General features: G+C 60.5%; 194 protein-coding genes, 1 tRNA gene and 4 pseudogenes (2 of these 199 running past the window's edge). 75 read left to right on the top strand and 124 right to left on the bottom strand.

Going from position 1 to position 230,686, the window contains the following annotated elements; translation table 11 throughout:
* On the top strand, positions 1–667 hold the 3' portion of the coding sequence (locus tag ACMDB8_RS04885; protein WP_056721099.1) for a sigma-54-dependent transcriptional regulator. It extends 662 nt beyond the left edge of the window; 667 of the gene's 1,329 nt are visible here — the last part of the coding sequence; the start codon falls outside the window, past its left edge; the stop codon is at positions 665–667.
* A gap of 63 nt (positions 668–730) precedes the next feature.
* On the opposite strand, the gene ACMDB8_RS04880 is transcribed toward ACMDB8_RS04885, so the two are convergent.
* On the bottom strand, positions 731–1,765 hold the full coding sequence (locus ACMDB8_RS04880; protein WP_409078252.1) for an alpha/beta fold hydrolase: 1,035 nt from the start codon (positions 1,763–1,765) through the stop codon (positions 731–733).
* A gap of 218 nt (positions 1,766–1,983) precedes the next feature.
* Between ACMDB8_RS04880 and ACMDB8_RS04875 the strand changes: the two genes are divergently transcribed.
* Both ACMDB8_RS04875 and metR read left to right on the top strand, forming a co-directional pair.
* Entirely contained in the window at positions 1,984–7,218 is a 5,235-nt protein-coding gene (locus ACMDB8_RS04875; RefSeq protein ID WP_409078253.1) for a dermonecrotic toxin domain-containing protein, read from the top strand.
* A gap of 117 nt (positions 7,219–7,335) precedes the next feature.
* The gene (gene metR / locus ACMDB8_RS04870) at positions 7,336–8,253 is read left to right on the top strand and encodes a transcriptional regulator MetR (protein WP_007985733.1); all 918 of its coding nucleotides are present in this window, start codon (positions 7,336–7,338) and stop codon (positions 8,251–8,253) included.
* Between the two features lie 162 nt (positions 8,254–8,415).
* On the opposite strand, the gene ACMDB8_RS04865 is transcribed toward metR, so the two are convergent.
* The 4 genes from ACMDB8_RS04865 to ACMDB8_RS04850 are packed head-to-tail and all read right to left on the bottom strand — an operon-like array spanning position 8,416 to position 11,428.
* Positions 8,416–8,913 (bottom strand): GNAT family N-acetyltransferase, encoded by a 498-nt coding sequence (locus tag ACMDB8_RS04865; RefSeq protein ID WP_223542184.1) that lies wholly within the window; start codon positions 8,911–8,913, stop codon positions 8,416–8,418.
* 2 nt (positions 8,914–8,915) lie between these two features.
* Positions 8,916–9,554 carry a LysE family translocator gene (locus ACMDB8_RS04860; RefSeq protein ID WP_056721107.1) on the bottom strand — a complete coding sequence of 213 codons (639 nt, stop codon included), beginning with the start codon at positions 9,552–9,554 and terminating at the stop codon, positions 8,916–8,918.
* Between the two features lie 23 nt (positions 9,555–9,577).
* Complete coding sequence (locus ACMDB8_RS04855) at positions 9,578–10,012, bottom strand: NUDIX hydrolase (RefSeq protein ID WP_223542185.1); 435 nt, start codon at positions 10,010–10,012, stop codon at positions 9,578–9,580.
* Between the two features lie 57 nt (positions 10,013–10,069).
* Positions 10,070–11,428: an HD domain-containing phosphohydrolase gene (locus ACMDB8_RS04850; RefSeq protein ID WP_056721111.1), complete on the bottom strand. Its 1,359-nt coding sequence runs from the start codon at positions 11,426–11,428 to the stop codon at positions 10,070–10,072.
* Between the two features lie 255 nt (positions 11,429–11,683).
* On the opposite strand from ACMDB8_RS04850, the gene ACMDB8_RS04845 reads away from it, so the two are divergent.
* The 7 genes and pseudogenes from ACMDB8_RS04845 to ACMDB8_RS04815 all read left to right on the top strand — a co-directional run bounded on the left by ACMDB8_RS04845 (position 11,684) and on the right by ACMDB8_RS04815 (position 20,034).
* Positions 11,684–13,948, top strand: a complete 2,265-nt coding sequence (locus ACMDB8_RS04845) for a GGDEF/EAL domain-containing response regulator (protein ID WP_056721113.1) — start codon at positions 11,684–11,686, stop codon at positions 13,946–13,948.
* Entirely contained in the window at positions 13,945–15,819 is a 1,875-nt protein-coding gene (locus ACMDB8_RS04840) for a putative bifunctional diguanylate cyclase/phosphodiesterase (protein WP_056721116.1), read from the top strand. The genes ACMDB8_RS04845 and ACMDB8_RS04840 overlap by 4 nt, the downstream gene beginning before the upstream one ends.
* On the top strand, positions 15,816–16,820 hold the full coding sequence (locus ACMDB8_RS04835; RefSeq protein WP_409078254.1) for a cytochrome-c peroxidase: 1,005 nt from the start codon (positions 15,816–15,818) through the stop codon (positions 16,818–16,820). The genes ACMDB8_RS04840 and ACMDB8_RS04835 overlap by 4 nt, the downstream gene beginning before the upstream one ends.
* Positions 16,817–18,631 (top strand): DAHL domain-containing protein, encoded by a 1,815-nt coding sequence (locus ACMDB8_RS04830; RefSeq protein ID WP_056721120.1) that lies wholly within the window; start codon positions 16,817–16,819, stop codon positions 18,629–18,631. The genes ACMDB8_RS04835 and ACMDB8_RS04830 overlap by 4 nt, the downstream gene beginning before the upstream one ends.
* Positions 18,628–19,017, top strand: a pseudogene (locus ACMDB8_RS04825) (response regulator transcription factor); the annotation flags it as partial. The gene ACMDB8_RS04830 and the pseudogene ACMDB8_RS04825, both read left to right, overlap by 4 nt.
* Before the next feature lie 204 nt (positions 19,018–19,221).
* Positions 19,222–19,308, top strand: a pseudogene (locus tag ACMDB8_RS04820) (sensor histidine kinase); the annotation flags it as partial.
* Between the two features lie 57 nt (positions 19,309–19,365).
* The gene (locus ACMDB8_RS04815; RefSeq protein ID WP_413966580.1) at positions 19,366–20,034 is read left to right on the top strand and encodes an ATP-binding protein; all 669 of its coding nucleotides are present in this window, start codon (positions 19,366–19,368) and stop codon (positions 20,032–20,034) included.
* A gap of 7 nt (positions 20,035–20,041) precedes the next feature.
* On the opposite strand, the gene ACMDB8_RS04810 is transcribed toward ACMDB8_RS04815, so the two are convergent.
* Complete coding sequence (locus ACMDB8_RS04810; RefSeq protein WP_409078255.1) at positions 20,042–21,367, bottom strand: APC family permease; 1,326 nt, start codon at positions 21,365–21,367, stop codon at positions 20,042–20,044.
* A 185-nt stretch (positions 21,368–21,552) separates the two neighbouring features.
* The gene (locus ACMDB8_RS04805) at positions 21,553–22,374 is read right to left on the bottom strand and encodes a carbon-nitrogen hydrolase family protein (protein ID WP_056721126.1); all 822 of its coding nucleotides are present in this window, start codon (positions 22,372–22,374) and stop codon (positions 21,553–21,555) included.
* 124 nt (positions 22,375–22,498) lie between these two features.
* Between ACMDB8_RS04805 and ACMDB8_RS04800 the strand changes: the two genes are divergently transcribed.
* Entirely contained in the window at positions 22,499–23,299 is an 801-nt protein-coding gene (locus tag ACMDB8_RS04800; protein WP_223542189.1) for a helix-turn-helix transcriptional regulator, read from the top strand.
* Positions 23,300–23,400: 101 nt separating this feature from the next.
* Positions 23,401–25,020 carry an FMN-binding glutamate synthase family protein gene (locus ACMDB8_RS04795; RefSeq protein ID WP_409078256.1) on the top strand — a complete coding sequence of 540 codons (1,620 nt, stop codon included), beginning with the start codon at positions 23,401–23,403 and terminating at the stop codon, positions 25,018–25,020.
* A gap of 27 nt (positions 25,021–25,047) precedes the next feature.
* Here the strand turns inward: ACMDB8_RS04795 and ACMDB8_RS04790 are convergent, their stop codons facing one another.
* From ACMDB8_RS04790 to ACMDB8_RS04780, 3 genes are read right to left on the bottom strand one after another with little or no spacing between them, the layout of a single operon-like run.
* Positions 25,048–26,556, bottom strand: coding sequence for a glucosyltransferase domain-containing protein (locus ACMDB8_RS04790; RefSeq protein WP_409078257.1), 1,509 nt, complete (start codon positions 26,554–26,556; stop codon positions 25,048–25,050).
* 1 nt (position 26,557) lies between these two features.
* A complete protein-coding gene (locus tag ACMDB8_RS04785) occupies positions 26,558–27,499 on the bottom strand; it encodes a glycosyltransferase family 2 protein (RefSeq protein ID WP_056721135.1) in 942 nt (313 codons plus the stop codon).
* Positions 27,496–27,870: a GtrA family protein gene (locus ACMDB8_RS04780; RefSeq protein WP_056721138.1), complete on the bottom strand. Its 375-nt coding sequence runs from the start codon at positions 27,868–27,870 to the stop codon at positions 27,496–27,498. Before ACMDB8_RS04780 ends, ACMDB8_RS04785 begins: the two co-directional genes overlap by 4 nt.
* 244 nt (positions 27,871–28,114) lie before the next feature.
* Here ACMDB8_RS04780 and ACMDB8_RS04775 point away from each other — a divergent pair, with 244 nt between their 5' ends.
* Positions 28,115–29,275, top strand: coding sequence for an OpgC family protein (locus tag ACMDB8_RS04775; RefSeq protein ID WP_409078258.1), 1,161 nt, complete (start codon positions 28,115–28,117; stop codon positions 29,273–29,275).
* 90 nt (positions 29,276–29,365) lie between these two features.
* On the opposite strand, the gene ACMDB8_RS04770 is transcribed toward ACMDB8_RS04775, so the two are convergent.
* On the bottom strand, positions 29,366–30,787 hold the full coding sequence (locus ACMDB8_RS04770) for an amino acid permease (protein WP_409078259.1): 1,422 nt from the start codon (positions 30,785–30,787) through the stop codon (positions 29,366–29,368).
* Positions 30,788–31,405: 618 nt separating this feature from the next.
* Between ACMDB8_RS04770 and ACMDB8_RS04765 the strand changes: the two genes are divergently transcribed.
* Together ACMDB8_RS04765 and ACMDB8_RS04760 are read left to right on the top strand one after the other, a co-directional pair.
* The gene (locus ACMDB8_RS04765) at positions 31,406–34,519 is read left to right on the top strand and encodes a transglycosylase domain-containing protein (RefSeq protein ID WP_056721145.1); all 3,114 of its coding nucleotides are present in this window, start codon (positions 31,406–31,408) and stop codon (positions 34,517–34,519) included.
* Between the two features lie 171 nt (positions 34,520–34,690).
* Positions 34,691–39,346, top strand: a complete 4,656-nt coding sequence (locus ACMDB8_RS04760) for a dermonecrotic toxin domain-containing protein (RefSeq protein WP_223542191.1) — start codon at positions 34,691–34,693, stop codon at positions 39,344–39,346.
* Positions 39,347–39,395: 49 nt separating this feature from the next.
* On the opposite strand, the gene ACMDB8_RS04755 is transcribed toward ACMDB8_RS04760, so the two are convergent.
* The 5 genes from ACMDB8_RS04755 to ACMDB8_RS04735 all read right to left on the bottom strand — a co-directional run bounded on the left by ACMDB8_RS04755 (position 39,396) and on the right by ACMDB8_RS04735 (position 45,174).
* A complete protein-coding gene (locus ACMDB8_RS04755; protein ID WP_223542192.1) occupies positions 39,396–39,890 on the bottom strand; it encodes a CS1 type fimbrial major subunit in 495 nt (164 codons plus the stop codon).
* Between the two features lie 63 nt (positions 39,891–39,953).
* On the bottom strand, positions 39,954–40,697 hold the full coding sequence (locus tag ACMDB8_RS04750) for a molecular chaperone (RefSeq protein WP_409078260.1): 744 nt from the start codon (positions 40,695–40,697) through the stop codon (positions 39,954–39,956).
* Between the two features lie 59 nt (positions 40,698–40,756).
* On the bottom strand, positions 40,757–41,971 hold the full coding sequence (locus tag ACMDB8_RS04745; protein WP_409078336.1) for a hypothetical protein: 1,215 nt from the start codon (positions 41,969–41,971) through the stop codon (positions 40,757–40,759).
* A gap of 89 nt (positions 41,972–42,060) precedes the next feature.
* Positions 42,061–44,583: a CS1-pili formation C-terminal domain-containing protein gene (locus ACMDB8_RS04740; protein WP_056721150.1), complete on the bottom strand. Its 2,523-nt coding sequence runs from the start codon at positions 44,581–44,583 to the stop codon at positions 42,061–42,063.
* A gap of 111 nt (positions 44,584–44,694) precedes the next feature.
* On the bottom strand, positions 44,695–45,174 hold the full coding sequence (locus ACMDB8_RS04735; protein WP_056721152.1) for a CS1 type fimbrial major subunit: 480 nt from the start codon (positions 45,172–45,174) through the stop codon (positions 44,695–44,697).
* Positions 45,175–45,680: 506 nt separating this feature from the next.
* Between ACMDB8_RS04735 and ACMDB8_RS04730 the strand changes: the two genes are divergently transcribed.
* Together ACMDB8_RS04730 and ACMDB8_RS04725 are read left to right on the top strand one after the other, a co-directional pair.
* Positions 45,681–46,256 (top strand): PadR family transcriptional regulator, encoded by a 576-nt coding sequence (locus tag ACMDB8_RS04730; RefSeq protein WP_056721154.1) that lies wholly within the window; start codon positions 45,681–45,683, stop codon positions 46,254–46,256.
* Complete coding sequence (locus ACMDB8_RS04725) at positions 46,253–47,038, top strand: siderophore-interacting protein (protein ID WP_223542195.1); 786 nt, start codon at positions 46,253–46,255, stop codon at positions 47,036–47,038. Before ACMDB8_RS04730 ends, ACMDB8_RS04725 begins: the two co-directional genes overlap by 4 nt.
* 187 nt (positions 47,039–47,225) lie before the next feature.
* On the opposite strand, the gene ACMDB8_RS04720 is transcribed toward ACMDB8_RS04725, so the two are convergent.
* Entirely contained in the window at positions 47,226–47,867 is a 642-nt protein-coding gene (locus ACMDB8_RS04720) for a Pr6Pr family membrane protein (protein WP_056721157.1), read from the bottom strand.
* Between the two features lie 2 nt (positions 47,868–47,869).
* Positions 47,870–48,100 (bottom strand): VF530 family DNA-binding protein, encoded by a 231-nt coding sequence (locus tag ACMDB8_RS04715; RefSeq protein WP_046041003.1) that lies wholly within the window; start codon positions 48,098–48,100, stop codon positions 47,870–47,872.
* Between the two features lie 306 nt (positions 48,101–48,406).
* Here ACMDB8_RS04715 and ACMDB8_RS04710 point away from each other — a divergent pair, with 306 nt between their 5' ends.
* From ACMDB8_RS04710 to cmoB, 7 genes are all read left to right on the top strand, one after another.
* Positions 48,407–49,789, top strand: coding sequence for a carbohydrate porin (locus ACMDB8_RS04710; RefSeq protein WP_223542196.1), 1,383 nt, complete (start codon positions 48,407–48,409; stop codon positions 49,787–49,789).
* Between the two features lie 214 nt (positions 49,790–50,003).
* Positions 50,004–52,415 carry a glucose/quinate/shikimate family membrane-bound PQQ-dependent dehydrogenase gene (locus ACMDB8_RS04705; RefSeq protein WP_223542197.1) on the top strand — a complete coding sequence of 804 codons (2,412 nt, stop codon included), beginning with the start codon at positions 50,004–50,006 and terminating at the stop codon, positions 52,413–52,415.
* A 216-nt stretch (positions 52,416–52,631) separates the two neighbouring features.
* Complete coding sequence (lon, locus tag ACMDB8_RS04700) at positions 52,632–55,049, top strand: endopeptidase La (RefSeq protein WP_409078261.1); 2,418 nt, start codon at positions 52,632–52,634, stop codon at positions 55,047–55,049.
* 216 nt (positions 55,050–55,265) lie between these two features.
* Positions 55,266–55,658, top strand: a complete 393-nt coding sequence (locus ACMDB8_RS04695) for a protease inhibitor I42 family protein (RefSeq protein ID WP_056721165.1) — start codon at positions 55,266–55,268, stop codon at positions 55,656–55,658.
* A gap of 2 nt (positions 55,659–55,660) precedes the next feature.
* On the top strand, positions 55,661–56,302 hold the full coding sequence (locus ACMDB8_RS04690; protein WP_409078337.1) for a lysoplasmalogenase: 642 nt from the start codon (positions 55,661–55,663) through the stop codon (positions 56,300–56,302).
* Positions 56,303–56,432: 130 nt separating this feature from the next.
* Positions 56,433–57,212, top strand: a complete 780-nt coding sequence (gene cmoA, locus ACMDB8_RS04685) for a carboxy-S-adenosyl-L-methionine synthase CmoA (protein WP_409078262.1) — start codon at positions 56,433–56,435, stop codon at positions 57,210–57,212.
* A complete protein-coding gene (gene cmoB, locus ACMDB8_RS04680; RefSeq protein WP_056721170.1) occupies positions 57,209–58,165 on the top strand; it encodes a tRNA 5-methoxyuridine(34)/uridine 5-oxyacetic acid(34) synthase CmoB in 957 nt (318 codons plus the stop codon). Before cmoA ends, cmoB begins: the two co-directional genes overlap by 4 nt.
* Before the next feature lie 45 nt (positions 58,166–58,210).
* On the opposite strand, the gene tadA is transcribed toward cmoB, so the two are convergent.
* Complete coding sequence (gene tadA, locus ACMDB8_RS04675) at positions 58,211–58,708, bottom strand: tRNA adenosine(34) deaminase TadA (protein WP_056722278.1); 498 nt, start codon at positions 58,706–58,708, stop codon at positions 58,211–58,213.
* Positions 58,708–60,084 carry a multicopper oxidase family protein gene (locus ACMDB8_RS04670; protein ID WP_409078263.1) on the bottom strand — a complete coding sequence of 459 codons (1,377 nt, stop codon included), beginning with the start codon at positions 60,082–60,084 and terminating at the stop codon, positions 58,708–58,710. Before ACMDB8_RS04670 ends, tadA begins: the two co-directional genes overlap by 1 nt.
* A 256-nt stretch (positions 60,085–60,340) precedes the next feature.
* On the opposite strand from ACMDB8_RS04670, the gene ACMDB8_RS04665 reads away from it, so the two are divergent.
* Positions 60,341–63,304, top strand: coding sequence for a dermonecrotic toxin domain-containing protein (locus tag ACMDB8_RS04665; protein ID WP_409078264.1), 2,964 nt, complete (start codon positions 60,341–60,343; stop codon positions 63,302–63,304).
* A 79-nt stretch (positions 63,305–63,383) separates the two neighbouring features.
* Here ACMDB8_RS04665 and guaA read toward each other — a convergent pair whose 3' ends face one another.
* From guaA to ACMDB8_RS04625, 8 genes are all read right to left on the bottom strand, one after another.
* Complete coding sequence (guaA, locus tag ACMDB8_RS04660) at positions 63,384–64,961, bottom strand: glutamine-hydrolyzing GMP synthase (RefSeq protein WP_008053207.1); 1,578 nt, start codon at positions 64,959–64,961, stop codon at positions 63,384–63,386.
* Positions 64,962–65,060: 99 nt separating this feature from the next.
* Complete coding sequence (gene guaB / locus ACMDB8_RS04655) at positions 65,061–66,530, bottom strand: IMP dehydrogenase (protein ID WP_008053208.1); 1,470 nt, start codon at positions 66,528–66,530, stop codon at positions 65,061–65,063.
* A gap of 218 nt (positions 66,531–66,748) precedes the next feature.
* Positions 66,749–67,297 (bottom strand): hypothetical protein, encoded by a 549-nt coding sequence (locus tag ACMDB8_RS04650; protein WP_046040989.1) that lies wholly within the window; start codon positions 67,295–67,297, stop codon positions 66,749–66,751.
* Positions 67,298–67,414: 117 nt separating this feature from the next.
* A complete protein-coding gene (gene purT / locus ACMDB8_RS04645) occupies positions 67,415–68,596 on the bottom strand; it encodes a formate-dependent phosphoribosylglycinamide formyltransferase (RefSeq protein WP_056721196.1) in 1,182 nt (393 codons plus the stop codon).
* An 87-nt stretch (positions 68,597–68,683) separates the two neighbouring features.
* Positions 68,684–69,151, bottom strand: a complete 468-nt coding sequence (locus ACMDB8_RS04640; protein ID WP_056721198.1) for a VUT family protein — start codon at positions 69,149–69,151, stop codon at positions 68,684–68,686.
* Between the two features lie 135 nt (positions 69,152–69,286).
* Positions 69,287–69,502 (bottom strand): DUF1289 domain-containing protein, encoded by a 216-nt coding sequence (locus tag ACMDB8_RS04635; RefSeq protein ID WP_056721201.1) that lies wholly within the window; start codon positions 69,500–69,502, stop codon positions 69,287–69,289.
* On the bottom strand, positions 69,499–70,023 hold the full coding sequence (locus ACMDB8_RS04630) for a gamma carbonic anhydrase family protein (RefSeq protein ID WP_056721203.1): 525 nt from the start codon (positions 70,021–70,023) through the stop codon (positions 69,499–69,501). Before ACMDB8_RS04630 ends, ACMDB8_RS04635 begins: the two co-directional genes overlap by 4 nt.
* 72 nt (positions 70,024–70,095) lie before the next feature.
* Positions 70,096–70,695, bottom strand: coding sequence for a CoA pyrophosphatase (locus tag ACMDB8_RS04625; protein ID WP_056721205.1), 600 nt, complete (start codon positions 70,693–70,695; stop codon positions 70,096–70,098).
* A gap of 147 nt (positions 70,696–70,842) precedes the next feature.
* Here ACMDB8_RS04625 and ACMDB8_RS04620 point away from each other — a divergent pair, with 147 nt between their 5' ends.
* The 7 genes from ACMDB8_RS04620 (at position 70,843) to nagE (ending at position 79,639) form a co-directional block, all read left to right on the top strand.
* A complete protein-coding gene (locus ACMDB8_RS04620) occupies positions 70,843–71,394 on the top strand; it encodes an NUDIX hydrolase (RefSeq protein WP_056721207.1) in 552 nt (183 codons plus the stop codon).
* Between the two features lie 121 nt (positions 71,395–71,515).
* Complete coding sequence (locus ACMDB8_RS04615) at positions 71,516–72,019, top strand: L,D-transpeptidase family protein (protein WP_007982819.1); 504 nt, start codon at positions 71,516–71,518, stop codon at positions 72,017–72,019.
* Between the two features lie 294 nt (positions 72,020–72,313).
* Complete coding sequence (locus tag ACMDB8_RS04610) at positions 72,314–73,045, top strand: GntR family transcriptional regulator (protein ID WP_223542200.1); 732 nt, start codon at positions 72,314–72,316, stop codon at positions 73,043–73,045.
* A 65-nt stretch (positions 73,046–73,110) separates the two neighbouring features.
* On the top strand, positions 73,111–74,217 hold the full coding sequence (gene nagA / locus ACMDB8_RS04605) for an N-acetylglucosamine-6-phosphate deacetylase (RefSeq protein WP_409078265.1): 1,107 nt from the start codon (positions 73,111–73,113) through the stop codon (positions 74,215–74,217).
* Entirely contained in the window at positions 74,198–75,220 is a 1,023-nt protein-coding gene (locus ACMDB8_RS04600) for an SIS domain-containing protein (protein WP_156385694.1), read from the top strand. Before nagA ends, ACMDB8_RS04600 begins: the two co-directional genes overlap by 20 nt.
* A 145-nt stretch (positions 75,221–75,365) precedes the next feature.
* On the top strand, positions 75,366–77,882 hold the full coding sequence (gene ptsP / locus ACMDB8_RS04595) for a phosphoenolpyruvate--protein phosphotransferase (RefSeq protein WP_409078266.1): 2,517 nt from the start codon (positions 75,366–75,368) through the stop codon (positions 77,880–77,882).
* Between the two features lie 41 nt (positions 77,883–77,923).
* Complete coding sequence (gene nagE / locus ACMDB8_RS04590) at positions 77,924–79,639, top strand: N-acetylglucosamine-specific PTS transporter subunit IIBC (protein ID WP_223542203.1); 1,716 nt, start codon at positions 77,924–77,926, stop codon at positions 79,637–79,639.
* 95 nt (positions 79,640–79,734) lie between these two features.
* On the opposite strand, the gene ACMDB8_RS04585 is transcribed toward nagE, so the two are convergent.
* Positions 79,735–80,046: a YqfO family protein gene (locus ACMDB8_RS04585; RefSeq protein WP_056721222.1), complete on the bottom strand. Its 312-nt coding sequence runs from the start codon at positions 80,044–80,046 to the stop codon at positions 79,735–79,737.
* A 20-nt stretch (positions 80,047–80,066) separates the two neighbouring features.
* Positions 80,067–83,963, bottom strand: a complete 3,897-nt coding sequence (gene purL / locus ACMDB8_RS04580; protein ID WP_056721224.1) for a phosphoribosylformylglycinamidine synthase — start codon at positions 83,961–83,963, stop codon at positions 80,067–80,069.
* A gap of 285 nt (positions 83,964–84,248) precedes the next feature.
* Here purL and mltF point away from each other — a divergent pair, with 285 nt between their 5' ends.
* Positions 84,249–85,709 carry a membrane-bound lytic murein transglycosylase MltF gene (gene mltF / locus ACMDB8_RS04575; RefSeq protein WP_056721226.1) on the top strand — a complete coding sequence of 487 codons (1,461 nt, stop codon included), beginning with the start codon at positions 84,249–84,251 and terminating at the stop codon, positions 85,707–85,709.
* An 85-nt stretch (positions 85,710–85,794) separates the two neighbouring features.
* Here the strand turns inward: mltF and pdxJ are convergent, their stop codons facing one another.
* The 8 genes from pdxJ to lptF all read right to left on the bottom strand — a co-directional run bounded on the left by pdxJ (position 85,795) and on the right by lptF (position 94,173).
* Positions 85,795–86,541 (bottom strand): pyridoxine 5'-phosphate synthase, encoded by a 747-nt coding sequence (gene pdxJ, locus ACMDB8_RS04570; protein ID WP_056721229.1) that lies wholly within the window; start codon positions 86,539–86,541, stop codon positions 85,795–85,797.
* A 50-nt stretch (positions 86,542–86,591) separates the two neighbouring features.
* Positions 86,592–87,281 carry a DNA repair protein RecO gene (gene recO / locus ACMDB8_RS04565; RefSeq protein ID WP_223542204.1) on the bottom strand — a complete coding sequence of 230 codons (690 nt, stop codon included), beginning with the start codon at positions 87,279–87,281 and terminating at the stop codon, positions 86,592–86,594.
* Between the two features lie 120 nt (positions 87,282–87,401).
* Positions 87,402–88,304, bottom strand: coding sequence for a GTPase Era (era, locus tag ACMDB8_RS04560; RefSeq protein WP_007973959.1), 903 nt, complete (start codon positions 88,302–88,304; stop codon positions 87,402–87,404).
* Positions 88,297–88,986, bottom strand: coding sequence for a ribonuclease III (rnc, locus tag ACMDB8_RS04555; RefSeq protein WP_008053221.1), 690 nt, complete (start codon positions 88,984–88,986; stop codon positions 88,297–88,299). The genes era and rnc overlap by 8 nt, the downstream gene beginning before the upstream one ends.
* 183 nt (positions 88,987–89,169) lie before the next feature.
* Positions 89,170–90,024, bottom strand: coding sequence for a signal peptidase I (gene lepB / locus ACMDB8_RS04550; RefSeq protein WP_056721233.1), 855 nt, complete (start codon positions 90,022–90,024; stop codon positions 89,170–89,172).
* Positions 90,025–90,029: 5 nt separating this feature from the next.
* Positions 90,030–91,829: a translation elongation factor 4 gene (lepA, locus tag ACMDB8_RS04545; protein WP_008053223.1), complete on the bottom strand. Its 1,800-nt coding sequence runs from the start codon at positions 91,827–91,829 to the stop codon at positions 90,030–90,032.
* Between the two features lie 171 nt (positions 91,830–92,000).
* The gene (gene lptG / locus ACMDB8_RS04540; RefSeq protein ID WP_056721235.1) at positions 92,001–93,062 is read right to left on the bottom strand and encodes an LPS export ABC transporter permease LptG; all 1,062 of its coding nucleotides are present in this window, start codon (positions 93,060–93,062) and stop codon (positions 92,001–92,003) included.
* Entirely contained in the window at positions 93,055–94,173 is a 1,119-nt protein-coding gene (gene lptF / locus ACMDB8_RS04535; protein WP_056721237.1) for an LPS export ABC transporter permease LptF, read from the bottom strand. The genes lptG and lptF overlap by 8 nt, the downstream gene beginning before the upstream one ends.
* 308 nt (positions 94,174–94,481) lie before the next feature.
* Here lptF and ACMDB8_RS04530 point away from each other — a divergent pair, with 308 nt between their 5' ends.
* From ACMDB8_RS04530 to ACMDB8_RS04520, 3 genes are read left to right on the top strand one after another with little or no spacing between them, the layout of a single operon-like run.
* Positions 94,482–95,972: a leucyl aminopeptidase gene (locus ACMDB8_RS04530; RefSeq protein WP_056722283.1), complete on the top strand. Its 1,491-nt coding sequence runs from the start codon at positions 94,482–94,484 to the stop codon at positions 95,970–95,972.
* Positions 95,973–96,032: 60 nt separating this feature from the next.
* On the top strand, positions 96,033–96,461 hold the full coding sequence (locus ACMDB8_RS04525) for a DNA polymerase III subunit chi (RefSeq protein WP_056721239.1): 429 nt from the start codon (positions 96,033–96,035) through the stop codon (positions 96,459–96,461).
* Between the two features lie 8 nt (positions 96,462–96,469).
* A complete protein-coding gene (locus ACMDB8_RS04520) occupies positions 96,470–96,877 on the top strand; it encodes a hypothetical protein (RefSeq protein WP_056721240.1) in 408 nt (135 codons plus the stop codon).
* A gap of 42 nt (positions 96,878–96,919) precedes the next feature.
* On the opposite strand, the gene ACMDB8_RS04515 is transcribed toward ACMDB8_RS04520, so the two are convergent.
* On the bottom strand, positions 96,920–97,687 hold the full coding sequence (locus ACMDB8_RS04515; protein WP_409078267.1) for a sulfite exporter TauE/SafE family protein: 768 nt from the start codon (positions 97,685–97,687) through the stop codon (positions 96,920–96,922).
* A gap of 145 nt (positions 97,688–97,832) precedes the next feature.
* Here ACMDB8_RS04515 and xseA point away from each other — a divergent pair, with 145 nt between their 5' ends.
* The 3 genes from xseA to leuA all read left to right on the top strand — a co-directional run bounded on the left by xseA (position 97,833) and on the right by leuA (position 102,169).
* Positions 97,833–99,212 carry an exodeoxyribonuclease VII large subunit gene (gene xseA / locus ACMDB8_RS04510; RefSeq protein ID WP_056721244.1) on the top strand — a complete coding sequence of 460 codons (1,380 nt, stop codon included), beginning with the start codon at positions 97,833–97,835 and terminating at the stop codon, positions 99,210–99,212.
* 3 nt (positions 99,213–99,215) lie between these two features.
* Positions 99,216–100,037, top strand: a complete 822-nt coding sequence (locus ACMDB8_RS04505) for a M23 family metallopeptidase (RefSeq protein ID WP_056721246.1) — start codon at positions 99,216–99,218, stop codon at positions 100,035–100,037.
* 452 nt (positions 100,038–100,489) lie between these two features.
* Entirely contained in the window at positions 100,490–102,169 is a 1,680-nt protein-coding gene (gene leuA, locus ACMDB8_RS04500) for a 2-isopropylmalate synthase (RefSeq protein WP_056721248.1), read from the top strand.
* A gap of 178 nt (positions 102,170–102,347) precedes the next feature.
* Here the strand turns inward: leuA and ACMDB8_RS04495 are convergent, their stop codons facing one another.
* The 21 genes from ACMDB8_RS04495 to trmJ all read right to left on the bottom strand — a co-directional run bounded on the left by ACMDB8_RS04495 (position 102,348) and on the right by trmJ (position 121,247).
* A complete protein-coding gene (locus ACMDB8_RS04495; protein ID WP_056721250.1) occupies positions 102,348–103,139 on the bottom strand; it encodes an amidohydrolase in 792 nt (263 codons plus the stop codon).
* A complete protein-coding gene (locus ACMDB8_RS04490) occupies positions 103,127–104,275 on the bottom strand; it encodes a pyridoxal phosphate-dependent aminotransferase (protein ID WP_056721252.1) in 1,149 nt (382 codons plus the stop codon). Before ACMDB8_RS04490 ends, ACMDB8_RS04495 begins: the two co-directional genes overlap by 13 nt.
* A 122-nt stretch (positions 104,276–104,397) precedes the next feature.
* Positions 104,398–105,867: a ribosome biogenesis GTPase Der gene (gene der, locus ACMDB8_RS04485; RefSeq protein ID WP_046040936.1), complete on the bottom strand. Its 1,470-nt coding sequence runs from the start codon at positions 105,865–105,867 to the stop codon at positions 104,398–104,400.
* 136 nt (positions 105,868–106,003) lie between these two features.
* Positions 106,004–107,155 carry an outer membrane protein assembly factor BamB gene (gene bamB / locus ACMDB8_RS04480; protein WP_056721253.1) on the bottom strand — a complete coding sequence of 384 codons (1,152 nt, stop codon included), beginning with the start codon at positions 107,153–107,155 and terminating at the stop codon, positions 106,004–106,006.
* Positions 107,148–107,789, bottom strand: coding sequence for a tetratricopeptide repeat protein (locus tag ACMDB8_RS04475; RefSeq protein WP_008053246.1), 642 nt, complete (start codon positions 107,787–107,789; stop codon positions 107,148–107,150). Before ACMDB8_RS04475 ends, bamB begins: the two co-directional genes overlap by 8 nt.
* 41 nt (positions 107,790–107,830) lie before the next feature.
* A complete protein-coding gene (hisS, locus tag ACMDB8_RS04470) occupies positions 107,831–109,120 on the bottom strand; it encodes a histidine--tRNA ligase (RefSeq protein ID WP_008053247.1) in 1,290 nt (429 codons plus the stop codon).
* Positions 109,121–109,157: 37 nt separating this feature from the next.
* Positions 109,158–110,267: a flavodoxin-dependent (E)-4-hydroxy-3-methylbut-2-enyl-diphosphate synthase gene (ispG, locus tag ACMDB8_RS04465; RefSeq protein WP_003185136.1), complete on the bottom strand. Its 1,110-nt coding sequence runs from the start codon at positions 110,265–110,267 to the stop codon at positions 109,158–109,160.
* A gap of 3 nt (positions 110,268–110,270) precedes the next feature.
* Positions 110,271–111,278 carry a RodZ domain-containing protein gene (locus tag ACMDB8_RS04460; protein ID WP_056721255.1) on the bottom strand — a complete coding sequence of 336 codons (1,008 nt, stop codon included), beginning with the start codon at positions 111,276–111,278 and terminating at the stop codon, positions 110,271–110,273.
* Entirely contained in the window at positions 111,278–112,036 is a 759-nt protein-coding gene (gene pilW, locus ACMDB8_RS04455; RefSeq protein ID WP_056721257.1) for a type IV pilus biogenesis/stability protein PilW, read from the bottom strand. Before pilW ends, ACMDB8_RS04460 begins: the two co-directional genes overlap by 1 nt.
* A gap of 16 nt (positions 112,037–112,052) precedes the next feature.
* Positions 112,053–113,195 (bottom strand): 23S rRNA (adenine(2503)-C(2))-methyltransferase RlmN, encoded by a 1,143-nt coding sequence (rlmN, locus tag ACMDB8_RS04450; RefSeq protein ID WP_056721259.1) that lies wholly within the window; start codon positions 113,193–113,195, stop codon positions 112,053–112,055.
* 28 nt (positions 113,196–113,223) lie between these two features.
* Positions 113,224–113,649 carry a nucleoside-diphosphate kinase gene (ndk, locus tag ACMDB8_RS04445; protein WP_007903599.1) on the bottom strand — a complete coding sequence of 142 codons (426 nt, stop codon included), beginning with the start codon at positions 113,647–113,649 and terminating at the stop codon, positions 113,224–113,226.
* A gap of 201 nt (positions 113,650–113,850) precedes the next feature.
* Complete coding sequence (iscX, locus tag ACMDB8_RS04440; protein WP_056721260.1) at positions 113,851–114,051, bottom strand: Fe-S cluster assembly protein IscX; 201 nt, start codon at positions 114,049–114,051, stop codon at positions 113,851–113,853.
* A gap of 14 nt (positions 114,052–114,065) precedes the next feature.
* Positions 114,066–114,407 (bottom strand): ISC system 2Fe-2S type ferredoxin, encoded by a 342-nt coding sequence (gene fdx / locus ACMDB8_RS04435; protein WP_007998670.1) that lies wholly within the window; start codon positions 114,405–114,407, stop codon positions 114,066–114,068.
* Between the two features lie 2 nt (positions 114,408–114,409).
* Positions 114,410–116,272, bottom strand: a complete 1,863-nt coding sequence (hscA, locus tag ACMDB8_RS04430) for a Fe-S protein assembly chaperone HscA (protein WP_056721263.1) — start codon at positions 116,270–116,272, stop codon at positions 114,410–114,412.
* A gap of 51 nt (positions 116,273–116,323) precedes the next feature.
* Complete coding sequence (gene hscB / locus ACMDB8_RS04425) at positions 116,324–116,845, bottom strand: co-chaperone HscB (protein ID WP_046040913.1); 522 nt, start codon at positions 116,843–116,845, stop codon at positions 116,324–116,326.
* An 8-nt stretch (positions 116,846–116,853) separates the two neighbouring features.
* Positions 116,854–117,177: an iron-sulfur cluster assembly protein IscA gene (iscA, locus tag ACMDB8_RS04420; RefSeq protein ID WP_003227904.1), complete on the bottom strand. Its 324-nt coding sequence runs from the start codon at positions 117,175–117,177 to the stop codon at positions 116,854–116,856.
* A 34-nt stretch (positions 117,178–117,211) separates the two neighbouring features.
* Positions 117,212–117,598 carry a Fe-S cluster assembly scaffold IscU gene (iscU, locus tag ACMDB8_RS04415; protein WP_056721266.1) on the bottom strand — a complete coding sequence of 129 codons (387 nt, stop codon included), beginning with the start codon at positions 117,596–117,598 and terminating at the stop codon, positions 117,212–117,214.
* A gap of 82 nt (positions 117,599–117,680) precedes the next feature.
* Positions 117,681–118,895 (bottom strand): IscS subfamily cysteine desulfurase, encoded by a 1,215-nt coding sequence (locus ACMDB8_RS04410; protein WP_056721268.1) that lies wholly within the window; start codon positions 118,893–118,895, stop codon positions 117,681–117,683.
* Between the two features lie 50 nt (positions 118,896–118,945).
* Positions 118,946–119,437, bottom strand: coding sequence for a Fe-S cluster assembly transcriptional regulator IscR (iscR, locus tag ACMDB8_RS04405; RefSeq protein WP_007982741.1), 492 nt, complete (start codon positions 119,435–119,437; stop codon positions 118,946–118,948).
* A 263-nt stretch (positions 119,438–119,700) separates the two neighbouring features.
* Positions 119,701–120,474, bottom strand: coding sequence for a serine O-acetyltransferase (gene cysE / locus ACMDB8_RS04400; protein WP_056721270.1), 774 nt, complete (start codon positions 120,472–120,474; stop codon positions 119,701–119,703).
* Between the two features lie 2 nt (positions 120,475–120,476).
* On the bottom strand, positions 120,477–121,247 hold the full coding sequence (trmJ, locus tag ACMDB8_RS04395; RefSeq protein WP_409078268.1) for a tRNA (cytosine(32)/uridine(32)-2'-O)-methyltransferase TrmJ: 771 nt from the start codon (positions 121,245–121,247) through the stop codon (positions 120,477–120,479).
* A 146-nt stretch (positions 121,248–121,393) separates the two neighbouring features.
* Here trmJ and suhB point away from each other — a divergent pair, with 146 nt between their 5' ends.
* On the top strand, positions 121,394–122,212 hold the full coding sequence (gene suhB, locus ACMDB8_RS04390) for an inositol-phosphate phosphatase (protein WP_008057724.1): 819 nt from the start codon (positions 121,394–121,396) through the stop codon (positions 122,210–122,212).
* Between the two features lie 252 nt (positions 122,213–122,464).
* Here the strand turns inward: suhB and ACMDB8_RS04385 are convergent, their stop codons facing one another.
* The 6 genes from ACMDB8_RS04385 to queA all read right to left on the bottom strand — a co-directional run bounded on the left by ACMDB8_RS04385 (position 122,465) and on the right by queA (position 128,571).
* Positions 122,465–123,016, bottom strand: a complete 552-nt coding sequence (locus ACMDB8_RS04385; protein WP_056721275.1) for a glycine zipper 2TM domain-containing protein — start codon at positions 123,014–123,016, stop codon at positions 122,465–122,467.
* Positions 123,017–123,137: 121 nt separating this feature from the next.
* Positions 123,138–124,052 carry a protein translocase subunit SecF gene (gene secF / locus ACMDB8_RS04380; RefSeq protein WP_056721278.1) on the bottom strand — a complete coding sequence of 305 codons (915 nt, stop codon included), beginning with the start codon at positions 124,050–124,052 and terminating at the stop codon, positions 123,138–123,140.
* Positions 124,053–124,061: 9 nt separating this feature from the next.
* Positions 124,062–125,930: a protein translocase subunit SecD gene (gene secD, locus ACMDB8_RS04375; RefSeq protein WP_056721279.1), complete on the bottom strand. Its 1,869-nt coding sequence runs from the start codon at positions 125,928–125,930 to the stop codon at positions 124,062–124,064.
* Positions 125,931–125,994: 64 nt separating this feature from the next.
* Positions 125,995–126,333, bottom strand: coding sequence for a preprotein translocase subunit YajC (gene yajC / locus ACMDB8_RS04370; protein WP_007916913.1), 339 nt, complete (start codon positions 126,331–126,333; stop codon positions 125,995–125,997).
* A gap of 43 nt (positions 126,334–126,376) precedes the next feature.
* The gene (tgt, locus tag ACMDB8_RS04365) at positions 126,377–127,492 is read right to left on the bottom strand and encodes a tRNA guanosine(34) transglycosylase Tgt (protein WP_162130301.1); all 1,116 of its coding nucleotides are present in this window, start codon (positions 127,490–127,492) and stop codon (positions 126,377–126,379) included.
* A gap of 14 nt (positions 127,493–127,506) precedes the next feature.
* Entirely contained in the window at positions 127,507–128,571 is a 1,065-nt protein-coding gene (gene queA / locus ACMDB8_RS04360) for a tRNA preQ1(34) S-adenosylmethionine ribosyltransferase-isomerase QueA (RefSeq protein WP_056721282.1), read from the bottom strand.
* Positions 128,572–128,679: 108 nt separating this feature from the next.
* Between queA and ACMDB8_RS04355 the strand changes: the two genes are divergently transcribed.
* The 3 genes from ACMDB8_RS04355 (at position 128,680) to ACMDB8_RS04345 (ending at position 130,549) form a co-directional block, all read left to right on the top strand.
* Positions 128,680–128,764, top strand: a tRNA-Leu gene (locus ACMDB8_RS04355).
* A gap of 171 nt (positions 128,765–128,935) precedes the next feature.
* A complete protein-coding gene (locus tag ACMDB8_RS04350) occupies positions 128,936–129,265 on the top strand; it encodes a hypothetical protein (RefSeq protein WP_056721284.1) in 330 nt (109 codons plus the stop codon).
* A 219-nt stretch (positions 129,266–129,484) separates the two neighbouring features.
* A complete protein-coding gene (locus tag ACMDB8_RS04345) occupies positions 129,485–130,549 on the top strand; it encodes an RHS repeat-associated core domain-containing protein (protein WP_409078269.1) in 1,065 nt (354 codons plus the stop codon).
* 105 nt (positions 130,550–130,654) lie between these two features.
* Here ACMDB8_RS04345 and ACMDB8_RS04340 read toward each other — a convergent pair whose 3' ends face one another.
* Together ACMDB8_RS04340 and ACMDB8_RS04335 are read right to left on the bottom strand one after the other, a co-directional pair.
* Positions 130,655–131,152, bottom strand: coding sequence for a DUF4411 family protein (locus ACMDB8_RS04340; RefSeq protein ID WP_056728584.1), 498 nt, complete (start codon positions 131,150–131,152; stop codon positions 130,655–130,657).
* Positions 131,149–132,285, bottom strand: a complete 1,137-nt coding sequence (locus tag ACMDB8_RS04335; protein WP_056728582.1) for an ImmA/IrrE family metallo-endopeptidase — start codon at positions 132,283–132,285, stop codon at positions 131,149–131,151. Before ACMDB8_RS04335 ends, ACMDB8_RS04340 begins: the two co-directional genes overlap by 4 nt.
* Before the next feature lie 685 nt (positions 132,286–132,970).
* Between ACMDB8_RS04335 and ACMDB8_RS04330 the strand changes: the two genes are divergently transcribed.
* From ACMDB8_RS04330 to ACMDB8_RS04305, 6 genes and pseudogenes are all read left to right on the top strand, one after another.
* A complete protein-coding gene (locus ACMDB8_RS04330; RefSeq protein ID WP_056728580.1) occupies positions 132,971–133,282 on the top strand; it encodes a DUF3077 domain-containing protein in 312 nt (103 codons plus the stop codon).
* An 814-nt stretch (positions 133,283–134,096) separates the two neighbouring features.
* A complete protein-coding gene (locus ACMDB8_RS04325; RefSeq protein ID WP_223531430.1) occupies positions 134,097–134,573 on the top strand; it encodes a formate dehydrogenase subunit gamma in 477 nt (158 codons plus the stop codon).
* A complete protein-coding gene (locus ACMDB8_RS04320; protein ID WP_056728578.1) occupies positions 134,573–136,132 on the top strand; it encodes a formate dehydrogenase beta subunit in 1,560 nt (519 codons plus the stop codon). The genes ACMDB8_RS04325 and ACMDB8_RS04320 overlap by 1 nt, the downstream gene beginning before the upstream one ends.
* Positions 136,129–139,011: a formate dehydrogenase subunit alpha gene (fdhF, locus tag ACMDB8_RS04315; protein WP_409078270.1), complete on the top strand. Its 2,883-nt coding sequence runs from the start codon at positions 136,129–136,131 to the stop codon at positions 139,009–139,011. The genes ACMDB8_RS04320 and fdhF overlap by 4 nt, the downstream gene beginning before the upstream one ends.
* On the top strand, positions 139,008–139,229 hold the full coding sequence (locus ACMDB8_RS04310) for a formate dehydrogenase subunit delta (RefSeq protein WP_056728575.1): 222 nt from the start codon (positions 139,008–139,010) through the stop codon (positions 139,227–139,229). The genes fdhF and ACMDB8_RS04310 overlap by 4 nt, the downstream gene beginning before the upstream one ends.
* A gap of 232 nt (positions 139,230–139,461) precedes the next feature.
* A pseudogene (locus tag ACMDB8_RS04305) lies at positions 139,462–140,502 on the top strand (EamA family transporter).
* Positions 140,503–140,548: 46 nt separating this feature from the next.
* Here ACMDB8_RS04305 and ACMDB8_RS04300 read toward each other — a convergent pair.
* From ACMDB8_RS04300 to ACMDB8_RS04265, 8 genes are all read right to left on the bottom strand, one after another.
* On the bottom strand, positions 140,549–140,896 hold the full coding sequence (locus ACMDB8_RS04300) for a potassium channel family protein (RefSeq protein WP_056728571.1): 348 nt from the start codon (positions 140,894–140,896) through the stop codon (positions 140,549–140,551).
* A gap of 301 nt (positions 140,897–141,197) precedes the next feature.
* Positions 141,198–142,841, bottom strand: a complete 1,644-nt coding sequence (locus ACMDB8_RS04295) for a fatty acid--CoA ligase (RefSeq protein WP_409078271.1) — start codon at positions 142,839–142,841, stop codon at positions 141,198–141,200.
* Between the two features lie 24 nt (positions 142,842–142,865).
* Positions 142,866–144,644: an acyl-CoA dehydrogenase C-terminal domain-containing protein gene (locus ACMDB8_RS04290; RefSeq protein WP_409078272.1), complete on the bottom strand. Its 1,779-nt coding sequence runs from the start codon at positions 144,642–144,644 to the stop codon at positions 142,866–142,868.
* A 6-nt stretch (positions 144,645–144,650) separates the two neighbouring features.
* Positions 144,651–147,170 carry an efflux RND transporter permease subunit gene (locus tag ACMDB8_RS04285; protein WP_056728565.1) on the bottom strand — a complete coding sequence of 840 codons (2,520 nt, stop codon included), beginning with the start codon at positions 147,168–147,170 and terminating at the stop codon, positions 144,651–144,653.
* 16 nt (positions 147,171–147,186) lie between these two features.
* Positions 147,187–148,278 carry a WD40/YVTN/BNR-like repeat-containing protein gene (locus tag ACMDB8_RS04280; RefSeq protein WP_409078273.1) on the bottom strand — a complete coding sequence of 364 codons (1,092 nt, stop codon included), beginning with the start codon at positions 148,276–148,278 and terminating at the stop codon, positions 147,187–147,189.
* 154 nt (positions 148,279–148,432) lie between these two features.
* Positions 148,433–149,791: a DUF1329 domain-containing protein gene (locus ACMDB8_RS04275; RefSeq protein WP_056728560.1), complete on the bottom strand. Its 1,359-nt coding sequence runs from the start codon at positions 149,789–149,791 to the stop codon at positions 148,433–148,435.
* 41 nt (positions 149,792–149,832) lie between these two features.
* Positions 149,833–151,836, bottom strand: coding sequence for a DUF1302 domain-containing protein (locus tag ACMDB8_RS04270; RefSeq protein WP_409078274.1), 2,004 nt, complete (start codon positions 151,834–151,836; stop codon positions 149,833–149,835).
* Positions 151,837–151,960: 124 nt separating this feature from the next.
* A complete protein-coding gene (locus ACMDB8_RS04265; protein WP_056728601.1) occupies positions 151,961–152,527 on the bottom strand; it encodes an RBBP9/YdeN family alpha/beta hydrolase in 567 nt (188 codons plus the stop codon).
* A 355-nt stretch (positions 152,528–152,882) separates the two neighbouring features.
* Here ACMDB8_RS04265 and ACMDB8_RS04260 point away from each other — a divergent pair, with 355 nt between their 5' ends.
* Positions 152,883–153,899 (top strand): AraC family transcriptional regulator, encoded by a 1,017-nt coding sequence (locus tag ACMDB8_RS04260; RefSeq protein WP_056728557.1) that lies wholly within the window; start codon positions 152,883–152,885, stop codon positions 153,897–153,899.
* Between the two features lie 691 nt (positions 153,900–154,590).
* Here ACMDB8_RS04260 and ACMDB8_RS04255 read toward each other — a convergent pair.
* The 7 genes from ACMDB8_RS04255 to ACMDB8_RS04225 all read right to left on the bottom strand — a co-directional run bounded on the left by ACMDB8_RS04255 (position 154,591) and on the right by ACMDB8_RS04225 (position 160,982).
* Positions 154,591–155,601 carry a YeiH family protein gene (locus tag ACMDB8_RS04255; protein ID WP_056728555.1) on the bottom strand — a complete coding sequence of 337 codons (1,011 nt, stop codon included), beginning with the start codon at positions 155,599–155,601 and terminating at the stop codon, positions 154,591–154,593.
* Positions 155,598–155,924 carry a Rieske (2Fe-2S) protein gene (locus ACMDB8_RS04250; protein WP_056728553.1) on the bottom strand — a complete coding sequence of 109 codons (327 nt, stop codon included), beginning with the start codon at positions 155,922–155,924 and terminating at the stop codon, positions 155,598–155,600. The genes ACMDB8_RS04255 and ACMDB8_RS04250 overlap by 4 nt, the downstream gene beginning before the upstream one ends.
* A complete protein-coding gene (locus ACMDB8_RS04245; protein WP_056728551.1) occupies positions 155,921–156,583 on the bottom strand; it encodes a DsbA family oxidoreductase in 663 nt (220 codons plus the stop codon). Before ACMDB8_RS04245 ends, ACMDB8_RS04250 begins: the two co-directional genes overlap by 4 nt.
* Complete coding sequence (locus ACMDB8_RS04240) at positions 156,580–157,908, bottom strand: MFS transporter (RefSeq protein WP_056728549.1); 1,329 nt, start codon at positions 157,906–157,908, stop codon at positions 156,580–156,582. The genes ACMDB8_RS04245 and ACMDB8_RS04240 overlap by 4 nt, the downstream gene beginning before the upstream one ends.
* 92 nt (positions 157,909–158,000) lie before the next feature.
* Complete coding sequence (locus ACMDB8_RS04235) at positions 158,001–159,053, bottom strand: 3-keto-5-aminohexanoate cleavage protein (protein WP_223542454.1); 1,053 nt, start codon at positions 159,051–159,053, stop codon at positions 158,001–158,003.
* Positions 159,054–159,139: 86 nt separating this feature from the next.
* Positions 159,140–159,988: a TauD/TfdA dioxygenase family protein gene (locus ACMDB8_RS04230; protein WP_056728545.1), complete on the bottom strand. Its 849-nt coding sequence runs from the start codon at positions 159,986–159,988 to the stop codon at positions 159,140–159,142.
* A gap of 13 nt (positions 159,989–160,001) precedes the next feature.
* A complete protein-coding gene (locus ACMDB8_RS04225) occupies positions 160,002–160,982 on the bottom strand; it encodes a quinone oxidoreductase family protein (RefSeq protein WP_409078275.1) in 981 nt (326 codons plus the stop codon).
* 204 nt (positions 160,983–161,186) lie between these two features.
* Here ACMDB8_RS04225 and ACMDB8_RS04220 point away from each other — a divergent pair, with 204 nt between their 5' ends.
* Positions 161,187–163,106 carry an alkaline phosphatase D family protein gene (locus tag ACMDB8_RS04220; RefSeq protein WP_409078276.1) on the top strand — a complete coding sequence of 640 codons (1,920 nt, stop codon included), beginning with the start codon at positions 161,187–161,189 and terminating at the stop codon, positions 163,104–163,106.
* Positions 163,107–163,108: 2 nt separating this feature from the next.
* Here the strand turns inward: ACMDB8_RS04220 and ACMDB8_RS04215 are convergent, their stop codons facing one another.
* A complete protein-coding gene (locus tag ACMDB8_RS04215) occupies positions 163,109–164,161 on the bottom strand; it encodes a hypothetical protein (RefSeq protein WP_409078277.1) in 1,053 nt (350 codons plus the stop codon).
* Between the two features lie 132 nt (positions 164,162–164,293).
* On the opposite strand from ACMDB8_RS04215, the gene ACMDB8_RS04210 reads away from it, so the two are divergent.
* From ACMDB8_RS04210 to ACMDB8_RS04200, 3 genes are all read left to right on the top strand, one after another.
* Positions 164,294–164,785 (top strand): adenylate kinase, encoded by a 492-nt coding sequence (locus ACMDB8_RS04210; RefSeq protein WP_409078338.1) that lies wholly within the window; start codon positions 164,294–164,296, stop codon positions 164,783–164,785.
* A gap of 206 nt (positions 164,786–164,991) precedes the next feature.
* The gene (locus ACMDB8_RS04205; RefSeq protein WP_056728535.1) at positions 164,992–165,246 is read left to right on the top strand and encodes a type II toxin-antitoxin system prevent-host-death family antitoxin; all 255 of its coding nucleotides are present in this window, start codon (positions 164,992–164,994) and stop codon (positions 165,244–165,246) included.
* Entirely contained in the window at positions 165,243–165,497 is a 255-nt protein-coding gene (locus ACMDB8_RS04200; RefSeq protein WP_015093589.1) for a Txe/YoeB family addiction module toxin, read from the top strand. The genes ACMDB8_RS04205 and ACMDB8_RS04200 overlap by 4 nt, the downstream gene beginning before the upstream one ends.
* Positions 165,498–165,505: 8 nt before the next feature.
* Here ACMDB8_RS04200 and ACMDB8_RS04195 read toward each other — a convergent pair whose 3' ends face one another.
* Positions 165,506–166,681 carry an aspartate aminotransferase family protein gene (locus ACMDB8_RS04195; protein ID WP_056728533.1) on the bottom strand — a complete coding sequence of 392 codons (1,176 nt, stop codon included), beginning with the start codon at positions 166,679–166,681 and terminating at the stop codon, positions 165,506–165,508.
* Between the two features lie 102 nt (positions 166,682–166,783).
* Between ACMDB8_RS04195 and ACMDB8_RS04190 the strand changes: the two genes are divergently transcribed.
* Entirely contained in the window at positions 166,784–167,701 is a 918-nt protein-coding gene (locus ACMDB8_RS04190; protein WP_056728531.1) for a LysR family transcriptional regulator, read from the top strand.
* Positions 167,702–167,710: 9 nt separating this feature from the next.
* Here the strand turns inward: ACMDB8_RS04190 and msrA are convergent, their stop codons facing one another.
* The 3 genes from msrA to msrB are packed head-to-tail and all read right to left on the bottom strand — an operon-like array spanning position 167,711 to position 170,767.
* Positions 167,711–168,418: a peptide-methionine (S)-S-oxide reductase MsrA gene (gene msrA, locus ACMDB8_RS04185; protein ID WP_409078278.1), complete on the bottom strand. Its 708-nt coding sequence runs from the start codon at positions 168,416–168,418 to the stop codon at positions 167,711–167,713.
* A gap of 30 nt (positions 168,419–168,448) precedes the next feature.
* Positions 168,449–170,215: a cytochrome c biogenesis protein DipZ gene (locus ACMDB8_RS04180; protein ID WP_223542459.1), complete on the bottom strand. Its 1,767-nt coding sequence runs from the start codon at positions 170,213–170,215 to the stop codon at positions 168,449–168,451.
* A gap of 33 nt (positions 170,216–170,248) precedes the next feature.
* The gene (msrB, locus tag ACMDB8_RS04175) at positions 170,249–170,767 is read right to left on the bottom strand and encodes a peptide-methionine (R)-S-oxide reductase MsrB (protein ID WP_223542460.1); all 519 of its coding nucleotides are present in this window, start codon (positions 170,765–170,767) and stop codon (positions 170,249–170,251) included.
* Positions 170,768–170,953: 186 nt separating this feature from the next.
* On the opposite strand from msrB, the gene ACMDB8_RS04170 reads away from it, so the two are divergent.
* Positions 170,954–171,673, top strand: coding sequence for a response regulator transcription factor (locus tag ACMDB8_RS04170; RefSeq protein ID WP_056728524.1), 720 nt, complete (start codon positions 170,954–170,956; stop codon positions 171,671–171,673).
* Positions 171,670–173,190: a sensor histidine kinase gene (locus tag ACMDB8_RS04165; RefSeq protein WP_409078279.1), complete on the top strand. Its 1,521-nt coding sequence runs from the start codon at positions 171,670–171,672 to the stop codon at positions 173,188–173,190. The genes ACMDB8_RS04170 and ACMDB8_RS04165 overlap by 4 nt, the downstream gene beginning before the upstream one ends.
* A gap of 43 nt (positions 173,191–173,233) precedes the next feature.
* Here ACMDB8_RS04165 and ACMDB8_RS04160 read toward each other — a convergent pair whose 3' ends face one another.
* Together ACMDB8_RS04160 and ACMDB8_RS04155 are read right to left on the bottom strand one after the other, a co-directional pair.
* Entirely contained in the window at positions 173,234–174,178 is a 945-nt protein-coding gene (locus tag ACMDB8_RS04160; protein WP_056728520.1) for a CobW family GTP-binding protein, read from the bottom strand.
* The gene (locus ACMDB8_RS04155) at positions 174,175–175,923 is read right to left on the bottom strand and encodes an amidohydrolase (RefSeq protein ID WP_223542462.1); all 1,749 of its coding nucleotides are present in this window, start codon (positions 175,921–175,923) and stop codon (positions 174,175–174,177) included. Before ACMDB8_RS04155 ends, ACMDB8_RS04160 begins: the two co-directional genes overlap by 4 nt.
* A 284-nt stretch (positions 175,924–176,207) precedes the next feature.
* Here ACMDB8_RS04155 and ACMDB8_RS04150 point away from each other — a divergent pair, with 284 nt between their 5' ends.
* From ACMDB8_RS04150 to ACMDB8_RS04140, 3 genes are all read left to right on the top strand, one after another.
* Positions 176,208–177,113 carry a LysR substrate-binding domain-containing protein gene (locus ACMDB8_RS04150; protein ID WP_056728515.1) on the top strand — a complete coding sequence of 302 codons (906 nt, stop codon included), beginning with the start codon at positions 176,208–176,210 and terminating at the stop codon, positions 177,111–177,113.
* A gap of 140 nt (positions 177,114–177,253) precedes the next feature.
* A complete protein-coding gene (locus ACMDB8_RS04145) occupies positions 177,254–177,958 on the top strand; it encodes a hypothetical protein (protein ID WP_056728513.1) in 705 nt (234 codons plus the stop codon).
* Between the two features lie 333 nt (positions 177,959–178,291).
* Positions 178,292–179,719: a PLP-dependent aminotransferase family protein gene (locus ACMDB8_RS04140; protein WP_409078280.1), complete on the top strand. Its 1,428-nt coding sequence runs from the start codon at positions 178,292–178,294 to the stop codon at positions 179,717–179,719.
* A 114-nt stretch (positions 179,720–179,833) separates the two neighbouring features.
* Here the strand turns inward: ACMDB8_RS04140 and ACMDB8_RS04135 are convergent, their stop codons facing one another.
* From ACMDB8_RS04135 to ACMDB8_RS04090, 10 genes are all read right to left on the bottom strand, one after another.
* Complete coding sequence (locus tag ACMDB8_RS04135) at positions 179,834–180,634, bottom strand: N-acyl homoserine lactonase family protein (RefSeq protein WP_223542464.1); 801 nt, start codon at positions 180,632–180,634, stop codon at positions 179,834–179,836.
* A gap of 14 nt (positions 180,635–180,648) precedes the next feature.
* Positions 180,649–181,608, bottom strand: a complete 960-nt coding sequence (locus ACMDB8_RS04130) for a diiron oxygenase (protein ID WP_056728508.1) — start codon at positions 181,606–181,608, stop codon at positions 180,649–180,651.
* Positions 181,609–181,675: 67 nt separating this feature from the next.
* Positions 181,676–182,434, bottom strand: coding sequence for a TauD/TfdA family dioxygenase (locus ACMDB8_RS04125; RefSeq protein ID WP_223542465.1), 759 nt, complete (start codon positions 182,432–182,434; stop codon positions 181,676–181,678).
* 18 nt (positions 182,435–182,452) lie between these two features.
* Positions 182,453–183,328, bottom strand: a complete 876-nt coding sequence (locus ACMDB8_RS04120; RefSeq protein WP_223542466.1) for a branched-chain amino acid aminotransferase — start codon at positions 183,326–183,328, stop codon at positions 182,453–182,455.
* Positions 183,329–183,359: 31 nt separating this feature from the next.
* Complete coding sequence (locus tag ACMDB8_RS04115) at positions 183,360–184,700, bottom strand: KamA family radical SAM protein (RefSeq protein WP_409078281.1); 1,341 nt, start codon at positions 184,698–184,700, stop codon at positions 183,360–183,362.
* 32 nt (positions 184,701–184,732) lie between these two features.
* Positions 184,733–185,377: a glutathione transferase gene (yfcF, locus tag ACMDB8_RS04110; protein ID WP_056728502.1), complete on the bottom strand. Its 645-nt coding sequence runs from the start codon at positions 185,375–185,377 to the stop codon at positions 184,733–184,735.
* A 246-nt stretch (positions 185,378–185,623) separates the two neighbouring features.
* Complete coding sequence (locus ACMDB8_RS04105) at positions 185,624–186,109, bottom strand: cupin domain-containing protein (protein WP_056728500.1); 486 nt, start codon at positions 186,107–186,109, stop codon at positions 185,624–185,626.
* An 83-nt stretch (positions 186,110–186,192) separates the two neighbouring features.
* Positions 186,193–186,687 carry a RidA family protein gene (locus tag ACMDB8_RS04100; protein WP_008018868.1) on the bottom strand — a complete coding sequence of 165 codons (495 nt, stop codon included), beginning with the start codon at positions 186,685–186,687 and terminating at the stop codon, positions 186,193–186,195.
* Between the two features lie 51 nt (positions 186,688–186,738).
* The gene (locus ACMDB8_RS04095; protein WP_223542469.1) at positions 186,739–188,019 is read right to left on the bottom strand and encodes an ATP-grasp domain-containing protein; all 1,281 of its coding nucleotides are present in this window, start codon (positions 188,017–188,019) and stop codon (positions 186,739–186,741) included.
* A 42-nt stretch (positions 188,020–188,061) separates the two neighbouring features.
* Positions 188,062–189,162 carry a hypothetical protein gene (locus tag ACMDB8_RS04090; protein ID WP_223542470.1) on the bottom strand — a complete coding sequence of 367 codons (1,101 nt, stop codon included), beginning with the start codon at positions 189,160–189,162 and terminating at the stop codon, positions 188,062–188,064.
* A 148-nt stretch (positions 189,163–189,310) separates the two neighbouring features.
* Here ACMDB8_RS04090 and ACMDB8_RS04085 point away from each other — a divergent pair, with 148 nt between their 5' ends.
* Together ACMDB8_RS04085 and ACMDB8_RS04080 are read left to right on the top strand one after the other, a co-directional pair.
* Positions 189,311–190,729 carry a PLP-dependent aminotransferase family protein gene (locus ACMDB8_RS04085; RefSeq protein WP_409078282.1) on the top strand — a complete coding sequence of 473 codons (1,419 nt, stop codon included), beginning with the start codon at positions 189,311–189,313 and terminating at the stop codon, positions 190,727–190,729.
* Between the two features lie 514 nt (positions 190,730–191,243).
* A complete protein-coding gene (locus ACMDB8_RS04080) occupies positions 191,244–191,522 on the top strand; it encodes a DUF3077 domain-containing protein (protein WP_409078283.1) in 279 nt (92 codons plus the stop codon).
* 59 nt (positions 191,523–191,581) lie between these two features.
* On the opposite strand, the gene ACMDB8_RS04075 is transcribed toward ACMDB8_RS04080, so the two are convergent.
* The 6 genes from ACMDB8_RS04075 to cyoA form a co-directional block, all read right to left on the bottom strand.
* Positions 191,582–191,896, bottom strand: a complete 315-nt coding sequence (locus ACMDB8_RS04075) for a helix-turn-helix domain-containing protein (protein WP_223542473.1) — start codon at positions 191,894–191,896, stop codon at positions 191,582–191,584.
* Between the two features lie 294 nt (positions 191,897–192,190).
* Positions 192,191–193,078 carry a heme o synthase gene (gene cyoE, locus ACMDB8_RS04070; protein WP_030128697.1) on the bottom strand — a complete coding sequence of 296 codons (888 nt, stop codon included), beginning with the start codon at positions 193,076–193,078 and terminating at the stop codon, positions 192,191–192,193.
* An 11-nt stretch (positions 193,079–193,089) separates the two neighbouring features.
* Positions 193,090–193,437, bottom strand: coding sequence for a cytochrome o ubiquinol oxidase subunit IV (cyoD, locus tag ACMDB8_RS04065; RefSeq protein WP_056728485.1), 348 nt, complete (start codon positions 193,435–193,437; stop codon positions 193,090–193,092).
* A complete protein-coding gene (locus ACMDB8_RS04060) occupies positions 193,438–194,064 on the bottom strand; it encodes a cytochrome o ubiquinol oxidase subunit III (protein WP_056728483.1) in 627 nt (208 codons plus the stop codon).
* A 3-nt stretch (positions 194,065–194,067) separates the two neighbouring features.
* A complete protein-coding gene (gene cyoB, locus ACMDB8_RS04055; protein WP_056728481.1) occupies positions 194,068–196,098 on the bottom strand; it encodes a cytochrome o ubiquinol oxidase subunit I in 2,031 nt (676 codons plus the stop codon).
* A gap of 3 nt (positions 196,099–196,101) precedes the next feature.
* A complete protein-coding gene (gene cyoA / locus ACMDB8_RS04050; RefSeq protein WP_056728479.1) occupies positions 196,102–197,046 on the bottom strand; it encodes a ubiquinol oxidase subunit II in 945 nt (314 codons plus the stop codon).
* A gap of 27 nt (positions 197,047–197,073) precedes the next feature.
* On the opposite strand from cyoA, the gene ACMDB8_RS04045 reads away from it, so the two are divergent.
* Positions 197,074–197,334 carry a hypothetical protein gene (locus ACMDB8_RS04045; protein WP_056728477.1) on the top strand — a complete coding sequence of 87 codons (261 nt, stop codon included), beginning with the start codon at positions 197,074–197,076 and terminating at the stop codon, positions 197,332–197,334.
* Positions 197,335–197,886: 552 nt separating this feature from the next.
* On the opposite strand, the gene ACMDB8_RS04040 is transcribed toward ACMDB8_RS04045, so the two are convergent.
* Together ACMDB8_RS04040 and hmpA are read right to left on the bottom strand one after the other, a co-directional pair.
* Positions 197,887–198,396 carry a disulfide bond formation protein B gene (locus ACMDB8_RS04040; protein ID WP_056728475.1) on the bottom strand — a complete coding sequence of 170 codons (510 nt, stop codon included), beginning with the start codon at positions 198,394–198,396 and terminating at the stop codon, positions 197,887–197,889.
* A gap of 226 nt (positions 198,397–198,622) precedes the next feature.
* Complete coding sequence (gene hmpA, locus ACMDB8_RS04035; protein ID WP_409078284.1) at positions 198,623–199,804, bottom strand: NO-inducible flavohemoprotein; 1,182 nt, start codon at positions 199,802–199,804, stop codon at positions 198,623–198,625.
* Between the two features lie 156 nt (positions 199,805–199,960).
* Here hmpA and norR point away from each other — a divergent pair, with 156 nt between their 5' ends.
* The 3 genes from norR to ACMDB8_RS04020 all read left to right on the top strand — a co-directional run bounded on the left by norR (position 199,961) and on the right by ACMDB8_RS04020 (position 203,155).
* A complete protein-coding gene (norR, locus tag ACMDB8_RS04030; RefSeq protein WP_056728471.1) occupies positions 199,961–201,511 on the top strand; it encodes a nitric oxide reductase transcriptional regulator NorR in 1,551 nt (516 codons plus the stop codon).
* Positions 201,512–201,766: 255 nt separating this feature from the next.
* Positions 201,767–202,669, top strand: coding sequence for a chemotaxis protein CheV (locus ACMDB8_RS04025; protein WP_409078285.1), 903 nt, complete (start codon positions 201,767–201,769; stop codon positions 202,667–202,669).
* Positions 202,670–202,696: 27 nt separating this feature from the next.
* Complete coding sequence (locus ACMDB8_RS04020; RefSeq protein WP_056728596.1) at positions 202,697–203,155, top strand: GNAT family N-acetyltransferase; 459 nt, start codon at positions 202,697–202,699, stop codon at positions 203,153–203,155.
* A gap of 106 nt (positions 203,156–203,261) precedes the next feature.
* On the opposite strand, the gene ACMDB8_RS04015 is transcribed toward ACMDB8_RS04020, so the two are convergent.
* Entirely contained in the window at positions 203,262–203,519 is a 258-nt protein-coding gene (locus ACMDB8_RS04015; RefSeq protein WP_056728467.1) for a hypothetical protein, read from the bottom strand.
* Positions 203,520–203,713: 194 nt separating this feature from the next.
* Here ACMDB8_RS04015 and ACMDB8_RS04010 point away from each other — a divergent pair, with 194 nt between their 5' ends.
* Both ACMDB8_RS04010 and ACMDB8_RS04005 read left to right on the top strand, forming a co-directional pair.
* Positions 203,714–204,688 carry a 2-hydroxyacid dehydrogenase gene (locus ACMDB8_RS04010; RefSeq protein ID WP_409078286.1) on the top strand — a complete coding sequence of 325 codons (975 nt, stop codon included), beginning with the start codon at positions 203,714–203,716 and terminating at the stop codon, positions 204,686–204,688.
* Between the two features lie 194 nt (positions 204,689–204,882).
* Entirely contained in the window at positions 204,883–205,392 is a 510-nt protein-coding gene (locus ACMDB8_RS04005) for a DUF2165 family protein (protein WP_409078287.1), read from the top strand.
* 6 nt (positions 205,393–205,398) lie between these two features.
* On the opposite strand, the gene ACMDB8_RS04000 is transcribed toward ACMDB8_RS04005, so the two are convergent.
* Positions 205,399–206,301, bottom strand: a complete 903-nt coding sequence (locus tag ACMDB8_RS04000; protein ID WP_056728462.1) for a DMT family transporter — start codon at positions 206,299–206,301, stop codon at positions 205,399–205,401.
* Positions 206,302–206,438: 137 nt separating this feature from the next.
* On the opposite strand from ACMDB8_RS04000, the gene ACMDB8_RS03995 reads away from it, so the two are divergent.
* Positions 206,439–207,314, top strand: a complete 876-nt coding sequence (locus ACMDB8_RS03995) for an AraC family transcriptional regulator (protein WP_056728461.1) — start codon at positions 206,439–206,441, stop codon at positions 207,312–207,314.
* 131 nt (positions 207,315–207,445) lie between these two features.
* Here the strand turns inward: ACMDB8_RS03995 and ACMDB8_RS03990 are convergent, their stop codons facing one another.
* From ACMDB8_RS03990 to ACMDB8_RS03970, 5 genes are all read right to left on the bottom strand, one after another.
* Positions 207,446–209,875, bottom strand: a complete 2,430-nt coding sequence (locus ACMDB8_RS03990) for a TonB-dependent siderophore receptor (RefSeq protein WP_056728459.1) — start codon at positions 209,873–209,875, stop codon at positions 207,446–207,448.
* A 239-nt stretch (positions 209,876–210,114) separates the two neighbouring features.
* Complete coding sequence (locus ACMDB8_RS03985; RefSeq protein WP_409078288.1) at positions 210,115–211,104, bottom strand: FecR family protein; 990 nt, start codon at positions 211,102–211,104, stop codon at positions 210,115–210,117.
* Complete coding sequence (locus ACMDB8_RS03980; protein WP_223542476.1) at positions 211,101–211,673, bottom strand: RNA polymerase sigma factor; 573 nt, start codon at positions 211,671–211,673, stop codon at positions 211,101–211,103. Before ACMDB8_RS03980 ends, ACMDB8_RS03985 begins: the two co-directional genes overlap by 4 nt.
* Positions 211,674–211,925: 252 nt before the next feature.
* The gene (locus ACMDB8_RS03975; protein ID WP_008046771.1) at positions 211,926–212,333 is read right to left on the bottom strand and encodes an HPF/RaiA family ribosome-associated protein; all 408 of its coding nucleotides are present in this window, start codon (positions 212,331–212,333) and stop codon (positions 211,926–211,928) included.
* A 214-nt stretch (positions 212,334–212,547) separates the two neighbouring features.
* Entirely contained in the window at positions 212,548–213,495 is a 948-nt protein-coding gene (locus ACMDB8_RS03970; RefSeq protein WP_056728454.1) for a LysR substrate-binding domain-containing protein, read from the bottom strand.
* 135 nt (positions 213,496–213,630) lie between these two features.
* On the opposite strand from ACMDB8_RS03970, the gene ACMDB8_RS03965 reads away from it, so the two are divergent.
* The gene (locus tag ACMDB8_RS03965) at positions 213,631–215,007 is read left to right on the top strand and encodes an L-serine ammonia-lyase (RefSeq protein WP_056728452.1); all 1,377 of its coding nucleotides are present in this window, start codon (positions 213,631–213,633) and stop codon (positions 215,005–215,007) included.
* A gap of 242 nt (positions 215,008–215,249) precedes the next feature.
* A complete protein-coding gene (locus ACMDB8_RS03960; protein WP_056728450.1) occupies positions 215,250–215,567 on the top strand; it encodes a DUF3509 domain-containing protein in 318 nt (105 codons plus the stop codon).
* Here ACMDB8_RS03960 and ACMDB8_RS03955 read toward each other — a convergent pair.
* The gene (locus tag ACMDB8_RS03955) at positions 215,564–216,064 is read right to left on the bottom strand and encodes a phosphate-starvation-inducible protein PsiE (protein WP_008000650.1); all 501 of its coding nucleotides are present in this window, start codon (positions 216,062–216,064) and stop codon (positions 215,564–215,566) included. The two genes, ACMDB8_RS03960 and ACMDB8_RS03955, sit on opposite strands and share 4 nt — an antisense overlap.
* A 275-nt stretch (positions 216,065–216,339) precedes the next feature.
* Between ACMDB8_RS03955 and ACMDB8_RS03950 the strand changes: the two are divergent.
* Positions 216,340–216,579: pseudogene (locus ACMDB8_RS03950) on the top strand (YebG family protein); the annotation flags it as partial.
* A 184-nt stretch (positions 216,580–216,763) separates the two neighbouring features.
* Here the strand turns inward: ACMDB8_RS03950 and ACMDB8_RS03945 are convergent.
* Positions 216,764–217,783 carry a Glu/Leu/Phe/Val dehydrogenase family protein gene (locus ACMDB8_RS03945; protein WP_056728446.1) on the bottom strand — a complete coding sequence of 340 codons (1,020 nt, stop codon included), beginning with the start codon at positions 217,781–217,783 and terminating at the stop codon, positions 216,764–216,766.
* 183 nt (positions 217,784–217,966) lie between these two features.
* Here ACMDB8_RS03945 and ACMDB8_RS03940 point away from each other — a divergent pair, with 183 nt between their 5' ends.
* Complete coding sequence (locus ACMDB8_RS03940) at positions 217,967–218,770, top strand: SirB1 family protein (protein ID WP_056728445.1); 804 nt, start codon at positions 217,967–217,969, stop codon at positions 218,768–218,770.
* Between the two features lie 180 nt (positions 218,771–218,950).
* On the opposite strand, the gene maiA is transcribed toward ACMDB8_RS03940, so the two are convergent.
* The 3 genes from maiA to hmgA are packed head-to-tail and all read right to left on the bottom strand — an operon-like array spanning position 218,951 to position 222,211.
* Positions 218,951–219,586 carry a maleylacetoacetate isomerase gene (maiA, locus tag ACMDB8_RS03935; RefSeq protein WP_056728443.1) on the bottom strand — a complete coding sequence of 212 codons (636 nt, stop codon included), beginning with the start codon at positions 219,584–219,586 and terminating at the stop codon, positions 218,951–218,953.
* 12 nt (positions 219,587–219,598) lie between these two features.
* On the bottom strand, positions 219,599–220,903 hold the full coding sequence (gene fahA / locus ACMDB8_RS03930) for a fumarylacetoacetase (RefSeq protein ID WP_409078289.1): 1,305 nt from the start codon (positions 220,901–220,903) through the stop codon (positions 219,599–219,601).
* 3 nt (positions 220,904–220,906) lie between these two features.
* On the bottom strand, positions 220,907–222,211 hold the full coding sequence (gene hmgA, locus ACMDB8_RS03925) for a homogentisate 1,2-dioxygenase (RefSeq protein WP_056728438.1): 1,305 nt from the start codon (positions 222,209–222,211) through the stop codon (positions 220,907–220,909).
* Between the two features lie 163 nt (positions 222,212–222,374).
* On the opposite strand from hmgA, the gene ACMDB8_RS03920 reads away from it, so the two are divergent.
* Positions 222,375–223,172 (top strand): IclR family transcriptional regulator, encoded by a 798-nt coding sequence (locus tag ACMDB8_RS03920; protein WP_056728435.1) that lies wholly within the window; start codon positions 222,375–222,377, stop codon positions 223,170–223,172.
* A gap of 56 nt (positions 223,173–223,228) precedes the next feature.
* Here ACMDB8_RS03920 and ACMDB8_RS03915 read toward each other — a convergent pair whose 3' ends face one another.
* The 4 genes from ACMDB8_RS03915 to ACMDB8_RS03900 form a co-directional block, all read right to left on the bottom strand.
* Positions 223,229–223,540 (bottom strand): hypothetical protein, encoded by a 312-nt coding sequence (locus ACMDB8_RS03915; protein ID WP_056728433.1) that lies wholly within the window; start codon positions 223,538–223,540, stop codon positions 223,229–223,231.
* A 201-nt stretch (positions 223,541–223,741) separates the two neighbouring features.
* The gene (locus ACMDB8_RS03910) at positions 223,742–226,288 is read right to left on the bottom strand and encodes a LuxR C-terminal-related transcriptional regulator (protein ID WP_056728432.1); all 2,547 of its coding nucleotides are present in this window, start codon (positions 226,286–226,288) and stop codon (positions 223,742–223,744) included.
* Between the two features lie 141 nt (positions 226,289–226,429).
* The gene (locus ACMDB8_RS03905; protein ID WP_056728430.1) at positions 226,430–227,800 is read right to left on the bottom strand and encodes a DUF1329 domain-containing protein; all 1,371 of its coding nucleotides are present in this window, start codon (positions 227,798–227,800) and stop codon (positions 226,430–226,432) included.
* 23 nt (positions 227,801–227,823) lie between these two features.
* Complete coding sequence (locus tag ACMDB8_RS03900; RefSeq protein WP_056728428.1) at positions 227,824–229,617, bottom strand: DUF1302 domain-containing protein; 1,794 nt, start codon at positions 229,615–229,617, stop codon at positions 227,824–227,826.
* Positions 229,618–230,181: 564 nt separating this feature from the next.
* On the opposite strand from ACMDB8_RS03900, the gene ACMDB8_RS03895 reads away from it, so the two are divergent.
* On the top strand, positions 230,182–230,686 hold the 5' portion of the coding sequence (locus tag ACMDB8_RS03895; protein ID WP_056728426.1) for an N-acetylmuramoyl-L-alanine amidase. Its footprint extends 266 nt past the window's final position; only the first 505 of its 771 coding nucleotides appear in the window; the start codon lies at positions 230,182–230,184; its stop codon lies off the right edge, out of view.

Below are 230,686 nucleotides of genomic sequence, written 5' to 3'. Positions count from 1 at the left end.
CGCTTTTACAGGCGCGGGCAAACGTCGGATCGGCAAGATCGAGCACGCCGACGGCGGCACGCTGTTCCTCGACGAAGTGGAAAGCATGCCCCTGCCCTTGCAGATCAAACTGCTGCGGGTGTTGCAGGAACGCACCCTCGAACGCCTCGGTTCGAACCAGAGCGTAGCGGTGGATTGCCGCGTCATCGCAGCGACCAAATCCGACCTCGTCGAGTCGAGCAAGGCCGGCGAGTTCCGCAGCGACCTGTATTACCGCCTCAACGTGGTGACCCTGGAACTGCCGCCGCTGCGCGAACGCCGCGAAGACATCCTGCAACTGTTCGAACACTTCCTGCAGCAGTCGTCCCTGCGCTTCGACCGCACGGTACCGGAACTGGACAACCAGACCGTTTCGAACCTCATGAGCCACGACTGGCCGGGTAATGTGCGTGAACTGCGCAACGTTGCCGAGCGCTTTGCCCTGGGCCTGCCGGCGTTCAAGAAAACCGGTGCCGGCGCCGGCAACCAGGGCCTGGCCTTTGCCGAAGCGGTGGAGGCGTTCGAGCGCAACCTGCTCAGCGACGCCTTGCAACGCAGCGGCGGCAACCTGACCCAGGCCAGCCAGGAACTGGGCATGGCCAAGACCACGCTGTTCGACAAAGTGAAAAAGTACGGCCTGAGCCATTGAGCAAAACCTGATCGCCCACAACCTCTGTAGGAGCTGCCGGAGGCTCCTACAGGTGATCAGGGGTTAGAGGAGGTTGCGATCGGCCACAGGCTCGATCTGCGCCCAGTGCGAGGTGTCTTCACGGTGCTCGCGCAAATACGGCAACACCGCCCCCAGCAACGGCGCCTTGAATGCCTCCTGGAAGCGATGGGCCAGACCCGGAATCAGGATCAATTGACTGCCACGCAGATGCGCCGCCAGATGCACCCCGTGCATCACCGGCAGCAGCGGATCGGCCGTGCCGTGCACCACCAGCGCCGGTACCCGCAATTGATTGAGCAGCGCCACCCGGCTCGGCTCGGCGAGAATGGCCATGATCTGGCGTTTCACACCCTCGGGATTGAACGCCCGGTCATAGGACTGTGCCGCCTGATGCAGCAGCGCCTGGCGATCGTCGGTGACCATCGGGCTGCCCAGTGCCGCCAGCAAGTCGGCCTGTTGCTCCAGGGCCACTTCGCGGTTCGGTGCGCCGCGCCGGGCCAACAACTGCACCAGCGCCGCACTCGGCGCCGGCAAGCCTTCGGCACCGGAGGTGGTCATGATCAGGGTCAGGCTCTCGACCCGTTGCGGTGCCATGGCCGCCATGCGCTGGGCGATCATTCCGCCCATGCTGGCGCCCAGCACGTGGAATTGGTCGATGTGCAAGGCGTCCATCAAGCCCAGGCCATCCTCGGCCATGTCGGTCAGCGAATAAGGCGACGACACCGGCAATCCGAGTTTGTAGCGCAAAACTTCGAAAGTCAGGTTGGCTTCGGCCGGTGCTTGCCGCCAGGTTGACAGGCCTACGTCGCGATTGTCATAGCGGATCACCCGGAACCCCTGCTGGCACAGGGCGACCACCACTTCGTCCGGCCAGTGAATCAATTGCCCGCCCAGGCCCATCACCAGCAGCAATGCCGGATCGGACGCACGGCCGATGCTCTGGTACGCCAGGCTTACCTGGGCCAGATCCACCCGTTCGGTCGGAACATTGACGTCACAACGCGAAGCCGCCATGGACGGCAGGCCGAACAACAGCGTGGCCAACAAAACGATTCGTGAAAGGAATGAAGCACCCATGGAAAAACACCAAAACGCAGAACCCCAGTAGAGCGCGAGTCTGATGAAGTTTGTTCAAGCGCGCTGCCACAGTTCCATGACAGTTTGATGAAGAGTGCCGAGCGGTCATCAGGCGTCAGATTCAGCCTCGCAATAACTATGTACCACCCGCCCTTTTGACGACTGTCTCCTAATGCCCGCACCGCCGGCACGGCCCGGCCTTCTGGAGATTCATCGTCATGGTTGACGAAACCACCCCCCTAGCGGCCGATTTCGGCCTTGTTGTTCCTTTGCCCGCGAACCCGGACCAAGGCCTGACCCTGAGCGCCTCGGAGCGCTGGAATGAATGCTGTGAACAGTGGCGGGCGCTTATGGCGCAAAATCCGCAGTCGCCGCTCGCCAGCACTTGGTGGAATGCCCGTGCGCGCGGTACGGATCAGTCACGCCGGGCTCAGGCCAACCGCTTGTATCGTCAGCATTTCGAAGCGTCGAGCCAATGGGCGTTTGCCCGGGGCATCCTGGATGTCGAACAGTTCCAGACATTGCAGGCGTTCATCGATCCGCCCGTGCAGACAGCAACGCCTGCCACTGCACGGCATTACGTCGAGCAAATGCAGTTCAAGGATGACAAAGGCCTGTCAATCGAACTATCCGGCGCGTTGGTCATCACCCGGGACACAGCCCAGCCGGTCGCTCAATTGCTGTACTTGCCTTCCCGGCCATCGGCCTGGATGACCTTTGAAAGCCGAGTCGATATGGAAAGCTGGCTGATCGAACATCAGCCGCAGATGTTCGACCACCCCCGGCTACCGACAGGTACCCTCAGGGTCTATTACACAGTGCTTGAGCGCAGCGTACTGCAGACCGGTGCTCAATCCTTGTGGGCACGGTTGCCTGTCACCCCTGGCGATCGACTGCGTAACGAATTGATCCTGGCCCCGCCCGCCAACCTGCCGGACGCGGATACCAACGACGACGATGTCCTGTTCGGCCAGTTGAGCCCCGATATTCCACTGGGCATCCGTCTCCATGCACTGGCGCAACAGCGCACGGCACTGGATGCCTTGTTGGGCGATAACTTTCAGGGCAACCACACTGACCCGCGCCTGCAACGTCTGCAACGGCAAATGGACGAGCTCACGACGGCCGAGCAGGCCAGCACCCGCGCCGCAACCGCGCTGCTGCACACCGACAGTGCGCAGCAAATGCTGGAACTGCGCCACAAAAACCGCCCGCACTACGCCGCCCTTTACCAGGCGCGCCTGGACGGCCTGCGCGCCGAAGCCGAGCTGCAATTGAGCCTGAACCAGATCAGCCACGAGGAACATCAGTGGTTGATCTGTGTACTGGATGCACCGGATCAACCACGCCCGGCCGGAGTGGTGGTGGCGCGTCTGGTGTTGTCGATGATGGATACCGAAGGTGATACCCCCCGTACACAAACCCAGGAACTGGACGGTGTATTGCTGTTTGCCCAGCCATCGGCCTTGCTGCCGTCCTCGACCGAAAGCCTGTTGCTCTACTGGCCGGGACGTTTCGGTGGCCTGCAACGGTTCACCTCTCGACAGGCGCTGGAACAGACGCTGTTCAAACTGGCGGCCAACGACAACAGTCAAGCGCTGCATCTCTTGCCGCTGGCTGCAAACCCGTTCGAATACGCCTTGCAGAACCAGCTTCATGGCTGCGTACAACAAGTGGCACGGCTGCTTTCCGCCAACCGGGATCCGTCTCGCGCCAGTCAACGCGAAACAGAACTGGAAAAGCTGCGCGAACAGACCCTCGCCTGCCTGACGGTTCCTGTCCACACAGCCCGAGAGCTGGCGCACCAGCATATTGTCGAGCAAGTTCACAGCAGTGCACTGGCCGCACGTTTGCCGACGTGGCACGACGCCCTGCCCACCGTGCAACGTGAACGGATCAAGACGCTGTTCAAGTCCTACATCGAGGCCATGAAGCGCTCCCATGAATGGCTGGAGCGCGAGTTGCCGCCCCGCGACGCCTTCAGCAAAAAAGCCATTGATGCCCACCTGCGCCAGGCGTTCGGCCTGAGCCGGAACGTTGACGTGCTTCTGGACGTGCCTGACGCCACCACCTGGCGCAAAGTCGTCATCGAGGGCGCGGCACCGGGAACACCCCAGGAAAACGTGCTGGTCGCCAGCGAGCAGCGCAGCAAGCTGTCCCTCGGAGACCTTGCGCAAAGCAACATTGATCAGGCGATGTCGTGGCGACTGTCGTTCATGCAAGTCGAGACCAGCGGCGGCGATCCGACAGATCGACAGAAGCTGAAAACCGGCATCACCCAGGCCTGGCTGCGAAAGATGGCCACCGAACTGGACCTGGCCGGACAGTATGAAACGCTGATCCGTGAAACCTTCCTCGGCACCTCGCACGCACCGACCTTCAGCAATGAATACCGCCACGAATGCCTGAGCGAACCCTGGCGCCTGATGCTGCGCCTGCAAGGCGAGTTCGCCGTGCTCGCCAAAGACATCAATACCGATGGCCAGCAGGTCCTGGACATTGCCATCGATGCCAACAACCGTGACGCTTTCAGCGCCAATGGCAAACGCATCCAGCTGCTGCCGGCACACCTGACGGTGGGCGGTAAGGACACCCATGGCCAGGGACCGAGCACCTTGTCCGGCGTCACGTTTATCGTGGAGCAGATCAGCGGCCTGACCCTGCTTTATCTGCCCGACAGTCCAGACGGTGTTTTTCTGCGTCAATTCGACAGTCTTGAAGACGCTCGGATGCGCCTGTTCAACGACTGCCTGCGCAGCTCAATGGTCAACTACCTGGCCGGCCAGGCCTTGAAGGGCGATGTCACCCACCACGTCAGCCGGATCAACCAGGCCCGGTTGAGAAACTTCGACACCCTGATCGGCGTCGGTACGCCCTGGCCAGCCAGTACATCCCTGGCAGCACATCTGTTGAATGTGCACATGGGCCGCTTGCTGGAAGCCCATCGGGCGACGTCTCGTTCCAACGATGCGTTGTACCTGGAACAGGTTGCGCTGCAATCCGGCGCGATGTTCAACTACCTGAAAATGGCGCTGGGCGTGGTGCCCTTCGTCGGCACGGCGATTGCCTTGTACGACGCCTGGAGCAGCGCCAACCTGGCAGTGGCGGCGTTCTTGCGCGGAGATGTCGGCCACGGGCTGGCCGAGGTCGAAGCAGTGCTGTTGTCATTAATCGACGCGGCCATGGATCTGCTGCCCGGCGCCAGTGCGGCACCTTCGGCAGCGCTTGCCATCACCCGCCAGCGCCAGTTGCGCGCCGTGAGCAAGAGCGTCGGCGCACTGCGCGGTTCGACGCAGCGCCAGGCACAACGAACCCTGGAACGCTTCAAGGGCTATGAATACGAACAGATGATTTCACTCGCCGGCCTGCAACCGGGCACCGAAGGCATCTATCGCAACGTGTATCACCACGCCGACGGCGACTTCATGCTCAGCCAGGGGCGAATCTATCGCATCGAACTGGAAGGCAATCCACCCCGCTGGCGTTTGAGCGGCACCAGCAGCCGGACCTACAAACAGCCAATCGCCCTGGATGAGTCCGGCCACTGGAACACCCACTACGCAGTATTCGGCACGGTGATCGAAGGCGGCGGCGTGGGGGGAGGCGCGGTGCTTGGGCACATGGCCGATGGACTGGACCCACTCTGGCCGGTCGCCATACGCCGCTGGCTGCCGCGCTGGTGGACGGATCGGGCCCTGCGTCGACAACTGACCCTGACCAATACCGCCGACGCCTACACCCGGCGGCTGGACACCCAGACCCGAAGCAGCAACGCCACGCTGGAGCACTACTTCGCCCTCGAACCCGATCAGCGCCCGGCCTCGCGCGCCAGAGCCGACATCGCCTGTGCGAACGATATCGACCTTGCCCAGGCCCAATACCTGAATCTCGATGAGCTGATGTTGTACAGCCATGGCCGCAAACGCGTGCAGATCGAAGACATTCAAAGCCGCTGCGCCTGGATCATCGTCGACCGTTCGGTGCGACGAATCGGCCTGGTCAAGGAGCGGCTGGTGGAGCACCTCAACCGTATCGATCAATTGGTCACACGATCAGACACCACACCAGCCACTGATACCGCTGCGCACTTGCAGCTCATGGCGCAGCGCAAACTGGTCCGCAAAGACTTTCTCAAAGATTTCGATCAGCTCCGTACGACGGTCGAGGAAGCCAACCGCTGGAACCGCCGGATCACTAACAGGACGCAAAAGTCGAAGATGGTGGCGGACATGGCGACCGTGAATGAAAAACTCAGCGACGCCAATCACTACTATCTGAAAACGGCACACACCCTGGAAATCATCACCCGTTATGACGCGGTGACCGACCTGTCCTGGATATACTTCCACACGCAGTTGAAAACAGCCCGCAACAAGGTCGGCCGCGCATTACTGACACAGCATCACCTGCCACAGGTGAGCGCCACCGTCAGCCAGCGCAACAAAGTCCTCGAAGACTGCCTGGCGACCTATACCGAGTTCCGTCGCCAACTGGGCGCCTGGACCATTGGTTATTCGCAGCACCTGGACCAGGAGCAAGTCACCGCGTTTCTGGACAATCTGGACAAGGTCGAGGAATTCGCGCGCCATGCCATCAGGACCCGCCCTTCGGTGGTGCCCAGGGAAGGACGGCCCGGGCAGCAACTGTTCGAGACCGAAGACAACCAGTTGTTGATCGGTATCGCCAGCACCGACGCGGCCTCCCGGCAAAAACGCTTCACCATTCAAGGGGTTGGTGGCCACACGGAAACCTGGCTCCCGCGCTCCAGCGGCAAATATCACCTGAGCGAACCACCGAAATCCGCCCAGCCGGCACTGCCGACCGACGTCAGGCCACTGCTGAGCGAAGCCAGAAAAAGGCTGGGAAGCACGGACGCCTATACCGACAAAGTCAAAGGCTACGCGCAGCAAAACACGCTGCCGGTCGACCTTGAGCACATGATGAGCAGCGAAGCGGCGGAGTTGACCCTGCGCGCCCAGGCCATCGAACGGTTGTCCCCCACCGAGACCGTGGCGCAACAGTTGCGCACGCGGGCGGATGAAATGCTGAGCACGGGGCGCACCCTGCGCATCGAGCAAAGCATGAACAGCAAAACCCCGACCGAAGGTTATCTGGACTATTTGGTTGAACAACAGATGGTGGACATCCGCAAGGAAGGCGGTTTGCGCGACCTGGGCAAACGCCCGGACGGACGACGGGATTTCCTCCAGGAGTACGAGGTGCGTGACTTGCGCCACGAACCGGCGCAAACCCTGTGGTACGCACACTTCCACTACACCTCGGCCAAGCCGCAATTCAGCGACTTCGTCAAAGGCCATCTGAAACGGCCGGAACAACGCAACCTGGGTCTGCAATGGCAGAAGGACATGGCCGCCAGTGGCGGTACGGTCGAGGCGATCTGGCGCGGCGACATCGGCAAACCGCTGGGCAACAAACACTTTTCCACGCTGTAAAGCAGCAACGGCGGGGCACGCAATGTGCTCCGCCGTGCTTGTGGTCGACAGCGGCACCAACATGAGACAAACTCAACCTTTTCGATTTATCGACAAGTTTTCCTCATGGAGCCCCCGGTGCTTGAAATCCGTCACCTCAAGACCCTGCACGCCTTGCGCGAAGCCGACAGCCTGGTGGATGCGGCCGATCGCCTGCACCTGACCCAGTCAGCCCTTTCCCACCAGTTCAAGGAATTGGAGGAACGCATGGGCATGCCACTGTTCGTGCGCAAGACCAAACCGGTGCGCTTCACCAGCGCCGGTTTGCGCCTGCTGCAACTGGCCGACGCCACCCTCCCGCTGCTGCGCGCCGCCGAACGCGACATCAGTCGCCTGGCCGGGGGCACCGCCGGACGCCTGCACATGGCCATTGAATGCCACAGTTGCTTCCAGTGGCTGATGCCGACCATCGACCAGTTCCGTGACGCCTGGCCGGAAGTCGAGCTGGACCTGGCCTCGGGGTTTTCCTTCGCCCCGCTGCCGGCCCTGGCCCGTGGCGACCTGGACCTGGTGGTGACCTCCGATCCGGTGGACCTGGCCGGGATCACCTATGTACCGCTGTTCACTTATGAAGCGATGCTCGCGGTGGCCAACCAGCACCGCCTGGCCAGCAAGGCCTATATCGTCCCCGAAGACTTGCTCCCGGAAACCTTGATCACCTACCCGGTGGAACGGGACCGGCTGGACATCTTCACCCGTTTCCTCGAACCCGCCGACATCGAACCGGCCCAGGTCCGTACCTCGGAACTGACGGTGATGATGATGCAACTGGTGGCCAGCGGGCGCGGCGTGTGCGGCATGCCCCATTGGGCGCTGCATGAATACAGCTCGCGAGGCTATGTGAAAGCCAAGCGGCTGGGCGAGAAAGGACTGTTCGCCACGCTGTATGCGGCAATCCGCGCCGACATGCTCGATGCGCCGTACATGCGTGACTTCCTGCTGACGGCCAAGGACACGTCGTTTTCGACGCTGGATGGGGTTAGTGCGGTTCGCTGATTTCTTAATGAAGGAAAACTGTACAAATGTGGGAGCGGGCTTGGTCCGGGCGGCGTTCCGACGAAGGCGGCATAACATTCAAGATTGATGTTGCCTGACCCACCGCTTTCGTCGGAACGCCGCCCGGACCAAGCCCGCTCCCACAGGGGATCAGCGGTGACTTCAGAGCTCGCGCCACATGTGGATCTTGTCGAAGTAATCTTCCCCCACCCGCACCGCCATCGGTTCCAGGCCGAACTGGATGAAGCCGCAGCGCTGGTAGAGGTTGAGCGCGGCATCGTTGCCGGCGGTGACGGTCAACTGGACCAGGCGCAAACCCTCATGGTTCTGCGCCTCGGCCAATGCCGCCTGAACCAGCTGATGGCCGAGGCCGCGCTGGCGAACCTTGGCGGTCACATACATGCCAAACAGCGTCACCTTGTGCCGGGCCTTTTCCCGAGGCTCGAACGCAAGGCCGACGATGCCGGCCAACCGGCCTTCTTCGAACGCCCCTAGCACCAGGTCCAGCTTGCCGGTCAGGCGCGACTCCCACCAGCCCAGCGGCATCGTCGCCCGCTCACGCACGCTCGAGGTAAAGGCCTGCGGGTGCAGGTCGTAGGCTTCGAGCATCAGCGCCCGGTAGTCCAGGGCATGGCTGGCATCCAGTCGTTCGATCCACATGCTCAAGCCATCCGTTTTTGCTCAAGCATCAACCGCAGCGCCAGCGCCGACAATACGAAGCCCATGAAATAGCGCTGCATCGCCAGCCAGGTCGGATTGCTGACAAACCACGAGGCGATGCCCGCGGCAAACATGGCGATCAGCAGGTTGACGCAGAAACTCACGCTGATCTGGGTCAGGCCGAGGATGATGCTCTGGCTGAACACCGAGCCGTGCTCCGGCGTGATGAACTGCGGAAACACCGACAGATAGAACACTGCGATTTTCGGGTTCAGGGCACTGGTCAGAAAGCCCATGGTGATCAGCTTGCGCGACGAATCCGGGGGCAACTGCTGCGCCTCGAACGGCGAGCGCGCACCGGGCTTGATCGCCTGCCAGGCCAGCCACAACAGGTACAACGCACCGGCCCACTTCAACACTTCATAGGCCATCGGCACGGCCAGGAACACCGCGGTCAAACCGGCGGCGGCGGCAAACAGATGCACGAAGAATCCCGCAACCACCCCAAGCAACGAAATCACCCCGGCCTTGCGCCCCTGGCAGATCGAACGGGAGATCAGGTAGATCATATTCGGCCCCGGCGTCAGTACCATCAGCAACGCGGCGGCAGCAAAAATCAGCAGGTCTTGAAGCGGGATCATGGGCGAAGTCCTTTGCGTGATGATCAGGCGATCGCAGTCAGCGATGCACGATAAAACGGCAGGATCAGGTCCCGTGTCAATGGCGCCAGGCTGACATCGCCTTCGGTGGCCGGGTCGATCCAGATCACTTCTTCGATCTCTGCCTGCGGGGTGACATCCGAATCAATGTTCAGCTGAAAAAGCTCGGCGTGTACAACAAAACCCGGCTCGTTGGCGGCCGGTGCCGAGAAGTGACCGAGGTAAACGGCCTGCGCCGGGTCGATGTCCAGAGTCAACTCTTCTTCAAGTTCCCGGGCCAGGGCGTGGACCGGCAACTCATGGGGCTCGATCTTGCCACCCGGCTGCATGAACGCCGTGGTGCCACGCTTGCGCACCAGCAGTGTGCGGCCATCAGGGCCGATCAGCAGGGCGGCGGCGATATGGATAATACGCGGTAAAACAGCGGATACAGATGTCATGTGTCAGCCATGGACCCTGGTGGAAATCACTAGGATCCCATGTCCGACCGTCCGCCGTCATGCCTTGGCCTGAACCAGCTCCGGCGTATCCTGCGGGACCTTCACGAAAATCCTGTACTTGCCGCCTTCCATGGCTTCGAAGGCGATCAGTTTTTCCACCAGCGGCCCGTTCAACACCTTGCCGGCATTGAGCAGGAGCATGCCGTTATCGGCGTTGAGATTGCGCGCCAGCATCATCCCGGCCGTCAGTTCCCGGGTGGTCAGGACCTTGACCTGCGGATCGGCCAGGGTGATATCGCTCAGGAATGTGGTGCATACCTTGATGAAATCTTCGAGCAGGTCAGGATCGTAAAGCCGTCCGGCGTACTGGCGCAGGTAGAGCAGCGCTTCGTCGCTGTTCATCTGTCGTTCGAGAATCAATCCTCGCTGCAACTCGACGAAGTCGACCGCCAGCTTCAGCAATCGCGATCCGAACGGAATGGCTTTGCCCTTGAGCCGGTCGGGGAAACCACTGCCGTCCCAGCGTTCCTGATGGTGCAGGATCAACCGCGCCGCGTCCTTCATCGGGTCCAGGGTCATCAGTAGCGATTCGCTCTGCTTCGGATAGCCACGATAGCGGTCGCGGTCAGTGTGCCTCAGCAGATCCGAAGGGGTGACCATCATGCTGTCGGACCAGCTCAGCTTGCCGATGTTGTACAGAGCGGCCGCCATGGCCAGGTCGCGGCTGGCAGCTTCATCCAGCCCATGTTCCGTGCAGTACCCGCGCACCAGTTCGATGATCTGCCGGTTGGTCTGCTTGGCCGATGGCAGGCGCAGATTGGCCAACAGCGAGAACACCTCGGTGCCGGTGACATAGCTGTGCTTGAGCTCCTCGTAAGCCAGGTCGAGCATGTCGGCGGTCTGCTGCAATTCGGCGGTGCGGGCGGCGACATGTTTTTCCAGTGTGCTGTTGAGCAACTTGAGCTGGTCGTTCTGCACCCGGGTCAATTGTTCCAGGCGCTGGCGCTCACGCTCCGAATGCTGGTGGTCCAGGGCCTGGCGCAGGGTCAGGAGCATTTCGTCGTCATTCCAGGGTTTGCTGATGTAGTGGTGGATCTGCCCCTCATTGATGGCTTTGATGATCGCCGAGGGGTCTGCATAGCCGGTGAGCATGATCCGCATGGTCGCGGGATAGCGCTGACGGACATGGGCCAGCAACGTGGCGCCGTCCATATTGGGCATGCGTGCATCGCTCATCACCAGATCCACTGGCTGCAACGCCATGATTTCCAACGCCTGGGCACCGCTGGTGGCCAGCAACACCTCGTAGGGCTGGCCGCGCAACAGGCGACGCAGACTGTTGAGGATCGGCTCCTCATCATCGACCAGCAACACTTTGGGGCGACTGTTCAACATCGGTACGGATTGCTCTTCCATGGCATGGTCTCAAGCGAGTCATTTAGTGTGACAGGCAGCGCGGGCCTACCGTCTTTCCCGCCTACGCTTGAATGACAGGCTAGATGATTTTCCGTATCGCTCGCGCTAATTATTGTTTTGAGTTCTGCGGGCAAAATGGCCAATGGCGACTATGCTCAACGCAATGGACTGTACAACCGGCCTGCTGGCAGCCATGTGACGAGGGAAAAGGATGCTCCCGAAAATGAACGCGCGTACTCCTGCCGGTACCGCCCCATGAACACCTGGCAGACGCGCATCAATCGTCGTGTGCTCATCGTCGACGATACCGCGTCGATTCATGCCGATTTCGCCAAGATACTCAGCCCGGCCACTGTCGAGGATGACAGTCTGGGGCAAACCGAAAACCTCCTGTTCGGCACCCTGTCCACCACACCGGCCCAACACTTTGAACTGGACTCGGCCTTCCAGGGCCGCGAAGCCCTGGACAAACTCGAAGCCGCCCTGGCGAACGATCGCCCCTACGCCATGGCTTTCATCGACATGCGAATGCCACCAGGCTGGGATGGCCTGGAGACCATCGAACGGTTGTGGCAGGTCGATCCCAAACTGCAGGTGGCGCTGTGCACTGCCTACTCCGACTACTCCTGGGAGGACATCGACCGACGGCTGGCGCTGAACGACCGCCTGCTGATTCTGAAGAAGCCCTTCGATGCAATTGAAATACGCCAGATGGCCAGCGCCCTCACGGTCAAATGGCAGATGACCGAAGACGCCGCGCTCAAGATGAACCTGCTGGAACAAGCGGTCCAGGAACGCACCCGGGAACTGTCCGACGCCAATATCATCGTGCAGAACAGCCCGACCATCCTTTACCGGTTGCGTGGCGAACCGTCGTTTCCGCTGATGTACATTTCCCATAACATCACCCGCTACGGACACGTCGCCGCCGATCTGGTGGGCTCGGCCAACTGGGCCCAGCAGTTGATCCACCCGGAAGACCAGGCCAGTGTCGATGCGGCCATGGCCCGGGTGCTGGACCGTCATGCGCTGGGCGCCTCGATTGAATTTCGCCTGCGCACCGGCCAGGGAGCATGGCGCTGGGTAGAGAACCGCTACATTCCCGTACGCGACCATGACGGTCGCCTGCTGGAAGTCGAGGGGATCATTCTCGACATTACCGAACGCCGGCAGGCCGAAGAAAAAATGGCCCTGCTCGCCCGCACGGACGGGCTCACCGGCCTGGCCAACCGCGCCACCCTGATCGAACGCTTGCATCAGGCCTTTGCTGCCGCACGTCGAGGCGCAGAGGCATTCGCGGTATTTTATCTGGACCTTGATCACTTCAAGCGGATCAACGACACCCTCGGCCACCCGGTGGGTGATCTGCTGTTGCAGGAAGTGGCCCGGCGCATCAAATTCGGCGTGCGGGAAAACGATGTGGTGGCACGCCTGGGCGGGGACGAGTTCGCGATCCTGCAACTGGACGTCAGCGACCCGACCCAGTCCGCCGCCATGGCGGCCAATATCCGCGATGCGCTGCTGACGCCGTACAACCTCGCCGGCAATGCTCTGCATATTTCAGTCAGCATAGGCATCAGTAGCTACGGCGTCGCCTGCCTCGACGCCGACAGCCTGCTGAGCCAGGCGGACATGGCGCTGTACCGCTCCAAGGAAATGGGCCGCAACCAATATCACTTCCACTCGCAGGAGATCACCCAAGAAGTGGCCGAGCGCATGGCCATCGCCAATGACTTGATGACGGCCATCGAGCGCGATGAACTGGCGCTGCATTACGTTCCGGAAGTGGATATGCACAGCGGCAGGATCCTGGGCATGGCAGCGCAAGTGCGCTGGTGTCATCCCCGGCGCGGCGAACTGCTGGCGCCGGCTTTCGTGCCCGCGGCGGAAAAGACCGGTGCCATCATCCCTCTCGGGCGCTGGGTGCTGGATCAGGCCTGCCGGCAGATGAGCCTGTGGCGTAACGAGGGAATGGCGCCCCCCGTGATGGCGATCAAACTGTCCCTGGCGCAGCTAAAGAGTGGTCCGGAGCTCATTTACGACGTGCTGCGCACCACTGCGCGCTGGGAACTCGCCCCCTGGGACCTGCGTTTCGACGTGACCGAAGCGACTCTGGCACAAACCAAGTGGACCCAAAACGATGTGCTGCCACGACTGCGTGAGCTGGGGGTAAAAATCGCCATCGATGATTTCGGCACCGAATATTCATCATTCGATTACCTGAAAACCTACCGGGTCAATCACCTGAAGCTCAACCAATCCTTTATCGACGGCGCGACTCAGGATGCGGCTGGCGCCAACAGCCTGCGGGCAATCGTCAACTTCGCCCGGGACCTGGGAATCGGCATCATTACCGAAGGCGTCCAGCCATCGGATCGGCCCCGCACGCCAGCGTCAACCGCCCCGCTGCCAAGCGCACAAGGCCTGTACTTCAGCGAGGCCGTAAGCGCGGAACAAGCGGCCCGGTTGCTCAAGGACGGGAACATGGCGCCCCCATCCTCCAGGGAGGATGAGGAATGAAAACACTTTTCTCCCAGACCAACCGACGTATTCTAATCATCGACGATACACCGGCGATCCATGCCGATTTTCGCAAAATCCTCACCCCGAACACCGACGGCGAAGCGGATCTGAACAGTCTCGAACACTCACTGTTCGGGACTCGGCAATCTTCGCGCCTCAACTTCCAGCTCGACTCCGCCTACCAGGGCAAGGAAGCCCTGGCGTTGGTCGAACGCGCACTGGCCGATGGCCACCCCTATGCCCTGGCGTTTATCGACATGCGTATGCCGCCTGGCTGGGACGGTCTTGAAACCATTGAACACCTGTGGAATGCCGACCCGAACCTGCAAATTGCCTTGTGCACCGCCTATACCGACTACAGCTGGGAAGCCATGGCCGAACGACTGGAGCTCGGTGACCAGTTGCTGATTCTGAAAAAACCTTTCGATACCCTGGAAATCCGCCAGATGGCCAATGCCCTGACCTGGAAATGGCAACTGGCACAGGACGCGGCGCTGAAGTTGTTGAGCCTTGAGCAGACCATCGAGGCACGGGTACACGAACTGCTCAAGGTGTCGCACCTGCTGCAGTACGACGCCCTCACTGGGCTGCCCAACAGCACTTTGCTGGGTGATCGCCTGAGCCAGTCGCTGGCCGCTGCCCGACGCCATGACAAGCACCTGGTGGTGATGTTTCTCGGACTGGATCGGTTCAAGCGCATCAACAACGCGCTGGGCCACCCGGCCGGGGACGAAATGCTCAACCGGGTCGGGCAACAACTGCTCAAGTACGTGCGAGAGTCCGACTCGGTCTTTCGCTATGGCGCCGACGAATTCGTGGTGATCCTCAGCGACATCAACCACCCCCAGCAGACCCGCGGCATCGCCGAAAAACTGCTGAGTGCCGTGCGCAGCCCACAGTCGATCGCCGGCCAAGAGATCAGCATCACCGCCAGCCTGGGTATCAGCGTTTACCCCGATGACGGGTTCGAGGCCATTGACCTGATCAAAAAAGCCGAGTCCGCCATGCGCCATGTCAAGGAGAGCGGTCCGAACGACATCGGTTTCTTCATCGAAGCCATGAACCAGCGTGCCAGGGAGCAGCAGAGCATCGAATCGGGCATTCGTCAGGCCCTGCAAAGGCACGAATTCGTCCTGCACTACCAACCGAAAATCGAACTGAGCAGCGGACGGGTAGTCGGTGCGGAGGCGCTGGTGCGTTGGCAAAAACCCGGGCATGGCCTGGTCTATCCGTCCGAGTTCATCCCCGTGGCCGAAGACAGCGGCCTGATCGTGCCACTGAGCAAGTGGGTTCTGGCCGAAGCCTGTCGTCAGGCACAACGCTGGCAAGCAGCCGGCCTGCCGGCGATCCGCATGTCAGTCAACACATCGGCCATCGACTTTCGCCAACGTGATTTCGTCGAAGGTATCGAACAGATACTCCAACAAACGGAAATGCCCCCCTGCCTGCTGGAACTGGAAATAACCGAAGGGGTACTGATGCAGAACGTTGAAACGACCATGACCGCGCTGAACCGGCTGAAGACGCTAGGAGTGCGGCTGGCCATCGATGACTTCGGCACCGGTTATTCCAGCTTGAGCTATCTGCGCCGGTTCCCCATCGATGTGCTGAAAATCGATCAGTCGTTCATTCGTGGCTTGAGCAATGACACCAACGATGCCGCCCTGGTCAGCGCGATCATCAGCCTGGGCAGGAGCCTCGATCTGAATGTCATCGCCGAAGGCGTCGAGACCGAGGAACAACTGGCGTTTCTCAAGGCCCATCAATGTGAGGAAGGCCAAGGTTACTACTTCAGCAAGGCCCTGCCGGCAGACTCTTTTGCGCGGCTGCTGGCCGTTGGCTGGGCAGAACAGCGAGACGACTCATGAACAGGCAGACACGACAGTCCGGCGGTAAATTCGCGAGACGATGGCCCATCTCCCTTGTCCCCCACTCCCTTGCGATCCTGCTTTACGGGCTCAGTGCTATCGCCGGTGCCGCGCCGCTGGACGAACCGCTCAAACCGTTGCCCGAGATACCGAAACAGAACCCCGCTCAGGTCGAACTCGGTCGCAAGCTCTTCAGTGATCCGCGCCTGTCGGTCAACAACACCCTGTCCTGCGCCAGTTGTCATCAACTGGACAAGAGCGGAGCCGACACCCGCGCGCTTTCCCTCGGCTTCGATGGACAACCGGTATCGATCAACACGCCAACGGTATTCAACGCCAGCCTCAACTTTCGCCAATTCTGGGACGGCCGCGTCGAAACGCTCGAGGCGCAAAGCAACGTCGTCATTACCAGTCCCCACGAAATGGGCAGCGACTGGAACACCATCATCCAGCGGATCAACGAGGATCCAGACTACCGCGCAGGCTTCAGCGCGGCGTTCCCGAAGGCAGTGACCAAGGCCAATATACAGAGCGCACTGGCCGCCTACGAGCGCACCCTGCTGACGCCCGGATCCCGTTTCGATCAATACCTGCTGGGCAATACAAGCATCCTGACCCTCGACGAGAAATACGGCTATCAGCGCTTCAAGGACTACGGCTGCATAGCCTGTCATCAGGGCGTGAACATCGGTGGCAACATGTTCCAGAAGTTCGGGGTGTTCGGTGATTACATCGCCGATCGCGGCAACCCGACCGTCGCTGACCAGGGACGGTTCAACATTACCGGTGACGAAGCGGACCGCTCGGTGTTCAAGGTCCCGAGCCTGCGCAATGTCGCGCTGACCGCCCCCTACTTTCACGACGGCTCGGCGCCCACCCTCGAAAGAGCCGTGGACGTCATGTTCCAGTACCAGTTGGGGCGCATGCCGAGCGCTGAAGACAAAGCGCTGATTGTGAAGTTTCTCAAGACCCTGACCGGCGAATGGAAGGGCAAGTCATGATAAAGCTTTCACGCCGCTTCAGCCTGCTGTTACTCGCGCTCGTCGCCGTGCTCCTGGCCTCGACCCTGGTTTTTCTGTACTTCAAATCCAACTCGGAACAGACCGTGACCTACTCGGAATCCCGGGATCTGATCCGCCTGATGAAACAGCAGGACGCCCAGTGGGAAAACGAGGTCCTCAAGTCCCGGGTGGCGATTTCGCATAACTACGACCCTCTGGTTTCGCCAATGAACGAGATGAACCGGCTATGGGAGCAGTTCGATACCATGGAGTCAGGTCATGGGCGCAACGACTCAAAGCAATGGAGCGATGCCCACGAGGCTTTTCTGCAGGCGATGCAGGAAAAGACCCGACTGGTGGAGCAGTTCAAGTCGCACAACGCCTTGCTGCGCAACTCGCTGGCCTTCCTGCCCACCGCCGAGGACGACATCCAGGCGCAACTGGCCGACCTGCCTGACCTCGACAAGCTGCAAGTGCAAAACATCGCCACCGATACCTATGACCTGTTGCTCAGTGCCCTGGAGTTCGCCCAGGTCACCTCCGTCGACAAAGCCGCCGACATTCAGGTGGGGCTGAGCAAACTGGCGGTGAACGCGCAACGCTTGCCTGGGGAGTTTCATACCCCGATCAGGATCCTCAGCAATCACGTCGCCCTGATCCTGCGCGAGCAGCCGCTTGTCAACGCTTTGCTCGAAGACATCGAAGCGGTTCCCGTGGCGGATCGTCTGGACGACATCACCAACATGCTCAACCTGGATCAGCAACGGTCCGAGAAAATCGACAAGAAATACCATTTCTACCTGCTGGTGTTTTCCGGCCTGCTGGTATTGCTGCTGATGTGGCTGGCATTTCGGCTGATCCGCAGCTTCGCCGAGATCAACCGGGTCAACAATGCTCTGCAAACCGCCAACGACGTGCTCGAACAGCGGGTCGAGGAACGTACCCGCGAGCTCAGGAATGCCCAGAGCGAACTGCTCGGCGCCGCGCGCCAGGCCGGCATGGCCGAAATCGCGACCAACGTGCTGCACAACGTCGGCAACGTGCTCAATAGCGTGAACATCTCTGCCGACCTGATTGCTCGAAAGCTTCGCAGCAGCAAGACCCTCGGACTGGGCAAGGCAATGCAACTGATCAACGGCCATCCGGAGGATCTTGGCCATTTCCTGACCGAGGACGAAAAGGGCAAGCTACTGCCCGGTTATCTCAATCAACTGGTCGGCGCCATCGCCCAGGAACAGCAGGAGATGGCCGACGAACTGGGTCAGATGAGCAAGAGCGTCGACCATATCAAGGACATCGTTGCCACCCAGCAATCCTATGCCGGGGCCAACAGCATCACCGAACCGCTGTACATCAGCGAACTGCTCGAAGACGCACTGCGCATGAATACCGGTGCGCTGGCCCGGCATCACGTCACGGTGATCAAGGAATACAGCGAGGTGCCTCAGGTGATGGGGGACAAGCACCGCTTGCTGCTGATCCTGATCAACCTGATCAGCAATGCCAAGTACGCAATGTCCGACCTCAACAACCGCTCAAGGGAAATGACCCTCGGTGTGCGAATCGTCGACGACACTTTCCTGGAAATCAGCGTCAGGGATGATGGCGAAGGTATCGCCCCGGAAAACATGACGCGGATCTTTGCCCACGGTTTCACCACCCGCAAGGAAGGTCATGGTTTCGGCCTGCACAGCTGCGCGCTGGCGGCCATCGAGATGAATGGCCACCTCACCGCCCATAGCGACGGCCCCGGCCTTGGCGCGTTGTTTACCTTGCAGATACCGCTGATCACCGTAACGGAGAACGCATGAGTGAGCTCTCGAACCGCCGCATTCTGTTAATCGACGACATGCCGTCGATCCACGACGATTTTCGCAAGATCCTCGCCCCGCCCCAGGCTCACTCGGCAGAACTCGACGAGATGGAGGCCGCATTGTTTGGCGAACAGACCCAACCCGAGCGCCCGATTTTCGAACTGGATTCGGCCTATGGTGGCGAAGAAGGCCTGGGCAAACTCAACCTCGCGCTGCAGGAACAACGCCCCTACGCGCTGGCGTTTGTCGACATGCGTATGCCCGACGGCTGGGACGGGGCAAAGACCATCGAACACCTGTGGCAGCAGGATCCGCAATTACAGGTGGTGGTCTGTACCGCCTACTCCGATTATTCCTGGGACGATCTGCTCAATCGTCTGAATGCCCATGACCGGCTGCTGATCCTGAAGAAACCGTTCGACAATATCGAAGTCAAGCAGATGGCCAACACCTTGCTGACCAAATGGGAAATGACCGAACGGGCCTCGCTGCAGATGCATCACCTGGAACACCTGGTGGATCAGCGCACCGCCCAGCTCAAGCAGGCCAGCGAGGCTTTGCAGCGGGAAATCGACGAGCGCAAGCAACTGGAAGGCCAGTTGGTGCAATCGGAAAAGCTCGCTTCGCTGGGCCAACTGGCGGCCGGTGTCGCGCATGAGATCAACAATCCGATCGGGTTCATCTCCTCCAACCTTGGCACTCTTGACGGTTACTTTCAGCAATTGCTGACCATGCTCGACGCCTATCACAGCGCTGAACAGGTCCTGGCGGGCAGCCAGACAGCGTTGCAACTTGAGCACATGCGCGAGCAGATCGAACTTGAGTATCTGCGCGAGGATGTGCCGCTGCTGATCAAAGAGTCGAAGGAGGGAATCAGCCGGGTCGGGCAGATCGTCAGGGACCTGAAAGACTTCTCCCGGATCGACAACAATCAGGAATGGCAATGGGCCAATCTGCAACAGGGCATCGAGTCGACACTGAACATCGTCGCCAGCGAACTCAAGTACAAGGCGGATGTAGTCAAAGACTATCAGGTGCTGCCGGAAATCGAGTGCCTGCCGTCGCAAATCAACCAGGTCATCATGAACCTCGTGGTCAACGCCGCGCAGGCCATGGGCCCCGAACGCGGCACCATCACCCTTCGCACCGGGACGCAGGGCGAGACGGCATGGATCGAAATCGCCGATACAGGATCAGGCATCGCGCCCGACACCCTGCAAAAAATCTTCGATCCGTTTTTCACTACTAAACCGGTGGGCCAAGGGACAGGGCTCGGCCTGTCCCTGTCCTATGGCATTGTGAAAAAACACGGTGGCGATATTTCGGTGAGCAGCGAGCTGGGGAGCGGGACGACGTTTCGCGTACAACTACCGCTACGCCAGACCCGACCGGCCGCCTGACGGCGCCTCAGAGCGCTTCCTGGAAGTCCATCTCCGGCGGCTGCCGACGGAACCCGCCGGTCAGCACCGCCAGGTACACCACGCCGATTGCCAGCCAGCTCAAGCCCAGGTAAATCGCCAGGTGATCGAGGCTGACCATCAGCCACAAATCCGCTGCCAGGCCGATGAACGGGAACAGCAGGAACAACACGAACTCGCGCAGACCTTTGTTTTCGCCACCGATCCAGTAATGGAAGATCACCGACAGGTTCACCAGGCTGAACGCCAGGAACGCGCCGAAGTTGATGAACGAGGTCGAGGTGGTGACGTCCAGTTTCAGTGCCAGCAACGCCACCACCGCGCACAGCAGGATGCTGTTGATCGGCGTGCCGAAGCGTTCGTGCAAGGTGCCGAAAAACGACTTCGGCAACACGCCGTCGCGGCCCATGGCGTACAGCAGCCGCGAACCGCTGGCCTGGGCCGACAGGCCCGAGGCGAACTGGCCGACGATCAGGCCGATCAGGAAGATCGAGACGAACAGGTCGCCACCGATGTTGCGGGCAATTTCATAGGCCGCCGAGTCGACGCTGTCGAACTGGAACGACGGATGGGCGACCTGCACGAAGTACGACACACCGACGAAAATCAGCCCGCCGATCAGGGTGATCAGCATGATCGCCCGGGGAATGGTGCGGCGTGGATCACGGGTTTCCTCGGTCAGGGTGCTGACCGCGTCGAAGCCCAGGAACGAGTAACAGGCGATGGCCGCGCCGCTCATGATCAGCGGCATCTGCATGTCGCCATTGAAGAACGGTTTGATCGACCACAACGGCGTGCTTGCATCACCGCCGACGTAATGCACGCACAGTGCGACGAAGGCGATCAGTACCAGAAACTGCACCAGCATTAGCAAGGCATTGATGCCGTTGGCCAGTTTCAGGCCGACGATGTTGATCGCGCTGGTGATGCCGATGAACGCCAGTACCCAGATCCACTGCGGCACCGCCGGGAATGCGGAGTTGAGGTAAGCCGCGCCGATCAGCCAGATCGCCATGGGCAGGAACAGGTAATCGAGCAGCACCGCCCAACCGGCGATGAACCCGAGCCTCGGGCTGATGGCCTTGCGCACGTAGCTGTAGGCCGAGCCGGCCACCGGGAACGCCGAGGCCATGCGCCCGTAGCTCATGGCGGTAAAGAACATCGCCACCAGCGCCGCGAGGTACGCGGCCGGCACCATGCCGGCGGTGGATTGGGCGAGGATGCCAAAGGTGCCGAGCACAATGATCGGCGTCATGTAGGCGATGCCAAACAGCACCACCGACCCTAGTGACAGGGTGCGTTGCAAACGAGCCATGAGCGACTACTCCGGATTTTATTGGATTTATGGCAGAGCCGAGTTCGGCGCAAATTACGGGTGTTGCGTTGTTGTTCTTTGGCGTTGAATCCAGTTGAAAGCCTGAAAAGATCGCAGCCTTCGGCAGCTCCTACGCCGAACGCATTTACCTGTAGGAGCTGCCGAAGGCTGCGATCTTTTGATGTTCAGTTCGAAGGAATCAGCAGCTCCCGCAGCCCACCCGCCTGCTCAACCACCTCCCCCGGCAACCTCAGCCGCTGATCATCCAGATAACGGTAATCCTGGCGTGCCGCCGTCAGCTGGTTCAGGTCCAGCTCGACCGCAAACTGCCCTTCCTCGCGTCCGGCTTCGAACAACAAGGTGCCCATTGGATCGACCAATGCGCTGCCGCCGGCAAACAGCAAACCACCGTCACCCTCTTCCACCCGGTTGACCATCAGCGCAAACGCCTGGTTTTCCTGGGCGCGGGCCATGATCGCGGTGCGGTGGGTCGGGCCGTAGGGGTCCATGTTGCCGTTGGTGACGATCAACAGTTCGGCCCCCAGTTGCGCCAGGGCACGGGCGCTTTCGGGGAATTCGATGTCGTAGCAAATCAGCAGGCCCACGCGCACGCCGTTCCACAGGCAGGTGGCGTAGCGATCGCCCGCCTCGTAGACGCCGCGATCCGAGGCCCACAAGTGAGTCTTGCGGTACTTCAGCGCGATGCCTTCAGGGGTGATCAACAGCGTGGTGTTGTAGAAGCGGCCGTTGTCGTTCTCGGCCATGCCGATGGCCACGCCGATATTGCGCTGGCGGGCGGCGGCGATTACCGCGCTGACGGACGGGCCGTCCAGTGGTTCGGCCACCTCGGCCACGGACTCGGCCGAAGGGAAGCCCATCAAGTGGCCTTCGGGGAACAGGATCAGTTGCGTATCGGCTGCACACGCAGCCATCGCCGCCAGAGTGCGTTCGAGGTTGTAGGCCGTGTCGTTGTCACGGCCTGCCAATTGGGCGAGTTCGACCTTCATGGGTATTCCTTGTCATGGGCCGGGCGGCAGAAAGATTGCCCGGTCGGTGTCTGTGCGCCAGTATGCGCACCAAGCAACCGGGCGGGGAATCACGCCGCTGGGGTAACACGATAGGGGTAGATGCATGACACTCTCGTTGGACGACATCGCCTGGCACCGCTCGGTGGGGCAACTGATCGACGCCCTGGACAAGCCCAATTTCTGGACCCGGCTTGTACGCCTGCTGGACCAGTACGTACCCTTCGACAGCTGGGTGGCGCTGCTTTTCAGTGCCGATCAGCGCCCGCAAGTGTTCGCCGAATGCCCCGGTGAAAACGGCAGCCCCGACCAGTTGTTCCAGGACTACCTGCGCGGCCTGTACCTGCTCGACCCCTTCTACATCGCCTGCCGCGAGCAGTCGCGCACCGGGCTTTATCGTCTGTCGGAAGTAGCCCCGGAGCACTTCGAGCTGACCGAGTATTACCAGCGCTACTTTCGCCTGAATGTGGTGGCCGATGAAATCCAGTTCAATTGCCAGCTCGAAGGCGACCGCACGCTGTGCCTGTCTCTGGGTAGCAAGCAGCGCTTCAGCGGCCAGCAGATCGCCTTGTTGTCGCTGATCCAGCCGTGGGTGCTCGGCCTGTTGCGCCAGCGTCTACCCTACGACATCAACGAAGCCGTGGCCCTGGCCCCCGCACCGCCACACGCCGACTGGCGGGTACAGCTGGAAGCCTCGGTGCAGCAGCTCAAAGGCGCGCAGTTGACGGCCCGGGAGCTGGATGTCGGGCGTTTGATGCTCAGCGGTTGCTCCAGTAAAGAAATCGCCCGTAAGCTGGAAATCTCTGTCGAAACCGTGAAAGTCCACAAGAAACACATGTACAGCAAGCTGGGGATCAAATCCCAGTCCGAGCTGTTTTCGATTTTTCTCCAGGCACAAAATGCCTGAAAAGATCGCAGCCTTCGGCGGCTCCTACATGGATCGCATTCCCTGTAGGAGCTGCCGAAGGCTGCGATCTTTAAACTCGAGTCCGAACCCAAGGAAACCGTATGAGCCTGTCACTCCTGAGCCGCTACGCCTTCTTTGCCGCCTGCGTGATATTCACCCTCGCCAGCCTGCCTTTTCTTGACTATGACTGGCTCTGGCCGATCACCGCCGTCACGGCTGTCCTCAGCCTGATCGGTGTGTTCGATCTGCTGCAAAGCCCCCACGCAGTGCGCCGCAATTACCCGATCCTCGGCAATATCCGCTACCTGGTCGAAGGCATCCGCCCGGAGATCCGCCAGTACCTGCTCGAATCCGACAGTGACGCCCTGCCCTTCTCCCGGGCCCAGCGCTCGCTGGTCTATTCCCGGGCCAAGAATGAAACCGCCGACAAACCCTTCGGCACGCTGATTGACGTGTATCAGTCGGGTTTCGAATTCATCGGCCACTCCATGCGCCCCGCGCCCTTGAGCGACCCGAGCAGTTTCCGCGTCACCGTCGGCGGCCCGCAGTGCACCCAGCCGTATTCGGCGTCAGTGTTCAATATCTCGGCCATGAGTTTCGGCTCCCTCAGCGCCAACGCCATCCGCGCGCTGAACCAGGGTGCCAAGCTCGGCAACTTCGCCCATGACACCGGCGAAGGCAGCATCAGCCCCTATCACCGGGAAAACGGTGGCGACCTGACCTGGGAACTGGGCAGCGGTTACTTCGGCTGCCGCACCAGCGACGGCCGTTTCGACCCGGAACGCTTTGCGGCGCAAGCCCGGACGCCGCAGGTACGGATGATCGAAATCAAGATGAGCCAGGGCGCCAAGCCCGGCCACGGCGGCATCCTGCCCAAGCACAAGGTCACCCGGGAAATCGCTGAAACCCGCGGCATCCTGATGGGCGAGGACTGCGTGTCACCGTCGCGCCACGCTGCGTTTTCCACGCCGATTGAAATGATGCATTTCATCGCGCAACTGCGTGAATTGTCCGGCGGCAAACCGGTGGGCTTCAAGTTCTGCCTCGGCCATCCGTGGGAGTTCATGGGCATCGCCAAGGCCATGCTGGAGACGGGCATCCTCCCGGACTTCATCGTCGTCGACGGCAAGGAAGGCGGCACCGGCGCCGCGCCCGTGGAGTTCACCGACCACATCGGCGTGCCGATGCGCGAAGGCCTGCTGTTCGTGCACAACACCCTGGTGGGCCTGAACCTGCGGGACAAGATCAAGCTCGGCGCCAGCGGCAAGATCGTCAGCGCCTTCGACATCGCCAGCGTGCTGGCCATCGGCGCCGACTGGGCCAACTCGGCGCGCGGTTTCATGTTCGCCATCGGCTGCATTCAGTCGCAGAGCTGCCACACCAATAAATGCCCGACCGGCGTCGCCACCCAGGACACCCTGCGCCAGCGCGCGCTGGTGGTTCCGGACAAGGCCCAGCGCGTGTTCAACTTCCACCGCAACACCCTCAAGGCCCTGGCGGAAATGCTCGCCGCCGCCGGCCTCGAACACCCGTCACAGCTGTCAGCCAAGCATCTGGTGCGACGCATGTCGGCGACCGAGATCAAATTGTTCTCGCAGTTGCACGTGTTCCTCAAACCGGGGGAATTGCTGACTGGCGAAGTGAACGGCGAGTTCTACTCGCGGATGTGGCAGATGGCCCGGGCCGACAGTTTCGAGCCCAATGACATAGCGGCGGCATGACTTCGCCACCCCGATCAAAATCGCGCATTACCAGCGCAGTGTTTTGCTCGGGGTCGGTTCCTTCATCACGATAAAACCGTAATCACCGATCAGGTAAATCCGGTAGAACTGGCTGTCCACCAGCGCCGGATAGCCCTGGTACCCGACCCGCGTCGCGTTGCGCCGCTCCTGCTCCGCCACCACGTTGGTGATCCCCGCTTTCGGCAGGTTTTCGGCCAGCATGTAAAAGTCGGTATTGAGCAAATAGTGCAGCACCGGCAACTGCTTGAATGAGCCTGCCGCCGCCACTAACCAATAGTCGGAATAACTCACCGAGATGTAGATCCGCCTGGCTTCGCGAAGCGACTGGTGGCTGGCGATGTCGTACGCAAGACCGGCCAGTGCCGTGGACGCAAAGGTTTTCTGCACCGTCAGCACCCGACCATAGGCGAACGACAGCGACAACATGGCCAACAGGGGAATCATCAACAGCAGCGGCAGCCGCTCATGGATCGAGGCCAGCGCCAGATGCCCCAGGTAGAACAGCAACACCAACAACACGGCGAAGCCCATCAAGGTGCGGGCGCCTTCGTTGAAGTCGCGAAAAAACAGCGCGACACCGGACACCAGCAGCGTCACCACCGGCAAAGTCAGCAAACACATCAGGCCGATCAACAGCTTCTTTGGCCCACCGTCCTGGCGCACCGCTATGTTCAATCCCAACCGCACTGCCCCGGCTATCGCGATCAACAGTAACCCGCCGAACACCCAGAGCCATCCGCCATGGAACAGCAGCACGACTTTTTCCAGGACCCGGGCAATGTTGATCTGAATCTGCAAAAAAGGGTGCGCCGTCCAATCGAGCAACGATGTGCGATTGGAGTCCATGTACGGACCCGCACTGACGCTGTAGATCAACCCGCCGAGGATGACCTGGGCGGCTTTCCAGCCCAGCAGGTCGCGCCATGGCAACGGGGCCGTCTTATCGTTGGCGGCCCTGAGCAACTCCAGGCAACACAGGCCCAGGAACACATTCAGGCTGACCTGATACAACCCCAGCGCCAATGCAATCAGGAACGCCGGCACCAGCCATTGCACGCTACGCCACGGGTGACGAAAGGTGATGGCGTAGATCACTGCCACCAGGCTGAGGGTCGTGGTGGGACCGTCGTATTGATAGGACAGGTTTTGCAGGAAGAACGGGTTGTACCAGAGCGGCAACAGTACCAGGCAACAAGCGACGCTTGGCTTGTGAAAGTAATGGAGCGTCAGGCTGGTCAGCGCCGACGCCATGGCCAGCGTGGCGATCAGCAAGGGCAAGGGAAAGATGTTCGGCGCGGCATGGCTGAAGGTCAGCGCGTTGTAGAACAGCTGGGCGAAGAGTCGGCCCTGCTCGGCCCAGGCCATGCCCGCCGACAGCGAGCGCCAGTTGTCATCGATGTAGGGATAATCGGCGAGGATCAACGGCAGGATATACACCAGGGTGGCAAACAGAAAAAACCGCCAGACCTGGTGCCGGCTGAGCTCGCGAACGAAGAGGTCGCTGAACCGGCCCATGCTAACGCCCGCCCCGGTCTTTGCCGCCGACGATGTCCTTGATCACATAACGCGGCCGGTGCTTGGCCTCGATGTAGATGCGACCGATGTACTCGCCGAGGATGCCGATGCCGATCAACTGCACGCCGCCGAGAAACAGGATCGCAGTCATCAGCGACGGATAACCGGGGACGCTGTTGCCGAAGAAAATCTTGTCCAGCACCATGTACACCGCATAGAGCACCGCGAAAATCGAAATGCCGCCACCGACGTAAGTCCACAAGCGCAGCGGCACGGTGCTGAATGAGGTCACGCCTTCCAGGGCCAGGTTCCACAGCTTCCAGCCATTGAACTTGCTGCTCCCCGCCACCCTTCCTGGCCGCTCGAACTCCACCACCACGGTGTTGAACCCGGCCCACGACAGCACGCCTTTCATGAACAGCTGATGCTCGGGCAAGGACCGGATCACGTCGACCACCTTGCGATCCATCAGCCGGAAGTCCCCGACGTTTTCCTCGATGCGGGTGTAGGCGATGCGATTGAGCACATGGTAGAAAATCGACGCGCTGTGACGCCTGAGGTAGCCGTCGTCAGCCCGGCTGCGACGCTTGGCGAGTACCACGTCGGCCCCCTTTTGCCATTGCTCGATCAACAACGGAATGACGTTGATCGGGTCCTGCAGGTCGACATCCATCGGGATCACGGCATCGCCACTGGCGTATTCCAGGCCGGCAAACAGTGCCGGCTCCTTGCCGAAGTTGCGCGAGAAATTGATCAGCATGACCCGATCATCCGCCTGGGCCAGAGCCGTAGCCTGTTCGGCCGTGCGGTCGGAGCTGCCGTCGTTGATGAACACGATCTCGACTTCGGTGTCACCCAGCCTCAACTCCCGTCGCACCGCCTGATAAAACAGGTTGATGGACTGCTCTTCGTTGAACACCGGGACAATGAGCGAGATTTTCATCGATCACGCTCACGAAACACCACGTATTTGGAATACAGGAAACCGAACACCAGGCTCAACGCCGAAAACAGGGCCACGGTGAACAAACCGTGCAATCGCCAGATGTCGCCCAGATGACCGACACCCAGGCTCAATGCCCCCATGCCCAAAAGAAACAGCAGATAACCCGCGACCGTGGCACTGGCGGCGAAGGTAAATTGCGCGTTCATGTAGAAGGAAAACGACGCAGCCACGCAAAAGGCAGCCAGGTTGCTGACCGCCTGGCTGAGGCTGGCCGCCACGCTCAGCAGGAAAAAGATCTGCCAGTGAATCAGGGTGTTGGCGACCCCGATCACCGTGTAACTGGACAGACCTTTCCACAACAGTCTCATGGGAGGCTCCCGCTTCCAGAACGTTGCATTCAATAGTATTTGAGCCTGTCTACTGTCAGAAATCGCAGGTTGTTGGACCTTTCAGACCAGCGGTTGAGCCTTGAAGCAACGCCCGAGACATCCGGTAATATCCCGACTTTGCAATTGCCCGCGAATCAGTCCACCCTGCGCGCCGCCGATCGGGCACATGGCCTTTGCGCCTGTGGCCAATCCCATTTTCACCCGTTGTTACGAGCCTGCTGTCATGACCTTAGCGCGCGATCACCGGATCGACTTTTTTCGTGGCCTGGCACTGATCTTCATCTTCTGGGATCACGTGCCCCACAACCCCTTGGGGCAAATCACCCTGCGTAACTTCGGTTTCAGCGATGCAGCCGAGATTTTCGTGTTCCTGGCAGGCTTCGCGTCCGTATTGGCGTACGGCAAAGTCCTGGCGCGCGAAGGCTTTCTGATCGCCTGCGTGAAAATCCTGCGCCGGGCGTGGGTGCTCTACGTGGTACACATCTTCCTGTTGGCGATGCTGATGGGCATTGTGTTTTTCGCCAACAGCCACGTGGAAACACGGGACCTGGTGGAGGAAATGGGCATGCATCACTTCATCAGCAACCCGCAGCAGGCGCTGATCGATGAACTGCTGTTGCGCTTCAAGCCGAACCTGATGGACCCGCTGCCGCTGTACATCGTGCTGTTGGCGGGCTTGCCCCTTGCGCTGCCCCTGCTGGTGCGCCAGGCCTGGGTGGTGGTCGCGATGTCATTGGCGCTGTACCTGATGGTGCCGCTGGCTGGCTGGAACCTGGCCGCCATCAAGGACGGCGTGTGGTATTTCAACCCGGTCGCCTGGCAGTTGCTGTTCGTGCTCGGCGGTGCCGCTGCGATTCACAGCCAGCGCCCGCGCCTGCCCGAATCCCGCCCACTGGTTCGCCAGCCGTTGTTTGTCGGTGCGGCGTTGTATGTCGTGGTCGCGGGTGTGTTGACCGTGCTGTGGCGTTGGCCGGACATACACGATGCCGTGGTGCCGGCGAGCCTGCAAAACATCCTGTACCCCATCAGCAAGACCGACCTGTCACCCGTGCGCCTGCTGCATTTCCTCGCACTGGCCTACGTCACGGCGAAACTGATTCCCGACAGCGGATGGACGCAAAACTGGCTGGCGCAGCAAAGTTGCCGCATGGGCCGTTTCTCGCTGGAGATTTTCTGTCTGGGCGTGCTGCTGGCGCCCCTGGCGGACATGGTCAATGCGTTGACCGACGATGCTTTTGCCATGCAGATCTTCACGGCGCTGGTGGGCGCCGGGTTGATGGCGTTGCTGGCGGCGTGGCTGGAGTTCAACAAGCGTTTGAACCAGACAATCAAAAGATCGCAACCTGCGGCAGCTCCTACAGAATCAGACCGCATCCTCCTGTAGGAGCTGCCGCAGGCTGCGATCATTTGCTCTTCAAAACCAAAAAGCCCCGATCATTTACGACCGGGGCTTTTGTCTTTCAGGCATTACGACTTACGAAGCCGAACGCGCCGCACCTTGCGCAACATGGGTCGGTTGCAGCTTGAACACGTAGAACAACACCGTCAGCAGCACCAGGAACGCAGGGCCCACATACAGCGCCACGCGGGTGTCCGGGAAGTACGCCATCAGGCCCACCACCAGCACCAGGAACGCCAGCGCCAGGTACGAGCTGACCGGGTACAGCCACATGCGATATTTCAGGCCAGCCGCTTCGCTGGCGCTCAGGCCTTTGCGGAATTTCAGCTGGGCCAGCAAGATCATCGCCCAGGTCCAGATCGCGCCGAAGGTGGCAATCGCCGTCACCCAGACAAACACCTTTTCCGGTACCAGATAGTTCAGCAGTACGCCCAGCAGCAACGCGCCAATCGACAGCAGCAATGCACGACGTGGAACGCCATTGTTCGAGGTCTTGGCAAAGCCCGCCGGGGCCTGGCCGTTCTGCGCCAGGCTGTAGAGCATGCGCCCGGTACTGAAGATACCGCCGTTGCAGGACGACAACGCCGCGGTGATCACCACGAAGTTGATGATGCCCGCCGCGGTCTTGATGCCCAGGCGCTCGAAGGTCATCACGAACGGACTGCCCTGGGTGCCGATTTCGTTCCACGGGTAGATCGACAGAATCACGAACAACGCACCGACGTAGAACAGCAGAATCCGCCAGAACACCGAGCCGATGGCGTCGGGAATGGTCTTTTGCGGGTTCTTCGCTTCACCGGCGGTCAGGCCGATCATCTCCACGCCCAGGTAGGCGAACATCACCATTTGCAGGGACATCAACACGCCTTGCACGCCGTTGGGCATGAAGCCGCCGTGGGTCCACAGGTTGGAAATCCCCAGGGCCACGCCGTCGTTGCCGAAACCGAAGGCGATGATGCCGATACCGCCGAACACCATCGCAACGATGGTGACGATCTTGATCAGGGCAAACCAGAACTCGAATTCACCGAAGGCCTTGACCGCGATCAGGTTGATCGAGCCCATGCTGATCAGCGCGGCGAGCGCCCAGATCCAGCGCGGCACATCGGGGAACCAGACGCCCATGTACACCGCCACGGCCGTGATTTCCGCGACGCAGGTCACCAGCCACAGAAACCAGTAGTTCCAGCCGGTCAGGAATCCCGCCAGCGGGCCGAGGTAGTCCTGGGCGTAACGGCTGAACGAGCCGGCGACCGGATTGTGCACGGCCATCTCGCCGAGGGCGCGCATGATCACCAGGATCGCCAGACCGCCAATGATGTAAGACAGCATGATGGCCGGGCCGGCCATTTCAATGGCCTTGGCCGAGCCCAGGAACAGGCCGACGCCGATACAGGCACCGAGCGCCATCAGGCGAATATGCCGTTCGCCGAGTTCGCGTTTAAGCGGACCGCCCTGAGCGGTCTCGCCTTGGGGCTGGTGATTGCCTACGGGCATAAGGGGCACCTCATCTTGTTGTTGGATATGACCACCGAGCTTTGAAGCCGCCGACCGATAGGCCAATGGCTTCGCGTAACCGGGCCTGCTTTGTAAGCAGAACCGTCCTGTAGGACAAAACCTGCAGGATCAGCGGGTCGTGCAGTATAAAAAGCTGACGGCAGAGATATTCACTCTATAAACCACTAAATTCAGTCATAAATCCCGGCAATAACCCGACTTGCGGAGGGGCATCAACTGGATTTTGTATGAATTTTCGCTATTTAAAGGGCGCGGAGTATTGCACAGCATTGGTGCATCGTCATGCCCCCAGCCAAAGCCTATAAAGCTCTAGTTCAAGTGTTTCAGCCCTCCTGCCTACTGTGGCGAGGGAGCTTGTCGGATCGCCGCACCGTCCCGTCCGACTGCGCAGCAGTCGCAAACCAAAAAACCAGATCGTCCAGACAGATCAGAGTTGCTGGTATGGGGACCGCTTCGCAGTCCAGCGGGAGCAAGCTCCCTCGCCACAAAAAGAGGCCATTACCCGACGTTTTACCCTTCACATTTTCTTCACCCTCGCCAACCACCGTCTAAGCTTCATTCAAGTCCGATCAATCTGCGTGAATGGATCAGTCGACTATGGGCGCTTTGTGGCAAACCGATTCGAGTAAAACCGTGGTTCCGAATGAACGAGAGGATGAAGCGCCTACACCTGAAAAACCCCGTCGCTCCAGGCACGGATGGGGAGCGTTCTGGCTATTACTGTTGATAATCGCGGTTGTCGCGGGGCTTTCCGCCGCGAGGGAGATGCGTACCTCGAAGTTCCAGGCCCAGGAGGTCAGCAAATACGCCGCGTCCCTGAGCTATGAGCTCAAACCCGGCCCCAGCGATGCGATTCGCTATCCAGGGGACGGTCCGTTCGATCGGCGCCTGGGCTACAGCTCGCTGGATGAGTTCCTGCCGCGCCTGATCAAGCGTGATTTCGTCGTCGAAGCACAAACCCGCTTTTCCCCGGCGCTGTTGAAATACAGCGACAAGGGCCTGTTCGTGCCTTATGCCGAGAAAATCCAGGCCGGGCTATCGATCACCGATTGCCGCGCAGCGCCGCTGTACCAGTACAACTATCCACAGCAGCTTTACTCGACCTTTGCCTCGATCCCGCCGGTGGTGGTCAACAGCCTGCTGTTCATCGAGAACCGCTTCCTGCTCGACCCCAGACAACCGCTGGCCAACCCGGCAGTGGACTGGCCGCGATTCGGCATGGCGGCGTGGTCCCAGTTGGCCAAGATGTTGCACGTACCCGGTCAATCCGCCGGTGGCAGTACCCTGGCCACGCAACTGGAGAAGTACCGGCATTCCCCCGATGGCTTGACGGTCAATGGCGCGGAGAAGATTCGCCAGATGATTTCCGCCACCGTACGCGCCTACCAGGCCGGGCCACAAACCCTTGAAGCCCGGCAGAACGTGGTTCGCGACTACCTCAACAGTGTGCCGCTGTCGGCCGTACCGGGCCACGGTGAAGTGCATGGCATGGCTGAAGGGTTGCGCGTGTGGTACGGCACCGACTTCAATCAGGCCAACGAAGCGCTGTCCAGCACCGCGACGGATCCAAAAACCATGGCGGAAAAAGGCCTGGCCCTGCGTGAGATGCTGTCGTTGATGATTGCCCAGCGCCGCCCGTCGCACTACCTGGTCAAAGGTCACGATGAACTGGCTGACCTCACCGACAGCCATATTCGCCTGCTGGCGCAAAACCATGTGATCGACGCCGAGTTCGCCACCGCCGCCCTGGCCAGCAAAGTGACCTACCGCGACTGGGCCACCCAGCCGACCATTCAACCGATTGAAACCAACAAGGGCATCAGTGTCGCGCGCAGCCGTCTGGCCGGCATGCTCAATCGCCCGCTGTATGACCTCGACCGCCTTGACCTCTCCGCCACCAGCACCCTGCAAGGCGAGTTGCAAAGCGAGGCCACCGCGTACCTGAAAAAACTCGCCGACCCTGAGTTTGCCACGCAAATCGGCCTGATCGGCGAACGCCTCCTGACCACCACCAGCACCACCCAGGTGCGCTACAGCTTCACCTTGTTCGAACTGACCCCGGACGGCTCGCGGGTTCGGGTACAGACCGACAGCACCGACCAGCCATTCGACATCAACGAAGGCAGTAAACTGGAACTGGGCTCCACCGCGAAAATGCGCGTGCTGACCACCTACCTGCAAATCATCGCCGAGCTGCACGACAAATACGTCGGCATGACCATTCCGGAACTGAAGAAAGTCGACGTACCGGATCAGGACCGCCTGAGCCGCTGGGCGGTCGATTACCTGATCGAGAACAAGGACCGCGACCTGAAAAAAATGCTCGGCGCCGCCCTGGACCGCAAATACTCCGCCAGCCCCGGCGAGGCATTCTTCACCGGTGGCGGCCTGCACGTGTTCAACAACTTCCGCAAGGAAGACAACGGCCGGATACCGCCCCTGCGCGACGCCCTGCGCGAGTCGATCAACCTGCCGTTCATTCGCCTGATGCGAGACCTGGTGCGCTATACCATCTACTCCGGCCCCAACAGCAGTGCCGAATTGCTCAAGGACGACCGCGACCCGCGGCGCCAGGAGTACCTGGCCGAATTTGCCGACCGCGAGGGCACTTCATTCCTGCTCAAGTTCTGGAAGAAGTACAAGAACAAGGACACCCAGGACCGCCTCGACACCTTCCTCGACAGCATGCGCCCGACCCCGATCCGCATGGCCGCCGTGCACCGCTACCTGCTGCCGCAGGCCAGCCAGGAAAGCTTCAACGCCTTTGTGCGCTCGCACCTCAAGGGCGCCACGCTCACGGAAAAACTCACCGACGAACGTCTGGTGCGGCTCTACGAATCCTACGGTCCCGGCGCCTACGACTTGCCAGACCAGGGCTTCATCGCCAAGGTCCACCCGCTGGACCTGTGGCTGATGGGCTACTTGCTCAATCACCCCGACGCCAAGTGGAGCGACATCGTCAAAGCCAGCCAGTTCGAGCGCCAGGAGGTCTACAGCTGGCTGTTCAAAAGCCGGCACAAGGGCGCCCGCGACAGTCGCATCCGCACCATGCTGGAGATCGAAGCCTTCCTGGACATCCACCAGCGCTGGCAGAAAGTCGGCTATCCGTTCGATCACCTGGTGCCGTCGCTGGCCACCGCCATCGGCAGCTCCGGCGACCGCCCCGCCGCCCTGGCCGAATTGATCGGCACCATCCTCAACGATGGAGTGCGCATGCCAACCCTGCGCATCGACAGCCTGCATTTCGCTGCGAACACCCCCTATGAAACCCAACTGGTCAATGACCCGGACGTCGGCAAACGGGTGATGCCATCCGAGGTGGCGAGCGCCATGCGCGAAGCCCTTTCACAAGTGGTGGATGCCGGTACCGCCAAACGCGTGGCCGGCAGTTTCAAACTGCCGGATGGCAGCCCGCTGGCCATGGGCGGCAAGACCGGTACCGGTGACAACCGCATCGAAGCCATCGGCTCCGGCGGACGGATCCTGAGCTCCAAATCGCTCAACCGCACGGCCACGTTCGTGTTCTACATCGGCGATAGCCACTTCGGCACCCTGACGGCGTTCGTGCCGGGCCGCTCGGCGGAAAGCTTCACCTTCACCTCGGCGTTGCCGGTGCAGGTGCTCAAGGGCATGGCACCGATTCTGACGCCATACCTGCAACCGGGCTCCCACACGATGTGCCAGCCAACCCAGGCAACGGCTGTGCGCTGACCATTACAAAAAAACGCTGCCGGGGTGGCGGTAACTATTTATTTTTCACTCTCTGATTTTGGGGGACTCGGGGCAAAAACCGCGCCCTTTCAAACCATTTTTTGAGCTTTTTTCGGGGGCCACGCGTACCTAGTCTCTTCGTTCCATTTTTGATCAACGGACGATCAGACAATGCCCAACCCCGATAAAACTCCAGACTCGCTCGCCGACGATCCGGCCGATAAAAGTATCCACTTTGAGCGGGTCAAACAGGCTATCCCTTACTGGCTGAAAGAAACTTCCATCGCTCGTGTCAACGAACTGAAAGCCGACAGGGTGATCCTTCCAGACCCGCTACGGGAAGCCACCCGGGCGCTGCAGCAAAAACTGAAAAATGACATCAGGCTCAGTTGGACTGCGCAAAACCAGGTAGATCGCGCACTGAGCGAGTTGCAGGATGTCTACGCGTTTGCCCGGCCCATCCTGCAACACGCGCTGAAAGACCGCTTCGGCGTCGACGACGATGTCGAGCAGACCTGGCTACAACTGTATGCACCGGTGAAAACATCCTGGTGGGTGCATGATTTTTCCGGCGGCACCACCAGCCGAACCGTCTCGCTGCTGGACGCCGCCGTACATAATTTTTCGCTCGACGAGTCGTTTCACCAAGACTCCGAATTCATCACCCGCCCTAACGCTCGCGGGCATTTCTGGGTCAAACACCTCAAGCACAAACTGAGCATCGATCAGTTCAAATCACTGTGCCGTGAACTGAACATCGGTGCCAGATACCAACAGCACCTGAACGAGTTTTTGCTGTCGCCCAACAGGGTCGCGAGCAACTACCTGCGTTACATCGTCATTGGCAGTCAGAAAAGCGCGTTGAATGTTGCGGCACAAATGGCCCTGATGAAAAAGGACATCGACCAGGAGGCCTATGACGTCGTGCAAGGCATGCTCAACGATCGCTTGAAAATGCAATGGCGCGGGCAGCCGGTCGGTTATTACAACCTGTCGATGATGGACACGCGCCTGGTTGGCATTGTGCTGATCGCCCCCGATGTATACACCTCGACAAGCACCGTCCCGGTCCTGGCGTATGTTCCCCATGATCCGGAGCATCCGCTCAAGCTGTACCCGTCGACGCTGGATTTCATGGCGGAGCTGACACGCCAGCTGCGCGACGGCACCTCCAGCAAAAGCTATCAACAGTACTTCAGCCAGTTCGTGCCCCATCAGCAACGCGGACCGTTCTTTGCCGGACTCAATAATCGCCTGAGTAAAATCAAATGGCAGCCGGCCCCACCTGGCTCCAACTTGCCCAGTTGGCGTGAAACCCCCGTGGCCAACCCCGACCTGAGGTTCAGCCTGTCGAGCGTCAGGACCGACAGAGAGACAGTTTTCAAGAATGATCTTTGGGGCTACTACTACCAACAGAAGCTCAACAAGATTCTCAACGATGGGCGGGAAATCGCGATTTCCACCGAGTACGCCGATCGCATGGCCCGCTGGGCCTGGTGGGATAACCTGGAAAAAATGCTCTCGGACATTTTCAACGTCGCGCTGCTGGTGGCGACGCCACTTGTCCCCGGCCTGGGCGAACTGATGCTGGCCTACACTGCCTATCAACTGACCGATGAAGTGGTCGAGGGTATCGTCGACCTGGCCGAAGGTCATTTTGCCGAGGCGGCGGAACAGACCATCAACGTGCTGGAAAGCGTCATCCAGTTGGGGACATTTGCGGCGGGCGGCGCAATCGGCAATGTCGCGCGAGCGAAGCTCTCGCCGTTTTTCGAAAATCTGAAACCGGTGCAGCTGGCAAACGGCGAGACACGGCTGTGGAACCCTGACCTGAGCCCTTATCATCAAGCCGACGTGGTTTTGCCAGCGGATGCACGGCCTGATGGACAGGGTATTCACCAGTATCACGGCCAGCGAATTCTGCGCCTGAACGATCAACACTTCGATGTGCTGGACGACCCGGTTACCGGGCAACAGCGCATACGCCATCCGCAGCGGTTCGATGCCTATGCACCGACCCTGCGACACAACGGCCAGGGTGCCTGGGTCTGCGAAACGGAGAACCCGCGCGAGTGGGAAGGCACGACACTGATGCGACGCCTGGGCCATACAACCGATGCCTTCAGCGACACGCAACTGGAGCGGATCCGTCAGATCAGCGGCACTGAAGAGGCCGAACTGCGCAGGATGCACATTGAGCACGCCCCGCCGCCGCCTTTGCTGACCGACACCCTGCAACGCCTGGGGGCACCGGTGAATCCGCATCCTGCGTTACCCCCTGAAATGGCTGCATTGTTCAGCGATTATCCCGAACTGCCTGAACCCGTCGCGGAAAAAATCTTCGCCGGTGCCACCCCGTCGGAACTCCAGCAGATGACCCGGCACAAACGCCTGCCCTTGCGCCTGAGATGCCAGGCCCGGGAACTCCAGTTCGAGACCCAGGCGGTGCGCGCCGCCCATGGCCTGTACGACAACGCTTTGGTCAGTGGTGATACCGAACGCCTGGTGCTGGGCACCTTGCGCATGCAAACCGATACCTTCGGCAAGCTACGCATCGAAATCCGCCAGGGCGCGCTCGACGGCGAACTGCGATGCAGCGCAGGGCCCGAAGATGCAGCACAAGTAAGGGTCATGGTGCGCAACGAATCCGGAAAATACGAAGTGCGCGACACCGAGGACCAACTGATCCATGCGGCCGATGATTTTCTTCCTGCCCTGCTCCAGGCCATGGGCCGGGATGGGCGCAGAGCGATTGGATATCGAGCGGGGGATGTCGGGTTCTTCAAGCACTGGATCATCGCCAAGATCGAGACACCGAGCGAGCGCCGGGCGGTTCTGGCCACGCCTCCCATTCGCGCCGTGGCCGAGCATGAGACACTCTTGCTGGTGCGAGGCGCCTCCACCAGTAGAGCCGGCGAAACCCTGCACGAACGCATTCAGGACCTGTACTCGGACTTCAGCGAGCATGAGGTCGACACGTTTGCCGACGCCCTGATCGCTAGAGGCGATGCACTGAGAGCCATTGAGCAATGCGAAGATGAACTCGATGAACTGCGCGTCATTCTCAACCGCTGGGAATACCAGCAACCGCAAACGTGGGGGCCTGGCAGCAACGAGTTTCGTGACGGCGGCGGACAGCATATCGCCGAGCGCCTAATCGAATGTTTCGAGCGCAAAAAAACCGGACTCGGCAGCCGTCTCGACCTGGACAACTATGCGCTCGACCTGTCCAGAGAAATGCTGCCACTGGACCTGGAGACCTGGTGGTCAAAGCGGCCTCCCGAGCTGAGAAAGTTCCTCGACAAAGTCAACGTGCTGAAACTCGACAAAACTTATTTTTCCAGCGAGTTCAATGGCTTGCTGAAAGACTTCCCAAATCTTCACGAACTCAGCGCCCGAAACTGCGACCTTAAGCGGCTACCCGACAGCATCAGGAACATGCGCCGCATGGAACGCCTGCAGTTAAGTGATAACCAGATTGTGTTCGATGCCAGCGCAGTCCTGCGACTCAAGCAACTGACCTTCCTGGAAATACTCAGGCTCGAAGGCAACCCTCTGGCGATGGCACCGGACATTGGTCGTATGCCGAGACTTAAGGTCGTAGCCTTGAAAAACACGGGCCTGGCCACCTGGCCCGACGGCACCCTGGCCAAAACCCGCCCAAGGGGGTTTTTCCTGGATATGCGGGACAATCCCCTCAGCGTTATTCCCGAGGTGGTACCCGGCAGGCCAGAAGCCTGGGTCATTGCCCGCACCCGACTCAACGTCGGTGATTTGTCGGAGATGAACCAACTGCGATACCAGGAGATTCGTCGCTCAGTTGGATTGCCTCCCGAGCCACTGGTGATTCCTCACCCGACGGACTACGGCGCCACTGCCGATGATTGGGCCGATGTACCCGGGTTTGGGGTAGAACGGGTCGTCTCTTTCCGGGAACTGACCGACGACCCCCGGTCCCATGCGTTTATTGAAGCCGTGCTCAAACAGGAAAGCTCGTCGGACTTTGCCGCTGGTGGCCCTGTTCGCCGGCAATTGGTACAGCGTATGGCACGCATGGTCGATGCCGTGTACATCGACACTCAGCTGCGCGAACAGCTCTACACCATGGCCATTGCCCCGGTCGATTGTGCCGATGCCGGTGCTCAGTTGTTCAACAGCATGGGCATTCGCGTGCTCGCCTCCGAGGCCTATTCGTACTCCACCGATCCGGCGCAGCTTCAACGCAAACTGGTGACCCTTGCCAAAGGTGCCGCACGGTTGGAGCACGTCAACGAAATCGCCCGGGCTGACGTTGCCAGTCGTGGCGGCACCCCTGATGACGTCGAAATCTACCTGGCGTACCAGACAGGTCTCGCCTCGCGGTTGAACTTGCCGTGGCAATCCGAAGGCATGCTGTATCGACCGGTTGCCGGCGTTACTGACGCCATGATCGATGAGGCGTATAACACGGTGCTGGCTCTGGGTGAAGGCGACGGCCTGATCAACACAATGCTTGAACAGGACTTCTGGGAGAGTTATCTGCGTGAAACCTGGCCTGTTGAAACGCAGACGAACAAACTTCTCTACCAGAGCAAATACGAGAAACTGGAGGAACTGCGCACAACCCAGCGTCAGTGGCTCGAGTCGACGTCGGACGTTGAGAAAGCCGAACTGCGCAACCGGCTCAGGGAGCTCATCAACGATCTGCCCGTCCCAGAGACCGTAGTCTTTGCCGATGAGCCGATCAGCGAATCTGACTTCGATCGCTTCCTCGTCGATCTGGGTGACGAGGAGAAACAGCTGGCGAGACAACTGACCCGAGAGGCTCTGCGCAAAGCCGGCCAATAAAAGTCATAAAGCAAGCCAAAGGCAGCCTGACTTGTCAGGCTGCCGCACATCAAGGTGCAGCGGCGATGAATATCAGTTGCACATTGCCGTAATAAACCCCCGGTTTGTATCCACCGGCAGGCACTTTCGGCACGATCTCCAAGGGAAAGCGGCCACCGGCGATTGCTTGCGCGGCAGTCAGCACTTCCCGTGGCTGTGGGTCATGGCTCAACTCCTTGCCATTGAAGCTGACGCGCAAATAGATGTTCTGATCGTCACGCCCGTTGGACAGGTAAGGCTCTGCTTCCAACCGTGCTTCAATCGCGCTGGTGTCGTGTTTGACGTCGAAATTCTTGCGCAGCCCCTCCAATGTCTTCGTATGGATGTTCCACGCTAACGTCTGTTCAAGGTGTATCCAGTTCGACTCGGCCGGAATGATGTAAAACCCCAGCGTCGGGATATCCACCGACACCTCGAACGTGCGCTCTTCCCGGGCCGCAAAAGCCTGGGTACTTATCAGCGCCATCACGCTCATCCACGCCGCGATGGTCGATTGCTTGATCATGTCAGGTACCTGTTGCGTCAAAAAATACCGCGAGCCAGCCAAGGTGACTCGCCCCTCCCGGTATTACTGGCTGGCGATGCGCAGCGTTTTTTTCGATGCGCCTTCCACCAGGTTGAAGCGATACTCTCGGCCGGGCTTTTTCTCGAACTCAAAGGTTTTACCGGCCAGAACGTGGTGCTTGGTGGTCGGCTCACACTCGCTTTCGTTTTTCAGCGAGCAGTTGCGAAATTCATCGATCAGCACCACGGTATTGCCATTGTTGCGCAGCCGGTAAATGCCGGGACTGTCATCGATCACGCTGTCGAAGCGACTGTTTTTCGGCCGGACAAAAAACACCGTGCCAAACCCGGTCATCACGTTGACCCCCGCCGACAGGTTCTCTTTGTAGGCATCGCGCTCTTCACTCGACACGGCGAATTCGTCTTCTTTCTCCGGCACCACCGGCACGAAGCGCACGCGGAAATAACGCTCGGTGTCACGAGCCCCCATGTGCAACAGGCGCGTGCCCTGCATGCCCTTGGCCGGCACGATCAGTCGCGCGGGGCTGGCCATCAAGCCATCCCGACCGCTGCCATCCGCCTGGGTCTTGACCGGAATTTCACGAGGGCTGCCATCGGCGTCGTAGATGATTTCCAGGATACTGACCTTGACGAACGCCGTGCTGTCACCGCTGTTGAACACGCGTTTGAGGTAGGTGCTCTTGTCGGTGTCGAGGTAATCGTAAACCGTTCCGACGTTGATTTGTGGTCCGGCCTGAATACCAAAGGAAAACCCGCTCAAAACCAACAATACCCATAGCCGTTTCATACCATTGAATCTCCTGACATTGAATGCAACCCCGGAACAAGTTATCGCTATACGGCCCATCAAACTTCCGAGTCCCAGATCACGGTGACGCTGCCCCTGTAGAATGGCCCGGCGCCTGGTTCCAACATGAACTCCATCTGGTTTGGCGGTACTTCAAAGTGCAGTACGCCTGGCGCTCTATCGATGTAGAAGCCTGGTTGAAACTGCAATGCGTTAGCCGCACCCGTTCTCAGGCGCATTTGCCTGACGGGTTGGCCGGCCAAATCAGTCAGGCCATTGGGCAGGCTGACGCTAACGCGTAATTCAACCCCTCGTTTGGAGACTCGATCATCCAATAGGCAGTCGTAGAGAAAACTGCCGAACTCACATTCCAGCAGCATCTTGAACCGCGAAGACGCGGAGATATTGAACGTCTGGTCCCGAAACAAACGCACAGGTCTACGCCCCGCCTGCAACCAGCTTTGCCAACCGCCCGCCGGGACCAGTTGGATTCTTTCGCCGCCAGGGGGAATGTCGACCTTGAGGGTGTGTTGAACATCCAGCACAAAATTCAGAGTCAAATCGCGGTCGGTCGGCAACATCACATCGCCCATGTCGAAGTCACCACCGGGGCCAATGCGATAACTCAAGTCCCCCGTATAAAGTCCGGACGACATCGTCAGCGGATTGGGGGTTTTAAGTTCATAGGAGAAGTCCAGGTAGTCATAAGTCATGGCCGGTATCGGAAAACTCGCCGTCTTGACGCAAGTCCCTTGTACCGGAGTCTTCCAGAAGAACCGGTAGTAGTCGTCCGAATACATTCCCACACCACTGTAGGTGCAGGGAGGTGCCGCGTTTACCCAGCCTCCCCCCGGACCGCCCCATAAGGCCCGATGCCCTTCAATGGCTGTCGCGGCACCTGTCAGATTGACCGCGGTATCACTGAGTATGTATCGGGAACCAAAACCGGCAATACGCACCTCGACGGTTTCCGTTTCGCCCGTTTCCCTGTTCGTCACCGTTAACGGACGCCACAGGGCCGGAATGCTGAACATCGCACTGTTGCGCGGCGACGCATTGGGTTGCATGGGTCTCGCCGACTCGAAACGCATGGGCAGGCGAATGCTGAAGGTCTCGTTGTCCCGGCATTCACTGGGATAGTCGGCACAATAGCCACTGACCGGCGTTTTATTAACGAACAGATTTCGTTGCGGGTTGGCAGAGTCCGGGGTGAACAGCGCCCGGATCTCCTGATTCACCGCCTGGGCCGAAGGCGCCGCGACGACGGCCAGCATCCCCAGCCAGCGACTGCGCCGCAGCAGGCGGGAACATGTAGACGTAGGTTTCATGATCACACTCTCTTGAACATCGGAATCGGGGCCGCTCAACCTGCCGTGCGCCGGTTGGAAGTGGCATCCGCCAACGTGTCCGGCGAACAACGCAGATCACCGATCATCAGCACGTTGTTTTCACTGCGATGCTTGTCGACATCAAGGCGGAACTGGCACAGCAACTGGTCCGCGTAACGCACTTCCAGGGTGGGCGAGCCGGCATTCATTTCCATGGAGAAGAAGCCGTCGACTTCGCTGACCCCACGACTGGCGTGGTTGATGACGTGATGGCCTTTGAGCGGCTGTCCTTGCGGGTCGAGCAAGCGGCCGAGCACGGTCAGGGTTTTCATGACCCGGATCTTGCGGTACTCCACGCCCCCCTTGTTCAGGTGATAGCGCGTGCGTGCCGGTTCAATGCTCGCCGCCGGGACGTCGTTGCCTTCGAAGTCGAAGCTCACCGAGCTGTTTTTGTAAGCGGTGAGCGGTATGAAATTGCGTCCGGGACGCAAGGCAGCGCTGCCGCCGCTGAGGTCGTCGGCACGCAGAGCGATGCCGTCGATGTCGGACTCGACATCGACAATCATCCCGGCGCCGCGGCCTTGATGCTGACTGGTCAGTGCCATGCGCTGCGCTCCAACGACAAGCGTGCTGTCGAGGTTCAAACCACCGGTGAAATTGTTGTTGAAGGACGAACGCTGGATAAACCCGTCACCGTTGATGGCATCGGTGCGAAAGTTCGCCAGGCTCGACAATCCGACACCGTAGGTATCGGTGAGCGCGGTCACCGATACGCTCTGCAACACGTGGTCTTGCAGGTCCTTTCGCCACCCCAGGGAGGCGTTGTTATCACGGCCGCCATCACGGGCGGTGCGGCTGCCGATGCTGCCGGAAACCTGCTGCCCCGGGCCACCGAGCGCCATGTTGATGGTCAGATCGACCCCGCGATTACGCGCATCACCACTGCTGTAGCTGCCCGGACGATCGAACAGCGAGAGCCGCCAGTTGGCATCGCTGCCAAACAGAACGGTGCGTTGCGTCCAGCCCAGGTCCACGCCGACACCTTCGACGTTGCCCTCGCTATGGGACACCCGTGCGTTGAGCGAGCTTTTGCGGCTGATCCGGTGGTTCAGCGCCAGTGAAGAGTTGCTGGTCTGGCCGGTGAACACATTGCGCTGACGCACGCGGGTGCCGTCGGGTAATGTTTCGTAGGTGTTGGTAGTGTCGAGCCAACTGCGGTTGTGGCTAATCACCAGACTGCCGGCGCCATAGTTATACAAGCCTTGAAGGTCGGCGCCGGTACCATGGTCTTCGGTCTGGTACAGGTTGGCGTAGAGGCTGACGCTGTTGGCCAGGCTCCAATCGATGGAGCTGCCGTACTGCAGCTTGTCACTGATCTGGCGTGCCGACAGTCCGAGTATCACCCTCGGGTGCAGCAAGTAATTGAATGAGGCGCCCACGGTCGCATCGCCGCTGTCCTGATCATCCCAGTTACTCAGCAGTTTGCTTTCCTGTCCGGCAAACAGGTTGTAGCGCCAACGCTCATCGTGGTTGCGCCAATTGTTCGGTTTGTAAATCAATTCCTGGGTGGTCGATGTGATTTGACCGTCTTCAATCAACCGCACTTCCACCTCGTAAATGCCACCGGGCAACGGACGGGTGTCGAGGGTTTGCAAACCGGCCGGGACCGATTGGGTATTGATTAGTAAGCCGTCGCGGTAAATTTCCACGGAGCCCTGTCGGTTGGCCGTGACATAGACCGGATAGACGCTGGGTTTCGGGCTATCGATCGCCAGGCTGTCGGAACTGCCGAACATCACGCCCACCGCCGTATCGGGGCTGGCGCCGAACGAACGGGGCTCGCGCGTCAGGCCTTCGGAGTTGGGGGTGAAGTAGCCCAGGCGGAAAAAACGGCCTTCGAGTTCACGCTGGCTATAAAGCTCGTGCACTGCGTGGTAGGTCTTGTTGTCCGGACCGCCAAGACGGGACAGTTGCATGTTGAAGGTCTGGCTCCAGTTGCCCAGGCTGCCGCTGGCCTCCAGGCCGAAACGACCACCCAGGTCCTGATCCTGACCGCCATTGAGGTTGAGCTGGTTACGTACCATCAGGCCGTTGCTGCCGCCTTCGGGCTGATCGTAGTAACGCTTGGCTTCGCTGTCGCGCTCGGCATTTTCAGTGACGATCGACAGCAATGAATTTTCAAGGTTGTAGTGAACCGCCAGCATCTGCTCCGGGCATTGGCCCGTGCAGGTGCCCAGCGTCACACCGGGTTTGAGAACATCGGCCCAGGTATCACGCTCACTCGCGCTGAAACGGCTTTCGCTGGTGTCGTTGAAATCCAGCAGCGTCACCTGGTCATCACGGGACAACACAATCATTGCCTCACCCAGCGGTAGTTGATCGAGTTCAACCCGAACCGCCAAGGGAACATCGAAGAAATGCTCCTCGAACTCGGCCGGCAAGCCCTTGGCCTGCGCCAGCAAACTTCGCGGCGTGTTATCAACGGAAGTGGGCGCCGCAAATGCACTGCTACATAACAGCAGCGCAAGCGCTGCCGCGATGGGCGTCATCGGGAACATGAACGGGCTCTCTAATTGCAAAGGAGTTCAAACACGGCCGACAAACCGGAAAGTTTGCCGACCGAGAACGTCACTTGATATAAGTAAACGGTTTGCCGTCGCCGATATTACTTAGACCGAGGGCTCGACAACCAACATCACGACGCCAGTGTAATCACCTGCATCAGGTTTTTGCGTGGTAACCGCACTGATTTTGAAGGGTGCGCGATAACGGGTATTGGACTCTTCATCACCAACAACTTCCTGTGAAGTAGTTGTTAGAGCCTTGCCATTGAGCTCGACTTTCAAGTCGATGCTTTTGTTACCGGCAATCAGCTTCGGGATGCCTTCAAGTCGTGCGTTGACCTTGCCGGCGGTATGAAGCACATCAAAAAAACCATCCACGGTTCTCATGGAATTGGTAGAGGGGTTGTAGCTCATATCCTGATCCTTGTTTACCAGATCAGAGTCAACCGGCACCGCATAGAAGTCGTCAGCATTGACAGTAGCAACCAGACTGATGTTGTGTCGGGCTTCGGTTGCGGCAAACGCCATCGAAGAACTCAGAGCCAGAACAGCCAGGGGAGCAGCGAACGCGATTTTCTTGAACATCTTTCAGTACCTGTGTTTTTAAAAGGATGACGTATTGAAAGTTCATGCCGAGCAAAAACCGTCACGAGCAGCCATTTGCCCAGCTGAACTTTCAACGCCGAAAGATGATCAATCAATTTATCTTTAAAGTAAGCAAGAAAGTTCCTGCAAGTGCGTAGCCGGAGTGCCATCACCGCAGAAAGAAAAAAGCCAAAACAACTACAAACCCAATGTTTGACTGTAAGAGGCAGACTACAAATGGCGCCCTGCCCGCCATGACACTCGAGATATTAGCAAAGCAACTTCTGTAAGACCAATACCACAACCCAAGTAAACAATGGAGCAAACTAACACATTAGAGAGTTAACACTAATTCTGGAGGTTTGACCTGTACTAATAAGCACTATTTTTTCGATTTGACCTTCAAGCCAGGGTCGACGCGGGGGAATGCCGTTGGTCGGGAGCCGTTGCCAGATCGTTAAGATATATCTTAAGTTGTATCTAAACACGACGAGAGAAAGCAGAAAATGAGAGACCATCATTCCCCCCACCGTGAGCACGGCGATGGCCGCGACGGCTTCGAGAAACGTCCCGCCCGCGAACGCGGTGGTCGCGGCCCCCGGGTATTTGCCCCCGGTGATCTGAAGTTGTTGCTGCCGGCATTGATCGCCGAACAGCCGTGCCACGGCTACGACTTGATCCGCCAGATCGAAGGCATGTTCGACGGCGCCTACTGTCCCAGTCCCGGCGTGATCTACCCGACCCTGACGTTCCTGGAAGAAAGCGAACTGATCCTGGGCGACGCCGAAGGCGGAAAAAAACGCTACACCATCACCGATGCCGGACGTCTGTTCCTGCAAGAGCAAGCTGTAGCACTGGATGGCGTGCGCATGCGCATCGACGTCAGCAAGCGTTCACTGCGCGGCCATGATCGTCCGGCAGAGATCCACGAAGCTGTGCATAACCTGCGCCACGCCCTGCAAATGCACCATGGACGCTGGAGCCCGGACGAAATCCTGCGGGTACGCGACCTGCTCAACGACACCGCCAAAGCCATCGTCGACGGCCCCGCCGTTCAACCCGTTCAGGAGAACGCCGAATGACTGAAGTGATCGCCTCAACCATTCACCGTGTCATGCACGAAATCAAACGCCGTCGCCTGGAAGTGTTACGCGTGGTCGACCTGACCCCGCGCATGCGCCGGATTACCCTGGGTGGCCCTGAATTGGCAGGCTTCGTCAGCCTGGGCACGGACGATCACGTCAAACTGTTGTTCCCGCAGAACGCCGAGCAGGCCGCGGCCCTGGAAAACCTGGTGCTGGGCGCCGGCAAGGACAACGGTCCGCTGCCCGAGATGCGCGACTACACCCCGCGCCGCTATGACCTGAACACCCTGGAACTGGACATCGACTTCGTGCTGCACGGCGACGGCCCGGCCTCGACCTGGGCGGCACAGGCCCAACCCGGGCAGTTCCTGCACATCGGCGGGCCCCGGGGTTCGATGATCGTCCCGGACATCTTCGACAGCTACTTGCTGATCGGCGACGAAACCGCCCTGCCCGCTATCGCCCGGCGCCTGGAAGGCCTGGCGGCCAACCGCCGTGCGCTGGTGATCGTGGAAGTGGAAAACGGCAAGGAGCAGCAGGTGCTGCACAGTGCGGCCGAGGTCAATGTGATCTGGGTGCTGCGCGAAGGTGGCAAAGATCATTTATTGAGCACCGTGCGCCAGATCCAGGTGCCTGCCGGCAGCCTGTACGCGTGGGTGGCGACCGAGAGCAAGGTGTCGCGGCAGATTCGCCGGGTGTTGCTCGATGAGCACGGGCTGGACGAGCAGTTCGTCAAGGCGGTGGGTTACTGGAAATTGGCTGACTGCGGCGAAGAATAAAGATCATCCATAGGTGGGCCGGATGTTCTGTGGCGAGGGAGCTTGCTCCCGTTGCACTGCGCAGCAGTGCCAAAACCTGCTACTTGGTTTTATCTGAAAAACCCAATGAACAGATTTTACGACTGCTTCGCAGCCGAGCGGGAGCAAGCTCCCTCGCCACAAAGGTGCTCAAACTTTCCATGGTTGCTCACTTCCGAGCCCGCCACCGATCCAGCCCGATCGCCAGCAACGCAATCACCACAAAACCCACCAACAACCCGCCGGCATTGATGAACACCTGTGGATAACCCAGTTTGTCCACATCCACGAAGGGATACGGGTAAACCGCCAGCAGATGCCCGCGCAACAGTGAATAGGCGAAATACAGCAGCGGATAAATCACCCACAGCGCGATATGCCACACGCGCAATGTGCCCTTGGGCACACAACGCCACCAATACCCCAGGAACAGCAACGGCATGATGTCGTGCAACAGCTCATCGGCCAGCCATTGCCAGCCCTCGGGATGCCACAAGTGGCGCAGCAGCAGGTTGTAGGCGAGGCTCACCACCGCGATGCTCACGGCAATGCCACTGCTGACCCAAGGCTGCAGGAACCAGCGCCGCGCGGCTGACTCGCGGGATGTCCATTCACAGGTCAGCACGGTCGCCACCAGGGTGTTGCTCAGCACGGTGAAATAGCTGAAAAAACTTACCAGCCCGCCGATCAGGCTGGCGCCCAGCGTCCAGCGCGAATGGAAAATCAGGTACATCTGGATGCTCAATCCCGCCCAGCCGAGCATGGCAGCCACGGCCACAAAACGACGGCGTAACGCAGACGGGTCGGCCATGTTCAAAGCGGTCGTTTGGTGCGCATCAACTTCACATACAGGCGTTCGACCTTCTCCCGCGCCCACGGAGTCTTGCGCAGGAACGTCAGGCTCGACTTGATGCTCGGTTCGCTCTTGAAGCAGCGGATATCGATGCGCTCGGCCAGCCCCGACCACTCGTAGTGTTCAACCAGCGCGTTGAGGATCTGTTCCAGCGTCACGCCATGCAACGGATCGGTATTGTGTTCGGTCATGCCGGGCCTTCGAGCAGAGTGGGAATTGGAAGCCGCGCACCTTACGTTAAATGTAGGTGAAACGGAAAAGATCGCAGCCTGCGGCAGCTCCTACATTGGAATCCGTATCCTGTAGGAGCTGCCGCAGGCTGCGATCTTTTGTCACTGTTACCAAATCCGAAACGATGCATGTCAGCAAAAGCACTTTCTCTATTTGTAACAGAACATTATCCTTGCACCCCGCTGCCTGCTGAAACGCTTCTGCTTTCGCTTCACGCCTGCTGCTTTCCGTTTATCCCCCAGAAAAAGATCAAGAACTCCGTCTCTATGCCTGACTTTAAATCTTTGCGAGACAGCGCTGTCTTTGCAACTGCTGCCCAGCGAAACATCCTGCCCCTGATCGGTGGCCTCACCGCGCTGGGCCTTGCCTCCTGCGTTCAGGCGGCACCTGCCTTCGATAGCGATTCACCGTGGATGCTCGGTGACTGGAATGGCACTCGCACAGAACTCGCGGAAAAAGGCTACGACTTCAAAGTCGATTACACCGGTGAAATGGGCAGCAATCTTCACGGCGGCTACGACCACGACCGCACGGCGCGCTACAGCGACCAGTTCGGCCTGGGCACTCACCTGGACTTGCAGAAGATCCTCGGCTGGGACGACGCCGAGTTCCAGTTGACCATCACCGAACGCAGCGGCAACAACATCAGCAACGACCGCATCAACGACCCGCGTGTCGGCGGCTTCACCTCGGCCCAGGAAGTCTGGGGCCGCGGCCAGACCTGGCGCCTGACGCAGATGTGGTACCAGCAGAAATTCCTCGATGAAAAACTCGACATCAAGGTCGGCCGATTCGGCGAAGGCGAAGACTTCAACAGCTTCCCCTGCGACTTCCAGAACCTGGCGTTCTGCGGTTCCCAGGTCGGCAACTGGGCGGGCGACATCTGGTACAACTGGCCGGTCAGCCAGTGGGCGATGCGGGTCAAATATCACCTGACGCCTGAGCTTTATGCACAGGTTGGCGCGTACGAACAGAACCCGTCGAACCTTGACCGCGACAACGGCTTCAAGCTCAGCGGCAGCGGCACCCAGGGCGCGGTCGTGCCGGTGGAGCTGGTGTGGACGCCGAAACTCAACGGCCTGCCGGGTGAATACCGCGCCGGTTACTACTACAGCAGCGCCAGCGCCACCGACGTCTACAAGGACAGCAATGGCCAGCCTGCCGCCCTGAGCGGCGAAGCCTACCGCAGCGCGTCGAGCAAACACGGCGTGTGGCTGGGTCTTCAGCAGCAAGTCACCAGTATCGCCAGCGACCACTCCCGTGGCCTGAGCCTGTTCGCCAACGGCACGATGCACGACAAGAAGACCAACGCCATCGACAACTACGTCCAGGCCGGCCTCGTCTACAAAGGCCCGTTCGACGCGCGCACCCGGGACGACATCGGCTTTGCCATGGCCCGCGTCCACGTCAACCCGGCCTATCGCAAGAACGCCGAGGCGACCAACCAGGCCAATGTCGTCTTCGACTACGACAATCCGTCCTACCTGCCGCCCCAGGACACCGAATACAGCGCCGAACTCTATTACGGCGTGCACGTGACCCACTGGCTGACCGTGCGCCCGAACCTGCAATACATCCGCCATCCCGGTGGCGTGAACGAGGTCGATGACGCGCTGATCGGCGGGATCAAGGTCCAGTCCTCGTTCTAAAAAACACCACAAAACCCTGTGGGAGCGGGCTTGCTCGCGAAGGCGTCATCACAGCCAACATTTGTGCTGCCTGAACCACCGCTTTCGCGAGCAAGCCCGCTCCCACAAGGGATTGCGTGAACCCAACAGCTTTTATCTGAACCACGCCCGCGCCGGATCGTCATCTACAGTGAACTTGCGCGGGACTCTATGAAACATCACGGAGAATCACACTATGAGCACTGATAGTGCCTTGGGTCGAAGCCGTCTGTTGCCGACCCTGCTCGGCATCCTGCTTCTACTGATGGGCCTGGCCATGCTGGCCGGGGGAATCAAGCTGAGCATGCTCGGCGGCTCGCTGTATTACCTGCTGGCCGGTATCGGCATCGCGCTGAGCGGCGTCTTGCTGATCGCCGCCCGTCGTGCGGCGCTGGGCCTGTACGCACTGGTGCTGTTCGCCAGTACTGTTTGGGCGCTGTGGGAAGTGGGCCTGGACTGGTGGCAACTGGTGCCGCGCCTGGCGCTGTGGTTCGCCCTCGGTGTGGTGATGCTGCTGCCGTGGTTCCGTCGTCCATTGCTGATCAACGGCCCTGCCCCCATGGGCACTGGCGCCTTGGGCGTGGCCGTGGTCCTGGCAGGCGCCACCGCCGTGGCCAGCCAGTTCACCCATCCGGGCGAGACCTTGGGCGAACTGGGCCGCGATACCGCAGACATGACCAGCACCGCGCCGCAGATGCCCGAAGGCGACTGGCAGGCCTATGGCCGCAGCGAATTCGGTGACCGCTACTCGCCGCTCAAGCAGATCACCCCGGCCAACGTCGGCAAGCTGCAAGAAGCCTGGCGTATCCAGACCGGCGATCTGCCGACCGCCGATGACCCGGTGGAACTGACCAACGAAAACACCCCGCTCAAGGCCAACGGCATGCTCTACGCCTGCACGGCCCATAGCAAGGTGCTGGCGCTGGACCCGGACACCGGCAAGGAACTGTGGCGTTTCGACCCGCAGATCAAGAGCCCGGTGGGCTTCAAGGGCTTCGCCCACATGACCTGCCGTGGCGTGTCGTACTACGACGAAGCAGCCTACGCCAAGTCTGAAAACGCTGCTTCGGCAGTGATTTCCGAGGCCGGCAAAGCCGTCGCCCAGGCCTGCCCGCGTCGTCTGTACCTGCCAACCGCCGATGCACGCCTGATCGCACTCAATGCCGACACCGGCAAGGTCTGCGAAGGTTTCGGTAAAAACGGTGTGGTTGACCTGACTCAAGGCATCGGACCGTTCACCCCCGGTGGCTACTACTCCACCTCGCCGGCAGCGATCACCCGTGACCTGGTGATCATGGGCGGCCACGTCACCGACAACGAGTCGACCAACGAGCCATCCGGCGTGATCCGTGCCTTTGACGTACACGACGGTCATCTGGTGTGGAACTGGGACAGCAACAATCCCGACGCGACCGAACCGCTGCCAGAGGGCGAACACTACAGCCGCAACTCGGCCAACATGTGGTCGCTGGCCAGCGTCGACGAAAAACTCGGCATGGTCTACCTGCCACTGGGCAACCAGACCCCTGACCAGTGGGGCGCGGACCGCACCCCGGGCGCCGAGAAGTTCAGTGCCGGCCTGGTCGCACTGGACCTGGCCACCGGCAAGGTGCGCTGGAACTACCAGTTCACTCACCATGACCTGTGGGACATGGACGTCGGCAGCCAGCCAACCTTGCTGGACATGAAAACCGCCGACGGCATCAAGCCGGCAGTGATCCAACCGACCAAGCAAGGCAGCCTGTACGTCCTCGACCGTCGTGACGGCACGCCGATCATCCCGATCAAGGAAATCCCGGCTCCGCAAGGCGCCGTGAAAGGTGACCACACCGCGCCGACCCAGGCCCGTTCGGACCTGAACCTGCTGGCCCCGGAACTGACCGAAAGAGCCATGTGGGGCGCCAGCCCGTTCGACCAGATGCTGTGCCGCATCCAGTTCAAGGAACTGCGCTACGAAGGCCAGTACACCCCGCCGTCGGAACAGGGCAGCCTGATCTATCCGGGTAACGTCGGCGTCTTCAACTGGGGCGGCGTTTCGGTCGACCCGGTTCGCCAGATGCTGTTCACCAGCCCGAACTACATGGCCTTCGTCTCGAAGATGGTGCCTCGCGCCGAAGTCGCGGCCGACAGCAAGCGCGAAAGCGAAACCGCAGGCGTGCAACCGAACACGGGCGCCCCTTACGCGGTGATCATGCACCCGTTCATGTCGCCGCTCGGCGTGCCGTGCCAGGCTCCGGCCTGGGGCTACGTGGCCGGCATCGACCTGACCACAGGCAAAGTCGTGTGGAAGCGCAAGAACGGCACCAGCCGCGACAGCTCGCCATTGCCTATCGGCCTGCCACTCGGCGTGCCAAGCATGGGCGGCTCGATGGTCACCGCCGGCGGCGTTGGCTTCCTGAGCGGCACGCTGGATCAATACCTGCGCGCCTATGACGTCAACACCGGCAGCGAGCTTTGGAAAGCGCGCCTGCCGGCTGGCGGTCAGGCTACGCCGATGACCTACACCGGCAAGGACGGCAAGCAGTACGTGCTGCTGGTCGTCGGTGGCCACGGCTCACTGGGCACCAAGATGGGTGACTATGTGATTGCGTACAAACTGTCCGAGTAAGTTTTCGCGGCAGTAAAACCAAAGGCGACGCCCGTGAGGACGTCGCCTTTTTTGTGCCACATCGCCCTCCCACATTTTGACCGCGCACGGCCATGGTTCAGCTAACCTGTCTCTGCGCTGAACACGCCTTCGAAACACGGCATTGCAGAAAATGACCGTTGAAACCACCGCCAACCTGCCCCATCTAAGACCCATACCCATTGCGCAGGTACCCCCATGAGCGACCAGCAGGAATTCCCCGAAGACCCGAGCGAATACGCCGATCCGGAAAACGCCACACAGCACAAACCTGGTAAAGGCCTGGCCCTGCCTGGCCAGAACCTGCCGGACAAGGTCTACATCATCCCGATTCACAATCGCCCGTTCTTCCCGGCCCAAGTGCTGCCGGTCATCGTCAACGAAGAACCGTGGGCCGAAACCCTGGACCTGGTGGCCAAGTCCGAACACCACTCCCTGGCCCTGTTCTACATGGACACGCCCCTGGAAGACCCGCGCCACTTCGACACCTCGGCCCTGCCGCTCTACGGCACCCTGGTCAAGGTGCACCACGCCAGCCGCGAAAACGGCAAGCTGCAATTCGTCGCCCAGGGCCTGACCCGCGTCCGCCTCAAGACCTGGCTCAAGCATCACCGCCCGCCGTACCTGGTGGAAGTCGAATACCCGCACCAGCCCACCGAGCCGACCGACGAGGTCAAGGCCTACGGCATGGCGCTGATCAATGCGATCAAGGAACTGCTGCCGCTCAACCCGCTGTACAGCGAAGAGCTGAAGAACTACCTCAACCGCTTCAGCCCCAACGATCCGTCGCCGCTGACCGACTTCGCCGCCGCGCTGACATCGGCCACCGGCAGCGAGCTGCAGGAAGTGCTCGACTGCGTGCCAATGCTCAAGCGCATGGAAAAAGTCCTGCCGATGCTGCGCAAGGAAGTCGAGGTCGCGCGCCTGCAAAAAGAGATTTCCGCCGAAGTTAATCGCAAGATCGGCGAACATCAGCGCGAGTTCTTCCTCAAGGAACAACTCAAGGTCATCCAGCAGGAGCTGGGGCTGACCAAGGACGACCGCAGTGCCGACCTCGAACAGTTCGAGCAGCGGCTGGTGGGCAAAGTCCTGCCGACGCAGGTGCAGAAACGCCTCGAAGAGGAAATGAACAAGCTGTCGATCCTCGAAACCGGCTCGCCGGAGTATGCGGTGACCCGCAATTACATCGACTGGGCGACCTCGGTGCCCTGGGGCGTGTACGGCGAGGACAAACTCGACCTCAAGCACGCGCGCAAGGTGCTGGACAAACACCACGCAGGCCTGGACGACATCAAGGACCGCATCCTCGAATTTCTCGCAGTCGGCGCTTATAAAGGCGAAATCAGCGGCTCCATCGTGCTGCTGGTCGGCCCGCCGGGCGTTGGTAAAACCAGCGTCGGCAAATCCATCGCCGAATCCCTGGGCCGGCCGTTCTACCGCTTCAGCGTTGGCGGCATGCGCGACGAAGCCGAGATCAAGGGTCATCGCCGCACCTACATCGGCGCACAACCGGGCAAACTGGTTCAGGCGTTGAAAGACGTCGAAGTGATGAACCCGGTGATCATGCTCGACGAGATCGACAAGATGGGCCAGAGCTACCAGGGCGACCCGGCCTCAGCACTGCTGGAAACCCTTGATCCGGAGCAGAACGTCGAGTTCCTCGACCACTATCTGGACCTGCGGATGGACCTGTCGAAGGTGCTGTTCGTCTGCACCGCCAACACTCTCGACTCGATCCCTGTCCCGTTACTGGACCGGATGGAAGTGATTCGTCTGTCGGGCTACATCACCGAAGAAAAAGTCGCCATCGCCAAGCGTCACCTGTGGCCCAAGCAGCTTGAGAAAGCCGGTGTGTCCAAGGGCAGCCTGAGCATCACCGACAGTGCGCTCAAGGCGTTGGTCGACGGTTATGCCCGTGAAGCCGGCGTGCGCCAGCTGGAAAAAAACCTCGGCAAACTGGTGCGCAAAGCGGTGATGAAACTGCTCGACGACCCAAAGGCGGTGATCAAGCTCGGCCCGAAAGACCTCGAAACGTCCCTCGGCAAACCGGTGTTCCGCAACGAGCAGGTGCTGTCGGGTGTCGGCGTGATCACCGGCCTTGCCTGGACCAGCATGGGCGGCGCCACCTTGCCGATCGAAGCCACGCGCATCCATACCCTCAACCGTGGCTTCAAGCTCACCGGGCAGTTGGGTGACGTGATGAAAGAGTCGGCGGAAATCGCCTACAGCTACGTCAGCTCGCACCTGAAGTCCTTTGGCGGCGATCCGAAGTTCTTCGACGAAGCCTTCGTTCACCTGCACGTGCCGGAAGGCGCCACCCCGAAAGACGGCCCGAGCGCTGGCGTGACCATGGCCAGCGCCCTGCTATCGCTGGCGCGCAACCAGCCGCCGAAAAAAGGCGTGGCCATGACCGGCGAACTGACGTTGACCGGCCATGTACTGCCGATTGGCGGCGTGCGGGAAAAAGTGATTGCGGCGCGGCGGCAGAAGATTTTCGAACTGATTCTGCCGGAGGCCAACCAGGGCAATTTCGAGGAGCTGCCGGAGTATCTGAAGGAAGGCATTACCGTGCACTTTGCCAAGCGCTTTGCGGATGTGGCGAAGGTGTTGTTCTGATGCTCGTGTAGCGCCTGTACTGCCGTCTTCGCGGGCAAGCCCGCTCCCACAGGGATTGAGGGTGCACACAAGTTTTGTGACCGACTCAATTACCTGTGGGAGCGGGCTTGCCCGCGAAGGCGTCAGTCCTGACACCACTGTCCAGGCTGACTGTCACACTTTGTCTCATCTCGGTTATGCTCGCCGTTCGTCGTGAACGCCGGAGCCCCTGAATCCATGTCCCCCATTCGCCTGCTTGCCCCCCTCGCCCTCGCCTTGCTGGCCGGATGCGCCACGCAACCTGCACACAACGTGACCGTGGAAAAACAAAGCGAATGTCCGGTGCGGCTCAGCAACGGGCAAAACCTGATCCTGACCCTGCCTAGCAATCCGACCACGGGCTATCGCTGGGCGATCCAGGATTCGGCCGGCGGCGTACTGCACCCCCTGGGGCCAGAGGTTTATCGAAATCCGGAAGATGCCGGCATCGTCGGCGCGGCCGGGGTCTCGACCTGGCGCTTTCAGGCTTTTGCGCCCGGCAGCGGGCGTTTGCGTTTAACTTCGCAACAACCATGGGCGCCGGAAGTGCTGCCGGTGGATTCGTTCGACTGCGCGATCTCGGTCAACTGACCGTGGGCTGGCTGATTCTGGCGCTGATGGGCGCGGTGACCTTCCTTTATGGCTTGAGCGTGCATGCGTCATTGCTGTGCCTGCTGGTCAAGCCGCTGCCGGTGTTGGCCCTGCTCGGCTGGCTGCACGACGCACCGCCCGGCGAATATCGGCGCTGGATCAGCCTGGGGTTGATTTTTTCCCTGGTCGGCGATGTGTTGCTGGCCTGGCCGGGGGATTTGTTTGTGTTTGGGCTGGGCGCGTTTCTGGTCGCGCATCTGGCTTATCTCAAGGCTTATCTGAGCGATTGCCGACGCCTGGCCGTGCTGCCGCTGGTGCTGGCCCTCGGTGTCGGCGCCGTCTTGCTGGGGATTCTGATTTCCAACGGCCTCGGCCCATTGCTGGTGCCCGTGATTGTCTATGGCACGGCGATCAGCGCCATGCTCTGGCGCGCCCTGGCCCGACTCGGCACCGACGTGCCCAAGCGTTCGGCGTTGTTGGCGGCGGCAGGTGCAGTGGCGTTCGTGTTCTCCGACAGCGTAATCGGCATCAGCCGGTTTGTGGCGCCGTTTGATGCGGCGCCTTATGTGATCATCCTCAGTTACTGGCTGGGGCAATGGGGTATCACTGCCTCGGCTTTCAGCAAAAAAACGCAATCAGCATGAGAAAAAGATCGCAGCCTGCGGCAGCTCCTACAGGGATCGCATTCCCAGGGTAGGAGCTGCCGCAGGCTGCGATCTTTTGATTTGGCGGTTTATCAGACAACCCGCGCATCCCCGCGCCAACTTGGCTAAAATGCCGGCCTTTTCCAACTACACCGCTGGAACCGCCGTGAGCAAAGAACCCGATCGCCTTTTCGCCCAGCCTTTGGCCCAGGTGCCTGACTTCGCCTTCAACGAAGACGTGGTGCGGGTGTTCCCGGACATGATCAAGCGCTCGGTACCGGGTTATCCGACCATTGTCGAAAACCTCGGCGTGCTCGCTGCCCAGTTCGCCCAGCCCAATAGCGTGTTGTACGACCTGGGCTCGTCCCTGGGGGCCGTGACCCAGGCCCTGCGCCGGCATGTGCGCACCGACGGTTGCCGCGTCATTGCTGTGGATAACTCCGCGGCCATGGTCGAACGCTGCCGCGAGTACCTCAACGGGCAGGATTCGATGTTCCAGGAGTTGCTGCCGGTGGAAGTGATCGAGGGCGATATCCTCGCGCTGGAGTTCCAGCCGGCCTCGGTGGTCGCGCTGAACTTCACCCTGCAATTCATCGCCCCGGACCAACGCACGGCGTTGCTGTCGCGCATCCGTCAGTCGCTGTTGCCCGGCGGTGCGCTGATCCTCTCGGAAAAACTGCGCTTCGAAGACGAGCAGGAGCACGCGTTGCTCACCGACCTGCACATTGCCTTCAAACGCGCCAACGGCTACAGCGAGCTGGAAATCGCCCAGAAGCGCAGCGCCATCGAAAACGTCATGAAGCCCGACAGCCTCGAAGAACACTGCGAACGCCTGCTGGCCGCCGGGTTCTCGAAAGTCGTGCCGTGGTTCCAGTGTCTTAACTTTGCCTCGTTGATTGCCTTGCCATGATTGATCTGTCTCCCCTCGCCCGCCGTCTGGCCGGTACTCCGCTGGCCGATTGGGCCAACACCCTGCAAGCGCAACTCGACAAGAAAATGGAAAAGGGCCACGGCGACCTGGAGCGCTGGCAAAGCGCGCTGGACGCCCTGCCGAAGATCCAGCCGAGCGAAGTCGACTTGCTCAATGGCTTGAAACTGGACACCGATTGCGACGAAGAAACCCGCGCACAGATGCGCACCGCGCTGATGGGCCTGTCGCCATGGCGCAAGGGGCCGTTCGACCTGTTCGGCGTGCACGTCGACACTGAATGGCGCTCGGACTGGAAATGGTCGCGGGTCGCCCCGCACCTGGACCTGAAGGGCAAGCGCATCCTCGATGTCGGCTGCGGCAACGGCTATTACATGTGGCGCATGCTCGGCGCCGGCGCCAACAGCGTGATCGGTGTCGATCCGAACTGGCTGTTCTTCTGCCAATTCCAGGCGGTACAACGCTACCTGTCCGAGCCGAATGCCTGGCACCTGCCCTTCCCGTTCGAAGACCTGCCGCCGAACCTCGAAGGTTTCGACACAGTGTTTTCCATGGGGGTGTTCTACCACCGCCGTTCGCCCATCGAGCATTTGCTGGCGCTGAAGGATTGCCTGGTCAAGGGCGGGGAACTGGTGCTGGAAACCCTGGTGGTCGAAGGCGACAAGCATCAGGTGCTGGTACCGGAAGACCGCTACGCGCAGATGCGTAATGTGTGGTTCCTGCCGTCGGTGCCGGCGCTGGAGCTGTGGCTGCGCCGTGCCGGGTTCACGGATGTGAAGTGCGTGGACGTCAGCACCACCACGGTCGAGGAACAGCGCGGGACGGAGTGGATGAAGTATCAGTCGCTCAGTGATTTCCTCGATCCAGAGGATCACAGCAAGACCGTTGAAGGGCTGCCGGCGCCGATGCGGGCGGTGATTGTGGCGCGTAAGTAAACCCCAATCCCCCGATCAACGGAGATCAAAATGTGGATACGGTGTTCAGTCTGCAGGTTTTGCGCGCCGGGCCTTGAAGAATTCGCTGAGCACCGCCCCGCACTCCTGCGCCAACACCCCGCCTTCATACAACACCCGGTGATTCAAAAATCCCTGGGTAAAGAACTGCCCCTGGCTCTGCACAATCCCGGCTTTCGGCTCCAGCGCCCCGTACACCACCCGCGCAATCCGCGAATGCACGATCAGGCCTGCGCACATGCTGCACGGCTCCAGCGTCACATACAGCGTGCTGCCCGGCAGGCGATAGTTGCTAACCGCCTGGGCGGCGGCGCGGATGGCGACCATTTCGGCGTGAGCGCTCGGATCGCTGCCAGTGATCGGACAGTTGAAGCCGCGACCGATGATCTCTCCATCTTGCACCAGCACCGCGCCCACCGGCACTTCGCCTAGGGCTGCGCCTTGGGCTGCCAGTGCCAGGGCCTCACGCATGAATTCGCGATCACGGCTGCGGTCGATGATGGCGGCGGGACGAATCTGACGCATCATGCCACCTCGATGGCGGCCATCAGGCCGGTTTCCATGTGGTCGATCACATGGCAGTGGAACATCCAGACACCCGGGTTATCCGCCACCAGCGCTACCTGCGCGCGCTCGTTCTTGCCCAGCAGGTAGGTGTCGGTGAAATACGGAATGACCTTGTGCCGGTTCGAGGCGATGACCTTGAAACTCATGCCGTGCAGGTGAATCGGGTGCTGGTACTGAGTCATGTTCTTCAATTCGAAAATGTAGCTCTTGCCTTTCTCGAGCCTGGCAATCGGGCGGTCGGTGCAGGTCTTGTCGGTGATGTCCCAGGCCTTGCCGTTGATCTGCCACAGGCTCGGCGGCTTGCCGTTGTCGACGTTGACCGACACCGAACCAACCCATTCGAAATTGAAGTTGAGTTTCTCGGCATTGGCCAGGTCCGGCTCGGCAATCGGGTTGGCCGGCAGTGCCGGCGGCCACTCGGTCGGCGCATCGGTGTTGGCCACCGAACGGAACGTGCCCAGGCGCACCGGGCCGTTGCGCAGCGACAACTCCTCACCGGCCGGCGGGGCCTTGATCGCCAGGCAAATGCGCATGCCCGGACCAAGCCAGTATTCCTTGCCCAATGGTCGTGGCTCGATCGGGTTGCCGTCCAGCGCATAGATCTGCGCTTCGACGCCGGGAATGTTCAGGCGATAAGTCAGGGTGTTGTCGAGGTTGAGCAGGCGTACACGGGTGATCTGCCCGGCCGGCAGGTCGATCACCGCTTGCGGCACGCCATTGATGGTCGCCAGGCGCCCCGCCGTACCGCCACGGGCCGCTTCACGGGGGATGCTGAACTCGACGAAATTACCGACGTCGTCGACATGCCAGCTCTTGAGGCTCAAGGTCTTTTCATACTTGAACCCGGTCGGCTCGCGTTCCTCGATGATCAAAGGGCCGACCAGGCCACGACCGAGCTCCTCACTGCTGTTCACATGCGGGTGATACCAGTAGCTGCCGGCATCCGGCACGCGGAATTTGTAGTCGAAGTATTCACCCGGCAGCACCGGCAATTGCGACACGTAAGGCACACCGTCCATTTCCAGCGGCAGGCGGATGCCGTGCCAGTGAATGGTGGTGGCGACCGGCAGATGGTTGATGAAGCGCACCCGCAGCCATTCACCCTGGCGCACCCGCAATTCGGTGCCCGGCGCCGACGGACCGAAGGCCCAGGCCAGGGTCTTGTGCCCCGCTACCAGTTCGACGTCCAGCGGCGCCGCGATCAGCTCGTAGTCGTGGCCCGCCTCGGCGTCAGCCATCTTGCCCAGCCAGTAACGCGACGCGCCCCCGGCACCGACACCAACGACAACAAGACCGGCCAGGCCACCGAGGATTTGGCGACGGGTAAACGACATGAACTCAACTACCTCACGTTTCAGCGACAGGCCCGGGGGCCCGCAAAAGGCGAATACGATACACCCGCAGTTGTGAAAGAAACAGCAAAGAGGGCGCGGCGGCGGGCCGCAGCGGGACCGCAATCTGTTCGGCACCTCCTCTGACAGCACCGATCCATCAATACCTGACACCGTGCGCCGTCATTCCTACAGATCCGGCTGTAGTCCGCGGGCATAGTGCCGACTTCAAACCCATCTATTTCTCAAGGAGAGAGAAATGAATTCTTCAGATACAAACTCACAATTCCTACTTCCCAACCCCGAGGACGTGCAGGCCCTCAAAGACCTGGTGACTCCGTTCGTGGAAGCGTGCCCCGACATGCACGACATGGCCCATATCGAAGCCCAGGGCATTCTCGACAAGTACGGCATCCGGCACATCGATCCGGACCAGATCTGGTGGCACCGTTTCGACAACACCTCGGTGACCAGCACCAAGGCCTTCCTGTTCTGGGAACACTACCCCAAGCCCATTGAGTCGCTGACTTTGCCGCAGTTGGTGATCCAGCGCTTTCAAGCCCATGACCAGGACAACGCCGACCTGCTGGACAGTGACGGCGGTTTCTACAACGAGGGAGCGAACGCCCGGATCTACAACGAAACCAACGAAGTGAAGATGTATCCGAGTAAGGTCATCAAGGACCTGTGGCGCATCAATTTTCACGACCGCTACTGGGACAAGATGAGCGCCTTCTGGCGCCGGCATTCGGACAACTTCCGAACCCTGGCCAAGCTCAACTTCATTTCCAAGGCGCTGGAGGAACACGACGGCTCACGCCTGAGCAACGAGAACCTCAAGACCGTGCTCAAGGCCGTGGCCGGCCATCTCTCCTGGCCCATCACCCTCGATTTGCTCCACGCCCATGAGCCGCCTGCCGAAGGGTTGCGGGTCGCGCCGTTGTACATCGGCAACTACCGTGCCTGCGACATACTGCGCATCATCGACCGCCAGGGTCGGCAGATCCTGTATACACCTGGCGAAACAGATGCCTTCCATGTGTTCGAAACCTCCCATGACCTGCACTGGTGGCTGCTGTGCCAGAACAATCACCCGGACAATCGCGCCCGGTTCATGGCGCACTTTCCACTGTCGGCGCAACAACAGGACGGCGACAACGTCGGCCTGAATCACACCATCGACCTGTTGTATTCGACCTGGGGCAAATACGACAGCAGCCTGTTCGATCAGGACGCACCTGACATCAACGTTGACACCTTCAGCTGGATCCGTGACTCGGTCAGGGAGCGTATGTTCGACGATGCCGATCTGTCCCTGCGCTCCAATGGCGACCTACGGGAAAAAATGTGGGTCGGCTACCTGAGCACCGTCACCCGCCTCTTTGGGGCCATGGCCGTGGCGGGCTGGCCGGTGGCCCTGGCGGCCGTCGGCGCCGGCCTGGCCAACATCGGCCTGAACATCGACCAGGCCGTCAACGGGAAGAATGCCCAAGATCGCAAGGCCGGTGTGCTCGGCGCCATCTCCAGCAGCATCGAAACCCTCTTCAATGCACTGGCGCTCGGCGGCTCGGCCGAAATAGCGGAGGTCGATGAAGCCAACGATGAGTTCACCCCCCAGGAGAACCTCGCCGACGAAATCGAACACCCCACTGGCGCCCCGCCGAAAATCACTGTCGCCGCCCCTGGCCGGGCCTATGTGCTGGAAGGTGAAAACCCGCTGGCTCCGTTCGAGACCAATGAAGTACTCGATGGGATGGAGGTCGTGGCCGACGAAGGCCAATACCGCAACGTTTACCAAACACCAAGAGGCGAAAATTACATCCGAATCGACAATTCCTACTACCTGGTGCGCTACGTCAACGAAATGAAGACCTGGGTGATCATCGACCCCGCCAACCCGTTTTCTTTTTTCCGCAACCTGCCGGTTCGCTTGAACGCCGAGGGTGAATGGGAACTCCTGACCCGGCCCGGGCTGTATGGCGGCGGTAAAATTTTCGGACGCTGGCCATGGGGGCGGACGCCAGATCCTTTGCCCGACGTAGCCAGCCCCACCACGGCTTATGACGTGCCCCAGGCGCTGCGGACTGAGTTGCAGCCGTACGTCAGTACCGTTGACGCTAACTCTCTGCGTGCACTCAGTGACGATTTCGATGACATTTCTAATCCCGGCGGCCCCCTGGTGCAGTTCAAAGCCCTGAGAAAAACCTTGTATCGAGACGCTCAGGCCTACTACCAAAACCTCCCGGAACTGCCCCCGAGGCCAACTGTTCCGAACTTTGGCCCGGTGAACCGAACCAAGGACATCATCAAGGCACTGTACAAAGAATCACCCTCCCTGGTGATCGGCGAAAGCCACTCCAGCGTTGGCAGCAAACAGTTCCTGATTGAGAACATGGGGACACTCGCCAAGCAGCAGGTCAAGACGCTGTACATGGAGCATCTGTTCAACGACTTTCACCAGGTGGATCTGGATATTTTCAATAGCGATGGCGTCCTCTCGGAAGATCTGGAGAGCTACCTCAACAATCTGGACAAGGGTCACCACACCGACCCCACTGGCCGTTTTACCTTTCTGAAAGTGGTCAAGGCTGCACGCAAAAACCACATTCGCGTGCAGGCGATCGACTGCGCTGCCAGCTATCGCGTCGAAAACATGCATGAAGTAACCCCCTTCCACAGGCACAAAATGATGAATTTCTTCAGCAAGATCATCATTGAAAGTGACCAGGCTGCCAAAGGCCCCCATCGCTGGATTGCACTGGTTGGCAATACCCACTCCAATACCTGGGAAGGGGTCGCGGGCATCAGTGAACTGGAAGGTGGCATCGGACTGCGGGTAAAAAGTGCCGAGATCGCCCAGCCCACGAGCATTGAGCCAGATCCGGGAGAATCCGGAAGCAGCGGTACGGACACCACCGTATACATCGTCAAGAACGACCTGCTCCTGAAAGTGGAATCCCCCGAGCTTGCCAGGGAACTGGTACTCGAGGCTGCACTCAATCAACCGGGCATGCTCAGCATCGAGAAGTACGGCAACCAGCTCGAATTGGTTCACCGCGCCCGCGACGGCTCACTGGTACGCACACTCATCCACGCCGACGCCACAGGCGTGTACATCGAGCGCCCACAGTGGGGCAGCATCAATTGCAAGCGATTTGCCAGCCTGGCCGACCTTTCGGATGCACTGCGCCGCAACGGCTTGAAACCCACACGCATCCCCTGAAACGCAAGAAGCCCCGGGTCTCTCGACCCGGGGCTTCTTGGCATAATCGATTTGAGCCTGGCTTCACAGGCTCATACGATCATTCCCACTCAATGGTCGCCGGCGGCTTGCTCGACACGTCGTAGGTGACGCGGGAGATGCCTTCGATTTCATTGATGATGCGGCCGCTGACGGTTTCCAGCAGTTCGTAAGGCAGGTGTGCCCAACGCGCGGTCATGAAGTCGATGGTTTCCACGGCACGCAGGGCCACGACCCAGGCGTAACGACGGCCATCGCCCACCACGCCAACCGATTTCACCGGCTGGAACACCACGAATGCCTGGCTGACCTTGTGGTACCAGTCGGCCTTGCGCAGTTCTTCGATGAAGATGTGGTCGGCACGACGCAGCAGGTCGGCGTATTCCTTCTTCACTTCACCGAGGATGCGCACGCCCAGGCCCGGGCCCGGGAACGGGTGACGGTAGACCATGTCGTACGGCAGGCCCAGTTCCAGGCCCAGACGACGGACTTCGTCCTTGAACAGCTCGCGCAATGGTTCAACCAGCTTGAGGTTCATTTCTTCCGGCAGGCCGCCCACGTTGTGGTGCGACTTGATCACGTGGGCCTTGCCGCTTTTCGCGCCAGCCGACTCGATCACGTCCGGGTAGATGGTGCCCTGGGCCAGGTACTTGATGTTGTCGAGCTTGCAGGATTCGGCATCGAACACGTCGATGAAGGTACGGCCGATGATCTTGCGCTTCTTCTCCGGGTCGGCTTCGCCGGCCAGGTTGCCCAGGAACTGCTCTTCAGCGTTGGCGCGGATCACCTTGACGCCCATGTTCTCGGCGAACATGGCCATCACTTGCTCGCCTTCGTGCAGGCGCAGCAGGCCGTTGTCGACGAATACGCAAGTCAGCTGGTCGCCGATGGCCTTGTGCAGCAGCGCGGCAACCACGGACGAGTCCACACCGCCGGACAGGCCGAGCAGGACGTTGTCGGTGCCGACCTGGGCGCGAACCTGGGCGATGGCGTCTTCAGCGATTTTCGACGGAGTCCACAGTGCTTCACACTCGCAGATGTCGAGGATGAAACGCGACAGGATGCGACCGCCCTGCTTGGTGTGGGTCACTTCCGGGTGGAACTGCACGCCGTAGTAACGACGCTCGTCGCTGAACATGCCGGCAATCGGGCAGCTCGGGGTGCTGGCCAGGATGTGGAAGTCTTCCGGCATGCGGGTGACCTTGTCACCGTGACTCATCCATACGTCGAGGCCGAACAGGCCATCGGCGTCGATGTGGTCTTCGATGCCGTCGAGCAGGCGGCTCTTGCCGACCACGTCAACGCGGGCATAGCCGAACTCACGCAGCTCGGAACCTTCAACCTTGCCGCCCAGTTGCTCGGCCATGGTCTGCATGCCGTAGCAGATACCGAAGACCGGCACGCCCAGATCGAAAACCGCTTGCGGGCAGCGCGGGCTGTTGGCTTCGTGAACCGACTCCGGGCCGCCGGCGAGGATGACGCCTTTAGGGGCGAATTCGCGGATCGCATCTTCGTCCATGTCGAACGGGTGCAGTTCGCAGTACACGCCGATTTCACGCACGCGGCGGGCGATCAGCTGGGTGTACTGGGAACCGAAGTCGAGGATCAGGATGCGGTGGGCGTGAATGTCGAGGGCCATGATTCAGTCTCGTCTAAAAAATTCGGAAACAGTCGTGATTCAGAAACAACTCGGGGCTGAATAAAACAGCCCCGGTTGCTTAGCTTGTTGCTTGAAGGCTCAACCTACGCGGTAGTTTGGCGCTTCTTTGGTGATCTGCACGTCGTGAACGTGGGATTCGGCCATGCCGGCGCCGGTGATCCGCACGAACTCAGGCTTGGTGCGCATCTCTTCGATGTCGGCACTGCCGGTGTAGCCCATCGAGGAGCGCAGGCCGCCCATCAGCTGATGGATGATCGCGCTCAGGGTGCCCTTGTACGGAACACGCCCTTCGATGCCTTCCGGAACCAGCTTCTCGGCGCCTGCCGAGGAGTCCTGGAAGTAACGGTCGGAGGAACCTTGGGCCTGGGACATGGCGCCCAGCGAACCCATGCCGCGATAAGCCTTGTACGAACGACCCTGGAACAGTTCGATCTCGCCCGGCGCTTCTTCGGTACCGGCGAACATCGAGCCCATCATCACGCAGGAAGCACCGGCCACGATGGCCTTGGACAGGTCACCGGAGAAACGGATGCCGCCGTCGGCGATCAACGGTACGCCAGTGCCTTCAAGGGCAGCGGCGACGTTGGCGATGGCACTGATTTGCGGCACACCGACACCGGCGACGATACGGGTGGTGCAGATCGAGCCAGGGCCGATACCGACCTTGACTGCGTCAGCGCCAGCTTCGGCCAGGGCCTTGGCGGCAGCGCCGGTGGCGATGTTGCCGCCGATGACCTGCACTTCAGGGAAGTTCTGCTTGACCCAGCGAACGCGGTCGATCACGCCCTTGGAGTGACCGTGAGCGGTGTCGACCACCACCACGTCAACGCCGGCGGCGACCAGTGCAGCAACGCGGTCACCGGTGTCTTTACCGGTGCCGACTGCAGCACCAACACGCAGACGACCTTGATCGTCCTTGCTGGCCAGCGGGTAAGCCTTGGCTTTTTCGATGTCGTTGACGGTCATCATGCCCTTGAGGGCGAATTTGTCGTCGACGATCAGCACGCGTTCGATGCGGTGCTTGTGCAGCAATTCACGCACATCGTTCTTGTCGGCGCCTTCCTTGACCGTGACCAGACGCTCTTTAGGCGTCATCACTTCACGGACAGTGGCTTCCAGACGGTTCTCGAAACGCACGTCACGGGAGGTGACAATGCCGACCAGGTCGCCATTGTGCAGCACCGGAACGCCGGAGATGTTGTGCATGCGGGTCAGTTCGAACAATTCGCGCACGGTGGCGTCGGCGACGATGGTGATCGGATCCTTGACCACACCGGCTTCGTAACGCTTGACCTTGCGGACTTCGGCAGCTTGCTGCTCGATGGTCATGTTCTTGTGGATGATACCGATACCACCTTCCTGAGCCATGGCGATTGCCAGACGGGCTTCAGTGACGGTGTCCATGGCGGCGGAGACCAGTGGAATATTCAGCTCGATGCCACGGGTAAGGCGGGTCTTGAGACTGACTTCGTTAGGAAGCACCTCGGAATAACCGGGCACTAGGAGAATGTCGTCGAATGTCAGAGCTTCTTGGCTGATACGCAGCATCGCGGGGGCTCCCGAGCGGGAAAATGGAAGCGCGCCATTATAGTCAGACACCCCCTCGGGTTCAATGTAAAACTCTGTCTATTATCGATGTTACAGATATACGGGGATTTGGGCTTTTCGTAGGAGCTGCCGAAGGCTGCGATCTTTTGACTTTGATTTTCACAAAACAAGATCAAAAGATCGCAGCCTGCGGCAGCTCTTACAGGGGAATACGGCGTTTAGAGTTCGACTTTCACCCAACTGACCGGCTGATCGAGCCAATCGGCGAACTCATCGATAAAGCTCTGCTTGAACCCGGCTTCGGCCCAGTTATTGAAGATGAAACCGAGGTTGGAGAAGCCGCATTCCTGCAGGAACAGAAAGCCGTTGATGTCGTCTTCATGCCCGCATTCGGGGCAGGTGAAGTTGTCGGTGCGCCCCGGCATCCAGTCTTCCAGGCTTTCGAACAGGGCTTCACCCACTTCCTTGCGGCACTCGGCGCAGCCCGCCTCTTCAAGGAAACCCTTGGCTGGCGTATAGATGCAGCGCTTGGTGATGATCTCCAGGCCATTGATCGGCTCGCCGAACGGCAGGGCTTCGGGGTGCAGGACCACTGCGCGGGCACCGTCGGCGATGGCGTGGGCCATGCGATTGCCGGTGCGGCCACAGGTGGTCAGCTCTTCCTCGATGATGTTCTTGCGCACCAGCCAGCGCACGACGGCCCGGGCCCGGGGTTCGTGTACCGGCAGGGTGGAGATTTTCGGGACGATGATGCTTTGGGAATTCATGAGGTACAGGCCTGGAGCTTTAATAAAGGAACTTGAGCATTCACAAATTATAGGTCGACCCGTAAAGTCGGGCCGGACCACTGAACCTGTGGGTTACAGACCTGCCCGAGAGAGTTTTTACAGCTCTACGACAACCGCCTGCGAAGCACGGGTCGCCTTGGCGCGGGCGGCTTCGATCGATTCGTCGCGGGCCAGGGCCACGCCCATGCGGCGCTGGCCGTTGACTTCAGGCTTGCCGAACAGGCGCAGCGCGGTATCCGGTTCGCTCAAGGCAGCACCCAGGTTGGCGAAAGCGGTCTGGGTCGACTGCCCTTCCACCAGGATCACCGCCGAGGCCGAAGGCCCGAACTGACGGATCAACGGGATCGGCAGGCCCAGAATCGCGCGGGCATGCAGGGCGAACTGCGACAGGTCCTGGGAGATCAGGGTCACCAGGCCGGTGTCATGCGGGCGCGGCGAGACTTCACTGAACCACACCTGATCGCCCTTGATGAACAGCTCGACGCCGAACAGACCACGGCCACCCAAGGCTTCGGTCACAGCCTTGGCGACACGCTCGGATTCAGCCAAGGCAACCGGGCTCATGGCTTGTGGCTGCCAGGATTCCTGATAGTCGCCCTTCTCCTGACGGTGGCCGACCGGTGCGCAGAAGGTGGTGCCGCCGACGTGGCGCACGGTCAGCAGGGTGATTTCGTAGTCGAAATCGATGAAACCTTCGATGATCACCCGACCTTTACCGGCACGGCCGCCTTCCTGGGCGTAGTCCCAGGCTTTCTGCACGTCATCGATGCTGCGCAGCAGGCTCTGGCCCTTGCCCGAGGAACTCATGACCGGCTTGACCACGCATGGAAAACCGAGGTCTTCAACGGCTTTGCTGTAGTCCTCGAAAGTATCGGCGAAGTGGTACGGCGAGGTTGGCAGGTCCAGCTCTTCAGCGGCCAGGCGACGGATGCCTTCGCGGTTCATGGTTAATTGCGCGGCACGGGCGGTCGGGATCACGTTGAAGCCTTCGGCTTCCAGCTCCACCAGGGTCGCGGTGGCGATGGCTTCGATTTCCGGGACGATGAAATGCGGTTTCTCGGCTTCGATCACGGCGCGCAAGGCAGCACCGTCGAGCATGTTGATCACGTGGCTGCGGTGCGCCACCTGCATGGCCGGCGCATTGGCGTAGCGGTCCACGGCAATCACTTCAACGCCCAGGCGTTGCAGCTCGATCACCACTTCCTTGCCCAACTCGCCACAGCCACACATCAATACGCGGGTCGCGGTGGGCGACAATGGGGTTCCGATACGGGTCATCTGAAGGTCCTCAAGGAGCGGATCATCGAGGGACGCGTCGCCATGCGCGCTTCCCATGGGGAGAAAGCGCGGCATTTTACATGAACTTCAGCTGACGACAGCCTGTTTGCGCAGGCGCCAGGCCATGATCAGCCACACGGCGGTGACCCCGGCGAACTTCGAACCCAGGGCGGTGAGGATCACCCCCGGCGTCAGGGCGTCGATCATGCCGAAAAAGATAAAGGTATCGAGGGGGATGCTCAGGGCCGAACTTATCCACAGACGGTCGTGCAGCGGGCGTTTGGTGATGCTGAACACCAGCCAGTCGATGCACTCGGATACCGCGAACGCCGTGGCGCTGGCCAGGGCGATGGACGGATCGGAGGTAACATAGGACAACACCAGCGCCACCAGCATCGCCGCGAGGGCGCCATGCCCGAATCGGGCTTGCACCATGTCGCGCAACACAAACACCAGCCCACCCCAGGCCGACCAGATGATGTCCAGGTGCGGCGCGGTGGAAAAGGCGTAGTTGATCAGCACGACGCTGCTGATGTAGGCGATCAGGAAGAGCATGGCGTGTACAAGTACCTGTCAATTTTGTGCACAGGGTACTTCAGCTGACCTCAAAGTCAAAAGATCGCAGCCTCCGGCAGCTCCTACAAGGATCGGTGTAGGAGCTGCCGGAGGCTGCGATCTTTTGATCTTCTATTACTGACCAGGCGTTTTGCCGATCATCCACACCAACCCACTGGACTTCGCCCGCTCATGACACAACCCAAGCACCTTGCGGCGTTCGTCGTTGTCCATGCGGCTCCAGCGGGTGATTTCTTCCACGGTACGTTGGCAACCGGTGCAGATGTCATCGTCATCCAGCGCACAAATGTTCACGCAGGGCGATGCAACCGGGCGTTCAGTGGCAGTCATTCTTCCTGCTCGGCCAGATCGCGGGCATAACGCTGCGAGTTGTGCACGTAGTGAACAGCACTCGCCTCCAGCATCTTGATCTGCGGCTCGGTCAATTCGCGCACCACTTTGCCAGGCGACCCCATGACCAGCGATCCATCCGGAATCTCCTTGCCTTCGCCGATCAGCGAGTTGGCGCCGATGATGCAGTTCTTGCCGATCTTCGCGCCATTGAGAATCACCGCGTTGATGCCGATCAGGCTGTAGTCGCCGACGGTACAGCCGTGGAGCATGGCGTTGTGGCCGATGGTCACGCCGGTGCCGATGGTCAGCGGGTAGCCCATGTCGGTGTGCATCACGGTGCCGTCCTGGACGTTGCTGTTCTTGCCGATCAGGATCAACTCGTTGTCGCCGCGCAATACGGCGTTGAACCAGACGTTGGCGCCCTCTTCCAGTTTGACCTTGCCCACCAGCACGGCATTGGGTGCGACCCAGCTCTGTGGATGGGTTTCGACGCGGGCGTCGCCCAGGCGGTATTTCATTGTGGTATTCCTCAAGGCTCAGGCAGGCTTTTTGTCAGCAAAATCAGGATTCAGGCCATTCGAACGATGGCTTCAGATATTGATAAAGCTTTTGGGAGGCTGATGCAGGCTGATTTTGGCGTCATACAGCAGGTTGATCAACTCGACGATCATGATCGCCGTCAGCCCCCAGATCTTGTATTCGCCAAAGCGATAGCTCGGCACGTACCAGCTGCGGCCCTGATAATCGATGCGATGGGTATGTTCGCGGGGGTCTTTGCGGAAGAACTCCAGGGGCACGCTGAACACCGCGGCGATCTCGGCGTCGTTGGCCCGGTATTCGACAAAATCCGGGATCACCCCGACATAGGGCGTGACCTTGATGCCATGCAGGCTGATCAACGGGCTGAGCGGGCCGATCACCTCGACCAGCCCGGGCGGCAGGCCGATCTCTTCTTCGGCTTCTCGCAGGGCGGTGAAAATCAGGTCAGGGTCTTCGGGGTCACGGCGTCCGCCGGGGAAGGCGACTTCGCCGCCATGGGTCGACAGGCCGCTGGCACGCAGGGTCAACACCAGCTCGGGCTCGTCACTGCGGGTGATGGGTACCAGCACCGCGGCCTCGGGAAAACGACGGTCGGTCTCCAGTATGCGTGGTGTGTGGTGACTAACCCGATGCAGTAGCTCGTCCAGCATGAGTGTTCTCGATCTGTGCCTTACCCGGCATCATGCACCAATCGCTGCGGTCGCCCAACCCCCGCAACCGCCCCATGTCGCGAAACGACAACTTGCCGACCGGCACTGCCGCACGCCAAGATAGGCGCAGCATTCAGGAACCCCAGCATGAAATTTTGCAGCCAGTGCGGTAACCCGGTGACCCAGCGCATTCCCGAAGGCGATTCGCGCCTGCGTTTTGTCTGCGACAGCTGTCACGCCATTCACTACCAGAACCCCAACATCGTCGCCGGTTGCGTGGCGACCTGGGGCACCAAGGTGTTGTTGTGCCGGCGGGCCATCGAGCCACGTCGCGGCTACTGGACCCTGCCCGCCGGTTTCATGGAGAACGGCGAGACCATCGAACAGGCCGCCATTCGCGAAACCGCCGAGGAAGCCTGCGCCCGGGTGCGCAACCTGAGCATCTATACCCTGATCGACGTGCCGCACATCAGCCAGGTGCATGTGTTCTTCCGTGCCACACTTGCGGACCTGGACTTTTCTGCCGGCCCCGAGAGCCTGGAAGTGCAACTATTCGACGAAGCGGACATTCCATGGGATGAGCTGGCTTTCCGCACGGTGGGCCGTACCTTAGAATGCTTCTTCGCTGACCGGCGGACCGAGGTCTATCCCGTTCGGTCTGAATCGATCCCGCCACTTGCTCAGCCTGCCATTATCTGATGTCATCGCGGCATCACTCAAAGGCGCCTAAAGACCGCCTGAACGCGGCACGAGCCTGCGGCAGCTCCTGCAAAAACTTCTATACATAAATAGTCGCGACACCTCCTGGGGAATCGTTTCAATGCGCTGGTTGCTTGCCCTGTTCTGTTTGTCGTTCGTCACGGTGTCCCAGGCTTCTGCCGTGGAAACCCTGGACGGCAAGGTCATCGAGAAGATTCTGATTCTCAAGTCTTCCCATCAATTGCAATTGATCAATGACGGCAAGCCGCTCAAGACCTATCGCATTTCCCTGGGCAAGCGTCCCAAGGGGCCCAAGCTGATGGAAGGCGACAAGCGCACCCCGGAAGGTTTCTACTGGGTCGACTGGCGCAAGATCAGCGACCGCTTCAACCTGGCGATGCACATTTCCTACCCGAACATCAGCGACTCTGCCCGCGCCCGTCGTGAAGGCGTCGAGCCCGGCGGCATGATCATGATCCACGGCACTCCGGACAGCGAAGACACGCCCGAAGACCTGTTCCACACCCTGGACTGGACCGACGGCTGCATCGCCATGCGCAACATGGACATGCGCGAAGTCTGGAACCTGGTGCCGGACGGCACGATGATCGAAATCCGCCCGTAATTCCCCACGACCATTGGTCGCCCGCAAAAAATAAATTCAAAAGATCGCAGCCTTCGGCAGCTCCTACAGGGTGAATACCATTTCGCTCTGTAGGAGCTGCCGCAGGCTGCGATCTTTGTCGCTTCAAAGCCCACCACTAATACCACTTCAAACCAACCTCCATTTCAAGCAGTCGACAAGGCAGCACTTCCTACACAAACAGCAAAGCTCCGGCGTTGACATGGTATTCAAGTGGTATTAGTTTTTGCCCATTCACGGGCAAAAACATTCCAATATCCGCCCCGGACACCCGCCATGAACGATCTCCAGGCCCTGCGCCCCGACGACACCCAACCCACGCCGTTGTACCTGCAACTGGCACGCAATCTGGAAGCGGCGATCCACGCCGGCCAGTGGAAAGCCGAGCAGGCGATGCCATCGGAACGCAATTTGAGCGAGGCGCTGGGCATCTCCCGCGTCACCGCCCGCAAGGCGCTGGAAGTGTTGTTCGAGCAAGGCCTGATCCGCCGCAACCAAGGCTCCGGCACCTTCATCACGCCGCGCCTCGAACAACCGTTGTCGCGTCTTTCCGGCTTCAGCGAAATGCTCCGCCTCAAGGGTTTCGTGCCCGGTTCGCAATGGCTGGAGCGGGAAATCACCCTGCCGACCCACGAAGAGTTGATCCGCCTCGGCCTGTCGCCCAACGACAAGGTTGCGCGCCTCAAACGCCTGCGCAAGGCCGACGACACGGTGATGGCCATCGAGATGAGCACCCTGCCCGCCTCGATCATTCCCAAGCCCCAGGCGGTGGGCGATTCCCTCTACGAATTCCTCGACGGCATCGGCAAGCCGGTGGTCCGCGCCCTGCAGCACATCCAGGCGATCAATGCCTCGGACGAGTTCGCCGCACTGGTGGGCATCACTCCTGGCACCGCCATGTTGCTGATGACCCGGGTCGGCTACCTCGAAGACAACACGCCCATCGAAGTCACCGACACCTATTGCCGTAACGACTACTACGACTTTGTCGCAGAGCTCCGCAGATAAAGAGCTTCGAAGATAAAGAGCTCCGTAGATAAAGAACTGCGTCGCCAAACACCGAGACCCCGATCATGTCCGAAGACAACATCCTCACCGCCCACGGCTGGGTTCGCGGCCGACTGGTGCACGAACACGGCAAAGTCGTGTCGATCGAAGGCCAGCCCTGCGATCCGGCGGACAATGACCTGCCCTACCTGCTGCCGGGTTTCATCGACCTGCACGTTCACGGCGGCGGCGGCAAAGACATCATGGAAGGCGCGCCGGCCTTCGAAACCATCACCCGTACCCACGTGCGCTTCGGCACCACGTCGCTGCTGGCCACCACCATGACCGCACCGAGCGAAGAAATCTCCAGCGTGCTCCAGGCCGTCGGCGAATTCTGTGAGCAGCGGCCCCAAGGCTGCGCCCGGGTGCTCGGCGTGCACCTCGAAGGCCCCTACATCAACCCCGGCAAACTCGGCGCGCAACCCAACTTCGCCCACACCGCGCTGATGGCCGAAGTCGAAGCGTACCTTGCGCTCGCGCCGATCCGTGTGATCACCATTGCCCCGGAAATCGCCGGTCACGACGCCTTGATCCGCGACCTCAGCAGCCGCGGCATCCGCATGCAGATCGGCCACACCCTGGGCAGTTATGAGGAAGGCGTGGCCGCGCTGGAGGCCGGCGCCAGCAGTTTCACCCACCTCTACAACGCCATGAGCCCTCTGCATCACCGCGAGCCCGGGATCGTCGGCGCAGCCTTGGCCCACGCCAAATACGCCGAACTGATCCCGGACTTGCTGCACGTGCACCCCGGCGCCATCCGCGTGGCCCTGCGCTCTATTCCGTGCCTGTATTGCGTCACCGATTCGACCGCCGCCGCCGGCATGCCCGACGGTGAATACAAGCTCGGCAGCCACACCGTGACCAAATGCCTGGGCGGCGTGCGCCTGCCCGACGGCACCCTGGCCGGCAGCACTCTGACCATGGATCAGGCCCTGCGCAACCTGGTGAAGATCGGCCTGCCCCTCGCCGAAGCCTCGCAGCGCCTGTCGCAATTCCCCGCCGACTACCTCGGCATCACCGAACGCGGGCGCCTGCAACCAGGGGCCTGGGCCGACTGCGTGCGGCTGGATCGCTCACTGAAACTGACCGCCGTGATGGTCGAAGGAGAAGACATTGACTTCAAAAATGCTTGAAGAGGCGCTGTCCTCGTTCGAGGCCGTGCAGGCCCAGTTGCAAAAACTCGACCCGCAGATGATTGAGATCGCCGGGCGCCTGCGTCGTCAGCCGCCGCAAGTGGCCATGACCGTGGCGCGCGGCAGCTCCGACCATGCCGCCAGTTACTTTGCCTACCTGACCATGCAACTGCTGGGCATCCCGGTGGCGTCGCTGCCGATGTCCGTGGTGACCATGCAGCAGGCGCCATTGAAGGTCAGTGGCCAGGTGGCATTCGCCTTTTCGCAATCGGGGCAAAGCCCGGACCTGGTCAACAGCCTGCGCCTGTTGCGCAAGCGCGGTGCCCTGAGCATTTCGCTGGTCAACGCCGAAGAGTCGCCACTGGAGGCCGCCTGTGAATTCAGCCTGCCACTGTGTGCCGGCACCGAAAGCAGCGTCGCCGCGACCAAGAGCTTTATCGCCACCCTCAGCGCCAGCGCCCGGCTGATTGGCCACTGGAAAGAAGACGCCGAATTGCTCGAGGCCGGCTCTGCCTTGCCCGATGGCCTGCGCCACGCCGCGCAACAGGACTGGAGCCCGGCCATCGACGCCCTGCGCGATTGTCAGCGGCTGATGGTGATCGGCCGTGGCGCCGGTTTCGCCATTGCCCAGGAAGCGGCGCTCAAGTTCAAGGAAACCTCGGCGATCCAGGCCGAAGCCTTCAGCAGCGCTGAAGTTCGTCACGGCCCGATGGCCTTGATCGGCGACAACTACCCGCTGCTGGTGTTTGCCCCACGGGGTGCCGAACAGGCCGGTCTGCTGAGCCTGGCCGCCGACATGCGCCAACGCGGCGCCCGTGTCCTGCTGGCCGCACCGGATGACGTGCTTGAACGCGACCTGACCCTGACCCGTGCCGAACACCCGGCCCTCGACCCGATTCTGGCGATCCAGAGTTTCTACGTGATGGCCGCCGGCCTGGCCGTGGCCCGTGGCATGGACCCGGACCAGCCACGGCACCTGAGCAAAGTGACACGCACCCATTGAGCCAGGGGTGCGAATTCCCCTGTAGGAGCTGTCGAGTGAAACGAGGCTGCGATCTTTTTAAAGACAAGATCAAAAGATCGCAGCCTTCGGCAGCTCCTACAGGGAGTGGGTTGATCCGAACCGTATTTTTTGATGAGACCGAGCCATGCATAACAACAATAAAGAGCTGACCTTAAGCGCCCCGCTCAGCGGCCCGGTGCTCACGCTCGCCAAAGTCCCGGACCCGGTGTTTGCCAGCGGCGCCATGGGTGACGGCATCGCCATCGATCCGCTCAACGACACGCTCCACGCCCCCTGCGCGGGCGTGGTGGTGCATGTCGCCCGCACCGGTCACGCGCTAACCCTGCGTGCCGACAACGGCGCGGAATTGCTCCTGCACCTGGGCCTCGACACGGTCGAGTTGCAGGGCCAGGGCTTCTCGATGCTGGTCAAGGAAGGCGCGCGCGTCGCCAACGGCCAGCCGCTGCTGCGCTACGACCTGGACAAGGTCGCGCAACAGTGCAAGAGCCTGGTCAGCCTGCTGATCCTCACCAATAGCCAGGACTTTCAGGCACGGCCCATCACCCTCAAGTCGGTCAAGGTCGGCGAGCCGCTGCTGCACATCATTCGTCGACAGACGTCGAGCGCACAGGTGGATACCGAGTTTGCCGGCGCAGAGATTGTCGGTCTGGTGCGCATTGCTCACCGTGGCGGCCTGCACGCGCGGCCGGCGGCGTTGATCCGTCAGACCGCGCAAGGCTTCAAAAGCAAGTCGCAGCTGCATTTCGCCGGCAAGTCGGCCACCTGCGACAGCCTGATCGGCCTGATGGGACTGGCCATCGGCGAACAGGCGGAGGTCCAGGTCAGTTGCCAGGGCCCGGACGCCGAAGCCGCGCTGCAAGCCTTGCTGACAGCGTTATCCACAGCCCTGGCCGAAGACCATCACGCCGCCGCGCCAGCCACGATTGCCCAACGCAATCGCCCCGCCGAAGCCGGCGTATTGCACGGTGTCTGCGCCGCGCCCGGGCTGGTCGGCGGGCCGCTGTTTCGCCTGAATGCGATCAGCCTGCCGGTGGATGCCGGCCATCATGATCCGCAGCAACAACAGCACGTGCTGGACGCGGCACTGAGCCAGGTGCGCAGCGAAATCGAGCACACACTGGCCCTGGCGAGAAAACACAAGGACACCGCTGAAGAGGCGATTTTCGCCGCGCACCTGGCACTGCTCGAAGACCCGGCCCTGCTGGACGCCGCCAGCCAAACCGTCGCCCAGGGTACAGCCGCGACCCACGCATGGAGCCAGGCCATCGACGCGCAATGCGAAGTCCTCCAGCAAACCGGCAGCACGCTGCTGGCCGAACGCGCCAACGACCTGCGCGACCTCAAGCAACGGGTGCTGCGCGCGTTGCTCGGCGATACCTGGCATTACGATGTGCCGGCCGGCGCCATCGTCGCGGCCCATGAACTGACGCCATCGGATTTACTGCAGCTGAGCCAGCAAGGCGTCGCGGGGCTGTGCATGGCCGAAGGCGGCGCGACTTCTCACGTGGCGATTCTGGCCCGGGGCAAAGGCCTGCCATGCTTGGTCGCACTGGGCTCGACGCTGCTCGATCAGCAACAAGGGCAACCGGTGGTGCTGGACGCCGACGGTGGCCGCCTCGAACTGACACCCGGCACACAGCGCCTGGCCGACGTGCGCCAGTTGCAACAGCAACAGCAACAACGCCGGGCCGAACAGCAGGCCCAGGCGCACACACCCGCGCTGACCAGCGATGGCCTGCGCATCGAAGTCGCTGCCAATGTGGCGTCCAGCACGGAAGCGGCAGACGCACTGGCCAATGGCGCCGACGGCGTCGGCTTGCTGCGCACCGAGTTTCTCTTCGTCGACCGCCACACCGCCCCCGACGAACAGGAACAGCACCACGCCTATCAAGCAGTGCTCGACGCCATGGGCGACAAGTCGGTGATCATCCGCACCATCGACGTCGGCGGCGACAAGCAACTGGACTACCTGCCACTGCCCGCCGAGGCCAATCCGGTGCTCGGTCTGCGCGGCATTCGCCTGGCTCAGGTCCGTCCAGAACTACTCGACCAGCAACTGCGCGCATTGTTGCACCTCAACCCGTTGTCACGCTGCCGGATCCTGCTGCCGATGGTCACGGAAGTCGATGAACTGCTGCACATCCGCCAGCGCCTCGACGCCTTGTGCAGTGAACTTGGCCTGGCACAACGTCCGGAGCTGGGGGTGATGATCGAAGTGCCGGCCGCCGCGCTGCTGGCCGAGCAACTGGCCGAACACGCGGACTTCCTGTCCATCGGCACCAACGACCTGTCGCAATACACCCTGGCCATGGACCGCGACCACGCCGGGCTCGCTGCGCGCGTCGATGCGCTGCACCCGGCACTGTTGCGGCTGATCGCCCAGACCTGCGCCGGTGCGGCACAGCACAACCGTTGGGTGGGTGTGTGCGGTGCACTGGCGTCCGATCCATTGGCCACGCCGGTGTTGATCGGCCTGGGGGTCAGTGAGTTGTCGGTGAGCCCGGTACAGGTCGGTGAAATCAAGGACCGCGTGCGTCACCTCGACGCCAGCGAATGCCGGCGCATCAGCCAGGATCTGCTCAAGCTGGGCAGCGCCAGCGCGGTGCGTCACGCCTGCCACCAGCATTGGCCGCTGAGCTGAGCTCTTTACAAAAGAAGAACAAAAATCCACGGAGAACCGCCATGTACCAACTTTTCATCGAAGGCCTGCAACGCCTCGGCCGCGCGCTGATGCTGCCGATCGCGATCCTGCCGATTGCCGGCCTGCTGCTGCGCCTGGGCGATACCGACCTGCTGAACATCGCTATCATCCACGACGCTGGCCAGGTGATCTTCGCCAACCTGGCGATGATCTTCGCCATCGGCATCGCGGTCGGTTTCGCCAAGGACAACAACGGTACGGCGGGGCTTGCCGGGGTGATCGGCTACCTGGTGATGATCTCCACCCTCAAGGTGCTCGACCCGAGCATCAACATGGGCATGCTTGCCGGGATCGTCAGCGGCCTGATGGCTGGCGCGCTGTACAACCGCTTCAAGGACATCAAGCTGCCGGAGTACCTGGCGTTCTTCGGTGGCCGGCGTTTTGTGCCGATTGTCACCGGGTTCGCCGCCGTGGGGCTGGGCGTGGTGTTCGGCTACATCTGGCCGCCGATCCAGCACGGCATCAACAGCTTCGGCACGCTGATGATGGAAAGCGGCAGCTTCGGCGCGTTCGTTTTCGGTGTGTTCAACCGCCTGCTGATCGTCACCGGCCTGCACCACATCCTCAACAACATGGCGTGGTTCGTGTTCGGTAATTTTACCGACCCCACCACTGGCGCACTGGTGACTGGCGACCTGTCGCGCTACTTCGCCGGCGACCCGAAGGGTGGCCAGTTCATGACCGGCATGTTCCCGATGATGATCTTCGGCCTGCCCGCCGCCTGCCTGGCGATGTACCGCAACGCCCTGCCGGAGCGGCGCAAGGTAATGGGCGGGATCTTCCTGTCGATGGCATTGACCGCGTTCCTGACCGGCGTCACCGAGCCGATCGAATTCGCCTTCATGTTCCTCGCGCCGCTGCTGTTTCTGCTGCATGCGTTGCTGACCGGCCTGTCGATGGCCATCACCAATGCCCTGAACATCCACCTGGGGTTCACCTTCTCCGGCGGCTTCATCGACATGATCCTTGGCTGGGGCAAGTCCACCAACGGCTGGCTGGTGTTCCCGGTGGGCCTGGCGTATGCGGTGATCTATTACGTGGTGTTTGATTTCTGTATCCGCCGCTTCGACCTGAAGACACCGGGCCGCGAAACCAGCGCTGCCAGCCCGCAGGTTAAGGTGGCCGACAATGAACGCGCCGGGGCTTACATCAAGGCCTTGGGCGGAGCCGAAAACCTGATCACCGTCGGCGCTTGCACCACCCGCTTGCGCCTGGACATGGTGGATCGCAACAAGGCCTCGGATACCGATTTGAAAGCGCTCGGCGCCATGGCCGTGGTGCGCCCCGGCAAGGGCGGGAGTTTGCAGGTGGTGGTCGGGCCAATGGCCGATGTCATCGCCGATGAGATTCGCCTGGCAATGCCGGCGTTGGGCCGCGCCCTGGTGTCGTCACCAGCGGCGGAAACCGAAGCAGCGCCACCTGCCGCCGTGGCGACACCCGAGGCGCAGCAATGGCTCAATGCCCTGGGGGGTGGCGACAATGTGCTGCAACTCGATTGCGTCGCCATGACCCGCATCCGCCTGCAACTAGCCAATGGCAAGGCGCTGTCGGAGTGTGATTTGAAAGCGCTGGGCTGCCAGGGTGTCAGCCAGCTTGAAGGCGGCATCTGGCATCTGCTGATTGGCGACAAGGCGTCGAGCTTGAGTGATGCGCTGGAAGCGTTGGTCAATCGCAGTGAGGTGAGTGCCAAGGTTTAATCTACGACGCACATATTGTAGGAGGGGAACTCAAGGCAATAAAAAACCCGCTGAAATCTCTTTCAGCGGGTTTCTCATTTCAGCAGCCAGGAAGATCAGAAATCCTCCAACCGCCACACTTCATAAGCCGGCGTCTCGTAGGGATGGCTCTGTTTCAGAGCCGCCACCACCGAACGAATCAACTCATTGGCCACCACCAGCTCAACCTTCCATTCCTCGACCTGCTCGACCTGCCCGGCCTCGCCAATGAACGGCTGGCTGCCATCCAGTGGACGAAACTGGCCCAGGCCCAACACCTGCCATGCGCAGTGGTCGTAAGCACCGATTCGACCGCCACCGGCGGCGAATACGGCACTCTTCACGTCTTCGACGTGACTGGTTGGAACAAAAAAGCTGAGCTTGTACACGGCGCTTGGTTCACCCGCTTTTAGTTTACCCAGACCCGAGCATTACGGAACATACGCATCAGCGGTGCATCTTCGTTCCAGTCGTCCGAACGCCACGAGTTCTGCACGGCGCGGAACACACGCTCCGGGTGCGGCATCATGATGGTCACGCGACCGTCGCGGCTGGTCAAACCGGTGATCCCGCGCGGCGAACCGTTCGGGTTGGCCGGGTAGCTTTCGGTGACCTTGCCGTGGTTGTCGACGAAACGCATCGCCACGCAACCGGACAGATCGGCTTCCAGCAGTGCTTCTTCGCTGGCGAACTCGGCATGGCCTTCGCCGTGGGCGATGGCGATCGGCATGCGCGAACCGGCCATGCCTTGCAGGAAGATCGAGTTCGACTCCTGGATCTGCACCATGGCAACACGGGCTTCGAACTGCTCGGAACGGTTACGCACAAAGTGCGGCCAGAACTCGCTGCCCGGGATCAGCTCGTGCAGGTTGGACATCATCTGGCAACCGTTGCACACGCCGAGGGTGAAGCTGTCGTTGCGTTCGAAGAAACCCTGGAACGCATCGCGGGCACGGCTGTTGAACAGCGCGGATTTCGCCCAGCCTTCACCGGCACCCAGTACGTCGCCGTAAGAGAAACCACCGCAAGCGACCATGCCCTTGAACTCGTTCAGGTCGACACGGCCGGCCAGAATGTCGCTCATGTGCACGTCGATCGCGTTGAAACCGGCGCGGTCGAATGCAGCCGCCATTTCCACCTGACCGTTGACGCCCTGCTCACGCAGTACGGCAACCTGTGGGCGAATGCCTTTCTTGATGTAAGGCGCGGCGATGTCCTGGTTGATGTCGTAGCTCAGCTTGACGCTCAGGCCAGGGTTGTCTTCTTCCAGCAGCACGTCGAACTCTTGCTCGGCGCAGTCGGCATTATCGCGCAGACGCTGGATCTGGTAGCTGGTCTCGGCCCACTGGCGTTGCAGCAGACGACGCTGGCCTTCGAACACGGTGTCACCGTTGAAGGTGATGCTGATCTCGCCATTGTTCATTGGCTGACCGATCACCGACACGCAATCGCCCAGGCCGGCGGCGCTGAACTGCGCGAGGATGTCCGGGGTAGCGTCCTGGCGAACCTGGATCACGGCGCCCAGTTCTTCGTTGAACAGGATGGCGGCGATGTCGTCGGAGGTTTCCGCCAGACCGTCGAGGTTCAGGCTCAGGCCACAGTGACCGGCGAACGCCATCTCGACAACGCTGGTCAGCAGACCACCGTCGGAACGGTCGTGGTAGGCCAGCAGGTGACCGTCGGCGTTGAGGCCCTGGATCACCGCGAAGAAAGCTTTCAGGTCTTCGGCGTCATCGACGTCCGGAGCCTGCTTGCCGAGCTTGCCGTGAACCTGTGCCAGGATCGAGGCGCCCATGCGGTTCTGGCCACGGCCCAGGTCGATCAGGATCAGGTCGGTGGTGCCCTTGTCCATGCGCAGTTGCGGGGTCAGGGTCTGACGGATGTCAGTCACTGGCGCGAAACCGGTCACGATCAGGGACATCGGCGACGTGACGGACTTGTCCACGCCTTCATCGTTCCAGCGGGTGGCCATGGACATCGAGTCCTTGCCCACAGGAATGGTGATACCCAGCTCAGGGCACAGCTCCATGCCGACCGCTTTCACGGTGTCGTACAGGCGTGCATCTTCACCCGGGTGACCGGCTGCGGACATCCAGTTCGCCGACAACTTGATGTCGGAGATCTTGCCGATGCGCGAAGCAGCGATGTTGGTCAGGGTTTCGCCGATGGCCATGCGGCCCGACGCCGGAGCGTCCAGCAGTGCCAGCGGAGTACGCTCGCCCATGGCCATGGCTTCACCGGTGTAGACGTCGAAGCTGGTGGCGGTGACGGCAACGTCGGCCACCGGAACCTGCCATGGGCCGACCATCTGGTCACGGGCCACGAGGCCGGTGATGGTGCGGTCGCCGATGGTGATCAGGAAGCTCTTGCTCGCCACGGCCGGGTGATGCAGGACGCGCTCGACGCAGTTGGCGATGTCGAGGGTCGACGGATCGAAATCGTCGCCCAGCTCGCTTTCACGAACCACCGAACGGTGCATGCGCGGAGCCTTGCCCAGCAACACTTCCAGTGGCATGTCCACCGGGCTGTTGCCGAAGTGGCTGTCGGTCACGGTCAGCTGCGGTTCGGCAGTGGCTTCGCCGACCACGGCAAACGGGCAACGCTCGCGTTCGCAGATGGCCTTGAAGCGCTCGAAGTCAGCCGGACCGACCGCCAGAACGTAGCGTTCCTGGGATTCGTTGGACCAGATTTCGTGCGGGGCCATGCCCGGCTCGTCGTTTGGAATGTTGCGCAGTTCGAAACGGCCACCACGGTCGCCGTCGTTGACCAGCTCCGGGAAGGCGTTGGACAGACCGCCCGCACCCACGTCGTGGATGAAGCTGATCGGGTTCTTGTCGCCCAGCTGCCAGCAACGGTCGATGACTTCCTGGCAGCGACGTTCCATTTCCGGGTTTTCGCGCTGTACCGAAGCGAAGTCCAGGTCTGCCGAGCTGGTACCGGTGGCCATGGAGGAAGCCGCGCCGCCGCCCAGGCCGATCAGCATCGCCGGGCCGCCGAGCACGATCAGCTTGGAGCCGACCAGGATCTCGCCTTTCTTGACGTGTTCTTCACGGATGTTGCCCATGCCGCCAGCCAGCATGATCGGCTTGTGGTAACCGCGAACTTCGTCACCGTGCGGGGTGGTGATCGATTGTTCGAAGGTACGGAAGTAGCCGGTCAGCGCCGGACGACCGAATTCGTTGTTGAACGCAGCGCCGCCCAGCGGGCCTTCGATCATGATGTCCAGCGCGGTAACGATGCGCTCAGGCTTGCCGTACGGCACTTCCCACGGCTGTTCGAAGCCCGGGATCTGCAGGTTCGACACGGTGAAACCGGTCAGGCCAGCCTTCGGCTTGGCGCCACGGCCGGTCGCGCCTTCGTCGCGGATTTCGCCACCGGAACCGGTGGATGCGCCCGGGAACGGAGCAATCGCGGTCGGGTGGTTGTGGGTTTCAACCTTCATCAGGATGTGCACCGGTTCCTGCACCGCGCCGTACTGGCGGGTCTCAGGGTCCGGGAAGAAACGACCGGCCACGGAGCCGACGATCACCGAAGCGTTGTCCTTATAAGCTGACAGAACGCCTTCGCTGTGCATCACGTAGGTGTTCTTGATCATGCCGAACAGGCTTTTTTCCTGGCTCTCGCCGTCGATATCCCAACTGGCGTTGAAGATCTTGTGGCGGCAGTGCTCGGAGTTCGCCTGGGCGAACATCATCAGTTCGATGTCGTGCGGGTTGCGCTTCAAGCCGACGAAGGCGTTGACCAGGTAGTCGATCTCGTCTTCGGCCAGGGCCAGGCCCAGCTCGGTGTTGGCTTTTTCCAGCGCGGCGCGGCCACCACCCAACACGTCGATCGCGGTCAGGGGTTTTGGCTCGGCGTGGCTGAACAGGCCGGCGGCCTGTTCGAGGTTGCCCAGGACGATCTGGGTCATGCGGTCGTGCAGACCGTCGGCGATCAGCTGGGCTTCAGCGTCGCTGAACTGGCCGGCCACGTAGAACGCGATACCGCGCTCCAGACGCTGGATTTTCGCCAGGCCACAGTTGCGAGCGATGTCGCTGGCCTTGCTCGACCACGGCGAGATGGTGCCGAAACGCGGCAGTACCAGAAACAGACGACCGGTCGGTTCCTGTACCGGAACGCTTGGACCGTACTTCAGAAGGCGCGCAAGCACCTGCTGTTCGTCGCCGGTCAGGACGCCGGTAACTTCGGCGAAGTGAGCGAATTCAGCATACAGGCCACTGACAGCCGGAACCTTCTGGCTCAGTTGCTCAAGGAGCTTGCTGTGGCGAAAGGCAGAAAGGGCAGGAGCGCCGCGCAGGATCAACATCTTCGGGACAGCCTCGGGAAGGGGTGTGCTTTGAGGCCGTGCATTCTAGCCTAAACAGCCCGCGACATCACCCGAAACGCTACGCACGGTTGCACTCGGGTGCCGATCTGTGTTTCTGCCTCGAAAGTCAGGTTAATTGGGCGTGTGACGACAGCTTATTTTTACTGTAACAAAATGCAGAAAAGGCCCATTCCTGCGGGGTTTCGGCCGGTTTTGTGATCTCTAGCAGACTAGCCCCTCACTGTCGAGATATGGCGCCCGTGGTCCTTTGCGTATACTGCGCAGATGTTTTTCCCAACGGCTTTGCGTCCGCGGTACGCCAAATGGCTGATCGCAACCGGACTCTTCCTGATGCTCGGTGGCTGTGTTGATAAACCCAACACGCTCGAGCGCGTAAAGGAGGATGGTGTGCTGCGGGTGGTTACCCGAAACAGCCCCGCCACCTACTTTCAGGATCGCAACGGTGAAACCGGCTTCGAATACGAGCTGGTGAAGCGCTTCGCCGACGATCTGGGGGTCGAGCTGAAGATCGAGACCGCCGACAACCTCGATGACCTGTTCAACCAGGTCGGCAAGCCCAACGGACCGGTGCTGGCGGCTGCCGGCCTGGTCAGCAGCGAAGAGCGCAAGAAGCAGGTGCGCTTCTCCCACTCCTATCTGGAAGTCACCCCGCAGATCATCTACCGCAACGGCCAGTCCCGGCCGACCGATGCGAAGGATCTGGTGGGCAAGAAGATCATGGTGCTCAAGGGCAGCACCCACGCCGAACAACTCGCGCAACTGAAGCAGAAATTTCCCGGCATTGAATACGAAGAGTCCGACGCGGTCGAGGTCGTCGATCTCCTGCGCATGGTCGACGAAGGCCAGATCGACCTGACACTGGTCGACTCCAACGAAGTGGCGATGAACCAGGTGTACTTCACCAACATCCGGGTCGCCTTCGACCTCGGTGACGCGAGCAACCAGAGCTGGGCCGTCGCCCCGGGCGAGGACAACAGCCTGCTCAACGAAATCAACGATTACCTCGACAAGGTCAAGAAGAACGGCACCCTGCAACGCCTCAAGGACCGCTACTACGGGCATGTCGATGTCCTCGGCTACATGGGCGCCACCACCTTTGCCCAACACTTGCAGCAACGCCTGCCCAAGTACGAACAGCACTTCAAGGCCTACGCCAAGAAGGAGAAAGTCGACTGGCGCCTGCTGGCTGCGATCGGCTATCAGGAGTCGTTGTGGCAACCGGCCGTCACGTCCAAGACTGGCGTGCGTGGCCTGATGATGCTGACCCAGAACACCGCGCAAGCCATGGGCGTGTCCAACCGCCTCGATCCGAAGCAGAGCATCATGGGTGGCGCCAAGTACCTGGCCTACATGAAGGACCAGTTGGACGACTCGATCCAGGAACCGGATCGCACCTGGTTCGCCCTGGCCGCCTACAACGTCGGCAGCGGTCACCTCGACGACGCCCGCAAACTGGCCGCCAAGGAAGGGTTGAACCCGGACAAATGGCTGGACGTGAAGAAGATCCTGCCACGCCTGTCGGAAAAGAAGTGGTACAGCAAAACCCGTTACGGCTACGCCCGTGGCGGCGAACCGGTGCATTTCGTGGCGAACATCCGTCGCTACTACGACATCCTGACCTGGGTCACGCAGCCGCAGCTTGAGGGCGATCAGGTCGCCGAGGGCAAGCTGCTTGTTCCGGGGATCGACAAGACCAAGCCAGCTCAAGAGCCCGCCCCGCTCTAAAAAGCAAAAGATCGCAGCCTGCGGCAGCTCCTACAGGGTTATGTGTTCACCTGTAGGAGCTGCCGCAGGCTGCGATCTTTTGCTCTTAACCCTTCAACGCCGCCGCCAGAATCAGCGCCTTCATCTCCGCAACAGCCGACTTGAAGCCAACGAACAGCGCATGGGCCACCAGCGCATGGCCGATGTTCAGCTCGTTGATGCCCTTGATCGCCGCCACGGCTTCAACGTTGTGATAGTGCAGGCCATGGCCGGCATTGACGATCAGCCCCTGGGCCAGGCCGAAAGCCACGCCATCGGCCACACGCTTGAGTTCTTCGGCGACTTCGGTCGGCGTCTCGGCATCGGCATAACGCCCGGTGTGCAGTTCGATGGCCGGCGCGCCGACTCGGCGGGAGGCTTCGATCTGGCGCTCATCGGCGTCAATGAACAGCGACACTTCAGAGCCGATCTTCGACAGGCGCTCGACCGCGGCCTTGATTCGCGCTTCCTGCCCCGCCACGTCCAGGCCACCTTCGGTGGTCAACTCTTGACGGGTTTCCGGCACCAGGCAGATGTGTGCCGGGCGGATGCGCTCGGCGAACAGCATCATTTCTTCGGTGACACCCATTTCGAAGTTCATGCGGGTTTGCAGCACGTCCTTGAGCAGCAGAACGTCGCGTTCCTGAATGTGCCGACGGTCTTCGCGCAGGTGCACGGTAATGCCGTCGGCGCCCGCCTCTTCCGCGTCCAGTGCAGCCTTGACCGGGTCCGGGTAACGGGTGCCCCGGGCCTGACGCAGGGTGGCAACGTGGTCGATGTTCACGCCAAGAAGAATGCGGGTGCTGGTGGTCACGGAAAGCGCTCCAGAAGAAGAGAAAGTTCGGTGCACAGCATACGGGGAGACTAGGGCTTGCGAAACAGCTCGCGACTGACAAGTGGACGGCCGCCCAAGTGAACGGCCAACGCCTGGCGCATCAAGCGCTTGGCGGCAGACAGGGCGCCAGGGGCGGACCAGTCGGCCTCAGCCATGGCCAGCAGTTCGACGCCGTTGAACAGGCCCGGTTGCAGCAGATAGACCCGCTCAAGCCCTGCATCCACTTGCAAACGGTAGAGGCCGTCCGGCGCGATGGGCTGATCATGAATATCAGTCGTCAGGGAAAACCCGTAGCCGAGGTCATCGAGCAAGCGCCATTCGAAGGAGCGCAGCAAGGGCTCCAGTGGTCGACCTTCGGCCAGGGCCAGCAAGGTGGCGGCGTAGTGATCGAACACCGAAGGGAGCGGATCTTCAGCGGGCAACAGGCGAATCAGCAGCTCATTGAGGTAAAGCCCACTGAACAGCGCCTCGCCATTGAGCCAGGTTGAAACCCCGGCACTTTCCATGCGCCCGACATTCTTCAGCTCGCCCTTGCCCCGGAACTCGACTTCCAGTGGCACGAATGGCCGCGCCAGCGTCCCGGCCTTGCCCCGCGCACTGCGCAACACCGCCCGCAACCGGCCTTGCGGCGTGAGGAAGTCCACCAGCGCGCTGTTTTCACGGTAGGCGCGGGAGTGCAGGACGTAGGCGGGCTGGGCGATGGGAGCGGTGGTCGACATGGTGATGGATTTACCTGTCAGGGATTGCAAAAAGATCGCAGCCTTCGGCAGCTCCTACAGGTACACACCATCTCATGTAGGAGCTGCCGAAGGCTGCGATCTTTTGATCTTTAAAGCCTGTTACAGGTCGCCGTAACCCAACGAACGCAACGCACGCTCGTCATCGGACCAGCCACCCTTAACCTTGACCCACAGGTTGAGCATGATCTTGGAGTCGAACAGCAGTTCCATGTCCTTGCGCGCTTCGGTGCCGATACGCTTGATGCGCTCGCCCTTGTCGCCAATGATGATTTTCTTCTGGCCATCGCGCTCGACGAGGATCAAGGCATGGATGTGCAGGGTCTTGCCCTGCTGCTTGAACTCTTCGATTTCGACGGTGATCTGGTACGGCAGCTCGGCGCCCATCTGGCGCATGATTTTCTCGCGCACAAGCTCGGCGGCGAGGAAACGACTGCTGCGGTCGGTGATCTGGTCTTCCGGGAAGAAGTGATCGTTTTCCGGCAGGTGCTCGGCGATCACGCGCTCCAGAGCATCGAGGTTATGCCCGTGCTGTGCGGAAATCGGGATGATCTGCGCATTCGGCAACTGCTCCTGCAACCAGCTCAGGTGCGGCATCAGCTCGGCCTTGTCTTCGATGCGGTCGGTCTTGTTCAACGCCACGATCAGCGGGCCGGTCACGTACTGGACGCGCTCGAGAACCATCTGGTCCTCTTCGGTCCACTTGGTGCGGTCGACCACGAAGATCACCACGTCGACGTCTTTCAACGCCGCCGAAGCGGTCTTGTTCATGTAGCGGTTCAGGGCCTTCTCGCCACCCTTGTGCATACCAGGGGTGTCGACGTAGATCGCCTGCACATCGCCCTCGGTCTTGATACCGAGCATGTTGTGACGGGTGGTTTGCGGTTTGCGCGAGGTGATTGCCAGCTTCTGACCCAGGATGTGGTTCAGCAGCGTGGACTTGCCCACGTTCGGACGGCCGACGATGGCAACATAGCCACAGCGAGTTGCGTTTGTATCAGTCATTGCCATTCTCCACACCCAGGGCAATCAGTGCTGCGGCGGCCGCTACCTGTTCGGCAATACGACGACTCACACCCTGACCTCGGCTTTTTTCATTCAGTAAGATGATTTCGCATTCGACGAAGAACGTCCGGCAATGCGGCTCACCCTGGATATCCACCACTTCGTAACGCGGCAGCTCACAACCACGGGACTGCAGGAACTCCTGCAGGCGGGTCTTTGGATCTTTATTGGTGTCGACCAGCGTCAGGCCTTCGAACTCGCCAGCAAGCCAGGCGAGCACACGCTCGCGGGCCATTTCCATGCCGGCATCGAGGTAGATCGCACCGATCAGCGCTTCGAGGGCATCGGCCAGGATCGACTCGCGACGGAAACCGCCGCTTTTCAGCTCGCCCGAGCCCAGGCGCAGGTATTCGCCCAGATCGAAACCACGGGCCAGTACGGCCAGGGTCTCGCCTTTGACCAGGCGCGCGCGCAAACGCGACAACTGGCCTTCGCGAGCCAGCGGAAAGCGCTCGAACAGCGCCTCGCCGGCGACGAAGTTGAGAATGGCGTCACCGAGGAATTCCAGGCGTTCGTTGTTACGCCCGGCAAAACTGCGGTGAGTCAGGGCCAGGACCATCAGTTCCTGATCCTTGAAGGTGTAGCCGAGCTGACGCTCTAGACGGCTTAAGGAGACGCTCACGGTTTACCCACGCTGAGTTCGTGGCTGGATTCCACCGCCATCGCCGTAAGGCGGCGCAGGCTTGGGACAATTAAAGCTGTGTTCAAAAATAACGTCCTGAATATCATTGTTTGCATGCCTCTGGCGCCCATTGTGCCGGTTCCAGAAATGCATTCGGCGCTGTGTTCACAGCGCCGTGTCTGATTACTTGATCAGGCCAACCCGCGAGAAATTCGGCAGGTGGCTGAGTTTGGGTTCCGGCCAGCTCATCCAGACTGCAAAGGCCTTGCCGACGATATTCTTGTCGGGAACCATGCCCAGCAGATCCTTGGGAATGTTCGGATCATCCCAGTAGCGACTGTCATTCGAGTTGTCGCGGTTGTCGCCCATCATGAAGTAGTGCCCGGCCGGCACGGTCCACGAACGGTCCGGCATGGCGCGGTAGCGGCTCATTTCCTTGCGGATCATGTGCTCGGCCGCACCGAGTTTTTCCTTGTAGAGCTCGGCGCTGCCCAACGTGCCCGGCTCGGAGCCGACCAGTTGCTCGGCGATCGATTGACCGTTGACGAACAGGCGCTTGTCGGCGGTGTAGCGAACCGTGTCGCCCGGCAAACCAACCACACGCTTGATGTAGTTGACGTTCGGATCGCTCGGGTAGCGGAACACCATGACATCACCGCGCTGCGGATCACCGACTTCGATGACTTTCTTGTCGATCACCGGCAAGCGGATCCCGTAGGAAAACTTGCTCACCAGGATGAAGTCGCCGACATCCAGGGTTGGCTTCATCGAACCGGAAGGAATCTGGAACGGTTCCACCAGGAACGAACGCAGCACCAGCACGATGAACAACACCGGGAAGAACGACTTGCCGTATTCAACCAGCAGCGGCTCTTTGTTCAGCTTCTCGACCACGACCATGTCAGGCTGGCTGACGCTGCCCTGATAGGAAGCGATGGCGGCACGCCGACGCGGGGCCAGGATCAACAGATCGAGCAACGCCAACAGGCCGCAGACGAACACGGCAATGACCAGCAACAGCGGGAAATTTAGCGACATAGGACCTAACTATCCAACCTGAGCACGGCAAGGAAGGCTTCCTGTGGAATTTCCACGTTGCCGACCTGCTTCATGCGTTTCTTACCGGCCTTTTGCTTCTCCAGCAGTTTCTTCTTACGGCTGACGTCACCACCGTAGCATTTGGCCAATACGTTCTTTCTGAGCGCCTTGACGGTTGTCCGCGCCACAATCTGCCCGCCAATGGCGGCCTGGATTGCTACGTCGAACATCTGCCGCGGAATCAGTTCTTTCATCTTCTCGGTCAGCTGGCGACCTTTGTAGTGCGAGTTGTCACGGTGCACGATCAGCGCCAGGGCATCGACCTTGTCACCGTTGATCAGCACGTCCAGTTTCACCAGGCTGGCCGATTGATAACGATCGAAATGGTAGTCCAGCGAAGCATAGCCGCGACTGGTGGACTTCAGACGGTCGAAGAAGTCCAGCACCACTTCGTTCATCGGCAGGTCGTAGGTCACTTGTACCTGGGAGCCGAGGAACAGCATGTCAACCTGCACACCACGTTTTTCGATGCACAGGGTAATGACGTTGCCCAGGTGCTCCTGCGGCACAAGAATATTGGCCCGCACGATCGGCTCACGCATGTCTTCGATCGAGGACAGGTCCGGGAGCTTCGACGGGTTATCGACGTAGATCGTCTCGCCGGTCTTGAGCAGCAGCTCGAAGATTACCGTCGGCGCCGTGGTGATCAGGTCCAGGTTGTACTCGCGCTCCAGGCGCTCCTGGATGATTTCCATGTGCAGCATGCCGAGGAACCCGCAACGGAAACCGAAGCCCAGGGCATCGGAACTTTCCGGGGTGTACTGCAGGGACGAGTCATTGAGCGTGAGCTTTTGCAGCGCCTCGCGGAAATCTTCGAAGTCGTCGGAGCTGACCGGGAACAGACCGGCGTAAACCTGCGGCTGAATACGTTTGAAGCCTGGCAGTACGTCAACGTCCGGCGTCGAGCTCAAGGTCAGGGTGTCGCCCACTGGCGCACCGTGAATGTCCTTGATGCTGGCGATGATGAAGCCCACTTCACCGGCCTTCAGGTCAGCGGTAGGGGTATGCTTCGGGTTGAATACACCGACGCTGTCCACCAGGTGGATCTTGCCGGTGGACTTGACCAGGATCTTGTCGCCCTTCTTCACACGACCGTGGCGCACGCGTACCAGGGAAACAACGCCCAGGTAGTTGTCGAACCAGGAGTCGATGATCAACGCTTGCAGCGGATCTTCGTAGTTGCCGGTCGGCGCTGGAATGGTGGCGACCAGGCGCTCGAGCACTTCGTCGACGCCCAGGCCGGTCTTGGCCGAGCACTCGACCGCATCGGTGGCATCGATGCCGATGATTTTTTCGATTTCTTCTTTGACACGGTCCGGATCGGCCTGTGGCAGGTCGATCTTGTTCAGCACCGGCATCACTTCCAGGCCCTGCTCGATCGCGGTGTAGCAGTTGGCAACCGACTGCGCTTCAACGCCTTGACCGGCATCGACCACCAGCAGCGCGCCTTCACAGGCGGCCAGCGAACGGCTCACCTCATAGGTGAAGTCAACGTGGCCGGGGGTATCAATGAAGTTCAACTGGTAGTTGATACCGTCGCGAGCCTTGTAATACAGGGTGACGCTGTGCGCCTTGATGGTGATCCCGCGTTCACGCTCAAGGTCCATGGAGTCCAGGACCTGGGCTTCCATTTCGCGCTCGGCGAGGCCGCCACACATCTGGATGAAGCGATCGGCCAGCGTCGACTTGCCATGGTCAATGTGGGCGATGATGGAGAAATTGCGGATATGACTCAAATCACTCACGGATCAACACTCAAAAAGGCTGCAGGCATAGCCCGCCGAAAAATAGCCGGGAATTGTACCTGATCCACGGCGCGAGCGTCACGTTCGCAGGTCAGACGGTGCCTACAAAAACGCCCCGGTCTTGCGACAAGGGCGTTTTTTAACGTCAAAGCGGTCGGAAAATGCCCGCCATCAGCCGGCTCGACGCAACAGCCAGAGCCCCGCAACGGCACAAATACCCGCCGGCACCAGCACCGAAAGCAACGGCGGGAAGCCGAATACCTGGCTCGAAGGCCCCAGCAGATCCTGAACGATGCGGAAGGTGAAACCCACCAGCACGCCGGTGAACACCCGTTGACCCAGGGTCACCGAACGCAGCGGACCAAAGATGAAGGAAATCGCCATCAACACCAGGGCGGCAGTCACCAGCGGCTGCAACACCTTGACCCAAAATGCCAGCCAGTAGCGGCCATTGTTCAGCCCCTGGTCCGCCAGATAGTGGATGTAACCCCACAGGCCGCTGATCGACAGCGACTCCGGCACCATGACTACGGTATTGAGCAACTGCGGGCTCAACGCAACTTCCCAGCGCTCTTGCGGGGTCGCAACCACTTCGGTGCTGCGCTCGTGGAACAGCGTGGTCGTGACATCCGTCAACTGCCAGTGATCGGTGTCGAACTCGGCACGCTTGGCGAAGCTCGCCGACAGCATGTGCCGCTCGTTGTCGAAACGATAGCGGGTCACGCCGTACAGGATGCCGTTGGGTTGCACCGAGTTGACGTGAATGAACTCATCGCCCTGGCGGTGCCACAAGCCGTGCTTGGCGCTTTGTGCATCACCGCTGCCCTGTGCCAGCGAGCGATTGGCCTGCGCCATGGTTTCGGCAGGCGGAGCGACGTACTCACCGACCAGCACACCGGCCAGCATCAATACCAGCATCGGCTTCATGACCGCCCAGACGATCCGGCCGATCGACACACCGGCGGCGCGCATGATGGTCAGCTCACTGTTGCTGGCCAGGCTGCCAAGACCGATCAGGCAGCCGATCAGCGCAGCCATCGGCAGCATTTCGTACATCCGGCGCGGAGCGGTCAACACCACATAACTCAGCACATCGACCAAGGTGTAGGTATCGCTGACTTCACCCATCTCGTCGATGAAGGCAAACAGTGTCGCCAGACCAAGAATGATCCCGAGCACCGCCAGGATCGCCATGAACACACTGCTACCAATGTAGCGATCCAGCTTAACCACGGGCCACCTCCAGCGCGCTGCGGCGACTCGCCCTCTTCAAGCGCAAGGGTTCCCAATAGAGCAAGCCCAGGCCGATGGACAGGAAAATCCCGTGCACCCACCACAAGCCAAACATCGCGGGGATCTTGCCCTTGTCGAGGGCACCGCGGGCGGCGATCAGAATGGTCAGGTAAGCCATATAGAGAAGAATCGCCGGCAATAATTTGAGGAATCGGCCCTGGCGCGGATTGACCCGCGACAGTGGCACCGCCATCAGGGTCACGATGAACACCAGCAACGGCAGAGACATACGCCATTGCAGTTCGGCGCGCATGCGAATGTCTTCACTGCCGATCAAGGTACGGGTCGGCATCGCGTCACGGTCGGTGACTTCGTCACTGACTTCCGGCTTTGGCAGCAACACACCGTACTCGTCGTACTTGATCGCCCGGTAGTCAGCCTGCCCCGGACTACCGTCATAGCGATAGCCGTTATCAAGGATCAGGTAGCGGTTGCCGTCCGGACGAATTTCCTGGCGACCCTTTTCCGCCACCAGCACAGAAATCCCGCGATCCTTGTTATTGGAACTGATGTTTTTTTGCGAGATGAACACACCCCCCAGATTGACGCGGTCATCGGACATGCTCTCGGTGTAGGTGACCCGGGTGCCGTCACGCAAAGCCTGGAAGCGCCCAGGCTCCAGGGTATCGAATTCAGTCAGGGCATCCTGCTTGTTCAGCAGCAACTGAAACTGATTGGCCCCCTGTGGCGCCAGGCTCAGGCTCAGCCACGCCACGAGGAGCGCAACCAGAGTGGCCGGGAACAGCGTCATGCAAAACAGCCGCTGCTGGCTCATGCCGGTGGCCGAGAGCACGGTCATTTCGCTTTCGAGGTACAGGCGCCCGTAGGACAGCAGGATCCCGAGAAACAGCCCAAGCGGCAGGATCAGCTGGAGGAACCCCGGCAGGCGATAGCCCATGATCAGGAACAACGAACCCGGATCCAGCAGGCCTGAAGCCGCCTGGGCGAGGTATTTGATGAAGCGACCGCTCATGATGATGACCAGCAGCACGGCACTGACGGCGCTCAAGGTCAACAGGACTTCGCGGGATAGATAACGGAAGACGATCAAACCAGACACTCCAGGGTTGTCAGGCTAAGGCGGCCAAACAAGCAAACGTATCGGCCGGCCCGCAAGGCAGAGCCGCCGAAAAAAGATGGCGCATTATCCTGTGATTGGGTGCGCCTGTCACTGCACAAGCTCAAGCAGCCTGTCAAAGCGTTGAAGATCGTACAACCGAGGGTTGTCAGCCGCCGGTAGCGAGGTTCAAACTGCGGCCTTTGTCGCCGGTCGATCCTGGCGCCTTTCTGTTTATAAGCAATCGACGCACATAAGGTGTCGGGCGCATGCGTGATAACCATCAATTCAGGGACCCGGACATGGAACTGGTTGTAAAAAGCGTCAACCCCGAAACGTTGAAGACCGCCACTCTCGTGGTCTCCGTTGGCGAAGGCCGCAAGCTCGGCGCTGTTGCCCGACAACTCGACGAACTGAGCGGCGGCGCGATCAGCGCTGTGCTCAAGCGCGGCGACCTGGCCGGCAAGGTTGGCCAGAGCCTGTTGCTGCACAGCCTGCCGAACCTCAAGGCCGAGCGCGTACTGCTGGTGGGTGTGGGCAAGGACGACGAGCTGGGTGACCGCCCGTTCCGCAAGATCATCGCCGGCATCCTCAACACCCTCAAAGGCCTGGGCGGCAGCGACGCGGTGCTGGCCCTCGACGAAGTCGTGGTCAAAGGCCGCGACAGCTATGGCAAGACCCGCCTGCTGGCCGAAACCCTGGTGGACGGCGAGTACAGCTTCGACCAGTTCAAGAGCCAGAAAGCCGAAGCCCGCGCCCTGAAGAAAATCACCCTGCTGACCATCAAGGCTGCCCAGGCCGAAGTGCAACGCGCCGTGGCCCACGCCACCGCCATCGCCAACGGCATGGCCTTCACCCGCAACCTGGGCAACCTGCCGCCGAACATCTGCCACCCGACCTTCCTCGGCGAGCAGGCCAAAGACCTGGGCAAGGAATTCAAGGACCTGAAAGTCGAAGTCCTCGACGAGAAGAAGATCAAGGCCCTGGGCATGGGCTCGTTCTACGCCGTCGGCCAGGGCAGCGCCCAGCCTCCGCGCCTGATCGTCATGCAGTACAACGGCGGCAAGAAATCCGAGAAGCCGTACGCGCTGGTCGGCAAGGGCATCACCTTCGACACCGGCGGCATCAGCCTCAAGCCAGGTGCCGGCATGGATGAAATGAAGTACGACATGGGCGGCGCCGCCAGCGTGTTCGGTACCCTGCGTGCCGTGCTCGAACTGAAGCTGCCGATCAACCTGGTGTGCATCCTGGCCTGCGCCGAGAACATGCCGAGCGGCAACGCTTCGCGCCCGGGCGACATCGTCACCACCATGAGCGGCCAGACCGTGGAAATCCTCAACACCGACGCCGAAGGCCGCCTGGTGCTGTGCGACGCCCTGACCTACTCGGAGCGCTTCAAGCCGCAAGCGGTCATCGACATCGCGACCCTGACCGGCGCCTGCGTGGTTGCCCTGGGTTCCCACACCTCGGGCCTGCTGGGCAACAATGACGAACTGATCGGCCAACTGCTGAGCGCCGGCAAAGCTGCCGACGACCGCGCCTGGCAACTGCCGCTGTTCGATGAGTACCAGGAACAGCTTGACAGCCCGTTCGCCGACATCGCCAACATTGGCGGCCCGAAAGCCGGCACCATCACCGCGGCCTGCTTCCTGTCGCGCTTCACCAAGAACCTGAACTGGGCGCACCTGGACATCGCCGGCACGGCCTGGACCAGCGGCGGCAAGGATAAGGGCGCCACTGGCCGTCCGGTTCCCCTGCTGACCCAATACCTGCTGGACCGCGCCAAAGCCTGAAACCGTTGATGGGCGGCGGCGTCACTCTGCGGTGACGCCGCTTGCCGCTCTGGAACCGCAATGACCAAAGTCGACTTCTATATCCTGCCCAGCGCCGATCCTTCGGCACGCCTGGACTTTGCCTGCAAGCTCACCGAGAAAGCCTGGCGCATGGGCCACCGCATCTACCTGCATTGCAGCGACGCGGCCCAGCGTGACGATCTCGATGCGCGGCTGTGGGCGTTCAAGGGTGAAAGCTTCGTGCCCCACGGCCCTGCCGACAGCGAACCTGAAGGTTTTATTGTCCTGGGGTTGGGCGATGACTGTGGTCAGCATCAGGATTTGCTGGTCAATCTCGACCTGAAGGTCCCGGCCTTCGCCAACAAGTTCGCCCGGGTGGCGGAAGTGGTGGTGGAGGATCCGACGATCAGAGCGGCCGCGCGGGAGAGTTTCCGTTTCTACCGCGAACAGGGCTATCCTCTGCAAGATCACCGTTTACAGCGACTCTGAGCCTTCCAATGGACACTCCAAAACCGCTGCAACAGTCCGCGCACCTGCTGGACGACCTTGAGTCGATCCGCCAATTGCTCGGCGATGACAACCTGCAACCGCCCCTGCTGACCGACACGGTCGAGGAAGGTGACCAGGAACAGATTCCCATGTTGTTCGACGCCGTGAGCGAGCCTTCGCCCCCTGTCGTACCGACAACCCCTGCCCCCATCGTTGAACCCGTCACCATGGCAACGCCGGCGCCTGCCGCCAGCAAGAACCCGGATGACCTGCTGCACCTGGACAGCGAATTGCGCGCCGCCGCGCAGTTGATCATGCAAGACGTGATCGACGACTTCGCCCCGCACATCGAGACCGAAATCAAACGTCGCCTCAGTGCACGACTGGAGCGGTTGTTGAGCCAGTACAACGACTGAATAGTAGAGAGGGAGCTTGCTCCCTCTCCACAGGTTGAATCTTCAGGTGCTCAAGTAACGCCCGATCAACGCAATTCCGCTGGCCAGCACCAGCCACGTCACCAGCCGCACGAACGCCTCGCGGGACAGGCGCATGGTCAACTTCCGGCCAACCCAAAGCCCCAGCACCATCGCCGGCAACAGACAAACCGCAAGCACCAGCAACGGCAAATCGGCATACACACCGGCGATGGCAAACAGGCTCAGACGCACCACCGTACTGCAACTGATCAGCGCACTCTGGGTCGCCCGCGCCGCCTCCTTGGGCAATCGGCTGTTCAAATAGATCGCATAGAGAAAGCCGCCGCTGCCAAACAACGCGCCAAACATCCCGCCCACCGTCCCCATCGGCAGCGCCCACGCGGCGGACAACTGCGCCGGACGGACCTTTATCCACAGGCTGTAAATCGCATAGGCACTGATAAACAGCCCCATCAATAGCAGCAACAGGTCGGACTTAAGGTTCAGCAGGAATATCACGCCGAGGGTGCACCCCACCGCCATGCACGGCAGCAACCGCAGAAGTTCCGGTTTCGCCACATCACGCCGCGAAGGCAACAGATTGCCGAATGCCGCGACAAAGTCGAGCAACACCAGCAAGGGCACGATCTTGGACAGCGGCATGAACAGAATCAGAATCGGCCCCGCCACCAGTGCGGTGCCAAAACCGGCGATGCCGAACACGATGTAGGCCAGGGCGACGCCTGCACCGATCACCAGCCAGTCCAGCGGGCCGAAGGGCCATTGATTCAACAACTCGAGCACGTACACCTTCCTTGAATATCCGTTATCTCCGTAGGAGCTGCCGAAGGCTGCGATCTTTTGCTTTTGAAAGCAAATTCAAAAGATCGCAGCCTTCGGCAGCTCCTACAAGGGATCGTGCATTCAGTTGGAAAATGCCTTTAAACTGCGCCCCATGATTAAAGATCCCTTTGCAAGACTCGGCCTGGACCGCGAAGTCCTGACCGTCAGCCAGCTCAACGGCCGCGCCCGGGTGTTGCTCGAAGACGTGTTCAGCAACATCTGGGTCGAAGGCGAAATCTCCAACCTCGCCCGCCCGGCGTCCGGCCACGTGTATTTCACCCTCAAGGACAGCGGCGCCCAGGTGCGTTGCGCGCTGTTCCGGCAGAACGCGGCACGGGTTCGCCAGGCCTTGAAGGACGGTCTGGCGGTCAAGGTGCGCGGCAAGGTCTCTCTGTTCGAGGGGCGCGGTGATTATCAGCTGATCCTCGACACCGTGGAGCCGGCCGGCGACGGCGCCTTGCGCCTGGCCTTCGATGCACTCAAGGAAAAGCTCAGCGCCGAAGGCCTGTTCAGTGCCGAACGCAAGGTGCCGTTGCCGGCGCATCCGCAACGCATCGGCATCATCAGTTCGCCCACCGGGGCGGTGATCCGCGATATCATCAGCGTGTTCCGCCGCCGTGCACCGCAAATACAACTGACGCTGATCCCTACCGCCGTGCAGGGCCGCGAAGCCACCGCGCAGATTGTCCGCGCCCTGAAACTGGCGGATGCCCGCGGTTTCGACGCACTGATCCTGGCCCGGGGTGGCGGTTCCCTGGAAGACCTCTGGTGCTTCAACGAAGAAGCCGTGGCCCGCGCCGTGGATGCTTGCGTGACACCGATTGTCAGCGCGGTCGGCCACGAAACCGACGTGTCGATCAGTGACTTCGTGGCTGACGTACGCGCGCCCACCCCTTCCGCTGCCGCCGAATTGCTGGCACCGGACTCCAGCGATCTGGTGCGTCGGGTCGAAAGCCTGCACCGACGGCTGGTGATGCGCATGCGTGACCGTTTGATGCGCGATCGCTTGCGCCTGGAAGGCATTTCCCGACGCCTGCGCCATCCCGGCGAGCGCCTGCGCCAACAAGCGCAACGCCTGGATGACCTGGACATGCGCATGCGCCGCGCGTTCGAGCGCAGCCTCAACACCCGTCGCGAACGCTTGATCCGCCTGGAAACCCGTCTGGCCGCACAACATCCGGGCCGGCAACTGGCAATGCTGCGCCAGCGCCTCGACAGCCTGGCCGAACGCCTGCCGCGCGCTATCCGCGAAGGGCTGAAGAACCGTCGCCTGCAACTGCACAGCCAGATGCAGACACTGCATGTGGTCAGCCCGTTGGCGACCCTTGGCCGTGGCTACAGCATCTTGCTGGACGAGCGCGGCAACGCGATCCGCAACGCCGCGCAAACCCATACCGGCCAGCGCCTGAAGGCCAAACTGGGCGAAGGCGAACTGCAAGTGCGGGTCGAAGACAATCACCTGACGCCCGTCACCCTTTCTTTACTGGATTGATCCATGCCGCGCTTCTTTGCTCCATTGTTGTTACTGCTCCTGACCTTCAACGCCCACGCCGACAGCTACATCACCCGCCAGTTGAACAAACCGGTGCCGGGCGGCGTGGCGGTGGTGGACCTGGGCACGTCCGCCCAGGCGCCAAAAGCCACCTATCAAGGCAAACCGGTGTTGGTAGTCAAGGAACAGAACAACTGGCTGGCCATTGTCGGCGTGCCACTGACGGTCAAGCCGGGGGCTCAATCGGTCAGCAGCGGCGGTCGTAACCTGAATTTTACGGTTGGCAACAAAAAATACCCGGAACAGCGCATCACCCTGAAGAACACCCAGCAGGTCAATCCGGACCCGGAGAACCTCAAGCGCATCGAGCGTGAACTGGCCGAACAGATTGCCGCTTACCGCACGTTCAGCCCCAACACCCCGAGCAACCTGCTGCTGGACAAACCGGTGAACGGGCCGCTGTCGAGCAAGTTCGGCGTGCGCCGTTTTTTCAACGGTGAAGAGCGCAACCCCCACTCTGGCCTGGACTTCGCCGTGGGCGCCGGCACACCGATCAAAACCCCGGCTGCCGGCAAGGTGATCCTGATCGGCAACTACTTCTTCAATGGCAACACGGTGTTCGTCGACCATGGCCAGGGCTTCATCAGCATGTTCTGCCACATGTCGAAAATCGACGTGAAGGTGGGACAGCCACTGGCCCGTGGTGACGTGGTCGGCAAAGTCGGTGCGACCGGCCGCGCGACCGGACCGCACATGCACTGGAACATCAGCCTGAACGATGCGCGGGTCGATCCGGCAATCTTCATTGGTGCGTTTCAGCCCTGATTCCAAAATAAGGCCTCTGGCCTCATCGCGAGCAAGCTCGCTCCCACAGGGATTGCGCTGTACCTGTGGGAGCGAGCTTGCTCGCGATGGCAATATCACAGACACCGAAAGCAGTCCGGCAGTGTCACCTCATCAATTGCGCACCACTCAAACCTCGCGCAAACAACAAAACAATCACCGCCAATCACAGCAATAAAATCTCGATAAATACCCGTTCACGAGTATTCCTCTCAATTTTTTTCGACTGCTTGCCAACCTTCCCCCCCAAGGTTAGGGTTGAAGGCATGAAAACCTCTCACACCCTCATTCAGCTCCGCCAGCACCGCAGCCTGTGCCTCGTCAGTGCACGACTGCCGGGCTGAATCGTGGTGTCTCGTCCCAGGCTGTACTCCAAGAACTTTTGATCCACCGGCAGGCCGCCTTTTTTCGGCCAACACAATAAGGATTTCCCGATGAGCATGCTCAAAGACCCGTCTTCGAAATACCGCGCGTTCCCGACCATCGACATTCCGGACCGCACCTGGCCGTCGAAAACCATCACCGCCGCGCCGATCTGGTGCAGTTCCGACCTGCGTGACGGCAACCAGTCGCTGATCGAGCCGATGGACGCCGTCAAGAAGCTGCGCTTCTGGAAAACCCTGGTGCAGGTCGGCGTAAAGGAAATCGAAGCGTCGTTCCCGGCCGCCTCGCAAACCGACTTCGACTTCGTCCGCACCCTGATCGAAGGCAACCACATCCCGGACGACACCACCATCCAGGTGCTGACCCAGGGCCGTGAAGACCTGATCGAGCGCACCTTCGAATCCCTGCGCGGCGCGAAGAAAGCCATCGTTCACCTGTACAACGCGACCTCCCCTTCCTTCCGCCGCATTGTCTTCAACCAGGACAAGGACGGGGTCAAGGCCATCGCCGTGAACGCCGCCAAGCTGTTCGTCAAATACGCGGCCATGCAGCCGGACACCGAGTGGACCTTCGAATACTCGCCAGAAACCTTCAGTGCCACCGAAATGGAGTTCGCCAAGGAAGTCTGCGACGCGGTGATCGAGGTCTGGAACCCGACGCCCGAGCACAAGATGATCCTCAACCTGCCGGCCACGGTGGAATGCGCGACCCCGAACATCTATGCCGACCAGATCGAATGGTTCGGCCGCCACATCAACCGTCGTGACAGCGTGATCATCAGCCTGCACACCCACAACGACCGTGGCACTGGCGTTGCCGCCACCGAACTGGGCCTGATGGCTGGTGCCGACCGTGTCGAAGGCTGCCTGTTCGGCAACGGCGAGCGTACCGGTAACGTCGACCTCGTGACCGTGGCCCTGAACCTCTACACCCAGGGCGTGAACCCTGAGCTGGACTTCTCCGACATCGACGGCGTGCGCAAAGTCGTCGAAGAGTGCAACCAGATCCAGGTGCACCCGCGTCACCCGTACGTCGGCGACCTGGTGCATACCGCATTCTCCGGCTCGCACCAGGATGCGATCCGCAAGGGCTTCGCCCAGCAGAAATCCGATGCACTGTGGGAAGTACCGTACCTGCCGATCGACCCGGCCGACATCGGCCGCAGCTACGAGGCGGTCATCCGCGTCAACAGCCAGTCGGGCAAGGGCGGCATCGCCTACCTCCTGGAGCAGGAGTACGGCATCAGCCTGCCGCGTCGCATGCAGATCGAGTTCAGCCAGGTCGTGCAGCGTGAAACCGACCGCCTCGGCCTGGAAATGACCGCCCAGCAGATCCACGCACTGCTGCACAGCGAGTACTTGCAGGCCAACACCCCGTACGCGCTGGTCAGCCATCGCCTGCAGGAAGAAAACGGTCACAGCGCCGTTGAAGTGGAAGTGGCCAGCCAAGGCCAGGGCGAGACCAACCTGCACTGGCGCGGCAAGGGCAACGGTGCCCTGGAAGCGCTGGTGGCCGGCCTGCCGGTACCAGTGGAAATCATGGACTACAACGAGCACGCCATCGGCGCGGGCACCAATGCCAAGGCCGCGGCCTACATTGAACTGCGAGTGAATGGCGAACGTGCGGTGCATGGCGTCGGCATCGACGAAAACATCACCACCGCCAGCTTCAAGGCCCTGTTCAGTGCGCTGAACCGCTCGCTGAGCCAGCCGGAAGCGAAAGCGGCGTAAGCCATCGCTGAAATGCAAAAGGCCCCGGGGGTGTGAACCTCGGGGCCTTTTCGTTTGTGCGGCTTTAAGATCAAAAGATCGTCCGAACGCGGCCCGAGCCTTCGGCAGCTCCTACGTTGGAACGCGACCCCCTGTAGGAGCTGCCGAAGGCTGCGATCTTTTGGAGTACACCGGAATATCAGATGAACTCAAAGGTATCGGCATCCAGATTCGCCGGAAACCGCGTGCGATACGCCGCCAGCTCAGCCGCATCCAGCACCACCGTGAACACCCCGTCTGCCTCTCCGGCACTGAGCAGCGTCTCGCCCTGAAAATCCAGCACCTGACTGTCACCCGTATAGGCAAAGCCCTTGCCATCAGTCCCGATGCGATTGACCGCCGCGACATAGCACAGGTTCTCGATCGCCCGCGCCGGCAGCAAGCGGTTCCAGTGCTGGCGCCGCGCACCTGGCCAGTTGGCGGTGTACAGCAGCAGGTCGGTGTCCTGGGCGTCACGGCTCCACACCGGGAAGCGCAGGTCGTAGCAGATCAACGGCCGCACTCGCCAGCCCTTGAGCTCGAACTGCACCTGGCGTTCGCCGGGGGTGTAGTGGTTATGCTCACCGGCCATGCGGAACAGGTGACGCTTGTCGTAGTGCAACACCTCGCCATCCGGGCGCGCCCACAGCAGGCGATTGCGATGGCTGCCGTCGACGGCCTGGACGATGACGCTGCCGGTGATCACCGCATCAAGCTTTGCCGCCTGGACCCGCAGCCATTTGCTGGTGGGGCCGTTTTCCGCTTCGGCGAGGGCCTCGGATTCCATGGAGAACCCGGTGGTGAACATCTCCGGCAGAATGATCAGGTCGGCGCCGCGAGCCTGCTCCAGCAGTGGCTCGAAATGCTCGAGGTTGGCCTGGCGGTCGTGCCAGGCCAGGGACGTCTGAATCAGCGCAACGGTCAGCTTGGGCAATGCACTCAGATCACGCATAGTTTTTCCGCTGCTTCACGCAGGGTCTCCTCACGCTTGGCAAAGCACAGCCGCACCAGGCGCTGGCCGACCGGTGGCGTCTGGTAGAACACCGAGATCGGGATACTGGCCACGCCGTGCTCGCGGGTCATCCACAGGGCCATCTCGACATCATTGAGATCCGGGCGGATCTGCGAGTAATCGACCAACTGGAAATAGGTGCCGGTCACCCGGGTGAAGCTGAAACGCGACGGTAGCAGCAGATCGCAGAACAAATCACGCTTGGCCTGATAGAAACCCGGCAACTCCTCGACGTGTTCGGGATGTTCGGCCATGTAATCGGCCAATGCATATTGCAGCGGCGTCACCCCACAAAAATTCACGTACTGGTGCACCTTGCGCAATTCCGCCGTCAGGGCCGGTGGTGCAACCACATAGCCGGTTTTCCAGCCTGTGACGTGGTAGGTCTTGCCGAACGAGCTGACCACGAAGGCACGCTGATACAGCTCTTCATGATTCAGCACGCTGACGTGGGGCACACCGTCATACACCAGGTGTTCATAGACTTCGTCGCTGATCACGTAGATGTCGCGATCGCGGATCAAGTCTGCCAACTGGTCGAGTTCGGCACGGCTGATCAATGCGCCACTGGGGTTGTGCGGGGTGTTGAGGATGATCATTCGCGTACGCGGGCTGAGTGCCAGGGCAAGCGTCTCGAAGTCGATACTGAAGTCGTTCAGGCCCAGTTGCACATGCACGCAACGACCGCCGGCCAACTCCACCGAAGGCTCGTAGCTGTCGTATGCCGGATCAAACACGATGACTTCGTCACCGCTGTGGATAACCGCCTGAATGGCACAGAAAATCGCCTCGGTCGCACCGGGGGTAACCGTCACTTCAGTATCTACATCCACCTGTGCGCCATAACTGCGGGCGATCTTCGCCGCGATCTGCTGACGCAACACCGGCAGCCCGGTCATTGGCGAATATTGATTATGGCCGCTGGCGATATGCCGGCCGACCGCATCGCACAGGGCCTGCGGGGCCGCGAAATCGGGAAAGCCCTGGGACAGATTGAGCGCGCCGGTCTGTGCCGCGAGCTGAGACATCTGAGTGAAGATAGTGATGCCGACATTCGGCAGCTTGCTGGTGATCATCGGTGGTTCCCTGCTCTACACCCGGCTCTACGGCGGCGCGGGGGAGTCCGAGGATAGCCCAAACGGCAGGCATGAAAAAGGGCGCCATTGGCGCCCTTTCCATCCCACGGGAAAAACCTCGATCAGCGCTTGTCGCGACGCTTCTTGTCGGCCTTCTTGTGGTGCGACATCAAGCGACGCTTCTTGTTGACCTGACGGTCGGTGAGCGTGTTCTTGTTGCCTTCGTACGGGTTCTCGCCACCCTTGAACTCGATGCGGATCGGCGTACCGACCAGCTTCAGCACACGGCGATACGTGTTTTCCAGGTAACGCACGTAGGACTTCGGCACCTTCTCGATCTGGTTACCGTGAATCACGATGATCGGCGGGTTCGCGCCACCCAGGTGGGCATAACGCAGCTTGATCCGGCGGCTGTTGACCATCGGCGGCTGGTGCTCGCTGACCGCGTCTTCCAGAATCTGGGTCAGGCGGCTGGTCGGCCAGCGGGTAACCGCGGACTTGAACGAGTTCTGTACCGAGGCGTAGAGGTTGCCCACGCCGGTGCCGTGCAGTGCCGAGATAAAGTGAATATCGGCAAACTCGACGAAGAACAGGCGACGCTGCAACTCGATCTTGACGAAGTCGCGCTCGCTCGGCGTCATGCCGTCCCACTTGTTGATCGCGATGACCAACGCACGACCGGCCTCGAGGGCAAAGCCCAGCAGGTTGAGGTCGTGGTCCACCACGCCTTCGCGGGCGTCCATCACGAAGATCACCACGTTGGCGTCTTTGATCGCTTGCAGGGTTTTGACCACGGAGAACTTTTCGACTTCTTCGTGGATCTTGCCGCGCTTGCGCACACCGGCGGTGTCGATCAGCGTGTACTTCTCGTCGTTACGCTCGAACGGGATGTAGATACTGTCGCGGGTGGTGCCGGGTTGGTCGTAGACGATTACCCGGTCTTCGCCGAGCATGCGGTTGACCAGGGTCGACTTGCCGACGTTCGGACGGCCGATGATGGCGATCTTGATCCCGTCTTTTTCGCTCGGGCCAGGAATGCGCTTGGCTTCCTCGCCTTCGGCGACGTCTTCTTCCTCGCCTTCTTCCAGCTCGTCATCGTCTTTCGGGAAGTCACTCAAGGCGATTTCCAGCATCTGGGTGATGCCACGACCGTGAGCACCAGCGATTGGAATCGCGTGGCCCATGCCCAATGGAGCGAATTCGGCGCGGGCCATTTCCGGGTCGATGTTGTCGACCTTGTTGGCAACCACGTAGGAACGCTTGTTACGTTTGCGCAAATGCTCGGCGATCATCTGGTCGGCGGCGGTGAAACCGGCCTTGGCATCTACCAGGAACAGAACGACATCCGCTTCTTCGATGGCCAGCAGCGACTGCTCGGCCATCTTTTCGTCCATACCGTGTTCGTCACCGGAGATACCGCCGGTGTCGATCAGAATGTAGGAACGCCCTTGCCACTTGGCCTCACCGTACTGGCGATCACGGGTCAGACCGGACAAGTCGCCGACGATGGCGTCACGAGTCCTGGTCAGGCGGTTGAACAAGGTGGACTTGCCGACGTTCGGTCGGCCCACCAGGGCGATTACGGGAACCATGCGGCTCTCCACTTCGTTATTTCAGAAAATACAAAAGCCGCTGCGAGGCAGCGGCTGGTGCTCGGGGCAACGCTTGAAAGCGCTGCAAACCCCGGTAAACCGGGGCCGCTTGGGGGTTAAACCCCAAGCATAGTCGTTACTTGATGGTCAGGGCTTCCAGTTTGCCGCTGTTGCCATACACATAAATCGTGTCACCCACCACCAGCGGACGGGCACGCAGGCCGTCGCTGTCGATGCGCTCGCGGCCGACGAAACGACCGTCCACCTGACTCAGCAGGTGCAGGTAACCTTCCAGGTCACCGACTGCAACGTAGCTGGAGAACACTTCCGGAGCCGACAGTTGACGGCGGGCCAGCGAGTCGTTGCTCCACAAGGCTGTGGTGGAACGCTCATCGACGCCTTCAACGGTGCCCGAAGACAGGCTCACATAAACGGTACCGAAACCCTGGGCGACACCGGCATAGCTGGAAGCATCACGCTGCCAGAGCTGACGGCCGCTTTGCAGGTCCAGAGCGGCAACGCGCCCCTGATAGCTGGCGACATACAGCGTCTCGCCCGACAGCAGCAAGCCACCGTCGATGTCGACCACGCGCTCCAGTTCCGAACGGCCTTGCGGGATCGCTACGCGCTGTTCCCACACTGGTACGCCGTTGGTGATGTCCACGGCAACCACTTTACCGGTCGACAGGCCAGCCACCGCGAGGCGGTTGGTCACGATCGGCGCACTGGTACCGCGCAGGGTCAGTACCGCAGGCGTACTGTCATAGATCCAGCGACGGTCACCGGTGGAGGCGTCCAGACCGATCAGACGATCGTCCTGGGTCTGAACCACCACGACGTCGCCGTTGTTGGCTGGCGGCGCCAGTACTTCGCTGGACACGCGAGCGCGCCACTTTTCTTCACCGTTGATCGCGTCCAGGGCAACGATTTCACCCTTGATCGTACCAATGGTGACCAGTCCGTAACCAACACCAACGGCGCCGGAGACAGGCAGTTCGAGGTCTTTCTTCCATTTGACGTCGCCGGTGTTGCGGTCCATTGCCATCAACACGCCAGTGACGTCGGCGGCATAGATGGTATCGCCATCGATGGCCGGAACCAGCATGTTGTAGGTTTCGCCCTGACCGTCACCGATCGAACGACTCCACTGCTTGTGCAGAACCACTTCTTCCTTGAAGTCGACCAGCTCGGCCGGAGGCAGTTCTTTTTTGCTGTTGCTGCTGCAACCCGCGGCCAAAATGGCCAGGGCCAGCAATGCTGCATGTTTCCAACGAATCACGTCACGCATCCCCTTTGGCCAGGTCGTCCAGCTTGATTTGCAGGCCACCGACCGCCGCTTCATCCGACAGTGCCGCCTTGGCTTTTTGATACGCCGCGCTAGCCTCGTCGGTACGACCCAGCTGCACCAGCAGGTCACCCTTGAGTTCTTCGCGAGTGGCCAGGAATGCCTTGTCGGCATCGCCTTCGAGCAGCTTCAGTGCTTCGTCGGCCTTGTTCTGCGCGCCGAGTACCTGGGCCAGACGCTGACGGGCGATTTCGCCCAGCGCCGGGTTGGCCGGCTTGGCGACAATGGCTTTGAGCTCGCTGGCCGCGTCGTCCAGCTTGCCGCTGTCGACCGCTACCTTGGCAACGAACAGGCTGCCGTACTGCGCGTAGGCGCTGCCGCCAAACTCGCTGTTGAGCTTGCCGGCCAGGTCCGAAACACGGGCCGCGTCAGGCTTGCCGTCAGGCGTCAGCGTGGTTTCGAGCAATTGCTGATAGAGAATCGAGGCGCCTTGCGACTGATTGCTCTGATACTTGTGGAACGCCTGCCAGCCGAACACGATGACCAGCGCCAACAGGCCACCAGTGACCAGGGGCTTACCGTTGCGTGACCACCATTCCTTCAATTCCATCAAATGTTCGTCTTCGGTACTCGACACCCCAATACTCCTTAATCGCTAATTCGGCTGTTTAGACAGCTTCAACCCTGCACGACGCAGGTGGCCAGGTGCGCTGCAAGCGCATCCCAGGCAATGCTTTGTTGTTCGCCCTGGCCACGCAGGGGTTTGAAACCTACCACTTGCTGGGCCATTTCGTCGTCACCGAGGATCAGCGCGTACAGCGCACCGCTCTTGTCGGCCTTCTTGAACTGGCTTTTGAAACTGCCGGCGCCGGCATTCACTTGCAGGCGCAGGTTGGGCAACTGGTCACGAACCCGCTCCGCCAGGGTCAGGCCAGCCAGTTCGGCGGCTTCACCGAAAGCGCAGAGGTAGACGTCGACCTGACGGGAGATCTCTTGCGGGATCTGCTCCAGGGTTTCGAGCAACAGCACCAGGCGTTCGATGCCCATCGCAAAGCCAACGCCGGCGGTCGGCTTGCCGCCCATCTGCTCGACCAGGCCGTCGTAACGACCACCAGCACACACGGTGCCCTGGGCGCCGAGTTTGTCGGTGACCCATTCGAAAACGGTCTTGCTGTAGTAATCCAGCCCGCGAACCAGCTTCGGGTTGATCACGTAAGGAATGCCGGCGGCGTCCAGGCGAGCCTTGAGGCCCTCGAAGTGCACGCGGGATTCTTCGTCGAGGTAGTCGGCCATTTTCGGCGCATCGACCAGAATCGCCTGTGTCTCCGCGTTCTTGGTGTCCAGGACGCGCAACGGGTTGGTCTTCAGGCGGCGCTGGCTGTCTTCGTCCAGCTTGTCCAGATGCCGGGACAGGAACTCCACCAGTGCCTCGCGATAACGACCACGGGATTCGCTGGTGCCCAGGCTGTTGAGCTCGAGCTTGACCGCATCGCGGATGCCCAGTTCGCCCCACAGGCGCCACGTCAGCACGATCAGCTCGGCGTCGATGTCCGGACCGTCGAGGTTGAACACCTCCACACCGATCTGGTGGAACTGGCGATAACGGCCTTTCTGTGGACGCTCGTGGCGGAACATCGGGCCGATGTACCAGAGTTTCTGAACCTGGCCGCCGCCGGTGATGCCGTGTTCCAGCACCGCGCGCACACAGGCCGCCGTGCCTTCAGGGCGCAGGGTCAGGGAGTCGCCGTTGCGGTCGTCGAAGGTGTACATCTCTTTTTCGACGATGTCGGTCACTTCACCGATGGAACGCTTGAACAGCTCGGTGAACTCGACGATCGGCATGCGGATCTGCTTGTAACCGTAGTTATCCAGCAGGCGCGAAACGGTGCCTTCGAAATGACGCCACAGGGGGGTCTGTTCGGGCAGGATGTCGTTCATGCCACGAATGGCTTGCAATGACTTGCTCACTTTAAATCCTTAAATTCGTTCGGCTCTTCAGTCAGGTTCAGCCGCGCGCAATAACGGCAGCGTCAGCTTCGACCTTTTCGGCCGCTTTCTGGCGGATCAAGCGTTCAAGCTCATCCACCAGATTGTCATTCGTCAGTTTCTGCGACGGCTTGCCGTCGATGTAAATCAGGTTCGGCGTGCCGCCGGTCAAGCCGATATGGGCTTCCTTGGCTTCGCCAGGGCCGTTGACCACGCAACCGATCACCGCGACATCCAGCGGCACCAGCAAATCTTCGAGACGCCCTTCCAGCTCGTTCATGGTCTTGACCACATCGAAGTTCTGCCGCGAGCAGCTCGGGCAGGCGATGAAGTTGATGCCACGGGAACGCAGGTGCAGGGACTTGAGAATGTCGTAGCCGACTTTCACTTCCTCGACCGGGTCGGCCGCCAACGAGATGCGGATAGTATCGCCAATCCCTTCGGCGAGCAGCATACCGAGGCCCACGGCAGATTTCACCGTGCCGGAACGCAAACCACCGGCTTCGGTGATGCCCAGGTGCAGCGGCTGGACGATTTCCTTGGCCAACAAGCGGTAGGCTTCGACGGCCATGAACACGTCGGAGGCTTTCACGCTGACCTTGAAGTCCTGGAAGTTCAGGCGTTCAAGGTGCTCGACGTGGCGCAAGGCCGACTCGACCAGCGCCGCCGGGGTCGGCTCGCCGTATTTCTTTTGCAGGTCTTTTTCCAGGGAACCGGCGTTCACGCCGATACGGATCGGGATCCCGCGGTCACGGGCGGCGTCCACCACTGCACGCACGCGGTCTTCGCGCCCGATGTTGCCCGGGTTGATCCGCAGGCAATCGACACCCAGTTCGGCGACGCGCAGAGCGATCCGGTAGTCGAAGTGAATGTCGGCAACCAGAGGCACCTTGACCAGCTGCTTGATCTTGCCGAAGGCTTCGGCGGCGTCCATGTCCGGTACGGAGACCCGCACGATATCGACGCCGGCCGCTTCCAGACGATTGATTTGCGCGACCGTGGCCGCGACATCGTTGGTGTCGCTGTTGGTCATGCTCTGCACAGCGATAGGCGCATCGCCGCCAACAGGCACGTTACCGACCCAGATCTTGCGGGATTCGCGACGTTTGATTGGAGATTCGCCGTGCATGACTTATTGACCCAACTTCAGGCGAGCAGTCTCGCCACTGGTGAACGGAGCGACATCGACCGGCTGGCCGTTGTAGCTGACCTGAGCGCCGCGGGCAAAGCCCAGACGCACGGCAAACGGAGGCTTGCCATTGACTGCCAGGCTGTCGCCTTTGCGTTTGAGACCGCTGAACAGCACCTTGCCGCTACCGTCGGTCACTTGTGTCCAGCAATCGGAGGTGAACTGCACCTGGACCTGGCCTTCACCGGCCACTGGCGCGGCTTGAGCAGGAGCGGTTACCGGTGCAGTCGCCACCGGGGCCGGAACGACTGGAGCTGCCGGGATCACCGGTGCTGCGACAACAGGCGCGGTGGTATGGGCAGGTGCGGCTGGCGCGGTCGGCGCTGCCGGGGCGGCTGGCGCAGTCACTTGAGCCTGTTCTGGTGCTTCGGCCGCAGCGTCGGCCTGTGGCAGCGCGAGGGCGGTTCCGCCGTCGGATTGACCTTCCGCGACGGCCTGGTCTTCCGGCTCGTCCAGCGGATGAATCTGTGTCGTACCGTCGGCGCCTTCGACTTCAACGTGTTCTGGCGCCAGACCGATCAGGTCCTTGGTGCGCATCGAGGTCTGATCCTGCCACCAGACGAACCCGCCACCGATCACCGCGACCAGCAACAGCAGGCTGACGATTCGCAAAATGGTGTGGGAAACCCGCACAGGCTCTTCAATACGACCCAGGCTGTGAACATTGCTGCCCTGGGAGTCGGTACCGGTGGATTGATCGAATTGCTGGACCAGAACGGCCTGGTCCATGCCGAGCAATTTGGCATAGGCGCGAATGTAACCGCGAGCAAACGTATGCCCGGGCAGCTTGTCGAAGGCGCCGGCTTCCAGATTGCTCAGGGAAGTGGTGGTGAGGTTGAGCTTGAGGGCCACTTCGGCCAGCGACCAGCCATTGCTTTCGCGGGCCTGGCGTAAAGTCTCACCGGGGTTTACGCGATTCGCTGCTACAACTTCGGGATGCGCCGCTTTCATCATTGCTCCGACAGGTATTGCTGATATTCCGGCGTACCGGGATAGAGTCTTTTTAGTTGCAGGCCTTTGCTTGCGGCCTTGTCGCGGTCTTCGAACACTTTTGCCAGCCGAACGCCGAGCAATAGACTACGTGCATTTTGTTCGGAGAGCTGGCTAAAACGGTCGTAATAGTCACGCGCGGGCACATAATGCCTGTCTTCGTAAGACAACTCAGCCATTTCCAGCAATGCACGTGGTTGTTGGTGGTTCAGGCGCAGGGCTTTTTCCAGTTGCTGTTGGGCCAGATCGCGCTGACCGAGCATTGCAGCGGTCATGCCCAGGTTCTCGAACACCCGCGAACGCTCAGGATACAGGGTATCGGCAGCGGCTTGCTCGAAGCGCTCGTAGGCTTCGTTGTAACGTTTCTGCTCGAACAGAAAACTGCCGTAGTTATTGAGGATTCGTGCATCGGCGGGACGGGAAGCCAGCGCCTTGCGAAAATGCTCGTCGGCAAGTTCCGGTTCCATCTCGGCCTGGAACACCAGCCCCAGCGCCGCGTTGGCATCAGGGTCGGAGCCATCGAGCTCCAGCGCTTTCTTCAGTGGAACCTTGGCGCGCTCGGTCATGCCTTGTTGCAAATACCCGATACCAAGTTGCACGTACGCCTCACGCGCCTCATCACGGCCCTTGCTGGTCTTCATCGGGTTGTAGTCGCCCGAAAGCACGCAGCCAGCACACAGGCTGGCCAACAGCAAAAGCAGCGCAAAGCGCAGGGACATAGAGATCCTCTCTCGGTTATTTCGCGGCGTCTTGCGCTACATCGTTCTCGGCGTTGAGTTCACGCACGGCGATATAACGTTCGCTGCGACGGGTGCGATCCAGCACCTGCCCTACCAATTGACCACAGGCCGCGTCGATGTCTTCACCACGGGTGGTGCGGACGGTGACGTTGAAGCCGGCATGATGCAGCTGATCCTGGAAACGCCGGATGGCGTTGTTGCTCGGGCGCTCGTAACCGGAGTGCGGGAACGGGTTGAACGGGATCAGGTTGATCTTGCACGGGATGTTCTTGAGCAGCTCGATCATCTCCACGGCGTGCTCGACCTTGTCATTGATGTCCTTGAGCAAGGTGTATTCGATGGTCAGCACGCGCTTTTCGCCGAGGTTCGACATGTAGCGCTGGCACGACTCGAGCAGCATCTTAAGCGGATACTTCTTGTTGATCGGCACCAATTGGTTACGCAATGCGTCATTCGGTGCGTGCAGGGACAACGCCAGGGAGACGTCGATGTGCTTGGACAGCTCATCGATCATCGGCACCACGCCGGAGGTCGACAGGGTCACACGGCGCTTGGAAATGCCGTAGCCCAGGTCGTCCATCATCAGATGCATGGCCGCGACGACGTTGTCGAAGTTCAGCAGCGGCTCACCCATGCCCATCATCACCACGTTGGTGATGGCACGGTCGACGGTTGCCGGGACGCTACCAAAGGATTTGTTGGCAATCCACACCTGGCCGATGACTTCGGCGGCGGTGAGGTTGCTGTTGAAGCCTTGCTTGCCGGTGGAGCAGAAACTGCAATCCAGGGCACAGCCTGCCTGGGACGAAACGCACAAGGTACCGCGCTTGCCCTGGGGAATGTATACGGTCTCGACGCAGCTGCCGGACGCCACGCGCACCACCCACTTGCGGGTGCCGTCGCTGGAGATGTCCTCGCTGACCACTTCCGGACCACGGACCTCGGCAACAGTCTTGAGCTTTTCGCGCAAGGCCTTGCTGACGTTCGTCATGGCATCGAAATCATCGACACCAAAGTGGTGAATCCATTTCATTACCTGACCGGCACGGAAACGCTTCTCCCCGATTGAGTCGAAGAATTTTTCCATTTCCAGCTGAGTCAGACCCAGCAGGTTAGTTTTTACAGTCGATGTAGTCATGGATTCACCTTCACTCTTAAGCCAATGCTTAGCGAGTGGTTACTTCAGTAGCTGCGAAGAAGTACGAGATTTCGCGAGCGGCAGCGGCTTCGGAGTCCGAACCGTGTACAGCGTTGGCGTCGATGGAGTCAGCGAAGTCAGCACGGATGGTGCCGGCAGCAGCTTCTTTAGGGTTGGTAGCGCCCATCAGCTCACGGTTCAGAGCGATAGCGTTTTCGCCTTCCAGAACCTGAACGACAACCGGACCGGAGATCATGAAAGCAACCAGGTCGTTGAAGAAACCACGAGCGCTGTGCTCAGCGTAGAAGCCTTCGGCTTCAGCTTTGGACAGTTGCTTCAGTTTCGAAGCTACAACGCGCAGGCCAGCTTTTTCGAAACGAGTGGTGATCTCGCCGATCACGTTTTTAGCAACGGCGTCAGGCTTGATGATGGAGAAAGTACGTTGAACAGCCATGGTGTAACTCCAGAAACGGTAATTTACGAAAAATTAAACCCGCGAATTATACGCGGGTTCTCGGGTATTGCCTAACTGAGTGACGGTCGCGACGCCTACCTTCTGTAGGAGTTGCCGAAGGCTGCGATCCTTTGATCCCGATCCCGTGCTTGAAACTCAAGCGGATGGAAAAGATCGCAGCCTCGCTTCGCGAGTCAGCTCCTACTCGCGTTCTTCGATCCAGTGGGCCTGAATGGCCTCCAGGATCTTTTCGCCACAATGCTCAGGCATGTCGTCGAAATCGGGCAGTTCCATCACCCATTTACGCAGATCGACGAAGTTGACCGACATAGGGTCCACGTCGGGCTTGCTTTCAGCCAGCTGGATCGCGATCTCCAGCACATCAGTCCACTTGAGTTTCATGACAATTCCTTGAATCAGTGCGGTGCTTCGGCTGCGTGGTTGAGCGAGTACTTCGGAATCTCGACGGTCAGGTCTTCGGTACCGACCTTGGCCTGGCACCCCAGACGGGACTCGCGCTCAAGACCCCAAGCCTTATCAAGGTAGTCCTCTTCCAGCTCGTCAGCCTCTTCCAGCGAGTCGAAACCCTCGCGGATGATGCAGTGGCAGGTGGTGCAGGCGCAGACGCCGCCGCAAGCGCTTTCCATCTCGATGTGGTGCTCATGGGCCAGTTCGAGGATGGAAATACCTGTTTCAGCCTCAACAACCATGCCTTCGGGGCAAAACTTCTCGTGTGGCAGAAAAATGACCTGCGGCATCGTTATTCCTCAATCTCATTCAGGTTGCGCCCCGCCAGCGCGGCTTTCACCGTCGAGTCCAGGCGGCGGGCAGCAAAGGCGTCGGTCACTTGCGACAGACGCTTGGTCTGCTGCTCGATGGCGTAACCATCGGTACCTTTCATCAGTTCGGTCAGTTCCTGCACCTGCATGTCGATGACCAGGCGCTCTTCGGCATCGAGCAAGCGCTCGCCATCGGCCTCCAGGGCAGCCTGTACCGCCTCGATCAGGCGCTGGGCGTCGACCTGCTGCTCGCGCAGTACGCGGGCAACCTTGTCGTCATTGGCGTGCTGGAACGAATCCTTGAGCATCCTGGCGATTTCGCCGTCGGTCAGACCGTAGGACGGCTTGACCTGGATGCTGGCCTCAACTCCCGAACCCAGCTCACGGGCGGAAACGCTGAGCAGACCGTCGGCGTCGACCTGGAAGGTCACGCGGATCTTCGCCGCGCCAGCCACCATCGCCGGAATGCCGCGCAGCTCGAAGCGCGCCAGGGAGCGGCAGTCGCTGATCAGCTCGCGCTCGCCCTGCAATACGTGGATGGCCATGGCCGACTGGCCGTCTTTATAAGTGGTGAAGTCCTGGGCGCGGGCGACGGGGATGGTGGTGTTGCGCGGAATCACCTTCTCCATCAGGCCGCCCATGGTTTCCAGCCCCAGGGACAACGGAATCACGTCCAGCAGCAACAGTTCGCCGCCATCGCGCTTGTTGCCCGCCAGGGTATCGGCCTGGATCGCAGCACCGATGGCTACCACTTGATCCGGGTCGATTTCAGTCAGCGGCTGGCGACCGAAGGCTTCGGCGACGGCTTCGCGAACGCGAGGCACGCGAGTCGAACCACCGACCATGACTACGGCGTGCACGTCTTCCAGTTCGATACCGGAATCACGAACAGCGCGGCGGCAGGCTTTCAGGCTGCGAGCAACCATTGGCTCGATCAGCGCATTGAAGGCTTCGCGGGTCAGCTCGGCTTTCCAGTCGCCATGGGCAACCTCAACGGCCGCAGCATTGGTCAGGGCTTCCTTGGCCGCACAGGCGGTTTGCAGCAAATTGCGTTGCGCACCCGGATCGAGGTCGGCGGACAGACCGGCGCTCTCGATGATCCAGCCAGCGATCGCGTGGTCGAAGTCATCGCCACCCAGGGCGCTGTCGCCACCGGTGGCCAAAACTTCGAAGACACCGCCGGTCAGGCGCAGAATCGAAATATCGAAGGTACCGCCGCCCAGGTCGTAGATCGCGACCAGGCCTTCAGCGTGCTGGTCCAGACCATAAGCCACGGCCGCAGCGGTCGGCTCATTGAGCAAACGCAGCACGTTCAGACCGGCCAGCTTGGCCGCGTCCTTGGTGGCTTGACGCTGGGCGTCGTCGAAATAGGCCGGAACGGTGATCACCGCGCCCACCAGCTCACCACCCAGGGTCGCTTCAGCGCGTTGGCGCAGGACCTTGAGGATGTCGGCGGAGACTTCCACCGGGCTTTTCGGGCCCTGGATCGTGTCGATGAACGGCATGTGCGACTCGCCACCGACAAAGCGGTACGGCAACTGATCACCAAGCTGCTTGACGTCGGACAGACCACGACCCATCAAGCGCTTGACCGACAGCACAGTGTTCAAGGGATCGGTAGCGGCAGCCAGCTTGGCGGATTCGCCCACCTCGACGCGATCGGCGTGGTAGCGCACGGCAGACGGCAGGATGACCTGCCCTTCTGCGTCGGCAAGCGGCTCGGAAAGACCACTGCGCAATGCAGCGACCAGCGAATTGGTAGTGCCCAAGTCGATCCCCACAGCCAGACGACGCTGGTGCGGTTGAGGACTTTGGCCGGGTTCGGCGATCTGCAGTAGGGCCATCGTTATCAGGACTTATCTGTATATCAGGCGTGCGACCGGAGCGGCACTGGGTTAATCGTCGAGGCGCTCTTCCAGCTGGCGCACTTCGTAGGTGAGCTTGTCGAGGAACTGCATGCGCCGCATCAGGCGTTCGGCCTGTTCACGGTGCGCGGCATCGTTCCAGCAAGCTGCGAAGCTTTGGTTCAGTTCATCCTGGGCAGCCTTCAGGCGACGCTTGAAGACGGCAACGCCATTGAGGTCGGCGCTGTCCTGCAGGTCTTCGAGCTCTTCACGCAGCTCCATCTGCTGCAGAAGGAACTCCGGATCATGCACCGTGACCTCCAGCGGCAGCTCGCCACCATTCAAGGCGAGCAGGTAACGCGCGCGCTTGGGTGGACTCTTGAGCGTCTGGTAGGCCTCGTTGAGGCTCGCGGATTGCTCCAGCGCCAACCGCTGCTCACGCTCGGAAGCGTCGGCAAAGCGGTCCGGATGAACACTGCGCGCCAACTCACGGTAGCGCGTAGCCAGCTGATCGAGGTCCAGATCGAAACTCGGTTGCAGCTCAAATAAAGCGAAATGACAAGGAGTACCCACGACAAGCCTCAGATGTTGAAGCTTTCGCCGCAGCCACATTCACCGCGTACGTTGGGGTTGTTGAACTTGAAGCCTTCGTTCAACCCTTCCTTGACGAAATCGAGCTCGGTGCCGTCCAGGTAAGCGAGGCTTTTCGGGTCGATGATCACTTTTTCGCCGTGACTTTCGAACACCTGGTCCTCTGCAACCACCTCGTCGACAAACTCCAGCACGTAGGCAAGGCCGGAACAGCCCGTGGTGCGAACACCCAGACGAATCCCTTCACCTTTGCCGCGCCCGTCGAGGGAGCGCCGCACGTGTCGAGCAGCCGCTTCTGTCATGCTGATAGCCATCGGTGACTCCTTACTCGTCGCCAAAACTCGAAAATCAGATCAAGCCTTTCTTCTGCTTGTAATCGCGAACGGCCGCCTTGATGGCGTCTTCAGCGAGTACCGAGCAGTGGATTTTCACTGGCGGCAGGGCCAGTTCTTCAGCCAGCTGGGTGTTCTTGATGGTTTCCGCTTCGTCCAGGGTCTTGCCCTTCATCCACTCGGTGGCGAGGGAGCTGGAAGCGATAGCCGAACCGCAGCCGTAGGTCTTGAACTTGGCATCTTCGATGATACCGGCGTCGTTGACCTTGATCTGCAGGCGCATCACGTCGCCGCACGCCGGAGCGCCGACCATGCCGGTGCCGACATCAGGATCTTGCGCATCCATCTTGCCGACGTTGCGCGGGTTTTCGTAGTGGTCGATGACCTTTTCGCTGTAAGCCATGATTCTTAATCCTCACTCATCAGAGAGTCGCTCTTGAAGCCCTGAAACCTGAGTTTACAGGGCTGATTGCGGCGACTTGAAATCAGTGTGCCGCCCACTCGATTTTCGAAATGTCGACACCGTCTTTGTACATGTCCCACAGCGGCGACAGAGCGCGCAGCTTGGTAACGGCCTCGCAGACTTTCTGCGCGGCGTAGTCGATTTCTTCTTCGGTGGTGAAACGGCCGAAGGTGAAGCGGATCGAGCTGTGTGCCAGTTCGTCGTTGCGGCCCAGGGCGCGCAGTACGTACGAAGGCTCCAGGGACGCCGAGGTGCAGGCCGAACCGGACGAAACCGCCAGATCCTTGAGCGCCATGATCAGCGACTCGCCTTCAACGTAGTTGAAGCTCAGGTTCAGGTTGTGCGGAACGCGGGCGGTCAGGCTGCCGTTGACGTACAGCTCTTCCAGGTGCTCGACCTGCTTGTAGAAGCGGTCGCTCAACGCCTTGATGCGTGCGTTCTCGGCAGCCATGTCTTCCTTGGCCACGCGGAAAGCTTCACCCATGCCGACGATCTGGTGGGTCGCCAGGGTGCCGGAACGCATGCCGCGCTCGTGGCCGCCACCGTGCATGGTCGCTTCAATACGTACGCGCGGCTTGCGGCTTACGTACAGGGCGCCGATGCCTTTAGGACCGTAGGTCTTGTGGGCGGAGAACGACATCATGTCGACTTTCAGCTTCGAAAGATCGATCTCGACCTTGCCGGTGGACTGGGCGGCGTCGACGTGGAACAGGATGCCCTTGGAGCGGAGCAGTTCGCCGATCGCTGCGATGTCGTTGATGGTGCCGATTTCGTTGTTCACGTGCATGACCGAAACCAGGATGGTGTCGTCGCGCAGTTCGGCTTCGATCATCTCAGGAGTTACCAAGCCGTCGGTACGAGGCTCGATGTAGGTCACTTCAAAACCTTCACGCTCCAGTTGGCGCATGGTGTCCAGGACAGCCTTGTGCTCAATCTTGGTGGTGATCAGGTGCTTGCCTTTGGTGGCATAGAAATGTGCCGCACCCTTGATTGCCAGGTTGTCGGACTCGGTAGCACCGGAGGTCCAGACGATTTCACGCGGGTCGGCGTTGACCAGATCGGCCACCTGACGACGGGCGTTTTCGACGGACTCTTCGGCTTTCCAGCCGAACACATGGGAACGGGACGCCGGGTTACCGAAGTTTCCGTCGACCAGCAGGCATTCACTCATCTTTTGCGCGACACGCGGATCAACCGGGGTAGTCGCAGAGTAATCAAGGTAAATCGGCAATTTCATGGACTATCTCCTAAATCAGGCTGGCTGGCGTGCCGCTAGCTCTCTGGCAGTCATTCGACGGCGGACGCTTCAATCTTGTCCAGGCGTGGCACCTTGCTGTTGCAACGGCGTTGGTCCTGGCGCTGGGCTACTTCTTGCACCTCACGGCGAGTCACAAGGTCAGCCAAGCTGATACCGCTCAGAAATTCGTGGATCTGCAGGCTCAGGTCACACCACAAGTGGTGAGTCAGGCAAGTGTCACCGGAGTGGCAATCACCCTGGCCCTGGCATTTGGTTGCATCGACCGATTCGTTCACCGCATCGATCACCTGGGCGACCTGGATGCCCTGCATGTCGCGGGACAATTGGTAGCCACCGCCCGGACCGCGAACGCTGGACACCAGGTTGCTGCGGCGCAGCTTGGCGAAAAGCTGCTCGAGGTAGGACAGGGAGATGCCTTGGCGCTCGGAGATATCGGCCAGGGACACGGGCCCGTGCTGCGCGTGTAACGCCAGGTCAAGCATGGCGGTCACGGCGTATCGGCCTTTTGTAGTCAGTCGCATGGACAATTACCACGGAGTTCGGAATGAGGCGAGTATGCAATTCCCGAGTATTTAAGTCAACTATTAGACCTAGTACTTTAGTCGGGATTACCCGCAAAAGAGCGGGCGCATCATAGCAGGGTCTGTGGCGTAATGGCACACCGGTCGGCGCTCTGCCATTGTCTAAATGCGACCTGCGTAGGAGCTGCCGAAGGCTGCGATCTTTTGATCTTGCCCTCTAAGATCAAAAGATCGCAGCCTTCGGCAGCTCCTACACAAAGGCATCAGCCAGTCTGCTGACCCTTGTCCTTCACACAGGCAAAGTCTTCTTCGCGCAGTTCAGGCAGATCTTTCGCACAGTAATTGCTGCCCAGATCCTTCAACGCCCCGCACATCCCCTCCAGGCGCCCATCGACCGCCTGCAGGTGATCGAGCAATTGGTTGATGGCGCGAGCCACCGGGTCGGGCATGTCTTCAGTCACGCCGTAGGCATCGAAGCCGATTTTCTCGGCCATGGCCTTGCGCTTGGCGTCCTGCTCTTCGTCGGGCTTGACGATGATCCGCCCCGGAATCCCCACTACAGTGGCACCCGGCGGTACTTCCTTGGTCACGACCGCATTGGAACCGACCTTGGCCCCGGCACCGACAGTGAACGGACCGAGCACCTTCGCGCCCGCCCCGACCACGACGCCATCACCCAGGGTCGGGTGACGCTTGCCCTTGTTCCAGCTGGTGCCGCCCAGGGTCACGCCCTGGTAAATAGTCACGTCATCGCCGATCTCGGCGGTTTCACCGATGACGATGCCCATGCCATGGTCAATGAAGAAGCGACGACCGACCTTGGCACCCGGATGGATCTCGATCCCGGTCAACCAGCGACCGAAGTTCGACACCAGCCGCGCCAGCCATTTCAGGTCAGCGCGCCACAGCATCGCCGACAAACGGTGAATCCAGATGGCATGCATGCCGGGGTAGCAAGTCAGGACTTCAAAAGCGTTACGCGCCGCCGGGTCTCGGTGGAATACGCTCTGGATATCTTCACGCAAACGCTCGAACATCATTAATCCTTCCGCTTAAGGAGCTCACCACGGGCCGCTTTCTGGGTTTCCGTGAGGATGCCACGCAAAATATTCATTTCCGCCCGGCTGACCGAGCTGCGTCCGTACAACCGGCGCAGGCGCGCCATCAAGTGCCGTGGCTTTTCCGGATCGAGGAATTCGATGGCCACCAGGGTCTGCTCCAGGTGCTCATAGAATCGTTCCAGCTCGTCCATGGTCGCAAGCTCCGCGCTTTTGACCGAAGCCACTTCTTCCTTCTCGACCTTGCTCGGCCGGCCTTGGGCCGCCAGCCAGGACATGCGCACTTCATAACCCAACACCTGCACCGCCGCCCCAAGGTTCAGCGAACTGAACTCAGGGTCTGATGGAATGTGCACGTGATAATGACATCGCTGCAGCTCTTCGTTGGTCAGGCCGGAATCTTCACGACCGAACACCAAGGCGATTTGGGCGCCCTGCCCGGCTTCCTCGACCACTTTCGTGCCGCATTCGCGGGGATCGAGCAACGGCCAGGGAATACGCCGGTCGCGGGCACTGGTGCCAAGCACCAGATTGCAGCCGACCAAGGCATCTTCCAAGGTGGCGACGACTTGCGCGTTTTCAAGGATGTCCCCGGCACCGGAAGCACGAGCATCAGCCTCGTGATGCGGGAACTGACGAGGCTCGACCAGCACCAGCCGCGACAGCCCCATGTTCTTCATGGCACGCGCAGCCCCGCCGATATTGCCCGGATGGCTGGTATTGACCAGGACGACACGAATGTTTTGCAGCAAGGGAGGCGCTCTCGAACACGATAATCGGGAGCGGAATCTTACAGCTGTAGCTACCGTTAAGCCATGAAAGCGAACGTCGTCCTTCTCCTGTAGAAACTTTCTGATAGAATGCCCGGCTTTCTTTAACAACCTTAGGTGACACATCCATGCAGCCCATGCTGAATATCGCGCTGCGCGCCGCCCGCAGCGCCAGTGAATTGATCTTCCGCTCCATCGAGCGCCTGGATACCATCAAGGTCGACGAAAAAGACGCCAAGGATTACGTATCCGAGGTGGATCGCGCCGCCGAACAGAAAATCATCGACGCCCTGCGCAAGGCCTACCCTAATCACTCGATCCTGGGTGAAGAGACCGGTATGCACGCCGGCTCCGGCATCGAAGGCGAAGAGTACCTGTGGATCATCGACCCACTGGACGGCACCACCAACTTCCTGCGCGGCATCCCTCACTTCGCTGTCAGCATCGCCTGCAAATACCGCGGTCGCCTGGAACACGCTGTTGTCCTGGACCCGGTTCGCCAGGAAGAATTCACCGCCAGCCGTGGTCGCGGCGCCCAACTGAACGGTCGTCGCCTGCGCGTCAGCGGTCGCACCAGCCTGGACGGCGCCCTGCTGGGTACCGGCTTCCCGTTCCGTGACGACCAGATGGACAACCTCGACAACTACCTGGGCATGTTCCGCGCCCTGGTTGGCCAGACCGCCGGCATCCGCCGCGCCGGTTCCGCGAGCCTGGACCTGGCCTACGTGGCTGCCGGCCGTTTCGACGCCTTCTGGGAATCGGGCCTGTCCGAATGGGACATGGCTGCAGGCGCCCTGCTGATCCAGGAAGCTGGCGGTTTGGTGAGCGACTTCACCGGCGGTCACGACTTCCTTGAGAAAGGCCACGTCGTTGCCGGTAACACCAAGTGCTTCAAGGCAGTGCTGACGGCGATCCAGCCGCACCTGCCGGCCTCGCTGAAGCGCTAAGCTTCCAGCGACAGAGAAAGCACCCTTCGGGGTGCTTTTTTTATGCCTGAAAATCGCCCTTCAAAACACTACAACCCCCTGTGGGAGCGAGCTTGCTCGCGATAGCGGGGTATCAGTCACCTCATATGCTGAATGTGACACCGTCATCGCGAGCAAGCTCGCTCCCACAGAGGGTTGGCGGTGATGCATAAATCGTGGGCACAAAAAAAGCACCCCGCAGGGTGCTTCTTTTTTTAATCCGGCATCAGCAGATCACTGAGCCGCCTGATTCTCAGACAGGATCAACTTGCCTTCCTTATCCACCGGAATCTGGTTGCCTGGATCACGATCCATGCGCACCTTGCCTTCCTTGCCGTCCAGCGAATAGCGCACGTCGTAACCCACGACCTTGTCGCTGATGTCATTCACCGTATTACAACGGGTCTGGGTCGTGGTGTAGGTGTCACGCTCTTGCATGCCTTCCTGCACCTTGTTGCCGGCGTAACCACCACCGACAGCACCCGCGACCGTGGCGATCTTCTTACCGCTGCCGCCACCGATCTGGTTACCCAGCAAACCACCTGCCAATGCACCGACCACCGTACCGGCGATCTGGTGTTGATCTTTCACCGGCGCCTGCCGGGTGACCGCTACATCCTTGCACACTTCACGTGGAGTCTTGATTTGTGTCTTGACCGGTTCAACGGCTAGAACCTGAGCAAACTCAGGACCGCTTTGTTTAACCAGGCTGTAGGTGGCCACAGCACCCCCGGCAGTTACACCGACAGCACCCAGTACAGCACCAACCAGCATCGACTTGTTCACATGAACCTCCTGGACCATCACATGCGGAACGTGTCCGCGCTTCTCCCAGCCTTGGAGCACAAAAAAAGGCGCGAGTTCAACTCGCGCCTTTTTTGGACTACATCGCTTGAAGACTTTGCCTTCAAGGACGGTCGTCGACTTCCTTCTCGGTATTGGCCGGAGGAATCAGGTCTTCCGTGCTCAGGTTCAGCCAGATCAGCACCACGTTGGCGATGTAGATCGACGAGTAAGTACCCGCCAGAACACCGATGAACAGGGCGATGGAGAAGCCGAACAGGTTGTCGCCACCAAAGAACAGCAGGGCCGCGATCGCCAGCAGGGTGGAGATCGAAGTCGCCATGGTCCGCAGCAGGGTTTGCGTGGTCGAGATGTTGATGTTCTCGATCAGGCTGGCCTTGCGCAGTACACGGAAGTTCTCGCGAACCCGGTCGAATACCACAATGGTGTCGTTGAGCGAGTAACCGATGATCGCCAGTACCGCCGCCAGCACCGTCAGGTCGAAGGTGATCTGGAAGAACGACAGGATACCGATGGTCACGATCACGTCATGGATCAGGGAAACGATCGCACCGACCGCAAACTTCCACTGAAAGCGGAAAGCCAGGTAGATCAGGATGCCGCCCAGCGCCATCAGCATGCCGAGGCCGCCCTGGTCGCGCAGCTCTTCACCCACCTGCGGGCCGACGAACTCGACGCGCTTGACCGTCGCCGGGTTCTCGCCACCGACCTTCTGCAAGGCCTCGGCTACCTGGTGACCCAGTTGCGGGTCTTCGCCAGGCATGCGCACCAGCAGGTCGGTGGTTGCACCGAAGTTCTGCACGATGGCTTCGTGATAACCCGATTTCACCAGCTGCTCACGCACCTGGGTGACGTCGGCCGGACGCTCGTAGGTCAGCTCGATGAGCGTACCGCCGGTGAAGTCCAGGCCCCAGTTCATGCCCTTGGTGGCAACACTGAACAACGCCAGTGCGGTAAGGAACAATGTGACGCCGAACGCAAAGTTGCGAACGCCCATGAAGTTGATTGTACGTAACATGGCAGCCCCTTAAATCCACAACTTCTTGAAGTCACGACCGCCGAAGATCAGGTTGACCATCGCGCGGGTCACCATGATGGCCGTGAACATCGAGGTAAAGATCCCGAGGGACATGGTCACTGCGAAGCCCTTGACGGGACCTGTGCCCATGGCAAAGAGGATGCCGCCGACCAACAGTGTTGTCAGGTTGGCGTCGAGAATCGCGGTGAATGCCCGGCCGAAGCCTTCGTTGATTGCGCGCTGCACGGTCATGCCGGCGGCGATCTCTTCACGGATCCGCGAGAAGATCAGCACGTTGGCGTCGACCGCCATACCCATGGTCAACACGATACCGGCGATACCCGGCAGGGTCAGCGTTGCACCCAGCAGCGACATCAGGGCCAGCAGCATCACCATGTTCACCGCCAGTGCGACGGTGGCGATGAGGCCGAAGAAGCGGTAGATGGCCATGATGAACAGCGAGACGAACAGCATGCCCCACAGCGATGCATCGATACCCTTGGTGATGTTGTCGGCACCCAGGCTCGGGCCGATGGTGCGTTCTTCAGCGAAGTACATCGGAGCAGCCAGACCACCGGCACGCAGCAGCAGCGCCAGTTCGGACGACTCGCCCTGGCCGTTCAGGCCAGTGATGCGGAACTGAGCACCCAGCGGCGACTGGATGGTCGCCAGGCTGATGATCTTCTTCTCTTCCTTGAAGCTCTGGACCGCCACGTCTTTCTCGACGCCGTTGACCATCTGCTTGGTGTAGGTGGTAACCGGACGCTGCTCGATGAAGATCACCGCCATGCTGCGACCGACGTTCGAACGGGTCGCACGGCTCATCAGCTCGCCGCCGTGACCGTCCAGACGAATGTTCACTTCCGGGGTGCCGTGCTCGCCGAAGCCAGCCTTGGCGTCGGTGACCTGGTCACCGGTGATGATCAGGCCACGCTCGATCAGCGCAGGAGGACGGTTGCCCTCGCGGAACTCGAAGGATTCGGAAGTGGCTTTCGAAGCGCCAGGCTCAGCGGCCAGGCGGAACTCGAGGTTGGCCGTCTTGCCGAGGATACGCTTGGCTTCGGCGGTGTCCTGCACGCCTGGCAGCTCAACCACGATGCGGTTGGCGCCCTGACGCTGGACGATCGGCTCGGCAACACCCAGCTCGTTGACGCGGTTACGTACCGTGGTCAAGTTCTGCTTGATGGAGTATTCGCGGATTTCCGCCAGCTTGGCCGGGGTCATCGCCAGACGCAGCACCGGTTGGCCATTGAGGTCGGCCGGAACAATGTCGAAATCGTTGAAGTTCTTGCGAATGATCGAACGGGCCTGTTCGCGGGTCGCTTCATCAGAGAAGCCCAGCTGAATGGCACCATCGAGTTGCGGCAGGCTGCGATAACGCAGTTTTTCTTTGCGCAGCAGGCTCTTGACGTCGCCTTCGTAGACTTTCAGGCGTGCGTCGAGGGCTTTGTCCATGTCCACTTCCAGCAGGAAGTGCACACCACCGGACAAGTCCAGACCCAGCTTCATCGGGTGCGCGGCGAGGCTGCGCAGCCATTGCGGTGTGGTTTGTGCCAGGTTCAATGCAACGACGTAGTCATCACCCAACGCCTTGCGGACAACGTCCTTGGCCGGCAGTTGGTCTTCAGCCTTGGTCAGGCGAATCAGGCCGCCCTTGCCGTTGGCAGCCAGGGTGGCAGCCTTGACGTTGATCCCGGATTCCTTGAGCGCAGCGCTCACACGATCCAGATCAGCCTGATTGACTTGCAGTGCAGTGCTTGCACCGCTGACCTGAATGGCCGGGTCATCAGGATAAAGATTGGGAGCGGAATAAATCAGACCGACCGCCAGCACCGCCAGGATCAGAATGTATTTCCACAGAGGATATTTGTTCAGCATCACGCCGCCCGTTTATGACGCGGGGCGCCTTGCGCGCCCCGTCGATTGAATATGAAGTTGAAACTTAGATCGCTTTGAGCGTGCCTTTTGGCAGCGTGGCAGCGATGGCGCCTTTCTGGAATTTCATTTCGACGGTGTCGGAAACTTCCAGAACAACGAAATCGTCTGCAACTTTAGTGATCTTGCCGGCGATGCCGCCGGTGGTCACAACTTCGTCGCCTTTCTGCAGGCTGCTCAGCAGATTCTTCTGCTCTTTGGCGCGCTTGGCCTGTGGACGCCAGATCATCAGGTAGAAGATGACCAGGAAACCGACCAGGAAAATCCACTCGAAACCGCCGCCCATTGGGCCGGCAGCAGCAGGTGCAGCGGCGTCAGCCATGGCATTAGAGATAAAAAAGCTCATTTAGCACTCCAGTTGCAAATGTTGAATCTTGGGGTCAGAAAACTCAGTCCAAAGGCGGAACAGGTAACCCGCGTTTGGCGTAGAAGGCATCGACAAAGGCGGCCAATGTACCCTGTTGAATAGCCTCGCGCAAACCAGCCATAAGCACTTGATAATGACGCAAGTTATGGATGGTATTGAGCATGCTTCCCAGCATTTCGCCGCACTTGTCCAGGTGATGCAGATAAGCGCGGGAGAAGTTCTGGCAGGTATAGCAATCGCAGGTCGGATCGAGCGGCGAATCATCATGGCGATGGAACGCGTTACGGATCTTCAGCACGCCGGTATCAATGAACAGATGCCCATTGCGGGCATTACGGGTTGGCATCACGCAATCGAACATGTCCACACCGCGGCGCACACCCTCAACCAAGTCTTCCGGTTTGCCAACGCCCATAAGGTAACGAGGTTTGTCAGCCGGCATCATGCCCGGCAGGTAATCCAGCACCTTGATCATCTCGTGCTTCGGCTCGCCCACCGACAGGCCGCCAATGGCCAGGCCGTCGAAGCCGATCTTGTCGAGGCCTTCCAGGGAGCGCATGCGCAGGTCCTGGTGCATGCCGCCCTGCACGATGCCGAACAGCGCCGCCGTGTTGTCGCCATGGGCTTCTTTGGAACGCTTGGCCCAACGCAGGGACAATTCCATGGAGATACGGGCGACGTCTTCGTCCGCCGGGTACGGCGTGCATTCGTCGAAAATCATCACGATGTCGGAGCCCAGGTCACGCTGGACCTGCATCGACTCTTCCGGGCCCATGAACACCTTGGCGCCGTCGACCGGGGAAGCGAAGGTCACGCCCTCCTCCTTGATCTTGCGCATGGCGCCCAGGCTGAACACCTGGAAACCGCCGGAGTCAGTCAGGATCGGGCCTTTCCACTGCATGAAATCGTGCAGGTCGCCGTGCTTCTTGATCACTTCCGTGCCCGGGCGCAGCCACAGGTGGAAGGTGTTGCCCAGAATGATTTCAGCGCCAGTCGCCTCGATATCCCGTGGCAGCATGCCCTTGACCGTGCCGTAGGTGCCCACCGGCATGAAGGCCGGGGTCTCGACGGTACCGCGCGGGAAGGTCAAACGACCGCGACGAGCCTTGCCATCAGTGGCCAGCAGCTCGAAAGACATACGACAGGTGCGACTCATACTGTTTCCTCTGGGCCCGATTCTTTAGGGGCAGTCGGCGCAGGATTACGCGTGATGAACATCGCATCACCGTAGCTGAAAAAGCGGTAACCGTTGTCCACGGCGGCCTTGTAGGCAGCCATGGTTTCGGGATAACCGGCGAACGCCGAAACCAGCATCAACAACGTGGATTCGGGCAAATGGAAATTGGTGACCAAGGCATCGACCACATGAAACGGCCGGCCAGGGTAAATGAAAATGTCTGTATCGCCGCTGAACGGCTTGAGCACGCCATCGCGGGCGGCGCTTTCCAGGGAGCGCACACTGGTGGTCCCCACCGCCACCACACGACCACCGCGAGCGCGGCAGGCGGCAACGGCATCGACCACGTCCTGGCCGACTTCCAGCCATTCGCTGTGCATGTGGTGATCTTCGAGCTTCTCCACGCGCACCGGCTGGAACGTGCCAGCGCCGACGTGCAAGGTCACGAACGCAGTCTCGACGCCCTTGGCGGCAATCGCCTCCATCAGCACCTGATCGAAATGCAGCCCCGCCGTCGGCGCCGCCACCGCGCCCAAACGCTCGGCGTAGACGGTCTGGTAACGCTCACGGTCGGCGCCTTCATCCGGGCGGTCTATATAAGGAGGCAGCGGCATATGCCCCACACGGTCGAGCAGCGGCAACACCTCTTCGGCAAAGCCCAACTCGAACAACGCGTCATGACGCGCCAACATCTCGGCCTCGCCACCGCCGTCGATGAGGATCTTCGACCCCGGCTTGGGCGACTTGCTGGAACGCACATGGGCCAGCACACGATGACTGTCGAGCACCCGCTCCACCAGGATTTCCAGCTTGCCGCCGGAAGCCTTCTGGCCAAACAGCCGCGCCGGAATCACCCGGGTATTGTTGAACACCATCAAATCGCCGGGGCGCAAATGCTCCAGCAAATCAGTGAATTGACGGTGTGCCAGGGCGCCGCTGACCCCATCCAGGGTCAACAGGCGACTATTGCGCCGCTCGGCCAGCGGATGGCGGGCGATCAGCGAATCAGGGAGCTCGAAAGTAAAGTCAGCAACGCGCATGATGGGGTGTCGTCTAGCAGGGCCGGGAAGTCTAGCGGAAATATCAAAAATTCTCCATGTACCTGATTGACCAGCGGTTATCTCATCTCTATACTTCGCCGCCATTGAGCCCTGATGGCGGAATTGGTAGACGCGGCGGATTCAAAATCCGTTTTCGAAAGGAGTGGGAGTTCGAGTCTCCCTCGGGGCACCAAAATTAAGAAAGGTCTTGCTTTGCAAGGCCTTTTTTTTCGCCTGCAGAAAAGCACCTGACACCCCACCGACAAACGCGCCGACCTGTAGGAGCTGCCGAAGGCTGCGATCTTTTGATCTCGCTTCTCTTCTGCCCTCCTCGCCGGAAGAACATTTCACAAGGATTCCCCCCATGGAATTGCACCTTGAAACCGTCGCCCTTTTCTCCCTCAAACTGGCTTATGAATCGGAAGATTCAAGCCCGATTTTGCGTGACGATCTGGTCATGGGTGACTATCAGCGGGATGTGTTTGAGCTGCTGGTGCGGCGGGGGGATGTTGAGACGATTCAGTTGAAGGTGGATGAGTGTGTGGGGTTAGCGCTGGAGGCCATTGGGGGTGTGGATAAGCCGTTGGGGCGGGAGTTGCAGAGACTCGCAGCTGAATTTTCCAGTAGCCAGACGATTGAACTGCTTGATGCCCCGCTCGTTGCGCTCAAGGATTATCTGAAAGATATCCAATGAGATGACCATCATCCGCTGTCGAGACATCTCGAATTGCAGTTGCCTAACCTGCTACTTGCGCAGTAGATCTATCAGTTCTGCTAGTACCCCAATCTCGCTAGTCATTCAATACTGAACTCCTTCACTTAGGATTTCCGAGGTGTTCATCCCATGACAGCCCAATAAGGAACTCTGCTGTGCCATTATCATTATGATGCTCTCGACCGGCTGGTCGGTAACATGATGCCAGGCGAGCAAGAGCACCAGCGTTTCTACTGCAAAAACCGCCTGAGCACAGAGATACAGGGGAAGATAAGCTATTCCATCGTCCAACACGGCGACCAGTTGTTGGCGCAACAGCAAACTGACGGTGATGTGCACCACACCACACTTCTGGCCAACGATCAACAGCGCTCGATATTGCAGACAACCAAGACCAATCATCACCCACAATCTATCGCCTATTCGCCCTACGGTCACAGCCCCTCTACAAGTGGGCTACTCAGCCTGCTTGGCTTTAATGGCGAGCGACCGGATCCGCTGACTGGGCATTATTTGTTGGGGAACGGATATCGAGCGTTTAATCCAGTGTTGATGCGCTTTAACAGCCCGGATAGTTTTAGTCCATTTGGCAGAGGCGGTTTGAATTCTTACGCTTATGTATTGGGTGACCCAATCAATAGCAGAGACCCAACAGGCCATAAGCCACTGCTGATGCAGTCTATTGTAGATGCACTTATAAAACACAAACCAAGATTAAAAATACCCCGCCCACACATCCTCCCGTCAACGCATATGAGTATAAACACTGCGAACTCAACTCCCGATGGATACACACTGGCGGGATTTCATGGATCTTCAAGCAAGCATATAGCAAGCTTCGAAAAAGGACTCGATATAAAGCACGCTGGGTCCGCTAACGGACAAAAGCACGGAGAAGGTTTTTATACAACACTGGATATTGACTTCGCAGGAAATTATGCCAAAACCTCGATTGAGCGTGAATACAAAGGAATAAAACAACCACTCTTCCCCTACGAAGACTTTTCTTACGATCCTGCCATAGCCAATACATCATATATCGCGGGAAAACCACCCACTATATTCGAAGTCCACGTAAAAAATTACCAAACCAAAATACCAGGCAAAGACTTTACATACATTCCAGGCGAACGAAACACTGCCACTGGCTCGGAAATCGTATTTCCACTCCCTATGTATGAGAGCATCAAGCTCAAACCTTTAGCTTCACTTGCCAATCTACCGACACCTTGGACAGCCAATTTAAATATAAGAAAGAGCTGACAAAAAAAGTGGCAACAGAGAGAGCAGAACAGGGATAGGTTTATTTTCACTGGCGTAAGAAATCCGGCCCCTTTATCGGCCCGAGATTTTAGCAAGCAACCGATCTCAAGCAGGCAACACAAACCTTGCTTCAAGCCTATGCAACAATTCAAATGTATTCAAAAAAGGAACGTTCAGCTCCTTACAAACATTGGGAATGATGAATTTTCGTTTAGCCTCGACATTCAGCACTTCATGAGTAACGACTGTAGCCCCTGTAGTCATCGCTTTCGCAATTAACCAAGGGTCAGCACCCGCTAAAAATTCTTCCATAGCGCCTGTTTTCATCTTCGGCGCTTGATCTGCCACAAGCCCCGCAACCTGCGCGAATGCCAGTTGCGTATCCTGATCGGTGGTGGAGTGAAAGAAATCAGAATTGTCCTTCGCCCAACCCGCCAGATCGTCATGCCCTTTTGTTAACTCATCCATTACAGGTGCGATACTGGCTAAATCCAATGCCTTATTTTTCAGCAATAACCATTGCCAAAATCCAGGACAGATAGCCATCCCGTAGTAACGGTTCTTCGCTTCGATCAGTGTGTTAGCGTCGAGTAAATGATTCATTCCGTAATCTTGCTGGCGAGAGTCCTTAATTTGGCAGGTTGCACGCCGAGCAAGTGCCCCGCCTCGCGCAGCAGCATCCGGCCACTCATTGCTTCAGTCAGCACGGCCTTGCTTAGGCGAGGGCTGTTTTTCGCGGTAGCGTTACGGTAATAGTCACCCGCTCCACCTTTTTCATCCTGGAAAGCCTTGAGGATCATTCGATAGTAAGCGCTGTATTGCGCTTGGCTTATATGTCCGAGATCCAATGCGCGGCGACCGATCGCCAATTTACTGATGTGAAACCGAGTGGCTAGAGGAGCTAAATTGTCTTCCCAGTTAACATCAGGGTTCCACAGGGCGCGAAATTGGGCTTCGGGAGCCAGAAACTCACCTGCAACTGCATTGCAGAAACGCTCCTCGTCTCGACCATTGGCGGTATTTCCGTCAGACACGCCACTGCTACCAATCCAGATATGGGCCAGCTCGTGAAGCAAGGTGAACAGCCTGGCGGTGGGAGCGTCGGAGCTGTTGATAAAGACGACGGGGGCGTAGGCATTGCTGATGGCAAAACCCCGAAATTCGCTCACTTCCAGTTTGCGGTGAGTGTTCCCTAAAGCAATTCCACTGCGCATAACCAAAACGCCAGCCGCTTCAGCAGCTTCGATCAAGGCACGGCTGTATTTTTCGTAATCCAATCGAGCAATGTCGGGGTTCACGCCGAGGACCCGGCGGATATCGTCCACTACCTCCCTGACTTGAGATCGACTACTGAAGCGACCTACAAATGTCAGCGGTTGATGCTCCTGGTGTTGCAGATACTCCAAGTACCAGTCCTGCTTACGTATGGCATCCCTTACGGTATCCAACAGTTCCAAAGTGGGACGTTGAGGAGCAATCCCTCCCACTGTCCGCAGATCAGGTAAAGGCAGTTGTTCGACGGGAGGCTGCTGTAGAAACAGGAATCCGAAAGGGATGTGAGCGACACTCGCCCACTTTTGAGCCTGAAGGAATGTTGGCTTGGCCTCGCCAGCCTCCCACTCCTGAACTCGATCAGGTTTCACTGGCAGCTTTTTAGCAACCTGCTCAGTGGAGAGACCTGCGCGCTCCCTAGACCAGGTGAGCAGGCTTGGATTGACGTAGGCAGCTTGACTCATAGGGTCGCAGGCAAATCAGATGTGGCCGGCAGGCGTTCGAGGGCATGCTTGGTGGATGCACTCGATTGACGCTGATTCCAGCTATCTGGCATTGCCTTTCTCCTTGGCTGTTTGAGGTCTGGTGGCAGCGACTACAGATTAGTCGATAAGCAGAACGGTAGGAGCGTGCGATTATGAGGTAAATGCGCAACGACCCGAAGCGCAAATATGTAACCCGCGGACAGATGACATTGCCCGTTTTCCAGAACACCGCAGCGTCGTCATCACGCGGATATCCCAAAGACTGACCACATAATCACCCAGCGCTCTCGCAGGTTGCAGCAAAACGACCTGCACGATACCCTCCCCACCGTCGCTGCAAATTCAGCGGCCGGGCTTGGTAACCCGAGGTAAATCACTGCGCAACAGTGCCATACGTTCGCAGGCGCTTTTTTTTCGCCTGCGATCTGCGTTATGGCGGCTGTGCGTGGGACGTCTTCGGACGTGCCGGTTTCCTTGATTTCCCGGTTTACCAACCTGCGCACAGCTGCCACCCATTCGCTTGGTAACGAATGCGGCAGCTCTTCAAATTAAGGAGCTTCACTATGCGCAGTATGAATCCGTTTGAAATTTGGCTTTCCCCTCTACGCAATTCCCAATCGCGTAACACCCTTCCCCATTGCCTCTCCATCCTCGGAGGTGGCCAATGACTGAACAAACTGAACTCAAAACCATCGGCCTGACACCGGCCATCTACTGCGCGGATCAAGCGCTGTTTCATGTCACTCGCGGGGTTCCTCTTGGCGATGCGTTATCCATGGCCTCTGATTTTCTGTTCCTGGCCAAGACCCTCACTGAAGATGCTGCTTATGCCAGAGACACTGACCGGCATGCTTGGGCTGCGCATTATCTGACTTCGATGAGCAAGGCGTTGGTGGATGATGCGGTGAAGGTGCTTACTCGGGATCGGGCTTGTGCGCCGGTAGCCAAGCCGGCGGGGGCGACGGCTGAGGGTTAGTGGTTGAGGCCTGTGGGGGGTGGGTGGCTTGCGAGGGTGGTAGCTGATTCAGCATTTATGTTGGCTGGGCTGGCGCTATCGCGAGCAAGCTCGCTCCCACAGGGATTGCGGTGAGCTGACTGGCATTATTTGGCCCGACTGGGTGACTGGGTTGTGATTGCGGTGCACCATCGGCATTGATGGTGGCTAGGCTGGCGCTTTCGCGAGCAAGCCCGCTCCCACAGGGGTTTTGTGTGTTTATTGGTATTTGGGATTCGCCCCGATGGTTTCGTAAGGAAAGCTTCGGAGGGGCAGGCTTAGGCAACTTCCATGCTCCATAAACAAGAAGGCCCGAACGTAATGCCGGACTGAGCCAGCACCAGAGGATCGGGCGCGATTGGGATAAATGCTGTCGTAGGCTAATGTCAACGTCGCCAGCAGGAACGGGTTGGCTTCGGTTTATCCAGCCTCCGGGTGCTTCCAGTGGCCTTGATCGCCACCTTCTCCACAGGCAATCCGCTGTGCATAACTCCAGCAACCTCCCCTCTGGCACGGCGCCTCACCCCTCATTCTTCTAGACTCAATACAAGGTCGTAGACAGAACCAAACACGTCGCTCTGGTGCGGCCGAATCAAGGGCCGCGTGGCAATCTGGCTTTTATGCCCCTATTGAGGTGCGGCGAAGACCGTGCCGGGCGCAACAAGATGCCCGCTCAGGGTGCCCTGGCCGACGGTCTGTAGATGCCACGATACCGTGACGTGGTGTGAATGCCGCAGCCGACACTTTCGGACAACCGACAACCGCCTGGTTTGTCCGTGACCGTGAGGATTGCTGAATGCCTGATGAGATGTTGCACCTGCCTGTGGTCAACAGTCTGCTGGAGCGCCATAAGGGCACCCCGGGTGCGCTGTTGCCTATTCTTCATGATATTCAGGAGCGCATCGGTTACGTCCCCGATGTTGCCGTCCCCGAGATTGCCCATGCCCTCAACCTGAGCCAGGCCGAGGTTCGTGGGGTGATCAGTTTTTACCATGACTTCCGTACCGCGCCGCCCGCGCGGCATATCCTGCGGCTGTGCCGGGCCGAGTCGTGCCAGAGCCGTGGCGCCGAGCAGCTTGCCGCGCAGTTGCGCGAGCGTCTGCAACTGGACGATCACGGCAGCAGTGCCGATGGCAGCATCAGTTTGCGTCCGGTGTATTGCCTCGGCGCCTGTGCCTGTTCGCCGGCGCTGGAGCTGGATGGCCGGGTGCATGCGCGGCTCAGTGCCGAGCGGCTGGATGCGTTGCTTGACGCTTGCCGGGAGGACGCGTGATGCCGACTCTTTATCTGCCTTGTGATTCCCTTGCCCGTGCCGTGGGTGCCGATGAGGTTTCAGTGGCTCTGATCACTCAGGCCCGGGAACGTAACTTGCCGCTGGAATTGCAGCGCACCAGTTCGCGCGGCCTGTATTGGCTGGAACCGCTGCTGGAAGTGGACAGTCCGCAAGGTCGGATCGGCTTTGGGCCGTTGACGGCGGCCGATGTGCCGTCGGTGCTTGATGCGCTGCAAGGCGAGCCGTCCGCTCATCCGTTGGCCTTGGGCCTGGTGGAGGAGTTGCCATATCTCAAGTCTCAACAACGTCTGCTGTTCGCCCGCGCCGGCATTACCCGGCCGCTGTCGCTGGAGGATTACCAGGCTCACGGCGGTTTCGAGGGTTTGACCCAGGCCATCGCCATTGGCGGCGAGCAGACCGCGACGGCGGTGTTCGATTCGGGCCTGCGTGGCCGTGGCGGTGCGGCGTTCCCGGCCGGGATCAAATGGCGCACTGTGCGCGGCACTCAAGCTGCGCAGAAGTACATCGTATGCAACGCCGACGAAGGCGACTCCGGCACCTTTGCCGACCGCATGTTGATGGAAGGCGACCCCTTCTTGCTGATCGAAGGCATGGCCATTGCCGGCATTACCGTCGGCGCCACTTACGGCTACATCTATGTGCGCTCGGAATACCCGGATGCCGTGGCCACGCTGCGTGCAGCGTTGAACATCGCCCGAGAGGCCGGTTACCTGGGCGCCGATGTCGGCGGCAGTGGCCAGGCTTTCGATATGGAAGTGCGCGTCGGTGCCGGTGCTTATATCTGCGGTGAAGAAACCGCGCTGCTGGACTCCCTCGAAGGCAAGCGCGGGATCGTCCGCGCCAAGCCGCCGATTCCTGCATTGCAGGGCTTGTTCGGCCTGCCGACGCTGGTGCACAACGTGCTGACTTTGGCCTCGGTGCCGCTGATTCTGGCCAAGGGTGCGCAGTTCTATCGCGACTACGGCATGGGCCGCTCCCTGGGCACTATGCCGTTTCAACTGGCGGGCAATATTCGTCACGGCGGGCTGGTGGAACGGGCTTTTGGCCTGACCTTGCGGGAGCTGGTGGAAGACTACGGCGGCGGTACCGCCAGTGGTCGGCCGCTGAAAGCCGCACAGGTGGGTGGCCCGCTTGGCGCCTGGGTGCCGCCTTCGCAATTCGATACGCCGCTGGATTACGAAGCCTTTATGGCCATCGGCGCGATGCTCGGTCACGGTGGTGTGGTGGTGGCTGACGACACCCTGGACATGGCCCGCATGGCGCGTTTCGCCATGCAGTTCTGCGCCGAGGAGTCCTGTGGCAAATGCACCCCGTGCCGTATCGGCTCGACCCGTGGCGTCGAGGTGATCGACCGTCTGTTGGCCGCGCCTGACCAGAACAGTCGCGATGAGCAGGTGATCATCCTCAAGGATCTGTGCGACACCCTGCAATACGGTTCGCTGTGCGCGTTGGGCGGCATGACGTCTTATCCCGTGGCCAGCGCCCTCAAGCACTTCCCCGCTGACTTCGGTCTGCAAGCCTCGGAGGCCGAACAATGATCACTCTCTTCGACCCGAAAACCGATATCGACCTCGGCACGCCAGCCCGCGACAGCCAGGTGCAAGTCACCCTGAATATCGACGGCCGCAGCATCAGCGTGCCCGAAGGCACCTCGGTGATGCGCGCCGCCGCGCTGCTGGGCACCACCATTCCCAAACTCTGTGCCACCGACAGCCTGGAAGCCTTCGGCTCCTGCCGCATGTGTCTGGTGGAGATCGACGGCATGCGCGGTTATCCGGCGTCCTGCACCACGCCGGTCAGCGAAGGCATGAGCGTGCACACTCAGACGCCCAAGCTCGCGACCCTGCGGCGCAACGTCATGGAGCTGTACATTTCCGATCACCCGCTGGACTGTCTGACCTGCTCGGCCAACGGCAACTGCGAGCTGCAAACCGTCGCCGGTCAGGTCGGCCTGCGGGAAGTGCGTTATGGCTATGAAGGCGAGAACCATCTGGAGGACGTGAAAGACACCTCCAACCCCTACTTCGATTACGACCCGAGCAAGTGCATCGTCTGCAATCGCTGCGTGCGCGCCTGTGAAGAAACACAGGGTACTTTCGCCCTGACCATTACCGGGCGCGGTTTTGAATCCCGGGTGGCCGCTGCCGGTGGGGATAACTTCCTCGACTCGGAATGCGTGTCCTGCGGTGCCTGTGTGCAGGCCTGCCCTACCGCGACGCTGATGGAAAAAAGCGTGGTGGAATTGGGTCAACCGGAACGCAGCGTGATCACCACTTGTGCCTATTGCGGCGTGGGCTGCTCGTTCCGCGCCGAGATGAAAGGCGACCAACTGGTGCGCATGGTGCCGGACAAGAACGGCCAGGCCAACCACGGCCACTCCTGCGTCAAGGGGCGCTTTGCCTGGGGCTATGCGACCCACCCGGATCGCATCACCAAGCCGATGATCCGCAAGCACATCAACGATCCGTGGCAGGAAGTCAGCTGGGATGAAGCGGTGACTTACGCCGCCAGCGAGTTCCGTCGGTTGCAGCAAAAATATGGCCGCGATTCCATTGGTGGCATCACTTCCAGCCGCTGCACCAACGAAGAAACCTACCTGGTGCAAAAACTGGTGCGCGCCGCCTTCGGCAACAACAACGTCGACACCTGTGCGCGGGTCTGCCACTCGCCAACCGGCTATGGCTTGAAGCAGACGTTGGGCGAGTCCGCCGGCACCCAGAGTTTCGACTCGGTGATGCAGGCCGATGTGATCCTGGTGATGGGCGCCAACCCCAGCGATGCCCACCCGGTGTTCGCTTCCCAACTCAAACGTCGCCTGCGTGAAGGGGCGCGGCTGATCGTCATCGACCCACGACGCATTGATCTGGTGGATACGGTGCATGCCCGCGCCGAGTATCACCTGGCCCTGCGCCCCGGTACCAACGTCGCCATGCTCAACGCCTTGGCTCATGTGATTGTCACTGAAGGACTGCTCAACCAGGCCTTTATCGACGCCCGTTGCGAGGGCAGTGATTTCGCGGTCTGGAGTGAGTTCGTCAGCCGTGCGGAAAACTCGCCGGAAGCCCTTGGCCCTGTCTGCGGTGTACCCGCTGCCGACATCCGTGCCGCTGCGCGCCTGTATGCCACCGGTGGCAATGCGGCGATCTACTATGGCCTGGGCGTCACCGAGCACAGTCAGGGCAGTACTTCGGTGATGGGCATTGCCAACCTGGCCATGGCCACCGGCAACATCGGCCGCGAAGGCGTGGGCGTGAACCCGCTGCGGGGACAGAACAACGTGCAGGGCTCCTGCGACATGGGCTCTTTCCCCCATGAGTTACCCGGTTACCGGCACATCTCCAATGAGGTGGTGCGGGCGCAGTTCGAACAGGCCTGGAACGTCACCCTGCAACCCGACCCGGGCCTGCGCATCCCCAACATGTTCGAGGCAGCCTTGGGCGGCAGCTTCAAGGGCCTGTATTGCCAGGGCGAAGACATCGCCCAGAGCGACCCCAATACCCAGCACGTCACCGCGGCTCTGTCGGCCATGGAATGCATAGTGGTGCAGGACATTTTCCTCAACGAAACCGCCAAGTTCGCCCATGTGTTCTTGCCGGGCTGCTCGTTCCTGGAAAAAGACGGCACCTTCACCAACGCCGAGCGACGCATCTCCCGGGTGCGCAAGGTCATGGACCCGCTGGGCGGCAAGGCCGACTGGGAAGGCACGGTGGCCCTGGCCAATGCCTTGGGCTACCCGATGAATTACCAGCATCCATCGCAAATCATGGATGAAATCGCCAGCCTGACGCCGACCTTCACCAACGTCAGCTACGCCGAACTTGAGCGCCACGGCAGCCTGCAATGGCCGTGCAACGCCGAGGCACCGGACGGCACGCCGACCATGCACATCGAAGAGTTTGTGCGCGGCAAGGGACGCTTCATGCTCACCGGCTACGTGCCGACCGAGGAAAAGGTCAACAGTCGCTACCCGCTGCTGTTGACCACCGGGCGTATCCTCAGCCAGTACAACGTCGGCGCCCAGACCCGGCGCACCGAAAACGTCGCCTGGCATGACGAAGATCGCCTGGAAATCCACCCGACCGACGCCGAGAGCCGTGGCATCAGCGAAGGTGACTGGGTCGGCATCGGCAGCCGCGCCGGGCAGACCGTGCTGCGGGCGCGGATCACCGAACGGGTTGCCCCGGGCGTGGTGTACACCACCTTCCACTTCCCGGAATCGGGGGCCAACGTGATCACCACCGACAACTCGGACTGGGCTACCAACTGTCCGGAGTACAAGGTCACCGCCGTGGAAGTCAGCCGGGTTTATCACCCTTCGGAATGGCAGAAGCGCTTCCAGGAGTTCAGCGAGGAACAGCAACGTTTGCTCGATGAACGTCGTCAGGCCCGTGGCGCGAAAGCGGAGGTACGCCGATGAGCACGGACAACCTGATCAAGATGGCTAACCAGATCGCCGAGTACTTCGCCAGCCAGCCGGACCAGCAACAGGCGGTGCTCAGCGTGCGCAATCATATGCAGATGTACTGGGCGCCGAGCATGCGCAAGGAGTTGCTGGCCTGGCAGACGGATCACCAGGGGGCGGACTTGCACCCGCTGGTGCAGGCGGCGGTGACTGGGGCGGGTTGGGAGGCTTAGCCTGCTGGCTGCAAAAAACTGTGGGAGCGAGCCTGCTCGCGATAGCGGTGTATCAGCCAGCACAAATGCTGAATGTTACGCAGCCATCGCGAGCAGGCTCGCTCCCACAGGGGGGTTGTGTTGTGGCTGGTATTAATGAATACCCAGGCATAAGTGGACAGGCCACAGGCGCTCATTTGCGGCACTAAGCGTATCCTGTTCACAACTGCCTCCCCTGAGCCCCGGAACCACAATGACCAAAAGCATTCTCTACGCCTTGGGCGCTGCTGCCTTGTTCGGCGCCAGCACGCCCTTGGCCAAGTGGCTAGGCTTGAACGTATCCCCCATCCTCCTCGCCGGCCTGCTCTACCTGGGCAGCGGCGTCGGGCTGACGCTAACCCGCCTGATCCGTGATCGTGGCTGGCAGCCGACAGGCCTGACAGCCCCTGAATGGCCGTGGTTCATCGGGGCCATTGTGTTCGGTGGCGTACTGGGCCCGGTTTCATTGATGTTTGGACTCACCCTCACCTCCGGCACCACCGCATCACTGTTGCTGAACCTGGAAGCCGTGTTGACCGCACTGATGGCGTGGGTGGTCTTCAGGGAGAACGCTGACCGGCGCATTGTTGCGGGGATGGTGGCCATTGTTGCCGGGGGCGTGTTGTAGGCGTGGCCTCGCACTTCGGCAGAGGTTCATGGCTGGTTGGGGCCTGTCGCGGTGGCGGTGGCCTGTTTTTGTTGGGCCATTGATAACAACCTCACACGTAAGGTGTCTGCGTCGGATGCGTTGTTTATTGCTGGCACCAAAGGGCTGGTGGCAGGGGCCGTCAATTGCGCGCTGGGGATCGCGCTGGGTATGCACTTGCCAGAGTGGTCGCTTCTTGGGCCAACCCTGCTGGTGGGCTTTTTGGGGTATGGCGTCAGTCTGGTGCTGTTCGTCCTGGCGTTGCGGGGGCTTGGTACGGCGCGGACCGGGGCGTACTTTTCCACGGCGCCGTTCCTGGGAGCCGCGATAGCGATCCTGTTTTTCGGTGAAGGCGTGACGTGGGTGTTTTGGATCGCTGCCGGCCTGATGGGGCTTGGGGTCTGGATTCATCTGACCGAGAGTCACTCACACGAGCATCAGCACGAACCGCAAATCCACGACCACAAGCATGTCCACGATGAGCATCATCAGCATGAACATGCCTTTGAGTGGGATGGTGTGCAACCCCATAACCATGTGCACCAACACTCACCGATCGTCCACAGTCACCCGCACTTTCCCGACATCCATCACCGACACTCGCACTGAGCCTCGGAGGCTGCGGCCATTTAAACCGGCCGTAGCCATCACCGCCCTATTCGACGTCCTTCTGCCGCGACGCCGTCACCGTCACTTCAATCGCCCGGACACTGATCGCCGCGAATGTCGCGGTCATCAGCACGCCGTTGAAACCCAGCAGGATCGCCAGCACTCGCGACACACCCAGCTTGGGCACCAGCTCTCCATAGCCGATGGTCAGGCCCGTCACGAAGGCGAAGTAGATGCCGTCAAAAGGCCCCCAGCCTTCCAGCTGGGCAATGATGAGGCCAAACGCAACGATCACTAACAGCAGTATCGAGAAGATCGGCCACACCACTTTGAAATAGAACCAGACGGCTTTGTAGAACTCTTTGCGAACGTTTGATGCACGGGCGAGGTTCATGTCGTGGGCTTCCTTGGGTCTGACTGGCCGGCATTTGAATGCGTGGCGGTTCAATACCCCGTTCAGCTTGGCACAAGCGCTGAAAACCGCGACCGACGGGGCGTTATCTTTGGCCAGGACTATGACAAAGATGACGCCGACCGGGCTATCCAGAAACCGCCCGCTATCGGTGGATTTATGTAGGAGCGAGCCTGCTCGCGATGGTCGTTAACGATAACGCATGTATTCCTGGTTAAACGCAGCGCTCTCCAGTCCATCGCGAGCAGGCTCGCTCCTACAACGACAGTGGCAGGCGTATCCCTCAGTTCGCTTCAGTTTCCCGAATCAGCTTCTTGTTGATCTTGCCGACGCTGGTCTTGGGGATTTCGGTCACGAACTTGAACTGCTTGGGGATCGCCCATTTGTTGATGCGCCCGCCGTCGACGAAGGCTTGCAAATGCACCTCCAGGATCTTGCGGTCGAGGTATTGCCCCGGTTCGCAAACGACCATGGCCATCGGGCGTTCGCCCCACTGCTCATCGACGATACCCACCACCGCGACCGACATGACAGCCGGGTGTTCGCTGATCAGGCTCTCCAGTTCCAGTGAGCTGATCCACTCGCCGCCGGTCTTGATCACGTCCTTGATGCGATCCTTGATTTCCACGCCGCCCAGCTTGTCGATCGAGGCCATGTCGCCGGTGTGCAGCCAGCCGTTGTGCCACAGCTGCGCGCCTTGGTCCGGGGCTTTCAGATAGCCCTGGGTCAGCCACGGTGCGCGCACCACGATCTCGCCCAGCGACTCGCCGTCATGGGCCACATCGTTGCCGTCGGCGTCGATGATCTTCAGGTCGACCATCGGCACCGGCGTGCCGGTCTTGATGCGGATCGGCAGTTGCGCTTCGGCGCACAGCTGCAGGTCTTCATCGCGCAGGTAGGTCAGGCACAGCAACGGGCAGGTCTCGGACATGCCGTAGCCGGCGTGCACCACCATGCCTTTGGCATGGGCTTCGCTGGCCACGCCCAGGGTCAGCGCGCTGCCGCCCAGGAGCATTTTCCAGCCGTCGAAACGGGTCGCCTTGCCCTCTTCACAGTTGAGGATCATCTGCAAAATGGTCGGCACGCAGTGGGAGAAGGTCACCTTCTCTTCGCGGTACAACTTGACCAGGCTGTTGGGTTCGTAGCGGCCGGGGTAGACCTGCTTGATGCCCATCAGGGTCGCGACATACGGCACGCCCCACGCATGCACGTGGAACATCGGTGTGATCGGCATGTACACGTCGTCGGAGCGCAACAGCGGCTGGCCCTGATAGGCGCCCAGGGTGCCGACGGCATTCAGGGTGTGCAGCACCAGTTGCCGATGGCTGAAGTACACGCCCTTCGGGTCGCCGGTGGTGCCGGTGGTGTAGAACAGCGTGGCGACCGAGTTCTCGTCGAAATCGGGGAAGTCGTACTGCTCCGGGGCCAGGGACAACAGGTGCTCGTACTCGCCCAGCACCGGCAGCGAGGTGGTGGTCGCCTCGTCATCGGTGAGCTGCAGGTAACCTTTTACGGTTTCCAGCCGACCGTGGATCTGCTCGACCAGGGGCAGGAAATCATCATGCACCAGCACCAGGTCATCCTCGGCGTGGTTCATGGTGAACAGCACCTGCTCCGGCGACAGGCGAATGTTCACCGTGTGCAGCACCGCGCCGATCATCGGCACGGCGAAGAAGCATTCCAGGTAGCGGTGGCTGTCCCAGTCGAGCAGGGCCACGGTGTCACCGGCCTTGACCCCGGCCGCCGTCAGCGCATTGGCCAGGCGGCGGATGCGCTTGTTGAGGGTCTCGTAGCTGTAGCGCAACTTGTCGGCGTAGACGATTTCCCGGCCCGGCTGGTAGCGCACGCCGGACAGCAGCAGTTGCTTGATCAGCAAGGGATAGGCATAGGCGCCGTCGGCGGGTGGAATTATTTTTGTCGCCATCATGTTTAAGGTTCCTTGTCCTTTCGATCAGAACTGATCGGCTTGCAGCTCGTAGAGGCAGTCGCTGCCGGCCTTGACCGATGCGCTCAACGAGTGGATACGCGGCAGCAACCGGGCGAAGTAGAAACGCGCGGTGGCCAGTTTGCTGGTGTAGAAATCGTCCTCGGCATCGCCGCTCATGACGGCCTTGGCCATGCGCGCCCACATGTAGGCGTACGCGGTGTAGCCAAACACGTGCAGGTACTCGACCGAGGCCGCGCCGATTTCATTCGGGTTGTTTTGTGCTCGGTCGAGCAGCCACGCGGTCAGCTCGTCGAGGGTGTCGACGGCGGCGTTCAACGGCTGGGTGAACTCGCCGAGGTCCGCGCCGGCAGTGGCGGTGAAGTTGCGGATTTCCGAAGCGAACAAACGGTAGAGCGCCCCGCCGCTGCCGACGATCTTGCGTCCGGCCAGGTCCAGCGACTGGATGCCGTTGGTGCCTTCGTAGATCTGGGTGATGCGCACATCGCGCACCAGTTGCTCCTGGCCCCACTCACGAATGTAGCCGTGGCCGCCGAAGACCTGCTGGCCGTGAATGGTGGTCTCCAGGCCCATGTCGGTGAGAAAGGCCTTGGCCACCGGGGTCAGCAGCGATACCAAGTCCTGCGCGCGCTGGCGTGTCGGTGCGTCGTCGCTGTACTTGGCGATGTCCAGTTGCAGGGCCACGTAGCTGGAGAACGCACGGCCGCCTTCGTTCAAGGCTTTCATGGTCAGCAGCATGCGGCGCACGTCCGGGTGCACGATGATCGGGTCGGCCGCCTTGTCCTTGTGCTGCGCGCCGGTCGGTGCGCGGCTTTGCAGACGGTCACGGGCGTAGGCGACGGCGTTCTGGTACGAACGCTCGCCCTGTGCCAGGCCCTGGATGCCGACACCCAGACGCTCGTAGTTCATCATGGTGAACATGGCCGCCAGGCCTTTGTTCGGCGCATCGACGATCCAGCCGGTGGCGCCGTCGAAGTTCATCACGCAGGTGGCGGAGGCCTTGATGCCCATCTTGTGTTCGATGGAGCCGCAGGACAGCGCGTTGTTTTCACCCAGCGAGCCGTCGGCGTTGACCAGCACTTTCGGCACCAGGAACAGCGAGATGCCTTTCGGTCCGGCCGGTGCATCGGGCAGACGCGCCAGCACCAGATGGATAATGTTCTCGGTCAGGTCGTGCTCGCCGCCGGTGATGAAAATCTTGCTGCCGCTGACCTTGTAGCTGCCGTCGGCCTGGGGTTCGGCCTTGGTGCGGATCAGGCCCAGGTCGGTACCGGAATGGGCTTCGGTCAGGCACATCGAACCAGTCCAGGTGCCGGCGTACATGTTCGGCAAGTAAGCCGCTTTCAGTTCTTCACTGGCGTGGGCCTTGATCGACAGGCAGGCGCCGGCGGTCAGCATCGGGTACAGGCCGAACGACAGGCTGGCCGAGTTGACCATCTCTTCGACCTGCGCCGAAATCGCCTTGGGCATGCCCATGCCGCCGTACTGCGGATCACCGCCGACACCCACCCATCCGCCTTCGGCGAAGGCTTGATAGGCCTGGGCAAAACCGTCCGGGGCGGTGACCGCGCCGTCGTTCCAGGTGCAGCCCTGTTCGTCGCTGGCGCGGTTCAGTGGCGCGATCACTTCGCCGCTGATCTTGCCGGCCTCTTCGAGGATGGCGGCGGCGGTCTCTTCATCGATCACGTCGGCCAGGCCGGGCAATTGTGCCCACAGCCGGGACACCTGGAAAACCTCGTTGAGTACGAAGCGCATGTCGCGCAGGGGAGCTTTGTAATCAGACATCTTGGCTTACTCGGAAGTGGTCACGGCATGCGGCATGCCGGGACGTTCAGTGGATTCAGTGGTTTCGGTTGCCGCGACAGAACCGGGCTGAGGGGCCCGTTCGCGCAGCAGGAAGTACGAAAGCGCAGGAATGAGGATCAGCGCGCCGAGCATGTTCCACAGGAACATGAAGGTCAGCAGGATGCCCATGTCGGCCTGGAACTTGATCGGCGACCAGACCCAGCACACCACGCCCGCGGCGAGGGTGATGCCCACCAGCCCGACCACGCGCCCGGTGAAGGACACGGCGTTGCGGTAGGCCTCGGACAGCGGCAGGCCCTGGCGCTGGAAGTGCAGTTGCACGCTGAGCAAGTACAAGGCGTAGTCGACGCCGATGCCCACGCCGAGGGCGATCACCGGCAAGGTCGCGACTTTCACGCCGATACCCATGGCCACCATCAAGGCTTCGCAGAGGATCGAAGTCAGCACCAGCGGCAACAACGCCACCAGCGTGGCGCGCCAGCTGCGGAAGGTGATCAGGCAGAACAGCGTCACCGCCGCATACACGTACAGCAGCATGGTGCGGTTGGCTTCACGCACCACGATGTTGGTCGCGGCTTCAATACCGGCAGTCCCGGCGGCGAGCAGGAACTGGCGATCTTCGGTGCTGTTTTCCTTGGCGAACTTGTCGGCAATCGCCACCACGGCATCCAGGGTTTCGGCCTTGTGATCCTTGAGGAAGGTGATCACCGGCATCAGCGAGCAGTCGGTGTTGAACAGCTCCGGGGAGTTGACCGAGGCTTGCTGGGCGGCGTAGTTGAGCACGTCCTGGTTGCGCTGGATGCTGTTGAGCTTGGGGTTGCCTTCGTAGGTGCCGGCGGTGATCTGGCGCACCGCGTTGACCAGCGAAGACGTCGCCTGCACGCCCGGATACTGTTGCAGCTCCCAGGCCAGGCGGTCGGCCAGGACCAAAGTCTTGTAGTTCAGGCAGCCTTCCGGCGCCGTCTTGATCATCACCGCGAACAGGTCGCTGGACAGCGCGTAATGCTGGGTGATGTAGGCGTTGTCGCGGTTGTAGCGCGAGTCGGCGCGCAACTCCGGCGCCCCGCTTTCCAGGTCGCCGATCTTCAGGTCCAGGCTGACCACGAAACCGCCAATGCCCATCAACACCGCGACCAGAACGGCACCCGTGGCCCATTTGGCCGTGGTGAAGCGATCGAGCGCGTCCCACAGTCTGCCGAAGCCTTTGTGCTTCTCTGCGCGGTTGTCGATTTTCAGCGCTCGCTCGGCGGCTTTCGCGCCGACACCAACGTAGGACAGTGCCACCGGCATCAGCAACAGCGAGGTGAAGATCAGCACCGCGACGCCGATGCTGGCAGTGATCGCCAGATCCTGGATCACTGGAATGTCGATCAGCATCAACACGGCGAAGCCCACGGCGTCGGCCAACAGCGCGGTGACACCGGCGATGAACAGACGGCGGAAGGTGTAGCGCGCAGCGATCAGTTTATGGGTGCCACGGGCGATGTCCTGCATGATGCCGTTCATCTTTTGCGCGGCATGGGACACGCCGATGGCGAAGATCAAAAACGGCACCAGCACCGAGTACGGATCGATGGCGTAGCCGAGCCAGGCGACGATGCCCAGTTGCCAGACCACCGCGATCAGCGAACAGCCGACCACCAGCAGGGTGCTGCGCACGCAACGGGTGTAGCCGTAGATGATGATCAGCGACGTGACCACGGCCAGGCCGAAGAACATCATCACCTGGATCAGGCCGTCGATCAGGTCGCCCATCAGTTTGGCGAAGCCGATCACCCGCACCTTGTAATGGCCGGTGCCTTCGACGCCGGATTTACGCGCAGCGCTGTCGCCGGCGTATTCGATCTTGTCGCGCAACTGCTCTTCGAGCATCTGCGAGAACGCGTGGTAGTTGATGCGTTGACCACCAGCGGCAGCTTTGTCCATCAGCGGCACGATCAGCATGGTCGACTTGAAGTCGCTGGCCACCAGGCTGCCCACCACACCGGCGCGGGAGATGTTCTGGCGCAACTGTTCGATCTGCTCAGGCTGCCCGGAATAGGTGTCGGGCATCACCGGGCCACCCTGGAAACCGTCCTCGGTGACTTCGGTCCAGCGCACCGCCGGGCTCCACAGCGACTTCATCCACGCACGGTCGACGCCTTCGGTGAGGAACAACTGGTCGTTGACCTGCTTGAGCACGTCGAGGTATTCGGGGTCGAAAATATCGCCCTGGGTGTTCTCGACCACCACCCGCACCGAGTTGCCCAGGCCGCGCAGCGAAGCGCGGTTTTCCAGGAAGTTCTGGATGTAGGGCTGGCTCTGGGGAATCATTTTTTCGAAGCTTGGGCGCAACTCCAGGCGAGTCACGGCCATGAAGCCCAGCACCACGGTAGCGAGCGCCATCAGCAGCATGAACAGCGGGCGGTAGTTGAACACCAGCCGCTCGAGGAGGTTGCCGGAGCGGTGGTCGAAATCACGCAGATCGCGAATCACCGGCATGGCGTCTTGTTTGATATTGCCCATGTCTGGGTTCTCGCTCTTAGGGTTCGAGGGCTGGATCGGCGGACAGCGTCCGGGCACCACGGCTGCCGGCCAGCACCAAGGCGCCGGCGGCGGACTGGGTGGCGCCGGCGACCGGGGTCGGTGCCGGTTGCTGCTTCAGACGCAACTGCGCGCCCGTCCCTTGGCTGACCAGCATCTGCCCGCCCTGGGTGAACAAGCGATAATTGCCACGGGCATCGATCAGGCCCGCGGTGATGCTGACGTGCAGGCCGGTGTCCAGTGCGGTCCAGCTCTGGCCGCCGTCGGTGCTGCGCAACACGTTGCCGCGCAGGCCGTAGATCAGCACTTCGCCGGGCTTGCCGAGCACACCGAAGAAGCTGCCTTGATAAGGCGTCGGCACGGCATTGAAGCGTTGGGCGCTGTCGTCCCACTTGAGCAACAGGCCCTGCTCGCCAGCGATGTACAGGCTGTCGCCGGTGGAGGCGATGGCGTTGAGGTGGAAACCCTGGGGGTTGTCGGTGCGGTCCTGGAACGGGGTCCAGGTCAGGCCACCGTCGTCGGTGCGCAGGATCAGGTTGAACACGCCGACCACGTAGCCGGTCTTGTCGTTGGCGAACCAGACGCCGAGCAGCGGTTTATCCGCGCCCTGATCGGCCAGCCTCTGGCCTTCGGCGACCAGCAGCGGCCATTGCTCATTGCCCGGTTCGGCGCTGGCCAGCGCCGTGTAATGCTTGACCAGCAAGGCGCCGATCTGACGACCGTCGAGTTGCTTTTGCCAGGTCGCGCCGGCGTCGCTGCTGTGCAGCACCACGCCGTCATTGCCCACCGCCCAGCCTTGGGTGGCGGTCGGAAAATTCACCGCAGTGAGGTCGGCACTGGCCGGTACGGCGGCCTGTTGCCAGTGGTTTCCCGAATCATCGGAAAACAGAATATGGCCACGCTGGCCGACGGTAATCACGCGCTCGCCGGCGCGAGTCATACCGGACAACGGGCTGTTGATGGCCAAGGCACTGACCCTGGCGGGCAGGTCCAGCACATCGACGTAATCGGCCGCCTGGGCAATGCCCTGCGACAGGCCGAGCACAACGCCAAACGCTAGCTGCAACATATTATTTTTATACGAACACATACTGCGTCCTCTTCGGAAAACCGCGTCGGGGTACACATCATCGGTGTGCCTGACGTTCAAACCTTGCGTTCGTGACGATCGGCACGCACCGACCGCCGCACGGTCTCACTGCCTTGTGGGCAGTGGACCGAACTTGCGCTTTTTTGCGGTTGGCTTAGCGAATACCGGCGCCGGCCAGGGATTCCGAAGACCACTGGGCCTTGGAGAGCGGCTCGATGTACTTGATGCCGCCGTAAGGGCCGACTACACCGTTGATGTTGTAGGAACCGCCGACCAGGTCGTAGATCATGAAGGGCGTCGAATCCGGCACCTGCTTGTCGTAGCTCTGGCTCAGGAAGGCGAAGGAACCGCGATAGAGCTGACCACGGGCGTCATATTGATCCGAGGCCAAAGCGGTCCAGCTGTCTTCGTCGAGGTAGAAGCGGCGCTTGGCGTAGATGTGACGGGCACCGGCCTTGAGGTTGCCCTCAACGACCCAGACGCGGTGTTTTTCCCAGCGTACGAAGTCAGGTGACAGGTGATTGGCGGTGGTCAGCGACTTCGGATCCTGCACGTAGGTCAGTTTGTAGGTGTTGTACGGCACGATCATTTCCTGCTTGCCGACCAGTTTCCAGTCGTAGCGATCCAGCGCACCGTTGAACACGAACACGTCATCGTAGGTGCCCGCACCGGCGGTCCCCGGGTTTGGCGTGTCGTAAGCCAGGCTCGGCGCCAGTTTCACTCGACGCTGCCCCGGCAAGTACTGCCAGGCGCGACGCGGTTGCTGCAACGGGTTGGCGGCATCCTTGAGCATGATCGCCTCGCCGGCCCGGCGCGCAGGGCCGGTGTACGCCAGCTTCATCTGGTAGTACACGTCGGCACTGCTGATCGGCTGCGAGAGGTTTTCGTAGATCGGGTAGGAGATGTTCGCTTGCCCGGTGGTCGCCAGGCTGGGAACGCCCGCGGAGTCAACGTTCCAGGAGTCGTACTTGGAGCTGATGCTGACGCCTTGGTAGCGCAACAGGAAGTTCCACATCGCTTCGTTGCCCGACTGCGGAATCGGGAATGGAATGCCCGGCAGGACGTTGTCGATGGCCAGGCCACCTTCCAGGGACTTGGCGCCGCTGGCGTTCTTCACGCCGTTGTCCAGAATCGCCTGGGGCAGCGAAACGGTGCGGTGCGTCGGGAACACGTCGACACGGAACGTCGGGAAACGCTTGGCCAGTTCTACCGTGGTCGCGGTGAGCAGGCCCTTGTACTGATCAACGTTCTTGCCGTCGATCACCAGCACAGGCTTTTCACTGGCAAACGGATCCGGGCGCATGCTGTCGCCGGCCTTGAAGCTGGCCGGCGGCGTGGTCAAGCCACCGTTGTAGGCAGGAATGGAACCATCAGCGTTCCCGGCTTTTTCAGCCCCTACCTGGGTCAGGCTGGTGCCAAGCCTGGCAGCTTCCTGAGGTGAAACAGCAGCCTGTGCCTGAGCGGCGAAGACCATGGCCAGCGAAGCGGCCAACACGGTTTTTACAAATTTCATCTTGTTATTCTCCTGCTTGCGTTAAGCAAATCAGTGGTGAATCAGAATGTAGTTTTCATCGTCAGGTACACGGCGCCACGGTCCTCAGTCGTGGCACCACCTCCGGAGAAGGACGAGTAGCCACCGGCGTAGCAGGCGTAGTTTTCGTTGCCGCTAAAGGCGTTCGGGGTAGAGCCGTCACCACCGGTTGGGCCGGTGCTTACACCGCTCTTGTTGCACTTGTCGGTTTCGCCAAAGGAGTCCACGTACTTCAGGTCGACAAAGTATTTGTTGTACACAATGGCGCCCACGCCCACGGCATAGTTGCCGGTGTCCTTGGCACCGCCACCGGAGACCGGCGACACACCGTCGAGACCGACGTTGACCGACATCGGCGCGTTGAGATCGACACCCGGGAATACCTGGTACCAGGTCGGTGTGAAGTTGACGGCCAGACCCCAGTTGTCACGGGTCGGCGCGTCGATGCCGCGATAGCTGCTCTTGCCTTTGTAGAGCGCCTCGTTTTCGCTATCGAGCTTGAGCAGGTTGCTGTAGTACAGCTCGGCCAGCACGGTTGCCTGGTCGAACACAGGTGTTTTCGGCAGGGTCATCAGACCGTTGAGCGTCCAGTGCAAGGTGTCACCGGTGGCGGCCATGCTGTCGCCACGGCTCGGGGCGTCATAGACCACACCGGTGGCGTCCGAACGCGCAGGCAGCAGCCCAAGCCCTTGACCCAGGCCCAGCGGGCTGCGGGTACTGACGATCGCCGGGATACTGGCCAGCGGCATGTTGTGACGAACGTTCAGGTCCGAACCCACGCTGATTCCACCCACGTCCTTGGACAGGCTCAGGCCAAGGATCTTGATGTTGTCGGCATAGGCCAGTTGATAGGTGGCGGTGTCCAGCGAGTTGAGGGTGTTGATCACCGCAGGCACTTGCCCTGCCGGACGGGTGCCGTTCGGGTTGGCCGAGGTAATGCCCCGGGCGTCCAGCCAGGCTTGCGGCAGGATTTCCGAGGTTTCGCGGTAGTAAACGCCGAGGGTGCCATCCAGCCAGGCCGGCGACCATTTGGCCATGACGCCCCAGTCGCCGCTGTCATGCGGGGTCAGGTCCTTGCCGCGACGCACATTGGTCAAGGCGTTGCACGGCGCCAGGCCACAACCGAGCGGGCTGCCCGGTACCACGCCGTTGGTGTTGCCCAACAGGAACGATTGCGCGCCGAAGCCGACCAGGTCGGAACCACCGTAGTAGGTGCCCGCTTCCGGCAGACGCGCGGCATCCCAATTGAGGAAATACTGGGCACCCACGGTCAGCTCGGGATTGATGGTGAACGACATCGACAGCTGGTTACGCGGAACGAACAGTTCCTTGGCTTCGGTACCCGGCGAAGCGGCGAGCTTGGCCAGGTCGAGGCCGGACTGGCCGTAGCTGACCGAGTGCACCGGGTTGAGAATGGTCTCGCCCCAGAACACGTTGTGCTGACCGGCCTTGGCGCTGAACATCGACTCCTCGCCCACTTCGGTGCTGTAGAACACGAAGGCATCGAGGATTTCGCCCGAAGGACCGCTGTAGTAGCGCTGGGCATAGTTGCTCAGGTGCGGGCTGCCGTTGCCGACGTTGTCATGGGTGACCCCGGCCAGGCGCGGGTCGTTGGCGATCAGGCCCGATCGCGCATCGTTGCCGTTGACGAACGGGTTGGAGTTGGAACCGGTGTTGTCATAGGCCTTGTCGTACCAGCTGGCGGCGCTGACGCGAAAGCCCATGGCGTTCTTGTAGACCACGTCCATTTCGGTCAACAGGTCGACACGGTTGGTGATGTTGGTACCGGCCTTGCGGAAGTTGTAGTCGCCGTCGTTGTTGTTCGGCGTTGCCAGCATGCGCTTGTCGGCGCTTTCGGTGCGTACGCCGTAGTTGTACTTGATGGTGTTATCCACGCGTACGTTCCAGTCCGGATTCCCCGTCTCGATCTCGACCCCATGGGCCATCGGTACGGTTGCCGCGAAAATGGCCGAGGCCAGCAAGGTGTAGCGTGGCGCGGTGAAGCCGTGACTCTTATTGTTGTGCATTGCGTTGTCTCCGCCTTTTTGTCTTTGTTTTAAGCGCAGCCGCCCTCGCACAAACCTCTTCGGGCTTGCGTTTAAGGAATGAGGGCAAATGCCGGTTGGCGTACTGCCAGTCCAGCTCCTTGTACTAGCGATCCAGCTCCAGGATGAGTGCTTCAGCTTGCTGCCAGTGGCCAAATCCTGCGGCCGGATTGAGATGACCGACTTCGCCCAGATTGCGCAATTCGGCGCCCCAGCCTTCTGCCATGCGGGTGACCGCGGCAAGACTGGCCAGGTGATCGTTGGTGCTGCCGGCCACGATGCTGCGAAATGGCAGCGGATCTTGTGGCAGAGGATTCCAGCCCTGGTTACGCAGGGTCTCGGACGATGGATAGTTTGACGGCCAGACCGCATCGAGGTCCGGTGGCGCGGCCAGCAAGGCGCCCTTGATCGGACGGCTGTAGTGCGCAGCCCAGTGCGCGACCATCAGCACACCTGCGCTGTGGGCCACCAGAATCACCGGGCCGTCGATTTGTTCGAGTTCGTGTTGAATCGCCCGCACACGGGCCATGCAATCGAGCTTGTCGGTCGTAAGCGGCGCCACACTGCGCACGTTGCTCAGCCTGGCGGCCAGCAGTGTTTGCCAATGTTCGGCCACATGCTCGCGCAGGCCTGGGACGATCAGAACGGTGGCGGCAGTTTGCAGTTTGTCCACGGTCAACACCTTCGCTTTCTCGATAACTCGACTGGCTGTATTCGCCAGGGGCTTTTTGTAGGGTCGACATTAAAGAGCGCCCACCCGAAGCGCTTTACATTGGACGTCATGCACTTTTCTTTTGATGACAAATTGTCGGACACTTTGACAGCGCGACCACCGGTCGAAAAATCCCGCAGGTCGGCGCAAGGTCACTGTAATCAACGGATGAGCGCCGGTGGCTCCATGCAGCGTAGAAGACTGGTGACCGGCCAGCATGAATTCCATCAACGACATGACAACTGTTCAACTGTTGATACGCTGGATATAGTCGCCACGCTCACGCCAATCGCCATCGGCCCAGGGAAGACTTTGCATGACCAAGCTTGTTCGCGCCGCCGTCTTGACCAACTACCTGGAGGTCACCCAGTACCTGGGTTTCAACCCGCGCGACGTGCTGGCCGCTGTCGGCCTGAGCAGGGCCCAACTGCAAGCCCCTGAACACCGTATCCATATCGATGCCGCCGTGCGCTTGCTGGAAGACTCGGCCACCGCCAGCGGCTGCCAGACCTTCGGCCTGAGCATGGCCGAGTCGCGCCAGCTCTCGGACTTCGGCGTGGTCAGCCTGCTGCTCAGCCACCAGCGCACCCTGCGCGATGCCTTGCAGGTGGTGGTGGATTACCGGCACCTGATGAATGACTCGCTGGCCATCTTCATCGAGGAGGCCGGCAAGATGGTGATCATTCGCGAAGAGGTGGTCACCGAATCGCCGATGCCCAGCCGCCAGGCCACGGAGCTGGCCATTGGCGTGATGTTCCGGCTGTGCTCGGCCCTGCTGGGCACACACTGGCATCCCTACAGCGTCAACTTCATGCACCAGCCACCGGACAACCTGCACCTGCACCGCCGCCTGTTCGGCTGCAACCTGGAGTTCGGCAGCGAGTTCAACGGCATCGTCTGCCCAGACATCAGCCTCGACATGACCAACCCCAACGCCGACCCGGCCATGGCCCGCTATGCCCAGGGCTACCTCGACTCGCTGCAGAACCACGAAGGCGCCTCGATGCTGTTCGAGGTGCGCAAGGCCATCTACCTGCTGCTGCCCATGGGGCGCGCCACCATCGAGCAGGTGGCCCAGAGCCAGGGCATGAACGTGCGCACCCTGCAACGCCGCCTCAAGGACGACGGCTGCGCGTTCAATGACGTGATCAATGATGTGCGTCGCGATCTGGTGCTGCGTTACCTGGACAACCCGAACTACTCCCTCAGCCGCATTGCCGACATGCTCGGCTATTCCATGGCAAGTTCGTTTACCCGCTGGTTCATCAGCCAGTTCGGCATGCCGCCGGCGACGTGGCGCGCGCAAAAACAGACGGGGACGAAACCGTCCTGACAGCCCGGCAAAAAAAACGGCGACTGCTGGTACAGTCGCCGCGAAAGCGCGAGGTTGGAACACCATTCCCTGTGGGAGCGAGCTTGCTCGCGATGGCGGTGTGTCAGCCGCCATGAGTGTTGAATGTGAAACCGCTATCGCGAGCAAGCTCGCTCCCACAGGTTTTGTGTCAGCCTGACGTTCAGAGCCCCCAGCGAAGCAACAACAGCACCAGCACCACCAGGAACACCGTCTCCCCGACCATCAGCAGAATCGGCTTGATCCCCACCGCTGCCAGCTCCCTGAGCCGGGTCTTCATGCCCAGAATGCGCGAAGTTGGAACACCACCCCTGTGGGAGCGAGCTTGCTCGCGATGGCGGTGTGTCAGCCGCCATGAGTGTTGAATGTGAAACCGCTATCGCGAGCAAGCTCGCTCCCACAGGTTTTGTATCAACCGACGTTCAGAGCCCCCAGCGAAGCAACAACAGCACCAGGAACACCGTCTCCCCGACCATCAGCAGAATCGGTTTGATCCCGACCGCCGCCAGCTCCCTGAGCCGGGTCTTCATGCCCAGAATGCGCGAAGTTGGAACACCACCCCTGTGGGAGCGGGCTTGCTCGCGATGGCGGTGTGTCAGCCGCCATGAGTGTTGAATGTGAAACCGCTATCGCGAGCAAGCTCGCTCCCACAGGTTTTGTGTCAGCCTGCCAATTAGAGGCCCCAACGCAGCAACAACAGCACCAGCACGACCAGGAACACCGTCTCCCCGACCATCAGCAGAATCGGCTTGATCCCGACCGCCGCCAGCTCCTTGAGCCGGGTCTTCATGCCCAGGGCACTGATGGAAATCACCAGGCACCAGCGCGACAGTTCGTTGACCGATCCCTGCACCGCAGGCGCTATCCAGCCGGTGCTGTTGATGCAGGCCAGAATCAGAAAGCCGACGGCGAACCACGGCAACAGCGGCGGGCGCTTGCCCGTCGGATCGGCGCCTTGCATGCGGGTGATCATCGCCGCGGTGACGATCACCGGCAGCAGCATGGCAACGCGCATCAGCTTGACCACCGTGGCCGTGTCGCCGGTCTCGGTCGACATGCTGTAGCCGGCACCGACCACCTGGGCCACGTCGTGGATCGTGGCGCCGAGGAACACCCCCGCCACCTGCGGTGACAACTCCAGCCAGTTGGCGATCATCGGGTAGACGATCATTGCCAGCGTCGACAGCGCCGAAACGCCGATGACCGTGAACAGTGTGGCGCGCTCTTTCTGCGGATGGTTCGGCAGCGCCGCTGCCAGTGCCAGGGCCGCCGAGGCACCGCAGATGGCCGTCGCGCCGCCGGTGAGCATGCCGAACAGGCGCTGGAAGCCCAGGGCCTTGGCGGCGATCACCGACACGCTGATGGTCACCACCACCAGGATCACCACCAGCGCTATCGGCTTCCAGCCCAACGCCGCCATTTGCTCCAGTGTGATGCGCATGCCCAGCAGTGCCACGCCAATGCGCAACACGGTGCGGGCGGTGAACTCGATACCGGCCTTGCAGGGGCCGTCATCGGCGAGAAAATTCAGGGCCATGCCCAGCAACAAGGCAAACAGCATGACCGGCGCACCGTAGTGCTCGGACAGAAACGACGCGGCGGCCGCGACAATCAGACTGACGATAAGCCCCGGTGCCAGTTCGCGCGTGCGAGTGTGGATACGGGTGAGAGCAATGGCGCTCATGGCGCGGACTCCTCGGTTGCGATGACGATAAACGCCTGGCCGTCGATGATCTCGACCGGGTAGTTGGTGACTTTGACCTGCCTGGAATTGAGCAGGTAACCGCTGTGCAAATCGAAGCGCAAACCATGGGCGAGGCATTGAATCACCCGGCCCTCAAGACGCCCTGCGCATAGCGAAGAACCCTGGTGCGGGCAGCTGTCGTCAATGGCAAACAACTGCCCGTCGACGTTGAACAGCGCCAGGCTTTTGTCTTCGAATTCGAACAGCGCCCGGCCACCGGCCTGCGGGTACTTGCCGGCTGGCACGGGAATGCGCCGGGTCATGCCGGTTGCCGCTCGCGATCATGTTCCTTGAGGGCTTCGGTCATGGCCCCGAGCAGCGCCTGGGCAGGTTGTGCGCCGATCACCGTCAGGCGGTTGTCGAATTTGAAGCTCGGCACACCACTGGTCGCGCCAGGGGAGCCTTCAAACGGCGTGGCATCGCCCTTCAGGCAATCGAGCAAGCCGTCCTGGGACACGCCGCAGGAGCGGGCGATGGCAAGCAAGGTCTCACGGCAACCGAGGTTTTCGCGCCTCAGGAAATAAGCGGCGAACAGTCGTTCGAGCAACATTTCACGCTGGCTGGCATTACCCAGTGCGCTGGCACGCTCGAACAAGCGATGGGCGTCGGCGGTGTTGGGCATCGTCTCGATACGGCTGAGATCGATGGCCAGTCCGACTGCACTGGCAGCCTGCTGTACCTGGTTTTGGCGCATGGTCATTGCGTCGGCATTGCCCAGGCGCTTGCGATAGAAATCGGCGAAGGGTTCACCTTCCACCGGTATCTGCGGCAGCAACTGCACACCGTGCCACACCGTAGTGATCTGCACATCCGGGTGGCGACTGCGAAACTGCACCTGCGCGTGCTCCAGTTGGCGTTTGCCGATCAGGCACCAGGGGCAGATAAAATCGAAAAACACATCAATACGTAAACGACGACTCACAACTTCACCTCTATCCCGGCGGCACTGACGGGCTCAGGCAAGCTCTGACCCTCAAGCCGGGCGATATCTTTTTGGTAATGACACTTGGCATAGAAGAACACCGCTGCCGCCGCGAGGCTGACCAGTGGCACTAATTGGAAAGCGGCATGCAGGCCGATGAGGTCGGACACACGGCCAGTCAGGAACGGCCCGGGTGCCAGCCCCAGCAGGTTATTGGCCAGGGTCAGCGTGGCGAACGCCGTACCGTGGACCGAGTAATGGGTCAGGTTGGCAACCATTGCGCCGGCGGGGCCGGTGGTGCCGGTGGCAATCGCCATGCCCAGACAGATCAGCGCCAGTTGCACCGGCCCTGCGTGCAAGGCAAAGGCCGCCGACAGCAGCAGGCAACTGCCCAGGCAAAAGCCGATGGCCAGGCTGACCTTGCGCTCCGGCGAGTTGCGACACAGGCGGTCGCTGAGCATGCCGCACAGGATCATCCCCGCGCCGCTGCACAACACGATGATCGCCGCCATGCCACCGGCCTTGTCGGTGGGCATGTCGTAGTAGCGGTTGAGGTAGCTGGGAATCCACACCATCACCGTACCGCCGACGAACAACTGCAAGCCGCTGCCGATGTAGGTCGCCACCACCGAACGGCTGGACCACAACGTAGACAACGGACGCTTGACCGCTGCCACCTTGTTCGCCAACTGAGCTGCACGCTTGGGCGCAATGCGCGCTTCCTTGACGATGAGCGGATAGAGCACCGCCAGAAACAGGCCAAACAGCGACATGCCGGCGAACGACCAGCGCCAGCCCAGCTTGGCGGCGATCGCACCACCCAAAGCCATGCCCAACACCGAACCGAACATCCCACCGGCCATGAAGGCACTGGCCAGGGTGGCCCGCATGTGTTTGGGGAACACCGAAATCACTACCGCGATGCCCACGCTGCCGTAGGCGGCTTCGCCGACGCCGACCATGAACCGCGCGATGAACATCTGCTGGTAGTCCTGGGCCAGCGCGCAACCCAGGGTCGCCACGCTCCACAGGAACGCCATCAGCGCCAGGCTCTTGACCCGGCCGAAACGGTCGGCCATCAACGACAGGGGAAACGTCAGCAGGCCGACCATCAGGGCAACGATGCCGCTGAGCAGACCCAGCTGTCCGTCGCTCAATGCCCACTCACTCTTGAGCAGCGGGAATACCGCGTTCAGCACCTGACGCGACATGTAATCGGAAATCAACAGACCGAACGTCAAGGCAAAGACGATCCAGGCATATTGGCGCGCAACGCCGACTCCGCTGGAGTCGTCATCGTCAGCGGCGATTGGGTGAAAGGCCATGCAGCCTCCTCAATAGCTTTGTTTTATTTTTGTTATCAAGCGTGTAACGGTCAGGCGGACGAGAGGTCACGGCCTCTCGTCCCGACCCACGGTCAACCGCGTTGCGGAGTACCTTTCTGCCCAGCCTTGCGGTTGGGGGCCATGCCGTTGGCCAACAGGGTTTCTTCGATGGTTTCGTACTGCACGCCGATGCGGTAGATCTCGCGGGCTTCTTTGCCGGTGGCGATTTCACGGCCCAGTTCATGGGCAATGCGCACGGTTTGCCGGATCTGGGCAACGGAGCCGAAACGGTCACCCTTGTGGTCAATGATAGTGTCTTCGTTGCCCACACGCGGGTGCATGCCCATGGCCATCGACATGGTGTTGAACGGCATGACGTTTTTCAGCAGCGACTCGGAGGTCAGGGTGCAACCGTCCGGCGCGCGGTGGATGAAGTTGAAGAAGTTGAACGGGTTCGGGCCATCGAAACCGCCGCCGATGCCGATCCAGGTCAGGTTCAGCGGGCCTTTGTAAACGCCACGGCGCACCAGGCGCTCGAGGGTTTCCAGGGCGTGCATGCCGGTCAGCTGGAAGTGCGGCTGGATGCCGTTGTCCATCAGGCGCTTGAGGTGCTCGGCAACCCAGCCCGGACCTGCCGGTACGGTCATTTCGCTGTAGGCGGCATGGATCAACGGGTTGTCCAGGGAAGTGCCTTTCAGGTACTCCGGGTACAACAGCTCCATGATGTTCATCTGGGTGGTGTTGATCGCCACGGTGACCTGATCCGGCTTAGGGGTCAGTTCGGCCAGCATGTGACGGGTGTCGTCAGACAGCCACTTGGCCGCTTCGCCATCGCTTTCCGGAGCGAAGGAAATCGAGCCGCCGACCTGGATGATCATGTCTGGCACGGCTTCACGCACACCGGCGATCAGCTCGTTGAATTTCGACAGGCGCTTGGAGCCCTTGCCGTCCAGTTCACGCACATGCAGGTGCAGCACGGTGGCGCCGGCTTCATAGCACTCGACCGCTTTCTGGACTTGCTCGTCCATGGTCAGCGGGATGTCTTCCGGGAAATCTTCCGGCATCCATTCCGGGCCGTACGGGGCCACGGTGATGACTACCTTTTCCATGTTTTCGGGGTGCAGGGAATCGTCGAAAAATTGCATGGGTTACTCCAGTTCTTATGATTGTCCCGCCCACCCGGAGTCGCGCCGGGCAGGCGTGTTTACGAGAGCGAATGCAGAGGCGTGGATCAGTAAGTCTTGTCGCCGATGATCCCGGCGCGATCCATCTTGCGATGGCAAGGCGGGTAATCCATGACGGCGTAATGCTGGGTACTGCGGTTGTCCCAGATGGCGATGCTGTTGGGCTTCCAGCGCCAGCGCACTTGATACTCGGGGATGTACGCCTGGCTGATCAGGTAACGCAGCAGCTCGCTCGCGCCGGGGTTGGCGTCCTGGCCGAACCTTACCCGCGCCGGGGTATGGTAGTTACTGAAGTGCGTGGCGAAGGCGTTGACGAACAGCACTTTCTCGCCGGTTTCCGGGTGAGTGCGCACCACCGGGTGCTCGGCATCCGGGAACCGCTCCCTGAGTGCCAGGCGTTTTTCAATCGGCATGGCGGCGCCGAAGCTCGCTTCGATGCTGTGGCGCGCACGCAGGTCGGCGATCTTGACCTTCACGTCTTCGGGCAAACGTGCGTAGGCCTCGACCATGTTGGCCCACATGGTGTCACCGCCCACCGGCGGGCACTCCAGGCAACGCAATACGCAGCCCATCGGCGGGGCATCACGCCAGGTGGCGTCGCTGTGCCAGGAGTTTTCGTAGCGGTCTGCCGGCTGGTCCGGACGCTTGTAGATTTGCACCAGACCCGGATGCTCCGGATCGCTGCCCGCGACGGGGTGATCTTCAAGCTCGCCGAAGCGCCGGGCAAAAGCTACGTGCTCGGCGCGGGTGATGTCCTGATCGCGCAGGAACACCACGCGGTGCTTGAGCAACTGGGCGCGGATCTCGGCAAACAGACCGTCGTCGTGTACCGCGTCGGCCAGATTGACGCCGATCAGTTCGGCGCCGATGGAGCAGGTCAATTGTTCGACTTTCATGGCTGGCCGCTCCCTAAACGACGAAAATCGATGAGCCGGTAGTCTTGCGCGATTCAAGGTCGCGATGGGCCTGCACGGCGTCCTGCAAGGCGTAGTGCTGGTTGATCTCGATCTTGATCCGGCCGCTGCCGACGTGGTCAAACAACTCACCGGCCAGCGCGGCTTTTTCGGCCGGGTCGCTGATGTAGTTGGCCAGGGCCGGACGGGTCAGGTACAGCGAACCTTTCATCGCCAGCATCACCGGGTCGAACGCCGGGATTGGTCCGGAAGCAGTACCCACGCAGACCATCAGGCCACGGGGTTTCAACGAATCCAGCGAACCCATGAAGGTGTTCTTGCCGACGCTGTCGAACACCACATTGACGCCCACGCCATCGGTCAGTTCGCGAACGCGAGCGGCGACGTCTTCATGGCTGTAGTTGATCGTATGGTCGCAACCGTGAGCCCGGGCGATTTCCGCCTTTTGCTCGGTCGACACCGTGCCGATCACGTTCAGGCCCAGCAACTTGGCCCACTGCGAAACGATCAGGCCGACACCGCCAGCGGCGGCGTGCAACAGGATGCTGTCGCCCGGCTTGAAGTCATAGATGCGGCGCATCAGGTACGAGGACGTCAGGCCACGCATGGTCATCGCGGCAGCAGTCTCGAAGCTGATGGTTTCCGGCAGCTTGATCAACGGCGCGGCCGCGATCAGGCGCTCGGTGCTGTAGGCGCCGAGGGTGTTGAGGAAACCGGTGTAGGTGACGCGATCACCGACTTCGACGTTGGTAACCCCTTCACCAACGGCCTGGACTACGCCAGAGGCCTCGACGCCCATGCCGTTGGGCATCGGAATCGGGTAGGTGCCGTTGCGGAAGTAGGTGTCGGCATAGTTCAGGCCAACCGCCACATGGCGAAGGCGAACCTGACCCGGACCGGGTTCGCCGACTTCGACGTCCTCATAACGTAGAACATCGGGACCACCGGTTTCGTAGAAGCGTACGGCTTTGGCCATTTTTCTTATTCTCCAATCTGCAATATGGGCGTGTTGCATCGAATTGCGCTGATTGGACTGTAGGACGAGGCCTGTCGGGACGCTTCTCATCAGACGACAATGGCTTTTCATTTGGTGACAGACAGAAACGGGATCGTCTGGCCAGTCCCACCACCACCTGCGCTATCATCGCCCGCTTCCACGCCCCAAGAGTCTTGAACCCGGATGTCCGAAACGCTGCCACTGCCTGATGATCATGCCTTGCCCCCAGTCCTGGCCGGCCCGCTGTTGCGGCGCCTGGAGCCCACGCGGCTGGTGCTGTGGCTGGTGGGTTCCCGGGCGCTGGCGCTGACCTTGCGCTTGCAGGGCGTCGGCGATATCCGCCTGGATGCCGGTCAATGCACGGTGATTGCAGTGGGTGCCCATGCCTTTGTGCACTTGATCGATGTACAACTCGACGGCGCCCTGCCCCGGGACGAGTCGGTCGACTATGACCTGTTGATCGATGGCACAGAACAAGGCATCGCCGACTGGGCGCCGCACCTGCTGTATGGCGATGCCCGTTGCCCGAACTTCGTCCTGCGCGCTCGGGTCGACCAGTTGCTGCACGGCTCTTGCCGCAAGCCTCATCACCCGGCGACAGACGGCTTGCTGTGCGTCGACCAGTTACTGGCGCAGGAACACGCCGCCGGGGAGCGCCCGGCACTGCTGATGATGACGGGCGATCAGGTCTACGCCGACGATGTCGCGGGGCCGATGTTGCGGGCGATTCACGCTTTGATCGAACGTTTGGGCCTGTTCGGCGAACACCTCGAAGGCGCCGTGGTCAGCGACAGCGCCAGGCTCTACGAGCATCCGGCCAGTTACTACCACCGTGCTGATCTGCTGCCGGCACTGCAAAGCAATGAAACCCTGCGCGAGCGATTTTTCGGTGGCGCGCGCAAGCCGATTTTCACCAGCAGCAGTGCCGACAATCACCTGGTGACCTTCGCCGAAGTCATGGCCATGTATGTGCTGGTCTGGTCGCCAGTGCCCTGGACCCTGATCGCGCCCCAGGCACCGACGCTGACGCCGGAGCGGCTCAAGCGCTACAGCCTTGAACAGACGCACATCGATGCCTTCAAGGCGGGCCTTGGCAGCGTCGCGCGGGCACTGGCGCATCTGCCGACGCTGATGATTTTCGACGACCACGACATCACCGATGACTGGAACCTTAGCGCGCAATGGGAGGAAACCGCCTACGGCCATCCGTTCTCCCGGCGCATCATCGGCAACGCGCTGCTGGCATATATGTTGTGCCAGGGCTGGGGCAACAATCCGGATGCGTTCACTGCGGTGCTGGAAAAGGCCGGAGCGTTGAGCACCAGCACACACGACCGTCACCTCGACAGTACGGTTCAGGATGATTTGATCGGTGATCTGCTGAAGTTTCAGCACTGGCATTACGTGCTGCCGACCACCCCGGCCATGGTGGTGATCGACACCCGCACCCGACGCTGGCGCAGCGAAATGAACCTCAAGCAGCCTTCCGGTTTGCTCGACTGGGAAGCCCTCAGTGAACTGCAACAGGAACTGCTGGACCACCCGAGTGCGATCATCGTTTCGCCAGCACCGATCTTCGGCGTCAAGCTGATTGAAACCGTGCAGCGGGTATTCAGCTGGTGCGGTTATCCACTGCTGGTGGACGCGGAAAACTGGATGGCCCATCGCGGCGCGGCACAGGTGATCCTGAATATTTTCCGCCACTCGCGCACCCCGGGTAACTACGTGGTGCTGTCGGGCGATGTGCACTATTCCTTCGTCTACGAAGTGCTGATCCGCCACCGCAAGGCCGGGCCGCGCATCTGGCAGGTCACCAGCAGCGGCATCAAGAATGAATTCCCGGCCACCCTGCTCGAGTGGTTCGACCGCCTCAACCGCTGGCTGTACTCGCCACGCTCACCGTTGAACTGGCTGACCAAGCGTCGACGCATGCGCATCGTGCCGCATGTGCCCGAGCACGCCGAAGCCGGTGAGCGGCTATGGAACTCGGCGGGGATCGGCCAGGTGTATTTCAATGACCTGGGGCAGCCGCAGACCATCTATCAGCACAACTCGAACGGCTCGCCGAAGACCCGGATGATTGCCCCCGAGCACAGCGACTGAACCTACTGGCGATAACACGCCAGGCCATTGCCCAGGTCCACCGCCAGGCAGTCGCCCTTGACCTCTAGCTCGATGGTTTTGAAGACCCCGGACAAGTCGCGCATCTGCGCGGGGTTGACGCGTTCATCCCACATCAGGTCGATTGCCCGGCTGTCTGCCGCGATCTCGAACCATTGCGGGCTCTGTTCGTTGCTCAACTGCACACCGAGTTTTTTCAGGGTCTTGCCCACGGGTGCCGGCATAAGCAGTTGCTGTTGCCGCGAATCCGTCCAGCGTTGCGATGTTTGTGAACCGTCATCGAACGACCAATAGATATCCACAGGCTTGATCGCCGGCGGTTCAGCAGTCACGCCGTAGAGCAGGGTCAGGATGTAGTTGCGGTCAATCTGCGCCAGCGCTTTGGGGGCGTTGCGAAAAAACTGTTGCGACTGCATCAGGCCAAGCTCATCCGGTTTGTCGTAGGTCATTTGCCCGGTCGTGCGATCAACCTTCCAGTTCAAGGTAAGGGTGCGTGTCTGGGGGGCGATGGCAAACCATTGCTGCGGTTGGTCGGCACTGCTTTGCAGGCCAACCCGGGTCAGGGTTCGCTGCTCGGAATACGGCAGGTAAAGCTGTCGGCCCACCGCGTTATTCCACAGCAGTTGCGTGGCTGGCCCTTGGGTGAACTCGAACGACACCATCACCGGTGCGATGCTCGGCACAGGGCTGGAGCGGGCGTAACGCAGGTTCAGCACATAGTTGCTTTGCGCCTGCTTGAACCTGTCGCCGCCGTCGGGCTGATGCGCGTCTTTAAGGTCTGCCAGACTGTGGGTACGCCTTAAATTGAACAACAGGTTTTCAGCGGGCGGCTCGACCGCATCACTGGTCAAGGTCAGGGTGTTGTCGACCAGCTTCCAGCGACCTTTGGCGGAGCCTTCGGCACCGGCATACTCGATCATGGCGTCAAAGGTGTTGTCCGGTGCCAGCGACAGCCTGGAGACGATCTCCCTGGCCTGCAGCCTGTAGTGCCCGGCAATGCCCGGTGTCTGCGTTGCAGCATTTACGCCTGAAGCCATGCCTAACGTCATGAATAACGCAATTCGAACCCACACCTGATGGAGCTCCTTCCCCTTGAGTGAGGGTCGATTCTGTGGGTTCTTCCGGGGGGACGCCAGCGAATGAAGATGAAATTTCGCAATGCACATGAACTGGATCTGAGCCGCACTTTGATCATCGGTAATTCAGGGTCCGGCAAGAGTTGGTTGGCGCAACGGCTGGCGGATCGCTTGCAGCTGCCCTGGACCGATCTCGACCGGATTCACTGGCTATCCGACGAACACAGCATCCCCCGCCCCCGCGCCGAAGCATTGACCATGGCGCGGATCGCGGCCGAACAAGAGCGCTGGGTGATCGAAGGCGTGTATGGCTGGATCGCCTGCGAACTCCTGCCACGGGCGACTGCGCTGATCTGGCTGAGCGTCGGGGACGAGGATTGCGTGGCCAACATTCGACAACGCGAGGCTGGGCGCGATGAGCAGGACCTGTTGCTGATCGCCTTGCTGGAGTGGGCGGGCAGTTATCGCCAGCGGCAGGGGTCAAGTGGGTTTGCGGCGCATCAGCGACTGTTCGAGGAGTTTTGCGGTGGGAAAATCCGTCTGCGGGATCGGGAGGAAATCGCGGCGCTGGTTCATCACTCGTAAATTTTTGCAGCTGTGGTCAGACAATCCTGATGGATGGCGTGTAGCTCAGGATGGGATTACATCAGTCACGGAAACGTCCTGAGGAACATTCGGCGATACTCGACACAAGCGTGGATGCACTTTCCACGCAACAACCACTCGTAGGTATCGCCTTGCTAACATGTACTCATTTCTGTACGTTCTCTGCATCAAGCGAGGACAATCACATGGAAACCATCAACTACACCAACGCTCGGGCACACTTGGCGCAAACCATGGACCGGGTGAATGAAGATCGCGCCCCGCTACTGGTAACCCGTCAGAAAGGCGAGCCGGTAGTGATGATGTCATTGGCCGAATACAACGCTCTCGAAGAGACAGCTTATCTGCTGCGCTCCCCAGCCAACGCTGAACGCCTGATCAAATCAATCGGTAACCTGCGAGCGGGCAAAACCAAAACCAGGCAACTGATTGAAGAATGAATATCGAGTTCACCCCTGAAGCCTGGGACGATTATCTCTGGTTCCAGCAGAACGATAAGGCAGGACTCAAACGTATCAACCTGTTGATCAAAGCTATCCAGCGCGAGCCTTTCGACGGTCTGGGAAAACCCGAACCGCTCAAGCATAACTTGAGCGGATTCTGGTCACGCCGGATTACGGCTGAACATCGTCTGGTCTACGCCGTTGAAGACGGCGAAATACGCGTCGTGATGTGCAGATACCATTACTGAGCCGAACTTCAGCCCGCTTTCACCACCCCACTCACCCCTCTGACAATCATCTCCACCTCCCGCTCATCAATGGTCAGCGGCGGTAGCAGGCGGATGGTCTTGCCCCGCGTGACGTTGATCAGCAAGCCGTGATCCCGAGCGGCGATCAGGCTCAGGTCGCGGATCGGTTGCTTGAGTTCGATGCCGATCATCAGGCCCTGGCCGCGGATCTGCGAGACGTTCGGGTTGCCCGTCAGTTCTGTGCGCAATCTTTCGAGCAGGCGTTCCCCCTGAAGCCGGGCGTTTTCCAGCAGGCCTTGTTCTTCAACGATATCCAGCACGGTGCATCCGACCCGGCAGGCCAACGGATTACCGCCAAAGGTGCTGCCGTGGCTGCCCGGCGTGAAGAGTTCGGCCGCCTTGCCACGGGCCAGGCACGCGCCGATGGGCACGCCGTTGCCCAGGCCTTTGGCCAGGGTCATGACGTCCGGGACGATGCCTTCGTGCTGGAACGCGAACCACTGGCCGGTGCGGCCGATGCCGGTCTGGATTTCATCGAGCATCATCAGCCATGAGCGCCGGTTGCACAGTTCGCGCACGGCCTTGAGATAACCCGGTGGCGCCAGTTGCACGCCGCTTTCGCCCTGGATCGGCTCCATCAGGACCGCCACGATCCGCGAGCCAAAAGCCTGTTGCACCTTGTCCAGCGCGTCGAGGTCGCCGAACGGTACTTTGACGAAATCCCCCGGCAGCTTGTTGAACCCCAGGCGTACCGCCGGGCCGTCGCTGGCCGACAAGGTGCCAAGGGTGCGGCCATGGAACGCGTTCTCCATGACCACCACCAGCGGCTGCTCGATACCCTTGTGCCAACCATGCAGCCGGGCGATTTTCAGGGCGGTTTCGTTGGCTTCGGCCCCGGAGTTGTTGAAGAACGCCCGGTCCATGCCCGCCAGCCGCGTCAGTTTCTGCGCCAGCCGTTGTTGCCAGTCGATGCTGTAGAGGTTCGAGGTGTGCAGCAACAACCCGGCCTGTTCGGTAATGGCGGCAACGATTTTCGGGTGGGAGTGGCCGACATTGGTCACCGCCACACCAGCGACCGCATCCAGATATTCGCGACCGCCCTGATCCCACAGGCGAGTGCCCAGGCCCTTGTTGAAACTCAAGGCCAAGGGTTGGTAAGTGCTCATCAGGCAGGCGGCGGTCATGACATCAAGCTCCAGCAAGGGTCGGTGTTTTTGCAGTATGGTTAGCCACCAGAACTGGATAAACACCGAAAAACTTCAATCATTTAAAAGCAGAGCTTGATAATGGACCTGTTCCAGGCAATGACTGTCTACGTGAAAGTGGTGGAGACCGGCAGCATGACCGCCGCCGCCTTGCAGTGTGAAATGTCCACGACCATGGTCGGCAATCACCTCAAGGCCCTGGAGCAACGGCTGGGTGTACGCCTGCTCAACCGCACCACTCGGCGCCAGCGGCTGACCGAGTTCGGCACCGCGTATTACCAGCGCTGCCTGGAAGTGTTGGGGTTGGTGGCCGACTCCGAGCGCCTGGCCGAGCAGGCGCTGGACGAACCGAGCGGCATCTTGCGCATCACCGCGCCCCTGACCTTCGGTACCGAACGCCTGGCGCCGGCACTGAGTGAGTTCAGCCGGCAAAACCCGCGGGTGAAACTCGACGTGGTCCTGACCAACCGGCGCCCGGATCTGCTGGAAAATGGTCTGGATGTGGCGTTTCGCCTCGGCGCGCTGGAGCCCTCCAACCTGATCGCCCGCCCGCTGATCGACTACACCCTGACCATGTGCGCGTCACCGCAGTACCTGGCCCGGCGCGGCACACCGCAAACGCCTGAAGACCTGCGGCATCACGACTGCCTGTCCTTTGCCTATCCGGCCGGGGATGACTGGCAATCGGTGCAAAAGGAATGGCGCCTGGCCGGTCCCGATGGCGAAGTCAGCGTCGGGGTCGGCGGACCAATGCTGATCAACAGTTCGGCGGGGTTGCATCAGGCAGCGCGCACCGGCATGGGCATCGTGATGATGCCCGACGCCCTGGTCGAGCAGGACCTCAAGGACGGAAAGCTGCTGGCCCTGATGCCCGATTACTGCCCGCCCAGCCGGCCGATGCACCTGGTCTACGCCCAGGATCGCCACCGTTTGCCGAAGCTGCGGCGCTTCGTCGAATTCGCCGTACAGCGATGGGGCAAGCACCCGTCCGCCGACTAGGCCATGCATTTACATCCCTGCCTTCACCAGCACCGGCTGTTCCTGATAACGATTGGGGTACAGCTGCTTCAACTGCGCGACCTTCGGCAAGTCGTTGATCACGATGTATGGATAGGTCGGATGTTCGGTCAGGAAGTCCTGATGTTCCTCCTCCGCCGGGTAAAAACCGTTGAAGGTTTCCAGCTTGGTCACGATCGGCTTGTCGAAGGCATGGGCGGCGTCGAGCTGGGCGATGTAGGCCTGTGCGACCCGCTGCTGCTCGGCACTTTTGGTAAAGATCGCCGAGCGATACTGGGTGCCGCTGTCCGGTCCCTGGCGGTTGAGTTCGGTCGGGTTGTGCGCCACTGAAAAGTAGATCTGCAGCAAGGTGCCGTAGCTGACCTGAGCAGGATCAAAGGTCACTTCGACCGACTCCGCATGGCCGGTATTGCCGTTGCTGACGCGCTCGTACTGCGCGGTGTTTGCCGCCCCGCCCGCGTAGCCGGAGACGGCGTTCTTCACGCCTTTGACATGCTGGAACACCCCTTGGACGCCCCAGAAGCAGCCGCCGGCAAACACCGCGGTTTCGCTGCGGGCCTGGGTGGTTTCGTCGAAGGCCGGCGGTGGAAGGACTACCCCCTCTTCGGCACCACCGAAGGAGAAAGCCGAGCATTGGCTGATGATGCCGGCAGCTGCCAGCCCCAGCAGGGCACGGCGCCAGGTAATGAGTGTTTTCATGGGGCGAACTCCTCAAGCGCAGGAAAGTAATCAGCCGAAGGTGAAGGCGTAAGCCGACGCACCCGGGTCAAGAAACTCGATACTGAAGGTCCGGTCGGTCACGCCGCCGCTCTGGCGCACCAGTTGATACAAGCGCTGGTCCGTCACGGTGCCGCTGCCATCGGGGGCCACGTCCATGCCGTGGTCATCGCCGGGGGCCTTGCCGTCGATCAGCACCTTGAAGCGCACCGGCTTGCCATCGGCGCCAGGGCCGAGCACCAAATGCAAGTCACGGGCGTGGAAGCGATAGACGATGCGACTGGCCGGGGCGCTGGCGGTGGCCCGCTCCGGGCCGACATGCCACTGGCCGCCCAGGCTCCAGTCGTTGAGGGCCAATTGCGCCGGCGGGTTGTAGGCCGCGACCTTGTCCGGCACCAGCGCGGGTTGCGATACGAAATGTTCCGCGCGCTGGTAGCCGACATAGGTTTCCGGCGACTGCACGGCGTCGCTGTCCGGGGCCATTTGCACACCCTCGGCCTGGGCACTGATCAGCCCGTCCGCAACCTTGGCCGCCCCCGCCTCGCGCAGCAATTGCTGGATGACCCGCTCCGATTCGGCGTACGCGCCTTCGCCGAAGTGGTGATAACGAATGCGTCCCTGGGCGTCGGCAAAGTAATGCGCCGGCCAGTACTCGTTGTTGAAGGCGCGCCAGATCTTGAACTCGTTGTCGATGGCCACCGGGTAGTTGATGCCCAGGTCTTTCATGGCCTTGGTGACGTTGCTGACGTCGCGCTCGAAGGCAAACTCGGGCGCATGCACGCCGATCACCACCAGGCCCTGATCACGATACTTCTCGGCCCAGGCCTTCACATAGGGCAGCGAGCGCAGGCAGTTGATGCAGGAGTAGGTCCAGAAATCCACCAGCACGACCTTGCCTTTCAAGGCCTGGGCATCGAGGGGTGGCGAGTTGAGCCATTGCACGGCGCCGTCCAGTGGCGGCAGGTTGCCCTCGACCGGCAAGGTGCCCGGGGTTTTGCCAGCCACTTGCACCGCACCCTCGGCGATCGCATTCGGCGCCGCGCTGTTACGCGGCGACTTGCCGCTCAGCTTCTCCACCAACGCTTGCTCGATACCACCGGTCGACGCCGTGGAAATCCGCGCCAGAACCCCCGTATCCAGACCCAGGGCAATCGCCGCCACACCAGCCAACATCGTCGCGCCAAGACCGCGACGCAGCCATTCGCCCGTGCCAATCGAGCGCTTCATCGCGGTGAAGACTTTGCCGCCCAGCAACAAGGCCAGCGCGAGGGATGTGGCAGCGCCGGCGGCATACGCCAGCAGCAAAAAGGTGGTTTGGATGCTCGCGCCTTGCAACGCCGCACCGGTCAACAGCAAACCTAGGATCGGCCCGGCACAGGGCGCCCACAGCAAGCCGGTGGCCACGCCGATCAACAACGAAGCACCAGGACGTGGCCGCGAATCGGCGCCCGCCGCCACCGACAAACGACTGCCCGCCGCCACCAATGGTCGGGTCAGGCGCTCGGCCAATTGCGGCAGCAACAACGTCAGTCCGAACAGCGCCACGAACACCAGCGCCAGCCAGCGCCCGTACTGGTTGAGCTGCACCACCCAGCCACCGCCCACCGCCGCCAACGTGGCGACCAATGCGAAGGTCAGCGCCATACCCACCAGCAGCGGCAACCCGCTTTTGACGAAGGGTTGCCCGGTGCGGGCGAAGACAAACGGCAACACCGGCAGAATGCACGGGCTGACAATCGTCAGCACACCACCGAGATAAGCGAGGACCAGCAGCCACATGGCGATTACCTGCAAAAAGTGAGTGGTAGGGAATCACACCGTCTTGGGCACGAATTTCATCGCCAGGCCGTTCATGCAGTAACGCAGGCCAGTGGGTTTCGGGCCATCGTCAAAGACATGCCCCAGATGCCCGCCGCAGCGCCGGCAATGAACCTCTTCGCGGACCATGCCGAACGCTCGGTCCTGGCGGGTCGCCACGGCCTTGTCCAGGGGTGCCCAGAAACTCGGCCAACCGGTGCGGCTGTCGAATTTGGTCGCCGAGGAAAACAGCGGCAACTCGCAACCGGCACAGACGAAGGTGCCATCACCGTGCTCGTTGTTCAGCGGGCTGCTGTAGGCGCGTTCGGTACCCTCTTCGCGCAGGATGTCGTACTGCTCGTCACTGAGGATCGCGTGCCATTCGCTGTCGCTGTGGGTCACTTCGAACGCCTCGGCCGCGCTGGCCTCACTGATCAGTGCAGTGCCTGTGGAAAACTTCGGCAACAGGCCGATTGCCAGGGTTGCCACCCCCAGTCCGCCGCTCACTAAAAGAAATTGCCGTCGTGAAAACATGCTCGTCTCCAAAAAATCCGGGGGTGTTTCATGGAACACAGCCTAGGCTTTGGGTGATCGCCAAATCCTCACGGGAAGTTAAACAATTCGTGATAACTCAGACCCCGAAAAACCCGCACAATGCTTCTGCCCGAACAGTAGGGGTATTGCGCATCATGCGTGCATCGCACTGAAGGATTGAGCTGTATGGAACAGACCAAACGCGTCCTGGTGGTCGAGGACGATATGCACATCGCCGACCTGATCTGCCTGCATCTTCGCGATGAACAGTTCGAGGTGGTGCACAGTGCCGATGGCGATGAAGGCATGCGCCTGCTGCAACAGGGCAACTGGGACGCACTGGTCCTCGACCTGATGCTGCCAGGTGTCGACGGCCTGGAAATCTGCCGCCGCGCCCGGGCCATGGCCCGCTACACGCCGATCATCATCACCAGCGCGCGTTCCAGCGAAGTGCACCGGATTCTCGGCCTGGAACTGGGTGCCGACGACTATCTGGCCAAGCCCTTTTCCATGCTCGAACTGGTGGCCCGGGTCAAAGCGCTGCTGCGCCGGGTCGATGCCATGGCGCGCAACCTGAAGATGGACGCCGGCAGCCTGCTCACCGACGGCCTGGCCATCGACCCGATCACCCGCGATGTGTCCCTCGACGGACGGCGCCTGGACCTCACGCCCCGGGAGTTCGACTTGCTATATTTCTTCGCCCGCCAGCCCGGCAAGGTGTTTTCGCGCATGGACCTGCTCAATGCCGTGTGGGGCTACAGCCACGAAGGCTACGAGCACACGGTCAACACCCACATCAACCGCCTGCGCGCCAAGATCGAGGCCGACCCGGCGCAACCGGTGCGCATCCTCACGGTCTGGGGCCGCGGCTACAAATTCGCCACAGGCGAGGAGCCGCAGCCATGAGGCTGACCCTGACGCAACGCCTGTCCCTGGTGTTCGCCGTACTGCTGCTGGTGTGCTGCGGCACGTCGGCGTGGTTGCAGGTGCGCTCCAACCAGATGCATGAGCAGGAAGTGGTGCAAGGCTTGTCCCGGGACCTGGCGCAGCACATCGCCAGTGACACGGTGCTGATGGACACCCAGGGCCTGATGCCCAATGCCGTGCGTGACCTGTTCAGCAAACTGATGCAGGTCAACCCGAGCGTCGAGGTGTATCTGCTCGATTCCACGGGCAAGATTGTCGGCAGCGCCGCGCCCGAGGGCCGGATCCGTCGTGAGCGGATCGACCTGGCACCGATCCAGCGCCTGTTGCGCGGCGATGCCCTGCCGATTCTCGGCGACGACCCGCGCAGCGTCGATGCGCGCAAGGTGTTCAGCGCTGCGCCGCTGAAGGTCGATGGAAAACCGGCCGGTTATCTCTACGTGGTGCTGCTCGGTGAAGACCATGATCGACTGTCCGAACGCGGTGCAACCAGCGCGGCGCTCAACACAGCGCTGTTGTCTATCGGCCTGGTGGCACTGCTGTGCCTGATTGCCGGTCTCACGGCGTTTGCCCTGATTACCCGGCCGTTGCGCCGCCTGACCGAAACCGTCAGCCAGTTCGACATCGATGGCGTGCCGGTCACCCCGGCCCTGCCCGTCACGGTGGAAAAAGCCGCCAGCCACGATGAAATCGCCGTGCTCGATGCCGCGTTCCGGCAGATGCAGACACGCCTGGGCGAACAATGGCGTTCGTTGACCCGCCAGGATCAGGAACGCCGCGAACTGGTGGCTAACATCTCCCACGACTTGCGCACGCCGCTGGCCTCGTTGCACGGTTATCTGGAAACCCTGTCGCTCAAGGACGCCACGCTGTCCCCTGCCGACCGCCGTCGCTATCTGGGCATCGCCCTGGACCAGAGCCGCAAGGTCGGCGGTCTGGCGCAGTCGCTGCTGGAACTGGTGCGGCTGGAACACGGCTTCGTGCAACCGGTGCTGGAACGCTTTTCCCTGACTGACCTGGCCCAGGACATCTTCCAGAAATTCGAACTCAGCGCCGAAGCGCGCAAAGTCGAACTCAAGGCCACCTTCGCACCGAATGCCTCGGCGGCCTGCGCGGACCTCGGCTTGATCGAGCGGGTGCTGACCAACCTGTTCGACAACGCCCTGCGCCATACCCCGGCCGGTGGTGAGGTCGAGTTGGACCTGCGCCCGCAAGGCTCATTCATCGAAGTCACGGTCAGCGATACCGGCCCCGGCATCGCCCCGGAACTGCGCGAAGGGTTATTCCTGCGCCCGTTCAATATCGGCGGCGCACGGCGCGATGGCGGGTTGGGGCTGCGGATCGTGCATCGCATCCTGCAATTGCACGGACGCGAGATTCAGTTGATCGACGTGCCGGGGCGCGGGGCGACGTTCCGGTTTTCGTTGCCGATCGATGAGGAAACGGCGACTGCATTGGCGGTGCGCTCGATGAACCTCAATACACCGAGGCAGGCCTGACTGACCGAGGCGCCTGCTCGCGAAGAGGCCAGCCCGGCCGCAGTCATGCGCTCACCTTCACGGTGCAGGCCTCAAGCCCCTGCCCCAAGGCTTCCCAGCCGTCGAAACCACGGCGGGCAATACACACCAGGCGTGTGGTCTTTGCCTGGGCTTCATCCGTGGCCGGCAGAAACTGACTGCGGGTGCCGACGTGTTGCAGCCAGTGGGCCTTGTTGCCCTGCGCAAGCTTCACCAGCCCCTTGACCCGAAACACATCGCCGGGCAGCGCCTGCAACCAGCCCCGCAACCCCTCGGCATCAAGCGCCTGGTCGCTTTGCCAAAGCCAACTGCTGAACATATCGCCGTGATCGCCATCGGACACCCGTGCCAGCGGTTTCACTGTGCGCGGCTCAAGCTCCAGATCGGTGTCGAGCCACAGCGCATCGGGCAACTGCGCCTGCACGCTTTCGTGCACTCGAGTCCTGAGGCCCAACACCTCGCGCAGCGCCCGCAACTGCGGCTCGTCGATCAGGTCGATCTTGTTGAGCAACAGCAGGTCGGCGGCCGCCACTTGCGCCCGGGCCAGCCGCGCGTACTCGCCATCGAGTTGCAGATGACGGGTGGCATCGACCACAGTAATCACCATGTCCAGTTGCATCTGGCTGCGCAGCTGTGGATAAGCCAGGGTCTGCACGATGCGCTGCGGATCGGACACGCCGCTGCACTCGATGACGATGCGCTCCAGCCGTGGTTCCAATTGAGCAAGGCTGCCCAGTTGCGCCAGCAGGTCCTCCTGCACGGTGCAGCAGATGCAGCCGTTTTGCAGGCTGTACACCGCGTCGGAGACTTCGGAGACGATGGCCGCATCGATGTTCAGCTCACCGAAGTCGTTGACGATCACCGCCAGCCGACTGCCTTCGGCACGGCGCACCATGCGGTTGAGTAGCGTGGTTTTACCGGCGCCGAGAAACCCCGAGACGACGGTCACGGCAATGCGTGGGGAAGTCATTCTGCCTTGCCCTCCAGCACCGGTGGTTCGCCCTGCCACACCGCCTTGAGGCCCAAGGCTTGCAGCGTCGAATGACGGTCGTAGACCAGTTGCCCTTCAACGAAGGTCAGCAGCACCCGGGTCTTGTGGATGTAGTTGCGCGCCGGCTCGGCGAACAGGTCGCGGTCGATGACGATCAGGTCCGCCGCCTTGCCCACTTGCAGGCTACCGGTGCTGTGTTCCAGGCCCATGGCCACGGCGCCGTTGCTGGTGATCACGGTCAGTGCCTGTTCGAGACTGATCGGGTCGCCGAAGCAGGCCGGGTCGTCGTTCCACGGGTTCTGCCGGGTGATCATGGTTTCCAGCGCCAGCCACGGGTCGATGGACGCCACCGGCCAGTCAGTGCCCATCACCGCGGTGCCGCCTGCGGCGAGCACGCCTTTGAAATCGTAGATGCGCTTGAGTCGCTCCTGGCCGTAGCCGGAACGTGCACCGCTGGCGAATGGTGTCGGGTACCAGGCGGCCGGGGAGAATTCGGCGATGACGTTCAGTTCCTTGAAGCGCGGCAGGTTACCGGGGTGCAACAAGGTGCTGTGGGCGCACTGGTGGCGCACGCCGCTGAAACCGTTGCGACGACGGGCCTCGGCCACGGCATCGAGGAACACGTCCGACGCACCGTCACCGGTGCAATGGGCAATCACGCGGATGCCCTTGCGATCCATGTCCACCACCATGTCGGTGATGTGCTCCGGGGTCAGGTTGAGCTTGCCGCGCCAGCTCGATTCCTGCGGCCATGGGGTCAGCAGGTACGAAGACTTCGGCTCGACCGTGCCGTCGAAGTGGAACTTCACCGCGTTGGCACTCAGGCGTGCGCTGCGGTAGTAGTGACGCTCGCCCGCCAGCAGTTCCCAGCGACGACGCACCGGGAAAATGTCGTCCTGCCAACTGATCGCCGCTTCGATGCGCACCGTCAGTTCGCCGCTGTCGTCCAGTTCCTTGAGGGCCTGCAAACGCTGTTCGCAAACGTGCACGTATTTGCTCGCCGTGACGCCGCGTGAGCTCTGGAAATGCACGCCATCGCGATAGGCGCGGCGCAGCACGCTGACCGGGGTCGGCGGCATCGCGGCGTGGATCATCGCGTAGGCTCCGTCGATCATCAGGCCAGTCGGTTCGCCGGTCAGTTCGTCACGCTCGAAGTAACCGTTGCGCGGATCGCTGGTGTTGCCATCGATGCCGGCCAGTTCCAGGGCCCTGGAGTTGACCATCATGGTGCCCCACATGCGATCGAGCAGCGCCACCGGACGGTCCGGCATGACACTGTCGAGCCAGGCGCGGCCCGGGGTCAAACCCGCTTCGCGGAAGGTGTAGCGCACCCAGTACTGACCGTAGATCCAGCCGTCGCCGGGATGGCTGTCGGCGTAGGCAAGGATGCTTTCGCGCAGTTGCTCCGGGGTCGGGTCTTCGATGCCGACGTCGAGGTCGTCGCTGTAGCGCGGCGCCAACGCGAGGTCGGGGTGGGTGTGCATGTCGTGCAGGCCGGGCATGCAGAACGCGCCTTGCAGGTCATGCACGCGGGTGTTCGGGCCCTTGAACATCTCGATCTGGCCGAGGCTGGCGACACCGATCAACTTGCCGTCGCGGATGGCCACGGCCTCGGCCCACGGGTTGGCCGGGTCCTGAGTGTAGATACGCCCGTTGGCGAGGATCAGGTCGGCGTAAGTCCCCTGCGTGGAATGGGTAGAGGAAAAGTTGTCGGACTCAGCCATGTCAGCCACCTTCGAGTTCAGGAGATTGAAAGGTCCACCGGGCGCCAGGCGAGTCGGGAACCTGAAAAAACTGTTGTTGTTTTCGTCAGCAGGAAAGGTCGCGGGCAGCACCCTGTTTGAGGGTGGGCCTGACCGGCCGATGACAATTAGCGCTAGTATTGTTGAATCAACCGATACAACAATCGATTTTTTTTGGCCTGACTGTTCGATTTACCTCACCATAAGGGAAGCCATCGGTGATCGGTATCTGCAGGCCTTTCTTCCACCTTTGAACGGGATGATTTATGCGATTTCCTTCGATGACAGCCCTTCGTGCGCTGGATGCGGTTGCCCGCACAGGTAGCGTGTCGGTCGCGGCCCGTGAGCTGAACCTGACCCGCAGCGCCATCAGCCACCAGATCAGCAAGCTGGAGGAGTGTGTCGGCTTCGCCCTGACCGAACGGATCGGCCGTGGCATTGGCCTGACGTACCAGGGCGAGCGTTATGCGCGGGAGGTGCACGCAATTCTGCTGAACCTGCTCGATGCCGGGCAGTTGATCGACGACCAGGAAATCTCCGGCCGGCTGTGCGTCAGTTGCGCGCCGGGGTTCGCCACCTATTGGCTGTGCCACCACATCGGTGCGTTTTTGCGGCAGTACCCGCAAGTGCAGTTGCAGCTGATTTCCCCGCGCACGCCGGACGACACCAACAACCCCAACGTCGATCTGTTCATCGCCTACGGGATCGGCGACTGGCCGCAAATGAATGTTGAAGAGATTGTGGCTTTGCGCTTCTTCCCGGTGTGCAGCCCACGCCTGATCAACGCCCTGGGCGGACTGAAAAACCCGCAGGAGCTCAGCACTTACCCCTTGCTGCACATGACCGACTACTCGGACTGGCGCATCTGGCTGACCGCCGCCGGCGCTTCGGGGGTCAATGCGTTGAGCGGCATCCTGTTCTCCGATGCCCACTGCGCACAGTCCGCCTGCATTGCCGGCCAGGGCATCGCGATTGGCGACACCCTGATCAGTGGCGATGCCCTTTCCAAGGGTTTGCTGGTGCGACCGTTCGACATCAGCATCGATCTGCACCGTGGTTACTACCTGGCCACCGACCCGCAAAAGGCGGACCGCGCGGTAGTCCAGGCCTTCAGCAACTGGGTCAAGACGCAACTGCAATCGTCCCGCCAGACCTGGCAGGACACCCTGTAACGCTCCCACAGAAAGGCAAAAAAATGACCAGCCGCCCGTTGATCCGTGACAACGCCGCCCCGGTCCAATAGATTAGGCGACCTGAAAAAGCCCCTGGGCTTTCTCGCCCCAATTCAAGTTATAGAAGTAGTGAAATTTCAATGTCCGATTCCAATACCGCTGAAACCGTAGCCACCCTGTCGTCCAAAGCGGAATACGAAAACTCCATCAATCTTTCACAACACGTGCCTCAGGCAAAAACCATCAGCGAGATGGTGCTGGACGCTTTCCAGTCCACCCGCGAAAGCGACCAGATCCGCGAACTGCGTGCCGCCATCCGTCAGGCCCACGACAGCTTCGACGATGACAAAGCCTACGAACTGATGGGCCAGCTCAAGCAACTCAAGGACGCCGAGGCCGCGGACATCGCCGCCCTCGAAGACTTGAGCAGCAAATTCCCGATCAGCCGCATCCTGTCCAGCTTCAAGGACGACCCGGCGTTCCAGGAAATCGTCTACGGCCTGGCCCTGAAGGTGCTGAACCAGACCCACCAGGCCATCAGCAACCCGAGCGGCGGCAAGAGCAAAGCCGCCAAGGCCAAGAAAGAAGTCGAAGTGTTCACCATCAGCAAGGACGGCATGAGCGTCACCTTGCCGCTGCGCACCCCGCGCTCGCGCCTGAACGTCGACCGTGAAGCCCTGGAATTCCTCGGTTTCACCTTCGTTGGCGAAGGCGACGAAGCGGAACTGGAAAGCGAAACGTTCCTGGACAACAGCGGCGCCGAGCAAGCGGTCAACCGCAAGAACATCATTACTGCCCTGCAGCAGCAGACCGCGTTCGATGGTTACTCCATCGCCGCACAGTAAGGCGACCGCCCGCATTTGTGGCGAGCGAGCTTGCTCGCGCTGGGCTGCGTAGCGGCCCCAAAAATCTGACAACACTTGCCGACATTTTGTGAGTGCTCCGCACTCAAGCGGGAGCAAGCTCCCTCGCCACAGATACTTCACAGCCCCACTCAAGAGCCCCGCCATCAGAGCGGGGCTTTTTATTGCCCGTGATTCGGGCAAAACCGCGATTACTCTTCCAGTATCGACGTAGAACACCACTTCCCTTCACCCATGAGCACCACGGGTCCGCCTGCGGGGAGCGTCAACTCACTTTCCAGCCCAGTCCTCAGTGGTGCAACTGCCGAGGTCATCATGAACACGCCCCCCTTGTATCGCCAGTTGGCCAACCACTACCTGGACGCTATCCGCAGCGGCACCCTGAAAACCGGTGAACGCCTGCCCTCGATCCGCTTGATGATGGAAAAACACGCCGTCAGCCTGTCGACCGCCGTGCAGGTGTGCCGGGAGCTGGAAGACTGCGGTGTGCTGGAAGCCCGGCCGCGCTCCGGCAACTACATTCGCAAGCCCGACACCCTGTCCAGGCCCGCCCCGATCGCCCTGGCGCCAGCGCTGGATATCCGCGCATATGTCGGCATTCATGAACAGGTCTGCGCGGTGCTCAAGGCCAGTCAGCGCGCGACGATCAAGGTCAACTTCGCCAGCGCCTACTGCGCGCCTGAGCTTTACCCACTCAAGACCTTGCAAGACAACATGATCAAGGCGCTGCGCCACGACGCCTGCCTGCTCGGTACCGCGGGCGGCGCCTGCGGCAACAGCGCACTGCGCAATATCCTGGCCCGGCGTGCTCTGGCCAGCAAGACTCACCTGCCCCCCGAGCGGATCGTGATCACCAACGGCGCCACCGAAGCGATCAACCTGGCCTTGCGTGCGGTCACCCGCCCTGGCGACACCGTGGCCGTGGAGTCACCGACCTTCTACGGTCTGCTGCAAATTCTCGAAAGCCTGAACCTGCACGTGCTGGAAGTCCCGGCCTCGGCCCACACCGGGCTCAATCTGCAGGCCCTGCAACGGCTGCTGCAAGGCCCCGAGCGGGTCAAGGCGCTGATCGTCATTCCCAACCTGCAAAACCCGTTGGGCAGCATCATGCCCGACGCCAACAAGGCGCGGCTGGTGAAACTGTGCGCCGAGCACGACACCGTGCTGATCGAAGACGACACTTACGGCGACCTGGTGGACACCGAGCAGCCGCTGTCCACGCTCAAACATTGGGATAGCACCGATAACGTGATCCATTGCGCCTCGCTTAACAAAACCCTGGCACCGGGCATGCGCCTGGGCTGGATCAGCGCCGGCAAATGGCACGACCGTGTGGAGATGCTCAAGCACGCGCAGTCACGAGGGTGCGAGGCGTTGTCGCAACTGGCGGCCAGCGAATTCATGCGCACACCGTCCTACGAGCGCTACCTGCGGCGGTTGAGGAAAGCCCTGACCCAACAACGTCAACAGATGAGCGAAGCGATCATTCGCTACTTCCCCCTCGGCACCCACGTGACCAACCCCCAGGGCGGCACGTTGTTATGGGTGGAACTGCCTCGCCGGTATTCATCGATGACGTTTTTTCATGATGCGTTGAAGGTCGGCATCCAGATTTCCCCTGGGGATATCTTTTCCAATGCCAGGCGTTTCGATCACTTTGTGCGCATTGGCTGTGGCGCGCCGTTCTCGCCGCGGATTGACGAGGCCGTGCAGACCTTGGGGCGCTTGCTACATCAAGGTTGAACGCGATCCTGTGGGAGCGAGCTTGCTCGCGAAAGCGGTGTGTCAGTCACATCAATGTTGAATGTGCTGCCGTCTTCGCGGGCAAGCCCGCTCCCACAGGTTTTCGGGTGATCTTCAGAGCGGATTCTGGTGCAGGCAAATGATATGCGGGTCGTCATTCCAGTGCGGGAAACGCTCGGCGATCAGCGGGTCGTGGCCGGGGATGACGTGGTCTTCGCTGCCGGCCAGGCGGTCGATTTCGGTGAAGGCTTCGAGGGTTTGCGCCAGGTCATCGAGAATCGGAAACGGACTGCGCTCGCGAATGTTGACCCACAAATGCGCGGCATCCGAGGCCAGCACGATCCAGCCGCGCTCGGTGTTCACCCGCACCACCTGACTGCCCGGCGTATGTCCGCCCACCGGGTGCAAGGTCACGCCCGCAACGACCTCGACAACACCATTGTGCAAACGCATCCGCCCTTCGAACAGCGGCGGCAACGCCGACATCACGTCCTCGACTTCGTAGGTTTTGTTCACCGTGCGATGAGCCATTTTCGGCCCGGTGCAGAAACGCAGTTCCGCTTCCTGCAGATGCACGGTCGCCTTCGGGAACAGCCCGAGGTTACCGGCATGATCCCAGTGCAAATGGGTCAGGATCAGATGCTCGACCCGGGCCGGATCGATGTCCAGTTGCCGCAGGGACTCTTCCGGCAGGCGATACATCTGGCGATTGCGCCGGTGCGCCGTGGCCGGTTGGAAACAGGTGTCGACCACGATCACCTGCTGCTCGTTGCGGATGACCCAGAAGTAGTAGTCCAGCGGCATCGGTGCATTCGGATCACCGCAGCAGGCGTCGTAGAGAAAGTTCTCCCTGGCGCTGCGCTGGGCGTTTGCGCCGACGCGAATAGCGAACACTTCGTATACAGGAGCAGACATGGACACCTCCGGGTTCAGGCGACCGCCGTGGTTTTGAGGGTCGGGCGGAAATCGAAATCGATCTGCTCGCTGATGCCCAGGTCCTGAGCCAGCTTATGCAGGCCGCTGTAGTCGCGCATGATGGTCGCGCTCTTGTTGCTCTCGCGGGTGTCGGCAATGATCAGCGCCGCATCCTCGACCCCGAGCTGCGTCAGAATCGCCTCCCACATCGAGTAGTCCTGAGCGATAAAAGCACTCAGCGCCACCGACAGGTTGCGTGCGAAAAATTCCCGCTGCATGGGCTGCATGTTCGCGTACATGACCTTGGACACTTCGGCCAGCACCTTGCTGTGGGCGTACTCATCACGGTTGTGCAGTTCGGCCACCCGGCGGTTCTGCGGCTGGATGGTCTGGTCGTCCGCCAGCAAGTCCAGATAGGCGTTGACGCTGATCTCGGCCACCACCGCAAAAGTGATCGCCGCCAGATCCCGCTGCCATTGCTCGGGCAGTGCTTCACGCTGGGCCTTCAGGCGCAGGTACGTGACGGACGGCGGCAAGTCCAGATCCTGATCCAGCGCCCGGTCGAGCTTGGTCCGCTCGATGGCCCGCAGGTGCATCAGCGTGTGGTAGTGCTCGTCGATCAGGGTCTGTTGCATGGCCTCGCGAAAATGCCAGTCATCCTTGCCCAGGTACTGATTGGCGATGACGCTCAGCGCCGGATTGACCACATGTTCTTCGGCGGTGATGGTGCGCAGGTTGTAGCCGATCCAGCCCCAGGTCACCACGCTGCTTTTGAGTTCGTCGCTCAAGGCCTGGAATTTCGGATGGTGGAAGAACGGCACCATGCACTCCGGGTAATCCGGTCGTAGCGGGTCAAACACTTCGTTGATCCGGGCCCTGTCCGGATCACAAACGGAGGCGCGCTTGGTCCAGCCCTGGTTGAGCCGCACGATCAGTTGATGATCGACCTGGGCGATCTCGATTGCTGTCTGCATGACGCGATACCTGTAAGACGCGTACCCGCCAAGGGGTACGCCAAAAGAATGAAGGGCGACGGAAAAATCAGGCCAGCCAATAGCGGGTCAGGTTGCGCGCCGGGTCAGTGTAACGACTGCGGGCGTGGATCATTCGCCAGTTGTCCCAAATCAGCAGGCACCCGTCGGGAATCAGCACCGCAATGTTGTGCTCGACGAAGTACGCTTCACCGAGCACGGCAAACCTGGCCAGTGGCGAGGTGCTGTTGGTCACCAGCGATTGCTGCAGGGCTTCCCTGGACGGATTCACGTCGCCGTAGTGAAACTGGTTGTAGCTGAAGCGGAAAATATCCCCGTCTTGCGTAGGCGTGAGGATGTATTCCTTGACCCGCCGCTGTCCCGGTTCACCCGGTTTGGCGGTGGCGACAAATTCTACCGGCGAGTCATCCAGCCACTCACGCAGTTCTGGTTCACTGCGCTCCAGGAACTTGAGAAATTCATAACCGTCCACCAAACCGGTGTGCCCACCGCCGCACGTGGCCTGTTTATGGCAATGCAACGCCAGGTAGCGCGGCGGCGGCCCGTACACTGGCGCTTCAGTGTGCGGGCCGATGCCGTTCATGCTCTGGGAATACGGCAAGTCTTCGTAACCCGGCTTGCGGGTAATGGCAAAGGCCATCTGGCCGTTGAACTGCGGAATAATCGGGCCGAATTCGCTCAAGGTGCCTACGACATCATCGGCAAATTCGTCCGGGGTCAACACCGTCCAGCCCAACGTCGACAGTTCTTCATGACGATGGCCGAGCGAAATGCAAGGTTGAGACGCAACAATCCCTTGGTCTGACATGGTGAGATTCCTGGCGGGTTATCCGGCGTTGACGGTTGAGGTGTACGCGGCAATGAAGTCGCGGCAGGCGTCACCCGGTCGATAGCGCTGCTCGTCGATGCTCTGCACCGGGGTAATTTCGGCGGCGGTGCCGGTGAGAAAACACTCATCGAAGTCGCCAAGCTCCGTAGGCAGAATCGTGCGTTCGACCACCTGGTAGTCCAGCGCCCTGGCCAGTTCGATCACCGTCTGGCGGGTGATGCCGTTGAGGAAACATTCCGGCAGCGGCGTGTGCAGCGTCCGGCCTTTGACGAAGAACACATTGGCGCTGGTGGCTTCGGCAACATGGCCACGCCAGTCGAGCATCAGCGCATCGTGGTAGCCCGTGTTCTCGGCGTCGTGCTTGCTCAGCGTGGCGATCTGGTAATGCCCGGAGGCCTTGGCTTCGAAGGGGCTGCTGCTCGGTGGCGGACGACGCCAGCTCGCGGTTTTCAAGCGGATGCCGGCCATGCGCGCCGCCGGGTCGAAATAGCTCGGCCATTGCCAGCAGGCGATGGCCACGTGCACACGGTTGAAACGCGCCGAGGTGGAAATCATCTCGCTGCCGCGCCAGGCCACTGGGCGCAGATAACCGTCAACGACCTGGTTGCGTTGCAGCAGTTCGTGGCTGGCCGCCTCCAGTTCAGCCAGCTCAAAGGGGATGGCAAAGTCCATCAGTTGCGCCGAGCGATACAAGCGCTCGCTGTGTTCGCGCAGCTTGAAGATCCTGCCGTTGTAGACCCGCTCGCCTTCATACACGGTGCTCGCGTAATGCAGGCCATGGGTCAGCACATGCAACTGCGCCCGGGACCACTCGACGAACTCACCGTCGAGCCAGATAACGCCCTCGCGCTGATCAAACGGGATACTGCTCATATCCATATCTCCCCATTGTTCATGATTTTTCCTACGCCGTTTCCAGCAACACGGGTATCAATTCCGGCACGGCGGTGAGCTCGGTCTGAAAGAAGAACGAACGCTCGCCGAAGGCCGGTTGCAAGTCGTCGAACCAGGTCACGTGCGGATCGAAGCGCGCGTAGAAGGTGCGCAACACCCATTGCGGATTGCGTGCCTGGAGGAACTGCAAGACGAAAACCTTTTCCCCGGCGACGGTCTCGATGCCGTTGATCAACACCTTGCCGTAGAAGGTGCTCATGGACGGCCCGCGCACCGTGCGCGCAAGCCCCGACACCGTGCGGTACGCCGCCTGGAAGATCTCGAAGGCCCTGGCCAGCGGCATCGCGAAATAGTGGCTGGGGCCGGTATCGCGCTCGACGAACATGTAATAAGGCACGGCCCCAAGCCGTACCCCTTCGGTCCACAGCGCGGCCCAATCGGCGGGGTTTTCGTTGATGTGACGGATCAGCGGCGCCTGCATGCGCACCGTCGCGCCCGTCGAGCGAATGCGCTCGATGGCTTGGCGGGCGATGGTCTGACGGATCTCCACGGGGTGGTTGTAGTGGCCCATGATCGACAGGTTTTTCCCCGCCGCGACGATGCGCTGGAACAGCTCCAGCAGTTCAGGCGCATCCTTGTCACTGACAAAACGCTGCGGCCAGTACGCCACGGACTTGGTGCCGATGCGGATGTTCTTCAGGTGTGGCAAATCCAACAGCGGCTCGATGTAACCGGCCAGGGAGCGGGTGTTCATGATCATCGGGTCGCCGCCGGTAATCAGCACGTCGGTCACTTCGCTGTGCACCCTCAGGTAACTGACCAGCTCCTGGGACTCGCGGGCATTGAACTTGAGCTCTTCTTCGCCGATGAACTGCGCCCAGCGGAAACAGAAGGTGCAGTACGCGTGACAGGTCTGACCGGCACCGGGGAAAAACAGCACGGTCTCGCGGTACTTGTGCTGGATGCCCGGCAGGACTTTGCCATTGAGGGTGACACCGTTGTGGGTCAACTGCCCGGCCGGATGCGGGTTCATGCGCCGCCAGATCGCCTCGATCCGACGCTTGATCGCTGCGCGGTCATCCAGTTCGATCAGTTGTTTGAGCGAGGCATATTCCTCCGCCAGCAACATGTCCTTGTGGGGGAAGGTCATGCGAAAAACCGGATCGTCCGGAATGTTGTTCCAGTCGATCAACGTGCCCAGCACGTATTCGTTGGTGCGAAACGGCATGACCCGGGCCACCACGGTCATGGCCTCCTGCAACGCCGGCGCCAGCTTGTGCCAGTAGGGTGAGTCGCGGATGGTGCGTGAGTTATAGGGTTTGTAGCGTTCGTGCTCTGACAGTCCTTGCATGGCCGCGCTCCTGGTGATTGCCCTGAGTGTCGTTACGCGATGGCCGGCGCTTTGCGCTCTATGTCCATCCACGCCCGGACGCTGTCGCGATCCCACTGGCGGCGCACATACGCCGCGAGCCGTGCAGGCACCGGATCGCCGTTGGCAACCAGTCGGTTGAGCATGATTGCAAGGTCGGTGTCGGCAATGCTCCAGTCACCGAACAGATGCTCGGCACCCTCCTCCAGCAAATGCCCGGCGACGAAGAACAGGCGCTCGACGGCAGCTTGGGCTTCGTCGGACAGCGCGGTGTTTTTCTTGCCGAAGTACACCAGGTCAAACGGGCGCTCCTTGCGCACCACCAGCAAGTCACTGCGCAACCAGGCCTGCAATTGACGGGCACGGGCACGCTGACGGAGGTCCTGCGGATAGAGTTTTTTATGCCCCGGGGAGAGTTCATCAAGGTATTCGGCAATCGCCGATGATTCCGACAAGGCAAAATCGTCGTGAACCAACGTTGGAATCTTGCAGGTCAGCGAAAGATCGCGATAACTCGGCAGATAGTTTTCGCGCGCTTTTAGATCAACAGTAACCAGTTCAAATGAAAGTTGCTTTTCCTTGAGCGCCACAAAAGCCGACATCGCAAAGGCGCTGACATGATCGGCGCCGACATACAGTTTTAGCTTCCTGTTTTCCATAGAACACTCCATTGACCAACTGCAGGGATTGACGTGCATTGGGAGTGATCGTAGTTAGTTGAATGAAGGCTGAATAGATACAGAATTTGTCCGTTTCAATCGATACAGAAAGTTGTTTTCCAGCGGCAGATACGCAGCCAGAATCCCGGTAATAACGCTGCAAAAGGCGATACCGGGGCAGGTCTGAAAAACAAAAAAAGGGAGCCGACGAAGGTGGGCTCCCTGGGCGGCTGATGCGCCGAAAAATTACGGTTGGGTGGTGATCAGGCCATGGCTGTCGGCAAAGTTCGAGAGCAGTGCCATTTGCGGCATATTGCTCATGTTCAGCATCGCCAGGGGTTCGTGTCTGCTGCTGTTGACGAAGCCATGTCTGGTCCAGGCCGGTACCAGCAGCACGTCGCCATTGCTGACATTGACCCCGTCGGCATCGCCGAGGGTCAACACGCCGCTGCCGCACTGGATGACAAACAGATGCCACCAGGAATGGGCATGGCCGTTGAGCGTCACGCCGGGGTTCAGCCATTGCATGGCGATCGCCATGCCAGGTGTCACTTCACAGCCCGCAATGCTCTTGTCGTGAGCCAGCGCAACAATATCAACGTCACCGGCTTCAAGGGTCTGACGCATACCCGCCAGTTCAGTGCCTTTCCATACCTTGGGACTTGGCGCTCGATGGTGCAGGCTCTGACGAAAGTCCTTATATGAAAAAAACGCACCTTGAAAGTTATCCATTCGCACGCCCTTTTTTATTATTACCCATACTCTAGCGCCAAACCTTAAGTTAACTATTCAGCACTGTAAAGTCTGGAAACAACTTACAAAACCGATGGGCGCAAGGCGGCGATCATGTCCACTTCTATCGCGGCATTCTTGGGTAACTGATAAACACCCACTGTAGTGCGGGTATGTTTACCGGCATCGCCCAGCACATGGCTGAACACATCCGAGGCGCCGTTGGCCACTTCACTCAAATCGACAAAGTCCGCAGTGGACTTCACATAGACCGTTACCCGGATCAATGACTTGATCTTGTCCAGCGAGCCAATGGCATCGACGATCAACGCCAGCCCGCGCATCGCGCTGATGCTGGCGGCCGCTTGCGCATCGGCCATGGTGAGATCCAGCCCGACGCGGCCGGGGTAATGGATCTTGCCGTTCATGCGCGGCACCAGGCCGCTGATGTACAGCTCATCGTGATGACGGATCAGTGGCGCGTAATGTCCGCCTGCGGTGTTTTCGCCGTAGATGTCATAACCAAACTCTTTGGCCAGGGCGATGAAACGTTCATCGCAGGTCATGTGCTGGATCATTGATCGAACCCTCTAGATCAGTAATGCAAAAAAAAACGGTTGCTTGCCGGCTCAACACACGGCGCGGGTGGCCGGTGCCAGGCAAGTCACCTCAATGCGTGACTCAATCGCCTCGGTCAGGCGCAACAGGTCGTTGCTCAGTTGCCCGTAGTGTTCGTTGAACAGCACGATGTGGCCGATGAATGAGAAGTTGTCCTTGATCTGCGCGCTGACCGAGTCACCGACACGCCTGGCGTACTGCCCCTCCACCAGCTCGATGCGCAGGGCGCGGGCCAGGGCCTCGATGTCAGGCGTTGCGCGCAGGATGCCGCCGGCCGGCGCCCTGAGCAGGCGGATGCCGCAATAACCGCGGGCCACTGGCTCGTGCTGTTCGCTCTGGCCTTCCACTGCCCAGCGCACCCAACGTTCCCACGGATCGAAATTGACGAAGGCGCGTTTGGCCAGGTCCCAGATGTGCATGCCGCCGGGGCGCATGTTGGTTTCCACGGCCGAGGTCAGGTTGTCGCGGCGCAGGAACACTTCGTTGTGCCAGGCGCCATTGGCCAGGGATACCAAGCCCGCCATATGCCGACCGGCTGCCATCAAACGCGCCTGTACCTCAGGCGCAAGCGGTGCGGGCACGACTTGCTGGATCTCGGCGCGGTAGGCGCCTTCGGTGGTGGTTTTTTCCGTCACCCAGGTGCTGCCGGCCACACAGTCCCAACTGTATTCCCGGGCATTCTCCACCAGCTCTTCAAGGACGATGCCGCCTTCGCGGTAAGGCTTCAGGGCGAGCCAGGCGTCATCGCATTCCGAAGGGTGGTGGATGACACGACAGCCCCGGCTCGCACCTTCGCAGGCCGGCTTGATGAAGGCTTTTCCGCCCAGTTCGACGACGCGCTGGCGCAGTTCCGACAGGCTTGCGACCCGCGCGGAAAACACTGGCCGGTATTCTTCGGGGGCACTGCTGGCCGTCGCTTCGAGTTGGCGGAAGATCTGCTTGTCCAGGCCCGCCCGCGCTTCGCCAGGGGTAATGCCCGGCAGGCCGAAGTGAGTGGCCAGCGCTGCACCGAGCAGCACGCCGCGATCGGAGAACGGCAGTACGCCGATCAGCTTCCAGCTGTCGGCATTCAGGCACCCCACCACCAGTTCAAGGGACGCCGCCACATCGTCTTCGGCCAGCGAAGTGCTGCAGACGTGATCGGCCACCTGGTCGTCGTGGGGCTGAATTTTCTCGACCAGCAGGATGAGCCTGGCGTTGTAGAGCGACTTGCACAGCTCGCGCAGCTTCTGGATGTCGTGCACCCGATTGCCGTTGTAACCGACCACTACTACGCATGAAGTCGTATTCATAATGCCCCCGACCTGCAAGGTGAAAACCGCAACGGCGATGACTCAGTCATGCAACGACGCATTGGATTTACGGTTGAACCAGTACCAGGCCAGGATCCCAGCGGCACCGATGGCGGCCAGCACCAGCGCGTTGTACGGCGCCGGCACCACCCGCATGATCAATACGGTCAGCCCGGCCCCGACGCCCAGGGACACTTCCTTGACGAACATGTTGTTTTGCTTGACCGAGAAGTAATCGAGGTAGCTGAAGGCGCATTCGGCGATGGACAGCAGCGCCACCCAGACCAACGCCCCGGCGAGGGTTTCGACGTGGAACGCTGCAGGCGAAGACAGCACCGCAAAACCGCCGACGATGATCGCGATCACCGACACGACCTTGAAGCGCCCGGTGCGCTCGATCAGCTTCATCACCGGCACCTGGGCGAACACCACCACGGCGCTGTTGAGGATCAGCATCAAGCCGTACCAGGCCGGCAGTTCGCCGGTCTTGAGCAGGATTGCCTGTGGCAGGATCGAGAACACCCCGAACAGCTTGATGCCCATGATGATGCCGGCGATCACCCAGGGCAGTTTGTTGCCCCAGTTGCTGCCGGTCTGGCTGGCCGGGCGGGAGACCACCGGCTCGGTGGTGAAGGTCGCGCCGAGGGCGATCGGCAGGCACAGCAAAACGAAGGCCGCCGCACCAAGGAAAAACATCGTCGGCGTGAGCAGCGGCGACAGCAGGATCAAACCGGCCACCAGGCTGCCCATGTTCATGGCCACGCGGTTGTAGGCCGCGCCTTCCTTGGTCTGGGCCGCTTCGCTCTTGATCAGGTAACCGGCAATGGCGATGCCGTAGGCAAACAGCGCGGCAGCAAACATCACCATGCCTTGATTGCTGGTCAGCGCCAGCAGCACCAGGCCAAGGCCGGCACACAGCAGGGTGACGCTCAGGGAACGGCGGCCAAGCACCAGTAAAGTCAGGGGCAACAGCAGCAACAAAGCGCGATACCCAAGGGCCAGGATGCTGTTGGTGGCCGTGTCGAGCCAGACGTTGGCCTTGCCCAGTACCGCGAACAGCGAGACGGCGGTGATGATCCGGATCGTGAATAACCGCAGGTTAATGACCGGTTTAGCCACCGCGACCGCTGTTTCGACACTCATGCAGCACCTCAAGAACCGGGTGAACGCCCGCCGACAAAGGCCGACATTCAGAAAAGTCTGTAAGAGCATGGTAGAGAGAGAGGCTTGTCCTGATCAGGGCAAGTTCGTATAGAATCCAACGAACTTTACTGCCGGAGAGACCAGTAAAATGCAGGTTCAACGCGCAGTCATCGCCGCCATTGAATTCCAGCCCGGCGCGCCGCTGGTGCAGCAGATCGTCGATCAGCTGACGCAAGCCATCAGCACCGGGGGCCTGCCCCACGGCGCCAAGCTGCCGCCGATTCGCGAACTCTCCGACTTGATGAACGTGGGCAAGTCCACGGTGGTCGATGCCCTGGATCGTATGCGCGCCAAGGGGCTGGTGGTGTCTCGCCAGGGCTCCGGGCATTACGTGCACCGCTCCGAAGCGGCGCTCAAAAGCGGCACCGGCCCGGACCTGCAACCCCAGGACACCCTCAGCGTGATTCGTCGCGCCTTGCTGCTGGACAACGGTGCGCTGCGCCCCGGCTGCGGTTTTCTGCCAACCTCGTGGCTACCCGCCGAAGAATTGCAGAAAGCCGTGCGCGCCACCCTGCGAGCAACTTCGTTGCGCATGGGCGAGTACGGCGTAGCCGGCGGTTACTTGCCGTTGCGCCAGGCCCTGCGGGTCAAACTGGCAACCTTCGGCATCGAGGCGTCGGTGGACCAGATCATCACCACCGCCAACACCATGCAGGCCATCGACCTGCTGATGCGCCTGCTGGTCAAACCCGGCGACACCGTGCTGCTCGACGACCCCTGCTACTTCAACATGCACGCCAACCTGGCGTTGCATGGAGCCAAAGTCATCACCATCGCCCGGGATTGCGACGGCATGGACCTCGACGCGTTCGAGCAACTGCTGATCGCCCACAAACCCGTGCTGTACATGACCAACAGCACGCTGCATAACCCCACCGGTCACTCGTTCACCCCGGCCCAGGTCTACCGCTTGCTGGAACTGAGCCACCGTTATGGCTTGCACATCGTCGAAGACGATCTGTACTGCGACATCCAGCAACGCCGCACCCCGCGCCTGGCCGCCAGTGGGTTGGATCATGTGAGTTACGTCTCCGGTTTCTCCAAGACCCTGACCGCCAACAGCCGCGTCAGCTACACCGTGCTCTCGCCGCAACTGGCGGCGCGCATGGTCGCCCTGAAAATGGCCTGCGGCGGCGTGACCTCGGAACTGGCAGAGCAGATCACCTGCACCATGCTCAGCGACGGCAGCTATGCCAAGCATGCGCGTCGCACGGTAGATCGGTTGTATGAATCCAATAGCCGTGTGGCCGGTTGGCTGGCGCAGGCCGGGTGTTCGCTTTCCTCGTTGCCCGGCGAAGGTGTGTTTATCTGGGCACGGTTGCCGGACGGCTTGCATGCCGAGAACCTGGCTCGCCAGGGGTTGGAGAACAACATGGTATTGGCGCCGGGCACCTTGCTGAGCAAAGGGCCGGATGCCAGCCAGTTCCTGCGATTCAATGTGGCTCATAGTGACAGCCTGCAAGTGCGGGAGCGGTTTTTCCGGTTGCTTGATAATCCCCCAAAATAGCTGACTGCCCTCGACCCTGTGGGAGCGGGCTTGCTCCGGGCGGCGATCCGACGATGAGGCCGTCACATCCAGCATCAATGTTGCCTGACACACCGCCATCGCGGGCAAGCCCGCTCCCACAGGGTCTGCGGTGTCCCGGCCATCCCCGGCCACCAGATCGCTACGATTGCCGACCTCATCCTTGCCGGCTAACTTCGCCCGGTCGCTGCCAATTCAGCGACCGGGCCTGAGAACCCGGGTAAAATACGGGCGCACAAGCGCCACCAATCACGATTGCCGGCGCTTTTTTGTGTCTACACACTCGTGCAATGGCGGCTGTGCGTGGGAGACCTTCGGGTCTGCCGGATTCCTGTATCTCCGGTTTCTCAGCCCGCGCATAGCTGCCACCCATTCGCCTGAGAACGAACGTGGTAGCTCTCAATTTTATACGGGAGTTTTACTCATGAACGCTATCGATCCGTCTGCTACACCAGTCATGCCCCTCCACCTCCAGCCCAGTAAGAGGTGAAGCCCAATGACCAATCCCCAAGACCTCAAAACCATCGGCCTCACCCCCTTCTCCTACCACGCCAACGAACCACTGTTTCGCATCAACGCCGGCGTCCCGGTGATCGAAGCCCTCTACCACGCCTCCGACCTCCTCCATATCGCCAAACTCCTCGCCTCAGACGCCGCCATGGTTCGCGACTCCGACCGGCACGCCTGGGCCTCGCACTTTTTGCAGGACATGAGCAAGGCAATCATCGATGACGTGGTGAAAGTGCTCGACGCACCGTGTAACAACCGCACATAAATGAAAAAGCCCCGCGTTTCGTTTGAAACGCGGGGCTTTTCAGATATTCGACGATGTGATCAGACGACTGCCAGTCGATCAACCATATCCGGAAACTTCTCAACCAACCTGATCAGCAAGGCGGCCTGAGCATTGGGCTTCGACTTTTCCTGCTCCCAGTTTCTCAGGGTGCTGGGACTGGTTCGAATTCGCTTGGCGAAAACAGCCTGGGACATGTGCAGCTTTTCCCGTAGCGCAACGATTTCTTGCGCCCCCACCTCTGATGCAGGGATGTCCTCCACAACCGTATTGCGCAATGTAATCTTGCCTTCGCGTTGAGCCGCCATCTCATCAACGCCCTGCATCAACTCTGCAAACAGGTCGCGTTTTTTCATGGGGTACCTCGTGGTATCGACTTGTAACTATAGGCAACTTGCTTATAGCTAAGCAAACCAAGAGTGCTCTTTGAGATGGGCTGTAATTTCGATGAACGAGGTACTCCGCGCCGCCGCCATCGCGAGCAAGCTCGCTCCCACAGGGTCCGCGTCGTGCTCGATATCAGCGATGACGCTAGTCCAATGTGGGAGCGAGCTTGCTCGCGATGGCGGCAACTCGATTCATTTGAAAACAACAATAAAAAGCCCCGCTCTTCTCTCGAAGGCGGGGCTTTTCGTTACAACATCTAAACCTTAAGGCGCGTACGTCAGCAGCAACTCGCTCGGCACTTTGAAGTCCAGGGACATCATCACGCTCAACGCGGTAATGGTGAAGATCGAGAACACGAACAGCTTGCGTGCCCAGACCGTGTCATCCACTGCCTTGTAGCCGGTCCAGGCCATGTACAGCCAGTACATGCCCATGGCCGCGGCGACGGCGAGGTAGCTCATGCCGGCGTAACCGCTGAAGGTCAGCATCAAGGTCGCCACGAGGAAGGCCAGGATGTAGAGCAGGATGTGCTTCTTGGCCACCTGGATGCCGCGCTTCACTGGCAGCACCGGAATCGATGCGGCCAGGTAATCGTTGAAGCGAAAGATCGCGATGGCGTAGGAATGCGGCATCTGCCACAGGCTGAACATCACCAGCAGGGTCAGCGCGGCCATGTCGAAGGTGTTGCTGACTGCGACGTAACCGATCACTGGCGGCATGGCACCCGACAGACTGCCCACCAGCGTGCCGTGAACCGACTTGCGCTTGAGGTACAGGCTGTAGAAGCCGACGTAGATCACGAAGCCGATTACCGCGAACAACGCGGCCAACGGGTTGGCCACCTTGTACAACAGGGCAACGCCGGCAACACCCAGGACGGTCGCATAGATCAGGGCCAGTTTCAGGGAGATCAAGCCCTGGACCAGCACGCGGTTCTTGGTGCGTTCCATCTTGATGTCGATGTCGCGGTCGATGCAGTTGTTGAACACGCAACCGGAGGCAACCACCAGGGACGTGCCGATCATGGCGGCCAGGAAGATGGCCAGATCGACATGCCCTTTGGAGGCCAGGAAAAATCCGCCTGCCACAGAAAGCACGTTACCGAAAATGATCCCCGGTTTGGTGATTTGGATAAAGTGCTTAAGGGACATGCGGATCTTCCTCACTTCGCCATCATGAACGTGTGGATGCTGAACATGATCCACAGCGACAAGCCAACCAGCAGGACAATCACGATCGCGGCAAAGACAAACGCAATCACGTTGTTACGCTGCGCGGCCGAACGGTCCAGGTGCAGGAAGTACACCAGGTGCACCAGCACCTGGATGACTGCGAACGCGACGACGATCATCAGGGTGATCGACTTCGGCAGCGTCGGGTACATCACCAGCCCGAACGGGATCAGGGTCAGGATCACCGACAGGATGAAACCGATGCCGTAGGACTTGACGCTGCCGTGACCGGCGTCGTGGCTGTCATGGCCATTTTGGGAATGAGCTGTGTTAGCCATTTACATAGTCCCCATCAGATAAACAACGGTGAATACGCAGATCCACACGACGTCCAGGAAGTGCCAGAACAGGCTCAGGCAGCTCAGACGGGTCTTGTTGGTCGCCGTCAGGCCGTTTTTCTGCACCTGATACATCATGATCGCCATCCAGATCAGACCGCTGGTCACGTGCAGACCGTGGGTGCCGACCAGGGTGAAGAACCCGGACAGGAAGCCGGAACGGCTAGGGCCGTAGCCCTCGGAGATCAACATGTGGAACTCGTTGATCTCCATGCCGATGAAGCCGGCACCGAACAGGAAGGTCATGGCCAGCCAGCCCAGGACCTGCTTCTTGTTGCCACGGAAGAACGCCAGCATGGCGAAGCCGTAGGTGATCGAACTGAACAGCAGCAGGGCGGTTTCGCCCAGTACGTATGGCAGTTCGAAGATGTCGTGGCCCGACGGGCCACCCGCTACGTTGTTAACCAGTACCGCGTACGCCGCGAAGATCGACGCAAACAGAATGCAGTCGGTCATCAGGTAGAGCCAGAAACCGAATACGGTCATCTCGCCCGAGTCGTGGTGATGGTCATCATGCCCATGTCCATCGACATGGGTGTGTCCAGCATTGGTCACTAAGTTCGACATGGTTTAAGCCTGTTCCAACGAGGTTTCAACACGGGTGGCGGTGGCCGGGATTTTCCCTGCCGCTACCAGACGCTTGTGCTGCTCGGCTTCGATGCGCTCGATCACGTCGACCGGCACCATATAGCCTTGATCATCACGGGCCGCGTGGATCACGAAGTAGATCACGGTGCCGGCCAGGCCAGCGATTGCCAGCCACCAGATGTGCCAGATCATCGCGAAACCGAACACGGTCAACAGAGCACCCATGACCACACCGGTGGCGGTGTTGTTTGGCATGTGGATCGGCTCGTACTTGGCCGGGGCCTTGTACGCAGTGCCGTTTTCCTTGGCTTCGGTGAACGGGTCGACTACGTCGGCTTTTGGCAGCACGGCGAAGTTGTAGAACGGAGGTGGCGACGAGGTCGACCATTCCAGGGTGTGTGCATTCCACGGGTCGCCGTGTTCGCACATGTTTTCCGGCTTGTTGCGGTCACGCACGCTGACGTACAGCTGGATCAGCTGGCAAGCGATACCCGCGGCGATCATCACCGCGCCGAACATGGCAACGTACAGGTACGGCACCCACTCAGGGTTGGTAGTGGCGTTCAGGCGACGGGTCATGCCCATGAAGCCCAGAGCGTAGAGCGGCATGAACGCGACGAAGAAGCCGCTGATCCAGAACCAGAATGCTGCCTTGCCCCAGCCTTCGTGCAGCTTGAAGCCGAACGCTTTAGGGAAGTAGAACGCGAAACCTGCGATGTAACCGAATACCGCACCGCCGATGATCACGTTATGGAAGTGCGCGATCACGAACAGGCTGTTGTGCAGAACGAAGTCGGCACCCGGGATGGCCAGCAGTACGCCGGTCATGCCGCCGATGGCGAAGGTCACCATGAAGCCCAGGGTCCACAGCACCTGGCTGGTGAAACGCAGACGGCCCTGGTAGATGGTGAACAGCCAGTTGAACAGCTTCACACCCGTCGGGATGGAAATCAGCATCGTCGCCAGACCGAAGAAGGCGTTGACGCTGGCCCCCGAACCCATGGTGAAGAAGTGGTGCAGCCAAACCATGAAGCCCAGGATCGAGATCGCGCCCGATGCGTAGACCATCGAGTGGTGGCCGAACAGTTTCTTGCCGGTGAAGGTCGAGATGACTTCGGAGAAGATACCGAACGCTGGCAGGATCAGGATGTACACCTCAGGGTGACCCCATGCCCAGAACAGGTTCACGTACATCATCGGATTACCACCAAGTTCGTTGGTGAAAATGTGGAAATCCATGTAACGGTCAAGCGTCAGCAGTGCCAGGGTAGCGGTCAGGATCGGGAACGAAGCCACGATCAGGACGTTGGCCCAGGTGCAGGTCCAGGTGAAGATCGGCATGTCCATCAGCTTCATGCCAGGGGTACGCATTTTCAGCACGGTGGCCAGGAAGTTGACCCCCGTCAGCGTCGTACCCAGGCCCGATAGCTGTAGCGCCCAGATGTAGTAGTCCATCCCCACGCCAGGGCTGTATTGCAGGCCCGACAGCGGCGGATAGGCAACCCAGCCGGTCTTGGCGAATTCGCCGACGCCCAGGGACAGGTTGATCAGCACTACGCCGGATACCAGCAGCCAGAAGCTCAGGGAGTTCAGGAACGGGTAGGCAACGTCACGCGCGCCGATCTGCAGCGGCACTGCAAGGTTCATCAGGCCGGTGAAGAATGGCATCGCCATGAAGATGATCATGATCACACCGTGAGCGGTGAAGATCTGGTCATAGTGTTCAGGTGGCAGGTAGCCAGGCGAACCCTCGGTGGCCATGGCCAGCTGGGTACGCATCATGATGGCGTCGGCGAAGCCGCGCAGCAGCATGACCATGGCGACGATGATGTACATCACGCCGATTTTCTTGTGGTCGACCGACGTCAGCCACTCGGTCCACAGGTAGGTCCACTTCTTGAAGTAAGTGATACCCGCGAACAGTGCCAGACCGCCGAGCGCGATCATGGCGATGGTCACCATTACGATCGGCTCGTGGAACGGGACCGCTTCCCAACTTAATTTACCAAACATCGTTTACTCCTCTGCCCCGGCAGCTGAATGCGCGTTCATGTCCATTCCTTGCGTAGCGGCCACTTCTTTCTCTTCTTTCTCGTGCTTCACTTTCGGACCCGGTTTCATGCCTTCGTACTTGTCGACGATGGTCTGGAACAGGTTCGGTGTCACCGAGGAGTAGAGCTCGACTGGGTTGTTCTGGCTCTGCTTGGCAAGGGCTGCGTATTCAGCTTGTTCAAGCTGTTTAGGTGCCTTTTTGACTTCACTTACCCAAGCGTCGAAATCTTCCTGGGAAGTGGCGATCGCCTTGAATTTCATACCGGTGAAACCCGCGCCGCTGTAGTTGGCGGAGATACCGTCCATTTCAGCGTTTTCGTTGGCGATCAGGTGCAGTTTGGTCTGCATGCCCGCCATCGCGTAGATCTGGCCGCCCAGCGCAGGGATGAAGAACGAGTTCATCACGGCGTCGGAAGTGATCTTGAAGTTGATCGGGGTGTGGGCCGGGAACACGATCTTGTTGACCGTGGCGATGCCTTGTTCCGGATAGATGAACAGCCACTTCCAGTCCAGCGCGACCACTTCGATGGTCACAGGCTTGACGTCGGATTCCAGCGGCTTGTACGGGTCAAGGGCGTGGGTCGACTTGTAGGTGACGTAACCCAGGGCAATGATGATCAGCACTGGAACAGCCCACACCGCGATCTCGATCTTGGTGGAGTGGTTCCATTTCGGGGTGTAGGTGGCGTTGGTGTTGGACGCGCGGTATTTCCAGGCGAACAGGAAGGTCATGACGATGACCGGAACCACGACCAACAGCATCAGCAGCGTTGCGGTGATGATCAGGTTTCGCTCGTCCAGACCAACCTGGCCCTTGGGATTGAGCAAGGTCATGTTGCAGCCTGACAGCAACAACGTGCCGATCAGCGGCAATAAGCCTAGTAGTCTGGGGTACCTGTTTTTACTCATCTCACGACCTCTAAAGCAGCTTGCGCAATGCAGTTGGGTTTTGATCGCCAACACTTCACCCTGCCAAGGGTTGGCATTTTTCTTGGATTGAATAAGGGCATGCCCGTCGTGCGTCAGACGCTGTACGACAAATCCCGGGCCTGCGGTGAGTTCTTATTCGAATACGTGGTCAAAGGCCTTGTTACAGACCAATTCCATTTGGTGCGGGTAGTTGGAGGCTCCGACACCTGGGAATCGCATGAAGCCACCAGACCTCTCGACACCCTGTTCCTGCTCACCTCTGGTTAAGAATTGAGCAGTGCCGGGAATTCAGTGCGGGCGATTGTAGATATGTAACGTTTTATAAACCATGTCTCATCCCGAAATAATTTTTATCCGAACCGGCAACAATCATTAACCGTTTTCGCAAAAGTGGCGCATCTTATCGAAATTCATTCTCAACAAAAACACCAAAATAAGTAGGCCTTCCACCCACGGTTCAGACAGTATCCAGTCCCTCTTCTCTGCCCTTGACCTTGCCCAAGGCCCGATATGACGGGGGCTCCGGGCATTCGCCAGAGCCTGTTAAAACTGCCTGTTCGTGCCTGCAATGGAAAAAACCGCCCGCCTGCAAAACAACCCGATTTCGTTACGTTTCCATGTACCAATCCGGCCTCCTCGAACGCCCTGCGACACCGACTCTGTGACAACATGTCGCACATGTGTCGCACCCTTGATTGCCGCCCGTCACGGTCTTTTTACCCGGCCTCTGAAATGTGCTCTGCACGACAAAAAAAGCCCCGGCCCTCTCTTCGAGGACCGGGGCTTTTTTTGTCCGACAATGCGTGGCGGCAGATGAACTCAGCGCAGCGCTTTGCGGTTACGCGAGGTCAGCAACGGCACCAGCACCACGATCAGCACGAAGGCGACCAGCGCCCACTGCGCCAGCGACAGGCCGAGGATCGGCGGGTATGGCGTGGAGCAGAAACCGTCGACCTGGAAACCCAGCGGGAAGATCTTCGCCAGCGGCAAGTCATCGACAATCGGTTGCAACACATCGATGCCACAGCTGACCGCCGGATAAAACTGCGTATAGACGTGATGCCCGGCAACGCCTGCGCCTGCCACAGCACAGATCACCACCAGGGTTTCAAACACCGTGATGCTGCGACGGCCGCGCATGGCCGCGCCGATGAAGGCAAAGATCGCGATCAGCAGCAACGCGTAACGTTGCAGGATGCACAGCGGGCAAGGGGCCTCGCCCAGAACAATTTGCATGTACAGCGCACCGCCGATCAGCGCCAGGCAAATGATGCCCAGCAACACCAGATAGCGCCGTTCACGGCCCAACCGCATGGATTCATCGCTCATCGCGTTTCCCTTCAAGATATCGATTGCCCGCCAGTCTACACGCTGGCCTGATCTTTGAGAGCTGGCGCGTAGCAAGGGGGATGTCGCAGGGAATAGACGACAGGACGGTTAAGGAGGGATTAACTTTTAACCAGAAAGATCAAAAGATCGCAGCCTCCGGCAGCTCCTACATCGGAATGGATTGCATCCTGTAGGAGCTGCCGAAGGCTGCGATCTTTATTAGGGGTTACTCCAGCGCCGCTGCCGGCCCGAAGAACTCGTAACGGCTCTGCTTCTCCGGCACCCCCAAGGCTTTCAGGTGGCGTTTGACGGCCGACATGAAACCTTTCGGCCCCAGGAAGTAGGCATCCAGATCACGCTGCTCCGGCAGCCAAGCATTCAGCTGCTGCTGGCTCAACAAACCGACCTTGTGCGCTGCCGGGCTCACGCCGTCATCTTCGGCGTAGCAGTAGAAGCGCTTGAGTTGCGGGTGACGCTCGGCCAGGCCGTCGATCCAGTCGCGGAAGGCATGGACGCTGCCGTTGCGCGCGCAGTGGATGAAATGCACCGGCCGCTGGGTTTCCAGCGCCGCTTCGAGCATTGCCAGGGTCGGGGTGATGCCGACGCCACCGCTGATCAGCACCAGTGGCTTGTCGCTGGCCGTCAGGACGAAATCGCCCGATGGTGGGAACAACTCGATGCTGGCGCCAACCTGCAACTGGTCGTGCAGGAAGCTGGAAGCGCGGCCACCGTCCTCACGTTTGACGCTGATGCGGTACTGGCCTTTGTTTGCCAGCGCCGACAGCGAGTAGTTACGACGGATCTCTTCACCGTCGAGGATCAGTTTCATGCCGATGTACTGGCCGGGTTCTGCCAGCAGGGTAGGACCTTTGTCCGCGGGCTCGAAGTAGAACGAAGTGATCTCGGCGCTCTCCTGGACTTTGCCTGCCACGATGAATTCCCGCGCCCCGCGCCAGCCGCCCGGTGCCTGTTCCTTCTGGTCATAGATGCTGGTTTCGGCACCGATCAGGATGTCCGCCAACTGGCCGTAGGCCGCGCCCCAGGCCGCGATCACCTCCGGGGTGGCGATCTCTTCGCCCAATACCTCGGCGATGGCCCGCAGCAGGCAGCTGCCGACAATCGGATAGTGCTCAGGCAGGATCTGCAGGGCCACGTGCTTGTTGATGATCTTGGCCACCAGGTCGCCCAACTGGTCGAGCTGGTCGATATGGCGCGCATACATCAATACGCCGTTGGCCAACGCACGCGGCTGATCACCGCTGGCCTGGTGGGCCTGGTTGAACAGCGGGCGGACTTCCGGGTATTCGGAGAGCATCATGCGGTAGAAGTGCGTGATCAGCGCCTCACCACCGCTTTCAAGCAGCGGCACGGTGGATTTGACGATGGCACGGTCTTGAGCGCTCAGCATAAGGTGACTCCTGATCTTCTTGGGTTGCTAACGGATTACCCTATGCGTATCAGCTTTCGTGCCAACTATTTAATTCTTATAAATCAATACCTTAACAACTTAATAGTCATTTAGACACTGCCTGCTTTATAGTCATACCGACTACACGGAGTCACTATGACTGCAAAATCACTGCTCACCGCCCTGCTGCCCCTGGTCTCCGACCTGTCCCGCGAACTGCCCGAAGGTGAGCGTTATCGACGCTTGCTGGAAGCCATGCGCGCCCTGCTCCCGTGCGATGCCGCCGCCCTGCTGCGCCTTGATGGTGAATGGCTGGTGCCGCTGGCCGTCGACGGCTTGAGTACCGACACCCTCGGCCGGCGCTTCAAGGTCAGCGAGCATCCGCGCTTCGAAGCGCTGCTCAGCGGCCCCGGCCCGACCCGTTTCGCTGCCGACAGCAACTTGCCTGACCCCTATGACGGCCTGGTCGATGGCCTGGATGATCATCTGGAAGTCCACGACTGCATGGGTTGCCCGCTGTTCATCGACGAGCGCCCCTGGGGTCTGCTGACCCTCGATGCCCTCGACCCGGAGCGCTTCGAACCGATCGAACTGGATGCCCTGCAAGCCTTCGCCAGCCTTGCAGCGGCCACGGTCAACGCCGCCGAGCGCATCGAGCGGTTGAACAACCGGGTCGAAGATGAACATCAACGCGCCGAGGTCTACCGCCAGGCCAGCGGCCAGCAGAATCGCGAAATGATCGGCCAGAGCAAGGCCCACAAGCGTCTGGTCGAAGAAATCAGCCTGGTGGGCGGTAGCGACCTGACCGTGTTGATCACCGGTGAAACCGGGGTCGGCAAGGAGTTGGTGGCCCAGGCCATCCATGCGGCCTCGCCCCGCGCCGACAAACCGATTATCAGCCTCAACTGTGCCGCGTTGCCCGACACATTGGTGGAGAGCGAGTTGTTCGGCCATGTTCGCGGCGCCTTTACCGGGGCAATGAACGACCGCCGCGGCAAGTTCGAACTGGCCAATGGCGGCACGCTGTTCCTCGATGAAGTCGGTGAGTTGTCGCTGACCGTGCAGGCCAAGTTGTTGCGAGTGCTGCAGAGCGGCCAGTTGCAGCGACTGGGTTCGGACCAGGAGCATCAGGTCGACGTGCGCCTGATCGCGGCGACCAACCGTGACCTCGCCGAAGAAGTGCGCAGCGGCCGTTACCGCGCCGACTTCTACCATCGCCTCAGCGTTTATCCACTGCTGGTGCCGGCCCTGCGCGATCGCGGGCGCGATGTGCTGCTGCTCAGCGGTTACTTCCTGGAGCAGAACCGTTCGCGCATGGGCCTCAACAGCCTGCGCCTGACCAGCGACGCCCAGGCCGCGCTATTGGCCTACGACTGGCCCGGCAACGTGCGCGAGCTTGAACACTTGATCGGCCGCAGCGCCTTGAAGGCCCTGGGCAATTGCAAGGAACGGCCGAAAATTCTCAGCTTGAGCGCCGCCGACCTGGACTTGCCCAATGCCAGCGTTGAAGCCGCTGCCGAGCAACCCGTCGCTACCCTCACGCAAGCGGTGACCGGCGACTTGCGCGAAGCCACCGAGCATTATCAGCGTCAATTGATCGGTGCCTGCCTGGAGCGGCACAACAACAACTGGGCAAGCGCGGCCCGTGAGCTGGGCCTGGATCGGGCGAACCTGGGGCGGATGGCCAAAAGACTCGGCATGAAGTGAGCATCCTGTGGCGAGGGAGCTTGCTCCCGCTGGAGTGCGAAGCGCTCCCAGATCCGGCAGTGCACAGTTTCAGGCAAGACGATTTTGCGACTGCTGCGCAGCCGAGCGGGAGCAAGCTCCCTCGCCACAAAGGTCCACCATTTGGTCCGAGATAGGTATTGACCCTAAAGCCTGCCCCCGACAAGTCGATAACCCGGCATCGAAGTCATTGGCGATCCCTGGATTGCCCGTCACCTTTTTCCAGAGAAGGTTCCTATGTCCTCCACCAAAGCCCGCGCAGACTCACTTTCGCTTCTGCTGTTTACCCTGCGCAGCGGCAAGCTGATGGCAATCAACCTGCTCAAGGTCAGTGAAATCATTCCCTGCCCGCCGCTGACCAAACTTCCGGAGTCGCACCCCCACGTCAAAGGCATCGCCAGCCTGCGCGGCGCCTCGCTGTCGGTGATCGACCTCAGTCGTGCCATTGGCGAGCGTCCGCTGGAAGACCCGAATGGCGGCTGCCTGATCGTCACCGACGTCAGCCGCTCCAAGCAGGGCCTGCATGTGCAGGCCGTGAGCAAGATCGTCCACTGCCTGACCACCGACATCCGCCCTCCTCCCTTCGGCTCCGGTGGATTGCGCGCCTACATCACCGGCGTAACGTCAGTCGATGGCACTCTGGTGCAAGTGCTGGACATCGAAAAAGTCATCCACGGCATCGCCCCGGCACAAATCGAAATGGCGCCGACCGAGCTGAGCATGGAAGACGCCGAACTGCTCGGCAACGCGCGCATCCTGGTGGTTGACGACAGCCAGGTCGCCTTGCAGCAATCGGTGCACACCCTGCGTAACCTTGGCCTGCAATGCCATACCGCCCGCAGCGCCAAGGAAGCCATCGACTGCCTGCTGGACCTGCAAGGCACCGCGCAACAGATCAACCTGATCGTCTCGGACATCGAGATGTCGGAGATGGACGGCTACGCCTTCACCCGCTCCCTGCGGGAAACCCCGGATTTCGCGCATCTTTATGTACTGCTGCACACCTCGCTGGACAGTGCGATGAACGCCGAAAAAGCACGACTGGCAGGAGCGAACGCGGTGCTGACCAAATTCTCTTCGCCGGAATTGACCCAGTGCCTGATTACCGCGGCCAAGGCTGTCGCCGAACAGGGTTATTGAGTGTTGAACGAAGAATTCTGCTGGCTGATGCGGCGCGACCTCTCTTTAATCGTGCCGTCCCCCGCTTGGCCAGCCGGCCTGCAATTGAGCGAGTACCGCCCCGAACTGGGCGCCGCCGTGCACCGGTTGATGGAGTTCGGTTATCTCGACGGCGGTGGTCGCGTAGCCGCGCTGGAGATGTGGCAACGGCAGTTCGAAACCGATCCGGAATACGACCCGGCCCTGTGCTTCATTGCCCTGGATGCTGGGGAAGTAGTGGGTGTTTGCCAGTGCTGGACCAGTGCCTATATCAAGAACCTGGTGGTGCATCCGCGGTTTCAGGGCCGGGGGTTGGGGCGTGCACTGTTGTTGCAGGCGTTCAAGGTGTTCCAGCAGCGGCGTGAAGGCTTCGTGGATCTGAAGGTACGTGAAGACAACCTTCGGGCGCGGCGCTTGTATGAAAGCGTCGGGATGCGCGCGGTTCGCCGGGAACCGATACCGCTCTGACACGACGCCATCGCGAGCAGGCTCGCTCCCACAGGGGATTGCATTCCAAATGTGGGAGCGGGCTTGCTCGCGAAGACGGCAGATCAGGCACTGCAGAGATAACGACTCAGCGCTTACCCATCGACCGACGAGTCCCCGGTGGTGCCATGCCCGGCGTCTTGGTGTGGCCGTTCTTGGCGCCGTTCTTGTACCACGGCTGGTTGGAGCCCTTGGCAGCTGCCAGCTCACCCGGCTTGAACGGGAATCTGAAGGCCGGGATCTCGGCTTTGGTTTCGCTATCGGCGCTGGAGTCGACGCTGTCTGGCAGCTCGGCCTGCACGTCGCTCAGGGCGTCGGCGACTGGCGGTTGTTTCGGGGAAGTCATGAAAGCTCCGGGTGGTGCATGAAGTGTCGGGCCCGGTGAGTGAGCCGCATGCCACAGTATAAGAAGTACGGCAGTATAACTGGATGGAGCTCGGCAAGCTGCAAGCTTGCATTGACCGCCTGACGACTCGCACAAATCCCGTGAAGAATGTTAGCGTGCTCATCATTCTTCACCGCCCGACGAGCCCGCCCTCCATGAAAAAGACCGTCCTTGCATTCAGCCGCGTCACTCCACAAATGGTTGAACGCCTGCAACAAGACTTCGACGTCATCGTGCCTAATCCGAAAAACGGCGACATCAATGCCCAGTTCAACGAAGCCCTGCCCCATGCCCATGGCTTGATTGGTGTAGGCCGAAAACTCGGTCGTGCGCAGCTGGAGAACGCCACCAGCCTGGAAGTGGTGTCCAGCGTCTCGGTGGGCTACGACAACTATGACCTGGCCTACTTCAACGAACGCGGGATCATGCTGACCAACACGCCGGATGTGCTCACCGAAAGCACCGCCGACCTGGCGTTTGCCCTGTTGATGAGCAGCGCCCGTCGCGTCGCCGAACTTGACGCCTGGACCAAGGCCGGGCAATGGCAGGCCACTGTCGGCGCACAGCTGTTCGGTTGCGATGTGCACGGCAAGACCCTGGGTATCATCGGCATGGGCAATATCGGTGCGGCCATCGCCCGACGCGGTCGCCTGGGTTTCAACATGCCGGTCATCTATAGCGGCAACAGCCGCAAGACCGAACTGGAACAGGAACTCGGCGCACAGTACCGCAGCCTCGATCAATTGCTGGCCGAAGCCGATTTCGTCTGCCTGGTGGTGCCGCTCAGCGAGAAAACCAAGCATCTGATCAGCCACAGAGAACTGGCGCTGATGAAGCCGAGTGCCATTCTGGTGAACATTTCCCGCGGTCCGGTGGTAGATGAACCGGCGCTGATCGAAGCGCTGCAAAACAACCGCATTCGTGGTGCCGGGCTGGACGTATACGAAAAAGAACCGCTGGCCGAGTCGCCGCTGTTCCAGCTGAAAAACGCCGTGACCTTGCCGCACATCGGCTCGGCCACCCATGAGACCCGCGATGCCATGGCCAACCGTGCCCTGGCCAACTTGCGCAGTGCCTTGCTGGGTGAACGGCCGCAGGATCTGGTCAATCCGCAGGTGTGGAAAGTCTGATTAAACAATGGCACGTCATAATCGGCGTGCCACTTTATATACAATCCGGAATCATCTCCCTCAAACAATTTACCGTCCAGCCCATATAACAAGCGACATAACCTGCAAACCACTCTTCACCCCCACACCATCCAAACCCCTATAAACTCCGAAAGACAAAAACGCATCAATCGTACATTCGGAGAGTATCCTGCATGAGCTATTTCACCACTGCCTGCCTAGTAAGGCGGAGCAAATTAATAGTTGTCTTCATGGCGGCATTATTCGGTACAACAACCCTTATCAACAACATTACCGACTACACTGCATACGCCGAGTATATCGGGCGAATCATCAGCATGAGCGACACCGTCGGCAATGACTCCCGCCGTTACCGCGCTATCAGCTCAACCCTTTTTCACCACCGTTTTTACTGGGCACTGATAACACTAGAGACCATATTCACATGCAGCTTCATAGTTGGAGTTTATCAACTCTACCGCAAACTCGGCGCACCACACGGCGAGTTCAACGAAGCCAAAAAATTTTCCATAATAGGCTTTATTACAGCCATTTTTGCGTATCAGATTTTCTACATCATCATACTAAACGAATGGTTTGACTTAGAGTACTCCAAACAGGCCAACGCCTTTGAATGGGCACAAACCCACATTGAATACATGTTCTTCGGTATTATTTATCTGTTGGCGGTAAAGGATACCTGAATAGTTTCAGGCCAGCTTGCCCGCCACCGGAGCGGCACTTGCCTTGGACTTGCGAAACACCAGCACATTACCCAACATGACCATCACCAGCCCCGCCAGTGCCGGAGCGGTCCACTGGTAACCCTCGGCGAACGCCGAGACATTTAGCGCCACCACCGGGAACAGCACAGTGCAGTAGGCAGCACGTTCCGGCCCCATGCGCCCGACCAGCGTCAGGTAAGCGGTGAACCCTATCACCGATCCCGGAATCACCAGGTACAACAGTGACCCGATGTAACGCGTGCTCATCTCCATGTCGAAGGGAATGCCTTTGACCAGGCACCACACGGTTAGCATCGCCGCCCCGTAAGCCATGCCCCAGGCATTGGTGGTCAGCGGCTTGAGACCGGCCTTCTGTTGCAGGCTCGAAAGCATGTTGCCCGCCGAGAAACACAAGGTGCCGCAAAGGGCCAGACCGAGACCGAGCAAGGTTTCCGCACTGGCGGTATGCCCAGCCAGCTCCGGCCAGAACAGCAAGCCCAGCCCCAGCAGGCCCAACGCACCGCCCATCAGCACATTGCGGGCGATTTTCTGACCGAAGAACACCCGCGCGTTGAGGGCATTCCACAGGGTGGCGGTGGAAAACACCACGGCCACCAGACCGCTGGGGATCCACTGGCTCGCGGTGAGGAAGCACATGAAGTTGACGCAGAACAGGCACAAGCCTTGAGCCAGGCAGATCAGGTGCCCGCGACGGTTCATCACTTGCAGGCGTCGGCTGAGCAGCAGGATCACGAACAGCACCAGCGCGGCGAGGCCGAAGCGATAGACGATCGACACGGGAATGGCCACCACGCCCAGTTGCCATTTCAAGGCAATCCAGGTGGTCCCCCAGATCAACACGGTCAGCAGGTACAAAGAAAGGTTCATGACTAAGGCTCCTCGATATGAGCCCAGTCTCCGGCGCCACGCCTGGGCGCACTTGCATAAACTTGCGCTTTTGTCTGGCGACAGGCTGGCAGGCACGCGTCTACGGAGTAGGATGCAAGGCGTTGGAGAGAACCCATATGGCCGCACTGGACAACCTGCAAGTCTTTCAAGCCCTCAACCGTTCGCCGAATGCTCGCCTTGAGCATAGCGCCGAGCTCGGTGACGGCTTGTCCGCAGCCTTGTGGAGCAATCACCACGACGCCCAGGAATACGAAGCGCCCAGCCATCACACGTTGTCCTGTTACATCGCCGGCGGCACCGGCACCTTTCGCCGTGACCAGCCCGGTAACAAGGGTGGTCCGGACAAACTGTGCATCCTCCCGGCCGATCACCAGTCAGGCTGGGTGATCAACGGCGATATTCGCCTTGCGCACCTGTATTTCAGCCCCGAACAATTTGCCCTCGGCTGCATCACCTTGCTCGATCGCGAGCCACGGGAAATGCAGCTGCGCGAGCAGACTTTTCTTGATGATCCTCAGCAGGCGCTACGCTTTCGGCAGTTGATCACCTTGAACTGGGATGAGCCGGGCGAGCGCCTGCTCACCAGCAGCCTGGCTCACGAACTGCTCAGCCATGCCCTGCTCAACCAGGTCAGCGTACGCCAGGGTTTGCGCCTTAAAGGCGGCTTGGCCGCGCATCAGCGTCGGTATCTGGTGGAGTTCATCGACAGCCATCTGGACGAGGCCATCAGCCTCGGTCAATTGGCGGCGTTGTGCGCGTTGTCCGAGTACCACTTTGCGCGGATGTTCCGCGAAAGCTTCGGCTTGCCACCCCACCAGTACGTGCTGGCGCGGCGCCTTGACCGGGCGCGGGAGTTGCTGCGCACGACCTCGCAGCCACTGGGGGAGATTGCACTGGCTTGCGGCTTTTCCAGTGCCAGCCATTTCACCAATCGCTTTCGCCAGTCACTTGGCGGGACGCCCGGTGAGTATCGGCAGGCGTTTTTGCGCTAGATCCGGGATCTTCGGCTCCTTTCAGGCCGCCATCGCGAGCAGGCTCGCTCCCACCTTTGGACTGCTTTTCCCTGTGGGAGCGAGCCGGCTCCGGGCGGCGTTCCGACGAAGAACGATGACGCCGCCTGTCGTCAGAACTCCAAGGTGCTCGACAACGTCACCTGCCGCGAATCCCCCATCGAAACAAAGAACCGGCTCGCCGCCGAGGTGTAGTAGGTGCGGTCGAACAGGTTCTTCACGTTGAGCTGGAACTTGACCTTCTGCCCTTCGACTTTGGTGTCGTAAGTGGCGAACGCATCGGCCACGGTGTAGCTCGGCAGGTCGAAATCGTTCACCGCATTGCCCGCGCGCTCACCCACATAACGCGCCCCGGCGCCAACCCGAAGCTGATCGCCGCCAATGACGCTGCCGAAGTCATAAACAGCCGACAACGAGCCGCTGTTCTTCGCCACGTTCTGTAACTGATTGCCTTTGTAAACCGGGTCTTCGGTAACCTCGGCATCGGTGTAGGCGTAGCTGCCGATCATGCTCCAACGATCCGTCAGTTGACCGCTCAGATCCACTTCCAGGCCACGGGAACGCACTTCACCAGCGGCACTGTAAATCGTGGTCGGACCTTCGGCATTGGCCACCAGCACATTGCGTTTCTTGATGTCGAACAGCGCGATGTTGCCGGTGACGCGGCCCGGCAGATCAAGCTTGGCACCCAGCTCCCAGGACTTGGCTTCTTCCGGCGCCATACCACCGTCCAGCACGGTACTGCTGCCGCTCAATGGCGCAATGGTGGAGTTGGGTTTGAACGATTCGGTGTAGCTGCCGTAGAACGACAAGGCATCGGTGTACTTGTACACGAGGCCCGCGCGCGGTACCCATTTCTGCCCGTTGCTGTCGGTGTTGGCGTGGAACGGCACGCCTTTGCCGGCGTATTGGTCGTACGCCTGGAAACGCGCACCGGCCACCAGAATCCACTTATCGGTGAGGTGGATGGAGTCTTGCAGGAACACCGAATCGCTGCGCAATTCATCGGTCTGCGCGCTGTCGGCCGCACTGACAGTGGTGCCTGCCACTTCCCGACCATAGACCGGGTTGACGTAACTGAATGTGGTCAGGCTTTTCTGGCGGATCAGGTCTTCGCGGTAGATCTTGCGATACTCGTCATCGACGCCGAACAGCAGGTCGTGCTGCATGCCAAGCACGTTCACGTTGCCTTCGAGGCTCGCAGTGGTGAACCGGTCGGTGCTGATCGCATTCTGGGTGCCATCCATGCTGCGGGTCAGAGTGCCTTTTTTAGTGTCGATGGCGGTCACGCGCACCTGGCTCGCATCGTAAGTTTCGCGGTTCCAGCTGTAGCCGAAATGGGCTTTCCAGTTGTCGTTGAGTTCGTGATCGGCCTGGAAGTGATAGAGATCCGAACGCCCTTCCATGTTGTTGAACGGTTCGTCGAGACGCTCGTTGCGCGAGATGTCCAGCGGATGGTTGGTCCGTGGATCGATCAGCGTGCCGCGGTCGAACGGTGTGAGGAATTCGCGGTGCTCATAGGAGAACAGCAGCGTGGTGCTTTCGCCATACCAGGCCAGGGAAGGCGCGATCAGGCTCTCGCGATGCACACCGAAGTTGCGCCAGTAATCTTCATCTTCGTAGTCCAGAACCATCCGGTAGGCCAGTCCGGAATCGCCGAGGGCTCCGGTGCTGTCGAGACCGCCGCCGCTGCCGCTCTTGCCGTCGCCATAACTCGAACCGCGCGCGGTCAGTGCGTTGTACTGCTCAAGCTCGGGCTGCTTGCTGACCATATTGACCACGCCGCCCGGATCCTGGATGCCATAGAGCAACGAGGCCGGCCCCTTGAGCACTTCGACCCGGTCCACGCTGGCGTTGAGGCCACGGCCCTGCACGATCGGCATGCCGTCGCGCATGATCGAGCCGTTACGGTTGTCGCCGAAGCCGCGGACCATCACCGAGTCCTGGGTGCTGCCCAAGGTGTTGGCCTGGGTGATGCCGCTGACATTGGCCAGGGCGTCATCGAGATTACGCGGCGCCTGGTCGCGGATGACCTGGGCCGGGACGACATTGATGGTCTGCGGGATTTCCTGAACCGGGGCCGAGGAGCGCATCACCGAAGAGGTCGGCGGCGGCTGATAGCTCATGGAGTCATCCATCACCGAGGTGATGGTGGTCGCCCCCAGGTTCAACGCACCTTCAGTCGGCCGTGGTTCCAGTGCGATGGTGTGGCCGTCGGTGCGACGAAAGGTCAAACCCGAACCGGTGAGCAGACGTTGCAAAGCCTGTTCGGCGCTCATCTGGCCATTGATGGCCGGCGCATTGAGACCGTACGGCGCTTCATCGGTGTAGACGACGCTGATGCCGGTCACTCGGCTGAAATCACTCAGGGCCTGGGGCAACGGTTTGGCGGCCAGTGCGAAATTGAATTGCCCACGGGACTGACTGCTGCCAGCCTCTGCGGCCAGCGCCACGCTCGGCGCCAACAACGCCATTGCCAAAAAGCTCAACGCCGACACACCCAACCATTGATTGATCGACCCCGATTTTGCCCTGGACTTCATGACTCATGACCTGTGTAGAACCGCAGCGGATGCGAATGACTCGCAGTTTCAGTCACTACACGAATGGCAATCGGGTTTACCTCAGCAAAAAAATGAAAATATTTTTACATTGAGTTATTGGGTGCCTGTTCGGCCGTCATCGCGAGCAAGCTCGCTCCCACAGGGTTATGTGTTGCCCCAATACTGTGACCGACTCAATACCTGTGGGAGCGAGCTTGCTCGCGATGGGGCCAATCGATTCAACGCAAAATAATCAGATGCCCCATAACCTGATGCTGCTCAAACCCCAACACTCCCTGCAACGAACTCAACACCGCCTGCGGGTTCCTGCTCGGAAAGCTGCCACTGACCCGGCGCATCGCCAGTTCATCGTTGAGTATCAAGATCCGCCCGGGGTAATAGCGCGCCAAATCCCGCACCACATCGGCCAGCGTCGCCTTGTAGTAATTGAGCCAGCCCTGGCGCCAGGCCAACTGCGCTTCGCTGTCTACCGCGTGGAGCGTTTGCGCCGCGCCTTCGCCATAGGCCACTTGCTGGCCGGCGGTAAGAATTTGCTGTTCGGCGTTTTGGTCCGCCGTCACGCCCACTCGGCCGGACAGCACCGTGACCTGTGCACCGTGGGGCTGCAAACGGACTTCGAACTGCGTCCCCAAGACCCGCGCCTGGCCTTGTTCCGCATCGACAACAAAGGGTTCCCCCGTATGCGTCACGCTGAAAAAACCGGTGCCACGACGCAGTTGCACATGTCGCTCCCCGCGACTGAAATCCACGGCGATGGCGCTGTCGGCATCCAGTGTCACCTGTGACTGATCGGCCAGGGTGACGGTGCGGATTTCTCCCGGTGCCGAGACGTAATTCGCCCCCAGGTCATCGATCCAGCGCATCGGCTGCCAGCCTGTGCCGAGACTGATCATCAACAGCAGACATGCGGCCATCGCCAACACACCGGACCAGCGCCCAACCGTGCTGCGCCGCGGCTTGTCCATGGCGTTGAGATACCCCTGCAAGGCAAAAGCGTCTTCATTGGCAAGTGTGCGCGCCGGCCCTTCGCTCAACTCCCACAGGACCTGCGCCCGGGCATAGGCCTCGGCATGGGCGGGGTCGGCCTGCAACCATTGGCTGAACTTCACTTGGTCACCCCTGCCGGGTTGGTCATGTAACAGGCTCAGCCAGCCCTGCGCGGCCTGCTCCTGCGCAGGTGTCGGAACGACGCGTTCGAAGTGGTTCACGGTGCTTTCCCTGGCGTACGCGGATCGGGCTCCCGAAGGCTGGCCTTGCAGGCTTCGAGGGCGCGCATCATATGTTTTTCCACGGCACTTTGGGACAAGCCCATGGCCTTGGCGATCTCGGCGTATTTGCGGCCGTGAATGCGATTGAGCAAGAAGATCTGCCGCGTGCGCTCCGGCAAGGCGCGCAACGCGGCTTCGACGTTGCGCAAATCGTTGCCCGCCTCCAGTGCCGCTTGCGGTCCGCTGCCATCGCCGTCCGTTGGTTCCACCATCAAGCCTTCGCTGGCCCGGCCCCGCGTGCCTTCACTGCGCAAATGGTCGATGGCGATGTTGCCGGCACAGCGCAACAGGTAGGTGCTGAGTTCCTCGACTTGCACCAGCGGCCGCCGCCAGAAACGCAGGAACAAATCCTGTACCAGGTCAGCCGCCGTCGCCCGGCAACCGACACGCCGACTCACCAGTGCTTCCATTTGCGAACGCTGGGAGAGAAACACCTGGAGAAAATGCGCACGGTCGCCACGCTGTTGATCGTGCTCGATATCGTGGGGGTCGGGGGGCAGAGTGATCATCGTTCATGTTTCGACCTGAAAACCGGTGAGGCCACGACAGCGTCAGGGGGCCGGCAGGCCGCGATAATAATGATAAATATTCTCACATGCAAAAGGATCGGGTGTAGCCCTCTATGTACGCGCGTTGATTGCAGCGCAAACCTGGCTGCCCCACAGCCAGTCAATGACCATGGAATCCAAAAGCCACCGAAAACAAAACGGGCCTGCAATGCAGGCCCGTTTTCATGGAAAGGTAAAAAAGTGAATCAGGTGTCAGCCGTTAAGCGCTGCCTGTTCGTTCTCAAGAAACTCTTCTTCCAGCAGATGGTCGGCATGGGCAGCGCTCTCGATGGGCACCACATTGGCTCGTTTTCCGCGTAATTTGCCGAACATATGCTCCAGCGCATGTTCAAGTTTGGTGGCCGCTCCGTCGATCGCCTGCTCCATGGTGGAGGCTTTATGGGTGACGGAAACCGGTTGATGGCCTTTTGGCCGCGCCTCCAGCTGGCAGCGCATGTCGTGGGGACCCGGCTTGTCGCCGTTCTCGTCCCGCAGGTGGACCTCGACTCGTGTCAGGTCCTCTTCGTAGCGTTCGAGCGTGCTCTCAATGGTCGTACGTACCCACTCCTCCAGTCGTTTACTGCCTTGAATATGGTTATCGCTATTGACTTGGATTTGCATAGTTCATCCCTTATTTCAGCTAGCTCGCGAGAGGCCGGTCAGCTAAGCCCTTGGGCGTCATCACCGTGACCTCTTACTTACACAATCGGTCTGTACGCTGAACAATTCAACCCCTGAAAAAAGATAAATATTCATACGCAAAAAAAGCCGGACAACGAGCAAAAGCGCTGTTACTGTCGGGAGTCGGGTCGCCCTGCTTACCCGCCAAAATTCCTCACATCTGCTGCTCCCCCAGCGGGTGCAGGCTGCGAAAAGCACCCGCCTCCTCCACCAACCAATCGTGCACCGCACGCACACCCGGATGGCTCAACGCCCCCGGTGCGTAAAGCAGCATGTAGCGCTTGTGATTGGGCACCGCCAGGCCAAACGGCACGATCAAGGCTCCACGCTCCAACTCATCATTGAGCAAGGTTCGGCGCGCAATCGCCACGCCCATCCCGGCGATGGCCGCTTCGATGGTCAGGTGATTGCGATTGAAGGTATGGCCACGTCGCACATCCGCGCCCTCGAAGCCGATGGCATTGAGGTAAAACTCCCATTCCGCGTACTCATAGCTGCCGCGCCAGGCGGTGATGTCGTGCAGCAAGGGAAAGTGCATCAGGTCTGCCGGACCGTGCAGCGGCGGACGACCACGCAACAGGCTCGGCGCGCACACCGGAAAAATCTGTTCATCGAGCAAGGCTGTGGATAACAGGCCCGGATAACTGCCGTCATTGAGGTCGATCGCCAGGTCGAAGTCGCCTTCATGCAACGGCACGCTGCTGTCCTCGGCCACCAGGCGCAACTGGATGTCCGGAAAGCGCTGCTGCAAGCGCGGCAGGCGCGGTGTCAGCCATTTGCTCAGGAACGACGGAATCGAACGCACCCGCAGGATCCCGCTGATCATGCCCGCATCCAGTCGCCGCAATTCCGCGTCGATGCTGCCAAAGGCCTCGTTGACGGTAATGGCCAGGCGTTGGCCTTCTGCGCTCAGCTCCACCCCGCGGGCGCGACGGTGAAACAGGCGAAAGCCCAGGCGTTCTTCCAGCTGGCGGATCTGCTGGCTGACCGCTCCCGGTGTGATGTGCAGCTCTTCGGCGCACCGGGTGAACGACAGGTGCCGCGCGGCACAGGCAAACACGTTCAGCCAGACATACGTCTGGGCGTGTAATTGACGGCTCATCGTTTAGTCCTGCTAAAGGATGTCTTAGGAATTTTCGTTGGTCACGCAGGATCGTGACAGGCAGTATCGCCCAAATTGCGCTTGTCCTACAGAAATGGCAGCGATTTTCCTTCCATTACATGTACAGGCTTTAGCATGGCTATCAGTGTTTTCGATCTCTTCAAAGTCGGCATCGGCCCGTCCAGTTCCCATACCGTCGGTCCGATGCGCGCTGCCGCAACCTTTGCCCAAGCGCTGCTCAATCAGGGTTTTCTGGCTGACGTGCGACGCGTGGAAATTCGCCTTTACGGTTCTCTGTCGGCGACCGGTGTCGGCCACGCAACGGACCGCGCCTGCGTCATGGGCCTGATGGGCGAATGGCCCGACCGCATCGATCCGACCACCATCGACAGCCGCATTCACGCCCTGCGCGAAACCGGCAAATTGTGCCTGGCAGGCGTAACGGAAATTGCCTTCGACTGGCAACGCGACCTCCTGCTGCTAAACGAAAGCCTGCCTTACCACCCCAACGCCATGTCCCTGACAGCCGTCGGTGAAACCGGCGAACTGTTCGAGCAGACCTACTACTCGGTGGGTGGCGGTTTCATCATCGAAGCGGCCGAAGCCGAATCCGGGATCGCACCGGCCGGTGATGTGGTGCTGCCTTACGATTTCTCCAGCGCCGCCGAACTGCTCAAGCTCTGCAACCAGCACGGGCTGCGGGTGAGCGAACTGATGATGGCCAACGAACGGGCCTGGCGCAGTGACGCAGACATTCGCCAGGGCTTGCTGCATATCTGGTCGGTGATGCGCGAATGCGTCGAACAGGGCTTGCGCCACGAAGGCATCTTGCCCGGCGGTCTGAATGTGCCGCGTCGAGCGGCGAAACTGCATCGCAGCCTGCAGGAAATCGGCAAGCCGAATGTCATTACGTCCACCTTGTCGGCAATGGAATGGGTCAACCTGTACGCCCTTGCCGTGAACGAAGAAAACGCCGCCGGTGGGCGCATGGTCACGGCACCGACCAACGGCGCGGCGGGGATCATTCCGGCAGTGCTGCACTACTACATGAAGTTCAATGCCGATGCGTCTGACGATGACGTGGTCTCGTTCTTTTTGGGCGCAGCTGCGGTCGGCATCCTGTGCAAGAAAAACGCATCGATCTCCGGGGCTGAAGTCGGCTGCCAGGGTGAAGTCGGCTCCGCCTGCGCCATGGCCGCCGCCGGCCTGGCAGAGGTGCTTGGCGCCACCCCGGAGCAGCTGGAGAACGCCGCCGAAATCGGTCTGGAACACAACCTCGGTCTTACCTGCGACCCGGTTGGCGGACTGGTGCAAGTGCCGTGCATCGAGCGCAACGCGATCGCCGCCGTGAAGGCCATCAACGCCACGCAAATGGCCCTGCGCGGCGATGGCCAGCACTTCATCTCCCTGGACCGGGTGATCCGTACCATGCGCGACACCGGGGCCGACATGCACGACAAATACAAAGAGACGTCACGGGGCGGCCTGGCGGTGAACTGGGTGGAATGTTGACCATTTTGGTTGCACGCCAGCCGTTATTGCCCTGAAACGGGCAGGCAAAGGCAGACAAAAACCAGGCGGGCCTCAGTGCCCGCCTTTTTGTTACCGGTTTTTTTGTCCGACAATTTTCCGGCATGGGCCTTGCTACTTCCCTGCTGGAACAATGATGGCGAGATGGCCGGTGGTCAGGCATTGCGAACCAACCCGATCACGGCCGGTCAACAACTGCACGTTCAATCAGGCGGTGACGCATCATGGACAACCCTTTTCAGCTCATTACCGATGCCTTTGCAGCGGATTACCAGATCAACCTGAGCATTCAGGGCCTGGATGGCAGCATCATGCTGACCCTGTCCAACAGTGGCCGCGTAGTCGCAAAACGCATGATCAGCGCCGAACAACGCAATGATCCCGAGCGCCTGAAACGACTGGTGCAAAGCATCCAGTTCGGCATTGCCATCGAGCAGGGCCACAGCGCCGTGGCCATCCTCGAATCCATGACCGATGGCGGCACGCGCAGCCTGCCGCCGCCATCAGCCAATGGCCGTCCCCGACCCGCCATGGGGCTTTAAAGCTCGCCCTTTTCTACTTCCGGATGTTCACTGGAGCCCGCACCGGTCTTGCGATGTGGGTTCTCGATCTTCACCGAAGGAAATTGCGACGAAGCGTAACGCACCACCAAAATCGCAAACGCCAGCAGCAGAATCCCGCCGCACAGGTAGATGATCCCCAGGTCCGGCGGGTTGTGGTGCGAAACGTTGGAAATCAGCAGCCGCGTCAGCGCGGTGATCGCCACGTAGATCAGGAAGCGCACGGGCATGTGGTTGGTCTTGAAGTAAATCCCGACCATCGCCCCCAGTTCCAGGTAGATGAACAGCAGCAAGATGTCATCGATCTTGATGTGCCCTTCTTCGATCATCCCGAGAAACTCCATTACCGCCGCCCACGCGGTCACCGCACCAATGGCGAACAACGCCAGGTAGTGAAAGGTTTCGACGAACAGATTGCCCAGGGACTCGGCCAGTTCATGCACGTTCTGCCGCAGTTTTTCGGCCCAGTTGATTTTCACGATGCTGCTTCCTTAGGTCGATTCGACCGGATGATGCGGGTTGGACGTGACGGTTTTCCTGCATGCAGAAAAAAGGCCAGCCCATGATGGCGAGCCGCTCTGGATTACGCGCCGTGGCGTTTGGTCGCACCTGCGCACGCCTTGCCTGACAAATCCCGAATCCGGTCTACATTAAAAAGCCACTACCCAAAAGACAGGGTTTCGCTTATCCTTTAGCTGTATATAGATACAGTAGTCGAAATCGACAACCAATGTGAAGGCATGTGAGGTGGTGAATGGCCGTCGAAGTGGTATACCGCAGCAGCCGAGATCTGGAGCGCTTGTTCATGGATAAAGCCGAAGCTGACCGTCATGACAAAATGCTCGAACTGGCCGAATTGCTGGCTGAAGTGTTACAGAAAGCCGTTCCGTCCCTGACCGAGCAGCAAGTGGAAGAAGCCGGGATTTACATGGCGAAAAATCGCGACGTATTCGCCAAGGCGTTCAAGAGCCAGCCGGATGCCCTGTCCGAACTGCTCAGCGCGCCGGTTGAAGTCGCACAACCTGTTGCAGAGGTTGAGGCCGCTGAGCCTGTCACCCCGGCCAAGCCTGCCAAGGCCCCCAAAGCCGCCAAGTAGGCAAAGCCCGAATTGAACAGGCCCTGAGTCGAATGACCCAGGGCCTTTTTCATGCCCGTTACAAAAAAGATCGCCCGAGCTTCTATCGGTACAACACTTTCTCCGCCAACTCGTCGGCCACCCGTGCGGGGGAGCGTTTTTCCGCCTGGGCGTGGGCGAACACTTCGGTCAGGCGCGAACTGATTTTCGACAGGTGTGCGGTGATGGTCGGCAGCTCTTCGCCGCGGTGCTTGAGCGACACGTAAATCAGCCCACCGGCGTTGATCACGTAATCAGGCGCATACAGGATGCCCCGGCGTTCCAGTTGGTCGGCGACATCCAGATGTGTCAGCTGATTGTTCGCCGAACCGGCCACCGCCGAGCATCGCAACTGCGTCACGGTATGGCTGTTGAGTACTCCGCCCAGTCCGCAGGGCGCGAGGATGTCGCAAGGTGTACTGAGCAGCGCGTCGTTGGCAATCGGGTGGGCGCCGAGTTGCTCCATGGCCAATTGCACCTTGCCATGATCGATGTCGCTGACCAGCAGTTCGGCACCGGCGGCGTGCAGCTGTTCGGCCAATGCATACCCGACATTGCCCAGGCCCTGGATGGCAACGCGCAGGCCTTCGAGGTTGTCACTGCCGAGCCGGGCCATGGCGGTGCTGCGGATACCGGTGAACACGCCCATCGCCGCGTGGGGCGCGGGGTCACCCGCCGAAGTGGTGCTGGTGACGTGCTGGGTTTGCTGGGCGATGCAATCCATGTCCGCCACTGAGGTGCCGCTGTCGATGGCGGTGATGTAGCGGCCCTCGAGCTGTTCTATGCAGCGTCCGAAGGCTTCGAACAATGCCGCGCGGTTTTCCACATGGGCCGGGCGCACGATCACCGCCACGCCGCCGCCCTGGGCCAGGCCAGCCAGCGCAGCCTTGTAGCTCATGCCCTGGGCCAGGCGCACAGCATCCTCGACCGCCGATTCGTCGTTGGGGTAGGCAAGGTAACGACAACCGCCCAGGGCAGGCCCCAGCCGGCTGTTATGAATGGCAATGACCGCCTTCAACCCGGTGACCGAGTCAACGCTCAGATGCAGCGATTCAAGGCGAGTGCTTTGCATGAGAGCGAACATCGTAAGGCTCCCGAATCACTTCTTGTAGACGCCAGTATAGGCTTGCGCCCAAAAATTGCAGAAGCGCACCGGAATAAGCACGGTCCCGATGCAGACTTTCGGAAATATCCTGTGGTCGCCCTTTTACAGCACTGGACGAACGCCGGAGAGGGGGCTAAAACGAGGCATTGCCCGGAGATTTTGATGACCCCGCGCCAATCGTTCTTCGCCTGCCTGCAACGTTCACCGCCCGCGCTGTTCGAGGCGGCACTGTGGATTGCGGCCGAGCACGACAGCGAGGTGCAGCCGCAAGCACTGTTGGCCGATTTTCAGGAGCTGCAACAACGGGTCAGTGGCGGCTTGCCGATGCTGCCGGTCAGTGAACTGGCCCAGCCGCTGCTGCGGCGCTTGAATGACCTTGGCTTCGCCCAGGACGACTTCACCCCCTTGCGCCCGCAAGTGGCACTGCTGGACAAAGTACTGGAGCGCCGACGAGGGCAACCCTTGACGCTGGGGCTGATTGCGCTGGAGTTGGCCAGGGGCCTGGAGATTCCCATGGTCGGGGTCAACTTCCCCGGGCATTTCCTGCTGCGGGTGCCGGGCGCCGATCATTTGCTCGACCCCTGCGGTGGCCGTCGCCTTTATCCGAACGATTGTCGGGAACTGCTGCAGCGCCAGTATGGCCCGAACATGAAGCTCAACGCCGATCACCTGACAACCGCCGAGCCGGTGCAGATGCTGCAACGGTTGTCGCGCAACCTGCGCCAGTTGTACCTGTCCCACGACGATTTCATCAATGCCTTGATCGACGCCGAGCGCGTCCTGGAACTGGGCAATGCCACTGCGGCCGACTATCTGGCCCGGGCCAGCCTGTACCAACGGCTGGACTGCCCGAACGCCGAGCGTTTTGACCTGGAGCATGCGTTGCTGCTCAGCGACGATCCGATCCAGCGGATTCGCCTGACGGAAAGGCTGGGGCATTTGCCGCCGAATTCCATCGTTCACTGATTACAAAAACCCTGTGGGAGCGGGCTTGCTCGCGAAAGCGGTGTGTCAGCCACATAATTGTTGACTGGCACGCCCTCTTCGCGAGCAAGTCGGACCGCCGCACCGCCGCTCCCACCTTTATTTTGCGCTGTGACGAGTATTTGTATGCACCACTGAAACCTGTGGGAGCGGTGTGAGGCGTTATGGCGTATCTGGCTGATTCGCCGGATGCGCCTTTATGAACGCCGGGTGCGTCGCCGCCAATGCCGCCACTCGCCGAATCCGAGGGTAAGCCTCAAGAGAAACATTGAACCGCTCGGCCGCGTACAACTGCGGGATCAGGTAGACGTCCGCCAGCCCGGGTTCGGGGCCGAAGCAGTAACCCTCATCACCGATCAACTGCTCCACCGTGGAAAGCCCCTGCCCGATCCAGTGACCGATCCACTCCACCACCTGCGGTTCATCGTGGCCCGACTGGCGTAGCCGATTGAGCACGCTGACGTTGTGCAGCGGGTGCACATCGCAGCCGATCACTGCCGCTACGCCGCGCTCGTGGGCACGGGCAGCCAGGTCTTTGGACAGCAGTGGCACTTGTGGATAACGCTCCTCCAGGTACTCGATGATCGCGGGAGACTGGATCAGCAACTCGCCTTCATCGGTGCGCAAGGCTGGCACGCGGCCCTGCGGGTTGATGCCCAGATAAGGCGGCTGTCGATGCTCGCCACCCAGGGGTGCGATCAGGTTGACTGGCAAGGATTGATAATCCAGGCTCTTGAGCGCCAACGCGATACGCACCCGGTACGAGGACGTCGAACGGTAGTAGGTATAGAGTTCCATGCCCCGCTCCTGTTAGCGTGCCGGCAGCACTTTGCCGCGGCATTCGCCGAAACCGATGGAGGCGAAACCGTCGCGGCGGCAACGGCCGCGCAGGATGATTTCGTCACCGTCCTCAAGGAATTTACGCACTTCGCCCGAGGCCAGTTCGATCGGCTTTTTACCGCCTTCGGTGATTTCCAGCAGGCTGCCGAACTGACCGTTCTGCGGCCCCGACAAGGTGCCCGAACCGAACAAGTCACCGGCCTGCAATTGGCAGCCGTTGACGCTGTGATGCGCGACCATTTGCGCCACGGTCCAGTACATGTGTCCGGTGTTGCTCAGGGTCAGGCGATGGGCTGGCAGGTTCTGTTCGCGCATGGCCTCGGTGAGCAGCAATACTTCCAGCTCGATGTCGAACGCGCCAGCAGCCTGATCGCGCGTATCGAGCAGGTACGGCAGCGGCTGCGGATCGCCTTGGGGACGCGCAGGCTGGGCACGACGGAACGGCTCCAGCGCTTCGGCGGTGACCACCCACGGCGAGATGCTGGTGATGAAGCTTTTCGACAGGAACGGTCCCAGTGGTTGGTATTCCCAGGCCTGGATATCCCGTGCCGACCAGTCGTTGAGCAGGCAGAAACCGGCGATGTGATCAGCGGCGTCGCCAATGGCAATCGAGTCGCCCATGTCGTTGCCCTGGCCGATCCAGATACCCAGTTCCAGTTCGTAGTCCAGGCGCGCGCAAGGACCGAAGGTCGGCTCGGTTTGACCGGCCGGCAAGGTCTGGCCTTTCGGGCGACGTACGTCGGTACCGGACGGGCGAATGGTCGACGCACGACCGTGGTAGCCGATTGGCACGTACTTGTAGTTCGGCAGCAATGGGTTGTCGGGACGGAACAGTTTGCCGACGTTCTGCGCGTGCTCGATGCCGACGTAGAAGTCGGTGTAGTCGTTGATTTTCGCCGGCAGGTGCATCTGGCAATCCGCCGCCAGCGGCAGCAGTTTTGCGCCCTGGGCTTCGATCTTGCCGTGCAGGGTGCTGCCCTCGGCGAACAGTTCCAGCAAACGCTCGCGCAAGGCGACGCGAGCCTCGCGGCCCAGTTCGAAGAACGCATTCAGCTGGCCGCCACGGGTAGCCTCGACGGCAGTCTTCGCGGCGCCATCGAACAATCCGGCCTCAAGGGCTGCTTGCAGATCAAAGATATGCTCGCCAATGGCCACGCCACTGCGCGGTGCCAAGCCGTTGAGGCTGAACACGCCCAGTGGCAGGTTTTGCAGGGGGAAATCCGCGTGGCCGTTGGCGGATGCAACCCAGCTGCGTGTGATGGAAGTCTGCGTCATGGGTTATCTCCGGGTCGGGTCGAAAGTGGCGGGCAACGTAGCCCAGCAGGCGTCGTAAGTGTTTTGCAGTTGCGGGCAATCGAGGGCGAAACGGCTTGGGCGCAACACTTGGCTGGTCTCGAACATGAACGCCATGGTGTTGTCGATTTTCGCCGGCTTGAGGTCCGCGTTGATCGCTTTGGTGCACGTCTCGCCGTCGGGACCGTGGGCGCTCATGCAGCTGTGCAACGAAGCACCGCCCGGCACAAAGCCTTCGGCCTTGGCGTCGTACTCGCCCTGGATCAAACCCATGAATTCGTTCATCAGGTTGCGATGGAACCACGGCGGACGGAAGGTTTTCTCGGCCACCATCCAGCGTGGCGGGAAGATCACGAAGTCGAGGTTGGCCAAGCCGTGAACGCTGGTCGGCGAGGTCAGCACGGTGAAGATCGACGGATCGGGGTGATCGAAACTGACGGTGCCGATGGTGTTGAAACGGCGCAGGTCATATTTGTACGGCACATTGTTACCGTGCCAGGCGACCACGTTGAGTGGCGAATGATTGAGCTCGCAGGCCCACAACTCGCCGAGGAACTTCTGCACCAGCGTGGTGGGTTGTTGCAGGTTTTCGTAGGCCGCCACCGGGGTCAGGAAGTCCCGTGGATTGGCCAGGCCATTGCTGCCAATCGGTCCCAGGTCCGGCAGACGCAGGGGCGCGCCATGGTTTTCGGCGACGTAACCGCGGGCTTGCGGATCGAGCAATTCGATGCGGAATTTAAGGCCGCGTGGCAGTACGGCAATTTCCAGCGGTTCGAGTTCAAGCACGCCCAGTTCGGTGGCGATGCGCAGGCGCCCCAGTTCAGGTACTAGCAACATCTCGCCATCAGCATTGAAGAACACGCGCTCCATGGAACGGTTGGCGCGGTAGTTGTAGATGCTGATCCCGGCCGGCTTTTCTGCGCCCGAGTTGGCGGCCATGCTCACCAGGCCGTCGATGAAATCGGTCGGCTCGGCAGGAATGTCCAGCGGGTTCCAGCGCAGGCGGTTGGGGGTCACCTCACCCAGCGGGCCGCCCGCCAGTTGCCGGTCCAGTTTGACGAATGCCGGGTGATTGGCCGACGGCTGAATGCGATACATCCAGGTCCGCCGCGCTTCGCTGCGCGCCATGGTGAACGCCGTGCCGGAGAACAGTTCGGTGTAAAGACCGTACGGGGCTTTTTGCGGGGAGTTCTGGCCGACAGGCAGTGCGCCGGGCAACGCTTCGCTGCTGAATTCGTTGCCGAAGCCTGACTGGTAGGCCAGCGCTGGCATCGTTGAATCGGGGTTCATGGAGCCTCCTGAACAGGGAGTCGGCAGTGGCCGCTCGCTCTGTTGCAGAGGTCGAGGCACGCCCGGGTTGTTTTTATCGTAATTTGATTACGCATAACGTAATTTGATTGGTATTGACCGTCAAGCTATAAAGACGCCCATTCGTCCCGGGATCCCAGCCACCATGGAAAAAACCAGCGACAACAACGGTAAACAGAAAGTCCGCTCGGCCGAGGTTGGCACCGACATCCTCAAGGCTCTGGCCGAGTTGTCGCCTTCGACTTCGCTGTCGCGCCTGGCCGAACACGTGCAGATGCCGGCGAGCAAGGTTCACCGCTATTTGCAGGCCTTGATCGCCAGTGGATTCGCCGAACAGAACGCCGCCACCAACCATTACGGCCTGGGCCGCGAAGCCCTGCGCGTAGGGTTGGCGGCTCTCAACAGCATGGACGTGCTAAAAGTCGCCGCCCTGCCCCTGGCTGAACTGCGCGACGACTTGAACGAAACCTGTTTCCTGGCGGTATGGGGCAATCAGGGCGCAACCGTGGTGCATATCGAACCGGCGGTGCGTGCGGTGACGGTGGTGACACAACTGGGTTCGGTGTTGCCGTTGCTCAGTTCTTCGACGGGACTGGTGTTTGGCGCCTACCTGCCGAAACGCGAAACCGAGGATCTGCGCGTGCAGGAATTGCAGTCCCACGCAGCCCACGCGCTGGCAGACGATCAGGCCTATGCGGCCCAGTGCGAACAAATCCGCGCACGCGGTTTGCACCATGTACATGGTTTGCTGCTGCCAGGGGTGGATGCCTTGTCGGCACCAGTGTTCAACGCGATGGGCAGAGTGGTTGCCGTGCTGACGGTGGTGGGGCCGACATCGTTGTTCCATGCCGATGAAAACGGTCCGGCGGCGCAGCGTCTGTTATCCGCCAGCCATGCGGTCAGCTGGCGCTTGGGTTTTGAACCCGCCGTATCCGCAACCTGATTGCGGCAGCTGTGCCAACCAAGGGGTTGGCACAACTACTTTGATAGAACCACCAATCAGCTCAGTAAATCCCGGGCAATTGCTGCACCCATTTCATTGAGCTCATCAAGTTTCACACCATCGAAACGATATTTCCGGTCAAAGGTGTACGGTTCGGAAAAGATCCCAAGATTCTCACTGGAGAATCTTGGGACCTCACTGTCCTGCAACTTAAGGAAAAATGCCCATACCAGTGATTGAGAGTAAATAACCGTCGAATCGTTAGCCGACGCAATTGCATTGATATATACCTTATCGACATCAATGCCGCGACCACCGAGCCTTGCGTGCAGCTTGGCCCGCACCAACTCCCTTGTCAGTTGCCCCATACCTTAAAGCTCCATAATTAATAGTTATTAGCGCACTAGTACCCTGACAAACATTACCTTGACCGAGCACTATCGAACATATTAATCAACCCACCGCGCAATGCACGCAAATTGGTCAGCGCCGACAACCATACTAATCAACACGGTTATTTATGCACGAAACCGTATGTTTTAATTCATTTCCAAACGAAAAACAAACAACTACCAACTCTGCATTATCAACCCCAACTTCTTCGCCATGGCAACTGCCTGTGTCCGCCGCTCCACACCCAACTTGCTGTGAATGCGCCGGGCATGGGTTTTCACCGTATGCAAAGAAATGAACAGTTGCTCGGCAATTTGCTGATTGGAATTACCCTGGGCAATCAGGCCGAGCACCTCCAGCTCCCGACTGCTCAGCAGGCTGGCATCCAGGGCCAGCGCGGTCACCGTCTCCTCGCCTTGTAATCGACAGATCAGGCTCGGCTGGCGCAAGTTCAAATCACGCAATGCCTGTTGCCCCTGACAACGCTTGACCAACGCCAGACCGGCCTGCAGAGCTGCGTGGGCCATGTCCGGCTCACCCGTCAGCTCCGCCACTTCGCTGATCGCCAAATGCAGTTCCGTTTCCAGCGCCAGCATGGCGTGTTGTTGTGCGTGCTCGAGTAACGCCCTGAGTCGATCCAATGGACGTTGCACCAGTTGCAGTTGGGTTTCGGCCAACACCAGCTGGTATTCGATACGTGCAATCAAGTGCAGCGTGGCCGGCGGTGCCTGGCGCGCGTGGGCCCCGCGGTAATGACGCAAGACTCGGGTCAACGCTTCCCGGGCCAATTCCGGGCGCCCTTGCTGCAGCCAGAAATGACTGCTGATTTGCAGCAGCACCCCGCGATATACCGTGTCGGGGATCTGCCGTTGCTGCATCAACCGTTCGGCCTCGCGCAGACGATCAAACGCATGGGCATAGTCGCGTTGATTGGCCGCCAATTGCGCCTGCCCCAAAAATCCGTACAACACGTGCTTGTCCTGACTGTGCAAACAGTCATCAAGGCCCGCCTGGAAACATTCCCCGGCTAATTCATCCTGGCCCTGGCACAGGGCCAACCGACCACGCCGCAGGGCGATTCGTCCCAGCAGCGGCGTCGGTCGATCGGCCTGTCGCCCGAGCATTTCATGGATGTCGGCCAGCAACTGCGCTGCTCGCCGCGGCGCACCACGCTGCTCCAGCAACTGGGCATGATCGAGTTCGAGCAAGCCTTCAAACAGCAACGAGCCTTGTGCCCGCGCCAGGCACAGGGCGTCACGATTGAAGGCCTGGGCGGCATCGAGGTCGGCGTTGAGTAGCGCTTGCTGGGTCAACCCGGACAGACACAGTAACCGTGCGGGCCACGCCTCGGCCGCCAACTCGCCCAGCGCCTCGATAAAATGCGCCCGTGCCGCCGGCAGGCGTCCCTGCAAATGCAGCAACCAGCCCTGTTGCGCCTGCCAACGTGCCAGCAGTTGCCGTTGCAAGGATGCCGTCGGTTGCGGGGCAAATCGGGACAGTTGCCCAATGCAGGCAGCCGCCTGCTCGAAACGCCCGGCAAACAGCAACGCCGCGGTGATCAACCCCACCCGTTGCGGCGTGCCCAGGGTCAACTGTTCACCCAGTTGCTCGTGCAGTTTGAGTAACCAGCTGACGTTCTGACGCTTGAACAGATGCTCAAAACTGAAGTGTTGCATCAGGCTGACCGCGACTTCGTGCTCTTGCGCCAGCAACGCCTGCTCGAAGGCACCCTGCCAGTCTTCTTCGGCACTGAACCACTGGCACGCGCGGCGATGCCAGGATCGTCCGGCCGGGGTCGGCTCTTCACGCATCTCCCGGGCCAGTGGCTCGAAGATTCGCAACCACTCGACGGAGTCTTCCCAGGGTTCAATGAAGCAGCCCATGTCCTGCAACGCGTGCAGCCACTGCGCGCCCTCACCCGTACCGAAAAGATGCTCGCACAGGCTGGCGTTGAAGCGAGGCAGATGAACCAGCACCTGCCAGACCTCAACCAGTTCCGGCGGCAAGGTGTTGAACAATTCGTGCTGCAGATAATCGAGCAATGTCGCCGAACGCCCCTGCTCACCCGACCACGGACAACCATTGAGCAACGCGATCCGCACGCCAGCGCACCAGCCACCGCTGCGCTGTACCACCCGTTTGGCGGTTTGCGCCGCCAGGCTCGGCTCGACATGACCGAGCAACTGCCCGACCTCGGCCTCGGTAAACGCCAGCGCCCGGGCTTCGCACTCGTACAACTCATCATCGAGCAGCAGCCGCGGCCAGTTGCAGGGCGGTCGTCGACGGGAACCCAGCCACCAGGTCAGTGCCGGGCTGGCGACGGCCAACAGACGATCGAGCATCCGGTCGAGTTCCGGATCGGGTGCCCGGCAGTAATCATCGAGAAACAGCCAGGTCGGCGCCTGTAATCGGGCAAGATACGCCAGCAGCCCGGGCTCATCCGTCGAGGGCAGGCCCAGCGCTTGCGTCAGGCGCAACAAAAAATCGGCGGCGCTCAACGACGCCCCCGCCAGCGGCAGCCAACAGACCCGAACGTGCTCCGGCGCCCGCAGCAGGCATTCGGTGAGCAATGCACTCTTGCCACTACCGGCCGGCGCGCAAAGCAACTTCACCCGCGCAGTCGAAACCAGCATGGGCTCGATCAGCCGCTCGCGGGACAGATGATGGGACGACAGTCGGGGCAGGAAGCCAGGGCGGTCCAGACAGTGCGTCATTGCAGTCATTGTGGTGCGCCTTTTTTATAATTCTGGCGCCACCCTAGCCCCCTCCCGAGCGCTTGTTGAAGAAGTATTCAACACACTGATCGACCGCTATAAAAAAGGTGACCGCAAAGTCACCCTTTTGTGTAGGAGCCTGTAGGAAACCTACCGAACCCCCGTGCTACGCAAGGCTGCTGGCGTGTAGTCCCCCGCTTTTGCATCGATGTTGAATTCGAAGCTGCGCTTCTCTTCATTCTTCATTCCAAGGGCGATGTAGCGACCGGCAATCAGGTCATACAGCGCTTCGACGGTGTAGGCCGGTACCTGGTGATCGTAGTAGAACTGGGCATGCCCTTCGGCGACGCGCCAGAGTTGACCACGCCCATCGTAGTGGTCGGCCAGCGCCACTTGCCAGCTGTCTTCATCGATATACATGTGGCGTTTGGCGTACACGTGGCGTTCGCTCGGCTTGACCGTGGCGACGACTTCCCAGACCCGGTGCAACTCGTAGCGAGTCAGGTCCTGATTAATGTGCCCGGCCTTGATCACATCGGTGTACTTGAGGTTTGGCGAGTCGAGCTTGTAGCTGTTGTAGGGGATGTACATCTCCTTTTTGCCGATCAGTTTCCAGTCGTAGCGATCCGGTGCGCCGGAAAACATGTCGAAGTTGTCGGTGGTGCGCAGGCCGTCGGACGAGGTGCCGACGCCGTCATAAGCAACCTGTGGCGCACGCCGTACCCGGCGCTGGCCTGCGTTGTAGATCCAGGCCTTGCGCGGCTCCTTGACCTGGTCGAGGGTCTCGTGGACCAGCAACACGTTGCCCGCCAGCCGCGCCGGTGCGGTCACTTCCTGCTTGAAGTAGTTGAGGACGTTATCGTCGCTGCCCGGTTTCAGATCGCTGAGCAACGACGGCACGGCGACCTCGTCCTTGAAGCGGATCACGGTGAAGTCACCATTGGATTGTGGTGTCGCCTGGGTGATGGTGCGGCGCAGATTACCGCCGTGGTAACGAGTGACGTGGTTCCAGATCACTTCCACGCCATTCTTCGGAATCGGGAATGCGTAGTAGCGATTGCCGGTGAAATTGGCCAGACCGTTACCGTCATTGATCGGTGTTACGTTCAGCGCGCTGCGCTTGGCCGACTCATAGATTTCTGCCGGTAACGCCACAGTGCGATGGCTCGGGTAGACCGGAATCCTGTAGGTCTCGGGATAGCGCTTGAACATCGCGACCTGGCCGTCAGAGAGCTTGTCCTTGTACTTGTCGACGGTCGCCGCGGTGATCACGAACAAGGGCTTTTCGTTGGCGAAGGGGTCAGCCAGGAAACCCTTGCTGTCCACCGCGCCAGCGTTTTTCGGGATGCCTCCGGTCCAGGCCGGAATCGAGCCATCGGCATTGCCGGCCTTCTCGGCACCGAGTGGGGTCAGGCTGGTGCCGAGCTTGTTGGCTTCTTGCGGCGACACCGCGGCCATCACGTTGGCGGCCAGCAGACTCAGGGCCAGAACGGTGCCCAATTGCAGAATCATCTTGCGCATTGAAATCATCCTTTTCAGCCAGATCAGAAGTTCACACCAAAGCTCAACGCCACGAAGTCACGGTCGGTGAGGACGTTGTAGTCCCCGCCGAAAAAATCGGTGTAGCTGAGGCTCGCGGTGTAGGTGTTGCGATAGTCCGCATCGACCCCGAGGCTGATGGCCTTGGCGCCTTCGTTGAACAGACCGTTGGGGCCATAGCCTGCGACGTCGTGGGACCACGAGAGGTTGGGCCTGACGTTGATCCCGGCGATAAGGTTGTTGTAGTCGAGGATGGCCCGGCCGCGATAACCCCATGAAGTCGAGGTCACGAAGCCGTCGGTATCGCCGCCGAAACCATACTGGCCATACACCGAGTCGCGGCCATAGCGCAGTTTGCCGCGCGACTCCAGTCCACCGACCCGGACCACCCCGGCCTCACCCACCAGGGTCAGGCGATCCGCACCCGCGACCTGATCGATGAAATGCGTCAGGGTGCTCTGGATCTGCGTCACCTCCTTGCGGCGATAACCCTTGTTGTCAGCCCCGGGCGACGTGGCGATGGGCGATGCCGCACCACCCGCAATCGGATTGAGCATGGCCAGGGTCAGGTCATTGGTGTTGACCTGCACCGGGAGGTTGGGGCGGTAGCTGATTTCCCCGCTCCACGCGGTGCCGGTGGATAAGGTGGTGGAGAAGCTCGCGCCGTAGAGGCGGATGTCCTCCGGGTATTCGAGGTAATACTGGCCACGACCGAGCATCACGCTTTGGGCCAGGCCCGAACCACTGCCGGGGGCGATGCGGTTGGCGGCGGCAACGATCCCCGGAATGCTTGCCAGCGTACCGGGGCCGGCGGTGGTGGTCCCGACATTCGGTGAACGGCTGTGGTAATTCATGAAGTACAAGCCGTACTCGGTGTCATCCCCCAACCAGCGCAACGCTGTACCCCACTGTCCGGAATCCCGGGCATCGCGGTCGCCGCCACGGGGAACGATCACCCCTTCCTTGCTGACTTCGAAGCCCTGGCCGAAGGCAGCCGCAATCGGCTGCAACGGCGCAATGGCCGGATTGGCGACGGTGTAGCCCTTGTTGCAACCATCCGCCACCACATCGACACCAAAGAAGGTGCCGCAGTTATCGACGACCGTCTGGTCCCATTCCAGCTGATAGAAGCCTTCCACGGTCAACTTCTCCGTCAGGCCCTGGGAGGCGAACAGCATGTTGACCGGGATCAGGCCCTCCTTGATCTCGGCGCCGGGACGACGGAACGCGGACACGTCGACCGGATTGATGCTGTTGATCGAGTTGCCGATGAACGTGCTCTCGCCCCAACTGACCACCTGCTTGCCGGCGCGGACCGTGCCTGGCAAATCGGCGAGGGAGTAATTGTGATAGACGAATGCGTCGAGGATTTGCCCGCCTGAAGACTTGGCGCCTTCTTTGCGATTGTGATCGCTGATGTCCTTGAAGGGGCGGCTTTCATCCTTGAGTTCAAAGTCGTACCAGTACTTGCCACGCACAAACGCACCGGTGTCGCCGTACTTCAGTTCGAGGTCGTGAATACCCTTGAAGATCTTCGAGAAGGTTTCACCCTTCTTGAAGTTCAATCGCCCGTCATCGCCGGTCGAAGACTGGCCGGAACCGCCATTGACGGTGCCCACCAGGGCGTCATCCGCATCACGCATGCCCCAGCTCGCGCCGACCGACAGCGAGGAGTCGAATGTCCCCTCGATTTCCCCGATGTTGAACGAAATGGCCTGCGCCTGGGCACAGCAACCCAAGGCGACCGCAGCCGCCAGCGCCTGTGGTGTGAAGATGGCGCGCATTGTTGTTTTTGTCATGCGTCTTCCCCGGTGAGTGACAGAAGGCCTCACCCTACTGCCGGACTTCGGGGTCGATAAGCGCACCAAGGAGGTATTCGTGGTGTACCTCTAAAGGATGACAGGCACAGACGACGAGCAGCCGAATCCCGACTGTTGCCGGGGCTGCAACAGTGCATGTCGGGAATTGGTATTTTTCCTACAGTACAGAGGGTTTATTCTTGCCTGGCTGCCACGGTAATCCACCGCAAGGCACGATGTAGATGTACTGGCCTGCGCCGTGACTGAAAGATTTCAGATGAATTGAGTATTCGGTTCGTCACCCCGTGTTCACTGACGTTGATTTGTAGCTCCTGATCCAACGTCTTACTTTGGCCGCTGCCTTTGCAGCGGCCTTTTTTATGGGCGATGGTTCTTGATGAGTAACAGCTGCCAGTCAAAACTTCACATACCTACATTTCTTTCAGAAAGTACCTACAAGCATAGGTAAACACCAAAAGCACTCGAGTCTTTAAGTTGAACAGCAAGTCGGCGAACGATTTTGATCTTCGTCCGACTTCAAACTTACTTATTGCGAGTGCAAACATGAAATCCATCAACTACAACCACTATCGATCCACCCGAAGCTTCAACAGTCGAATCCGCTTTCTGATTCTTCACTACACGGCCGCTGACTTTGCAAGTTCTGTCAGTGCCCTGACCGGCCCGAATGTCAGCGCGCACTATCTGGTTCCAGATATCACGGACCCCAGTTACCTGAAAGCCGGCTATACCGGGCAGGAAGTTTTCAACCTGGTGGATGAAACCCATCGCGCGTGGCACGCGGGTGTCAGTCAGTGGGGCAGCCGCAGCAATCTGAATGACACGTCCATCGGCATTGAAGTCGTGAATCTGGCAACCGACAACAAAGGTAAATTCACCTTCCCGCCGTATCACTCCGAGCAGATTGCCGCGATTGAACAACTGGCGCTGAATATCCTCAATCGCTACCCGGATATCACGCCGACCCAGGTTCTGGGCCACTCCGATGTTTCGGTCGGCCGCAAAAGTGACCCGGGACCGATGCTTCCCTGGCGGGAGCTTTACTTGA

The organism is Pseudomonas monachiensis (assembly GCF_047345015.1).
GTDB classification, from domain to species: domain Bacteria; phylum Pseudomonadota; class Gammaproteobacteria; order Pseudomonadales; family Pseudomonadaceae; genus Aquipseudomonas; species Aquipseudomonas monachiensis.
This window is presented reverse-complemented; position numbering and strand designations above follow the sequence as displayed.

What these genes read in the sequence shown, in the direction of transcription:
- ACMDB8_RS04880 (WP_409078252.1), bottom strand. Translation starts at nt 1,765, where the DNA reads ATGGGTGCTTCATTCCTTTCACGAATCGTTTTGTTGGCCACGCTGTTG.
- ACMDB8_RS04875 (WP_409078253.1), top strand. Translation starts at nt 1,984, where the DNA reads ATGGTTGACGAAACCACCCCCCTAGCGGCCGATTTCGGCCTTGTTGTT.
- ACMDB8_RS04865 (WP_223542184.1), bottom strand. Translation starts at nt 8,913, where the DNA reads ATGTGGATCGAACGACTGGATGCCAGCCATGCCCTGGACTACCGGGCG.
- ACMDB8_RS04860 (WP_056721107.1), bottom strand. Translation starts at nt 9,554, where the DNA reads ATGATCCCGCTTCAAGACCTGCTGATTTTTGCTGCCGCCGCGTTGCTG.
- ACMDB8_RS04855 (WP_223542185.1), bottom strand. Translation starts at nt 10,012, where the DNA reads ATGACATCTGTATCCGCTGTTTTACCGCGTATTATCCATATCGCCGCC.
- ACMDB8_RS04850 (WP_056721111.1), bottom strand. Translation starts at nt 11,428, where the DNA reads ATGGAAGAGCAATCCGTACCGATGTTGAACAGTCGCCCCAAAGTGTTG.
- ACMDB8_RS04845 (WP_056721113.1), top strand. Translation starts at nt 11,684, where the DNA reads ATGAACACCTGGCAGACGCGCATCAATCGTCGTGTGCTCATCGTCGAC.
- ACMDB8_RS04840 (WP_056721116.1), top strand. Translation starts at nt 13,945, where the DNA reads ATGAAAACACTTTTCTCCCAGACCAACCGACGTATTCTAATCATCGAC.
- ACMDB8_RS04835 (WP_409078254.1), top strand. Translation starts at nt 15,816, where the DNA reads ATGAACAGGCAGACACGACAGTCCGGCGGTAAATTCGCGAGACGATGG.
- ACMDB8_RS04830 (WP_056721120.1), top strand. Translation starts at nt 16,817, where the DNA reads ATGATAAAGCTTTCACGCCGCTTCAGCCTGCTGTTACTCGCGCTCGTC.
- ACMDB8_RS04815 (WP_413966580.1), top strand. Translation starts at nt 19,366, where the DNA reads ATGCTCGACGCCTATCACAGCGCTGAACAGGTCCTGGCGGGCAGCCAG.
- ACMDB8_RS04810 (WP_409078255.1), bottom strand. Translation starts at nt 21,367, where the DNA reads ATGGCTCGTTTGCAACGCACCCTGTCACTAGGGTCGGTGGTGCTGTTT.
- ACMDB8_RS04805 (WP_056721126.1), bottom strand. Translation starts at nt 22,374, where the DNA reads ATGAAGGTCGAACTCGCCCAATTGGCAGGCCGTGACAACGACACGGCC.
- ACMDB8_RS04800 (WP_223542189.1), top strand. Translation starts at nt 22,499, where the DNA reads ATGACACTCTCGTTGGACGACATCGCCTGGCACCGCTCGGTGGGGCAA.
- ACMDB8_RS04795 (WP_409078256.1), top strand. Translation starts at nt 23,401, where the DNA reads ATGAGCCTGTCACTCCTGAGCCGCTACGCCTTCTTTGCCGCCTGCGTG.
- ACMDB8_RS04790 (WP_409078257.1), bottom strand. Translation starts at nt 26,556, where the DNA reads ATGGGCCGGTTCAGCGACCTCTTCGTTCGCGAGCTCAGCCGGCACCAG.
- ACMDB8_RS04785 (WP_056721135.1), bottom strand. Translation starts at nt 27,499, where the DNA reads ATGAAAATCTCGCTCATTGTCCCGGTGTTCAACGAAGAGCAGTCCATC.
- ACMDB8_RS04780 (WP_056721138.1), bottom strand. Translation starts at nt 27,870, where the DNA reads ATGAGACTGTTGTGGAAAGGTCTGTCCAGTTACACGGTGATCGGGGTC.
- ACMDB8_RS04775 (WP_409078258.1), top strand. Translation starts at nt 28,115, where the DNA reads ATGACCTTAGCGCGCGATCACCGGATCGACTTTTTTCGTGGCCTGGCA.
- ACMDB8_RS04770 (WP_409078259.1), bottom strand. Translation starts at nt 30,787, where the DNA reads ATGCCCGTAGGCAATCACCAGCCCCAAGGCGAGACCGCTCAGGGCGGT.
- ACMDB8_RS04765 (WP_056721145.1), top strand. Translation starts at nt 31,406, where the DNA reads ATGGGCGCTTTGTGGCAAACCGATTCGAGTAAAACCGTGGTTCCGAAT.
- ACMDB8_RS04760 (WP_223542191.1), top strand. Translation starts at nt 34,691, where the DNA reads ATGCCCAACCCCGATAAAACTCCAGACTCGCTCGCCGACGATCCGGCC.
- ACMDB8_RS04755 (WP_223542192.1), bottom strand. Translation starts at nt 39,890, where the DNA reads ATGATCAAGCAATCGACCATCGCGGCGTGGATGAGCGTGATGGCGCTG.
- ACMDB8_RS04750 (WP_409078260.1), bottom strand. Translation starts at nt 40,697, where the DNA reads ATGAAACGGCTATGGGTATTGTTGGTTTTGAGCGGGTTTTCCTTTGGT.
- ACMDB8_RS04745 (WP_409078336.1), bottom strand. Translation starts at nt 41,971, where the DNA reads ATGCTGGCCGTCGTCGCGGCGCCTTCGGCCCAGGCGGTGAATCAGGAG.
- ACMDB8_RS04740 (WP_056721150.1), bottom strand. Translation starts at nt 44,583, where the DNA reads ATGTTCCCGATGACGCCCATCGCGGCAGCGCTTGCGCTGCTGTTATGT.
- ACMDB8_RS04735 (WP_056721152.1), bottom strand. Translation starts at nt 45,174, where the DNA reads ATGTTCAAGAAAATCGCGTTCGCTGCTCCCCTGGCTGTTCTGGCTCTG.
- ACMDB8_RS04730 (WP_056721154.1), top strand. Translation starts at nt 45,681, where the DNA reads ATGAGAGACCATCATTCCCCCCACCGTGAGCACGGCGATGGCCGCGAC.
- ACMDB8_RS04725 (WP_223542195.1), top strand. Translation starts at nt 46,253, where the DNA reads ATGACTGAAGTGATCGCCTCAACCATTCACCGTGTCATGCACGAAATC.
- ACMDB8_RS04720 (WP_056721157.1), bottom strand. Translation starts at nt 47,867, where the DNA reads ATGGCCGACCCGTCTGCGTTACGCCGTCGTTTTGTGGCCGTGGCTGCC.
- ACMDB8_RS04715 (WP_046041003.1), bottom strand. Translation starts at nt 48,100, where the DNA reads ATGACCGAACACAATACCGATCCGTTGCATGGCGTGACGCTGGAACAG.
- ACMDB8_RS04710 (WP_223542196.1), top strand. Translation starts at nt 48,407, where the DNA reads ATGCCTGACTTTAAATCTTTGCGAGACAGCGCTGTCTTTGCAACTGCT.
- ACMDB8_RS04705 (WP_223542197.1), top strand. Translation starts at nt 50,004, where the DNA reads ATGAGCACTGATAGTGCCTTGGGTCGAAGCCGTCTGTTGCCGACCCTG.
- lon (WP_409078261.1), top strand. Translation starts at nt 52,632, where the DNA reads ATGAGCGACCAGCAGGAATTCCCCGAAGACCCGAGCGAATACGCCGAT.
- ACMDB8_RS04695 (WP_056721165.1), top strand. Translation starts at nt 55,266, where the DNA reads ATGTCCCCCATTCGCCTGCTTGCCCCCCTCGCCCTCGCCTTGCTGGCC.
- cmoA (WP_409078262.1), top strand. Translation starts at nt 56,433, where the DNA reads ATGCCGGCCTTTTCCAACTACACCGCTGGAACCGCCGTGAGCAAAGAA.
- cmoB (WP_056721170.1), top strand. Translation starts at nt 57,209, where the DNA reads ATGATTGATCTGTCTCCCCTCGCCCGCCGTCTGGCCGGTACTCCGCTG.
- tadA (WP_056722278.1), bottom strand. Translation starts at nt 58,708, where the DNA reads ATGCGTCAGATTCGTCCCGCCGCCATCATCGACCGCAGCCGTGATCGC.
- ACMDB8_RS04670 (WP_409078263.1), bottom strand. Translation starts at nt 60,084, where the DNA reads ATGTCGTTTACCCGTCGCCAAATCCTCGGTGGCCTGGCCGGTCTTGTT.
- ACMDB8_RS04665 (WP_409078264.1), top strand. Translation starts at nt 60,341, where the DNA reads ATGAATTCTTCAGATACAAACTCACAATTCCTACTTCCCAACCCCGAG.
- guaA (WP_008053207.1), bottom strand. Translation starts at nt 64,961, where the DNA reads ATGGCCCTCGACATTCACGCCCACCGCATCCTGATCCTCGACTTCGGT.
- guaB (WP_008053208.1), bottom strand. Translation starts at nt 66,530, where the DNA reads ATGCTGCGTATCAGCCAAGAAGCTCTGACATTCGACGACATTCTCCTA.
- ACMDB8_RS04650 (WP_046040989.1), bottom strand. Translation starts at nt 67,297, where the DNA reads ATGAATTCCCAAAGCATCATCGTCCCGAAAATCTCCACCCTGCCGGTA.
- purT (WP_056721196.1), bottom strand. Translation starts at nt 68,596, where the DNA reads ATGACCCGTATCGGAACCCCATTGTCGCCCACCGCGACCCGCGTATTG.
- ACMDB8_RS04640 (WP_056721198.1), bottom strand. Translation starts at nt 69,151, where the DNA reads ATGCTCTTCCTGATCGCCTACATCAGCAGCGTCGTGCTGATCAACTAC.
- ACMDB8_RS04635 (WP_056721201.1), bottom strand. Translation starts at nt 69,502, where the DNA reads ATGACTGCCACTGAACGCCCGGTTGCATCGCCCTGCGTGAACATTTGT.
- ACMDB8_RS04630 (WP_056721203.1), bottom strand. Translation starts at nt 70,023, where the DNA reads ATGAAATACCGCCTGGGCGACGCCCGCGTCGAAACCCATCCACAGAGC.
- ACMDB8_RS04625 (WP_056721205.1), bottom strand. Translation starts at nt 70,695, where the DNA reads ATGCTGGACGAGCTACTGCATCGGGTTAGTCACCACACACCACGCATA.
- ACMDB8_RS04620 (WP_056721207.1), top strand. Translation starts at nt 70,843, where the DNA reads ATGAAATTTTGCAGCCAGTGCGGTAACCCGGTGACCCAGCGCATTCCC.
- ACMDB8_RS04615 (WP_007982819.1), top strand. Translation starts at nt 71,516, where the DNA reads ATGCGCTGGTTGCTTGCCCTGTTCTGTTTGTCGTTCGTCACGGTGTCC.
- ACMDB8_RS04610 (WP_223542200.1), top strand. Translation starts at nt 72,314, where the DNA reads ATGAACGATCTCCAGGCCCTGCGCCCCGACGACACCCAACCCACGCCG.
- nagA (WP_409078265.1), top strand. Translation starts at nt 73,111, where the DNA reads ATGTCCGAAGACAACATCCTCACCGCCCACGGCTGGGTTCGCGGCCGA.
- ptsP (WP_409078266.1), top strand. Translation starts at nt 75,366, where the DNA reads ATGCATAACAACAATAAAGAGCTGACCTTAAGCGCCCCGCTCAGCGGC.
- nagE (WP_223542203.1), top strand. Translation starts at nt 77,924, where the DNA reads ATGTACCAACTTTTCATCGAAGGCCTGCAACGCCTCGGCCGCGCGCTG.
- purL (WP_056721224.1), bottom strand. Translation starts at nt 83,963, where the DNA reads ATGTTGATCCTGCGCGGCGCTCCTGCCCTTTCTGCCTTTCGCCACAGC.
- mltF (WP_056721226.1), top strand. Translation starts at nt 84,249, where the DNA reads ATGTTTTTCCCAACGGCTTTGCGTCCGCGGTACGCCAAATGGCTGATC.
- recO (WP_223542204.1), bottom strand. Translation starts at nt 87,281, where the DNA reads ATGTCGACCACCGCTCCCATCGCCCAGCCCGCCTACGTCCTGCACTCC.
- era (WP_007973959.1), bottom strand. Translation starts at nt 88,304, where the DNA reads ATGACTGATACAAACGCAACTCGCTGTGGCTATGTTGCCATCGTCGGC.
- lepB (WP_056721233.1), bottom strand. Translation starts at nt 90,024, where the DNA reads ATGTCGCTAAATTTCCCGCTGTTGCTGGTCATTGCCGTGTTCGTCTGC.
- ACMDB8_RS04530 (WP_056722283.1), top strand. Translation starts at nt 94,482, where the DNA reads ATGGAACTGGTTGTAAAAAGCGTCAACCCCGAAACGTTGAAGACCGCC.
- ACMDB8_RS04525 (WP_056721239.1), top strand. Translation starts at nt 96,033, where the DNA reads ATGACCAAAGTCGACTTCTATATCCTGCCCAGCGCCGATCCTTCGGCA.
- ACMDB8_RS04520 (WP_056721240.1), top strand. Translation starts at nt 96,470, where the DNA reads ATGGACACTCCAAAACCGCTGCAACAGTCCGCGCACCTGCTGGACGAC.
- xseA (WP_056721244.1), top strand. Translation starts at nt 97,833, where the DNA reads ATGATTAAAGATCCCTTTGCAAGACTCGGCCTGGACCGCGAAGTCCTG.
- ACMDB8_RS04505 (WP_056721246.1), top strand. Translation starts at nt 99,216, where the DNA reads ATGCCGCGCTTCTTTGCTCCATTGTTGTTACTGCTCCTGACCTTCAAC.
- leuA (WP_056721248.1), top strand. Translation starts at nt 100,490, where the DNA reads ATGAGCATGCTCAAAGACCCGTCTTCGAAATACCGCGCGTTCCCGACC.
- ACMDB8_RS04495 (WP_056721250.1), bottom strand. Translation starts at nt 103,139, where the DNA reads ATGCGTGATCTGAGTGCATTGCCCAAGCTGACCGTTGCGCTGATTCAG.
- ACMDB8_RS04490 (WP_056721252.1), bottom strand. Translation starts at nt 104,275, where the DNA reads ATGATCACCAGCAAGCTGCCGAATGTCGGCATCACTATCTTCACTCAG.
- der (WP_046040936.1), bottom strand. Translation starts at nt 105,867, where the DNA reads ATGGTTCCCGTAATCGCCCTGGTGGGCCGACCGAACGTCGGCAAGTCC.
- bamB (WP_056721253.1), bottom strand. Translation starts at nt 107,155, where the DNA reads ATGCGTGACGTGATTCGTTGGAAACATGCAGCATTGCTGGCCCTGGCC.
- ispG (WP_003185136.1), bottom strand. Translation starts at nt 110,267, where the DNA reads ATGCACGGCGAATCTCCAATCAAACGTCGCGAATCCCGCAAGATCTGG.
- ACMDB8_RS04460 (WP_056721255.1), bottom strand. Translation starts at nt 111,278, where the DNA reads ATGAAAGCGGCGCATCCCGAAGTTGTAGCAGCGAATCGCGTAAACCCC.
- pilW (WP_056721257.1), bottom strand. Translation starts at nt 112,036, where the DNA reads ATGTCCCTGCGCTTTGCGCTGCTTTTGCTGTTGGCCAGCCTGTGTGCT.
- rlmN (WP_056721259.1), bottom strand. Translation starts at nt 113,195, where the DNA reads ATGACTACATCGACTGTAAAAACTAACCTGCTGGGTCTGACTCAGCTG.
- ndk (WP_007903599.1), bottom strand. Translation starts at nt 113,649, where the DNA reads ATGGCTGTTCAACGTACTTTCTCCATCATCAAGCCTGACGCCGTTGCT.
- iscX (WP_056721260.1), bottom strand. Translation starts at nt 114,051, where the DNA reads ATGAAACTCAAGTGGACTGATGTGCTGGAGATCGCGATCCAGCTGGCT.
- fdx (WP_007998670.1), bottom strand. Translation starts at nt 114,407, where the DNA reads ATGCCGCAGGTCATTTTTCTGCCACACGAGAAGTTTTGCCCCGAAGGC.
- hscA (WP_056721263.1), bottom strand. Translation starts at nt 116,272, where the DNA reads ATGGCCCTACTGCAGATCGCCGAACCCGGCCAAAGTCCTCAACCGCAC.
- iscA (WP_003227904.1), bottom strand. Translation starts at nt 117,177, where the DNA reads ATGGCTATCAGCATGACAGAAGCGGCTGCTCGACACGTGCGGCGCTCC.
- iscU (WP_056721266.1), bottom strand. Translation starts at nt 117,598, where the DNA reads ATGGCTTACAGCGAAAAGGTCATCGACCACTACGAAAACCCGCGCAAC.
- ACMDB8_RS04410 (WP_056721268.1), bottom strand. Translation starts at nt 118,895, where the DNA reads ATGAAATTGCCGATTTACCTTGATTACTCTGCGACTACCCCGGTTGAT.
- iscR (WP_007982741.1), bottom strand. Translation starts at nt 119,437, where the DNA reads ATGCGACTGACTACAAAAGGCCGATACGCCGTGACCGCCATGCTTGAC.
- cysE (WP_056721270.1), bottom strand. Translation starts at nt 120,474, where the DNA reads ATGTTCGAGCGTTTGCGTGAAGATATCCAGAGCGTATTCCACCGAGAC.
- suhB (WP_008057724.1), top strand. Translation starts at nt 121,394, where the DNA reads ATGCAGCCCATGCTGAATATCGCGCTGCGCGCCGCCCGCAGCGCCAGT.
- secF (WP_056721278.1), bottom strand. Translation starts at nt 124,052, where the DNA reads ATGTTACGTACAATCAACTTCATGGGCGTTCGCAACTTTGCGTTCGGC.
- secD (WP_056721279.1), bottom strand. Translation starts at nt 125,930, where the DNA reads ATGCTGAACAAATATCCTCTGTGGAAATACATTCTGATCCTGGCGGTG.
- yajC (WP_007916913.1), bottom strand. Translation starts at nt 126,333, where the DNA reads ATGAGCTTTTTTATCTCTAATGCCATGGCTGACGCCGCTGCACCTGCT.
- tgt (WP_162130301.1), bottom strand. Translation starts at nt 127,492, where the DNA reads ATGTCTTTCGAGCTGCTGGCCACTGATGGCAAGGCTCGTCGCGGTCGT.
- queA (WP_056721282.1), bottom strand. Translation starts at nt 128,571, where the DNA reads ATGCGCGTTGCTGACTTTACTTTCGAGCTCCCTGATTCGCTGATCGCC.
- ACMDB8_RS04350 (WP_056721284.1), top strand. Translation starts at nt 128,936, where the DNA reads ATGGAATTGCACCTTGAAACCGTCGCCCTTTTCTCCCTCAAACTGGCT.
- ACMDB8_RS04345 (WP_409078269.1), top strand. Translation starts at nt 129,485, where the DNA reads ATGATGCCAGGCGAGCAAGAGCACCAGCGTTTCTACTGCAAAAACCGC.
- ACMDB8_RS04340 (WP_056728584.1), bottom strand. Translation starts at nt 131,152, where the DNA reads ATGAATCATTTACTCGACGCTAACACACTGATCGAAGCGAAGAACCGT.
- ACMDB8_RS04335 (WP_056728582.1), bottom strand. Translation starts at nt 132,285, where the DNA reads ATGAGTCAAGCTGCCTACGTCAATCCAAGCCTGCTCACCTGGTCTAGG.
- ACMDB8_RS04330 (WP_056728580.1), top strand. Translation starts at nt 132,971, where the DNA reads ATGACTGAACAAACTGAACTCAAAACCATCGGCCTGACACCGGCCATC.
- ACMDB8_RS04325 (WP_223531430.1), top strand. Translation starts at nt 134,097, where the DNA reads ATGCCTGATGAGATGTTGCACCTGCCTGTGGTCAACAGTCTGCTGGAG.
- ACMDB8_RS04320 (WP_056728578.1), top strand. Translation starts at nt 134,573, where the DNA reads ATGCCGACTCTTTATCTGCCTTGTGATTCCCTTGCCCGTGCCGTGGGT.
- fdhF (WP_409078270.1), top strand. Translation starts at nt 136,129, where the DNA reads ATGATCACTCTCTTCGACCCGAAAACCGATATCGACCTCGGCACGCCA.
- ACMDB8_RS04310 (WP_056728575.1), top strand. Translation starts at nt 139,008, where the DNA reads ATGAGCACGGACAACCTGATCAAGATGGCTAACCAGATCGCCGAGTAC.
- ACMDB8_RS04300 (WP_056728571.1), bottom strand. Translation starts at nt 140,896, where the DNA reads ATGAACCTCGCCCGTGCATCAAACGTTCGCAAAGAGTTCTACAAAGCC.
- ACMDB8_RS04295 (WP_409078271.1), bottom strand. Translation starts at nt 142,841, where the DNA reads ATGATGGCGACAAAAATAATTCCACCCGCCGACGGCGCCTATGCCTAT.
- ACMDB8_RS04290 (WP_409078272.1), bottom strand. Translation starts at nt 144,644, where the DNA reads ATGTCTGATTACAAAGCTCCCCTGCGCGACATGCGCTTCGTACTCAAC.
- ACMDB8_RS04285 (WP_056728565.1), bottom strand. Translation starts at nt 147,170, where the DNA reads ATGGGCAATATCAAACAAGACGCCATGCCGGTGATTCGCGATCTGCGT.
- ACMDB8_RS04280 (WP_409078273.1), bottom strand. Translation starts at nt 148,278, where the DNA reads ATGTGTTCGTATAAAAATAATATGTTGCAGCTAGCGTTTGGCGTTGTG.
- ACMDB8_RS04275 (WP_056728560.1), bottom strand. Translation starts at nt 149,791, where the DNA reads ATGAAATTTGTAAAAACCGTGTTGGCCGCTTCGCTGGCCATGGTCTTC.
- ACMDB8_RS04270 (WP_409078274.1), bottom strand. Translation starts at nt 151,836, where the DNA reads ATGCACAACAATAAGAGTCACGGCTTCACCGCGCCACGCTACACCTTG.
- ACMDB8_RS04260 (WP_056728557.1), top strand. Translation starts at nt 152,883, where the DNA reads ATGACCAAGCTTGTTCGCGCCGCCGTCTTGACCAACTACCTGGAGGTC.
- ACMDB8_RS04255 (WP_056728555.1), bottom strand. Translation starts at nt 155,601, where the DNA reads ATGAGCGCCATTGCTCTCACCCGTATCCACACTCGCACGCGCGAACTG.
- ACMDB8_RS04250 (WP_056728553.1), bottom strand. Translation starts at nt 155,924, where the DNA reads ATGACCCGGCGCATTCCCGTGCCAGCCGGCAAGTACCCGCAGGCCGGT.
- ACMDB8_RS04240 (WP_056728549.1), bottom strand. Translation starts at nt 157,908, where the DNA reads ATGGCCTTTCACCCAATCGCCGCTGACGATGACGACTCCAGCGGAGTC.
- ACMDB8_RS04235 (WP_223542454.1), bottom strand. Translation starts at nt 159,053, where the DNA reads ATGCAATTTTTCGACGATTCCCTGCACCCCGAAAACATGGAAAAGGTA.
- ACMDB8_RS04230 (WP_056728545.1), bottom strand. Translation starts at nt 159,988, where the DNA reads ATGAAAGTCGAACAATTGACCTGCTCCATCGGCGCCGAACTGATCGGC.
- ACMDB8_RS04225 (WP_409078275.1), bottom strand. Translation starts at nt 160,982, where the DNA reads ATGGCCAAAGCCGTACGCTTCTACGAAACCGGTGGTCCCGATGTTCTA.
- ACMDB8_RS04220 (WP_409078276.1), top strand. Translation starts at nt 161,187, where the DNA reads ATGTCCGAAACGCTGCCACTGCCTGATGATCATGCCTTGCCCCCAGTC.
- ACMDB8_RS04215 (WP_409078277.1), bottom strand. Translation starts at nt 164,161, where the DNA reads ATGGCTTCAGGCGTAAATGCTGCAACGCAGACACCGGGCATTGCCGGG.
- ACMDB8_RS04205 (WP_056728535.1), top strand. Translation starts at nt 164,992, where the DNA reads ATGGAAACCATCAACTACACCAACGCTCGGGCACACTTGGCGCAAACC.
- ACMDB8_RS04200 (WP_015093589.1), top strand. Translation starts at nt 165,243, where the DNA reads ATGAATATCGAGTTCACCCCTGAAGCCTGGGACGATTATCTCTGGTTC.
- ACMDB8_RS04195 (WP_056728533.1), bottom strand. Translation starts at nt 166,681, where the DNA reads ATGACCGCCGCCTGCCTGATGAGCACTTACCAACCCTTGGCCTTGAGT.
- ACMDB8_RS04190 (WP_056728531.1), top strand. Translation starts at nt 166,784, where the DNA reads ATGGACCTGTTCCAGGCAATGACTGTCTACGTGAAAGTGGTGGAGACC.
- msrA (WP_409078278.1), bottom strand. Translation starts at nt 168,418, where the DNA reads ATGAAAACACTCATTACCTGGCGCCGTGCCCTGCTGGGGCTGGCAGCT.
- ACMDB8_RS04180 (WP_223542459.1), bottom strand. Translation starts at nt 170,215, where the DNA reads ATGTGGCTGCTGGTCCTCGCTTATCTCGGTGGTGTGCTGACGATTGTC.
- msrB (WP_223542460.1), bottom strand. Translation starts at nt 170,767, where the DNA reads ATGTTTTCACGACGGCAATTTCTTTTAGTGAGCGGCGGACTGGGGGTG.
- ACMDB8_RS04170 (WP_056728524.1), top strand. Translation starts at nt 170,954, where the DNA reads ATGGAACAGACCAAACGCGTCCTGGTGGTCGAGGACGATATGCACATC.
- ACMDB8_RS04165 (WP_409078279.1), top strand. Translation starts at nt 171,670, where the DNA reads ATGAGGCTGACCCTGACGCAACGCCTGTCCCTGGTGTTCGCCGTACTG.
- ACMDB8_RS04160 (WP_056728520.1), bottom strand. Translation starts at nt 174,178, where the DNA reads ATGACTTCCCCACGCATTGCCGTGACCGTCGTCTCGGGGTTTCTCGGC.
- ACMDB8_RS04155 (WP_223542462.1), bottom strand. Translation starts at nt 175,923, where the DNA reads ATGGCTGAGTCCGACAACTTTTCCTCTACCCATTCCACGCAGGGGACT.
- ACMDB8_RS04150 (WP_056728515.1), top strand. Translation starts at nt 176,208, where the DNA reads ATGCGATTTCCTTCGATGACAGCCCTTCGTGCGCTGGATGCGGTTGCC.
- ACMDB8_RS04145 (WP_056728513.1), top strand. Translation starts at nt 177,254, where the DNA reads ATGTCCGATTCCAATACCGCTGAAACCGTAGCCACCCTGTCGTCCAAA.
- ACMDB8_RS04140 (WP_409078280.1), top strand. Translation starts at nt 178,292, where the DNA reads ATGAACACGCCCCCCTTGTATCGCCAGTTGGCCAACCACTACCTGGAC.
- ACMDB8_RS04135 (WP_223542464.1), bottom strand. Translation starts at nt 180,634, where the DNA reads ATGTCTGCTCCTGTATACGAAGTGTTCGCTATTCGCGTCGGCGCAAAC.
- ACMDB8_RS04130 (WP_056728508.1), bottom strand. Translation starts at nt 181,608, where the DNA reads ATGCAGACAGCAATCGAGATCGCCCAGGTCGATCATCAACTGATCGTG.
- ACMDB8_RS04125 (WP_223542465.1), bottom strand. Translation starts at nt 182,434, where the DNA reads ATGTCAGACCAAGGGATTGTTGCGTCTCAACCTTGCATTTCGCTCGGC.
- ACMDB8_RS04120 (WP_223542466.1), bottom strand. Translation starts at nt 183,328, where the DNA reads ATGAGCAGTATCCCGTTTGATCAGCGCGAGGGCGTTATCTGGCTCGAC.
- ACMDB8_RS04115 (WP_409078281.1), bottom strand. Translation starts at nt 184,700, where the DNA reads ATGCAAGGACTGTCAGAGCACGAACGCTACAAACCCTATAACTCACGC.
- yfcF (WP_056728502.1), bottom strand. Translation starts at nt 185,377, where the DNA reads ATGGAAAACAGGAAGCTAAAACTGTATGTCGGCGCCGATCATGTCAGC.
- ACMDB8_RS04105 (WP_056728500.1), bottom strand. Translation starts at nt 186,109, where the DNA reads ATGGATAACTTTCAAGGTGCGTTTTTTTCATATAAGGACTTTCGTCAG.
- ACMDB8_RS04100 (WP_008018868.1), bottom strand. Translation starts at nt 186,687, where the DNA reads ATGATCCAGCACATGACCTGCGATGAACGTTTCATCGCCCTGGCCAAA.
- ACMDB8_RS04095 (WP_223542469.1), bottom strand. Translation starts at nt 188,019, where the DNA reads ATGAATACGACTTCATGCGTAGTAGTGGTCGGTTACAACGGCAATCGG.
- ACMDB8_RS04090 (WP_223542470.1), bottom strand. Translation starts at nt 189,162, where the DNA reads ATGAGTGTCGAAACAGCGGTCGCGGTGGCTAAACCGGTCATTAACCTG.
- ACMDB8_RS04085 (WP_409078282.1), top strand. Translation starts at nt 189,311, where the DNA reads ATGCAGGTTCAACGCGCAGTCATCGCCGCCATTGAATTCCAGCCCGGC.
- ACMDB8_RS04080 (WP_409078283.1), top strand. Translation starts at nt 191,244, where the DNA reads ATGACCAATCCCCAAGACCTCAAAACCATCGGCCTCACCCCCTTCTCC.
- ACMDB8_RS04075 (WP_223542473.1), bottom strand. Translation starts at nt 191,896, where the DNA reads ATGAAAAAACGCGACCTGTTTGCAGAGTTGATGCAGGGCGTTGATGAG.
- cyoE (WP_030128697.1), bottom strand. Translation starts at nt 193,078, where the DNA reads ATGTCCCTTAAGCACTTTATCCAAATCACCAAACCGGGGATCATTTTC.
- cyoD (WP_056728485.1), bottom strand. Translation starts at nt 193,437, where the DNA reads ATGGCTAACACAGCTCATTCCCAAAATGGCCATGACAGCCACGACGCC.
- ACMDB8_RS04060 (WP_056728483.1), bottom strand. Translation starts at nt 194,064, where the DNA reads ATGTCGAACTTAGTGACCAATGCTGGACACACCCATGTCGATGGACAT.
- cyoB (WP_056728481.1), bottom strand. Translation starts at nt 196,098, where the DNA reads ATGTTTGGTAAATTAAGTTGGGAAGCGGTCCCGTTCCACGAGCCGATC.
- cyoA (WP_056728479.1), bottom strand. Translation starts at nt 197,046, where the DNA reads ATGAGTAAAAACAGGTACCCCAGACTACTAGGCTTATTGCCGCTGATC.
- ACMDB8_RS04045 (WP_056728477.1), top strand. Translation starts at nt 197,074, where the DNA reads ATGCAGTTGGGTTTTGATCGCCAACACTTCACCCTGCCAAGGGTTGGC.
- ACMDB8_RS04040 (WP_056728475.1), bottom strand. Translation starts at nt 198,396, where the DNA reads ATGAGCGATGAATCCATGCGGTTGGGCCGTGAACGGCGCTATCTGGTG.
- hmpA (WP_409078284.1), bottom strand. Translation starts at nt 199,804, where the DNA reads ATGCTGAGCGCTCAAGACCGTGCCATCGTCAAATCCACCGTGCCGCTG.
- norR (WP_056728471.1), top strand. Translation starts at nt 199,961, where the DNA reads ATGACTGCAAAATCACTGCTCACCGCCCTGCTGCCCCTGGTCTCCGAC.
- ACMDB8_RS04025 (WP_409078285.1), top strand. Translation starts at nt 201,767, where the DNA reads ATGTCCTCCACCAAAGCCCGCGCAGACTCACTTTCGCTTCTGCTGTTT.
- ACMDB8_RS04020 (WP_056728596.1), top strand. Translation starts at nt 202,697, where the DNA reads ATGCGGCGCGACCTCTCTTTAATCGTGCCGTCCCCCGCTTGGCCAGCC.
- ACMDB8_RS04015 (WP_056728467.1), bottom strand. Translation starts at nt 203,519, where the DNA reads ATGACTTCCCCGAAACAACCGCCAGTCGCCGACGCCCTGAGCGACGTG.
- ACMDB8_RS04010 (WP_409078286.1), top strand. Translation starts at nt 203,714, where the DNA reads ATGAAAAAGACCGTCCTTGCATTCAGCCGCGTCACTCCACAAATGGTT.
- ACMDB8_RS04005 (WP_409078287.1), top strand. Translation starts at nt 204,883, where the DNA reads ATGAGCTATTTCACCACTGCCTGCCTAGTAAGGCGGAGCAAATTAATA.
- ACMDB8_RS04000 (WP_056728462.1), bottom strand. Translation starts at nt 206,301, where the DNA reads ATGAACCTTTCTTTGTACCTGCTGACCGTGTTGATCTGGGGGACCACC.
- ACMDB8_RS03995 (WP_056728461.1), top strand. Translation starts at nt 206,439, where the DNA reads ATGGCCGCACTGGACAACCTGCAAGTCTTTCAAGCCCTCAACCGTTCG.
- ACMDB8_RS03990 (WP_056728459.1), bottom strand. Translation starts at nt 209,875, where the DNA reads ATGAAGTCCAGGGCAAAATCGGGGTCGATCAATCAATGGTTGGGTGTG.
- ACMDB8_RS03980 (WP_223542476.1), bottom strand. Translation starts at nt 211,673, where the DNA reads ATGATCACTCTGCCCCCCGACCCCCACGATATCGAGCACGATCAACAG.
- ACMDB8_RS03975 (WP_008046771.1), bottom strand. Translation starts at nt 212,333, where the DNA reads ATGCAAATCCAAGTCAATAGCGATAACCATATTCAAGGCAGTAAACGA.
- ACMDB8_RS03970 (WP_056728454.1), bottom strand. Translation starts at nt 213,495, where the DNA reads ATGAGCCGTCAATTACACGCCCAGACGTATGTCTGGCTGAACGTGTTT.
- ACMDB8_RS03965 (WP_056728452.1), top strand. Translation starts at nt 213,631, where the DNA reads ATGGCTATCAGTGTTTTCGATCTCTTCAAAGTCGGCATCGGCCCGTCC.
- ACMDB8_RS03960 (WP_056728450.1), top strand. Translation starts at nt 215,250, where the DNA reads ATGGACAACCCTTTTCAGCTCATTACCGATGCCTTTGCAGCGGATTAC.
- ACMDB8_RS03945 (WP_056728446.1), bottom strand. Translation starts at nt 217,783, where the DNA reads ATGTTCGCTCTCATGCAAAGCACTCGCCTTGAATCGCTGCATCTGAGC.
- ACMDB8_RS03940 (WP_056728445.1), top strand. Translation starts at nt 217,967, where the DNA reads ATGACCCCGCGCCAATCGTTCTTCGCCTGCCTGCAACGTTCACCGCCC.
- maiA (WP_056728443.1), bottom strand. Translation starts at nt 219,586, where the DNA reads ATGGAACTCTATACCTACTACCGTTCGACGTCCTCGTACCGGGTGCGT.
- fahA (WP_409078289.1), bottom strand. Translation starts at nt 220,903, where the DNA reads ATGACGCAGACTTCCATCACACGCAGCTGGGTTGCATCCGCCAACGGC.
- hmgA (WP_056728438.1), bottom strand. Translation starts at nt 222,211, where the DNA reads ATGAACCCCGATTCAACGATGCCAGCGCTGGCCTACCAGTCAGGCTTC.
- ACMDB8_RS03920 (WP_056728435.1), top strand. Translation starts at nt 222,375, where the DNA reads ATGGAAAAAACCAGCGACAACAACGGTAAACAGAAAGTCCGCTCGGCC.
- ACMDB8_RS03915 (WP_056728433.1), bottom strand. Translation starts at nt 223,540, where the DNA reads ATGGGGCAACTGACAAGGGAGTTGGTGCGGGCCAAGCTGCACGCAAGG.
- ACMDB8_RS03910 (WP_056728432.1), bottom strand. Translation starts at nt 226,288, where the DNA reads ATGACTGCAATGACGCACTGTCTGGACCGCCCTGGCTTCCTGCCCCGA.
- ACMDB8_RS03905 (WP_056728430.1), bottom strand. Translation starts at nt 227,800, where the DNA reads ATGCGCAAGATGATTCTGCAATTGGGCACCGTTCTGGCCCTGAGTCTG.
- ACMDB8_RS03900 (WP_056728428.1), bottom strand. Translation starts at nt 229,617, where the DNA reads ATGACAAAAACAACAATGCGCGCCATCTTCACACCACAGGCGCTGGCG.